Origin of the sequence: Alteromonas sp. M12 (assembly GCF_037478005.1) — a bacterium.
Taxonomy (GTDB): domain Bacteria; phylum Pseudomonadota; class Gammaproteobacteria; order Enterobacterales; family Alteromonadaceae; genus Aliiglaciecola; species Aliiglaciecola lipolytica_A.
This window is the reverse complement of record NZ_CP144164.1, coordinates 1,326,446-1,557,131: the sequence shown is the minus strand read 5'-3', so window position 1 is coordinate 1,557,131 and position 230,686 is coordinate 1,326,446. Positions and strand designations below refer to the sequence as shown.

214 protein-coding genes, 4 tRNA genes, 1 other RNA gene, 2 pseudogenes and 1 riboswitch (2 of these 222 cut by a window edge) are annotated in these 230,686 nt (G+C 40.8%); of the genes and pseudogenes, 89 read left to right on the top strand and 132 right to left on the bottom strand.

Translation table 11 applies throughout. The features are described from left to right. The 10 genes and pseudogenes from rsxC to VUI23_RS06650 form a co-directional block, all read left to right on the top strand. Positions 1 to 2,186, top strand: partial view of an electron transport complex subunit RsxC gene (gene rsxC / locus VUI23_RS06695; protein WP_342807430.1) — the 3' portion only. The gene continues 157 nt to the left of window position 1, outside the view; 2,186 of the gene's 2,343 nt are visible here — the last part of the coding sequence; the start codon falls outside the window, past its left edge; it ends in the stop codon at positions 2,184 to 2,186. A gap of 5 nt (positions 2,187 to 2,191) precedes the next feature. Further along, entirely contained in the window at positions 2,192 to 3,304 is a 1,113-nt protein-coding gene (gene rsxD, locus VUI23_RS06690; protein WP_342807428.1) for an electron transport complex subunit RsxD, read from the top strand. 3 nt (positions 3,305 to 3,307) lie between these two features. After that, positions 3,308 to 3,970 (top strand): electron transport complex subunit RsxG, encoded by a 663-nt coding sequence (gene rsxG, locus VUI23_RS06685; RefSeq protein WP_342807426.1) that lies wholly within the window; start codon positions 3,308 to 3,310, stop codon positions 3,968 to 3,970. Position 3,971: 1 nt separating this feature from the next. Then, complete coding sequence (locus tag VUI23_RS06680) at positions 3,972 to 4,670, top strand: electron transport complex subunit E (RefSeq protein WP_342807424.1); 699 nt, start codon at positions 3,972 to 3,974, stop codon at positions 4,668 to 4,670. 13 nt (positions 4,671 to 4,683) lie between these two features. After that, positions 4,684 to 5,316, top strand: a complete 633-nt coding sequence (gene nth, locus VUI23_RS06675) for an endonuclease III (RefSeq protein WP_216050249.1) — start codon at positions 4,684 to 4,686, stop codon at positions 5,314 to 5,316. Between the two features lie 195 nt (positions 5,317 to 5,511). Further along, positions 5,512 to 7,353 (top strand): DUF4105 domain-containing protein, encoded by a 1,842-nt coding sequence (locus VUI23_RS06670; protein WP_342807422.1) that lies wholly within the window; start codon positions 5,512 to 5,514, stop codon positions 7,351 to 7,353. Between the two features lie 11 nt (positions 7,354 to 7,364). Then, positions 7,365 to 7,808, top strand: coding sequence for a DUF3015 family protein (locus tag VUI23_RS06665; RefSeq protein ID WP_216050247.1), 444 nt, complete (start codon positions 7,365 to 7,367; stop codon positions 7,806 to 7,808). A gap of 553 nt (positions 7,809 to 8,361) precedes the next feature. Continuing rightward, positions 8,362 to 8,622, top strand: a pseudogene (locus VUI23_RS06660) (endonuclease III); the annotation flags it as partial. 209 nt (positions 8,623 to 8,831) lie between these two features. Continuing rightward, positions 8,832 to 9,347 (top strand): hypothetical protein, encoded by a 516-nt coding sequence (locus tag VUI23_RS06655; RefSeq protein ID WP_342807420.1) that lies wholly within the window; start codon positions 8,832 to 8,834, stop codon positions 9,345 to 9,347. Positions 9,348 to 9,581: 234 nt separating this feature from the next. Continuing rightward, positions 9,582 to 9,818: pseudogene (locus VUI23_RS06650) on the top strand (endonuclease III); the annotation flags it as partial. Between the two features lie 95 nt (positions 9,819 to 9,913). Here the strand turns inward: VUI23_RS06650 and VUI23_RS06645 are convergent. Continuing rightward, positions 9,914 to 10,795, bottom strand: a complete 882-nt coding sequence (locus VUI23_RS06645) for a LysR family transcriptional regulator (RefSeq protein ID WP_342808254.1) — start codon at positions 10,793 to 10,795, stop codon at positions 9,914 to 9,916. A gap of 155 nt (positions 10,796 to 10,950) precedes the next feature. On the opposite strand from VUI23_RS06645, the gene VUI23_RS06640 reads away from it, so the two are divergent. Both VUI23_RS06640 and VUI23_RS06635 read left to right on the top strand, forming a co-directional pair. Beyond that, positions 10,951 to 12,129 carry an MFS transporter gene (locus VUI23_RS06640; protein ID WP_342808252.1) on the top strand — a complete coding sequence of 393 codons (1,179 nt, stop codon included), beginning with the start codon at positions 10,951 to 10,953 and terminating at the stop codon, positions 12,127 to 12,129. A 300-nt stretch (positions 12,130 to 12,429) separates the two neighbouring features. Beyond that, positions 12,430 to 13,449 carry a serine hydrolase domain-containing protein gene (locus tag VUI23_RS06635; protein WP_342807419.1) on the top strand — a complete coding sequence of 340 codons (1,020 nt, stop codon included), beginning with the start codon at positions 12,430 to 12,432 and terminating at the stop codon, positions 13,447 to 13,449. Positions 13,450 to 13,523: 74 nt separating this feature from the next. On the opposite strand, the gene VUI23_RS06630 is transcribed toward VUI23_RS06635, so the two are convergent. Continuing rightward, positions 13,524 to 14,195 carry a hypothetical protein gene (locus VUI23_RS06630; protein ID WP_303500235.1) on the bottom strand — a complete coding sequence of 224 codons (672 nt, stop codon included), beginning with the start codon at positions 14,193 to 14,195 and terminating at the stop codon, positions 13,524 to 13,526. 16 nt (positions 14,196 to 14,211) lie between these two features. Further along, the gene (locus tag VUI23_RS06625) at positions 14,212 to 14,643 is read right to left on the bottom strand and encodes a hypothetical protein (protein WP_342807417.1); all 432 of its coding nucleotides are present in this window, start codon (positions 14,641 to 14,643) and stop codon (positions 14,212 to 14,214) included. A gap of 491 nt (positions 14,644 to 15,134) precedes the next feature. On the opposite strand from VUI23_RS06625, the gene VUI23_RS06620 reads away from it, so the two are divergent. Further along, positions 15,135 to 16,535 (top strand): M20/M25/M40 family metallo-hydrolase, encoded by a 1,401-nt coding sequence (locus tag VUI23_RS06620; RefSeq protein ID WP_342807415.1) that lies wholly within the window; start codon positions 15,135 to 15,137, stop codon positions 16,533 to 16,535. Positions 16,536 to 16,617: 82 nt separating this feature from the next. Here VUI23_RS06620 and VUI23_RS06615 read toward each other — a convergent pair whose 3' ends face one another. From VUI23_RS06615 to VUI23_RS06605, 3 genes are read right to left on the bottom strand one after another with little or no spacing between them, the layout of a single operon-like run. Further along, positions 16,618 to 17,154, bottom strand: coding sequence for a redoxin domain-containing protein (locus VUI23_RS06615; protein WP_342807413.1), 537 nt, complete (start codon positions 17,152 to 17,154; stop codon positions 16,618 to 16,620). After that, a complete protein-coding gene (locus VUI23_RS06610; protein WP_342807411.1) occupies positions 17,151 to 18,305 on the bottom strand; it encodes an MFS transporter in 1,155 nt (384 codons plus the stop codon). Before VUI23_RS06610 ends, VUI23_RS06615 begins: the two co-directional genes overlap by 4 nt. A 10-nt stretch (positions 18,306 to 18,315) precedes the next feature. Further along, complete coding sequence (locus VUI23_RS06605) at positions 18,316 to 19,512, bottom strand: MFS transporter (RefSeq protein WP_342807409.1); 1,197 nt, start codon at positions 19,510 to 19,512, stop codon at positions 18,316 to 18,318. A 119-nt stretch (positions 19,513 to 19,631) separates the two neighbouring features. Between VUI23_RS06605 and VUI23_RS06600 the strand changes: the two genes are divergently transcribed. Continuing rightward, entirely contained in the window at positions 19,632 to 20,543 is a 912-nt protein-coding gene (locus tag VUI23_RS06600; RefSeq protein ID WP_342807407.1) for a LysR family transcriptional regulator, read from the top strand. A 199-nt stretch (positions 20,544 to 20,742) separates the two neighbouring features. Then, complete coding sequence (glpQ, locus tag VUI23_RS06595; RefSeq protein ID WP_342807406.1) at positions 20,743 to 21,750, top strand: glycerophosphodiester phosphodiesterase; 1,008 nt, start codon at positions 20,743 to 20,745, stop codon at positions 21,748 to 21,750. Between the two features lie 58 nt (positions 21,751 to 21,808). Here the strand turns inward: glpQ and VUI23_RS06590 are convergent, their stop codons facing one another. Next, positions 21,809 to 22,672, bottom strand: a complete 864-nt coding sequence (locus tag VUI23_RS06590) for an OmpA family protein (RefSeq protein WP_216050231.1) — start codon at positions 22,670 to 22,672, stop codon at positions 21,809 to 21,811. Between the two features lie 204 nt (positions 22,673 to 22,876). On the opposite strand from VUI23_RS06590, the gene rnt reads away from it, so the two are divergent. Further along, positions 22,877 to 23,500 carry a ribonuclease T gene (gene rnt, locus VUI23_RS06585; RefSeq protein WP_303500240.1) on the top strand — a complete coding sequence of 208 codons (624 nt, stop codon included), beginning with the start codon at positions 22,877 to 22,879 and terminating at the stop codon, positions 23,498 to 23,500. 143 nt (positions 23,501 to 23,643) lie between these two features. On the opposite strand, the gene purF is transcribed toward rnt, so the two are convergent. The 6 genes from purF to truA all read right to left on the bottom strand — a co-directional run bounded on the left by purF (position 23,644) and on the right by truA (position 29,564). After that, positions 23,644 to 25,170 carry an amidophosphoribosyltransferase gene (purF, locus tag VUI23_RS06580; protein ID WP_216050229.1) on the bottom strand — a complete coding sequence of 509 codons (1,527 nt, stop codon included), beginning with the start codon at positions 25,168 to 25,170 and terminating at the stop codon, positions 23,644 to 23,646. 9 nt (positions 25,171 to 25,179) lie between these two features. Beyond that, positions 25,180 to 25,671, bottom strand: a complete 492-nt coding sequence (locus VUI23_RS06575) for a CvpA family protein (RefSeq protein WP_216050228.1) — start codon at positions 25,669 to 25,671, stop codon at positions 25,180 to 25,182. A gap of 76 nt (positions 25,672 to 25,747) precedes the next feature. Continuing rightward, positions 25,748 to 26,404, bottom strand: coding sequence for an SPOR domain-containing protein (locus tag VUI23_RS06570; RefSeq protein ID WP_342807404.1), 657 nt, complete (start codon positions 26,402 to 26,404; stop codon positions 25,748 to 25,750). Between the two features lie 48 nt (positions 26,405 to 26,452). Further along, the gene (gene folC / locus VUI23_RS06565) at positions 26,453 to 27,724 is read right to left on the bottom strand and encodes a bifunctional tetrahydrofolate synthase/dihydrofolate synthase (RefSeq protein WP_342807402.1); all 1,272 of its coding nucleotides are present in this window, start codon (positions 27,722 to 27,724) and stop codon (positions 26,453 to 26,455) included. Beyond that, positions 27,724 to 28,572 (bottom strand): acetyl-CoA carboxylase, carboxyltransferase subunit beta, encoded by an 849-nt coding sequence (gene accD / locus VUI23_RS06560; protein ID WP_303500241.1) that lies wholly within the window; start codon positions 28,570 to 28,572, stop codon positions 27,724 to 27,726. Before accD ends, folC begins: the two co-directional genes overlap by 1 nt. 194 nt (positions 28,573 to 28,766) lie before the next feature. Then, positions 28,767 to 29,564 (bottom strand): tRNA pseudouridine(38-40) synthase TruA, encoded by a 798-nt coding sequence (gene truA / locus VUI23_RS06555; RefSeq protein WP_303500242.1) that lies wholly within the window; start codon positions 29,562 to 29,564, stop codon positions 28,767 to 28,769. Between the two features lie 343 nt (positions 29,565 to 29,907). Between truA and VUI23_RS06550 the strand changes: the two genes are divergently transcribed. Then, the gene (locus VUI23_RS06550; protein ID WP_342807400.1) at positions 29,908 to 30,603 is read left to right on the top strand and encodes a DUF6090 family protein; all 696 of its coding nucleotides are present in this window, start codon (positions 29,908 to 29,910) and stop codon (positions 30,601 to 30,603) included. A 296-nt stretch (positions 30,604 to 30,899) separates the two neighbouring features. Here the strand turns inward: VUI23_RS06550 and VUI23_RS06545 are convergent, their stop codons facing one another. The 5 genes from VUI23_RS06545 to VUI23_RS06525 all read right to left on the bottom strand — a co-directional run bounded on the left by VUI23_RS06545 (position 30,900) and on the right by VUI23_RS06525 (position 42,371). Beyond that, positions 30,900 to 34,151, bottom strand: a complete 3,252-nt coding sequence (locus VUI23_RS06545; RefSeq protein ID WP_342807398.1) for a FimV/HubP family polar landmark protein — start codon at positions 34,149 to 34,151, stop codon at positions 30,900 to 30,902. A gap of 406 nt (positions 34,152 to 34,557) precedes the next feature. Further along, positions 34,558 to 35,574: an aspartate-semialdehyde dehydrogenase gene (locus tag VUI23_RS06540; RefSeq protein ID WP_216050221.1), complete on the bottom strand. Its 1,017-nt coding sequence runs from the start codon at positions 35,572 to 35,574 to the stop codon at positions 34,558 to 34,560. Between the two features lie 58 nt (positions 35,575 to 35,632). Further along, positions 35,633 to 36,763, bottom strand: a complete 1,131-nt coding sequence (locus tag VUI23_RS06535; RefSeq protein WP_342807396.1) for a 4-phosphoerythronate dehydrogenase — start codon at positions 36,761 to 36,763, stop codon at positions 35,633 to 35,635. 379 nt (positions 36,764 to 37,142) lie between these two features. Next, positions 37,143 to 37,646, bottom strand: coding sequence for a hypothetical protein (locus tag VUI23_RS06530; RefSeq protein ID WP_342807394.1), 504 nt, complete (start codon positions 37,644 to 37,646; stop codon positions 37,143 to 37,145). A 726-nt stretch (positions 37,647 to 38,372) separates the two neighbouring features. Further along, a complete protein-coding gene (locus tag VUI23_RS06525; RefSeq protein WP_342807392.1) occupies positions 38,373 to 42,371 on the bottom strand; it encodes a DUF4157 domain-containing protein in 3,999 nt (1,332 codons plus the stop codon). Positions 42,372 to 42,612: 241 nt separating this feature from the next. Between VUI23_RS06525 and VUI23_RS06520 the strand changes: the two genes are divergently transcribed. Beyond that, the gene (locus VUI23_RS06520) at positions 42,613 to 44,007 is read left to right on the top strand and encodes a M20/M25/M40 family metallo-hydrolase (RefSeq protein ID WP_303500247.1); all 1,395 of its coding nucleotides are present in this window, start codon (positions 42,613 to 42,615) and stop codon (positions 44,005 to 44,007) included. 59 nt (positions 44,008 to 44,066) lie between these two features. Continuing rightward, complete coding sequence (locus tag VUI23_RS06515; protein ID WP_342807390.1) at positions 44,067 to 44,537, top strand: FKBP-type peptidyl-prolyl cis-trans isomerase; 471 nt, start codon at positions 44,067 to 44,069, stop codon at positions 44,535 to 44,537. Positions 44,538 to 44,814: 277 nt separating this feature from the next. Here VUI23_RS06515 and VUI23_RS06510 read toward each other — a convergent pair whose 3' ends face one another. Continuing rightward, positions 44,815 to 45,570, bottom strand: coding sequence for a class II aldolase/adducin family protein (locus VUI23_RS06510; RefSeq protein ID WP_342807388.1), 756 nt, complete (start codon positions 45,568 to 45,570; stop codon positions 44,815 to 44,817). A gap of 98 nt (positions 45,571 to 45,668) precedes the next feature. On the opposite strand from VUI23_RS06510, the gene VUI23_RS06505 reads away from it, so the two are divergent. Beyond that, on the top strand, positions 45,669 to 46,361 hold the full coding sequence (locus VUI23_RS06505; protein WP_342807386.1) for a Crp/Fnr family transcriptional regulator: 693 nt from the start codon (positions 45,669 to 45,671) through the stop codon (positions 46,359 to 46,361). Positions 46,362 to 46,396: 35 nt separating this feature from the next. On the opposite strand, the gene fabB is transcribed toward VUI23_RS06505, so the two are convergent. Continuing rightward, positions 46,397 to 47,611: a beta-ketoacyl-ACP synthase I gene (gene fabB, locus VUI23_RS06500; RefSeq protein WP_216050212.1), complete on the bottom strand. Its 1,215-nt coding sequence runs from the start codon at positions 47,609 to 47,611 to the stop codon at positions 46,397 to 46,399. A 210-nt stretch (positions 47,612 to 47,821) separates the two neighbouring features. On the opposite strand from fabB, the gene mnmC reads away from it, so the two are divergent. Further along, positions 47,822 to 49,846 (top strand): bifunctional tRNA (5-methylaminomethyl-2-thiouridine)(34)-methyltransferase MnmD/FAD-dependent 5-carboxymethylaminomethyl-2-thiouridine(34) oxidoreductase MnmC, encoded by a 2,025-nt coding sequence (gene mnmC / locus VUI23_RS06495; RefSeq protein ID WP_342807384.1) that lies wholly within the window; start codon positions 47,822 to 47,824, stop codon positions 49,844 to 49,846. Positions 49,847 to 49,862: 16 nt separating this feature from the next. Here the strand turns inward: mnmC and VUI23_RS06490 are convergent, their stop codons facing one another. From VUI23_RS06490 to VUI23_RS06465, 6 genes are all read right to left on the bottom strand, one after another. Further along, positions 49,863 to 50,597: a FlgO family outer membrane protein gene (locus tag VUI23_RS06490; protein ID WP_303501151.1), complete on the bottom strand. Its 735-nt coding sequence runs from the start codon at positions 50,595 to 50,597 to the stop codon at positions 49,863 to 49,865. 4 nt (positions 50,598 to 50,601) lie between these two features. After that, complete coding sequence (locus VUI23_RS06485) at positions 50,602 to 51,354, bottom strand: FlgO family outer membrane protein (protein WP_342807382.1); 753 nt, start codon at positions 51,352 to 51,354, stop codon at positions 50,602 to 50,604. A gap of 15 nt (positions 51,355 to 51,369) precedes the next feature. Further along, positions 51,370 to 51,990: a FlgO family outer membrane protein gene (locus VUI23_RS06480; protein WP_216050209.1), complete on the bottom strand. Its 621-nt coding sequence runs from the start codon at positions 51,988 to 51,990 to the stop codon at positions 51,370 to 51,372. A gap of 278 nt (positions 51,991 to 52,268) precedes the next feature. After that, complete coding sequence (locus VUI23_RS06475) at positions 52,269 to 52,550, bottom strand: YfcL family protein (protein WP_216050208.1); 282 nt, start codon at positions 52,548 to 52,550, stop codon at positions 52,269 to 52,271. Positions 52,551 to 52,590: 40 nt separating this feature from the next. Then, positions 52,591 to 53,721, bottom strand: a complete 1,131-nt coding sequence (locus tag VUI23_RS06470; RefSeq protein ID WP_342807380.1) for an ATP-NAD kinase family protein — start codon at positions 53,719 to 53,721, stop codon at positions 52,591 to 52,593. Then, the gene (locus tag VUI23_RS06465) at positions 53,718 to 54,260 is read right to left on the bottom strand and encodes an elongation factor P hydroxylase (protein ID WP_342807378.1); all 543 of its coding nucleotides are present in this window, start codon (positions 54,258 to 54,260) and stop codon (positions 53,718 to 53,720) included. The genes VUI23_RS06470 and VUI23_RS06465 overlap by 4 nt, the downstream gene beginning before the upstream one ends. A gap of 167 nt (positions 54,261 to 54,427) precedes the next feature. On the opposite strand from VUI23_RS06465, the gene VUI23_RS06460 reads away from it, so the two are divergent. The 4 genes from VUI23_RS06460 to VUI23_RS06445 all read left to right on the top strand — a co-directional run bounded on the left by VUI23_RS06460 (position 54,428) and on the right by VUI23_RS06445 (position 57,592). Then, positions 54,428 to 55,180, top strand: coding sequence for a CBM9 family sugar-binding protein (locus VUI23_RS06460; RefSeq protein ID WP_252729375.1), 753 nt, complete (start codon positions 54,428 to 54,430; stop codon positions 55,178 to 55,180). A 7-nt stretch (positions 55,181 to 55,187) separates the two neighbouring features. Beyond that, positions 55,188 to 55,889: a hypothetical protein gene (locus tag VUI23_RS06455; protein ID WP_216050205.1), complete on the top strand. Its 702-nt coding sequence runs from the start codon at positions 55,188 to 55,190 to the stop codon at positions 55,887 to 55,889. Positions 55,890 to 55,996: 107 nt separating this feature from the next. Next, positions 55,997 to 56,404, top strand: a complete 408-nt coding sequence (locus tag VUI23_RS06450) for an acyl-CoA thioesterase (protein ID WP_252729404.1) — start codon at positions 55,997 to 55,999, stop codon at positions 56,402 to 56,404. 24 nt (positions 56,405 to 56,428) lie between these two features. Then, positions 56,429 to 57,592 (top strand): retropepsin-like aspartic protease, encoded by a 1,164-nt coding sequence (locus VUI23_RS06445; protein WP_342807376.1) that lies wholly within the window; start codon positions 56,429 to 56,431, stop codon positions 57,590 to 57,592. 6 nt (positions 57,593 to 57,598) lie between these two features. On the opposite strand, the gene VUI23_RS06440 is transcribed toward VUI23_RS06445, so the two are convergent. From VUI23_RS06440 to prmB, 4 genes are all read right to left on the bottom strand, one after another. After that, a complete protein-coding gene (locus VUI23_RS06440; protein WP_342807374.1) occupies positions 57,599 to 58,402 on the bottom strand; it encodes a hypothetical protein in 804 nt (267 codons plus the stop codon). Between the two features lie 154 nt (positions 58,403 to 58,556). Beyond that, positions 58,557 to 59,690 carry an MFS transporter gene (locus tag VUI23_RS06435; protein WP_216050431.1) on the bottom strand — a complete coding sequence of 378 codons (1,134 nt, stop codon included), beginning with the start codon at positions 59,688 to 59,690 and terminating at the stop codon, positions 58,557 to 58,559. Between the two features lie 59 nt (positions 59,691 to 59,749). Then, entirely contained in the window at positions 59,750 to 60,847 is a 1,098-nt protein-coding gene (gene aroC, locus VUI23_RS06430) for a chorismate synthase (protein WP_216050202.1), read from the bottom strand. Positions 60,848 to 60,867: 20 nt separating this feature from the next. Further along, positions 60,868 to 61,809 carry a 50S ribosomal protein L3 N(5)-glutamine methyltransferase gene (prmB, locus tag VUI23_RS06425; protein WP_342807372.1) on the bottom strand — a complete coding sequence of 314 codons (942 nt, stop codon included), beginning with the start codon at positions 61,807 to 61,809 and terminating at the stop codon, positions 60,868 to 60,870. A 97-nt stretch (positions 61,810 to 61,906) separates the two neighbouring features. Here prmB and smrB point away from each other — a divergent pair, with 97 nt between their 5' ends. Both smrB and VUI23_RS06415 read left to right on the top strand, forming a co-directional pair. Continuing rightward, positions 61,907 to 62,509, top strand: coding sequence for an endonuclease SmrB (gene smrB / locus VUI23_RS06420; protein WP_216050200.1), 603 nt, complete (start codon positions 61,907 to 61,909; stop codon positions 62,507 to 62,509). A 453-nt stretch (positions 62,510 to 62,962) separates the two neighbouring features. Continuing rightward, positions 62,963 to 63,691: an NAD(P)-binding domain-containing protein gene (locus tag VUI23_RS06415; protein ID WP_216050199.1), complete on the top strand. Its 729-nt coding sequence runs from the start codon at positions 62,963 to 62,965 to the stop codon at positions 63,689 to 63,691. Positions 63,692 to 63,709: 18 nt separating this feature from the next. On the opposite strand, the gene VUI23_RS06410 is transcribed toward VUI23_RS06415, so the two are convergent. The 3 genes from VUI23_RS06410 to VUI23_RS06400 all read right to left on the bottom strand — a co-directional run bounded on the left by VUI23_RS06410 (position 63,710) and on the right by VUI23_RS06400 (position 69,059). Next, on the bottom strand, positions 63,710 to 64,351 hold the full coding sequence (locus VUI23_RS06410) for a hypothetical protein (RefSeq protein WP_342807370.1): 642 nt from the start codon (positions 64,349 to 64,351) through the stop codon (positions 63,710 to 63,712). A gap of 104 nt (positions 64,352 to 64,455) precedes the next feature. Further along, a complete protein-coding gene (gshA, locus tag VUI23_RS06405) occupies positions 64,456 to 66,045 on the bottom strand; it encodes a glutamate--cysteine ligase (RefSeq protein WP_342808250.1) in 1,590 nt (529 codons plus the stop codon). A gap of 149 nt (positions 66,046 to 66,194) precedes the next feature. Then, positions 66,195 to 69,059 carry a pitrilysin family protein gene (locus VUI23_RS06400; RefSeq protein ID WP_342807368.1) on the bottom strand — a complete coding sequence of 955 codons (2,865 nt, stop codon included), beginning with the start codon at positions 69,057 to 69,059 and terminating at the stop codon, positions 66,195 to 66,197. 119 nt (positions 69,060 to 69,178) lie between these two features. Here VUI23_RS06400 and VUI23_RS06395 point away from each other — a divergent pair, with 119 nt between their 5' ends. The 4 genes from VUI23_RS06395 to VUI23_RS06380 are packed head-to-tail and all read left to right on the top strand — an operon-like array spanning position 69,179 to position 71,711. Beyond that, a complete protein-coding gene (locus VUI23_RS06395; protein WP_342807366.1) occupies positions 69,179 to 69,739 on the top strand; it encodes an Hpt domain-containing protein in 561 nt (186 codons plus the stop codon). Between the two features lie 21 nt (positions 69,740 to 69,760). Further along, positions 69,761 to 70,462 (top strand): TIGR01621 family pseudouridine synthase, encoded by a 702-nt coding sequence (locus VUI23_RS06390; RefSeq protein WP_216050196.1) that lies wholly within the window; start codon positions 69,761 to 69,763, stop codon positions 70,460 to 70,462. Then, complete coding sequence (locus VUI23_RS06385; RefSeq protein WP_216050195.1) at positions 70,459 to 70,827, top strand: VanZ family protein; 369 nt, start codon at positions 70,459 to 70,461, stop codon at positions 70,825 to 70,827. Before VUI23_RS06390 ends, VUI23_RS06385 begins: the two co-directional genes overlap by 4 nt. Beyond that, positions 70,827 to 71,711 (top strand): 2-dehydropantoate 2-reductase, encoded by an 885-nt coding sequence (locus VUI23_RS06380; RefSeq protein ID WP_342807364.1) that lies wholly within the window; start codon positions 70,827 to 70,829, stop codon positions 71,709 to 71,711. Before VUI23_RS06385 ends, VUI23_RS06380 begins: the two co-directional genes overlap by 1 nt. Positions 71,712 to 71,744: 33 nt before the next feature. On the opposite strand, the gene lysS is transcribed toward VUI23_RS06380, so the two are convergent. From lysS to prfC, 4 genes are all read right to left on the bottom strand, one after another. Beyond that, positions 71,745 to 73,289 (bottom strand): lysine--tRNA ligase, encoded by a 1,545-nt coding sequence (gene lysS, locus VUI23_RS06375; protein WP_216050193.1) that lies wholly within the window; start codon positions 73,287 to 73,289, stop codon positions 71,745 to 71,747. 44 nt (positions 73,290 to 73,333) lie between these two features. Then, positions 73,334 to 74,432 (bottom strand): peptide chain release factor 2 gene (gene prfB, locus VUI23_RS06370; RefSeq protein ID WP_216050192.1). Its coding sequence is split into 2 segments (ribosomal slippage): positions 73,334 to 74,356 and positions 74,358 to 74,432, totalling 1,098 coding nucleotides; the frame shifts between segments, so codons are not numbered across the junction. Positions 74,433 to 74,619: 187 nt separating this feature from the next. Further along, positions 74,620 to 76,356 carry an arginine--tRNA ligase gene (argS, locus tag VUI23_RS06365; RefSeq protein ID WP_303501166.1) on the bottom strand — a complete coding sequence of 579 codons (1,737 nt, stop codon included), beginning with the start codon at positions 76,354 to 76,356 and terminating at the stop codon, positions 74,620 to 74,622. A gap of 34 nt (positions 76,357 to 76,390) precedes the next feature. Beyond that, entirely contained in the window at positions 76,391 to 77,968 is a 1,578-nt protein-coding gene (gene prfC, locus VUI23_RS06360) for a peptide chain release factor 3 (RefSeq protein ID WP_342807362.1), read from the bottom strand. 235 nt (positions 77,969 to 78,203) lie between these two features. On the opposite strand from prfC, the gene VUI23_RS06355 reads away from it, so the two are divergent. The 9 genes from VUI23_RS06355 to VUI23_RS06315 all read left to right on the top strand — a co-directional run bounded on the left by VUI23_RS06355 (position 78,204) and on the right by VUI23_RS06315 (position 81,149). Then, entirely contained in the window at positions 78,204 to 78,470 is a 267-nt protein-coding gene (locus tag VUI23_RS06355; RefSeq protein WP_216050139.1) for a helix-turn-helix transcriptional regulator, read from the top strand. Between the two features lie 179 nt (positions 78,471 to 78,649). Then, entirely contained in the window at positions 78,650 to 79,189 is a 540-nt protein-coding gene (locus VUI23_RS06350) for a hypothetical protein (protein ID WP_342807360.1), read from the top strand. Between the two features lie 94 nt (positions 79,190 to 79,283). Then, positions 79,284 to 79,448, top strand: coding sequence for a hypothetical protein (locus VUI23_RS06345; protein ID WP_216050137.1), 165 nt, complete (start codon positions 79,284 to 79,286; stop codon positions 79,446 to 79,448). Between the two features lie 35 nt (positions 79,449 to 79,483). Next, complete coding sequence (locus VUI23_RS06340) at positions 79,484 to 79,648, top strand: hypothetical protein (RefSeq protein WP_342807358.1); 165 nt, start codon at positions 79,484 to 79,486, stop codon at positions 79,646 to 79,648. Between the two features lie 37 nt (positions 79,649 to 79,685). Continuing rightward, positions 79,686 to 79,850, top strand: a complete 165-nt coding sequence (locus VUI23_RS06335; RefSeq protein ID WP_342807358.1) for a hypothetical protein — start codon at positions 79,686 to 79,688, stop codon at positions 79,848 to 79,850. Between the two features lie 37 nt (positions 79,851 to 79,887). After that, positions 79,888 to 80,052, top strand: a complete 165-nt coding sequence (locus tag VUI23_RS06330; RefSeq protein WP_342807358.1) for a hypothetical protein — start codon at positions 79,888 to 79,890, stop codon at positions 80,050 to 80,052. A gap of 37 nt (positions 80,053 to 80,089) precedes the next feature. Continuing rightward, positions 80,090 to 80,254 carry a hypothetical protein gene (locus tag VUI23_RS06325; protein WP_216050136.1) on the top strand — a complete coding sequence of 55 codons (165 nt, stop codon included), beginning with the start codon at positions 80,090 to 80,092 and terminating at the stop codon, positions 80,252 to 80,254. A gap of 37 nt (positions 80,255 to 80,291) precedes the next feature. Further along, positions 80,292 to 80,456 carry a hypothetical protein gene (locus VUI23_RS06320; protein WP_216050135.1) on the top strand — a complete coding sequence of 55 codons (165 nt, stop codon included), beginning with the start codon at positions 80,292 to 80,294 and terminating at the stop codon, positions 80,454 to 80,456. A gap of 435 nt (positions 80,457 to 80,891) precedes the next feature. Beyond that, positions 80,892 to 81,149 (top strand): helix-turn-helix transcriptional regulator, encoded by a 258-nt coding sequence (locus VUI23_RS06315; protein ID WP_216050134.1) that lies wholly within the window; start codon positions 80,892 to 80,894, stop codon positions 81,147 to 81,149. Positions 81,150 to 81,161: 12 nt separating this feature from the next. On the opposite strand, the gene rimI is transcribed toward VUI23_RS06315, so the two are convergent. The 7 genes from rimI to VUI23_RS06280 form a co-directional block, all read right to left on the bottom strand. Next, positions 81,162 to 81,611: a ribosomal protein S18-alanine N-acetyltransferase gene (gene rimI, locus VUI23_RS06310; RefSeq protein ID WP_342807356.1), complete on the bottom strand. Its 450-nt coding sequence runs from the start codon at positions 81,609 to 81,611 to the stop codon at positions 81,162 to 81,164. A 6-nt stretch (positions 81,612 to 81,617) separates the two neighbouring features. Beyond that, entirely contained in the window at positions 81,618 to 82,115 is a 498-nt protein-coding gene (locus VUI23_RS06305; RefSeq protein ID WP_342807354.1) for a hypothetical protein, read from the bottom strand. Between the two features lie 22 nt (positions 82,116 to 82,137). After that, positions 82,138 to 82,214 (bottom strand) — tRNA-Trp (locus tag VUI23_RS06300). Between the two features lie 88 nt (positions 82,215 to 82,302). Then, positions 82,303 to 83,106 carry a phosphotransferase gene (locus tag VUI23_RS06295; protein ID WP_303499430.1) on the bottom strand — a complete coding sequence of 268 codons (804 nt, stop codon included), beginning with the start codon at positions 83,104 to 83,106 and terminating at the stop codon, positions 82,303 to 82,305. A 56-nt stretch (positions 83,107 to 83,162) separates the two neighbouring features. Beyond that, complete coding sequence (gene pnuC, locus VUI23_RS06290) at positions 83,163 to 83,792, bottom strand: nicotinamide riboside transporter PnuC (protein ID WP_303499431.1); 630 nt, start codon at positions 83,790 to 83,792, stop codon at positions 83,163 to 83,165. Next, the gene (locus tag VUI23_RS06285; protein ID WP_216050129.1) at positions 83,792 to 84,049 is read right to left on the bottom strand and encodes a YkoF family thiamine/hydroxymethylpyrimidine-binding protein; all 258 of its coding nucleotides are present in this window, start codon (positions 84,047 to 84,049) and stop codon (positions 83,792 to 83,794) included. The genes pnuC and VUI23_RS06285 overlap by 1 nt, the downstream gene beginning before the upstream one ends. Before the next feature lie 18 nt (positions 84,050 to 84,067). Beyond that, on the bottom strand, positions 84,068 to 86,131 hold the full coding sequence (locus VUI23_RS06280; protein WP_342807352.1) for a TonB-dependent receptor: 2,064 nt from the start codon (positions 86,129 to 86,131) through the stop codon (positions 84,068 to 84,070). A gap of 60 nt (positions 86,132 to 86,191) precedes the next feature. Beyond that, a riboswitch (TPP riboswitch) is annotated at positions 86,192 to 86,290 on the bottom strand. Positions 86,291 to 86,604: 314 nt separating this feature from the next. On the opposite strand from VUI23_RS06280, the gene VUI23_RS06275 reads away from it, so the two are divergent. Next, complete coding sequence (locus VUI23_RS06275; RefSeq protein ID WP_342807350.1) at positions 86,605 to 87,753, top strand: iron-containing alcohol dehydrogenase; 1,149 nt, start codon at positions 86,605 to 86,607, stop codon at positions 87,751 to 87,753. Positions 87,754 to 87,834: 81 nt separating this feature from the next. Here the strand turns inward: VUI23_RS06275 and VUI23_RS06270 are convergent, their stop codons facing one another. Beyond that, positions 87,835 to 88,251, bottom strand: coding sequence for a hotdog domain-containing protein (locus VUI23_RS06270; protein ID WP_216050126.1), 417 nt, complete (start codon positions 88,249 to 88,251; stop codon positions 87,835 to 87,837). Between the two features lie 69 nt (positions 88,252 to 88,320). Here VUI23_RS06270 and VUI23_RS06265 point away from each other — a divergent pair, with 69 nt between their 5' ends. Beyond that, entirely contained in the window at positions 88,321 to 90,492 is a 2,172-nt protein-coding gene (locus tag VUI23_RS06265; protein WP_342807348.1) for a GNAT family N-acetyltransferase, read from the top strand. Positions 90,493 to 90,812: 320 nt separating this feature from the next. Here VUI23_RS06265 and VUI23_RS06260 read toward each other — a convergent pair whose 3' ends face one another. The 7 genes from VUI23_RS06260 to VUI23_RS06230 all read right to left on the bottom strand — a co-directional run bounded on the left by VUI23_RS06260 (position 90,813) and on the right by VUI23_RS06230 (position 98,004). After that, positions 90,813 to 92,072, bottom strand: coding sequence for a hypothetical protein (locus tag VUI23_RS06260; protein WP_342807346.1), 1,260 nt, complete (start codon positions 92,070 to 92,072; stop codon positions 90,813 to 90,815). Further along, on the bottom strand, positions 92,072 to 92,686 hold the full coding sequence (locus tag VUI23_RS06255) for an energy transducer TonB (RefSeq protein WP_216050427.1): 615 nt from the start codon (positions 92,684 to 92,686) through the stop codon (positions 92,072 to 92,074). Before VUI23_RS06255 ends, VUI23_RS06260 begins: the two co-directional genes overlap by 1 nt. Further along, on the bottom strand, positions 92,686 to 93,090 hold the full coding sequence (locus VUI23_RS06250; protein ID WP_216050123.1) for a biopolymer transporter ExbD: 405 nt from the start codon (positions 93,088 to 93,090) through the stop codon (positions 92,686 to 92,688). The genes VUI23_RS06255 and VUI23_RS06250 overlap by 1 nt, the downstream gene beginning before the upstream one ends. 11 nt (positions 93,091 to 93,101) lie before the next feature. Next, a complete protein-coding gene (locus tag VUI23_RS06245) occupies positions 93,102 to 93,626 on the bottom strand; it encodes a MotA/TolQ/ExbB proton channel family protein (protein ID WP_216050122.1) in 525 nt (174 codons plus the stop codon). 1 nt (position 93,627) lies between these two features. Next, positions 93,628 to 94,980, bottom strand: a complete 1,353-nt coding sequence (locus tag VUI23_RS06240) for a MotA/TolQ/ExbB proton channel family protein (RefSeq protein ID WP_216050121.1) — start codon at positions 94,978 to 94,980, stop codon at positions 93,628 to 93,630. Between the two features lie 6 nt (positions 94,981 to 94,986). Continuing rightward, complete coding sequence (locus VUI23_RS06235) at positions 94,987 to 95,748, bottom strand: DUF3450 domain-containing protein (protein WP_216050120.1); 762 nt, start codon at positions 95,746 to 95,748, stop codon at positions 94,987 to 94,989. Positions 95,749 to 96,177: 429 nt separating this feature from the next. Further along, the gene (locus VUI23_RS06230; protein ID WP_342807344.1) at positions 96,178 to 98,004 is read right to left on the bottom strand and encodes a tetratricopeptide repeat protein; all 1,827 of its coding nucleotides are present in this window, start codon (positions 98,002 to 98,004) and stop codon (positions 96,178 to 96,180) included. A 72-nt stretch (positions 98,005 to 98,076) separates the two neighbouring features. Between VUI23_RS06230 and VUI23_RS06225 the strand changes: the two genes are divergently transcribed. Further along, entirely contained in the window at positions 98,077 to 99,750 is a 1,674-nt protein-coding gene (locus VUI23_RS06225; RefSeq protein WP_342807342.1) for a sulfotransferase, read from the top strand. On the opposite strand, the gene VUI23_RS06220 is transcribed toward VUI23_RS06225, so the two are convergent. The 4 genes from VUI23_RS06220 to VUI23_RS06205 form a co-directional block, all read right to left on the bottom strand. Then, entirely contained in the window at positions 99,747 to 100,910 is a 1,164-nt protein-coding gene (locus VUI23_RS06220; RefSeq protein ID WP_342807340.1) for an aspartyl/asparaginyl beta-hydroxylase domain-containing protein, read from the bottom strand. The two genes, VUI23_RS06225 and VUI23_RS06220, sit on opposite strands and share 4 nt — an antisense overlap. 47 nt (positions 100,911 to 100,957) lie before the next feature. Then, on the bottom strand, positions 100,958 to 101,977 hold the full coding sequence (locus VUI23_RS06215; RefSeq protein WP_342807338.1) for a sulfotransferase: 1,020 nt from the start codon (positions 101,975 to 101,977) through the stop codon (positions 100,958 to 100,960). Beyond that, entirely contained in the window at positions 101,958 to 102,863 is a 906-nt protein-coding gene (locus VUI23_RS06210; protein ID WP_216050116.1) for a class I SAM-dependent methyltransferase, read from the bottom strand. The genes VUI23_RS06215 and VUI23_RS06210 overlap by 20 nt, the downstream gene beginning before the upstream one ends. Before the next feature lie 96 nt (positions 102,864 to 102,959). Next, on the bottom strand, positions 102,960 to 105,620 hold the full coding sequence (locus VUI23_RS06205; RefSeq protein WP_342807336.1) for a TonB-dependent receptor: 2,661 nt from the start codon (positions 105,618 to 105,620) through the stop codon (positions 102,960 to 102,962). Positions 105,621 to 106,275: 655 nt separating this feature from the next. On the opposite strand from VUI23_RS06205, the gene VUI23_RS06200 reads away from it, so the two are divergent. Beyond that, entirely contained in the window at positions 106,276 to 106,548 is a 273-nt protein-coding gene (locus VUI23_RS06200; RefSeq protein ID WP_216050114.1) for a late competence development ComFB family protein, read from the top strand. A gap of 40 nt (positions 106,549 to 106,588) precedes the next feature. Here the strand turns inward: VUI23_RS06200 and ffs are convergent. After that, positions 106,589 to 106,685: signal recognition particle sRNA small type (gene ffs, locus VUI23_RS06195), an RNA gene on the bottom strand. A 176-nt stretch (positions 106,686 to 106,861) separates the two neighbouring features. Then, positions 106,862 to 107,914, bottom strand: coding sequence for a Glu/Leu/Phe/Val dehydrogenase dimerization domain-containing protein (locus VUI23_RS06190; RefSeq protein WP_216050113.1), 1,053 nt, complete (start codon positions 107,912 to 107,914; stop codon positions 106,862 to 106,864). Between the two features lie 222 nt (positions 107,915 to 108,136). On the opposite strand from VUI23_RS06190, the gene VUI23_RS06185 reads away from it, so the two are divergent. Next, positions 108,137 to 108,604, top strand: a complete 468-nt coding sequence (locus tag VUI23_RS06185) for an Lrp/AsnC family transcriptional regulator (RefSeq protein ID WP_216050112.1) — start codon at positions 108,137 to 108,139, stop codon at positions 108,602 to 108,604. A 7-nt stretch (positions 108,605 to 108,611) separates the two neighbouring features. Here the strand turns inward: VUI23_RS06185 and maiA are convergent, their stop codons facing one another. The 11 genes from maiA to pspA form a co-directional block, all read right to left on the bottom strand. Continuing rightward, complete coding sequence (gene maiA / locus VUI23_RS06180) at positions 108,612 to 109,265, bottom strand: maleylacetoacetate isomerase (RefSeq protein ID WP_216050111.1); 654 nt, start codon at positions 109,263 to 109,265, stop codon at positions 108,612 to 108,614. Positions 109,266 to 109,314: 49 nt separating this feature from the next. Continuing rightward, the gene (locus VUI23_RS06175) at positions 109,315 to 110,334 is read right to left on the bottom strand and encodes a fumarylacetoacetate hydrolase family protein (protein WP_342807334.1); all 1,020 of its coding nucleotides are present in this window, start codon (positions 110,332 to 110,334) and stop codon (positions 109,315 to 109,317) included. Between the two features lie 19 nt (positions 110,335 to 110,353). Continuing rightward, positions 110,354 to 111,496 carry a homogentisate 1,2-dioxygenase gene (locus tag VUI23_RS06170; protein ID WP_342807332.1) on the bottom strand — a complete coding sequence of 381 codons (1,143 nt, stop codon included), beginning with the start codon at positions 111,494 to 111,496 and terminating at the stop codon, positions 110,354 to 110,356. Continuing rightward, positions 111,489 to 112,586, bottom strand: coding sequence for a 4-hydroxyphenylpyruvate dioxygenase (hppD, locus tag VUI23_RS06165; RefSeq protein WP_216050108.1), 1,098 nt, complete (start codon positions 112,584 to 112,586; stop codon positions 111,489 to 111,491). The genes VUI23_RS06170 and hppD overlap by 8 nt, the downstream gene beginning before the upstream one ends. 206 nt (positions 112,587 to 112,792) lie before the next feature. Next, on the bottom strand, positions 112,793 to 114,349 hold the full coding sequence (gene tyrR, locus VUI23_RS06160) for a transcriptional regulator TyrR (protein ID WP_216050107.1): 1,557 nt from the start codon (positions 114,347 to 114,349) through the stop codon (positions 112,793 to 112,795). 204 nt (positions 114,350 to 114,553) lie between these two features. After that, positions 114,554 to 115,354, bottom strand: coding sequence for a phenylalanine 4-monooxygenase (phhA, locus tag VUI23_RS06155; protein WP_303499452.1), 801 nt, complete (start codon positions 115,352 to 115,354; stop codon positions 114,554 to 114,556). A 213-nt stretch (positions 115,355 to 115,567) separates the two neighbouring features. Beyond that, positions 115,568 to 116,620 carry a TIGR01620 family protein gene (locus tag VUI23_RS06150; RefSeq protein WP_342807330.1) on the bottom strand — a complete coding sequence of 351 codons (1,053 nt, stop codon included), beginning with the start codon at positions 116,618 to 116,620 and terminating at the stop codon, positions 115,568 to 115,570. A gap of 4 nt (positions 116,621 to 116,624) precedes the next feature. After that, positions 116,625 to 118,058: a YcjX family protein gene (locus tag VUI23_RS06145; protein ID WP_342807328.1), complete on the bottom strand. Its 1,434-nt coding sequence runs from the start codon at positions 118,056 to 118,058 to the stop codon at positions 116,625 to 116,627. Between the two features lie 259 nt (positions 118,059 to 118,317). Then, complete coding sequence (gene pspC, locus VUI23_RS06140) at positions 118,318 to 118,770, bottom strand: envelope stress response membrane protein PspC (RefSeq protein WP_216050103.1); 453 nt, start codon at positions 118,768 to 118,770, stop codon at positions 118,318 to 118,320. Next, positions 118,767 to 119,006: an envelope stress response membrane protein PspB gene (pspB, locus tag VUI23_RS06135; protein ID WP_216050102.1), complete on the bottom strand. Its 240-nt coding sequence runs from the start codon at positions 119,004 to 119,006 to the stop codon at positions 118,767 to 118,769. The genes pspC and pspB overlap by 4 nt, the downstream gene beginning before the upstream one ends. A gap of 27 nt (positions 119,007 to 119,033) precedes the next feature. Beyond that, the gene (gene pspA, locus VUI23_RS06130; RefSeq protein ID WP_303499456.1) at positions 119,034 to 119,711 is read right to left on the bottom strand and encodes a phage shock protein PspA; all 678 of its coding nucleotides are present in this window, start codon (positions 119,709 to 119,711) and stop codon (positions 119,034 to 119,036) included. 316 nt (positions 119,712 to 120,027) lie between these two features. On the opposite strand from pspA, the gene pspF reads away from it, so the two are divergent. The 6 genes from pspF to VUI23_RS06100 are packed head-to-tail and all read left to right on the top strand — an operon-like array spanning position 120,028 to position 126,449. After that, positions 120,028 to 121,131, top strand: a complete 1,104-nt coding sequence (gene pspF, locus VUI23_RS06125; protein WP_342807326.1) for a phage shock protein operon transcriptional activator — start codon at positions 120,028 to 120,030, stop codon at positions 121,129 to 121,131. A gap of 4 nt (positions 121,132 to 121,135) precedes the next feature. Next, entirely contained in the window at positions 121,136 to 122,764 is a 1,629-nt protein-coding gene (sapA, locus tag VUI23_RS06120; RefSeq protein WP_342808248.1) for an ABC transporter substrate-binding protein SapA, read from the top strand. Continuing rightward, positions 122,764 to 123,795 carry an ABC transporter permease gene (locus VUI23_RS06115; RefSeq protein ID WP_303499634.1) on the top strand — a complete coding sequence of 344 codons (1,032 nt, stop codon included), beginning with the start codon at positions 122,764 to 122,766 and terminating at the stop codon, positions 123,793 to 123,795. The genes sapA and VUI23_RS06115 overlap by 1 nt, the downstream gene beginning before the upstream one ends. Further along, positions 123,782 to 124,675: an ABC transporter permease subunit gene (locus VUI23_RS06110; protein ID WP_216050099.1), complete on the top strand. Its 894-nt coding sequence runs from the start codon at positions 123,782 to 123,784 to the stop codon at positions 124,673 to 124,675. Before VUI23_RS06115 ends, VUI23_RS06110 begins: the two co-directional genes overlap by 14 nt. Continuing rightward, positions 124,675 to 125,670 carry an oligopeptide/dipeptide ABC transporter ATP-binding protein gene (locus VUI23_RS06105; RefSeq protein WP_216050098.1) on the top strand — a complete coding sequence of 332 codons (996 nt, stop codon included), beginning with the start codon at positions 124,675 to 124,677 and terminating at the stop codon, positions 125,668 to 125,670. Before VUI23_RS06110 ends, VUI23_RS06105 begins: the two co-directional genes overlap by 1 nt. After that, the gene (locus tag VUI23_RS06100; RefSeq protein ID WP_216050097.1) at positions 125,667 to 126,449 is read left to right on the top strand and encodes an ATP-binding cassette domain-containing protein; all 783 of its coding nucleotides are present in this window, start codon (positions 125,667 to 125,669) and stop codon (positions 126,447 to 126,449) included. The genes VUI23_RS06105 and VUI23_RS06100 overlap by 4 nt, the downstream gene beginning before the upstream one ends. Positions 126,450 to 126,528: 79 nt before the next feature. On the opposite strand, the gene VUI23_RS06095 is transcribed toward VUI23_RS06100, so the two are convergent. The 9 genes from VUI23_RS06095 to VUI23_RS06055 all read right to left on the bottom strand — a co-directional run bounded on the left by VUI23_RS06095 (position 126,529) and on the right by VUI23_RS06055 (position 134,591). Continuing rightward, positions 126,529 to 127,659 (bottom strand): sodium ion-translocating decarboxylase subunit beta, encoded by a 1,131-nt coding sequence (locus VUI23_RS06095; RefSeq protein WP_216050096.1) that lies wholly within the window; start codon positions 127,657 to 127,659, stop codon positions 126,529 to 126,531. A gap of 4 nt (positions 127,660 to 127,663) precedes the next feature. Beyond that, a complete protein-coding gene (gene oadA / locus VUI23_RS06090) occupies positions 127,664 to 129,448 on the bottom strand; it encodes a sodium-extruding oxaloacetate decarboxylase subunit alpha (protein ID WP_342807324.1) in 1,785 nt (594 codons plus the stop codon). A 30-nt stretch (positions 129,449 to 129,478) separates the two neighbouring features. Beyond that, the gene (locus VUI23_RS06085; RefSeq protein ID WP_303499460.1) at positions 129,479 to 129,736 is read right to left on the bottom strand and encodes an OadG family transporter subunit; all 258 of its coding nucleotides are present in this window, start codon (positions 129,734 to 129,736) and stop codon (positions 129,479 to 129,481) included. A 600-nt stretch (positions 129,737 to 130,336) separates the two neighbouring features. After that, positions 130,337 to 130,413, bottom strand: a tRNA-Arg gene (locus VUI23_RS06080). Between the two features lie 215 nt (positions 130,414 to 130,628). Then, a tRNA-Arg gene (locus VUI23_RS06075) sits at positions 130,629 to 130,705 on the bottom strand. A gap of 36 nt (positions 130,706 to 130,741) precedes the next feature. Further along, positions 130,742 to 130,834: transfer RNA gene (locus VUI23_RS06070), tRNA-Ser, on the bottom strand. A 224-nt stretch (positions 130,835 to 131,058) separates the two neighbouring features. Next, positions 131,059 to 131,274 carry a carbon storage regulator CsrA gene (csrA, locus tag VUI23_RS06065; RefSeq protein ID WP_216050093.1) on the bottom strand — a complete coding sequence of 72 codons (216 nt, stop codon included), beginning with the start codon at positions 131,272 to 131,274 and terminating at the stop codon, positions 131,059 to 131,061. Positions 131,275 to 131,407: 133 nt separating this feature from the next. Beyond that, on the bottom strand, positions 131,408 to 134,005 hold the full coding sequence (gene alaS / locus VUI23_RS06060) for an alanine--tRNA ligase (protein ID WP_342807322.1): 2,598 nt from the start codon (positions 134,003 to 134,005) through the stop codon (positions 131,408 to 131,410). A gap of 127 nt (positions 134,006 to 134,132) precedes the next feature. Continuing rightward, on the bottom strand, positions 134,133 to 134,591 hold the full coding sequence (locus VUI23_RS06055) for a regulatory protein RecX (RefSeq protein WP_216050091.1): 459 nt from the start codon (positions 134,589 to 134,591) through the stop codon (positions 134,133 to 134,135). A gap of 39 nt (positions 134,592 to 134,630) precedes the next feature. Between VUI23_RS06055 and VUI23_RS06050 the strand changes: the two genes are divergently transcribed. Next, positions 134,631 to 135,773, top strand: a complete 1,143-nt coding sequence (locus tag VUI23_RS06050) for a GNAT family N-acetyltransferase (RefSeq protein WP_342807320.1) — start codon at positions 134,631 to 134,633, stop codon at positions 135,771 to 135,773. An 8-nt stretch (positions 135,774 to 135,781) separates the two neighbouring features. On the opposite strand, the gene VUI23_RS06045 is transcribed toward VUI23_RS06050, so the two are convergent. From VUI23_RS06045 to VUI23_RS06010, 8 genes are all read right to left on the bottom strand, one after another. Further along, complete coding sequence (locus VUI23_RS06045) at positions 135,782 to 136,369, bottom strand: DUF938 domain-containing protein (RefSeq protein WP_342807318.1); 588 nt, start codon at positions 136,367 to 136,369, stop codon at positions 135,782 to 135,784. Between the two features lie 22 nt (positions 136,370 to 136,391). After that, complete coding sequence (gene metH, locus VUI23_RS06040; protein ID WP_342807316.1) at positions 136,392 to 139,028, bottom strand: methionine synthase; 2,637 nt, start codon at positions 139,026 to 139,028, stop codon at positions 136,392 to 136,394. Positions 139,029 to 139,040: 12 nt separating this feature from the next. Beyond that, on the bottom strand, positions 139,041 to 140,096 hold the full coding sequence (locus VUI23_RS06035) for a homocysteine S-methyltransferase family protein (RefSeq protein ID WP_216050087.1): 1,056 nt from the start codon (positions 140,094 to 140,096) through the stop codon (positions 139,041 to 139,043). Between the two features lie 11 nt (positions 140,097 to 140,107). Beyond that, complete coding sequence (gene metA, locus VUI23_RS06030) at positions 140,108 to 141,034, bottom strand: homoserine O-succinyltransferase (RefSeq protein WP_216050086.1); 927 nt, start codon at positions 141,032 to 141,034, stop codon at positions 140,108 to 140,110. A 197-nt stretch (positions 141,035 to 141,231) separates the two neighbouring features. Beyond that, complete coding sequence (locus VUI23_RS06025) at positions 141,232 to 142,869, bottom strand: phosphoethanolamine--lipid A transferase (protein WP_342807314.1); 1,638 nt, start codon at positions 142,867 to 142,869, stop codon at positions 141,232 to 141,234. A gap of 187 nt (positions 142,870 to 143,056) precedes the next feature. Next, entirely contained in the window at positions 143,057 to 144,733 is a 1,677-nt protein-coding gene (locus tag VUI23_RS06020) for a glycosyltransferase family 39 protein (protein ID WP_342807312.1), read from the bottom strand. A gap of 79 nt (positions 144,734 to 144,812) precedes the next feature. Next, on the bottom strand, positions 144,813 to 145,529 hold the full coding sequence (locus tag VUI23_RS06015) for a VTT domain-containing protein (RefSeq protein ID WP_342807310.1): 717 nt from the start codon (positions 145,527 to 145,529) through the stop codon (positions 144,813 to 144,815). A gap of 3 nt (positions 145,530 to 145,532) precedes the next feature. Continuing rightward, positions 145,533 to 146,261 (bottom strand): glycosyltransferase family 2 protein, encoded by a 729-nt coding sequence (locus tag VUI23_RS06010; RefSeq protein WP_216050083.1) that lies wholly within the window; start codon positions 146,259 to 146,261, stop codon positions 145,533 to 145,535. 181 nt (positions 146,262 to 146,442) lie between these two features. On the opposite strand from VUI23_RS06010, the gene VUI23_RS06005 reads away from it, so the two are divergent. Together VUI23_RS06005 and VUI23_RS06000 are read left to right on the top strand one after the other, a co-directional pair. After that, positions 146,443 to 147,120 carry a response regulator transcription factor gene (locus VUI23_RS06005; RefSeq protein WP_216050082.1) on the top strand — a complete coding sequence of 226 codons (678 nt, stop codon included), beginning with the start codon at positions 146,443 to 146,445 and terminating at the stop codon, positions 147,118 to 147,120. Then, entirely contained in the window at positions 147,117 to 148,547 is a 1,431-nt protein-coding gene (locus VUI23_RS06000) for a HAMP domain-containing sensor histidine kinase (protein WP_342807308.1), read from the top strand. The genes VUI23_RS06005 and VUI23_RS06000 overlap by 4 nt, the downstream gene beginning before the upstream one ends. Before the next feature lie 97 nt (positions 148,548 to 148,644). Here VUI23_RS06000 and map read toward each other — a convergent pair whose 3' ends face one another. From map to VUI23_RS05985, 3 genes are all read right to left on the bottom strand, one after another. Then, positions 148,645 to 149,421: a type I methionyl aminopeptidase gene (gene map, locus VUI23_RS05995; protein WP_216050080.1), complete on the bottom strand. Its 777-nt coding sequence runs from the start codon at positions 149,419 to 149,421 to the stop codon at positions 148,645 to 148,647. Beyond that, positions 149,414 to 149,620 (bottom strand): ParD-like family protein, encoded by a 207-nt coding sequence (locus VUI23_RS05990; RefSeq protein ID WP_216050079.1) that lies wholly within the window; start codon positions 149,618 to 149,620, stop codon positions 149,414 to 149,416. The genes map and VUI23_RS05990 overlap by 8 nt, the downstream gene beginning before the upstream one ends. Before the next feature lie 142 nt (positions 149,621 to 149,762). Beyond that, positions 149,763 to 150,362, bottom strand: coding sequence for a TetR/AcrR family transcriptional regulator (locus VUI23_RS05985; protein ID WP_216050078.1), 600 nt, complete (start codon positions 150,360 to 150,362; stop codon positions 149,763 to 149,765). A gap of 200 nt (positions 150,363 to 150,562) precedes the next feature. On the opposite strand from VUI23_RS05985, the gene VUI23_RS05980 reads away from it, so the two are divergent. Beyond that, complete coding sequence (locus VUI23_RS05980; protein ID WP_342807306.1) at positions 150,563 to 151,324, top strand: haloacid dehalogenase type II; 762 nt, start codon at positions 150,563 to 150,565, stop codon at positions 151,322 to 151,324. 222 nt (positions 151,325 to 151,546) lie between these two features. On the opposite strand, the gene VUI23_RS05975 is transcribed toward VUI23_RS05980, so the two are convergent. The 15 genes from VUI23_RS05975 to pssA form a co-directional block, all read right to left on the bottom strand. Further along, complete coding sequence (locus VUI23_RS05975; RefSeq protein WP_342807304.1) at positions 151,547 to 152,575, bottom strand: proline iminopeptidase-family hydrolase; 1,029 nt, start codon at positions 152,573 to 152,575, stop codon at positions 151,547 to 151,549. A gap of 201 nt (positions 152,576 to 152,776) precedes the next feature. Then, a complete protein-coding gene (locus tag VUI23_RS05970) occupies positions 152,777 to 153,187 on the bottom strand; it encodes a DUF2802 domain-containing protein (protein ID WP_342807302.1) in 411 nt (136 codons plus the stop codon). A 32-nt stretch (positions 153,188 to 153,219) separates the two neighbouring features. Then, a complete protein-coding gene (locus VUI23_RS05965; protein ID WP_216050075.1) occupies positions 153,220 to 153,714 on the bottom strand; it encodes a chemotaxis protein CheW in 495 nt (164 codons plus the stop codon). 25 nt (positions 153,715 to 153,739) lie between these two features. Then, the gene (locus VUI23_RS05960) at positions 153,740 to 154,456 is read right to left on the bottom strand and encodes a chemotaxis protein CheW (RefSeq protein ID WP_216050074.1); all 717 of its coding nucleotides are present in this window, start codon (positions 154,454 to 154,456) and stop codon (positions 153,740 to 153,742) included. Further along, positions 154,453 to 155,235 carry a ParA family protein gene (locus VUI23_RS05955; protein WP_216050073.1) on the bottom strand — a complete coding sequence of 261 codons (783 nt, stop codon included), beginning with the start codon at positions 155,233 to 155,235 and terminating at the stop codon, positions 154,453 to 154,455. Before VUI23_RS05955 ends, VUI23_RS05960 begins: the two co-directional genes overlap by 4 nt. A gap of 34 nt (positions 155,236 to 155,269) precedes the next feature. Next, on the bottom strand, positions 155,270 to 156,421 hold the full coding sequence (locus VUI23_RS05950) for a chemotaxis response regulator protein-glutamate methylesterase (RefSeq protein ID WP_342807300.1): 1,152 nt from the start codon (positions 156,419 to 156,421) through the stop codon (positions 155,270 to 155,272). A 32-nt stretch (positions 156,422 to 156,453) separates the two neighbouring features. Continuing rightward, positions 156,454 to 158,670 carry a chemotaxis protein CheA gene (locus VUI23_RS05945; RefSeq protein WP_342807298.1) on the bottom strand — a complete coding sequence of 739 codons (2,217 nt, stop codon included), beginning with the start codon at positions 158,668 to 158,670 and terminating at the stop codon, positions 156,454 to 156,456. A gap of 13 nt (positions 158,671 to 158,683) precedes the next feature. Continuing rightward, positions 158,684 to 159,451 (bottom strand): protein phosphatase CheZ, encoded by a 768-nt coding sequence (locus tag VUI23_RS05940; RefSeq protein WP_216050070.1) that lies wholly within the window; start codon positions 159,449 to 159,451, stop codon positions 158,684 to 158,686. A gap of 34 nt (positions 159,452 to 159,485) precedes the next feature. Further along, entirely contained in the window at positions 159,486 to 159,869 is a 384-nt protein-coding gene (cheY, locus tag VUI23_RS05935) for a chemotaxis response regulator CheY (RefSeq protein WP_216050069.1), read from the bottom strand. 38 nt (positions 159,870 to 159,907) lie between these two features. Next, on the bottom strand, positions 159,908 to 160,639 hold the full coding sequence (locus VUI23_RS05930) for an RNA polymerase sigma factor FliA (RefSeq protein WP_216050068.1): 732 nt from the start codon (positions 160,637 to 160,639) through the stop codon (positions 159,908 to 159,910). Beyond that, positions 160,636 to 161,502, bottom strand: coding sequence for a MinD/ParA family protein (locus tag VUI23_RS05925; RefSeq protein WP_216050067.1), 867 nt, complete (start codon positions 161,500 to 161,502; stop codon positions 160,636 to 160,638). The genes VUI23_RS05930 and VUI23_RS05925 overlap by 4 nt, the downstream gene beginning before the upstream one ends. Continuing rightward, entirely contained in the window at positions 161,499 to 162,857 is a 1,359-nt protein-coding gene (gene flhF, locus VUI23_RS05920) for a flagellar biosynthesis protein FlhF (RefSeq protein WP_342807296.1), read from the bottom strand. Before flhF ends, VUI23_RS05925 begins: the two co-directional genes overlap by 4 nt. Before the next feature lie 54 nt (positions 162,858 to 162,911). Then, the gene (gene flhA, locus VUI23_RS05915; RefSeq protein WP_342807294.1) at positions 162,912 to 165,008 is read right to left on the bottom strand and encodes a flagellar biosynthesis protein FlhA; all 2,097 of its coding nucleotides are present in this window, start codon (positions 165,006 to 165,008) and stop codon (positions 162,912 to 162,914) included. A gap of 296 nt (positions 165,009 to 165,304) precedes the next feature. Beyond that, a complete protein-coding gene (locus tag VUI23_RS05910) occupies positions 165,305 to 165,898 on the bottom strand; it encodes a PEP-CTERM sorting domain-containing protein (protein WP_342807292.1) in 594 nt (197 codons plus the stop codon). 204 nt (positions 165,899 to 166,102) lie between these two features. Continuing rightward, positions 166,103 to 166,897, bottom strand: a complete 795-nt coding sequence (gene pssA, locus VUI23_RS05905; RefSeq protein ID WP_216050064.1) for a CDP-diacylglycerol--serine O-phosphatidyltransferase — start codon at positions 166,895 to 166,897, stop codon at positions 166,103 to 166,105. 457 nt (positions 166,898 to 167,354) lie between these two features. Between pssA and xdp1 the strand changes: the two genes are divergently transcribed. Both xdp1 and prsT read left to right on the top strand, forming a co-directional pair. Further along, the gene (gene xdp1, locus VUI23_RS05900; protein ID WP_342807290.1) at positions 167,355 to 168,155 is read left to right on the top strand and encodes an exosortase-dependent surface protein XDP1; all 801 of its coding nucleotides are present in this window, start codon (positions 167,355 to 167,357) and stop codon (positions 168,153 to 168,155) included. Positions 168,156 to 168,335: 180 nt separating this feature from the next. Beyond that, entirely contained in the window at positions 168,336 to 171,122 is a 2,787-nt protein-coding gene (gene prsT / locus VUI23_RS05895) for an XrtA/PEP-CTERM system TPR-repeat protein PrsT (RefSeq protein ID WP_342807288.1), read from the top strand. A 111-nt stretch (positions 171,123 to 171,233) separates the two neighbouring features. Here the strand turns inward: prsT and clpB are convergent, their stop codons facing one another. The 3 genes from clpB to rluD all read right to left on the bottom strand — a co-directional run bounded on the left by clpB (position 171,234) and on the right by rluD (position 175,731). Continuing rightward, positions 171,234 to 173,804, bottom strand: a complete 2,571-nt coding sequence (gene clpB, locus VUI23_RS05890) for an ATP-dependent chaperone ClpB (protein ID WP_216050061.1) — start codon at positions 173,802 to 173,804, stop codon at positions 171,234 to 171,236. Between the two features lie 195 nt (positions 173,805 to 173,999). Beyond that, complete coding sequence (pgeF, locus tag VUI23_RS05885; RefSeq protein WP_216050060.1) at positions 174,000 to 174,755, bottom strand: peptidoglycan editing factor PgeF; 756 nt, start codon at positions 174,753 to 174,755, stop codon at positions 174,000 to 174,002. After that, a complete protein-coding gene (gene rluD, locus VUI23_RS05880; protein ID WP_216050059.1) occupies positions 174,748 to 175,731 on the bottom strand; it encodes a 23S rRNA pseudouridine(1911/1915/1917) synthase RluD in 984 nt (327 codons plus the stop codon). Before rluD ends, pgeF begins: the two co-directional genes overlap by 8 nt. A 232-nt stretch (positions 175,732 to 175,963) precedes the next feature. Here rluD and VUI23_RS05875 point away from each other — a divergent pair, with 232 nt between their 5' ends. Beyond that, entirely contained in the window at positions 175,964 to 176,731 is a 768-nt protein-coding gene (locus tag VUI23_RS05875; protein ID WP_216050058.1) for an outer membrane protein assembly factor BamD, read from the top strand. A 95-nt stretch (positions 176,732 to 176,826) separates the two neighbouring features. Here the strand turns inward: VUI23_RS05875 and VUI23_RS05870 are convergent, their stop codons facing one another. The 3 genes from VUI23_RS05870 to VUI23_RS05860 are packed head-to-tail and all read right to left on the bottom strand — an operon-like array spanning position 176,827 to position 178,743. Next, positions 176,827 to 177,498, bottom strand: coding sequence for a ChrR family anti-sigma-E factor (locus tag VUI23_RS05870; protein ID WP_216050057.1), 672 nt, complete (start codon positions 177,496 to 177,498; stop codon positions 176,827 to 176,829). Further along, positions 177,491 to 178,105, bottom strand: a complete 615-nt coding sequence (locus VUI23_RS05865) for a sigma-70 family RNA polymerase sigma factor (protein WP_216050056.1) — start codon at positions 178,103 to 178,105, stop codon at positions 177,491 to 177,493. Before VUI23_RS05865 ends, VUI23_RS05870 begins: the two co-directional genes overlap by 8 nt. A gap of 56 nt (positions 178,106 to 178,161) precedes the next feature. Next, a complete protein-coding gene (locus VUI23_RS05860) occupies positions 178,162 to 178,743 on the bottom strand; it encodes an LON peptidase substrate-binding domain-containing protein (RefSeq protein WP_216050055.1) in 582 nt (193 codons plus the stop codon). Between the two features lie 182 nt (positions 178,744 to 178,925). Here VUI23_RS05860 and VUI23_RS05855 point away from each other — a divergent pair, with 182 nt between their 5' ends. The 7 genes from VUI23_RS05855 to VUI23_RS05825 are packed head-to-tail and all read left to right on the top strand — an operon-like array spanning position 178,926 to position 184,406. Then, entirely contained in the window at positions 178,926 to 179,348 is a 423-nt protein-coding gene (locus VUI23_RS05855; RefSeq protein WP_216050054.1) for a nuclear transport factor 2 family protein, read from the top strand. Beyond that, positions 179,345 to 180,073 carry an SDR family NAD(P)-dependent oxidoreductase gene (locus VUI23_RS05850; RefSeq protein ID WP_342807286.1) on the top strand — a complete coding sequence of 243 codons (729 nt, stop codon included), beginning with the start codon at positions 179,345 to 179,347 and terminating at the stop codon, positions 180,071 to 180,073. Before VUI23_RS05855 ends, VUI23_RS05850 begins: the two co-directional genes overlap by 4 nt. Next, complete coding sequence (locus VUI23_RS05845; RefSeq protein WP_342807284.1) at positions 180,070 to 181,359, top strand: FAD-dependent oxidoreductase; 1,290 nt, start codon at positions 180,070 to 180,072, stop codon at positions 181,357 to 181,359. The genes VUI23_RS05850 and VUI23_RS05845 overlap by 4 nt, the downstream gene beginning before the upstream one ends. Further along, complete coding sequence (locus tag VUI23_RS05840) at positions 181,359 to 182,102, top strand: DUF1365 domain-containing protein (protein ID WP_342807282.1); 744 nt, start codon at positions 181,359 to 181,361, stop codon at positions 182,100 to 182,102. The genes VUI23_RS05845 and VUI23_RS05840 overlap by 1 nt, the downstream gene beginning before the upstream one ends. Then, the gene (locus tag VUI23_RS05835; RefSeq protein WP_216050050.1) at positions 182,092 to 183,345 is read left to right on the top strand and encodes a cyclopropane-fatty-acyl-phospholipid synthase family protein; all 1,254 of its coding nucleotides are present in this window, start codon (positions 182,092 to 182,094) and stop codon (positions 183,343 to 183,345) included. The genes VUI23_RS05840 and VUI23_RS05835 overlap by 11 nt, the downstream gene beginning before the upstream one ends. A 54-nt stretch (positions 183,346 to 183,399) precedes the next feature. After that, on the top strand, positions 183,400 to 183,855 hold the full coding sequence (locus VUI23_RS05830) for a chalcone isomerase family protein (RefSeq protein ID WP_252729369.1): 456 nt from the start codon (positions 183,400 to 183,402) through the stop codon (positions 183,853 to 183,855). A gap of 2 nt (positions 183,856 to 183,857) precedes the next feature. Next, the gene (locus VUI23_RS05825; protein WP_342807280.1) at positions 183,858 to 184,406 is read left to right on the top strand and encodes a DUF3833 domain-containing protein; all 549 of its coding nucleotides are present in this window, start codon (positions 183,858 to 183,860) and stop codon (positions 184,404 to 184,406) included. Positions 184,407 to 184,432: 26 nt separating this feature from the next. Here VUI23_RS05825 and VUI23_RS05820 read toward each other — a convergent pair whose 3' ends face one another. Together VUI23_RS05820 and pomA are read right to left on the bottom strand one after the other, a co-directional pair. Next, positions 184,433 to 185,362, bottom strand: coding sequence for a flagellar motor protein MotB (locus VUI23_RS05820; protein WP_216050048.1), 930 nt, complete (start codon positions 185,360 to 185,362; stop codon positions 184,433 to 184,435). Positions 185,363 to 185,365: 3 nt separating this feature from the next. Further along, positions 185,366 to 186,130 carry a flagellar motor protein PomA gene (gene pomA, locus VUI23_RS05815; protein WP_216050047.1) on the bottom strand — a complete coding sequence of 255 codons (765 nt, stop codon included), beginning with the start codon at positions 186,128 to 186,130 and terminating at the stop codon, positions 185,366 to 185,368. A 313-nt stretch (positions 186,131 to 186,443) separates the two neighbouring features. On the opposite strand from pomA, the gene VUI23_RS05810 reads away from it, so the two are divergent. From VUI23_RS05810 to dxs, 3 genes are read left to right on the top strand one after another with little or no spacing between them, the layout of a single operon-like run. Beyond that, positions 186,444 to 186,695, top strand: coding sequence for an exodeoxyribonuclease VII small subunit (locus VUI23_RS05810; protein ID WP_216050046.1), 252 nt, complete (start codon positions 186,444 to 186,446; stop codon positions 186,693 to 186,695). Next, positions 186,692 to 187,585, top strand: a complete 894-nt coding sequence (gene ispA, locus VUI23_RS05805; RefSeq protein ID WP_216050045.1) for a (2E,6E)-farnesyl diphosphate synthase — start codon at positions 186,692 to 186,694, stop codon at positions 187,583 to 187,585. Before VUI23_RS05810 ends, ispA begins: the two co-directional genes overlap by 4 nt. A 38-nt stretch (positions 187,586 to 187,623) precedes the next feature. Further along, complete coding sequence (dxs, locus tag VUI23_RS05800; RefSeq protein WP_342807278.1) at positions 187,624 to 189,486, top strand: 1-deoxy-D-xylulose-5-phosphate synthase; 1,863 nt, start codon at positions 187,624 to 187,626, stop codon at positions 189,484 to 189,486. 144 nt (positions 189,487 to 189,630) lie between these two features. On the opposite strand, the gene VUI23_RS05795 is transcribed toward dxs, so the two are convergent. The 8 genes from VUI23_RS05795 to nrdR all read right to left on the bottom strand — a co-directional run bounded on the left by VUI23_RS05795 (position 189,631) and on the right by nrdR (position 195,514). Continuing rightward, on the bottom strand, positions 189,631 to 190,119 hold the full coding sequence (locus VUI23_RS05795) for a phosphatidylglycerophosphatase A (RefSeq protein WP_303499506.1): 489 nt from the start codon (positions 190,117 to 190,119) through the stop codon (positions 189,631 to 189,633). Beyond that, the gene (thiL, locus tag VUI23_RS05790) at positions 190,116 to 191,081 is read right to left on the bottom strand and encodes a thiamine-phosphate kinase (protein ID WP_342807276.1); all 966 of its coding nucleotides are present in this window, start codon (positions 191,079 to 191,081) and stop codon (positions 190,116 to 190,118) included. Before thiL ends, VUI23_RS05795 begins: the two co-directional genes overlap by 4 nt. A 1-nt stretch (position 191,082) precedes the next feature. Next, positions 191,083 to 191,514 (bottom strand): transcription antitermination factor NusB, encoded by a 432-nt coding sequence (gene nusB / locus VUI23_RS05785; RefSeq protein WP_216050041.1) that lies wholly within the window; start codon positions 191,512 to 191,514, stop codon positions 191,083 to 191,085. A 3-nt stretch (positions 191,515 to 191,517) separates the two neighbouring features. Continuing rightward, on the bottom strand, positions 191,518 to 191,991 hold the full coding sequence (gene ribE / locus VUI23_RS05780; RefSeq protein ID WP_008845708.1) for a 6,7-dimethyl-8-ribityllumazine synthase: 474 nt from the start codon (positions 191,989 to 191,991) through the stop codon (positions 191,518 to 191,520). Positions 191,992 to 192,056: 65 nt separating this feature from the next. Continuing rightward, positions 192,057 to 193,154 carry a bifunctional 3,4-dihydroxy-2-butanone-4-phosphate synthase/GTP cyclohydrolase II gene (ribBA, locus tag VUI23_RS05775; protein ID WP_303499510.1) on the bottom strand — a complete coding sequence of 366 codons (1,098 nt, stop codon included), beginning with the start codon at positions 193,152 to 193,154 and terminating at the stop codon, positions 192,057 to 192,059. A 48-nt stretch (positions 193,155 to 193,202) separates the two neighbouring features. Beyond that, complete coding sequence (locus tag VUI23_RS05770) at positions 193,203 to 193,865, bottom strand: riboflavin synthase (protein WP_216050039.1); 663 nt, start codon at positions 193,863 to 193,865, stop codon at positions 193,203 to 193,205. A gap of 39 nt (positions 193,866 to 193,904) precedes the next feature. Further along, positions 193,905 to 195,026 carry a bifunctional diaminohydroxyphosphoribosylaminopyrimidine deaminase/5-amino-6-(5-phosphoribosylamino)uracil reductase RibD gene (ribD, locus tag VUI23_RS05765; protein WP_342807274.1) on the bottom strand — a complete coding sequence of 374 codons (1,122 nt, stop codon included), beginning with the start codon at positions 195,024 to 195,026 and terminating at the stop codon, positions 193,905 to 193,907. 32 nt (positions 195,027 to 195,058) lie between these two features. Continuing rightward, entirely contained in the window at positions 195,059 to 195,514 is a 456-nt protein-coding gene (gene nrdR / locus VUI23_RS05760; protein ID WP_216050037.1) for a transcriptional regulator NrdR, read from the bottom strand. 68 nt (positions 195,515 to 195,582) lie between these two features. Here nrdR and VUI23_RS05755 point away from each other — a divergent pair, with 68 nt between their 5' ends. Continuing rightward, positions 195,583 to 196,056, top strand: a complete 474-nt coding sequence (locus VUI23_RS05755; RefSeq protein WP_342807272.1) for a DUF6265 family protein — start codon at positions 195,583 to 195,585, stop codon at positions 196,054 to 196,056. A gap of 15 nt (positions 196,057 to 196,071) precedes the next feature. On the opposite strand, the gene VUI23_RS05750 is transcribed toward VUI23_RS05755, so the two are convergent. The 3 genes from VUI23_RS05750 to VUI23_RS05740 form a co-directional block, all read right to left on the bottom strand. Beyond that, positions 196,072 to 196,470: a rhodanese-like domain-containing protein gene (locus tag VUI23_RS05750; RefSeq protein WP_342807270.1), complete on the bottom strand. Its 399-nt coding sequence runs from the start codon at positions 196,468 to 196,470 to the stop codon at positions 196,072 to 196,074. Positions 196,471 to 196,613: 143 nt separating this feature from the next. Then, the gene (gene glyA / locus VUI23_RS05745; RefSeq protein WP_216050034.1) at positions 196,614 to 197,870 is read right to left on the bottom strand and encodes a serine hydroxymethyltransferase; all 1,257 of its coding nucleotides are present in this window, start codon (positions 197,868 to 197,870) and stop codon (positions 196,614 to 196,616) included. Positions 197,871 to 198,089: 219 nt separating this feature from the next. Continuing rightward, positions 198,090 to 199,082 (bottom strand): Gfo/Idh/MocA family oxidoreductase, encoded by a 993-nt coding sequence (locus VUI23_RS05740; RefSeq protein WP_342807268.1) that lies wholly within the window; start codon positions 199,080 to 199,082, stop codon positions 198,090 to 198,092. A gap of 212 nt (positions 199,083 to 199,294) precedes the next feature. Between VUI23_RS05740 and ettA the strand changes: the two genes are divergently transcribed. The 3 genes from ettA (at position 199,295) to VUI23_RS05725 (ending at position 202,474) form a co-directional block, all read left to right on the top strand. Beyond that, entirely contained in the window at positions 199,295 to 200,962 is a 1,668-nt protein-coding gene (gene ettA, locus VUI23_RS05735) for an energy-dependent translational throttle protein EttA (RefSeq protein WP_216050032.1), read from the top strand. A gap of 115 nt (positions 200,963 to 201,077) precedes the next feature. After that, a complete protein-coding gene (locus VUI23_RS05730) occupies positions 201,078 to 201,431 on the top strand; it encodes a PilZ domain-containing protein (protein WP_216050031.1) in 354 nt (117 codons plus the stop codon). Between the two features lie 164 nt (positions 201,432 to 201,595). Further along, positions 201,596 to 202,474, top strand: coding sequence for a diguanylate cyclase (locus VUI23_RS05725; RefSeq protein WP_342807266.1), 879 nt, complete (start codon positions 201,596 to 201,598; stop codon positions 202,472 to 202,474). A gap of 16 nt (positions 202,475 to 202,490) precedes the next feature. On the opposite strand, the gene radA is transcribed toward VUI23_RS05725, so the two are convergent. Continuing rightward, positions 202,491 to 203,855, bottom strand: coding sequence for a DNA repair protein RadA (gene radA / locus VUI23_RS05720; RefSeq protein ID WP_216050029.1), 1,365 nt, complete (start codon positions 203,853 to 203,855; stop codon positions 202,491 to 202,493). A gap of 137 nt (positions 203,856 to 203,992) precedes the next feature. Between radA and VUI23_RS05715 the strand changes: the two genes are divergently transcribed. Together VUI23_RS05715 and suhB are read left to right on the top strand one after the other, a co-directional pair. After that, complete coding sequence (locus VUI23_RS05715; protein ID WP_303499516.1) at positions 203,993 to 206,500, top strand: PilZ domain-containing protein; 2,508 nt, start codon at positions 203,993 to 203,995, stop codon at positions 206,498 to 206,500. Positions 206,501 to 206,633: 133 nt separating this feature from the next. Continuing rightward, positions 206,634 to 207,407, top strand: a complete 774-nt coding sequence (gene suhB, locus VUI23_RS05710) for an inositol-1-monophosphatase (RefSeq protein WP_216050027.1) — start codon at positions 206,634 to 206,636, stop codon at positions 207,405 to 207,407. Positions 207,408 to 207,681: 274 nt separating this feature from the next. On the opposite strand, the gene secF is transcribed toward suhB, so the two are convergent. The 6 genes from secF to VUI23_RS05680 all read right to left on the bottom strand — a co-directional run bounded on the left by secF (position 207,682) and on the right by VUI23_RS05680 (position 213,708). After that, complete coding sequence (gene secF, locus VUI23_RS05705) at positions 207,682 to 208,623, bottom strand: protein translocase subunit SecF (RefSeq protein ID WP_216050026.1); 942 nt, start codon at positions 208,621 to 208,623, stop codon at positions 207,682 to 207,684. A gap of 9 nt (positions 208,624 to 208,632) precedes the next feature. After that, the gene (secD, locus tag VUI23_RS05700; protein ID WP_216050025.1) at positions 208,633 to 210,477 is read right to left on the bottom strand and encodes a protein translocase subunit SecD; all 1,845 of its coding nucleotides are present in this window, start codon (positions 210,475 to 210,477) and stop codon (positions 208,633 to 208,635) included. Between the two features lie 61 nt (positions 210,478 to 210,538). After that, a complete protein-coding gene (gene yajC / locus VUI23_RS05695) occupies positions 210,539 to 210,871 on the bottom strand; it encodes a preprotein translocase subunit YajC (protein WP_216050024.1) in 333 nt (110 codons plus the stop codon). Positions 210,872 to 210,892: 21 nt separating this feature from the next. Continuing rightward, entirely contained in the window at positions 210,893 to 212,005 is a 1,113-nt protein-coding gene (tgt, locus tag VUI23_RS05690; protein WP_216050023.1) for a tRNA guanosine(34) transglycosylase Tgt, read from the bottom strand. Between the two features lie 171 nt (positions 212,006 to 212,176). Continuing rightward, positions 212,177 to 213,217: a tRNA preQ1(34) S-adenosylmethionine ribosyltransferase-isomerase QueA gene (gene queA, locus VUI23_RS05685; protein ID WP_216050022.1), complete on the bottom strand. Its 1,041-nt coding sequence runs from the start codon at positions 213,215 to 213,217 to the stop codon at positions 212,177 to 212,179. Positions 213,218 to 213,420: 203 nt separating this feature from the next. Continuing rightward, positions 213,421 to 213,708 carry a DUF6471 domain-containing protein gene (locus VUI23_RS05680; protein WP_342807264.1) on the bottom strand — a complete coding sequence of 96 codons (288 nt, stop codon included), beginning with the start codon at positions 213,706 to 213,708 and terminating at the stop codon, positions 213,421 to 213,423. Between the two features lie 216 nt (positions 213,709 to 213,924). On the opposite strand from VUI23_RS05680, the gene VUI23_RS05675 reads away from it, so the two are divergent. The 12 genes from VUI23_RS05675 (at position 213,925) to VUI23_RS05620 (ending at position 224,678) form a co-directional block, all read left to right on the top strand. Beyond that, complete coding sequence (locus tag VUI23_RS05675) at positions 213,925 to 214,314, top strand: DUF2170 family protein (RefSeq protein WP_216050020.1); 390 nt, start codon at positions 213,925 to 213,927, stop codon at positions 214,312 to 214,314. Between the two features lie 25 nt (positions 214,315 to 214,339). Next, positions 214,340 to 215,020, top strand: coding sequence for a PspA/IM30 family protein (locus VUI23_RS05670; protein WP_216050019.1), 681 nt, complete (start codon positions 214,340 to 214,342; stop codon positions 215,018 to 215,020). Positions 215,021 to 215,036: 16 nt separating this feature from the next. Further along, positions 215,037 to 216,089 (top strand): potassium channel family protein, encoded by a 1,053-nt coding sequence (locus VUI23_RS05665; protein WP_342807262.1) that lies wholly within the window; start codon positions 215,037 to 215,039, stop codon positions 216,087 to 216,089. A 30-nt stretch (positions 216,090 to 216,119) separates the two neighbouring features. Continuing rightward, positions 216,120 to 216,767 (top strand): YjfK family protein, encoded by a 648-nt coding sequence (locus VUI23_RS05660; RefSeq protein WP_216050017.1) that lies wholly within the window; start codon positions 216,120 to 216,122, stop codon positions 216,765 to 216,767. A 33-nt stretch (positions 216,768 to 216,800) separates the two neighbouring features. Continuing rightward, complete coding sequence (locus VUI23_RS05655) at positions 216,801 to 217,217, top strand: DUF350 domain-containing protein (protein ID WP_216050016.1); 417 nt, start codon at positions 216,801 to 216,803, stop codon at positions 217,215 to 217,217. A gap of 11 nt (positions 217,218 to 217,228) precedes the next feature. Beyond that, positions 217,229 to 217,840, top strand: a complete 612-nt coding sequence (locus VUI23_RS05650) for a DUF1190 family protein (RefSeq protein ID WP_303499522.1) — start codon at positions 217,229 to 217,231, stop codon at positions 217,838 to 217,840. Between the two features lie 38 nt (positions 217,841 to 217,878). Then, positions 217,879 to 219,045, top strand: coding sequence for a glutathionylspermidine synthase family protein (locus tag VUI23_RS05645; protein WP_342807260.1), 1,167 nt, complete (start codon positions 217,879 to 217,881; stop codon positions 219,043 to 219,045). A gap of 5 nt (positions 219,046 to 219,050) precedes the next feature. Beyond that, entirely contained in the window at positions 219,051 to 219,608 is a 558-nt protein-coding gene (locus VUI23_RS05640; RefSeq protein ID WP_342807258.1) for a rhomboid family intramembrane serine protease, read from the top strand. Positions 219,609 to 219,710: 102 nt separating this feature from the next. After that, on the top strand, positions 219,711 to 220,445 hold the full coding sequence (locus VUI23_RS05635) for a VC0807 family protein (protein WP_342807256.1): 735 nt from the start codon (positions 219,711 to 219,713) through the stop codon (positions 220,443 to 220,445). A 30-nt stretch (positions 220,446 to 220,475) separates the two neighbouring features. Beyond that, positions 220,476 to 221,144, top strand: coding sequence for an ABC transporter ATP-binding protein (locus VUI23_RS05630; RefSeq protein ID WP_216050011.1), 669 nt, complete (start codon positions 220,476 to 220,478; stop codon positions 221,142 to 221,144). Then, positions 221,137 to 223,599, top strand: a complete 2,463-nt coding sequence (locus VUI23_RS05625; protein ID WP_342807254.1) for an ABC transporter permease — start codon at positions 221,137 to 221,139, stop codon at positions 223,597 to 223,599. The genes VUI23_RS05630 and VUI23_RS05625 overlap by 8 nt, the downstream gene beginning before the upstream one ends. Then, a complete protein-coding gene (locus VUI23_RS05620; RefSeq protein ID WP_342807252.1) occupies positions 223,584 to 224,678 on the top strand; it encodes a lipocalin-like domain-containing protein in 1,095 nt (364 codons plus the stop codon). Before VUI23_RS05625 ends, VUI23_RS05620 begins: the two co-directional genes overlap by 16 nt. Before the next feature lie 48 nt (positions 224,679 to 224,726). On the opposite strand, the gene VUI23_RS05615 is transcribed toward VUI23_RS05620, so the two are convergent. Together VUI23_RS05615 and VUI23_RS05610 are read right to left on the bottom strand one after the other, a co-directional pair. Then, positions 224,727 to 226,019: an alkaline phosphatase gene (locus VUI23_RS05615; protein WP_342807250.1), complete on the bottom strand. Its 1,293-nt coding sequence runs from the start codon at positions 226,017 to 226,019 to the stop codon at positions 224,727 to 224,729. 174 nt (positions 226,020 to 226,193) lie between these two features. Continuing rightward, the gene (locus VUI23_RS05610; RefSeq protein WP_303499528.1) at positions 226,194 to 227,144 is read right to left on the bottom strand and encodes a chemotaxis protein CheV; all 951 of its coding nucleotides are present in this window, start codon (positions 227,142 to 227,144) and stop codon (positions 226,194 to 226,196) included. A gap of 348 nt (positions 227,145 to 227,492) precedes the next feature. Here VUI23_RS05610 and VUI23_RS05605 point away from each other — a divergent pair, with 348 nt between their 5' ends. The 3 genes from VUI23_RS05605 to VUI23_RS05595 all read left to right on the top strand — a co-directional run. Continuing rightward, positions 227,493 to 229,094, top strand: coding sequence for an isocitrate lyase (locus VUI23_RS05605; protein ID WP_216050006.1), 1,602 nt, complete (start codon positions 227,493 to 227,495; stop codon positions 229,092 to 229,094). 113 nt (positions 229,095 to 229,207) lie between these two features. Continuing rightward, complete coding sequence (locus tag VUI23_RS05600; protein WP_216050005.1) at positions 229,208 to 230,146, top strand: LysR family transcriptional regulator; 939 nt, start codon at positions 229,208 to 229,210, stop codon at positions 230,144 to 230,146. A 116-nt stretch (positions 230,147 to 230,262) separates the two neighbouring features. Then, positions 230,263 to 230,686 carry the 5' end (the start) of a malate synthase G gene (locus VUI23_RS05595; protein WP_342807248.1) on the top strand. Its footprint extends 1,748 nt past the window's final position, so only the first 424 of its 2,172 coding nucleotides appear in the window; its start codon is at positions 230,263 to 230,265; the stop codon falls past the right edge of the window.

The following is a 230,686-nucleotide window of genomic DNA, read 5'->3' as shown; positions in this document are numbered from 1 at the left end:
AACATATTGGCGTAGAGGGAGGCTTATTAGTCAAGGAAGGCGATCGAGTACTCAAAGGACAACCTTTGAGTCATAGTACAAATCCCTTTTCGGTCCCTGTACATGCCCCCACATCGGGTTACATTCGTCACATTGGACCCCATGTTTCAGCTCACCCTTCCGGCCTGCCAGAGCTGGCTATAGAAATAACTACCGATGAATTTGAAACCTGGGCTCCCCTTAACCCTATTTTAGATTATCAACAAAAACCCAAATCAAAAATCGTTGAAGCAATATGTAATGCTGGTATTAGCGGTATGGGAGGAGCTGGTTTTCCAACCCATATTAAATCGTCTCCGAAGAAAAATGTTGAATTTTTGATTATCAATGGTGTGGAATGTGAGCCCTACATAACGTCTGACGATCGGCTGATGCGCGAGCATGCATGGCAGATTCGACAAGGTATTGATATTTTAGTGCACCTGTTAGCACCAAAGTTAGTGATTATTGCGGTTGAAGACAATAAACCTGAAGCAATTGAAGCTATGCAAGTTGCTTGTCAGGAAAATGCTAAGTACAGAGTTGTTGCCATCCCAACCAAATACCCCGCGGGCGGTGAAAAACAACTGATTCAAATTTTAACTAATCGCGAAGTCCCCGGAAACGGACTGCCCATTGATGTGGGTGTCATTATGCAAAACGTAGGAACCTGTTTCGCCATTGCCGATGCTATTTTTACTGGGACTCCTCTTATTCGGCGCGTGGTTACGTTAACCGGACAAGCATTCAAACGTCCGCAGAACGTTTGGGCGCCCATAGGTACACCCATCTCACATTTATTGGAAATTGGTCAATATAAGGCTCACAAACAGCGGGATCGAAAGCTCATTATGGGTGGGCCTATGATGGGGTTTGAAATTGTTGATGATCAGGTGCCGGTGGTTAAAATAACCAATTGTATACTTGCCCCATCAGCCAATGAAATTCAAGCCCCCGGCGCAGAGCAGCCTTGTATTCGATGCAGTGCCTGTGCAGACGCCTGCCCTGCTAGCTTGCTGCCACAACAATTATTTTGGCACAGCCAAGCGAAAGAATATGAAAAGGCCAATGAATTAAACCTATTTGATTGTATTGAATGTGGTGCCTGCGCATACGTTTGCCCCAGTGAAATTCCACTGGTTCACTATTATCGTGTTGCCAAAGCCGATATACGCACCCAAGAACAGGAAAAAGCACAAGCCGACAAAGCCAGATTAAGATTCGAGGCACGTAAAGAACGCTTAGAAAGAGAGCAAAAAGAGCGCGAAGAAAAACATGCCAAAGCGGCCGAAGCGCGCAGAAAAGCAATGAGCGAAAAAGGCAATGATGCGAAAGACAAGATAGCGGCGGCCTTAGCTCGAGCAAAAGCTAAAAAACAAGCCAACTCGGCTCAGTTAGAGTCGCAACAAGCTTCTCCTCAAAAAGCACAAACAAGCGAAGCCTCAGAAGCACCGCAAACAGCTAATAATAGCAAACAAGACAAAGTTGCAGCGGCTATTGCTCGAGCCAAAGCGAAACGCGCAGCGGCCAAGGAAGCGGCGGTAAAAGAAGCCAACCCCGCGTCGGAAGATAGCAATACTGGAATAAAAGAAACGGACGCAAATAAAGCTCCCACAACAAGTGATGTTGTACCTGAAGCACCAGCCAAAGCTGCCAATTCCAACAAACAAGAAAAAGTGGCGATTGCTATCGCTAAAGCAAAAGCAAAACGCGAAGCGATTAAGCAGGCGCAACAAGCTGAAACAGCAAAAACAGTAGCAGCAACAGAGACTGCGCTAAAAACGACGCCAGTTACCGACGAGCAACAACAACTGCAAACTGAAGATGTGCATCAGGAAAAATCAGAGCCCACAGCAAAACAAAAAGCAATAGCAGCGGCAATTGCCAAAGCCAAGGCTAAAAAATTAGCTAACGCTAAGCCCGCAGCAAGTCCATCGGTAGAAAAACAAATATCCACTGAAAAAAATTCAGAACAACCTGAAGTCGCTAATGATGAGTTGCAAACAAGCCAGCAACCAGAAAAATTAACTGCTGCACAAATTCGCAAGCAAAAAGTCGAAGCCGCAGTCGCAAAAGCACGAGAACAAAATCGTATTGCGAAACTAAAGCGTGCCGAAAAGGCCGCTAAAAAGCCGTCTAGCTCCACAGCAGACAAGGATGAAAGTTAATCCCCATGAGTTTTAAATTTGCCAGCTCGCCCCACCAAAGAGTAAAACGTAATACTGGTCAGGTAATGCGTTTAGTTATGTATGCAGGTATTCCAGGCTTAGCTGTACAAACATGGTTTTTCGGTTGGGGAGCATTAATTCATTTTATGATCGCCAGCATCACCATAATAGTCACTGAAGCTGCCATTCTTGAAATGCGTAAAAAGAATTTTGAAGTCGCGATAAAAGATTGCAGTGCTTTGGTTACCGCTTTTTTAATCGCCGTGAGTATTCCACCATTTGCTCCTTGGTGGATCACAGTAATAGGTAGTATTTTTGCCATTGCGATAGTCAAACAACTTTACGGTGGATTAGGGTTTAATTTATTCAACCCTGCCATGGCGGCTTATGTGATGCTGCTTATCTCGTTTCCAGTGCAAATGTCTACTTGGGCGATTCCACAAGCATTAAGCCAATTTCCACAATCATTTTTAGATTCATTTAGTATCATTTTTAGCGGCTTTAGTGCTGACGGTTACAGTATTGAGCAACTGCGAACTCACGTTGATGGCTATACAATGGCCACCCCTCTTGATGCTGTCAAAACCGCAATTTCCCAAGGCTTAACCGTACAGGAAAGCGTGCAAACCGCAGTATTTAATAATGGTCTGGGCGTAGGCTGGTTTTGGGTCAATTTTGCCTATCTTTTAGGCGGTTTACTGTTATTAAAAGTAAATGTCATTAAATGGCATATTCCGGTAGGTATGATTGCTGGCATTATAGGATTGTCACTGGTTATGTACTTGGTAGATGATGGAGTCTATGCAAGTCCAATGTTCCACCTATTCAGTGGTGGCTTCATGCTTGGGGTGTTCTTTATTGCCACCGATCCGGTATCCGCGACCACCACCAATCGAGGACGTATAATTTTTGGTTTTGGGATAGGTGCATGGGTATACATTATTCGTACTTGGGGGGGTTACCCTGATGCGATCGCATTTGCTGTATTGATCATGAATATGGGTGTTCCTTTGATTGATTATTACACCAGACCAAGGACTTATGGCCATCACACAGAACACAAAAACGTGATTAAAGTCAAACAGATAGATAGCGGAAATACAGGTAAGGAGGACTAGTTAATGAAACAAAGTATCGTTAGCAATGGTCTTAAACTCACCGCGTTTGCTTTAGTGACAACGGCGATCATAGCCATAACCTATGCCGTAACTGAAGATCAAATAACCGAGCAGCAAATACAAAAGCGCCTGGCTATTTTGAACGCAATTATTCCGCAGTCTTTATACGATAATGATATTCACCATGATTGCACTCAGGTTGTAGATACTGAATATTTAGGCTCGAAAGACCCCCAGACCGTATATTTAGCAAGAATGAACAACGCGCCTTCAGCGGTTGCAATTGAAACAACTGCGCCAGACGGATACAGTGGTAAAATTGAGCTAATAGTAGGCATTAATATGCAATCGGAAGTGACCGGAGTACGTATTTTGGATCATAAAGAAACTCCAGGGTTAGGTGACAAAATCGATATCCGTATCACTGATTGGATTACTGCATTTACTGGCAAGTCTGTTACTACTGATAACCACAAAGATTGGCAAGTGAAAAAAGACGGTGGCCAATTTGATCAATTTACCGGCGCAACTATTACCCCACGGGCAGTGGTAAAAGCGGTCAAAAATGCGGTGTTATATTTTCAGCACCACCAGCAAGATCTTTTTAACGCCACAAAGACCTGTGAAGCCATGAAAGACCAGCCAATTAACGGCAAGGTAGAATAAGATGAATCAGTTTAAAGAACTCAGTTGGCAAGGATTATGGAAAAATAACCCCGCCATAGTACAACTGCTGGGACTATGTCCACTCCTAGCTGTGACCATGACAGTCATCAATGGGTTAGGTTTAGGTCTTGCCACAACTTTGGTATTAATTGGCTCAAACTGCACAGTCTCATTGGTGCGTAATTTAGTCCCTAATGAAATTCGTATACCAATATTTGTGATGGTAATTGCCGGCTTTGTTACCGTTGTGCAATTGTTAATGAATGCCTACACTTTTCGACTTTATGAAGCGCTAGGCATTTTCATTCCTTTGATAGTCACCAATTGTGCCATCATTGGACGTGCAGAAGCCTTCGCGTCGAAAAACCCTGTGGGTCATGCTGCATTCGATGGTTTGATGATGGGGCTTGGTTTTACCCTTGTGCTAGTGATTTTGGGAGGCATGCGTGAACTCTTAGGTTATGGCACCCTATTCTCTGGTGCCAACTTACTGTTCGGTGAATGGGCAAGTGTGTTAAAAGTGACGGTATTCGAAACCGATAGCCCTTTTTTACTAGCCATACTGCCGCCAGGTGCCTTCCTCGGCATGGGGTTACTTATTGCTCTTAAGAATGCGTTAGATAAACGGGTTGAATCTTGGGTGGTGACACCACAACAAGATAAAGTGGTACAGCGCGCCAGAGTGACGGCGGAAAGTTAAGGTAGTTGAAGTCATGAATAACCAAAAACGTCGGGAAATTCTGACGCGACTGCGAGCAGAAAATCCTGAGCCAACCACAGAATTGAATTATTCTAGTCCCTTTGAATTATTGATAGCCGTATTGTTATCAGCTCAAGCCACAGATGTGGGCGTCAATAAAGCCACGGCCAAACTTTACCCGGTGGCCAATACACCACAAGCCATATTAGATTTAGGCTTAGACGGGCTTAAATCTTATATCAAAACCATAGGCTTGTTTAACACCAAAGCCGTCAACACCATGAAAACCTGCCAAATGTTGGTGGACTTACACGGCGGTGAAGTGCCCGAAAACCGTGAAGCCTTAGAAGCCCTACCCGGCGTGGGACGTAAAACCGCTAACGTAGTACTCAACACCGCCTTCGGCTGGCCCACCATCGCCGTAGACACCCACATATTCCGCGTTTCCAATCGCACTAAACTGGCCATGGGCAAAAACGTCGATGAGGTCGAACAAAAACTGCTTAAAGTGGTGCCCGCTGAATTTAAAGTGGACGTACACCACTGGCTAATCTTACATGGCAGATACATCTGTGTGGCCCGCAAACCTCGCTGTGGCGCGTGTGTTATTGAAGATTTGTGTGAGTTTAAGGATAAAATTGAGTAGTCTTCGATAAACGGCTTCGGGGAAAGAACAGACTCGCTGATTGAAGAATTAGCCGAAATGACAAAACGTAACGACATTTAATTTGCCTGAATCTCACGCCCGGACAATTTATTGACCTACTTTTTTTTAAGCGTATACTTACTGGTATTGACTGGAAAGGAATTTCAATCAAATTAACCTCAAGGCATGGATTCTGTGTTCAGATTGTTTGTTGTAATATTATTTTTAGCCCCATCAGCTAGTAAAGCATCTGTTTTCGTCAATGATCAATCATTAGTAACGGCAGTCAGTAATAGTGCTGTTTGGCACAAGCTCTTACATTTTGAGGCTGGCTATTTTCATGGAGCAAGAAGCGGCGTTAACACTTCAGACTTTTTTTTATCGCCAGATGGAAGAAAAGACGCTAAAGCTGAATTAATCGCGACGATCGATGCTTTGACTAACGTTGCACACACTCAATGTCAGTTTCCAGCCCGTGCAATTTTTATCGTCAAGAATTTTCCAAATTTAGCTCTCCCAAAAACCCAATGCGAAGGCTACAAAGCGTATTTAGATGCCTTTCAAACCCAAAGTATGAGTCTCATATATGCAAGTGGATATTTAGGCAATCCTGCTTCAATGTACGGGCACGTGTTTTTAAAATTTAACGATGAGGTTGAACATAACCTGCTCGATAATACGTTTTCTTATGGCGCAAAGGTACCTGAAAATGAATCTCCGTTAGTGTATGTAGCAAAAGGTATTTTTGGAGGTTACGAAGGTAAGTTTTCCAACCAAAAATATCACCACCAACATTTGACTTATAATGAGTCAGAGCTTAGGGACCTATGGGAATATAAGCTCAATATTGGCGAAGATGATATTTTATTTTTACTTGCCCATTTATATGAATTAGAAAATACAAAAATGAAGTATTACTTTTTTAAGCAAAATTGTGCATTCCAGCTCGCAAAATTGCTTGAACTTGTCATAGATGTCCCGATAATTGCACCCCATAAATCATGGGTAATGCCATATGACCTTATTATGATGCTCAATAGACACGACGCTGAGCATCATCTTATTGTCGATGTCGCTTATCGAGGATCTCGGCAAGAAGCCTTGTACGCTAAGTGGAATCAGCTCAGCAAGCAAGAAAAGAAAAGTCTTGTTGAAATCATAGGAACATCTTCAATAAAAGTAAGTTCAGTATTAGTCAAACTCACATCACAATCGGCCAAAAAAGTTATAGATACGCTATATGACTATTACGCTTTCATAGAAGTAAAAGAAAGTGAGTTAGATGAAGAACAAGCAGCAAAAAAGAAAGAACTATTATTAGCGCGCTTTGCGCTACCCGCAGGTAAAACACAATGGGTAACTCCAATCCAGAAACCGCCACATATGGCGCAAGATACGACGATGCTTCAGGTCAGCGCAGTGCACAATGAAAAATTTGGAGAAGCATTAGAACTGCGATTTCGAGCGAACTACTATGATTTACTGAGCGTCAACGCTGCGCGTATTCCGTTTTCAGAACTAAGCACCTTCGATTTGAGATTATTGTATTCTCAGGATAACTCATCTCTTGAGATGCGAGAATTGACACTATTACGCATTATTAATCTTAACGCTTCTAATACTGACTTACCCTTTGATAGCGAGTATGCGTGGAAGGTCGCTGTAGGCTACAAACCACAATCGTTATCCTGTACTCGTTGTTCTAACGCATACGTTGACGGTTTTATAGGTAAAGCATGGTCACGTGGAAAAAGCTTGGCTGCTTACGGAGCACTTTCTGTAAGTGCAAGAGGATCTAACGAGTCTGGTGGATATCTTTCTGCAGGACCCGAGATAGGTGGAGTGTTTAACATCACACCGCAATATGCTGTATTCCTAGCAATAGGGTATCAGTCGTACTTAAATGATCTGACACAAGATCGTAAATATTTGGCATTCGAACAGCGTTTTTTGGAACACCGTTCATATGATATACGGACATCGATTAACTATGATGAATCGTTTGAGTATGCCATTAATTTTTCTTTATATTATTGAGGATAACAATTATGAAAAAAACTACACTTGTAATTGCTTTAGTTACAGCTTGCTTATCTACTTCTGCAACGGCGCAGGAAAAGAAAGTTAATCCGTGGAAGCAATGTGGTATTGGTGCAATGATTTTTGATGACAATAGAACCGCAGCGGCGATTTCTAACGTTATTTGGGATCTTGGTACAACAGCCGTGTCTTCAAATGTTTCTTCGCAAGACAGCTGCAAAGGTATCGACGTTACCGCAGGTCTTTTTATTCAACAAAACTTTGATATCGTTGTTGAACAAATCAGCCAAGGTGAAGGCGACCACTTAAACGCAATACTCGATATTCTAGAAGTTGAAATTGATTCGCGTGCAGACGTTATTGCAAATGTCCGTAGCAATGCAGCTATTGCAATTGCTGCTAATTCAGCTACGCCTGAAAGTGTTTATAACATTGTTGTTGCAAGCATCTAAGTGCGAAATTAGGTCAGTTTTCCTACCGTATTAAAATAATTGCCAGTGAAACGTAGCACGGATCACTGGTTGTAGCATTTTACCTCTTATCTTTCGTAAACACATAGACAAACGATACAACCGTAGCGCCCATCAAAGCGTTTGATGGTATGGGACTAGCACAACAGTCACTTAGGTAAATTAATTGTCGAGGCTCAACATCACAAGCGATAATCGCTCTCTATCGTCTCATTCCTATTATATTTACTTACCAAAAAAACAGATTGATTACTTAAATTTAGGTGCCTACAACTTTTGTAACTATCCCTGAAAATAACGCTGCTAATTGCTATTCTCTGACAGACATAAAACCTTAACCTGTTTTTATTCTTCAATCACATTTGAGCAGTAGCGTTCACATCGATAAGCTTACTGTAGGTTCTAATAGCTCTTAATATATGACTCGATATAACGTTGAATTAGCTCAGCAATATACAATCAAAAGTCTGTCAGCAAGCTAACACAACTTTCCATTTTAGTTGGATAGCATTACTAAAATTTAACTTCTCCATATCTACTTTCCTTATCTTTTGGCTGGCCCACCATCGCCATGAACTCCCACATTTTCCGCGTTTCCAATCGCACTAAACTGGCCATGGGCAAAAACGTCGATGAGGTCGAACAAAAACTTCTTAAAATAGTACCTGCCGAGTTCAAGGTAGATGTGCATCATTGGCTTATTCTTCACGGCCGTTATACCTGCGTAGCCCGTAAACCACGTTGCGGCAGCTGTATTGTCGAAGGTTTGTGTGAATTCAAAGATAAAACGGAATAGCCCTAGGTCCATTTTAAGTGAATTGGGGAATTAACTTAGCATTTTCATCAGGTACGCTTTGGGCGATAGTGAACATTGTACAACAGGAAAGAAAACAAATAATCAGAGCTTAGAGTGGATTAGTAACGAATGTACATACGTACTACCAAAAGCGAATTGGTCTTAAAATTGCTTCATAGTTATTAACATTCAATTATCAGCTAAAGACAATGCAGATATCTTCCAGTTACGCGTCAAACTCTTTGCAAGCTTATGGACAACGGGAAACCATGGGACGGCAAACGGTTGCCGATGATCCAGCGACTCCTAAAGACAAAGTTACCCTGTCAGAATCCGCTTTAGAGCTTGCCGCGCAAGCAAATAATAATAAGTTTGCCAATAGTCGGGCGGTGCAACTGGCGAATAGAGATGAGCAAACAGCTGAAGAGATGCTGGCTGGTTATGCTCACGAACTTAATCACTCGTTGCAAGATATTTCTAATCTCGATATGGCAACCGGTAGCGGAGCGATATATACAGTAACCGGCCAGCCTGTAACTAAAGAAAGCGAAGCACTTTTTGGACGTCAAAATGCTGCGCTGCGTGAACGTAACGAGCACATGATTAGGCAGGAGCGAGAAAAGGGCACACCGGCAGCACAAATACTAGAGAAAGTAATGCAAGCGATTGATCAGCAACCGCAAGGTTACAAAGATAAGATTGACTGGGCGAGATTGTCTGCATAAGAGTTTTGACTAGTTCATCTAACAGCATGCTGCAATACGGGATAATTTGTGAGGCTCTTACAACCTTTGCAGAACCAACTGTATTATTTCTTGCTCCAGATAGTTAGCTTACGCATGTGATATCCGCTTTGGCCAAAAAAGCAGATCTTAAATAACGATGGTACGAAAGTCTGCTATTTAGCACAAAACAGTCAATCACGTAGATGTAAAGCCAAACATCAACCTTTCTTATACTTCGGCTGGCCCACCATAGCTGTTGACACCCATATATTCAGAGTGTCGAACCGCACCAAACTGGCCATGGGTAAAAATGTCGATCAAGTAGAACAGAAACTACTTAAAGTGGTACCGGCTGAATTTAAAGTGGACGTGCACCATTGGCTGATATTACATGGCAGATACATTTGTGTGGCACGCAAACCTCGCTGTAGCGCGTGTATTATTGAAGACTTGTGTGGGTTTAAGGATTAAACCGAGTAACTTCCCTTCAATATAAGTGACTAACTGCCTCTCACCTCTGATCAATGATGGCAACTGCCGGGCAAAGCAGACAATTAGATGAACGACTATAATGTTAACCTTGGCTTAATAAAATCAATAAAAGCAGTCACATTCTCTGCAACCGAAGAGGATTTATAGTAAACAGCATTAATCAATTCACGGTCAGTACCAACTTGCCTATATGGCTCAAGCAATGATATGAGTCGACCTGATTCAATATCGCCATTAACCATAAAACCAGATAAACAAGTGATACCATTTCCAGATAAAACGAGTTGCCGAATGGTTTCTCCATTGCTAGCTGTCATTGTTGGAATTACGTTACCCCAATCTTTAATAGGCCATTGATTGAGTGACTTTATATTAGAGAAACCAATTAAATTATGCCTTTTAAGCTCATTAAGCGTTTTAGGTTCACCATTTTGTGCAATATATTCCGGGGATGCGACAATAAAAAGAGGACTTCTACCTAAGGTTCTCGCATACAGAGTCGAGTCTTCTAATTTTCCTATTCTTATCGCAACATCTGTGCGCTTTTCAATTAAATCAATAATTCCCTCGTTGGAATTCAGTTCTATCTCTATTTCAGGATAAGCTTTAAGAAATGAACTTATATGTGGAGTTAATTGGTGAAATATAAATGGACTAGCAGCGTCAACACGCAATTTACCTTGAGGCATCTTACCGATAGCAATAATGTCTGCTTCAGCACGTTGAATATGTTGCAATCCTAAACTTACCGAATCGATAAACTTTTTACCTGTATCGGTTAGCATCACTCGCCTAGTAGTCCTATTTAAAATAGTCGTGTTGAGAGCATTTTCAATTTTAGAAACGGAACGGGAAATACGAGCGACCTGAATATTAAGTGCATCTGCTGCGGCAGAAAAGCCACCAAACTCTATGACAGCCAATAAAAGTTCTAAGTCATCAGATCTTGTTTTCAAATTCAAATTAACCTCATTTATTACAAAAGTATTTTGCAAATAACGTTATTTATTACAAAAGTCTATCAGTTAATAATTGCATCAACAAATAAAAGAAGCGGTTTACTTTAACTGGTTACTTTACATCTATTAAACATATTATTTTGGAGACAATGATGCCACTAGCATTGATAGCATTAGCGCTTAGCGCTTTTGCCATAGGAACAACAGAATTCGTGATTGTTGGATTACTGCCAACAATGGCTCAAGACCTTAATATATCTATACCTTCAGCAGGTTTATTGGTTAGCCTCTATGCTTTAGGTGTAGCCATAGGAGCACCTGTATTAACTGCGCTAACAAGTAGGTGGAATAGAAAGCATGTTTTATTATCAGTGATGGGATTGTTTGTCATTGGAAATTTAGTTGCTTGGCAAGCACCGAGTTTCGAAGCATTGGTAATAGCCCGAATCTTAACAGGATTGGCTCATGGTGTTTTCTTTTCAATTGGATCTACTATTGCAACAGGTTTGGTGCCTAAAGAAAAAGGAGCAAGTGCCATCGCCATAATGTTTACAGGGTTAACTGTAGCGTTAGTCACAGGTGTACCACTAGGCACTTTTATAGGTCAGGTGTTTGGCTGGAAGGCTACTTTCTTAACAGTATCAATTTTAGGTTTATTAGCTATGATTGGCAGTGCTATTCTAGTGCCTAATAATTTAAAACAAGCTAAAACTACTCACATTTCATCACAGTTAAAAGTATTAACACACCCTAGATTACTATTAGTTTATGCAATTACCGCTATTGGTTATGGGGGAACGTTTATCGCCTTTACCTACTTAGCCCCAATCCTTAATGAGGTGAGCGGCTTTAATTCAAGTTCTGTTGCGCTGATACTGCTAGTTTATGGTGTGTCAGTCGCTGTAGGCAATATCTGGGGTGGTAAAATGGCTGATAATTTGGGTCCAATTAAAGCATTAACCATCATTTTCGCAGGTCTTGCCGGCATATTATTAATGTTGAACTACACCGCTTATAACGCTATTACAGCAGTGTTTACTATTCTGATTTGGGGAGCATTTGCTTTTGGAAATGTACCCGGTTTGCAGGTTTACGTAGTTAAACTAGCCGAAAAGTACACTCCTGATGCAGTAGATGTCGCATCTGGATTAAATATTGCTGCTTTTAATGTTGGTATTGCATTGGGCGCATGGGGAGGTGGCTATATTGTTGCTGAACATGGTTTGATGAATACTCCTTGGGTTGGTGCAATGGTTGTTTTAGTTGCACTTGTTTTAACTCGCTATAGTGGAATGCTTGATAGAAATGCGGGAAACTTAAAGTTTAGTTAAAGTTTGTATTTAAACCCCATTTACGTCCTATTTAGTGAAACAGCGTTTAGTATTGATATTATTATCAGTTTCAGACTTTTTTGGGGGGCGCTATTGTTGTCAAAAGTGACCGCTGATATTTTTGCGATTAAGATAGGAGGCGGTTTTTGTGTATATTTCTAGCGCTCTATTTGAACTACTATGCCACTGAGGTTGTTTTTAAAGGCTTTAATTTAAATCAAAAGCCAGCTATATACTAATAGAAAATGGCATTAAGGGCAGGCTTTACTAGTCCAGCCCTAGTTCAAACAAGGAGCGCTTATGAATAAGTGGCAAAAGATTACTCTTAAAGTTTTGCTCGCGTTTTCCCTTACCACGACCAGTATTTACTTCTTCGCTCCTTGGGAATATGCACTGTATTATTTAACTCCAGTGCCCAGCACAATTGAGGAACAAGTTAACGAGGCAACTACCCAAGGAATAGACGGGATCATTGTCTATGTGCAAAAGGCAAATAACCCTGCACAATTGTATGTAAGTGGTTGGCATAATAGACAAGAAAAAATACCGGCATATGGCAATGCACTTTTTAAAATTGCCAGTATTGCTAAGTTATATGAAGCGGCGGCAGTTACCAAATTAGCTGCATCCAAGCAGCTTGAATTAGATAAGAACATTGCTGACTATTTACCCCAATTGGCTGAACGTATTGAGTATGCTGATCAAATTACTCTACGTATGCTGGTTGAACATCGCAGTGGGCTCCCTAACTTTACCGATCAAGATGGGTTTGATTGGGCCTCAAACTCCCTTGATGTACTCAGCTTAGTATTAGACAAACCTGCTGATTTCGAGCCTGGAACCGATTACGCATACTCCAATACTAACTATCTGTTGCTTGAAAAAATAATGACAGAAACCTTAGGTTACCACTACTCTCGCTACATAAAGAATGAGATCCTTTTGCCATTAAACTTAAATTCCACGTTTTTCTCCATCAACGAGGTAGATAGTGAGCAGCTGATGAGCGGATATTACGTAGGTTATGATCAAGACTTTAAACACCTCGATCAAGGTTACGTTGCCAGCGCCCAAGATGTGGGGATTTTTTTAAGGGCGCTGAATGACGGCAGTTTATTTACACCAAAAGAAAGAAAAATATATGCGTCACTGTATGAGTATAATCATACAGGCTGGGTGCTCGGCTATTCAAGTATTGCCCGATATCACCCAGATATTGATACCGTTGTCATTCAATTTACCAACACTACCGGTGAAGATAGAGTGATACTTACAGGCATCATATATGACCGAATTATGAGTATCTTACGAAGCCAATAAAATGAATTTTTTGACTAGGTATTGCTAAGGTTTAATTCCCTCATTCCCGCCACAGCTCCGCAAACCTTTATCACCTATGATTTTTCACCTAACAACATACTGCCATCGTCTAAAAAGCTTAAAACAATCTGTATTGCTGGGCGGTTATCGTCAAATAAATAGCTGTATTTCGCCACTATTCTATCTCTATCAACTTGATTTCTTGCTGTCGACATTTCGTCACGAAAAGGCTGCCCTTCCATAATACCGGCATAATGACTGGCGATAGCGGCTGTTGTGCGCAGTGCATTTTCAACTTTGGGGTTTTCTGTAAACGCCTGCGTCAACTGTGTCGAATATGCATAATCGGCCGGTAAAACTAACTGTCCCTGAGTGTTGAATTCTATGCTTGCCGGTGGTGAGGGTATGCCATATTGTGCTAACAATGCTTTAAACTCGTTTTGCGAGTATTTAGATAAGGTATCAATGTTGTGCGCTGTTGGCAGTAATAAGGGTATGTCCTTTAAATTCACCGGGTTAGGTAGCGCGCCAGGCGTGAGATATTCATCTAGATTGATTTCTTGTTGGTCACCTTGGGAAGTATTCATACTGAAAACCGCATTCGTAGCGGGCTTTTCTACCTTTTGAACCTGATGATTTTGTTGATAAGCGGCTAATAATTCCGAAAAGCCATTGTTTCCTTTCGATTGATTAGGTTGCAGTAGAGTTTGTGTGTGAGTTTTAAAAATACGATTGGTGACGTCCATTTTAACCTCTATAATTTTAACTTTGTAAGCTCTCTAAAACATTAAGTACATTGGCTCTTAGCTTTGCATCTTTGTTTTGTACCGTGCCAATAAACTGATCAAACTCCACCGACTTTCTTGCCAAGGCTAATACGTCATATTTTTCATCGGCATCAAAATCTCGACTTGGAGGCGCTCTCATTGCTAATCCCTGTTGTGGCGTGATTAACCCATTTAGTTGTAACTCTGACGACATATGGGTTAATTCGTTATATGACATATTAGTCGGATCATACTGACTAGCAATTTCTTGTAATTTTGTTTCTGCATCAAGGCCGGCCTGGCTCAGAGTGACTTTATCTGCAGCTCTGTCATTGTTAGATAACAGGTTAGAAAGAGTGGTATCTACACCTTGGTTTTTACTGCTTTGATAGATAGAACTCAGCTGACTATTGTTATTTATTTCCATTACATTCCCATTAGTCAATTTAATGCTAATCTCCACTAATTATCGGTTTGTTTAGCATGATAAGTTTGAGCAGCAATGACTATGCCAAAGGTACTGTTTTTGATTTAGGCTGATACAGGTTAACTAACAGGAGCTGCGCCATTAGGCTGCGGGCTAACCCCTTAGGCTGATTTTCAATGGGGTTAAAAAGCAATTAGGCAAATTATTGCCGAGGCTAAGACAATATCGGCAATGACAGGAAAAAAGACAAGAGCGGCAAGTATGATTCCTGCCTCTTTGAGCTTAAAAATAAGACTAATGGCAACATAAAGTTGCAAATTAACTATAGGTTAGCCGAGGAAATTTTACTTAGCGTATCGAATTTAGATAGTGTTTTAGTTAAGATGTTCAGACGATTGTTATTTTCCAATTGCGTTTAACCCTAAACGTTCACCAAACTGTTACTAATACGATAACCAACCTGAGCACCTATAATAATAAATGGAGAAATCATGCACCTTCGTAAACGTCTTGTTCTTGGCACAATACTGAGTCTTTTTAGTGTTAAATTGTTGGCCGCTGAAGCCATTGTGAGCACTGAACAGAAGCAAACCGCCGAGCAGCTTATGCAAACCGCTCTTAAAAGCGAGCTTGGAATGGAAATAGTCACATCATTGACTACTGAAGTTGGCCCTCGTCTAGCGGGCTCTGAAGCGGAAAAACGTGCCAGAGATTGGGGCTTAAAACTAGGTAAAAGTTTAGGGTTTGATAAAGCGAACATTGAACCCTTTACCATGCCATTCTGGGATAGAGGCATCTTACACATATCCCTTACTTCTCCTTACAACCAAGAATTATACGGCACAGCCTTAGGTGGAGCCGCACCATCAAAACAAAACATTAATGCTGAAGTGGTCTATTTTAGAGATATTCACGCACTAATGGAGGTAAAAGAAGGAGCGCTAAAAGGCAAAATCGCGTTTGTTGATGGCGATATCATGGTTAAGAGTCAGGTTGGCGCAGGTTATGGACAGGCAAACCAACGCCGCAGAGTGGGATGGCAACACGCTCAGCGCGGTGGTGCAGATGCATTAGTCGTGCGTTCAGTGGGCTCAGACTCCCATCGATTCCCGCATTCAGGCATGATGAGTAAAGATGGTGACAAATGGGCAAGTATCCCGGTTATTGCCATTTCTAATCCAGATGCTGACCACCTTCGTCGTTTACATAATTTAGATAAGCCCCTTAGCATATCTCTTCACTCTGAATCTGACTGGAAGGGTGAAGTCAGCAGCGGAAATGTTGTTTTTGATTTGATTGGTAGCGAAAAACCGGAAGAGATTGTGCTAATAGGTGGCCATTTAGATAGCTGGGATTTAGGTACTGGTGCTGTAGATGATGGTGCGGGTGTTGCTATTACCACTGCTGCCGCAGCCCTGATTGCAAAGTTACCTAAACGTCCTAAACGGACTATTCGGGTGGTCATGTTCGGTGCAGAAGAAGTCGGGCTTTTAGGTGCATTTGCCTACGCCAAACAGCATGCAGCGAATTTAAGCAATCATGTACTGGCCACGGAGTCAGATTTTGGCGCGCAAAGCGTGTGGCAGCTAGAATCGAACCTCAACCCCGAAGCCACCTTGTTAATCGATGAAATTGGCAAAATTCTAGCCCCATTAGGTATCGTTAGAGGTCGTTCAGATGCGCCTAGTGGTGGACCGGATATTATTCCAATGGCCGCCAAAGGCGTACCAACAATTCGTTTAAATCAAAACGGGCAGGATTATTTTGATCTACACCACACCCCTGACGATACCCTGGATAAAATTGATGCCGATGAATTAGCCCAGAATATTGCGGCCTATGCTGCCACTATTTATTTACTTGCCGATTCGGATGTTGAATTAAAGCCATAAATAGCAGCGGTAAATTTAGCCTATCAACCTAAATCCCCTAATCCTCAAACTTACCTAGGATTAGGGGTTTAGAAAATAATAACTAATAGACTAGTGTGCCGCGAATCGGGTAGTCCGTTTGTTTACGAACAAAGGTTAACCCTCTCACTACCACGTCTAATTCTGGGCGTAAAAAAGGCGCATTGGAAATATCCACAGCCTGCAATACCCCCTCCCCGTTTATGACAAACAGGGCCGGTTCTGAAAAATCATGATCGGTTTCTTTATCAGAGCGTGGAGCAGAAATATACAAGCCTAGCTGTTTCATTTGCTCAACGGTTACCCCATAAGCGATAGGAAAAGACACATCTAAGCTGTCCATGTTGTCGGTTAGTTGTGCCTTTGAATCTGCTGAGACGGCAGTGACACTCACCCCAATAGCATTTAACGCTTCTTTGTGCTGCTCTAATAAGTTTAAGTAGCGTACACACAAGGGGCAATGTTTGCCTCTATACACCACCAGCATTTGCCAGTCGGCATCACCGTGAGCCTGTCCTAAATTAACCCTAGAGCCATCAAGAAGCGTTGCCTCAATGAACGGAAAACTACTACCGGGAATGGGTTTTACTAAATTTGTCATGTTGAACTCTTTACCTTATTTGTGAATCTCAGCGTTTTAATCCATAGAATGCTGGCAATGAATACGGATAGCGCCATACAACTTAAAAATATATTGTCAATTCCACCTGGAATGTACTCAACAAAAGACGTTAAGAACTGCCCTAAAAACACCGCCATGGTGAAGTGCGATAAATTTCTACCGCGCACCTTTACTGCACTTCGCGCAACGGTCATGTGATTTAATAAAGGAATACTAAATCCAAAACCAAAGCCGATAATAACCGCACCAATTACTAAACAGACTGTGCCTGTTTGTATAAAGAAAATGTAAGACACCGCAAAATTAATAAACGCCACGGATAAAACACCTTGTTCACTAAGCAGTTTACAAAGCTTGGGTAAGAAAGAGGCTGCTAATACCGCCATCAATGAAATAAAGGCTAACAAAAAGCCCACTTGTGTTTCATTGTAACCTTGCCCTTGCATATTACTGGGCATTAAAACAAAGGCAGTGAAAAATAAAACCATCGACAGCATTGCACTAAGGTAAACACTGTTGAGGGAAAAGCCAGAGAGTAATTTTGGCGAGTCTTCTTCAGGTTCCGCTTGTATTCCAGCCGGATATCGACGGGGAACGAAAAGTAACAGCATCACCAAAAATACCCAAGCAATTAAATAAAGTGACAGCGGTAACGCCCAATGTTGAGCGGCAAGCAAGCCCCCCACAAACAAAAATACCACCCCGCCTAGCTCAATTGCCATGCCCTGTTTGGCAATCATATTTAAACGTTCTTCAGCAAAATACCAATGAGAAATTAACACCGTACACCCAGCCATCACGACCGACGTCATTCCCCCGAGTAAAAAACGATTGGCAAATATCCAAGCCGGCGCGTGCAACCAATATACACTCGCCCCCACCAGCCCATACAAAAATAAACCAATAATCAGCGCTGGATAAGCGCCATATTTATCTATCAATTTCCCCGAAATTGGCGCATAGATAACCGCGCCCAGGGCGGGCAATGTAACTAACAATATGGCATTGTCAGCTACCCCAAGGGCATTGGATATACTGACCAATCCTGGTGCTATAACGGCCCCTACCATAATGGTTAAACAGGCAATACAGAGCAAGGTATAGCTACCTAGACTGTTGAGTTTATTCATGAAAAGTCTCTCATACTGTTGAAAGTGAATGCAGTTTAGTTTTTGCAATCGAATTTAAAGCCGCACTAAACAAAATAAATAGCATACTGATGGCCACTACACCGGGCCATTGAAAAAGTGAAAATACCCGCAGACCAGCAGCCGAGCCTAACGCTCCACCTAAATAATAACCGAGCATGTAAATACCATTAATTCGGCTTTGGGCGGTTGGATCAATACTAAAAACACGCACCTGATTGGCCACCTGTGCACTAAAAATGGCAAAGTCGATAAGAATAATTCCGATAATTAACGATATAAGATTGCCAGCAAATAATCCCGTTATGGCAAATCCTACTGCGGCTAAAACGAGGGCCATTTTGATTAAGGTTTTAGAACCAAATCTATTCACCCATTTACCGGAAACCTTCGCCCCAATCACACCAGCCAATGCAATCACACCAAACAATCCGGCTTGTTGAGCATTGTAATCAAAGGGGGCTTCGCTGACATAAATAGCCAATGTTGCCCACAGGACATTAAAGGAAGCAAACCAAAGTGCGCCGGAAAAGGTAAACAGCTGCAGTGATTTATGCTGGCAAAATAGGCTCAAGGTACTTTTTATTAATGGCCAATAGCGCAACGACGCTTGGGGTTTATTCACGGGTAAGAATATCCAAAGCAATACACCAAGTAAGGCGGCCAATAACGCTGACATAACGAATACACTGCGCCAACCCAACAGCTCCCCGACCAATCCACTTAAGGTTCTAGACAGTAAAATACCAATGGTTAATCCCATCATTAATGTGCCAAGGGTTGTACCTTTGTTTTCCATAGGCACCATTGAGGCGGCAAAAGGAATTAACTGCTGAGTAATATTGGCACTGGCACCAATTAAAAACACTGCGATTAACAGTATTGTGATGTTAGATGCCCACACTGCCATTCCACAAGCAAACACTAGCACGCAGGATAGTATACCTATTAGTTGCCGCCGCACGACTGAATCACCGAGTGGGGATATAAACAATAAAGCAAAGGCATAACCCAGTTGGGTTAATCCTGGAACACTGCCAAGTTGCGAATCACTTAAATTAAACTCATTGGCGATTAGCGGCAAAATTGGTTGACTGTAATACAAGTTTGCGGCTGTTGCGGCAATGGCTGTGGTCATTAGCAGTAGCATAAAGGGACTTAACAACTGCTCTGGCTCCGAATGAGTCATATTTTATGTCAGGTAAATAAATCATAGCGCCAGCATAAGGCTTATTTATCAATAACAAAAATGATAACATTTTATGGAATCTATACAGATTTTACATACAAGTAAACTTGGGGGTAATCGTGGACATAAAAACATTAAAAAGCTTTATAACTGTGGCTAAACACAAAAGCTTTTCAGAAGCTGCGCGAGAGTTACATACTGTACAACCGGCCATTAGCCGACATATTTCTGCATTAGAGGCGGAGCTTGAGGTAAGGTTATTTAATCGAAACTCTCGAGATGTCGTGATAACCCCAGCCGGTGAGCAGCTGTTAACAGATGCTAGCGCGATTCTAACCCTTACAGATAAGGCAAAAAGCCAGGTTAAGCGTGCCCACAGTGGAAAAGTGGGTACACTGAATATTGCTCACTTAAGCTCAGCTTGTTTATCATTTATGGCCACTTTGATCCGAACCTATAAATCCCAGTTTCCTGAAGTCCATGTTAGCCTATTTGAAATGACAGCAACGGAACAAATTGAGGCTTTTAAGCAAGATAAAATCGATATTGCATTTTCAAGGCCCCTGCCCACGCCCATTGCTGATGAGTTTATTCGTCACGATATTTATATCGACAAACTCGTTGCACTAGTCAGCCAAAGCCATGCTCTTGCAGGTGCTAAACAGGTTGAGCTGGCTAAGTTAAAGACTGAACAATTTATTATTTTCAATCGTGATGAGGCCCTTGGGCTCTTTGATGAAACTATCATCCTGTGCAAACAAGCAGGATTTTCACCGGATATCATTAGTCAACCAAAGCATATGCAAACCTTAGTGACAGAAGTGGCTGCAGGTTTAGGGGTGGCGATCGCACCATTTTGTGTTAGTAAACTGTATAGCCGAGGGTGCCATTTTATTGCACTGGAAAATGTCGACACACAAATTCCCCTACAAATTCAATTCAAACAGAATAACCATAGTGCGACCGTGCATGCTTTCCTAAATGTCGCTTTAGCGGCCAAAAGTGAAATTCAGCGCAGTATGGCTAGTTAAAGCTATCATTGGTTAGCGAAGGTGTATGGATTGTTTTTCCCGCTTTCGGTTACTGCACTAAAGTAAGGGTGTTTATTGACTATTTTAGCGAAATTCCCTATTGGGATGAATGACCATATTCATCGAACTTTCATATGCTGGTGTTATGGTTGACGGAATGAATAATTTGAGTGTCCCAATTAAATACAGGTAGGAATATATGCCGTACAAGCTCCCACTATTAATATTGTTGTGCCTATTTTGCACGCAACTTTACGCCAAGCCGATAATTATTGCCCATCGTGGGGCGTCCGGATACTTGCCTGAGCATACCTTAGAAGCCGCTGTCCTTGCATATTCCCAAGGGGCCGATTACATAGAACAAGATTTGGTTTTGAGCAAAGACTTAATACCGGTAGTGCTGCATGACATACACCTTGAAACCGTGACCAACGTCGAACAAATATTCCCAAAACGTCATCGCTCTGACGGCCGCTACTACGCGTTCGATTTCACCTTGGCAGAACTGCAAACCCTTAATGTACACGAGCGGACAAATGACAAAGGCGAACAAGTATTCCCATATCGTTTTCAGGAGCCTCGTAATCAAGAGCGCTATCATGGACAGTCATCATTTAAGATTGCCACATTTGAACAACAAATTAATTTGATTCAACAACTTAATCGGCAATTTAAGCGAGATGTGGGTCTTTATGTGGAAATCAAATCGCCCCTTTGGCACCAAACTCACGGAGCGGACTTAAGTCAAATCACCCTGAATATCCTGCGTAAATACGGTTTGGATAACCAAGACAGCCATGTTTATGTGCAATGCTTTGACTTCGCAGAAACACAGCGTCTTAGGAACGAGTTAAATGCCAAGGTGAAGTTAATTCAGCTTATTGCTGAAAACAGTTGGCAAGAGTCGAATTCTGACTATGAATATTTGAAATCCGCACAAGGTCTCAAAGAAATTGCAAAAGTAGCCCAAGGTATTGGCCCATGGATTCCACAACTATTTGATTTTGCGAATAAAACACCAACTAGTTTACTAGCCAATGCCCATCAAGCAGGGCTGCTAGTTCATCCTTATACATTTAGAAAAGACGACCTCCCAGCCAAGTATTCTTCGCAACAGGTGCTAGACATCCTATTCGAAGATTTAAAAGTAGATGGTTTATTTACCGACTTTACCGATGTGCTGGAAAATTACTTAGAAAAGCGATGATATTGCTCTAGAGTCACTAGTAAAAACTAACAAGCTCGCGATTGCGAGCTTTGTGAATTTAGGGTTTAGCCATTCGAATGATGACTCGACGATTTTTAGCACGAGACATCTTATTCGTATTGGTCGCCGCATGACGGCGTTCACCATGACCTGTCACCTCAATTCGAGAAGAATCTACTCCCATTTCGGTGAAGTACGCCTTAATTTCCTCTGCTCGACGAATAGATAATTGTTCGTTGTTCCAACGACCACCATAACTATCTGAGTATCCATCTAACAAAACCAGCTCAAGATCTGTATCTTCTTTTAAATAGTCCCCGATCATTTGTAGGCGTTTTTTAGAGTATTTGGTTAAGTCTGTACTATTGCTGTTGTAACTTAGCACTGTGTATGCAATATCTTCAAATGCAAAAGGTAATAAATTAGCGACACACTCAGCGAACTCAACATAGGGTTTCGAAAAGTTACTGGCATTTAAACCCACAGCGATACGATCGAAGTCACTATACCAATCTTGATAATATAGTGTTGGCCAAAAACCTTTTTCCAATTCAGTTAACATTGTCCAAGCGGCTTTTTGCGGTAAATCACTATTGTATTGTTTGCGAATTGGCATTTGCGCAATTTCACGCTGCATTTGTCCTGGCATCCATTTGGGTGGGACTGAATAAACGGAGGCAACAGAATAGGTGTTTGGTAACCTTAACATCTGCAACTCAAATTCCATATTCAGTTGCTTAGAAGCCGTGCTGTAAAAAGCAGCTTCTCCATAACCAGGAAGTTGGTGACTCAAAGTACATTGCAAGCGACTTTTTTGACTGACTTGCCACTGAGAATCCTCAACTGGCGCTGCATAATGACGCAAGCTAGCTTGGCTAGCAAAGCTGAGGGTTAAGCCCAAAAAAATCGCGCACTTTTTCATATCAGACAGAAATCCAGTAAATAGTGTTTATCCATTATAGATATCGACACTAGAAACAAAAAGTTTAATCACCCGTTGTGTACGGATAATAACCAACTAGACCTATCAAATGCAAATGCGCCTAAACATATTCACAACTGAACTGGTACAAGGCTTTAAAGGTTGACATAATAGCAAGCTATGTTGTCGATTAATAAGGTTATCATGTCAGATCCAATTCACCTGTTGAACCAACGATTTAGAGGATATTTCCCAGTCGTCATTGATGTTGAAACAGCTGGATTCAATGCGCAAACTGATGCTTTATTAGAATTAGCAGCAGTGACATTGAAAATGACAGCTTCTGGAGACATTCAGATAGATAAAACGTTCCATTACCATATTAACCCTTTCGAGGGCGCAAACCTCGAACAAGCCGCTTTGGACTTTAACGGTATTGATCCTTATTGTGCATTACGAGGCGCGATTGATGAATCTGAAGCAATTAAAAATTTGTGCAAAGAGATCCGAAAAGAACAAAAAGCAGCGGAATGCCAACGCTCAGTGATTGTTGCCCACAATGCATCATTCGACCAAGGCTTTGTGAATGCAGCCATTGAAAGGTGTAATATTAAACGCACTCCTTTCCATCCTTTTGTATCATTTGATACCACCAGTTTAGCCGGTTTAACCTTAGGTCAGACGGTGCTGGTTAAGGCCTGTGAAGCGGCACAAATCGAATTTGACCAAAGAGAAGCCCACTCAGCACTTTACGATACGATGAAAACCGCCGAGTTATTTTGTTTTATGGTCAATAGATGGAAAGCCCTTGGTGGCTGGCCGATATAATTCACAATTCCAAGGGATGCTTTTAACGTGCTCAAAATAGCAGTAACGGGTTTACAAGGCTGAAATAAAAAGTGAGGCCTGAGCCTCACTTAATGTAAATCAACGATAAACCGCAAATTTAATCACAGTGATTAAATATAGGCTTAATCGTCATTATCCGAATCAATATTGTGCATTTCCAAATTACTTAATTCAGTTTGTATCATTGATTTTTTAGCCCCTTCAGAACGGGCCCCATCAACTCTCTCTAAATAAGCTTGGTCAATATCACCAGTTATGTACTCACCATCAAATACAGACGTTTCAAAACGAGTAATGGCAGGATTCTCAGCACTAACCGCTTCAACTAGATCTTGAATATCTTGGAAAATCAGCCCATCAGCTTTAATTAACTCACTAATTTCGTCGATATCGCGGCCGTAAGCGATCAATTCATTTGCACTTGGCATATCAATACCATAAACATTTGGAAAACGAATCTCTGGCGCAGCTGACGCGAAATACACCTTCTTGGCACCTGATTCACGGGCCATTTCAATAATCTGTTCAGATGTAGTGCCGCGTACAATTGAATCATCAACCAGAAGAACATTTTTGTCTTTAAATTCTGATTTAATGGCGTTAAGTTTACGTCGCACCGACTTACGTCTAAGCGTTTGACCTGGCATGATAAAAGTACGACCGATATAACGGTTCTTTACGTAGCCTTGACGGTAAGGTAAGTCCAACTCTATAGCAATTTGCAACGCTACATCGGAAGACGTTTCCGGAATAGGAATAACCACATCAATATCTAAATCAGCCCATTCTTTGGCTATTTTCTGACCTAGCTTTTTACCCATATTCACCCGCGAGGCATATACTGATATTCCATCGATAAAGGAATCAGGTCTTGCGAAGTAAACAAATTCGAAAATACAGGGAATATTTTTAGGGTTTTGCGCGCACTGTTTAGTAAATAATTCACCTTCTTCAGTCACATATATTGCTTCGCCTGGTGCGACATCACGAATAAACGTAAAACCTACGGCATCTAGAGCAACACTTTCGGATGCAACCATATATTCATCACCCTGCTCAGTTTTACGCTTACCTAAAGCAAGAGGACGTATGCCATATGGGTCTCGAAACGCAACCATGCCATTGCCGATAATCGCAGCAACCACAGCATAAGCGCCACGAATCTTCTTGTGCACATTGGCAACCGTGGTGAAAACCTCTTCAGGGGTTAAGGTTAAACCTGCACATTGTTGTAATTCATGGGCAAAAATATTTAATAAAAGTTCTGAATCAGACGTCGTATTGATATGTCGTCTGGCAATACGGAATACTTCATCTTGCAAATCATGGGCATTGGTTAAATTCCCATTGTGTGCAAAAGCAATTCCAAATGGCGAGTTGACGTAAAACGGTTGGGCCTCTGCTGAGCTTGAAGACCCTGCAGTGGGGTAACGCACATGACCAATACCAAATTGGCCTGTTAAACGTTGCATATGGCGATTGTGAAATACATCTCGCACCAATCCATTCGCTTTTCTTAGATGAAACATTTTATCATCTATAGTCATGATCCCTGCGGCATCTTGCCCACGATGCTGAAGAACAGTTAACGCGTCATAAAGTGCTTGACTTACTGCACTCTTTCCAACAATTCCGACAATACCACACATGCAATTTACCTATTTATTCGGCGTTAAAAAACTGGAGTTATTTTGTATAAAACTAAAAAACCACTCAATAATGGGAGTGAATTCAGGAACTAATACTGACTCTATCCACCAAGACGACTCGGAAGCAGTAGTGAAGGTATCTAAGAAGAACAAAGCAGCACTCACAATCAGAATGCCACGGATAATACCAAAAACTGAGCCAAGGGCTCTGTCGGTACCTGTGAGTCCAGTAAACTGTACTAAGCGCGCAATTAAGTAATTTATCAATCCGCCTAGAATCAGCGTACTGGCAAACAAAATCGCTATGGACACCCCATTTCTGACCATCTGATCATCAAATTTAGTCATGTAGACGGCAAGGTATTCATAAAATTGGCTAGCAATAAAAAAAGCGGCGAACCAAATAGCTAAAGAGATAGCTTCTTTAATAAATCCCCGTACCAAACTTATAATGGTGGAGACAGCGATAACGCCAATGATGGTGAAATCTATCCAATTCATAATGACCCGGTCATATTAATTGTTGGTTCGTTAAAATCGCGCGCATTCTATCAGAGATAGCATATATTTCTAGTATTCATTTCACTGTGAATGGTGTTACTCGACCCTGCAACTTAGTCAATTCGCGAAGATGTGGAACCGCTTTTTGCAGTTTTTCTTTATTTAACTCAGGTCCAACAAACACTTTTGTTAACTCACCAGTGCTCGTTTGAACTGGTCGACTGAATGCTTGATAACCTGCATTTCGCAGTGTACTAAGCAATTCGCTGACATTTTTTTGATGACGAAACACACCTAATTGAACAACCCAACCTGCTTTGGCTAGTAAACGATTATCCATTTTACCGGGATTGACTTCTACTTTGTCTTCAATCGAGTGATCTATTTCGCTCGGGGTAATTTTTTTATTTTCAGTTTTTTGAGAAGATGAATCATTAACCGGCGAGTCTTGGCGCGATGCCAGCTCGTTGTTATCTTCATTTTGGTTAATCTCAAAATCGTCGATTGCTACGTCAGGTACAATTTCAACCTTGCGATTTACTTCTTGTTCGACTTGCTCGAGAGGGAAATCTTGCGTTTCATTAAGTTCACGCATTTTAGGTTGATCTGGTATTGATTCAAATAGATCTTGGCTAGTTTGTTTTTCACCATCGAGCAAATCAGGCAGAAAAATCACTGCTAATGCAACGACTATAATGGTGCCCACCAATCGGTTTTGTAGTGCTGAAGACAAGACTTTTCCTCTTTTAGACCAGTAGCATCGTATATTTATTCAGTCGAATTAAGATGCTTGCAACACTTCGCTTACCGTGAAAAATGAACCAAACACAATGATCAAATCATCATTTCCAGCATTTTTCGTTGCTGCAAGTAGCGCATCAGAAACATGCTCAAACTCTACCACTTTTTGTGATTCAGTGAGCACTGTTTTTAATTGTTTACTCTTTGCGCCGCGAGGCACATTAAGAGACGCAACATACCAATTGGCTTTCAGCGATTCAAGTGGTAAAAAACTACCGGCGATATCTTTATCTTCCAACATAGCCACAACCAGATGCAATTGCGTGTATTTCATTCGTCCAATTCGTGCAGCCAATAACTCGGTTGCTTGCGGATTATGGGCGACATCAACAATGATCTTAGGCTGCTGACTAATCTCTTCAAAGCGCCCAGGTAAGCTCGATTTTTCGATGAGTTTGTTGACCTCATCTTGATTGCGAGGTAAATGCCCTAACAAACTCAATACTTGCAACGCCGTTGACGCGTTTTGCATTGGGATCAATGGAATTGATAAATCACTAAATTGGACTGACTGATTATACCAACACCAACTTGTATCACAATCCTCAAAGCCAAACTCTTTTCCTTGCCAAGATGGTTGCGCTTGCATTTTATCAACCGCTATTAACAGTGTTTCTGGCGGCACTGGCTCGCCTACAACTACAGGAACCTTGGGACGCATTATGCCGGCTTTTTCTGTAGCAATAAGCTCTCGGGTATCCCCTAGCCAATCTTGGTGGTCAAGGGCAATACTTGTAATTACAGCGAGATTGGGATCAACTATATTAACCGCATCCAAACGACCGCCTAAACCAACTTCCAACACCACAAAGTCTGGTTGCTGATTGGCAATTAACACTAGCGCAGCTAAGGTAGCAAACTCAAAATAGGTAAGCGAAATAGCACCTCGAGCATGCTCTACTTGCATAAACGCATTCACATGCACTTGTTCGCTTAGCATCAAGCCGTTAATGCGCACTCGCTCCCTATAATCAATAATATGCGGTGAACTATACACGGCAACAGTTTGTTGTTGCATGCGTAACCCCATCTCAATCATTCGACAAGTTGTGCCTTTGCCATTAGTTCCGGCAACAGTCACCACAGAACTGTTTGAAAAATCTAAATTCAAACGCTCATAGACTTGCTGGGTTCGGGCAAGACCCATATCGATAGATTTGCTATGGATGGCTTGTAAATAATCTAGCCAAGTAGAAAGAGACCAGGACAAACTAGGCTTGTTCTGGTCTTCTGTAGATGTGTTATTTGACATTAATGGGGCTGTGTATGTAGCTTTTTCAATAAATCGTAGATTTTGTCACGCATCTGGCGACGGTCAACAATCATATCGATAGCGCCCTTCTCCACTAAAAATTCACTGCGTTGGAAACCATCAGGTAAAGTTTCACGTACGGTCTGCTCAATAACTCTTGGACCTGCGAATCCGATTAATGCTTTAGGCTCAGCGATATTAATATCACCTAACATAGCCAAACTGGCGGAAACTCCACCCATAGTAGGATCAGTTAAAACTGATATATAGGGTAAGCCTTTTTTACTCATTCGCGCTAAAGCTGCACTGGTTTTAGCCATTTGCATCAAGGAAAATAATGCTTCCTGCATACGCGCGCCACCACTGGTTGAATAGCACACCAATGGCATATTATGTTCTAAACAAGCCTCTACTGCTTTGACAAAACGAGCGCCAACAACCGAGGCCATGGAGCCACCCATAAATGAGAATTCAAATGCGGCACAAACTACTGGCATGCCTTTCAATTTGCCTTGCATAACAATCAAAGCGTCTTTTTCTTTGGTTGCTTTTTGAGCGGCGGCTAGGCGATCTTTATAACGTTTAGAGTCTTTGAATTTCAATACATCTTGAGGCTCTAAATCTTCTCCGATTTCTTTTCGATCGGCCTGATCTAAAAAGGAGTTAATTCTTGCTCGAGCCGTGATGCGCATGTGGTGATCACATTTAGGGCACACTTCAAGTTGCTTCTCTAATTCGGTTTTATATAAAACCGCTCCACAAGATCCACATTTAGTCCAAATCCCCTCAGGCACATTACTTTTAATAGAGGACTGGGTTCGCGGTAGTATTTTTTGTATCCAACTCATTCAATTCATCCTAATTGCAAAAATTTGCGCTGTATATGCTGCTATTTTCGCCAAAATCATGATTAATATCGCATTATCGACATCTTATCGACGTAAAATATCTATTCTCGCCATTAAAACATAGTTTAGTCTTGGGAAGAAAACAAAACTGGTCTAAGAAGTAGTAACACTGATTCCGATTGATCGAATGACACTCAGAAAAATGCCGGACCTAGTGGAATCTCAGGAATCCCAAAATGCTCAGGATAAAGTACATCAACTAAATACAAGCCATTTGGTTTAGCCGTAGCCCCTGCCTTAGCCCTGTCTTTTTGATCAAGCAATTTTTTCATCCATTCAACCGGTTGCTCACCACTGCCTATTACGGCAAGACTGCCGGTAATATTTCGTACCATATGATGCAAAAATGCGTTTGCTTGCACATCAATCATAATGTATTGACCGCGTCGTGTAACCTGAATATGTTCAAGCCTACGCACTGGCGAATTAGCTTGGCATAACGAGGCTCTGAATGCACTAAAATCATGCTCTCCCACCAAACATTGTGCTGCTTCATGCATTTTTTGATGGTCAAGTTCAGTATACATATGTGTCAAGCCACCTGCCAGTATTGCTGGGCGAAATGGATTGTTATAAATAATATAACGATAGCGTCGTCCTACCGCAGAAAAACGCGCGTGAAAATCGGGACTCACTTGCTTCGCCCATTTGACAGCAATATCTTTGGGCAAATGCGTATTCACTCCTAATGTCCAACTTCTTTCTGGTCGAAAAGCAGGTGTTTCGAAATGCACTACTTGACCAGTAGCGTGAACCCCAGCATCTGTTCTGCCAGCACATAATACAGCGACAGGATGATTTGCAACTTTGCTCAAGGCTTTTTCTAAATGCAATTGCACACTAGTGACTTGAGATTGTCTTTGCCAGCCATAATAATTGCTGCCATCGTATTCAATCCCTAATGCGATTCGATTTGTTTGTTGTTGTTCCACTGAGGCCCTTGTTTAAAAAGTCTGAATTCCACTAAACGCATTATTTGCGCTATTCAATGCTGAAAATTGCGACATTGTAATGAAATTTACATTACTTTTCATAGCATGTTTGTAAATAGTAGATTGAAAGATAGGTTAAGTTTCCAAATCATAGTCGATAACACACAATAAATATTCAAAATTACTATTTGATAACGGCTGCACTGGAAATTAAAACTACCGATTTTAACGCGTTTTAACGATGCAATTTATTTAAGGTCACTACCACCAAAGCGAACCTGAGTGCCATATACAAGGTTTAATAGTATGCTAAGCTTGTTGAACACAAACGTAGGGACTCGACATGTTATTGAGAAGAATTTCAAAACACGTTAAAGCACAAGATTGGTTCGCTGTAGCAATCGACTTTTTTATTGTAGTTGCAGGTATTTTGATTGCTTTTCAAATAACAAGTTGGAATGAAGCACGCAAAGACAGCAAACGTGAGTTACAAATCATTACTCGTTTGCACTCCGACTTTACAATGCTTGAGAACGATACTGTCGAGGCTATTGAATTCATTAAATCAAATACGCCAATTGTAGAAGAGTTTGAACAGCAAATTCTCAATTACCCTAATGGTGCTGATATTGAACTGATGCAACGTTTTTTTGAAACTGCATTTTCTTTACCCCGCCCAGAAGGCCAGTCAGAAACCTACCAGCAGCTTGTTACTAACGGCGATATGAGTGTTTTAAATAACGAAACTTTGCGCGCTAAACTTGTTTATCACGCCTCTTTAACAGATTATTTTATTCATGCAAATCAAGCTAATCGAGAATGGACAAGGCCCTATCTCGTTTCGTTAGTGCGGTTGAGTTCATTGATCGACGTTTTACCAATGGATGAAGCAATTTCCTCGTCAGGCTCTAGAGCAGATCTGATTGTTGCAATTAGCCTCTACAAAGGCGCTTTCGAAGGTCAGTTAGCAATATTTGAGGCGCATAGAGAGAGCTTTGATAATCTCAAAAACATCCTCATCGAAGAGAGTAAAAAATAGAGTAACTTTGATTACAAAACATATTTCCACATTGAAATCATTGAGTTGATTACTCAGTATTTTAAGCAGTTACCTTTTAACCCATTGATATTTGAATTTATTTTTTAGGGTAAGAAAGAACTGAGCCTACTCTATTTCAATGCAGCCGATGATTGAAGCAATACAATTTGGCTGCTAGTGTAAAGAACATCGGATAAGTAGCGCTAACAGTACAAAAGAATAGTCAACCTTCACCGATTACCGTCGTTGTCTTAGTCAGTTCGTCAACAAGGCCAATAATTCACTTGGTGAAGACTTTAAGCAAGTTTTTCCAGTAGCTCTTTAGCTTCCTCTTGCTGTGTTTGGTCTCCTTTTTGTAATACTTCTTCCAACAACTCTTTAGCTGAGTCAATATCGTCAGTTTCCAAATAGGCTTGGGCCAAATCTAACTTAGCACCAATGCCGTTGTCTGAGTCAACATCCACTTCGTCGGCTTCACCAAAACCTTCGTAAGATTCGAAGGCTGCAGCAAGATTAAGTTCCTTGTCAATATCAAGGGTTCCTTCGGCCTCGATACTTTCGTTGATTAAATCATCCACATCTAGAAAATCGTCTTCTGATTTTTCCTCAGTTACTGTTTCTTTGGTTTGCCCTGGCGCATCATCTATATCATTTAGAAGTGCGTCGAAATCCAAACCACTATCAATGTTGGCTAATGGATCTTTATCAACAATCGGTGAATTTTCCGGTGCGTCTATTTCGCTTGAATCAAGACTATCGAGCAACTCATCAAAGCTTGTATTCTCTAGCTCATCAAGGGAGTTCGTTTCTTCTGCATCATCAGAGGACAACCAATCACCTAACCCAGGTAAATCATCTAACTCTACATTTTCACGCTTTTCAGATGGTTGTTTTTCCGTCTGGGTGTCTTGCTCGTCTAGATAGCCTTCATCAAATGCTTTGAGAGCTTCGTCTAAATCGTCATCATCAAAACCATCCGAATCCTCACCCGTCAAACTATCAATATCATCAATACTTGGGATCTCTTCATCAAAACCCGATAATACTTTCTCTATATCGTCATCTTTCTCTGGCGGGATAATCTGCTCTAATTGCATATCATCCAGATCTTCGCTTGCGGAGCTTAAGGTTTCATCATCTAACTCAACATCAAAACTTGTGGCTTCAGATACCACTTCTTGCTCAAATTCATCTAGCGCCTTGTCGAGATCTTCGATGCCGTGATTTTCGACTTTATTTATGTCGGTATCGCTCTCGCTACTTTGTTCGGCAGTTAAATCTTCTTCAGTGTGCTCTGTCTCTTCAAGGTTTTGTTGTTCTTCTACAACATCTAAAGCTTCCTCGATATCTTGAACTTGCTCTACGTCTTCACTTTTTACATTTATATCTTGTTGAGACTGCTCAACAACAGGCTCTTCAGACTGGCCTTGAACATCAGTTTCAGGTTTGACGGCTTCGTCCGCAGGTTGTTGTTTATCAGCTTCAATTTCGGCTAAAAGTTCGTCTGCAGACAGAGATTCTACACTGCTGTTATCAACACTTTGTTGATTTAGTAAATCGTCGATGTCATCAACATCAACAATATTTTGATTTTCATCGATTTGATTGTCGTTGGATATACCTACATCTAGGTCTTCTGTAGGTTGAACCTCTGCAGAGGTTTCAATTTCGCTGTCAACATTAGCTTCTGTTTCACTATCTTCGATCGCATCAAACAGCTCATCCGCAATATCGAGCTCTTCACCATCGTCAACATCAACGCTGATATCATCGTCATCTTCAATGCTCTCCGACAGTGAATCTAATTCCTGAATTCCCATCTGACTTTCAGTCGACTCGTCATCCGCAGGCGTTTCTGGCTGTTCCTCGAGCATCCCGCCCATTTGCTCCAGTTGCTCTATTTCATTGAGCAACTCATCAGTAATATTATCCAGTTGGGCATTCTGTTGATGAATTTCTTTATCAATACTCTGCAGCATTTCCTCATTCATTAAATCTGAGTTATCAGAAATAATTGAATCGCCATCTTCTTCTGCTAGTGGCTGTTCGAGCAATTCATCGATACTGATTTCTGGTTTGTCGGGCTCATCATCAATGTCTGGGGCTGAAATTGAAGGGCTTGATTCCGCATCCAGATCTGCGGCTTTGGAATCTGAATCGATTTGCTCAACGTCGTTTTCTGACGTATCAATATCTAAATCAGCTATTTCTTCGCTTAACTCGTCATCAGCACTGACATCAAGGTTAGATTCCGACAAATCCAATTCATCATCAGCTAGCACGTCATCGCTTTTTGCTTCTGCTAAACTGTCGCTTTCGCCTAATTCATCACCAATATCAGCAAGTAAGTCTTCTTCTTCATCAAATAAATTATCTAGATCGTCTTCAAGCGGGTTGTCTTCCTTTGCAATATCATCGGTCGACTCTTCTATCACTGGATCTAGACTTTCATCATCCAAATCATCAAAGGCTTCGAAATTGTCGTCACTGTCTGCATCTAAAGACTCTTCTAACTCTTCGGCCAAAACATCATCTAAGAGATCGTCATCGCCAAATAAGTCGTCATCGTCACTATCATCTAGTTCTTCGCTTAATTCATTGGTTAGGGCATCAGCCAGATCATCCATTTCATCACTTTGCTCCAATATCGCAGCGTGATTTTCATCTAGTATGGCGTCAGTTTCAGCTTCAGTGCGCTTGCGACGAATTAACCACATTGCCAATGCGCCGAGTAAACTAATGGTCAAAAGTACTGAAAGAAAAATTAAAAACAGCGGGTCGGTTAGCCAAGCGAAACTATTTTTTTCCAGCTCAGCTTTACGCTGGTTTTCTGCTTCACGGGAAATCGCTAAAAGTTCGTTTTGCAATGCCAGCATCTGGTCCATTTGCACTTGTAATTCTTCATCAACACGCCCACGCAAACTGCTAATTTCGATATCGACTGTATCTAAACGCTCAACTAGTTTGCGGTTTTCATTAAGTAAGCTTTGCACGCTTTCAATTGATTCGGCAAATTGCTGCCGAATTGCCGTAAACTGGCGATTTTGTTCCGCATCAAGAGCACTTAATTTATCTTCTATAACCTGTTTGGTTTCCGATAAGTCATCTTTACTGGCTGCTTCTTTTGAACTTCGAACCACGACTTTATCGGTTTCACCTTTGCTGAAAGCTTGCCATGCGCTATCGTCTTGCTCGGCTTTCATCTGAGCAACTTTAGGGTCTATTCTCGCCACATAACGTTCAGAAGGGAGTTGCAGGATACTGCCATCAACTAGGTGGTTGAAGTTTTGATCTTCAAAGGCATCAGGGTTGAGCTGATAAATCGCCTGCATAACTTGGTATACAGAAAGGTTCTTATTCTGACGGTACCTACTGGCGATTCGCCATAACGTATCTTCAGGTACCACTGGACCATAGGTAGTTCCAGAGAGCTCTGCAGTGTTACTTTTGGGCCCTCTAATTTGTAATTGTTGGGCATCAGTAGTGGCGCTAATAGACCAAAGTCCTACGCTGGCAAATAGTAAAAACGCTACCTGTCGCACATTCATATAATTAAGTCGTCGCCCTGTAATAATTATTATTTTTTGCTCACCTAGATGTGAACAATTCCATAAAAACTAATTGTGAAGTTTTATCTCTAATCAACCTTTATTACTGCGCAGTTAAAATTAGAGCTCTATAAAATGAGTATCAAGCAAAACTCATTCCATACTAAGTTGATTCAAAAATAGTGATCAATAAATATCGATTAATACAAATATAAACCACATAAGATGGATGATCTACATAGATAGAAAATTAAGCGCCATATCGCTGTTTTTTGCTGTTTTAACAACCCAAACTTGCCATTTTTCTAGATACTTACTTTTGGTTATCGGCATAGCGGTTGATTACTAAAAATAAATCAAAAAAAAGGCCAGACGTCAGTCTGACCTTTCATCAATATTAATCTTATTACATGTAATCTCGGACAAGTACTTCGGCTATCTGAACACTGTTTAATGCAGCGCCTTTTCTTACGTTGTCAGACACTACCCACATGTTTAAGCCATTTGGATGAGAGATATCGTTTCTTACTCGACCAACGAATGTTTCATCATGGCCACTAGCATCGCCAACTTGAGTTGGGAAGTCTTCTGGATTCTCCATCAATTTCACACCAGGCGCTTCAGCTAATAGTCTTTTAGCATCTTCAGCATCCAAAGGTGAATGGGTTTCTAAATGTATAGCTTCACCATGACCAAAGAATACAGGTACTCGTACCGCAGTTGCGTTGACCAAAATAGAATCATCGCCCATTATTTTTTGCGTTTCCCAGACCATTTTCATTTCTTCTTTGGTGTAGTCATTGTCCATGAATACATCAATTTGAGGGATTACATTAAATGCGATTTGACGACTAAAGGCTTTAGGTGTTATCTCTCTGCCGCTTAGCAGATCGGTAGTTTGTTTAGCTAATTCTTCCATAGCTGACTTACCGGCACCAGAAACAGATTGATAAGTGGCCACGTTAATACGAGCTATGCCAACGGCATCTTGAATTGGCTTTAATGCCACCATCATTTGAATAGTTGAACAATTAGGATTAGCAATAATATTGCGGTTTCTAAAATCGGCCAATGCATGAGGGTTCACTTCAGGTACTACCAATGGAATATCGGGTTCGTAGCGAAAATGCGACGTGTTGTCGATAACCACACAGCCAGCTTCAGCCGCTTTAGGTGCAAAAATTTCGGAAACACTGCCACCAGCAGAGAAGAAACCAAGTTGAACACTCGACCAGTCGAATGTATCTGCATCTAACACGGTAATCTCTTTGCCCTTGAAGGTCACTTTACCACCCGCGGAGCGACTGCTCGCCAATGGATACAATTTATTAACCGGAAAATCTCGTTGTTCGAGAATTTCAATCATGTGTTGACCAACTAAACCAGTTGCCCCTAAAACAGCAACATCAAAAGCGCGAGACATTAGTGCATTACTCCAAAAAATATAATCAAATTAAGCGAATCGTGAACAAACACGCAGCTTACTCTTCAATGGTATTAAAACCAAGGCCGTAGAGTGCCTCGGAAATGTCTAAATTTCCAGTTTTTAAGGTTACAGATGCAAATTCTCTTCTTATAGCATAGTGTTTTCGGCTATAAACGAAGTCTGCGGCTGATTTGACACCTTGTTTGAACGAGTCACTATCCATTTTAACATTGTAAGTGCTAAGAATTGCAGCGCTGACTTGCTCAAATTTGGTTTTCTCACAAAGGTCTTTAATTTCAATCGTTTCAGCCGCTGGCAGACAACTTTCAAAATTTAATTTTTGCGGTAGGTCAAATCGTTTACACAACTGTTCATACAGCATGTAGGTACCTCTGGCTTTACCTTCAATAGTATGTCCAGCAATGTGGGCTGTAGCAATGCGGCTGTAGGGAACCAAGTCAAAATCAATCCCTGGTTCATTTTCCCATACATCCATATTTAGACGTAAGCCTTTACCACTTTGTAATAGGCTTTTTGCGGCTTGGTTATCAATGACCTCACCACGACAAGCATTGATTAATAATTGAGAGTCATGTAACTCGGACAAGCGCTTAAGATCAAACATGTGATGGGTTACATCGTCTCCTTCAGCAACAAAAGGAACGTGCAGGCTGATAATGTCACATTGACAAATCTCATCGAAGGAATAAAAACGTCTAGTATCCCCTGCTTTTTGTAATGGAGGATCACATAACTTAGTGTTTATACCCAGCACTTGTAAACGTTTATCTAACTGCGTGCCTACATGCCCAGCCCCAACGATACCAACCGTTTTATCAGCCAAAGCGGTTAGGTTATCTGCATATTCGTTTACCAAACAACTCAATACATATTCGGCCACAGCGATTGCATTGCAACCTGCTGCACTGCCCCAAGGAATAGATTTTGCCGCTAACATAGGTTTATCAATGTGGTCGGAACCCGCTGTTGCAGTGGCCACATATTTCAACTTTTGTGCTTTACTAAGTAATTGTTCGGTTACTTTGGTTGTTGAGCGAACCAATAAAACATCGATATCCGTAAGGTCATCAGGTGTTAAGGTTTGACTTGAGAATGACTGAATATCACCAAGGGGTGAGAAAAAGTGCTCGGCATAGGGCATCGAGTCTTCATATAAAATTTTCATGACTAGCATTATTCCGTTGGTTTAGGAAAAATCTTTGAAAAACGAAAGGGCTACTACCTTGCTCGCGAAACTGGGCTAAGTGGTAATTCATGATCATTTCCGACCATTATCTAAATCTTAGTTTATACCTTTAATTTCAAAAAACATCAACACCTAGACTTTTCGAGTCTAAATGGAGCAAATTTAAAAGGGGTATATTTTATTGAAAATCACTGTTAAGTATATAATTTCCCTAAGTTTCACGGCCATTAAACGCAAAAAAATCCGAAGGTATTTTACCTTCGGATTTAATTAAAACAATGTACCCCAAATGCAGTTGTCCAATTGTTTTCAAGTCACGTTTAACCTTCTATAAATAAGGTTTTCTAGCCGTGATTTGTTAGCGTTTTAATTTCTTGCGGCTTAAACCTAAACAAGCAAGCCCCAATCCTAGAAGGGCTATAGAAGATATGTTAGGTACTGCAGCAGCCACTAAGTTAGTTCTAAATTGCAGAGTATATACATCATCGCCTGTAAAGAAACTTCCGACTGTTTGAATATTGCCATTAGCAACGATATCTGTTCCACCTGCTAACGATGTCAGCGCCCCAGCTTCAGTGCTTAAGAAAGGCGTAGTAAAAGTTGAGCTACCCGCTGCGCCTTGCATCTCCCAAGTGTGTAAAAGATTACCGATGCCATCTAAAATGTTAAATGAAAAATCCAAATCAGATAACAGAGTTTGACTATTGAACAATACATAGTTTCCAAGATATTGCATACCGATATCTGAGGACTGCACAATACTGCCGTCAATGGTGGTAATACCTGTCAGCGTCGGGCTTTGGTAATCCCAAAGAAAAGTGATTGCGGCTGAGTTAGCAACCCCCGATAACATCATTAACATTAAAGTACAAAAGCGATTTTTATTTTTTTCACAACGATTTCCTATTTTTTTATTAAACCTTATTGAACTAACATGTTTGAATCAATCCACTTGATTTAGCACTTATGACTCATCACTTACAAGCAATTTCAAAGCCACACTAAATTCCAATTTAAAATCAAATAGTTAAAAGATTTTTCAAGATAACTTTTTTACATTGTAAAAATAATTGACGAAAAAATAGTCACAAAAACTTGTTTTATCTATTGCTCAAATGGATGTAATAAAAGATTGTAAATGCTTTCAATTTACATAGAAGCCAAAATATTAACTACTTTCTTAGGCGAGTTAGCATAGCCAATAAACTAGCGAGCCTAAATTTATCCAACTAAAGAAAGCCAGCTTTATTGCTTATCGCAAACTGAATCGAGGCTTTTCCGGCGATGAAGAAACAGGAATGATCACAACTCATATATTAGCTAATGCGCGCTCTGAGGTCGCCACTGAATTGGCCAACAATTTAAATTCTTGACTGTCCATATAGTTTTTGTCTACATAGTTTTCCACTTAAACAAAATAGGCCGTAATTATGTTCTAGGGTTAATCATATTAGAGATTGCATGCCAATATTAGTACGTATTTCCCTCATAACCTTGTACTACTAAAATTTCGTAAAGCAAACACCTGACGGGTTATTTTTATGACTAAGTCTGCAGTCCAATACTTACTTTACAATGCATTAGCCTACTAATTTATCTGGAAAAAATTAGGGTGTGCAGGATCAGTAAACCGTGTTAAGTCAACAGGAGAGTAAAAAGGTGAACCATCCGGCAAAGTGGTGTCTAAATTCAAACGCGATACGTTAAGTGTTGCGCCCTGCAAATTAGCACCGGTTAAATCTGCTCCTCGTAAATCGGTATAGCTTAAGTCCACATTACGAAAGTCCGAATGCCTAAGCTGAGCTCTGCGTAAGCTAACACCATCCATTGGCAGATTTTGGAAACTACGATGATCGAGGACGAGATCGCCTAACTCTCCTCCAGCAAGCTCTACTAAATCAATATCATGTAATTGGCCTGCTCCAGTTAAATCATCCGCGTATCCGACACTGGGTAAATCAGGTAAATGGCCTAAATTAAAGTGTTCAGCCAAGGCCCCGAACTGACTATCTACATCTAACTCAATTCCTTCAATACCAATATTTCGTCCTCCCCTATGGATATGTGAAGAACTTCTAATTTCAGTTTGAGGTATCGTAATGCTGGCTTCGAACATAGGTCGTAATTCAGTCAATCCGCCACCAGCCATTTCTTCTACCATTTCAACACGATAAGTAATGCGCTCCAATACGTCAAAACCGTTATGAGGAGTCAAACTTAAATCGAGGTGAACACGGAATCGAGTGCCAGGTGCACGCATTTGATGTAGCTCACGAATTAATCTTTCGATACCTTGATTCTGGTAAATTTGATTAACCACTTCAGGGCCATAGGCTATACCAGTATGTAACTCAATGCCAAAACCTGCGCCTGATGCATGTAATCTTTGTGCAGACATATCAGTAAGTAAACGTGATAATTGATTCATTGGGTTATCTGCGGCCAAATCTGCTCGACGGCCTAACTCAGCCGCATGAGAGGCTAATTCCGTTGCATCAACATCGCCTCTCATTACAGCCGCCTGAGCTTGTATAGCTGCCTCATCTGCTTGTTGCCGAATAGACAAAGCAAAATCACTGGCATCATCGCTCAAACCGGCTATTTCTGAACGCGTAGGAAGTATGGATTCATACCCCTGCCGATTCACACCATCGCCAATTAGAATATTAGTATTTGCAGAGCCAAGCTGTTGTGCCTCATCAATAAGGCGCCCACTGGCGCCTGTGTCTATTCGACGAGTCGCGCCCATTGAAACTCGATAACCTCGAGCTTGAGCTTCTAACATATTTATTTGTTCATGAGATCCAAGTGTGTCCCAGTGAACAGATTCGAATAAGTGAAAAACACGCCTATCACCGGCCGTATTTAAGTTGATACGCACTTGTGTCTGCAACAGTTGACGCAGCAAACCTTCTTCGGTGCCAGCAATAACAGTTACCATCCGTTGAAACATTTCAGAGTTAAAATCACCACTGGCAACGACATCAGACAAAGACTGCAAAACTCTATCAGACAATTCAGGTGCTAATTCTCTGGCTAGTAACCTATCTAGATCTGCACTATCAGATAAAGCCGCACGTATTGGCCGAGCACGCTGTTGTTTGAGTTCAGCAACTAAATCGCGGGCCTGTTGCCGCCAAGCTGGACTTTCAGGTGCCCTACGCGCTGCGGACTCAACAGCATCTAAGCGAGCCAATAAACCACTATGCTCCGCTAACTCTTGACGATAAAAAGACCGAATAAGTGTACATTGATCACTACAGCGAATGAGCATGCCGTTGCCAGCAGCTTTTAAATGATGCGCACCATTTTCTATTTCACTGATTAAACGTGCTTGCTCAATTAAATCATCAGTCCCGTTTCGCAGACTCGACGTGACCTCGTCAATTTGTGACTGAACCCGGTGTAACGCCGATTGTGCATTCTGAGATTGAGTCACCTTCTGGCGGATACCGCGAGCGATACTTTCAGCCATAGTTCGGGTTGCATCACCTCCAGGCTCAGCACGGGCTGATTGCTCAACAAGTTCGATAATTCTATTTTCCATTACATCTAGTGCTTCATCAGATGCACTATTCATCGCCCGTCGAATACTCGATGCAGCTCCACGAAATACTTGCCTAGCTGCAGGAAGCTCAAGACCCGCGCCGACAATATCAACGGCCACCCATAGTAACGACGGATCAGCTGCTGATACGGCTTGGGCTTTTTCGAAATGACTACCAGAGGCGGCGACATCCAATTGATATTGATCTAGACTACGAAGGGCGATCGCTGTATTAACCGCTAAACTAGCCCCTGCCCCCACAACTGCAATACCTGCAACTAAGCTACTGCCGCCAGTAGGAATCGCAGCAAGCAATCCAAAACCCAAGGCGAGCACCCCAAGTGCCATGTCTATAAAAGCTTGGTCTTCTTCAGTTTGGGCGCGCATAGCGTTGACCAATTCAGATTGTAGTCCACCATCTTCATAACCAAGTTCACGTTTTGTCCAATCAATAATACGGGGCAACTCCCAAATAACATCATTGTCATCAAGTATGCGCTCTCTCGTTTCAGCTATATTTTCAAGGGTCTCAAATATCGTTTCGCCAACTTGTTGGGCCACTGGTGACATCATGCTATCTAAGGGAATATCATCATTTGATGCAATCGCCCTTAATGCATTGTCATTGCCGTAACCTGGTTCTGCATAAGCGGCTAGAATAGGAAAGTTCTGTTGGTGGACAGATTGTAGAGCATTAAGTACTTCTTGTTGTTCACTAATTTGCCTCCCCAAAGCCTCATGTCGGTCAGGATTGCGAATCATGTCATACACGATTCTTCCACCTATTGCATTCCCCCCTGTACCATGCTGCTCTAAACTTCCTCGCTCAGCCGATAAGCGATTAATGTGTGCCCGGCGGTCTGATAACTGCGATGCGGCTAATCTAAGCGCTTGGGTTTCAGGTGAGTCAACCATAATGCTTAAAGAAACGGGGTTTTGAGTAACATTGACTAGACCATAGCGTATCCGTTCATTATTCACATTGATTTTGCTGAGCTCTAGAATGTTGAGGACGAATTCAACAGCAGCACCTTTGAACTGATTTAAAAAGTTCTGTACTACCGGTAATTGCATGTCAGTAATAGCCAATCCTGCTTCATAACTTTTCCGAAAAAGAGTGATATGGAGATTAACCATTTGCGGGAAACGCTCGCCAAAGCTAGACCAGAGACGCTCTAACGCATTTTCTTCTGAAGGTGTGACCCACCAAGTATTAAGTAATTGCCTTATCGCCGCTATTTTGCGCTCATCGTCCCAAGCAGAAATATCAGTTGCAATGACTTCAACGGCTAACGATTGTGGTGGGGTATTAAAATTTAAATAGTCATCAGATATCCGTTGAATTCTATTTGTGTATCTGCTTTGTTGAACCGTATGAGTTGCCTCATGTGCAATGAGGCCTAAATCAGTTGAGCTTTGTTGCGCTCCTAAATAGATATTATTTTTAAGGGTAAACGCTTTTGCATTGATTGAGGCTGCCATTTGATGGCTTTTTGAATCGGAATGCACCCTCACCTGACTTAAATCAGCTCCAATAACCGGTTCAATTTTATCTTTAATCTCTTTGTTAATTGGCCTACCTGGAGATTTAGAGTTGTGAGTCTTCAGTTGACTTTCAATATTAGTGTGCATATTGACTGGATCTGTCGCGGTATTTTTTAAACTAGTTTGTACAGGTTTAGCAAGTACCTTGCTCGGCATAATTGCATCGTGACTACCAGAGATTACTTTTTCAGCAACTAAATCAGCTTGTTGTTCAAAATGGTCATTAGGCATACCAATATTGAGCTTAGGTTGCATAAAAGAATCAATAGGATCATCGCAGGGTGTTTGGGAGCTCGCACAACTGTTGCATTTCCTTTGTATGTATTGGCTCGCGCTACTTGCTGCAGACATCGTCAGTTGCTGCCAATGTTGATTCAGTTCAGGAGTTTTTTGTTCTACTATTTTAGATAGCGCAGAATTCGCTCGAGCGTTTTTAGTTTCGCCCGCAGTGGAGTCTTTGCTTGATTTTGTGGCATGATGCCGACCGTTCATCATATCTATTGTTAGTAGGTCTAGAATGGACCTATATCCCTCAGTTATAACCTAATCAGAATCCTGCCGATGTTAAAATGAGTATAGGAATAAATACTAAAATCGTCTAGAAAAGCCGTTTAAATATAACTCCTGATAGCAATTAAATAGACTTCAGTATAAATAAAGTTAAAGGGATGAATGCATTTACCCTTCGTTGCCGTTAATCTAGACGACCTACTTAATTTAAATAAAGAGCTAACCAATGAAAAATGCTTTAGTATTTTGCATCTTGCTAATATCGACCGCATCGGCACTGGCAAACGATTTAAAAAATTCCGAACATGCGAAGAAATCTTTGGAAATTTATAGAACGATTATCGGTATCCCCACGGTAGCCGGCAAAGGAAATGTGCCCAAAATGGCGGCATATTTGGCAAGTGAATTTAAAGCGGTAGGGTTTAGTAACGACGACATTCAGATTATTCCTAGCGGAGAAACGGCTTCCTTAATTGTGCGTTATCCAACAAATGGTTTAAGTGACAAGCAGCCTATTTTGTTGTTAGGTCACATGGATGTAGTAGAAGCCTTGGCAAAAGATTGGCAACGACCACCATTTGAACTGACCCAAGATGACAAAAACTTTTATGGACGGGGTAGCATTGATAATAAGTTTGGGATTGCCATGCTTTCATCAACGTTTATACGTTTAAAAAAGCAAGGGTTTGTTCCTAATAGAGAACTCTATCTGGTTTTTTCGGGTGATGAAGAAACTGGCATGGTCACAACCCGTATGTTAGCCAATGAACGTCCTGAATTAGCAACGGCTGAATTCGCATTAAATTCGGATGCCGGTGGTGGTGACTTGGATGAAAATGGTAATGCCATCGCGTATCTTGTTCAGGCTGCAGAAAAAACTTACGTGAGCTTTGAGCTGACATTGCGCAATAAAGGTGGGCACAGTTCAAGACCACGCACTGATAATGCAATTTACGAACTATCTAGCGCCTTACTAAATATCAAAGACTACCACTTTCCTGTCATGTGGAGTGATATGACCCGTAAGTTTTTTAAAGTCTCAGGGCATCAATTTGGCGGCGAATTGGGTGAGGCGATGATCGCTTTTGCTAAAGATCCTACCGATAAGCAAGCCTCTGACCGCTTACAGATAGAATCATCTTATGTAGGTACAACACGTACCACATGCGTTGCGACTATGTTAAATGCTGGACACGCTGAAAATGCCCTACCTCAATCCGCAACTGCAACTGTGAATTGTCGCGTTTTTCCAGGGGTTTCCGTAGAAAAAATTAAACAAACCTTACAAAAAGTGGTCGATAACGATGAAATTGAGATTGTCACGCTAGATGAACCGGTTGAAAGCCCCATTTCCGAGTTACGAGAAGACGTAATGTCTGCCATTGCCAAAGCCGTACATCTAAGGTATCCCAACCTAGATATCATCGCTTATATGGAATCAGGCGGCACCGATGGTAAGCATTTTCGTAAAGCTGGGATTCCAACATGGGCGATATCCAGTGCATTTATCAATCCAGACGACATGTATGCCCATGGCCTTAATGAACGGCTGCCCATCAAAGCATTTTATGATGGATTAGATCATTGGAGTATTATTCTGAAGGAATTGGCGGGCAACTAACTTAGAAAAAAACCTTGTTAGGCATTTACATTAATTAATCAAAATAAATAGGAAAAGTGATGAAATTTATTGTTTTAGCTGTGGTCATTGCAATTGCAATATTCTACTTCAATAGAAATTCAAATAATAAAAAGTTAGCAATTGAAAATACTGCTGTGGGAAAAGAATTTTTGGTTAACAACAAAACGAACCAAGATGTTGTGGAAACAGCCTCAGGGCTGCAATATCAAATATTGCAAAAAGGTAATGGTGACGAACATCCAAAAGCCAACTCAACTGTTAAAGTACACTACCACGGCATGTTAATAGATGGCAGTGTGTTTGATAGCTCAGTTGACCGAGGCGAACCTATCAGTTTTCCATTGAACCAAGTTATTCCAGGTTGGACCGAGGGTGTTCAATTGATGGTGGTTGGAGATAAGTTTAAGTTTTTCATACCTGCTGATTTAGCCTATGGTGACCGTGCTACCGGAAAAATAACACCGGGCTCTTTGCTCATTTTCGAAGTGGAACTGTTAGAAATACAATAATCATTCTGACATACATATTCACCAACTGTAGCAAATATAAAATAAGGTTTTTCAATACCTGAAAAACCTCATTATTTCTGCGTTCCTGATATCGGTAAACACTACTCACCCAATTAAAACATGCCTGTCCATGCTAATTCAATGCCTGTCCAGGATAAGCTACTCTCACCGAAATAAAACATGCCTGTCTATGCTAATTCAATGCCTGTCCACGATGAGCGTGCCTGTCCACGATGAGCTGTGTCCAGGATAATCTGACTTAGACCACGGGTTCTATCTACTGATCGTAACCAGGGCTAACTTTGTCTAATTTGCGCAAAATTCCTGGCCATGCCAAAGCACCACCAACGGAACGTGTGACTTGTTTCGCCTGAGCTTGAATACCATCTAAAATGGGATCTGGAATTTTAATCAATGGCTGTCCTGTTGCCTGTGCCTGTAGTTGAATTTCACAGGAGCGTTGCAACAAAAACATATACAAAAACGTGTCAGCTACGGTTTCACCACAAGTTAATAAACCATGATTGCGCAAAATCATAAAGTTTTTATCAGCCAAATCAGCAACTAGGCGTATTTTCTCATCGGGATTAAGGGCAACACCTTCATAATCATGATAAGCCAATGAAGACAGAGGGAATAAGGATTGCTGGCTATAAGCCTGTAGTCCACCTTCAAGGGTTGAAAGCGCAACGCCAGCAGTGGTATGCAAATGCATTACACATAAAGCGTCTTCTCTGGCCTCATGCACTGCAGAGTGAATCGTAAATCCAGCAGGATTAATATTATACGGCGAGTCCATCACTATCTTTCCTTGCAGATCAACTTTGACTAAGTTGGAAGCTGTCACCTCGTCAAACATTAAGCCATACGGATTAATTAAAAAATGGTGCTCTGGTCCAGGTACACGGGCGGAAATATGGGTAAACACCAAATCATCCCAACCATAATGGGCGACGATACGATAACACGCGGCTAAATTAACGCGCATTTGCCACTCTTGCTCACTTACTAATTCTTGAACTTTGGAATCCACTTTTACGCTCCGATATTACATTTTAATAACATTTGTACACTCTAAGGTATATTTACAGGTTAGACTGTCGTCTATTTGACAGTTTCAATGGAATAGCAATGGATAATTCAGAGATAGAGTATCTTTTCAAACACAACAATTGGCTCGATCAGTTGCCTATTGATGTCATTCAAGCATTAATTTCAGTGAGTAAAATAAAGATGCTCAGCAAAGGGCAAATATTGCATGCTAAAGGCGATAGTGCAGACGGAATTTATTGTATTCTGAAAGGAAAAATTCGAGTTAGTAACGTCAATTCACAGGGTAAGGAAATGGTTCTCACTTGGCTGGAAAGTGGGACTTGGTTTGGTGAAATATCGATGTTTGACGATTTGCCTAGAAGCCATGACGCCCATGCGGATGAAACCACCAGCTTGCTGATGATCCCCAAACTAACATTTCAGAATTTACTGCAAAATAAACCACACTTCTATCCGCATTTTATGCGTATGTTGTGTCAACGTATCAGAGTCACGTTTAATCTAATCGACGAAACTGGCGGTTTATCTTTATTGGGACAATTGGCGCGCCGAATTATATTACTGGCCAACGGACTTCATAACAGCAACCAAAATCAAAAAAGCAAACGGATCGCTATATCGCAAGAATCATTGGCACATATGATTAATAGTTCGCGGCAGACAGTAAATAAACTATTGAATGAGTTGAATCAAAAGAAAATTGTCAAAGTTGACTACGGGACAATAGAAATTATAAATATGCAGGCGTTAGAAAGACTGTGTGAAATATAATGAGCAAGGTTACACCCTGCTCATTATACAAATCATTAAGCTTCGTATTTTTTCAAAACTAATGTGGCGTTAGTACCACCAAAACCAAAACTATTCGACATAATAGTATTGAGCTTAGCTTCTCGTGGTGAAGTCACCACATCTAACCCCTCAGCGGCTGCGTCCAAATTATCAATATTAATAGATGGTGCAATGAAGTCATTTTCCATCATCAAAATACTGTAAATAGTTTCGTTAACCCCCGCTGCACCTAGCGCGTGACCAGTCATAGACTTAGTTGAGCTAATTGCTGGGCTTTTACCACCAAACACTTCTTGAATGGCTGCTAATTCCTTAACATCACCCACTGGTGTAGAGGTACCGTGAGTATTTAGATAATCAATTGGTGTATCGACATCTTGCATTGCCATTTTCATACAACGCACTGCGCCTTCACCTGAAGGGGCTACCATATCCACACCATCAGAAGTGGCACCATAGCCTACAACTTCAGCGTAAATTTTAGCGCCACGGGCCAAAGCATGTTCAAGTTCTTCAACCACGACCATACCACCACCGCCAGAGCTGACAAAACCATCGCGGTCAGCATCATAGGTGCGTGACGCGACTGACGGATTGTCATTATATTTAGATGACAATGCACCCATAGCGTCAAACTGCACGGATAAGGTCCAGTGAAGTTCTTCACCACCACCAGCAAACACAACATCTTGTTTGTTTAATTGAATCAACTCTAACGCGTTACCAATACAATGGGCACTGGTAGCACAGGCTGAAGCAATTGAGTAATTAATCCCTTTGATCTTAAATGGCGTTGCCAAGCATGCAGAAACAGTACTAGCCATCGACTTGGTAACCATATAAGGACCAACGCGCTTAACCCCTTTCTCACGCAAAATATCAGCAGCATCAACCTGACTTTTAGACGATGCGCCGCCAGAACCAGCAATAATACCAGTTCGAATGTTAGACACTTGATCTTCAGGCAAACCTGAATCTTCAACAGCTTGCTGCATTGCAATGTATGCATAAGCCGCTGCGTCACCCATGAAGCGTAACTGTTTACGATCTATGTGCTCTTTAAAATCAATATCTACCTTTCCCCAGACCTGTGAACGCAGACCCATTTCCGCGAACTCATCTGAAAAGGTGATGCCTGAACGACCTTGTTGCAAAGATTCCAGAACTTCTTGCTGGTTATTACCTATGCTAGAAACAATGCCGATACCTGTTATGACTGCTCTTCTCATTTTTCACCTTTTTTACGATTTAGTCGAAAAATTTTTCGCATATAATAATGATTTTACAGACTTAACTGGTCTGCTCTTCTGCTAAATGAAATAATGTATTCAGTAATGCTAGCATGTGAATTACTAAGTTACCTAAAAATCACTATTTTAAACACAATTAAAATTAAATTTAGTTATCTCAACAATTCAAAGATGAATTAAGGACACCCGTTGACTATCAAACCTGCCAAAATTGTATATAACTCAGATGGTACTCCCGTGGCAGAAGATTTCGACGATGTGTATTTCTCTAATCACAATGGCTTAGAAGAAAGTCGATACGTTTTTTTGAAAAACAATCAATTGCCGGAAAGTTGGACAACACACAGTCAAAGAAGTTTTGTAATTGCTGAGACTGGTTTCGGCACCGGTTTAAATTTTTTGGCCACTTGGCAGCTATTCGAACAATTTTCCCTTCATTCAGAAAAATCTGAACCTTTGTGTTTACACTTTATAAGTTGTGAAAAATTTCCAATACCCAAAGCTGATTTAATCACTGCTTTAGATAAATGGCCAGACCTAAAACAGTACGCTACGCAACTAATTGACCAATACCCGGATTTGGTTGCTGGTTGCCATCGTATGAGCTTTGCCCAAGGGAAAGTTATCCTAGACCTTTGGTTAGGAGAAGCTACCGAGGTTTTTTCAAGTATGCACAATCAACCTCAAGGTCTCGTAGACGCTTGGTTTTTAGATGGATTTGCACCGAGTAAAAATCCTCAGATGTGGAACTCTGATCTCTATCAACAAATGGCAAGGCTGAGCAAACAAGGGGCTAGCTTTGCCACTTTCACCGCTGCTGGAATTGTTAAGCGAGGTTTAGCCGAACAAGGGTTTGAAGTAAAAAAGGTCAAAGGGTTTGGGCGCAAACGGGACATGTTAGTGGGTCAGTTTAACCAGGCTGGCGTTAATCGCCGATCTAGTCGCTATTTCCAACGCCATGGTATGCAACTCACGTCAGCAAAAAAACGCTCCATTGGCATCGTGGGAGGCGGCATAGCTGCTGCGAATTTAGCCCTATCACTTATCCAAAAAGGATTTCAAGTGACAGTCATGTGTAAGGACGCTAAATTGGCCCAAGGCGCTTCAGGTAACCCCCAAGGCGGTTTTTATCCACAGCTCAACGCAGAAGCGAATATTTCCAGCCGTATTCAAGCATTATCGTTTGGTTTTGCCTGTCGTCGATACCGACAACTGCTAAACCAAGGCTACCAATACGCTCACCAATGGTGTGGAGTATTGCAAGTGGGATTTAATCCTGCGGTACTAAAGCGCCAGCAAAACCTATTGCAAAATGGCATTTGGCCAGACACTTTAATAAATTACAGTGATGAGCAAAACTCCACTCTCGTCTCCGGCCTAGACTTGCCCTACGAAGGATTATTTATTCAACAAGGGGGATGGTTAAGTCCACCAGATTTAGTCAATGCAATGTTTAAATGGGCACAAGAGCAAGGTCATTGCGACATTCTATTAGATGCAGAAGTCTCACAAATTACTAAACAAGACGAGCAATGGGTTGTAGACCTTCCTGAGAAGTATCACAGTCAGTGTAAGACATTTGATGGGTTAATTATTGCCACAGGCTCTGATATTCCACATTTTTCGTACTGTGATGCAATTCCTTTCCAGTTAGTAAGAGGACAGGTTGAAGCAATTCCAACCCAACCACCGTTGGATAATCTGCGAACAGTTTTATGCCACAAAGGTTACATGACACCTGCTTTGGATGGGTTTCATGCTTTAGGGTCCACCTATGTCAAACAAGATACTAGTCAGGTTTATAGAGAAAAAGAACAAGCTAGTAATTTAGACATGCACAAAAAAGCCTTAGCAAAAACCAGTTGGGCAGAAGGTATTTATGCACAAGAAACAGGACGGGCGGCGATTCGCTGTTCCTTACCAGATCACCTTCCAGCAGTAGGTGCAGCGTTTGAATCCAGTCAACAAGCACAGCAATTTAAGCATTTATACAAAGCGTTACCCATTGAGCATTATGAAGATGCAAAGGATTTAGGAGGATTATTTATTTTTGCAGGTTTAGGCTCAAGAGGATTAACCACCGCCCCTTTACTGTCAGAGCTATTGGCATCGCAGATTAGTAATGAACCACTCCCAATGGCTAATCAGTTGCTCGATGCGCTTAATCCAAATCGGTTTTTAATTAAAAATTTAATCAGGCGGATTTACGATTAAATTGAAAGTTTAGAGCTTATTCGCCGACTAAAACATATTCCGGCTGTAAGGATTTCACAACAAAATTGGGGATAAGTACCGAAGCACTAGAAACCACAATTTTAGAATCCATGGAGATAATTCTTGCATTCACACGAACTCCCTTTTGATTGCGAACCAAGGTACCTGACAAGATAAAATCTAGCCCTAACTGGTTGGACAATTTTCGCGCATCACGGCTAAACACCATGTCTCCGTTGGCCCCAACACCTATGTAATCGGTGGTTTTAAAATCAATTACTTGCACACCAAATCCTTGCACTTCTACAATCAACATTTCAGCCAATTGATTGCCTAGTACGCTAGTGTGTTTTAACGTATTGTCGAAGTTTACAAAAGATGCAATCCCCACTTTACTTTGGGTGTCTAATTGTCGGCCATTTCTGACCAGCTCCATAGTCAACTGCTCAGCATAGTCAGCTAGAGATTTGTGGGTGTACGCGGGTTGATACAAGGAGTTAGGGGCACGATAAATTGCCCTAGACTGCTGCTCACTTTGCAAATTTGAATCCTTCATCCGCTGCCTCGAGTCAGCACGATAAACCAATCCAGTGTCAGGATCTGGGGACATATCGACCTTTACAGCAGGTGCTTCGGGAGGAGGTTCAGGAGTCGAGAACCAGTTTGCAAATGCATTTTCAGTCGAAGCACAGCCGCTTATCAACAAGCATGTGCAAGTCAATAAAACTGGAATATTTTTAATGCACTTCACGGCTCTATTCCCCTTGGGTTAATTGCACACCATCAACCATATTGTGTTCACTTGGTAATAAAGCATCTACCACGTAAAACGGCATCAGCATTTGTGCACTTGCCACCACGGCTTTGCTTTTTAAACCAAGTATCCGTGCATTAACAATGTATCCACCTTGATGCTTAGTCAAAGTACCCGTTAGGATATATTCGATTGGAGATTGCTCTGTTAACTCTAAAAAATCTCTGCTTAGCAAAAAGTCTCCATGTTCGGTAACACGAATATATTCAGTGGCTTTGAAATCAATCACGGGAATCCGAAATTTGTGCAATTCATGCATAAAAGACTCGGTGAGTTGAAATCCTAAAAGGTTACTTCTTTGCAGGTTACTGTCGATTAGCGCAAAATTAGTCACACCAACGGGAGTTTTATCGGTTATGTACTCCATGTTAGAAATCAAATCTTGGGTCATGTTTTGCACATAATCTCCAACATGTTTTGTTACCATGCGCGCACTAGTACCGCTGCCATTACCGTAAAGCGCGTCTGCCTGTTCACTGCCATATAAATCTGGCTGTGACGAGGTTGATGACTTTGTATTGTCAGTAGATTGCATAGCAGGATCAGCAACAATATTGACTACCTGCATTTGCGGTGTCATTTCCGTTTTAGAGTTATTCTCAGGCTTTTGTGAGTCTGACTCTCCAAATAAAGAAAAGCTTGAACAACCTGACACAAGTAAGGTGGCAGTGAATAATAATATTAGTCTAGTCACTTAAGACTCCTTTATTTAAGAACCTGTGCGATAAATCATGCCACCTCTCATGGTGACTTTTTCTCTTTGCCAAAACAGTTCTGCAGGAAAAAATTTAGTTGCCGAAGCCACAACATCTTTAGTTTCCACGTGAATAATTCTCGCATTCACGATAGCCCCTTCTTGCTGTTCGGTAATAGTACCGGCAATATAAAAGTCTACATTTTGCAATGGCGCCAATCGAGAAACGTCACGACTTAAGGCGTATTCTGCTTCTTTCGTTACTAATATATCGTTTGTAATCTTATAGTCTTGAGTAATAAATCCACGACGACTCGCTTCAGTGACCATTCCTTCCGATAATTGATGCCCTAAAAGCATCAACGGATGCTGATAAGTTTTATCAAATTGCAGATTGGTCACAGGCACAAAGCTCACCACAGCATAGCGATAATCGCGATTGGCGGTCACACCTGCAAACAATTCATTGGCGAGTATTGACGTGTGATATTCAATGTTGCCAAGTGCCGGTAAAGATTCTTCATATTGCATTTTTGGCTGATTTTCAGAATCCGACATAGAAGAACAGCCTGTCAAACACAAAGCTAGAATCGTCCATACACAGCCATGCAGTTTTTGTTTTTTTAGAATCTTCACACTCTACTCTCTTGGTCTTGGGCATTCAGCCATCAATTATCTCAACAATAGATGATGAGATATTTTTCATCATCCATTGTTAACATGCGCAAAGACATGCTGGTTAATAGGCTCAAAAGCAAATATTAAGCCATTTCATAAATGGCCGTGTATCACACTCAATTCAGCTATATATGATGTATGTTTGGTAAGATAATCTAAAAAAACGGCAATGAATCACCTTTTAGCGGCAAAGTTTAGGCGAAATCGAAGGTGGTTAACCAAGAATTTGATGAGTATTAAGCGCTTTTCAAGATGGACTGCCACAACATCAACACTTTTTGCTGATCCTCTGGTTCCAGCTCCTTTTGCTCAAAGGCACTGTTTAAGTTTTCAGATAACAAGGTATCTAAGGTTTCGATATTGGCTTGCTCACTGCTTAGCGCTTGACTGACAACGAGTGAAAAGTGGCCATGCAAATAACCAGCAATAAAAAGTTCGTCATCGGTGCCTGTTTCCACCACTCCATCTAACTGAGATTCGGCTTGTTGAATAAAATTTTCTAATTGCTGGTGCGACACTACGATAACTTCCTATTGATAATGATAAATATTGTAATTTTTAAGTTTCTGCAATTGGATATAAAACCTGGTCACGATAACCGGTTATCACCGGAATTAACCCTGATAACTGGGCATCCAACTTAGTATCCCCTGAGTCACTAATTAATGGCCGACCTTGCAAAGATTGCAGTTTAGTCTTAGTGGCGACTATATTGATATTTTGACGTCCGATAGTATTGACTACTTGCGGACTAAGTTGTTGATTTCCTCGTCCAAAGATATGTCCTTGACCACCGATTAATGTGATCACCAGTTTGCTGGGTTTATCCTTAATGAATTCTAAAATATCTTGTTCAGTTGCATCTTGATGGACTAATTGCTGGTCGATCACTATATCAACGCCCAACAGAGTGTTTTCCAGTCCTAACTCATGCATGATGGCGGCTACTGTTGACCCCGACCCCATCACGAATACAGTCTCGGGCAAATCTTGCATCAAATCTATAATCTGCGCGGCAATATCAGTTAACACTAACTCTTCTGATTCCTTGCCGCCCATTTTAACAGCTTGAACATAACGCAACTCAGTGGGGACTCGCATTTCGCCATAATATCGTGCACTCACTCGGCCTTGGCGAAACTGCTCCTCGTCGATATCTTTCACTTCAGCTTCACTCAAACTGACGATTTCCCCTTGAATCAACATATTCACAACCCGACCGGCAGATTTAGGTGTGATGGCGTAAACACCAGAATGAATTTTACAGCCTGCGGGCACGCCTAACACTGCGACGTTATCAGCGACAGTGTCATAAATATTACGGGCAGTTCCATCGCCTCCAGCGAACAGTATTAGATCCACATTAACATCGAGCAAACAAGCGGCGGCCTGTTGGCTATCAAACGCCTCTGTTTGAGAGGTTTCTGGTGTATATATTACTTGGGTGTTAAACCCCATTGAACGGCTTAGGTCTTCGCCCATTTCTCCTGCTGCCGTGTAGATAGTCAGATTTTCTTTGTGCGCTAATAATTCTTCCAGTGCTAACTTTGTTTTTGCATTGGCACGTTTTTCAGCCCCCATTGCCAGAGCTTTTGCTCGGATTTCGGGGCCATCACTGCCTTTTAACGCCAGCGCGCCACCGATTCCCGCATAAGGATTGATAACCAGACCTAATTTAAAATGTCTCATGCGCTTAATCTATTTGAGTGGCAATGAGAAACAATAATGGATTGCAAAGAAACCTGATAAAACGAACACAGCGCCTCAATCATCACAAGCGCCCTTGGTGGAAAACCATGTTGCTGATAGTACTCTAGTTGTAGACGCACTTTTTGTTGAAATGCAGCTCTGTCAGGCTGAACACCATTTAAATTGTCCGTACTGACCTGGAAGGGGAAATTCGCGGCTAAGCTGAACGCCCACTCAATTGCTTGAGGTTTTATTTCAACTTGTTCGAATGCTAGTTGCTGCTGTTCGTCACGACCATCTGGACAGTACCAATAGCCATAATCTTCTAGTAGTCGCCTTTGCTTACCCGCAATGCACCAGTGGGCTATTTCATGCAAACCACTGGCAAAAAAACCATTGGCAAAAACTACCTGATGATAGTCAACCCGTTCGTTGGCGGGCAAATAAATCGGCTCACTTTCCCCTTTAATTAACCGCGTATTCTCGCTTTTTTCGAAGCACTGATTAAATATGTCAATTAAGTCACGATAGTGATGCACAAATTATCCGAAACAAGGTTGCAATTTAGAGGGCTATTGTAACCAATTGCAACTGGGTAACTCAACCACCATCAACGCTTGTCTTCAATTGATGTATTTAGTTATTGTTATAAAAGCTGGTTTAAGACAAGCTAGCACTTAAGGTTAATAACTTAACAGGAATGAATATGAATATACTTCGCATGAAAATTTTCGCGCTAAGCACAATCGTTTTATTCTTTTCATTGATTTTCAGTGGACGGGTTTCTGCTATCGATGTAGTCGCCACCGCCACTCCTCCGATCATTGATGGCGAAAACAATGAAGCTCAATGGCAAAAAGCGAAATGGTTGCCAATTGACCAAGTCATTATGGGCGGTCCGTTAAGTAAACAAGACTTCCAAGGTCAGTACCGATTGCTGTGGGACGCCAACAAGCTTTATTTACAAGTTGAAATCGTCGACGACCGCTTAGTCGATTTTAATGCCGATCCCTTGGATAAATATTGGGATGACGATACCTTAGAAATATTTTTGGACGAAGACGCATCAGGCGGTAATCATCAGTATTCTTATAACGCGTTTGCTTACCACATCGCTTTAGATAACCAAGTTGTTGATATAACGCCAGAGCGTACTTTTGCGCTGTTCAATGATCACATAGAGAGTCGCTGGAAAAGAGACGTCAATGCACCTCATAAAATTATTTGGGAAGCGGCAATTTCGCTCTATGCAGATGATTTTGATCCAACCAAGTCTAACTCTCCTGTGAGTTTAACTGCCGGTAAAAAGGTCGGCTTCATGCTGGCCTACTGCGATAACGACAACAGTGAAGTTCGCGAGCACTTCATTGGCTCAAAAGATGTTGAAGCAGTAAATGGCGACAAAAACCGGGGTTGGATAGATGCCAGCGTGTTTGATACTTTAATTTTGAGTGAATAAGAAAGTTATGAGTTTAATTTTGGATAATATTATCCAACACCTTCACCATGCCAACGATATGCATGAGCATACCATTGAGGCTAATCTGACTGAGCCGTTACGGGAGTTGCAACATTGGCAAACCAAACGGCTTTTAGCTACCCATCACGATTTATGGGAAAGCAAACGTTTTCGTCCCGCAATGAGTTTCTTCATTGATGAATTATACGGGCCGCAGGACTTCAGCCAACGGGATCAAGAGTTAGCCAGAGTCGTACCCAAAATGGCCAAGATAATCCCCAAACAAGCTTTAGAATCTTTAGAGGCTGCCCTACGCTTGAATAGTTTATCCTTGGAATTGGATATAGCCCTAACAGAACAATTATCGACAACGCCTGTTTCTCGAGAAAGTTATGCCCAAGCCTACTTAAAATGTGACAATGAAGCTATGCGTGAAGAGCAAATAGTGCTACTTGAAAGGTTAGGCGTGGATTTAGCCGACGTGGTCAAAATTAAAGGTATTTCAACCTTATTAATGTTGTCGCGTAAGCCTGCCAAAATGGCTGGTGTGGAAAGTCTTCATACATTTCTTGAGTCCGGATTTAAATCCTTCAAAAAACTCGGTAATGTGGATGAGTTTATTCAACCAATTATTACTCGAGAGCGGGCTTTAAAAAATGCGCTTTTTGCCCAACAACGTCCCAATCCCCTGCCCGATGTTGAGGTGTAATCATGTCACACGAGTCGATGATAGATAAAATTGAGACGCAAAAAACGGCGAACAATCAAACTGCTTATCAAGATAACGTCCAATGGCAGTTACCTTCTCCACACATTATGAAATGGATTATTGCCCCCGAGCAAATCGACCACTATAACCATGTAAATAATGTTGCCTATGTTTCGCAATTGGAGCGAGTATCTTGGTCACACTCGATGTCTTTAGGTTTGGATATTGGCATATATCAGCAATTAGACAGAGGTATGGCAATTAGTAAACATGTGATTGAATACCATGCTGCGGCCTTATTAGGTGATCATTTGCTGTGTGCAACTTGGGTAACAAAGTGTGATGGAAAATTAAAACTTTCTCGTCGATTTCAGTTTATTCGTGAATCGGATGGGGTCACTGTATTGACGGCTCAAACGGACTTCGTGTGCATCGCTTTATCGTCAGGAAAACCCAAACGTATGCCCATTGAATTTAGCGAGACATATGGCAACGTATGTTTATCCAGTGAATAAATTGTATTTAAGGGCCACTGAGCAATGAGCAAATATTGGGCTATTTTTGGTTTGTTATGCTTAGGGATTTCGGTGTCTTTGAATGTGTTTTTCTGGCATCAATTAACATCAGCGGAATCCACTGCCAACACGAATAATAGACCACAAAAGCAACAACCGTTTAGCGCCAATAACGGCAATGCAAGCAGCGATCCTTTGCTTGTTTCCGGTAGTGGAACTGCGGAACAACAACCCCTTGATCAAACAATCAATACGAACAAAAACAGTCAATATCAAAAAGCCATCTATTGGATTAAGCAGCAACTGGCCGCTGGCGAATTGGTAGATGCTAAAGAGGCGATACAAGCTTATTTGCGCAATCAACCACAAAATATTGATTACTTATTGCTAGAAGGACAACTGATTGCCAAAACGGCCTCCACGAGCGAAGTATTGGCCCACTATTATGGGTTGCTAGACTTGCCCTTAGAAACTGAGCAAAAAGCCCAAGTACTTGCACTGATTACCGATCTGACCAACACTAATATTAATAAACTCAAAGGCATTCGTTCTTGGGATGTACTGGCTACATTTCTTGAGCCGCTGTGGCAATTTGACCCAACTCGACGCTCCATTATTGTCGCACTTGCTGAAGCCTATGCTTATCAAAATCAGGAATTTCTGATGGAAAATGTGTTGGCATCTTTACAACAAGGTGATTTAGATGCTGCGCGAATACGGCAAATCTTAGGACAACAAACGACCGTCATCAATCACTCAGATCCTATTCAAGAGAAGGATCCACTGGCTGAAGACTATGAACGTAATATTAAATTGCGTTCTTTGGGTGATCATTACACTACCCCAATAATGATTGGCAGAAGCACCCACGAATTAATGCTGGATACAGGCGCAACAACAACGGTACTGACCTCGGAAGCATTCGATAAAATCTCCAGAAGGACGAGTTGGGAATATGTAGGAACCTATAAAATAAATACCGCTGGCGGTCTTTTTGATGCGCCAGTTTATCAAATCAAGCAAGTATTTTTTGCCGGTTTTCGACTGGATAATGTCGCGGTCGTGGTGTTACCTATGCCAGAATTCAGCTACGCTGACGGTCTTCTTGGTATGAACATTCTACGCCAATTCGACTTTAAGATTGACCAACAAAATGATCTATTGCTTTTAAACAGAACCAGTTCTTAGTTCAGGTTAAAAGGTAATATCTATTTCAGGTTGCTGTTGCTCTAATTCGAAATGTTCAATTTTGTTTTGAATTGCAAAATTTCGCAGGGTGAGTGTTATTCCCTGCCCCTTCATATTGCCACTAGATGGCTGAAAGGAACACAAGCTCAATAACTCTTCAAACTCATTAAGTGGCCAAAAGTAGCACTGTCTAAATCCAGTTAACAACAGTGCGTGCCCTGTATCTGTTTCCACGAAATGGGTTTTAGGGGTGACTTGCAAGTACTTGAAATACCCTTTGATTAAATCTGCGATTTCGGCTTTATGGGGTAACTTTGCAACAAAGGCGCTTAACTTGACTTTATCTCCCTTGTCCTGGGTCATCTCTTGTACTTGCTTAAAACTCATAGGTTGACCGTATTTTATAATCGCTTGATCTACGGTTTTATTGTAAACCGGCAAAATATCGAGATAGCGACTGGCAATCCGATAGGTCAGAGATACCTGATTCACAAAACCAAGATCTTTATCAAATAGTAACGATAGTGTTTGCAGAAGCTCGGATTCTAAATACGCTTGCCTAAAAATAATGTCTACTTTTTCACTGCGATTTCCACCAGAGATATATTGTACTTCGCCATTTTTGTTAATCAGATTAAGAGCTTGGCCCAATACATTATCGCCAATTCTGACATCACGAATATCCATTTGCGAATGGACATTGAGATTAAGATTACTGTCAAAACGAGTTAAGCTGGACAGATTTTTATCATCTTGAGCAAAGACGTTTGAAACTAAAAGTGTACAGGCTATACAGATACTTCTAAGCATAATTAAACTTCACACTCTGGCTTGGTTGTAAAAATCAGTGATTTTAAATTTGTAAATAGAGTATATACCCAAGTGAGGTCAAAATGCAGGTTTGTGTGCAGGCGGTTACTTGTGCGCAGTTAACTCAAGAATGTGATTGGCTGAAGAATTGAAATCAGTACGACATTTTTCTAGCACTAATTGCCAACAAGAAAAAAGCCGCTAGTAAGGCTGTAATGGCAGAGAAAATAAAGGCGTTGTAAGAACCAGCCCCTTGTTGCCACAAGTATCCAGATACGTAATTGCCCGCTGCCCCACCAAACCCGAATGCGATGCTGATATACAGCGCCTGTCCACGACTTTGGTAAGCCTGTCCAAAATAGTCGTGGATGAATTTTATTGAAGCCGCATGATGCATACCAAAACTAAATGCATGTATGATTTGACTTGAAATAAGTATCCACAGGTATTCTGCTGCAACGGCTAACACATACCAACGAACAGCAGTTAGCCCAATACTGATAAATAAAATCCATTTAAGTCCAAATATTTTAATTAATTTTCCGGCCAGCAAAAAGATTACTATTTCTGCAGCAACAGCCAAAGCCAACAATAGGCCGGTGGTTTGGCCGCTGTAGCCTAAATCACGAGTATATAATGCAAAAAATCCGTAATAGGTTGCAAAACTAACTTGTAAAAAAATCGCACTGAGCATAAATAATATAAAAGGTATGGTGCTCGCTTTACGCCATATACTGCCTTGCGCAGGCGCACTTTTAACTGAACTGCGACCTTCGTAAATAAACAAAGTAGAAAAAAATAAACACAACAAAACCGCTGCGCTTACATAAATAGGTGCTTCTGATGAGCTAATGTCAATGGCTTTACCGGTAATGATGGTTAAGATGATAAAACCAACGCTTCCCCACAACCGAATACGACTGTAACGACTTGGATCACTGGCTACGCAATTAAGTGTTAATACTTCAAGCTGAGGCAAAACCGCAGTCCAAAACATCATCATTAAAGCAAATGCTAAAGTTAATCCCCAAAAACCATCCAGCCAAAACACCAGACAAAATGTTGCAACCGTGAGTAAACTACCTAAGCGTAAGATAGCTAGGCCTTTGCCTGATTTATCGGCCATCGAAGCCCAGAGATTGGGGCCTAGAATACGAGCAATTGTGATAAGCGCGAACAATTCGCCAATTTGTTGCGAACTGAAGCCTCGGCCATCCAAAAAAACACCCAAGTAAGGCACCAGAACACCCAACTGCCCAAAGTAGAGAAGATAGGTAATCGCCAACAAGATTAAATTTATTTTAGAATTTGCTTGCTTAACAGAGGAACTGGCTCCGGGCAATGGTGTTACGCCTGCCCGGGAATGATAGGAGTGATAGAACTGACATCTGCATTTTGTCCACGGTGCCGCAGTAAATGATCCATTAAAACAATGGCCATCATAGCTTCAGCGATAGGCACAGCGCGGATTCCTACGCAGGGATCGTGTCGACCTCTGGTGATAATTTCCGCCGCTTCTCCGTGAATATCTACCGAATCGCCAGGAACGCTGATGCTAGATGTGGGTTTTAGCGCTAAATGCACTATCACATCTTGACCAGACGAAATGCCACCCAATATGCCACCAGCACGATTGGATTTAAACCCTTGCGGGGTGATCTCATCGCGATGCTCACTTCCCTTTTGCTCTACTACATCAAAGCCATCGCCAACCTCAACGCCTTTTACTGCATTGATGCCCATCATAGCCGACGCCAAATCCGCATCTAAACGATCAAATATTGGCTCACCTAATCCAACCGGCATATTTTTCGCGACAACTGAGACCTTAGCGCCAATGGAATCACCCTGTTTGATTAGATCTCGCATATATTCGTCGAGCGCATCCAACTTTGAGGCATCTGGACAGAAAAACGCATTAGTATTGGTCACGCTTTGATCAACACTATCAATTTTTATTGGCCCTAATTGTGACAAATAGCCATGTATTTCTATGCCATGCATTTGCTTCAGGTACTTCTTAGCAATACCGCCCGCGGCCACACGAATAGCTGTTTCACGAGCAGAAGAACGGCCACCGCCTCGATAGTCACGTAACCCATACTTTTGCTGGTAAGTATAGTCAGCATGTCCAGGACGAAAGGTATCTTTAATTTTTGAGTAGTCTTGACTACGCTGATTTGTATTATTGATTAATAAACCAATACTCGTGCCCGTAGTTTTACCTTCAAATACACCGGACAAAATTTGCACTTCGTCGCCTTCTCGTCTTGCCGTGGTGTAGCGCGATGTGCCGGGTTTGCGACGATCCAAATCTATTTGTAAATCTTCTTCGCTAATTTCAAGGTTAGGTGGGCAACCATCCACTACTCCACCGATCGCGATACCGTGACTTTCACCGAATGTGGTTACGGTAAACAGCTTACCAAATGTATTTCCAGCCATATTTATTTCAATTCCTAACGTTAACTATGTGTAGCCCAATATGCTTTAAGCTTAGCTTGGTTAATAGCGAACACGCCACTTCCGCCGTGTTCAAATTCGACCCATTGAATATCTAAATCCGGGTACTTATGGTTCATATGCACTTCACTATTACCCACTTCCACGAACAACCAACCATTGGGATTTAAATGCTCTACTGCTTGACGGAGTATGTGATCAACCAACTCTAATCCATCATCACCGGCGGCTAAGCCAAGTTCTGGTTCGTGCTGAAATTCATCTGGCAAATCAGCCATATCTTCGGCATCGACGTATGGCGGATTACTAACAATCAAATCGTATTTTTGGCCTTGCAGTGCATTCATTAAATCTGACTTAATTGGAAAAACTTGTTCATTCAGAGCATGCTCTTGAATATTAATCTCGGCAACTTCCAACGCATCATCACTGATATCAACGGCGTCTACTTGCGCTTCTGAAAATTCATAAGCCAATGCAATCGCAATACATGCACTGCCTGTGCATAAATCAAGAATATGTTGTGGTTCAGTCTTTAACCACGTAGAAAAGTGTTGATTAATCAATTCAGCGAAAGGAGAACGGGGTACTAACACACGCTCATCCACATAAAAGGGCAATCCGCAGAACCAAGCTTGATTGGTCAAATAGGCTACAGGCACTTTTTCAGTAATACGCCTTTTTACCAATGCCAAAATCTGATTCTTTTCAGCCGTTGTCAGCGTTGATTGCAGCAACATGCGTATATCTTCTTCGGGCATATTTTGCGGTAAATGTAACACTTGAAGAGCAAGGGTAAGTGCTTCGCTCCAGGCATTATCAGTACCATGGCCAAAATATAAATCTGCTTGATTAAATTGGCTCATGGACCATCTTACTATATCCAAAATGGAGGTAAGTTCAGTTGCCGTGCTTTCCAAATCAATGGAGTCAATTGATGTCATATAAAATGGTCTTATTTAAGATGTTTAGTGCCAGTCAGTATTTTGCTATGCTTCAAACAAAATTGCCTGTCGAATTACGCATAAACCATAACAAAATATGAAAAAGCAGCCCAACAACCCACTTAAAACGTTATCTGTAGCATCGGTTAAACCAGTCGAGCCAGATGACCATTCACTGTTTAGAGGTGAATTTAAGGATGTTGCGCCAATTAAGCAGGACAAAATAACGCCTCCGCGTCCTTCCAGCAAGCAGATTTCGCATTTACAGCTTAAAAAGCAGCAAGAAAACCGCGAAACGAAACAAGCAATGGCGTCATTTCATTTTTCAGATGGGTTTGAAGCCTACTTTTCTGAGCAAGGACCACTGAAATATATAAAACCGGGAAAACCGAGTTATGAAGTAAAACGACTGCGACGGGGAGAATACCCACCGGATTTAATTTTGGATTTACACGGACTTACCAGAGAAAATGCAAAATTGGAGATAGCGGCATTAATTGTTGCGGCCAAGAAACAAAATGCGCACTGTGTTTGCATTGTTCATGGTCTTGGCTCACTGATTTTAAAAAACGCCGTGCCCAATTGGCTGGTTCAACATCCCGATGTCGAAGGTTTTCACCAAGCACCATTAGAATGGGGTGGCAAAGGCGCACTTTTAGTCTTAATCGAGCAACCTGAGTCGTTTAAAGATTTATACTGACTCGGCAAACAAACTTGAACCTCTGTTACTTTAGCTCAAAAAGCCGTGTTTTATAAATCCTGATTAGTATTGTGTAAAAACAAGTAAGTGTAATAAACACAAATTCCAACCACTACAGATAAACCTAATAGTGAGCCCCAAACGACAGGATCTTTTATTAATAATTCAAACATGTCTTTTTCCTCATAGCGATGTAATTTGATTAACTAATTTATGAGCTAAGTATAAGATCGAAGGAAAAAGTCGAACTGATCTGGATCAACAAATTAACCCATAATTTGGGAGCCTTTACATGAAGTGTCTGCAAAAAGCATCACTCAGAACTTTCAAAAACCAAAGACATTCCATAAACCATTGATACATCTACACTTTTAAACATTGGAATGAATTATGCGATACATTAAATACCGATTCTAAACATACGTTTTTAAAGTACTAAGTAGGTAATTTATCATGTATCACTCACTCCAAAGCCAAGCAAGAACACGCCCTATCTACAATTACAGACACCCAGCGACCTCCCCTATAAACTCTGCTGTCAGTTCGCAGAACGAACGTATTAGTGTAGTGGGTATCGGTTTGATGGGGAGTCTACTCAGTGTTTCTTTTGCCAACAATGATCATAAAGTGATTGCGGTTGATATGGATTCTCGCAAAGTAAATGGTATCAACCAAAATCATTCACCCATTCAAGACGCCGAATTAGAAGCCGCTATAGTATCAGCGCGAAACAAGCGTAATTTGATTGCAACTAGCGATTTGCATAATGCAATTTTGCAAACAGAAGTGACCTTAGTCTGTATTGGAAAAATCGATTCAAAGGAATCAACTGTAGCCAAAAATATAGAAACTGTTTGCCAGCAAATTGGCGCAACCTTGGCAATCAAAGGTCAGTATCACTTGGTTGTGATTCATAGCAACTTGGAAACAACGAGTTGTGAGCAGCACTTAAAACCGATCATAGAGAAGTGGTCAAACAAGCGCTGTGGTAAAGATTTTGGTTTGTGCTATTTGCCCTTATATGTTGCTCACAAAAGCCAATATTCAACAGCCAAAATACATGATGGTATTTTGCAAGGCGCCCACGACAATAAAAGTGCAAATGCCGCTTCCAGGTTATTTTCCACCTTAGATATCGGATTGAAAAATGTGGGGGTCGCTGCAAGCTTGAATTCAGATTAAAAAATGAAACACCCAGAGTTAGTCAAATAACTTCCAAAACCAGCTTTTGTCTAACTCGGCTTCACATTTTTTAAGTTGAGTCGCGTAGCGCAGAGAACGGGCGTTGACCTTTTTGGCGACTTTTACTAACCAAGCTTTTTTATTGTAGGTACGCCTTTTGTAGCCCCCCCAACCTTCATGGTAGTTCAGGTATTGCGCGTACGCGTCCCACTTGGAAATCCCATTCACTTTATAGGTTTTAGAAATAAACCATCCCATAAAATCAATGGCATCATCAAAATCGTCGCGATCTGCACCGCTATTATTAGTTTCTCTAATATAGTCAGACCAAGTAGGCGTCTTTGCTTGAGAATAACCATAAGCGCTACTTATTCTTCCCCAAGGAATTAAACCAAAAAATACGTAATCTCTGGGCGGCAATGCATCGTGCCTAAAGGAACTCTCCTGATACATCATCGCCATAGGAACATGTATGGGTACGCCCCATTTTTCATTCATATCTGTAGCAGCGTCGTACCAATGATCTTTTTCTTCGAAAATATTACAAATATTGCTGATATTTTTGGGAGGGGTGGTACTACAGCCCACAAAAAATAGAGAGATCGTAGCGATAAAGAAAGTTTTTATAAAAAAACTAGGAATTTTTGTGAACTTTCTCATTACTACTGACTCTATACCTGTGTGTGTTTAAGTTATTGTGTGTTTTCCCTGGTAGTAGTTTAATGCCTGACCTAGAGTCAGGCATTTTTTTGCCTACAATTTAGTTACTTGGCTAAATAATTACTCTGAGGAGCGGCAAAATAATCCTTCAAAAAATCTTCAAAAGACACAGTGTCTTCTTTTTCCTTTTGTTTTTGTATCGCAATGGAGTCTTTAGCCTGTTGTTCAAATGATGCTTTGGAATACACCTTATAATCAGCAGACATAAGCTCGTCACGATACTTCTGTGCAAGCTCTACACCGAATCGACCATTATCTTTGTTTTGGGTAATCAACATGTCCAACAACTGTGCAGAAGGAGTCAAGGAGGGATCCGCAACCTTTTGCTTTTGTTGTTCAAGGGCTTGAGTATAAAGCGTACAATTGTTAGCTTCATCTAATACAGCTGCAACTTGTGCCATTTCCGCGAACAGCTTTTCTGTCCATTGAGGAATAGATTTGGCTACAGAATCATCACTTAATTTCAATTCTGGATCTCTACCATTCACCACTACCGCTTTTAGATTAGACTCGGTTTCAGCGTATTGTTGCTGGGTCATAAAATCACTTGGGGCAATGAGACAATAGGTTAGGAATACATCCAAGAAATAAAACTGCTCTTTCGCGATACCGATGTCACTAAACGGGTTCACATCAAGGGCTCGAACTTCAATATAATTAACGCCTCTTTTCGCTAATGCATCCGTAGGTTTCTCTAGCGGCAAGGTTGGTTGTTTAGGACGAATTGGAGAATAAAGCTCGTTTTCAATTTGCAATACATTGCTGTTGAGTTGGCGATACTCTTCATCTTCTTTGGTCTCAAATTCGGCATATTTTTCCGAAGGTGTATTAATCGCTTTGCGCACCGATGAAATATAACTGTCCATTTGGTTGTAGCAGATATTCAAACCCGATTGTTCTGAGTTGGTATATCCTAGATCACTCATTCTTAAAGACGTCGCATAAGGCAAATACATAGTTCCCTTAGCCAAATGCTGAAACGGTAAATTTGTTTTTTTACCACGAATAAAAGAACCACAAATAGCTGGCGAAGCACCAAATAAAAAGGGGATTAACCAACAAAAACGTCGATAATTTCTTATCATTGCAAAATATGCATCTGAAATACTGTGTTTGTCGGCTTTAGTCCCATCAAGGTTAGCTAACCATTGCTGCCAAAACTCTGTCGACAACGAAAAGTTAAAATGCACCCCTGCGATGGCTTGCATCATACTACCGTAACGATTTTTTAATCCAACCCGATAGAGACTCTTCATTTTTGCGACGTTCGAGCTACCATAATTAGCAATAGGAATATTGTCTTCACCATTAATAAAACACGGCATACTCATTGGCCACAAACGTTCATCTCCAATATTTTCCATCACATATTTGTGAACATCACGGAGTTGTTCGATAGTAACATTGGGATCAGACTCTGGTGGTGTAATAAATTCAAGCAGAGACTCAGAAAAATCGGTGGTGATAAAATCATGGGTTAACGCTGACCCTAATTTTTCATTATGGGGAGTTTGCGCTAGGCCTCCATCGGCATTAATTCTCAGAGTTTCACGCTCTACACCATGTTTGATTTGAGGTAAAGTAGCACGCACTTCTGGGCGTTGAAGGATCGCTAACCGATCAGTAAAAGACATTGAACTGGACGTCAAAATACATTCCTAATGAAAAATCGAATTTTAAAGGTGGGGAAAAATATCTGATTTTCAAGCAAAAATCGCCAAATATCGACTAAATACATATTCCCTCCCCCCTATTTTAAAGTTAAAACAAATAATAACAAATATTATTCAGAAACGTGTATTTCAACAATTTCACGGCCTAATTTAGTTAATTGCGGTTTAACCTTTTTAGCATCAGCCACTACAATAACTTGCATACGGTTAATATCAAGCAAAGAACGCGCTAAGCTATTTAACTCTGCCAATGTGATATTCTCAATTACTTCGCCTTGTTTATCGCGATACTCGCGCTCTAGGTCATAAGTTAATAAGTGATTTAAAAAGTTCGCTTTACTAAATGGGGTTTCGTAGCTCAACGCATCTGCTTGCGTGTATGCACTGCGCATAGACAACAATTCAGCTTCGGTCATACCGCTTTTACTAAAGGTATCTATTTCTGTGAGAATTTCCACGATACTGTCACCCGTATTCTCTTGCTTCACATCCGCTGAAGCTTGAAAACGCCCTAAGGTTTTGCCACCAATAAAGCGACTTGAAGCACCATAGGTGTAACCTTTATCTTCACGTAAATTTAGATTAATACGACTATTAAACATGCCCCCTAATGGGTAGTTCATTAGCTTACTTTTAAACTGTTTTCCGCTAGCGTCATAAGGTAACGCAAGTTCAACAACGCGCACTACAGACTGCGCCGAACCAGGTTTATCAACGAGGTAAATTTTACCTTCATTGTGCTTAGGAAATGTCTGGTACTCAGGAATTTGATAAGGCGCTCCTTGCCAGTCAATTAAAAACTGAATATCGTTGGCAATCTGCTGTTGATCGATATCTCCCACGATGACCAAATTAGCCATTACTGGCGAATAGTATTGCTGATAGAAAGCCTTAACATCGTTAAGTTCAATATTGCTTAAGGTGGTCAAATTACCCGAGTCAGGTAAGCTGATACGATTATCCTGCCCATACAATAAAGTATCAGTGGCACGCGCCGCCAACACTGACGGATTTTTTAATTGTTGCTGCAACTGTTGCGCTAAATTTTGTTTGATACGCTCAAAATCTTCAGGCAAAAACGCAGGCTTAAACAATTTTTCTTTTAATAGTGCCAGTGTTTTATCTAAATTATGCACTAAAGAATTAACGCGAATTTGTGTATATCGCCCACCTGCGCTGAAGCTAATCTGGCTTCCAAGCAATGCCAGCTCATTAGCCATTTGTTCATTTGACATTGTGGTGGTGGATTCATTCATCATTTCAGCAGTAAAGCTGGCTAATCCGGCTTTTTCTATTGGATCAAGCAGTGGGCCGCCTTCTAAACTCAATAAAAGTGTGACTGTGGGTGTTTCATCCGTGCTGTGGGTCAACATTTCAATCCCATTGGCAAATTGAGTACGTTGATACTCAGGCACCTTCACCGTAGGGTTTGGACCAGCCTTGGGCATAATCGAGCGGTCAAAATTATCATTTATCACCTCAGCGGTGACTTTTTGGTTGACCGTAGTAGTGGTAATTTGACGTTCTGGTAACTCAAAATTCTGTGGTTTTGCGACCAATTCAGTTTGTCCAACGGGCACAATACTCAATACAACCTTGGCTTTACCTTTAATGTACTGGCGATAAACGCGCATAACATCTTGTGCAGTGACATTGTTGTATCGATCAAGATCATATTGAACTAAATCTGGCTTAGCGTCGAAGATCTCATTTGCTGCTAGCGTAGAGACTTTGCCTGAAACACTCTGTAAACCGAAAATGGTCGAAGATTCGATGCTTGCTTTGGTTCTAGCTAAATCATCTTCACTGACACCGCGTGATTCAAACTCGACCAAAGACTCTTCAATGCGCTTTTGCAAATCAGATAGCTTTGTGGACTTAGCTGGGTTAGCTAAGGCAATTAATTGAAATTCGCAGGAAAGTTCTCTGCAAGGATGAGAAACCATTGCTTGAACAGCATGGTTATCTTTCACTAAGTTTTTGTAAAACAGTGAAGTTTTACCACCACCTAAAATATCAGACAGCACGTCCAATGGTGCTTCATCAGGGTGTCTGACATAAACGGTTGGAAATGTTAATTGAATAAGCGGTAAATAGACCTGGTCTTCGATTGTGACATAACGGTCGTTTTCCAATGTCACCGCCACTTTCTCTGGCGCTTCTACTGCTGGTCCTGCAGGTATGCTACCAAAATATTTTTTAACCCAGGCCAAGGTTTTGTTTGTATCAATGTCTCCGCCTATGGTTAACACCGCATTATTTGGTCCATACCAGCGTTTGAAAAATGCTTTTAAGTCATCCACGGTTACGCGGTCAAGATCTTCGACGTAGCCAATGGTAGACCAAGAATACGGGTGGCCTACGGGATATAAAGTTTCACTGTTGCGCTCACTTCTCAATCCGTAAGGTTGGTTGTCGTAACTTTGTCCACGTTCATTTTTAACAGTTTCACGTTGGATTTCGAACTTCTCTTGGGTGACAGTATCGAGTAAAAACCCCATACGGTCAGATTCTAACCAAAGCACTTTTTCCAATTGATTGGCCGGCACAGTTTCATAATAGTTAGTTCTGTCACTATTGGTTGAGCCATTCATACTGCCGCCAGCTTCAGTGATGATCTTAAAATGTTCATCATCCGCCACGTTCTTAGAACCTTGAAACATCATGTGTTCAAAAAAGTGTGCGAAACCGGATTTTCCAATCTCTTCTCTAGCAGAGCCAACATGGTAAGTAACGTCAACATGGACCAATGGATCGGAATGGTCTTCGTGCAACACTACGGTGAGACCATTATCTAACTTATATTTACTAAAAGGGATGGAAACATCGCCATCTTGGTTAGCTAAGTGTTGTTCAACTAGTTGTACACCAGCGGGTAAATTATCGATAAATACTTGCGGTTTAGATTGATTATCAGTGGAACATCCAGCGAGAAGTAAAGTCACACTTCCCAACATCAAAACGAGTCTCTTCACAATACTGCCTTATATTAATATGCTATTCGTGATTTTTTGTTTAACTATGTGTATTAAGTCTACCTTGATGGTACAAATAAAGTAATATGTTGTTAGAAAATGTGTACGATGGGAATGAAATGAATAAAGAAGAACAAATTATTGATTTAGATTTTGCTGTTTCTCAGCTAAGTGGCAATCAATCATTACTGATTAAATTACTGTTGAAGTTCAACGATCAATATCAAAACTTAGGGCAAGAGTTAGTTGTTTTAAAAGAAAAAAACGATCTCAAAGCCTACAAGGAAGTTATTCATACGGTAAAAGGGGTATCCGGTAACTTGGGTCTAAACGCGTTGCATTTTGCATCTAAAAAGTTGGAAACATCAGTTATCAATCAAAACGATTTTACTGAACTTGAAGAAAATTTTGTTAATCAACTCAACGCCACTGTGAATAAAATTAACAGTTTAGCCAACGACGAAAACGCCTCTGCGGATACGGGTGCAGAACAAGCGGACAAAAGTAGTCAAAGTATATTAATTGAGATGTTAGAAAATAACGAATTCATTACCCCTGATAAGCTAAACTCCTTGCTCGCTGACTGCGCGATTTCCGAAATGGAGAAACAAGCATTGCACAATGCGATTGGTGACTTAGATTACGAAGAAGCCCTCAGCGTAATAAATAAAAACAGCTAATTTACTCACGGCATTAGATAGATGAAGACAATTCCCATTGTGTTTGAAAATGACGATTTTGTCATTGTAAATAAGCCTGACGGTGTAGCTGTTCAAAATGAACAGTTGCAATCAGGTATTCTGCCGTACATTCAAAAACAATTGCAGTTAGACAAATTGTGGCTGGTTCACAGATTAGATAAAGTCACATCAGGTTTGCTTCTATTAGCTAAAAACGCCAGCGCAGCAAGTCGATTAAGTCAGTATTTTGCTGAGCGTAAAATTCAAAAATATTATTTAGCGATCAGTGACAAAAAGCCCAAGAAAAAACAGGGGGCAGTGATCGGCGACATGCATAAAATACGTGATGGGAAGTGGGCCTTAAAAACATCGCTGCATCAACCAGCCGCAGGACAATTTTTTAGTGCCGGTCTAGGTAATGGGCTACGTTTGTTTGTAATCAAACCCCATACCGGTAAAACCCATCAAATTAGAGTCATGTTAAAAAGCTTAAGCAGTCCAATTCTCGGTGATAATACTTATGCTGGGACCGAATCTGAGCGTACTTACCTGCACGCATACGGACTAGCCTTCGAGGATTGTGGACAACAAATTCAGATAAGCTGCATGCCAGTCTCAGGACAACACTTTACAATTCCAACTGACAATCAAAAAGCCGTAGCTTTGTTGTCTCCATGGGACTTAGTTTGGCCTAAATTAACCATTAAAAAGTCGAACAAATGATTAACAGCTATATTCGACATCCAATTGGCGTTTTGATCGCTGTGTCGATTTTTCTCACGTTTTCCATTGCCATGGTGATCCCCGTCGAATACATACCCGTTGATACCCGGTACGACAAAATACAACACGCCTGCGTTTTTCTCATTTTAACCTGCTCAATCTCAGCATGTTTGCGTATTAATCATTGGTTTATTGGTATTTTCCTAGCAATATTGGCAATAGCAAGTGAGTGTATTCAAGACTTGATACCTTACCGCAGCGGCAGTTGGGAAGATCTCTATGCTGATATTATTGGTATTTCTGTAGCGTGCCTAATTATCGAAATAGCCATTCGGATTTATCAAGCGTGGCGGAGCGGGGTTTAATGCTGACTATAGTAGGCAATGGTGCAATAGGTAACTTATTGGCCTTGCAATGCCACCACTTGCAATTTGATTATCGTATTGTAGTGCGCAATCAATCGCCATCAGAAATACGTTGCCAGACTGTACATCAACAAGAAATACTGCGCCCAGTTTATCAGCGTAGCAGTGATACTATTGAGCAAGGCTTATTCATTTTGCCACTCAAGGCCTATCAAATCATTCCAGCTATCGGGCAATTTAAGTCGCAATTGAGCGCTGAGGTCCCGTTGGTTTTGTTGCACAATGGGATGGTGGATCATGCACAGATTTTGGAGTTGTTACCAAACAATCCGATTTTAGTTGCGACCACGAGTTATGGAGCATTTAAACCCCAGTATGATGGCTTAAATGTAACAGGAATAGGTGCAACTCAAGCTGGATGGTTAAGAAACAGCGACGATAACTTGGGTTACCAACAAGTATTTGAAAAGCTATTGCCGCCCTGCAGTTGGCATAAAGATATTTTACAGATTTTGTGGCGAAAATTAGCGGTAAACTCAGTGATTAATCCACTTACCGCGATTCATAACGTTGCCAATGGTGAATTAGCTAAACAACCATATCGCAGCACAATTATGGGTGTCACTAAGGAAATTTCGGCGCTCATGAATGCTGTAAATTTAGCGGTAACACAGCAGGAATTGTTCGCTAATTGTATGGCAATTATTGAAAAAACAGCAGGCAATTATTCTTCAATGCATCAAGATGTGCAGTATAAACGCAAAACAGAAATTGAAAATATTAGTGGCTATGTGGTTAGCCAAGGAAAACAATTATCGATACCAGTGCCATTCAACAACGAGTTGTTTGAGCAGGTCAAAAAAATAGAGACTTATTACCTTTAGATAATAAGTCTCTATCTGATCCAAACTTTAAACTTATTCCTGTGGAGCCTGAGGCTTCATATGCGGGAATAAAATAACGTCTTTAATAGTTGGACTATCAGTGAATAACATGACCAAGCGATCGATACCAATCCCTTCGCCAGCAGTAGGTGGAAGACCATACTCAAGTGCCGTAATGTAATCTTCATCAAAATGCATGGCTTCATCATCCCCAGCATCTTTTTCTTCTACTTGCTTTTTAAATCGCGCCGCTTGATCTTCAGAATCATTCAATTCCGAGAACCCATTGGCTAACTCACGTCCACCTACAAAGAACTCAAATCTATCGGTAACAAAGTGATTTTCATCGTTACGGCGAGCCAAAGGTGAAACTTCCCATGGATAGGCGGTGATAAAAGTAGGTTGGATTAATTTCTCTTCTGCTGTTGCTTCAAAGATTTCACACAAGTACTTACCCGCTCCCCAAATACCATCCACTTCAGGTTCTTTGATATTCAGCTGTTTCGCCATGGCTTTTAGTTCATCCAAATGATTTTCTGGATCTTTAATTGCCGCTTCATTGGCTTCAGGCCAATATTTTAAGACAGCGTCATTCATAGTCAGGCGTTCGAAAGGTTGACCGAAGTCATATTCGATCTCACTAATAACGTTGCCTTCAACGTCTTTTTCAGTACTTTTAATAATAGTGCTACCCAATACATCCTGCGCCAGTGTGCGCAACATGTCTTCGGTCAAATTCATCAAATCATGATAATCGGCATACGCCTGATAAAACTCAAGCATGGTGAATTCAGGATTGTGACGTGTCGATAAACCTTCATTACGGAAGTTTCTGTTAATTTCAAACACACGTTCAAAACCACCGACCACTAGACGCTTCAAATAAAGTTCAGGCGCAATACGTAGGTACATGTCAATATCGAGCGCATTATGATGAGTGACAAAAGGTTTTGCTGTAGCCCCACCAGGAATCACTTGAAGCATTGGCGTTTCGACTTCCATGTAATTTCTTTCAGTTAAGAAATTACGGATACCAGTAACAATTTTACTGCGGATCATGAAAGTATCACGAGTTTGCGTATTAGTGATCAGATCAACATAACGCTGACGATATTTGGTTTCTTGATCAGCCAAGCCGTGGAACTTTTCAGGCAATGGACGCAATGACTTTGTGAGCAACTGATATTCATCCATATTGACATACAAGTCGCCTTTACCAGATTTATGTAAGACGCCTTTTACACCAATAATGTCACCAATATCCAAACTACCGTATCGGGCTTTAATATCTTTTTGGGTATCTTTGGCAGCGTAAGATTGAATACGCCCTTTCATGTCTTGTAATAATAAAAATGGACCACGTTTGGCGAGTATACGTCCAGCGATACTAACCACTTTACCCAAGTCAGCAAGGGCTTCTTTTTCGTGCTCTCCAAACTCGTTCTGTAAATCTTGGCTATAAAATTCACGTCTAAATGAATTTGGAAAACCATTAGAGCTGCATTCGCTCCGAATTTGTTCTAGTTTACTGCGGCGTTCCGCAATCAATTTGTTTTCATCTTGCTGAATGTCAGTCATCGACTTTCCTGAAAGTGTTTATATCTTTAAAAAGACTATGTTTGTTAAAGACCAGACTTTAAGCTGGCCTGAATAAATTTATCTAAGTCACCGTCTAACACGGCTTGGGTATTTCTGGTTTCAACACCTGTACGTAAATCTTTAATTCGCGAATCATCTAAAACATAAGAACGAATTTGACTACCCCAACCAATATCTGACTTACTGTCTTCCATGGCTTGCTTCTCATCATTCTGTTTTTGCATTTCGTATTCGTGAAGTTTCGCCTTCAGTTGTTTAAACGCCTGATCTTTATTTTTATGTTGTGAACGGTCATTCTGACATTGCACCACTATATTAGTGGGTAAATGAGTAATTCGCACCGCTGAATCTGTACGGTTAACGTGTTGTCCCCCCGCACCTGATGCACGATAAGTATCTATCCGCAAATCAGCAGGGTTGATATCAATTTCTATATCATCATTGATTTCAGGATAAACAAACGCGGATGCAAACGACGTATGTCGACGGTTACCCGAGTCAAATGGCGATTTTCTTACTAAGCGGTGTACACCTGTTTCAGTGCGTAACCAACCAAATGCATATTCACCAGCGAATCGAATAGTGGCACTTTTGATGCCTGCCACATCGCCATCGGAGACTTCAATTAACTCTGGTTTAAAACCGTGGGCTTCTCCCCAACGCAAATACATGCGCAGAATCATATTGGCCCAATCTTGGGCTTCGGTGCCACCAGATCCCGATTGAATATCAAGATAACAATCATTGCTATCGTTCGGTCCTGAGAACATGCGGCGAAACTCTAGTAATTCAAGTTTCTCAACAAGCTGATCTAATTCAGCTTGAGCTTCATCGAAGGTTTCTTGATCTTCTGCTTCAACAGCTAATTCAAGTAAGCCTTCCACATCTTCCGTTCCTTGATCAAGTTTTTCAATAGTTTCAACAACTTGTTCTAAAGCAACTTTCTCTTTACCTAATGCTTGCGCACGCGCAGGTTCATTCCAAACATCAGGACTTTCTAGTTCGCGGCTAACTTCTTCTAAGCGTTCTTTCTTAAGATCGAAGTCAAAGATACCCCCGAAGCAAAGCATTACGTTCTCTAACGTCTGCTAGCAAATTTTGTATAGGATTGATTTCAAACATAAATCTTATATGAGTATTTTAAATTAGGGCGTGGATTCTACCGGATTTAGCGGCGTTTGGACAGATAGCAAACAGCATAAAGGCAGTATTAATCACACTGCCTTTAGCTAATCTTAAAACAATTCCTGTATTTTAAGCTAGAAGCTGAATGTATACCGCAGTTTTAGCAACCGGATATAACTTTTAGCTACATCTTCTCTAATGTACTAATACCCAGCAAATCCAGACCAGACTTAATGGTTTTTGCCGTTAAAGCAGAGAGCGCAATGCGACTATTTTTTTGCTCTTCAGTTACCCCATCTTTAAATATCGGGCAGGCTTCGTAGAAAGTCATAAAGTTGCTGGCCAAATCGTACAAGTAGCTACATAAAACGTGTGGCGTTGCTTCACTAGTAAGCAAGTTCAGCGCTTCAACATATTGCAATAATTTAACAGCTAGAGTGCGCTCTTGTGGACTTTGTAAATCAAAATTAGCCACAAAATTGCTGGTGTCGCCGGCTCCATCTTTAAATATTTTATTGGCTCGGGTGTAAGCATATTGAATGTAGGGCGCAGTGTTGCCTTCGAAACTTAACATTGAGTCCCAATTAAAAATATAATCAGTGGTTCTATTTTTACTCAAGTCTGCGTATTTAACTGCGCTAATACCAATTTTTTCAGCAATTTGTTGACGTTCTTGCTCACTGAAATCAGATTTTCTGGCCGCCATCAATTTCTCAGCACGCTCTACAGCTTCATCTAGCAAATCAGCTAGTTTTACGGTACTGCCACTGCGCGTTTTAAACGGTTTACCGTCTTGGCCTAACATCATGCCAAATGGACAATGTTCATAGGTTTGTTGTGCCGAAATAAAGCCTGCTTTTCGTGCCACAATTTCAGTCTGTTTAAAATGTAAAGCTTGACGTGCATCAGTAAAGATTAAGGTTCTATCTGCATGGAGCTTTTGACAGCGGTAGCGAATTGCAGCCTGATCGGTAGTTGAATACAAATACCCACCACCAGACTTTTGGATTATGTATACTGCCGGCTCGCCTTCTTTATTGGCTAATTCTTGAATGAATACAACTAACGCACCTTGGTCTTCTACAGCGATGCCTTTTTGTTTTAGCTCGTCAACGGTAGGCTTTAAATCATCGTTATAAGCGCTCTCACCCATAATATCTTTGCGAGTAAGGGAAACATTCAACTTGTTGTACACTTCTTCGCTATGCTTAATTGAGATATCGATAAAATCTTGCCACAACGACAAACAGTGAGCGTCGCCACCTTGCAGTTTCACTACGTATTGTCTAGCGCGATCGGCAAAGCCTTGCTCTTCGTCAAATCTAACTTTAGCTTCACGATAGAAATCTTCTAAGTCAGATAAAGCGGTTTCCGCTACTTGGTTAGCGGCAATTTTATCACTCAAATGGGCTAACAACATGCCAAACTGTGTACCCCAGTCCCCCATATGATTCTGACGAATAACGTTATGCCCCATAAATTCGAGGGCTTTTACAACAGCATCACCTATGATTGTGCTGCGAAGATGGCCGACATGCATTTCTTTGGCGAGATTAGGAGAAGAATAGTCAACCACTACGGTTTTCGCTTCTTGCTTTTCAACCCCTAAACGCTCATCGCTAAACGCAGTTTGTAATTGTGTTGCTAACCATTGCGGGTTCAAATGAATATTGATAAAACCCGGACCGGCAATTTCCAATTTTTCAGCGATATCATCTAACTCAACGGCATCCACAATTTTTGCTGCGATATCTCTAGGCTTCTGTTTTAATAACTTTGCCAACGCCATAGCGCCATTGAATTGGTATTCACCGAACTCTGGGCGCGTGCTTTTTGCCAGAGGCGCAGGGGCGTTTTCGGGAGCACCTATGGCGACTAAAGCGGCTTTAAAACGGTCTAACAAGACAGTATGTAAATTCATAATTTAAACTTAATTTCTTAGTAATTTATAAGTATTAGTGTTCACGAGTAGTATGAAATTCGATTTCAGGATAGCGTTCGCGAGACAAATTCAAATTCACCATAGTAGGAGCGATATATGTCAGGTTGTCGCCACCATCTAGGGCTAAATTGATTTCTGCTTTACGCCTAAATTCATCCAGCTTTTTAGCATCTTTACTGTAAACCCAACGGGCTGTACTGACATTTACATGCTCATATAATGCGTCTACATTATATTCGGCTTTTAAACGCGCCACGACCACATCAAATTGCAAAACCCCAACAGCACCTACAATTAGATCATTGTTCACTAATGGTCTAAATACCTGCACAGCGCCCTCTTCGGATAATTGAATTAGGCCCTTTTGTAGCTGTTTCTGCTTCAATGGATCTTTTAAGCGAATGCGTTTAAATAACTCTGGTGCGAAATTAGGAATACCCGCAAACCGAAATTTTTCCCCCCAAGTAAAAGTATCACCAATTTGAATCGAACCGTGATTATGTAACCCGATAATATCACCAGCGTAGGCTTCTTCTAGCAATGCGCGATCACCGGCCAAGAATGTAAGCGCATCAGATATACGTACATCTTTGCCAATTCGAGTTTGATGCATTTTCATGCCTTTTTCGTATTTACCAGAAACAATGCGGCAAAAAGCTATACGATCGCGGTGTTTTGGATCCATGTTGGCTTGTATTTTAAACACAAAGCCACTGAACTTATTTTGGTCAGATGATACGGCTCCAGTATTCGATTCTCTTCCCTGTGGTTTTGGCGCCCATTCAACCAACCCATCCAACATATGATCAACACCAAAATTACCTAGAGCTGTACCAAAATAAACCGGTGTCAGTTCGCCATCTAAAAACTCTTGCATATCAAATTCATGTGAAGCGCCTTTTACTAAATCCAACATTTCACGTAGTTCTTCTGCATAACTACCAATGGCTTCGTCTAACAACGGATTATCAATACCTTTGATAATTCGTTCTTCTTGGATAGTGTGACCCATTCCCGTTTGGTAAAGAATGGTTTCATCTCTAAGCAAGTGGTAGACACCTTTGAATTCTTTGCCCATGCCTATTGGCCAAGTAATAGGTGCGCATTTAATTTTCATTACATCTTCGATTTCGTCTAACAGGTCGATAGGATCGCGTGTATCCCTATCCAACTTATTTACAAACGTAATGATTGGGGTATCACGTAAACGCGTTACCTCCATAAGTTTGATAGTTCTTGCTTCAACACCTTTGGCTGCATCTATCACCATCAAGCAAGAATCTACAGCCGTCAGAGTTCGGTAAGTATCTTCTGAGAAGTCTTCGTGCCCAGGCGTATCCAACAAATTTACCAAATGCTCTTTATACGGAAATTGCATCACTGAAGTAGTAACGGAGATACCCCGCTCTTTTTCCATTTCCATCCAGTCAGACTTAGCGTGCTGACCGGATTTTTTGCCTTTGACGGTTCCTGCTTTTTGCAAAGCATTTCCAAACAAAAGCACTTTTTCAGTGATCGTGGTTTTACCCGCATCCGGGTGCGAGATGATCGCAAAGGTGCGACGTTTATCGACTTCTTGCTGATATGACATGGGCCCTTCAATCTAGCTAAATTATTACAAAGAATTTCGGGCGCGAATTGTATATGAGATAGGCGAAAAAGTCCCGTTGCTTGTTAATTGTTTCAACTTTTTCAGTAAAATAACCCTAGATCTATAAAAATAAAGTAAAAAAATGAAATTTTAGATTTACTGTTAGAATTTTTTAGCTTATATTTTGGACTGGTAAGTTTTTTACCTACTCATAATTTTTTTACTGGAAGATCCGATGTCACGAAGAAAAAGATTTAGCGGCGAGCAACTGCGTTCTTTGAGGAAAGAAGCTGGTTACACTCAAGAAGAACTTGGTCAGCGAGTTGGGATCAGCAGAGAGACTGTGTCAGCTATTGAAAATGACAAACCTGAAACGATGAACAGTATCGGCGTAGAAGTTATTAGTAAATGGTGGTCAGTATGCCGCCAAAGGGCCTCTGAACAAACTAGAGAGTCTTTTTTCTCAACAGTGATGGATTATTTCGGCTTTTCCCATAGCTGATGCTACTTTCCCACTATTTACCCAAATTGCTAACAGCCCTCCTAGGAGGGCTTTTTATCTTTGCGGGTATGTATACTTTTGGTAACCCCCTTTTATTCGACCGATTGTTTATTTGTATCCTTGTATTTACCGCTATCGTCTGTCGAAAAAATGTCAACGTTTTAGGGGTTGTCATTATTTTGGTAATTCAAAGACTGGTTGAAGAAACCGCATGGTCGATTAGCGAATTAGAATTTGCAGATCTAATAAAAGCTTCGTTTTACCTTCTTAGTATCGCGGTCTATTGGAAAATCAAATACGACAAAGCATCCAGGTTACTGCTTTTAGGTCTTATCATTTCTTTATCCGCTGAATTTTATTGGATATTGAATCAACAACTCGCCCCTGAAATCTATTGGTATATTACCTTACAGTCTTCCTATTTATTTGCGCGGCACCTTTTTTTCATGCGTGTTGCTTACATGTCAGATATTCTGCCCAAACAAAAAATTGAATCAATCAACCTTGATTGGCAGATGTATAAATTAAATGCCCTGTTTGCCGTACTTCAACTATTTATGATTTTTGAATACATAATTCGTAGTGTATTCGAATATAAAAAAGTACTGTTGATTTGGACTTCTTATCCATACCTAGCTCAACTTTGCTATACCTACCTTATCTGGATCGTTTTCTACGAAAGCTATAAATTGTTAATTCCTAAGCTACTTCGCGCATAAATCACTGCAAAATTGTTTAAAAAAAACGCATACTGTTACACTGTTGTGGATTTAAATCCACATTTTGCATTTTGATTAAAGATGAGGAAAAGCAATGAGAAGCGAAAATATAATCAAAGTCGCCCTGCTCACGTTACTACTGACCACCTCAGTTGTGGCTTCTAACGCTTATGCAGGTTCTAAACAAAAACCCCCTATAGCCGAAACAGTTAATGCAAGCGCCTGGTACGACAGTATTATTAGCTTGTTCAACTTCTAAGCCACCATATCCATTTACTAATTTAAGGAATAACCATGAAACACAACACACTAATCAAAGCCGCTATGCTAACAATCGTTATGACCACCTCTGTTGCTGCCACCAGTGCACACGCTGGCTCAAAACAGAAACCACCTATTGCTGAAACAACTCAAGCAAGCTCTTGGTACGACAGCATCCTTAGCTTTTTCAGCTTCTAAATCGTCATTAACTCATTTAACAAATTAAGGAATAACCATGAAACACAACACACTAATCAAAGCCGCTATGCTAACAATCGTTATGACCACCTCTGTTGCTGCCACCAGTGCACACGCTGGCTCTAAACAGAAGCCACCTATTGCTGAAACAACTCAAGCAAGCTCTTGGTACGACAGCATCCTTAGCTTTTTCAGCTTCTAAATCGTCATTAACTCATTTAACAAATTAAGGAATAACCATGAAACACAACACACTAATCAAAGCCGCTATGCTAACAATCGTTATGACCACCTCTGTTGCTGCCACCAGTGCACACGCTGGCTCTAAACAGAAGCCACCTATTGCTGAAACAACTCAAGCAAGCTCTTGGTACGACAGCATCCTTAGCTTTTTCAGCTTCTAAATCGTCATTAACTCATTTAACAAATTAAGGAATAACCATGAAACACAACACACTAATCAAAGCCGCTATGCTAACGCTCGTTATGACTACCTCTGTTGCTGCCACCAGTGCACACGCTGGCTCTAAACAGAAGCCACCCATTGCTGAAACAACTCAAGCAAGCTCTTGGTACGACAGCATCCTTAGCTTTTTCAGCTTCTAAATCGTCATTAACTCATTTAACAAATTAAGGAATAACCATGAAACACAACACACTAATCAAAGCCGCTATGCTAACACTCGTTATGACCACCTCTGTTGCTGCCACCAGTGCACACGCTGGCTCAAAACAGAAGCCACCTATTGCTGAAACAACTCAAGCAAGCTCTTGGTACGACAGCATTTTGAGCTTATTAAAAGTCTAAAAATCAGTGATCTAGTTAGATATATGCAAACTTAAGAATACATGTTTAGAAATAGGTAAGTTTTTAAAGTAGTAACTTAGTTCCCATTATCGGTAGTGAATAGTAATGAATAATTTCGTGTTTAAATTATTCGAACAAAGTGAAATCCTGTTGCTTTGATGCTCAATTCGTTTCAGAAAGGTGCTTGTTTGTTATGACAAAAGTGCCTTCTTCCCCGTTTCAACCCGCATTTCAGCTAAAATTTGTTTAACGGTAAATTATTTACCTTTAAAAAACAAACAGTTATATATTTAGGATGTTTTTTTACACCATGTGGAATTCAATCCACAAAACGTTGCTTACAATATGTTGAAAATTAAGGCAGACAATAATTTTTAATACGCCAATTCAATTGTTGTTTGCTACATATATAATAATAAATGGAGTAGGAACCTTATGTATATAACAGGTAGTGATTTGCGGAAAATGCGTTTAGAAGCTGGTTTAACAACTGTTCAAATGGCTAAACTTGCAAATGTTAAAACTAGAAAAACTTATGAAAATTGGGAAAAGAATATTGGTAGCCCAAGCATGAATCAATTCATCGCAATGTGTAATGGGTGTCAATTCAACTCATCAGCAATTGTTCAAATGGCAATGGATCGTTCAGATGCCAGCCAACAAATGAATTTAGAAAGTGCTGCAGTAAGATAAATTAAAATAAATTTATTTTACCAAAGTCGTTTTCATGATCAGGCCGTTTTCACGGCCTGTTTTAGTTGGGTAATAGTCTTTTCGAATTTCGATAAAACTAAAATCATTTTTTGAATAGAGTTGCACAGCCGTTTGATTGGACTCTCGCACTTCCAGCCATATCTCGTCACAGTTGCGTAGCTTACACTGTAGAATAAAATGCGAAAGTAACTGCTGACCTAAACCTTTTCCGCGGTAATCGCCACTCACCCCCAGATCCATCAATGTAGCTTCACCAGCCACATTAAGACCAATGTAATACCCTATTACTTGCTCATCAACTACCAGCTGATAAGCAAAATAAGGTTTTGTTAGACTGTCTAAAAAGACCGACTCAGACCAAGGATTAAGATGACAGGATTGTTGAACGCGAAAAGCCGCTAAATGATTAGCTTTGTCTATTTGTTGAATTTGACTATTCATAACAAATTAAAATACTTGATGTAAAATTCGCCACAGTTGTCTTTTATCTTGGCTAGAATTTATTTTGTCCGGAGTTGGCGCCGTCAATACCAAGCCATTAAGAGATAGTTTATCACCTACTTGCCAAGCTAACTTAAAATCAACGTAATCGTTAGGATCAGCATTTTCTTTGAATATACAATGAGTGATAGATAAATCTGCATACAACAGCAAATCTGCTAACAGTTGGTTATTCGCGGTCTCAGGCATACACAACAACAGACCGTTATTAGCAGATTTACGCTTTGATTCAATTTGTTGTCTTAGTCTTTGCAAGCCTGCTTGCTTTTGCTCTTGGCTAGGTAATTGAAGTGCCGAACTTGAAACATTGCTTTGAGTCGTTACTTCACTGTCTAACTGAGCCACATCTTGACTATTAGTTTTTAGTTGCCACGGTACAATTCCCATGTGAGTGAGCATGGCTGCTTGATATTTGCTGAGTGGTTTTGGGGTAGGCTCGTTCATTCTTCAAGACTAACAGAAAAATTGGCAGGGGTGGAGAGATTCGAACTCCCAACCGTCGGTTTTGGAGACCGCTGTTCTACCAATTGGAACTACACCCCTGCAGAAGAAGCAGCATTATACTCATGGAAAAAAAAAGGTAAAGTAGTTTGAAGTGCTAATTAGCAGAAATTCTTCACTTTACTCGAACTTAGCTATTCCCATCGTCTAATAAAACCGTTTTTGCCGCTTCTTTCCAAAGGTCATAAGTTAATTGCACAATAGGAAATTGTTTTTGAAACTGCTCGAATACATAATCTTCACTAAGATCACAAAATTTTGCATAACTGTGCTGTAAAATTGACATTTCGTGAAGCTCCATATTGTTAATCAATGCACATGAAGCTAGATCAAAATACCGATTTCCTAAAGAAGCGTACTCCCAATCAAACACTAAAGAAGACTCTCCTATTGCAACATGTTCCATGGCTAAGTCATTGTGACATAAGACCTGGTCGCATTTATGGGTCTCAATCCAATCCGGTTTACATTGGTCAATCCGATTCTGCCAATAATCGAGATCTGAAACGCTCGCCGCATTTAAATACAATATCCAGTCTTTGGGCAAATCGATTGAAGTCGCGACTGTCGGTAAGTGGTGGATATCACTCAATACTTTAGCTAATAACTGAATTTTCTCGGATTTTGGTTTGTTGATATTGAATAGTGAAACGTGCTCTACCCAAGACTCAACCTGAAAATCATGGGCTTTAGACAGGTAAATAGGTGTTGAGGTTATGCCAAGTTCACTCAGTTGTTGTTGCTGCATAAACAAGGCTTGCCGATCGGTTGGTGTAATATGATTTAATTCAAAGGTTTTTAAAAAGTAAACTGCAGATGATGTAGTGAGGCGATAACTTAAGTTTACCACCCCACCCTTTATAGGCTCCAAAGACAAGTGTTGTCCAAACAGTTGACTGGCTATTAACTCATCGATGATTCGGGCCTTTTTCATCTTTTTTCCTTTAATCTGACATTCTGAGCATACTCTTGCTATGCTGCCGACTCAAGTTAGATTTTTTGGTAGGCTTCCTCTGGCAAAGATTCGACTTTATAGGCTTTTTTCCATTTAATATATCCATAAATTGCTAGGCCAAAATACCAAATAAACATTACGCCAGTCAGTAACAATCCGTTGATGAAATATAGATATGCTGCGAATGTATTGATAACAATCCAAAATAGCCAATTTTCAAGCACCTTGTTAGCCATTAAATAGGTGGCATAGACACTGAAAACTGTCACAAAAGCATCTAGATACAAATCACTTCCTTGCCATGAAAGTGTTACAAGATGAGGCAATGCCAACCCCATAACAACTAACAAAGAGACCATCCATAAATGCACGACCAGCGGAACCACGGACACTTTAAGCACATCATTCTGAGTTGTTTTTTGCCATCTCAACCAACCATAAATTGCCATCACTAAATAATACATATTAAGCAGGCTATTGAAGGGCAAACTGACTTCCCAAAAAATATAAACGTAAAGAGTGGTACTAATCAGAGCAGCCGGCCAACACAATATATTTTGGCGCGCCGCTAACCAAGGGTAGAGCAGTGAAAAAGTCACTGCTACTACTTCTAGTACCGATTGTTGTCTAACCTGTTCGACTAGCACAACATACAGGTCTTCCATTACTTAGACTCACCCATAGCATCGCCATTTAAGAATTTACAAACAAATATCGCTTGACCAACTTGTTCATAGGTTTTTTGCATTTCGGTATTCAAGATGCCCATTAACTCAGTCATATCTCCGCGCACTATGGTGCTGGTATCACTCGTTGATGTCGTCAACTGCGAATAACTATTGAGTCGGTCAATAAAGTCTTGGATTGGTGCTAAGTATTTTTGGTTAAGTGGATATAACGAGATTTCAACTACTGATTTCATAATTAGTGTCCAATTTGATTAATAACGTAAGCTTGCGGTAAGTCCGAATTGACGACCATCGCCAAGTTGCAGGTAAGGTTGAGGCGTCGCATATCCGTCTCGCGGATCATTACTAAAACCACCGAACCCTCTAACGTAATGTTCGCGGTCCAGTATGTTTTTACCCCATAGAGAAAACGTCCAATCCTGCCAATCTAAACGTAATTGCGCATTTACTAAAACCGTGAAAGGTGATTCCACATCGTGCCCATCGGAAAAACGATAGTTGTCTTTGCCATCCGCTTCTAAGCGCACACTTACAGTTTGAGATAAATACCCGACAGCAGCTAAGTTAAATGAATTTTTTGGCGCTTGGGCTTGCCATTGTTTATCAATATAGGTGCCGTCGGCCTGGGTATAACTTCCAAAATAAGCGTCTAGATAACCATAATTAGCAGTCAGGTTTAACAACTCGGATACTTGCCAATCAAGTTCTACTTCTAAACCTTTGTTGGTTCCCACATCTGCGTTGCCGATGATATCAATAAAACTCGGAATACCTTCTTCGCTGATTTGCACGTCATAGTCACTAACTTGGGTGTCTTCTCTATCCATGTAGAAAAGTGCAACTCGCATAAAGAGTTGATCGTCAAAGGCTTGTCCTTTAATGCCAACTTCGTAGTTCCAGTTGTACTCAGGAGAAAATAAACGACTTGCTTCGCTTACCCGTTGGTCAGGGTTGAATCCACCTGCTTTATACCCTCGCGAAACACTCGTATACACAGATGCTTGATTTATTGAATATTTAAGAACAACTTTACCACCTAGCATGGTATCCGTTTGCTGCTCGATATAACCGTCATTGTTGATATAATCCATCTCAAAACGATCCGCTCTAAGACCAACGCTTAAATTTAGATTTGACGTAAGCTGGGTGTCGGTTTGACCATATATCCCCAAATTTTGAGGTTCATATTGACTGGTGAAGTCTTGCTCTGCATAGGTATAATTTCTGCGCGTATTTTCATCAATATCACGAGCAAAAAAACCAATTAGCCACTGCGTGCTATCATCAAAAATCAATCCGTTGTCATTTGAAACAACTCTCAAATCAACACTGGTTAAATCCCTCTCACGATAATAGTAATCAGTCGAGCTGTATTCCCAAGGGTGAAAGCCCACATAAGTCCAGTCTTCATCATAGCCGTACACTGAATCTGATGTAGTGTGGTTCAATGAACCAATAAGTGTAGATTTTGCAAATTCAATCTTCGCTTTTATGCCAAAAGCATGGGTTTCTTGCGTATCAACACCAGGCTCATCTGAGCGAGTAACCCCATCATTATCAAGTGAAAACGCATCATAGCCATTATCAATATCAAAATACTGATAATTAAAATCTATGGTTGTGTTATCGGTTGCTAGAAACTTGAGCTTCAAACGCGCAGTCAACTCATCTAAGTTATCGGTATCATCTCTATCTAAAAATTGATTGTAGATAAAACCGTCACTTTTAAACTGGTTGATGGCAACACGATAGAAAAGTTTGTCAGTAATTTGATTACCGTAAGCTGCACCAATATTCCAAGTATTTTGCTGAGCAACAGTGGCAAGAAATTTTGTTTGTTGCTGCTCATTTGCCTCGGCGGTTTTGATTTTAATTGTTCCAGCCATACCCGCAGCGCCAAACTCAGTAGCCTGCGGTCCACGCAAAATTTCTACTTGTTCAACATCGAACAGGGTGCCGATGCCGGCAAATCCAGAAAAATCAAAATCATCTACTAACAATCCTACTGAGGGATTATTAGGTTCAGAATATTGACTACGTTCACCAATTCCACGTATTTGTATAAAACGTCCTCGGGAAGCGCCACTGCTAAAGTTAATATTGGCACCTACCCCTAAAATATCCTCAAGATGAAAGCCATTGCGTTGTTCAATCACCTCTTCAGATATCACACTGACACTGGCAGTGACGTTCTGAATATCGTTTTCTCTGAAGTCTGAGGTAACAGTAATCACTTCTAAATTTTCACTTGCTAACGCGTATGCAGGAATTGCACTTAATAAGGTTGTGTAAAGTAAAGGAAATTTTAATTTCATTTGGATCTCTTCTAATTAATGAAAAGATCCGGTATTTCGGCAGTAAATGGAGAGCTTTAAGAAGTTCTTGATGACCATTCCTACGCCGGTATTATCCGGATCAGGTATAAGGGTTTCCAATAAATTAGATCTCAGCAAAGAGCACCCCTTGGTGTAACAAGTTAGTGTTTAACTTGAACGGCGAGATGATAGCAAGGGCGTAATGGAATCGCCATGAATATATTGCTGTTTTTTGAAATTGGTATGGATTGCGCATGCAAAATTAATACTGTCGAAAGCTTCGGACTCCCCAATTAAAAACGCAAGTTAACTTATTGAATATTTTGAATTTGTAAAACTACGCTGCCAATAAGGCAAATTATAGAACTGATGAATGACGGTTAATTCATACATTCAACTTGAATTTCTCACTTAGTGGTTCAATATAGTTAATCGACACTTTTCAGCTTCTTTACATAATTTCGGATTTGAAAATGCAAAATTTTATCTACTACAATCCCACTAAAGTTGTTTTTGGAAAAGACAGTATTAGTAAATTATCCACTTTACTACCCAGTGCCAAAATCATGTTGATATACGGCGGTGGAAGTATCAAAAACAACGGTATCTATCAACAAGTTATTGAACAACTTGAGGGGCACGATTGGTGTGAATTTTCCGGGGTGGAGCCTAACCCCGAATTTGAAACATTGATGAAAGCCGTATCAATGGTGAAATCAGAAGACGTAGAATTTATTCTCGCAGTTGGAGGTGGCTCAGTCATCGACGGAGCTAAATTTGTCGCCGCAGCCACAGATTTCGAAGGCGATCCTTGGGACATTTTAGCTAAGGGTGCAAAAGTTAAAAGTGCTAAAAGTCTTGGCTGCATATTAACACTCCCAGCGACAGGTACTGAAACCAATACCAGCTCAGTGGTAACTCGTCGAGAATATAATCTTAAATTACCCTTCATGTCGGAACATGTTAGACCTCAATTCGCGGTACTAGACCCAGAAGTCACCTACTCTTTACCGGAACGCCAACTGGCAAATGGTGTGGTAGATGCATTTGTACATGTTATTGAGCAATATCTAACCTACCCCGTAAATGCGAGTGTTCAAGACCGATTTGCGGAATCGATCTTAAGCAACTTAATTGATATCGGGCCGCAAGTGCTCACGTCTAAAGATTATGAATTGCGTGCGAATCTAATGTGGAATGCGACACAAGCGTTAAGTGGACTGATTGGTGCTGGAGTACCTCAAGATTGGTCTACCCATATGATAGGGCATGAGTTAACAGCCCTTTATAATTTAGATCATGCCGTTACCCTTGCAATTATTTTACCCCGTGTAATGCAACATCAGCGTGAACACAAACGGGAAAAACTGCTTCAATATGCAGAGCGAGTTTGGGGATTAAGCCGCTATGATGAAGAAGGGGCAATCAATTTAGTTATTGAAAAAACTGAACAATTTTTCCGAGATATGGGAATCAAGACCACCCTATCTGAATATGACATTGATAGTGATGTAGCCGATAAGGTTGCTTCGAGACTCGAAAAAGCGGGCAAAACTAAAATAGGTGAAAGGCAAAACATTACGCCTGAAGATGTTAGAAAAATAGTTGCCGCAAGTTTATAGAATTAAAAATGCCGCTAACTTCAAAAACGTCAGCGGCATTTTTATCTCAAACAAATTGAGTTTGGATAACGTTACAAGAAGCTAATCACTTAAATTCAATGATCTTAATTCTTGCTGGGTTTGTTGTTCCAAATCTTTAATCGTTTTGCCATGAGGCACAGGCTCTCTGGTAGTTGGATCTAAACTGACAAATACAATATCATCCGCCACGCATATGGTTTTTTTGGTCACCTTATTGCGAACCATGCAGGTTATAGTTATCGAAGTACGCCCAACTTTTTTAGTCGCCAGACCAAATTCTACTACATCTCCTTTTAACGCTGGAGATTCAAATGTAATTTCACCAATATGCTTTGTTACCAACACATTCGTTTCTAACTGACAAATAGCATAGATAGCAGCTTCTTCATCAATCCATTCCAATGCTCGACCACCAAATAACGCGTCAGCATAATTTAAATCTCCTGGCATCACTAACCTTCGAGATAGAAAGCGCATTCGTATTCCTTAAATTTATTCAATACACTAGGGAGTTGAACTATATCAAGAATTCAACTAAAAAAGCATATGACATTAGAAGTATTAACTTGGCTTGAGAAACGCAGACGCAATATCGGTCACCGACAGTTGTTGGTTATATCCGGATCGCAGGAGTGGGTTAAAGAATCGATAACAAATATACTTACTGCACATGCTCCAACATCGAGTATTTGTGTCGGTGATATTGATTCTGTAAAAAATATTGAATCAAAGCAATATAGGAGCGTTTTAGGTCAAGAATTCGAATGGGTGGTATATGATGGCTTTGCTGATATTAGAGGCAATGCCCTACTCGCTTTGAGCGGCTGTGTGAGTAAAGGCGGCTTGATGATATTACTTTGCCCAGAACTAGATGCTTGGTCACAAAATGGCAATACGCAAAGTACAGTTCAAGGATTAGTGCCTAATACAAGCCGTCCTCACTCGCCATTTATAGAATGGTTAGTGGAGCATATTAAAACCTTCCCTGGCGTTTCAATCTGGCAACAACAACAATTGCAACTAACTCAAGCAGAAACAACCGAATTGAGAAAAAGCCATTTTCAAGATGAAGTATGTATGACTGCTGATCAGTTTCAGTTGGTGGAATATATCAAGTTTGCATATTCTAAAGATAACAATCAGATAGTCGTTCTTGCAGACAGAGGCAGAGGAAAATCATCTGCTTTAGGAATTGCAGCTGGACAATTAATCATGCCAACGAATACCACATTTTTAGTGACGTCAGCCCATCGTTCCATGACTCAAAAAATATTTGAACAAGCTTCGAAAATTTTAAAAACAAATGACCCTAGCCGAGATATTAAACAAATTTTAGCGAATCACTTGGCGTATGTTCCTTTCGATAAAATTATTCAAACCCAACCAAAAGCCGATTGGTTATTCGTCGATGAAGCCGCCTCATTGCCCTCAGAAGTGTTAGAAAAATTAGTTCAGCTTTATCCAAACGTAGTTCTCAGTACAACAATTCATGGTTATGAAGGCAGCGGCAGAGGCTTTGAGTTACGCTTTAAACCTTTTTTAAGAACCCATTTTGCACACTTTCGTGAATTCATGTTGCACACACCTATTCGCTGGTTCGAAAATGATCCTCTTGAAGCCTTTTGGCATAAGGTAATGGCGCTAAAAACCACAACCCAGAGTTCGGTATCCAAGCGGTTGACTGAATACCAGAGTATTTCCAACTCTTCCAATGAATTGGTTTACGAGGTTTATAATGGAGCACAATTAATCAAGCAGCCATCGCTGTTACAAGGGGTATTTGAATTGTTAGTTGATGCCCATTATCAAACTTCACCAGACGATTTGGTTAGAATGTTGGATGGAGATCAACACATTCACGTGTTTAGTAATCAATATGCAGAGCCAATAGGAGTCGCCCTCACCGCCTTAGAGGGAGGGGAAGATCTAACTCCAATTGCAATAGACATTGCCCAAGGCAGTAGACGCATCCCTGGCCACTTAATTCCGCAACGGTTAGCATTTGATAATAATAATCCAGAGTACTTGTTAAAGCGCTATATACGCGTGATTAGAATAGCAGTCAAACAAGAATATAGGCATAAAAAAGTGGGCTCGCAGCTGTTAGCCCATATACAAAGATCTGCAGAAGAACATAAGGTAGATTTTTTAGGTAGTTCGTTTGGATTAACAAAAGAGCTCGCGCTATTTTGGTACAACAATGATTTTCAGTTGGTAAAACTTGGTATTAAACAAGACGCTTCAAGTGGAGAATTCAGTGCAATTATGCTCAAACCATTGTCTTGTAATGCTAACCAGATTAGCAAATTTTTAAACCTAATTTGCACTCAGCAAATACACTATCAAAAAGATTACCGCCTAAAAACGCTTTCCCCTGCTTTAGTTGAACTAATATTCAACAACCTTAAATTAAAAAAATCTGCACAGCCATATGACAGTCATAAAATGAAAATGTATTGGCATAATTTAATGACCCAATTTATTGCAGGTAATCGCCCTCTGTTTGCAGTTGAGTTTGCTGTATTCAATTGGATAAAAAGTCGTTCTATAAATTTGCAGACTCTAGATGAAGAGGCCATCCATGGGTGGAAATTTATTAATGATGTGATAGTCGCTAAAAACAGCTATCCTCAGCTATGTACTAACTACAAGTTAGCAGGTAAAAAACAAATTGAAAGTTACTTTCGAGAACAATTAAAAAAACTCATTAAAAATTAAGCTCTACTTCCATTAAATATCGCTAAGATAAACACGGTTCTTTCAGCATCATCCGCTAACTTGCTTTCAACAATCCGAATTAAACAACAATAAATTAGAGTAAACGACAGGCCGATGAAGTGACCAAAAAAAAAACAGAGATGAAAAAAATTAGATAGGATTGAGGACATTTAAAAACCATCAGCTATCAACAATAAACCTAAGAAACCTACAAAAATCTTTTAATTAGGCTTAAATTTATGAATAGTGAGAGAGCAATAAAAAAGGCTTCTATTAAGAAGCCTTTTAAAGGTAACAATATTGCTATCGAGATCTTAAAGTTAAACTTTAATACCGCGATTTTTCGCTTTTTCTTTAATATACGGTTCCCAAGCTCTAGCAGTACGTTCAACGTTTTTGTCTTTCTTCGCTTCACGAACATGAACCATAGCTTGACGGAAGTTACCGGTATAAATATTTGCTTCCATCATCGCAATATGAATTCGACCAGTTTGGTCTGCTCCATTATCAAGCGCTTTTTGTAAAGCATTTATTGAACCTTTGTAATCTTCTGCCGCAAGTAACAATATACCTTGCTTGCGATATAAATCAGCGTCGTTTTCTATCTTAGCTGCCTTTTCATAATAGCTAGCTGCCGTTTTATACTCTCTTGCTTGATGGTAAGAGTTAGCAAGACTCGATAAAGTCTGTTCACTCTCTTCTATCAAACCTGACTTCATATACTTTTCCAAAAGCACAGCTGCTTTATATGGAATTTCATTAGTCGCGTATAATTGTGACAATGCTTTTATTTCAGACTTTTTAGCCAAGTAACCCTGATTGTATGCAATTTCAAATGTAGAAAGGGCTTTTTTATAGTCCTCAACTAACATGTAGAAAAAGCCTAATTGTGACCACCACTGTTTGCTTTCAGGAAAAGTACGCACTAGCTCTTCAGCAACGGCGACAGTTTCCGGATACATTTTACGTTCGTAAAATGATTGCAACTTTAAAACATAAGGGTTTTTGTTAGGTTTTTCATACAAAGCAATCGCTTTATCAGCAGGTGGAACCATCTTAGGAAGATCTTTTAGCTCATAATAAGCTTGAGACATACGTGTATAGATGTCTGGATCTTCTTTACAAGTGAAGGTCATCCACTGCTCATAATACTTAACAGCTTTAGCATATTCCTTCTCTTGCATACTAAGGTCTGCAACAAGTCTCACAGTGTTAGCATGCTCAGAGTCGTTGAGTGCTTTTGGGTTAACTGATCCTTCAAGATACTCAAGAGCCTTAGCTCCTTTACCATCCTGACCTGCCAACATTTTGCCGATAAAATTATCAGTAAACGCTTTGTCGTATCCGTCTTTAGCATCAACTTCATAAAGAATAGCTAAAGCTCCATCGATATTATCGTTATTATACTCTTCAAGCGCTTTCTGAATCTTTTTACCAACGCGCTCACCAACGATATTGGTTGTGCCACGCTTGTAATCTGCACAAGCTACCGGTGCCGACTGAGCTGCTGCTGTGTTTGATAGCAATGTAGCGGCACCTAGAGTTGCTATCGCAGTAACATTTAATACAAACTTTTTCATTAGCCTTGATCCAATTTAAAGTCCAATTGCACTTTCATATTGAACTGTTTTTCAGGTTTCCCATCGACGATTTTTGGCTTGTATTTCCACTTACGCAATGCACGTTTAGCTTCACGGTCGAAGATACGTTTAGGATCTGCATCCAAAACATCAACATCGTCCACGCCGCCTACTTCGTTGATAGTGAAAGATAAAATAACCCATCCTTCTTTACCATCTCGAGCGGCTTGCACTGGGTACTTAGGCTCAATACGAACAATCGGAGTTGCTTCACCATCGCGTTGCATATTACCAACGCCACCGATATCAATTGATGCGCCACCAACATCTACAGCTGGCATGTTAAAGCTTACGCCATCAGCATTTGCGTCTTCCACATCAGGTTCAACCGGCTGAATTTTAGGCGGTTGCTGAGGAGGAGGAGGAGGTGGTGGTGGAACACGTTGACGAGTTTGTGTTGCTTCGTCTGGGTCCGACATTACAATATCAATAACAGGTGACTCAGGTACTTCACTTGCTGGTTGCGAAGAATTTGCAACCAACTTAGCCATTACCACAAAAAGGGCAAAAGCAACGACGGCACCAAGCAATATAGAGAAAATTACTCGCATGATTATGATGCTCCTCTAGCTGCTACTGAGATTTGGTCGATACCTGCGGCTTTGATTTGATCCATCACTTTCACCACAATACCATGTTCAGCTTTTTCATCTGCTTGAATAATCACAACATCTGAAGGCTGTTCGGCCAAAAGCTTTTCAAGGTTCGCTTGAATAGATTCAACCTTAACTTCGCGCTTATCCATCCAAATTACACCGTCTTCCGTGACAGCAATAAAGATATTAGCGTTTTTAGATAAAAACGCCTGGCTAGCGCCGGGTTTATTCACCTGTATCCCTGCTTCTTTAACGAAAACAGTGGTTACAATGAAGAAGATAAGCATGATAAACACGATATCGAGCATCGGTGTCATATCAATCGCTGCATCTTCCTCTGGTACACGTTCTTTACGAGCCATAAACTTCTCTCTTAATGGTGAGGAAGGCTGTCAATCAGCTTCTCTTTGGCGATTTTAACTTTTGATTCCAAACGAGAACTAAAGAAAACGCCAGACAAAGCTGCAACCATACCTGCCATAGTAGGAATTGTTGCCATTGAAATACCAGCTGCCATCAATCGAGCATTACCGGTTCCTTGCGTCGCCATAGTTTCAAATACGTTAATCATGCCCCAAACTGTTCCTAGCAAACCAATTAGAGGACACATTGCCACTAAGGTTTTAATCAGTAACATGTTACTGCCTAGTTTGTCTGAAGCCTGTGAAATCCAAGCATCACGGATTCTATGCGCATACCAGGAGGTGGTATCAGTTCTAGCATCCCAATCTTTGATGATATTTTTTCTCATCTTAGGATACACAGAATTTAAAAACCAAAAGCGCTCTATCATTAACACCCACATGAGAAAGAGCGCTAAAGCGACGAGGTATAACACCCCGCCTCCTGTCGCGATAAACTCCCTGACAGAATCCCATAATCCAATCAGGTCAGCCATATTATGCTTTCTCCGACTCTGCGTGAGCAGCTACTATGCCCGCAGTTTGTTCGTCAAGGATATGCACGATTGATTTACTACGACCAGCAACGATGCTGTGCATAAGGATTAGCGGAAGAGCCGCGATAATACCTTGAGCTGTAGTTACCAATGCCATTGAAATACTTCCAGCCATCAATCTTGGGTCACCAGTACCGAACAACGTAATTTGTTGGAAGGTAGCGATCATACCAAGTACCGTACCTAGTAGACCTAGTAACGGAGCGATAGCAGCAAAAATCTTAATGATGTTAATACCACTTTCAATAGAAGGAAGTTCTTTAAGGATAGCTTCATCCAACTTCATTTCTAAGTTTTCAGTGTCAGCAGTTTTGTTTTCGTTGTAAACCTTTAATACACGTCCAAGTGGGTTGGATGATGAAGGAGAACCAGGATTATTTAACTGTGAACGCATTTTGCCACTGATAAGTGTAAGTGTGATGATTTTGTAGAAACCAATCAACAAACCAATCACCAACATTACAGTGATTGTATATCCAACTGGACCACCTGCATGGTAACGCTCTTCCCATGTTGCTTTCTGTTTCAATAGGCCAAGAATCGCACCGCTTGAAGGGTCAACAAAAGTAGGAATAATTCCTGAAGTAGAAGCGTATAGTTCGCGAGCTGTTTCAGCTTGGAACTCGTCTGGTTGACGACCTAAAGGTTGAACTTTTTCTTCTTGATCATCATATACCAAGTAACCTACTTCACCGACCAAGTTAAATGCACCAACGCGCACTACTTCTTGTTGTGAAGAACCACCTTCAAGGTTGATTACTTCAGTATTGAAACGAGCAATTTTACCTGACTCAGTCATTTCAGTTTGAAGAGCAATCCACATATCTTCTAATTCGCGGATATTTGGAAGACCTTCAGACTCTTCTGACATTCTTTTTAGGAATGCAGCACGACCAGGGAACTGAGCACTAACAATTGATGTAGCGATACGTCCATAAGACTCAGATGCAGCTTGGCGAACAACACCAAACATTTCACCAAGGTCACCAGTTGCCATGTCTAGTTCTGTGCTTTTTTCTGTTAACGTCACTTCGTTATCAGAAAATTGCTTAGCGAGACGATCACCACGAGCTTCTTCGGCTTTCAATGCTGCTTGAGCACTTCTTAATAGAGCTTGTTTGTCTGCACGAGCTGATTGGAACTCAGCTTCACGTTTTTTATCAAGTCTGGCTTCAGAAACACGATTCTGCTTCACTTCATCTAGTAATTGATCAAGTGTTGACTGAGCGTGCGCACCAGATGCTAAAAGTGTTACTGCTGTTGCAGCGAATACGGATTTAAATGTTAATTTCATTTCTTATTACTCCGCAGCTGGAATGGGTAGTTTAACTAGATTAACTGGCAATTGTTTTCTTGCCATACGAACTGCTGCGATACTAGATTCTAAGTACTCGCTGCCTAGCTCGACCCAAGTGCGTTCTGCAGTGTCCCACATCCATGCATTCTTTTGGTCTAGAGATAAAGCGATTAATGCGGTGCGACCTAGGTTAAAGAAATCAACCGTAATGTCAGTACCGTTATAAGTCATGTTGCCTTGGTAAGCTGAAATCTTCGAACCGTAATCCAATTCAATTTGGTAAGCTTCGATAACTTGGCGGAAACGCTCTGAAACAGTAACGTTAGAGTTACCCATAACATCACGTAAACGTTCTACACGCGCTCTGCGCTCTGCCATTTTAATTGGAACATCAGCTTCAATGAATTTTTCAAGACTGTCGATCATTCTGAAAAGTAAAGGAACGATACCGCGCTTAGTTTCATCAATTTGGTCGATTTGTCTTTGCAAAGAATCGATACCGCGTTGTTGGTCAGCAACTAGAGTTGCAACATAATCATTGTAAACTTTCAGATTTTCTGTTTCGTCTACAACTGCACGATAATCTACTAAAAGTTCTTGTGATTGTTGAAAGAGATTATCAATTTTCTCTTGAGATTTTGCTGCAGCAACATGGATTTTAGCTTCTTCTTTATGAAGATCATTCAATGTATCTGCAGAGACTGCACTACTACCAAGTACAAATGCACCCATAACGGTAGAGGCAATAAGGGTTCTCTTGCTCATTTTGGACATAGTTCCCAACCAATTTTCTTGTTATGAATCCCAGTCTAGGTGAAAAGTTCACTGACAAGGGGCTATATAATTATTTTTAGGATTATAGTGTTATTCCTAAACAGATTTAACACTATTGCACTCGAATGGTCACACGGAAGTTATCGAGTTGTCAAGATATCGTATGCCACACTTTAGCATTTAGTGACTAACGGTAGTTTTTATAATCAAAGAAGCATAAAAAAAACCGCATTACCACAGTATATAGGACTTCGAGCAGCATTTTCATATTACACTTTCTATAAAAAATTCAACTATTTTGTGAATAAAAATAATGTAATTACGACAATTTATTCAAAAATAGCGATAAAGAGCTGGTAAGACCATTTATACGAAAGTCTATAAACTTAGTTTAGGTCAGTTTTTCATCTAACGCATAATTCATTTTGCTGAATTATTGGGCAATAAATCAAACGCCACAGACATTCTTTCTTGCGTATCATGAAAAGGTTCTGTGCCATGCCAAAAATAGGATGGGAATAAAACTAACTGGCCCACTTCAGGTTTTACCCATTTCTGAGCTTCAAGTGCATTCGCTAATTTAATACCAGGTTTGCCAAAATGCAACCAGCCTTGTTTACTAGAATCATTGACAACCGGAGGGATATGTACATAAAAAGCACTACTGAGCCAGCCTTTTGGATGCACATGAGAAACATGAAAGCCTTTATCGGTTAACTTAACCGACCAATTTGCCGAAAACTCAATACTTTTGCCAGCATGTTTATAAAATGGATGATTGGGATCTAAAACCAGATTAACCAATAAAGCATCTATCGTTCGTTTCAAAGCCGCCCGGAGTTCTTGAATAACCGGGACTTGATGTCCAAACAGATTGCCCATGGTTTGTGTTCCATGCCGCAGAGATTGATCCAGAGGATTCCGCTGGCTTACATGAATTTCATCTAACGCAACACGTAAGCGCTGACTAAATTGTTCAATACTCTCATTATGATCCGCAAGCATTAAAGGGTGTTTGAATACCATATTTTGATAATCACAAAGACGCTCATATTCAGGACTTTTTAACTGTCTTAATGCCGTGGTTTTAAGCGCCCAAAGCAATTGGTCATCAGGCGCTGATAGGAGCATCTTATCCAGCAATTTGTTTGCCTGCTGATTTTCATCTAAAGCCAGATAGGCCTTAACCAATATTTCATTTTCAGTCATCGACAACGCTGTTTTCGATGACTGTTTAGCGTTTAAATAGCTAACAATAGATTCGTGTTTGTTTTCTTTTTCCCATAATATTAATTGCAGACTATTAGCTACATGCTTTTTATCTGAATTAAGTTGTAGCTTATCAACAAGCTGATTAGCTAGCGCAAGTTCATCGACTTTCACTAAACCAACTATATAATCGACAATTAATCCGTCCGGCATTGTTTCGATTGGCTGTCGGCTATAGTGAGATAGATGATTATCATCATTCATTTCATATTTTAAGGAACTAAATACTTGGTTCAGTTTACGATTATCTGGCGATTTTTCGATACCTTGTTGAAGAATATTCAATGCTTTTTCCGGCAAGTTTAAATCTAAGTATGCCAGTGCCAAGTCTTCATAAGATTCAGGATTTTCAGGGGCGATAGTAAGCCTTTTATAGAATAACTCCGCTGCTTGTTGATAGTGTCCTTGGTGTTTCTTCAACCAAGCTAACTCAGATACAACCAGTAAATTATTAGGCTCTGTTTGTAAAAGAGAATGTAATAGTTTTTCGGCAGTAGCGTGTTCATTGCGCTGTTGTAAAATACGACTTAGCCCGAGCTTTGCGTCAACACAATCCCTTTGCATATCCTCACATTTTAAAAATGCCTGCTCTGCTAATTCCAGCTCATGCAAATAGAAATAAGTCTGTCCTAACTTTAGCCAAACTTGGGGACTTTTATTATCCAATGACAAACACTGTTTGAAGTGATTCAGGGCTTGCTTAAATTGGTTAGCGCGAAAAGCGATTTTGCCTAGCGCATAGTACAAATCCACTTGTTTCGGGTTGCCCAGCAAAGACTCGGAAAAATACCGCTTAGCGTCAGTGTCTCTGCCTAAACGCTCATATGCAGACCCCATGGCTCTGAATAATCGAAAGTCTTTAATGCCCAGATCTTTTAAAATCAAGAAATGAGTTAGAGCTTGTTCAAATTGGCCTTTATGCATTAACTGCATGGCCATGTTCAAACGTTGTTGCGCGCCTAAATTTGGATTTTGCATAAGAATCAGGTAATAAAATCAGGTTACAAGTGGCTATCAACCGAGTTGCGAATCAAGGTAAGATACCATTTAATGAAATCCAACCCAAGATTAAATCCAGAGTCTATTTTGTCGCAAAGAACCCTACAACTATTACATGACGCACAGCAATTATTAGCCAACGGCAAACTTACTTCGAGCCGGTTAGCAGTGAATAAGATTTTGCGTAAAGAGCCAAAACAAACAGATGCATTGATAATCAGATATCAAATTGAGGCTGCAGAAGGCCAATTTGACACTGCTTTGGATCTGCTAATAGGGTTAGTGGATGAACGTGATTTAAGTGAACGCCAATTAATGACTTTGGCTGGGCACTTAAATAAGTTGGAGTTGTATTTTTTACTGAATAAAGTCCTGGATAAACTCATTGCGTTGCATCCACAAGATATGAAAATCAAATACAATCAGAGTTTATGCTTAAGTAAAATAGGACAGATACAAGCTGCTATTGAGCTTGCTTTAGTTTGCGAGCAAAACAATTTTGCAGATCCACTATTACTGCTAAATCTTGGGCATAATTACAAAGCCTTTGGTGACACCCCAAAAGCAGCTGAATATTATCGAAAGTTTATTAACCAAGATCCAGCTAACAGTGGCTATGGTTATTGGGGTTTAGCGGACCTTAAAAATTATGTTTTCAGGTCACAAGAAATTGAGGATATGCAGGACAAGCTGGCAAAAATCGCACAAGGACAGCCAGAAAATAAGCCAGAATTAATCGAGTTTGCGTTAAGTCATGCTATGGCCCAACAGAAGTCGTACTCACAAGCTTTACAGTTTATGACAGCCGCCAACGCTAAACTGTCGCAACTACGTCCTTTTAAACAACATGGCTACCTCCAGTTAATAAACGAATTGAGTCACTATACTCCGGTATCACAAAATATAGAGCCGTTAACTAGAGAGTCTGTGACTCCCATTTTTATAGTCGGTATGCCTCGCTCTGGTACGACTTTAACGGAACAAATTTTGGCTAGCCATTCTCAAGTAGCGGCAACCGATGAACTCCCCTACATTGAAAGAATCGCCATGCAACTGAGTCGCAAACAAGGCTATTCACAAAGCCTGTTGAACATGACGGATGAGCAACGTTTACGCTATTCTGGATTTTACCTAAAGCAAGCTAAAGCTTATTTAACTGAAGAACATCCGTACATTATTGATAAAAATCCCACTAACTATTTACACATTGCCTTAATTTTAGCTTTGTTTCCAAATGCAAAAATCATCAATTTAATTCGAGATCCTTTCGATAATGCGATGAGCGTCTACCGTCAGCATTTTAGCCATGGAAATGACTTCAGTTTCAATTTAGCAGCAATTGAAAGTTATGTATCTGGGTACGTCAAGATAATGGGACATTGGTCTAAGCAATTCCCCGAAAAAATATATCATTTAGATTACGCTAAGTTGGTATCCGAGCCGCAAAAGAATATTACTGAACTGCTCGAATTCTGTGGTTTGCCAGTAGAGAATGCATGTTTTGAATTTTTCAAATCGGATAAGCCAGTGTTAACGCCAAGCGCTAGCCAAGTTCGCCAACCAATTCATAAAAACGCCCTTGGAAGTGCTGATGTTTATGCTCAATATTTACCGCAATTTAAACAACAAATGGACTCGTTGAAAGCACTCATTCAATCAACGTTGAGAAAGAATACTGCCAAAGTAATCAAGCACTTGAGCACAGATAATCACATTAAAGGCTAAGTAAGTTTACCGTGGCAGTGTTTGAATTTGCGCCCAGAGCCGCAATGACAGATATCATTCCTACCTAACTTTGATTTTTCAGGAAGGTCATTTTTTTTATTTTCATTGTGAGCAGAAGCCTCTGCAGGTCTGCCCTGTTGTGACGTATTTTGGCCAACATTTATGTTGGGATTGTCATCGGCTGGGCTGCCTAGATAACTGTCTTTTACTTCCACATTTAACGCCGGATCAATCATACAATGCAAAAACATGCGCGTCGCCTGAGTGCCGTTACTAAGCTCTAAGCTGCTTTCAAGATGCATAACACCTTCATAGGCCTGCTGACGTAATTTGTGATATGAAGGCCAGCCTTGTTCTGTCAAACCATACAGGCCCCACAGTTCTCGCCATTGATAGCAAAATGCTTGGACTTTATGAATCATCTCATCTCGTTGCTGACGGGGATTAGTTTCCACACAGCGCAAATCTGAAATAAGATCATTAGCCAAGCCTTCCATTTCACCGGGAGAAAGGACTAATGGCGTGTTAAAACGTTCGCTTCTAAAATTCCCGTCACTGTGCGGATTAAATGCCACATGCTTAATCTGCTCTTGGGTAAAAGCATCATTCAGCCAGGGTACATGACCATTTTCAACCATATTCCAAAAATTACTCGAACCACAGATATCAATAACAAGATGTACCCTAAATAAGTCACTTTGATTATCAACTCTGTGGTACTTCCACGAATCAAAAATCCACGCTTCGCCGGCTTTCATATGCACTTGTTTATCACCGCAATAAAAGACCACATTAGGATCAGTCACAATGGGAATGTGAATACGGACGCGTTTATACCAATGGTAGTTAATATCTGAATGTAAAGGCACTTCGCAACCACTTTCCAACCCCATCAGACGCGAGCGACCTATCACTTCTCCAAAACTGGCGATAACCTGCTTTAAATAAGGAGTCTCAGCCAATACAGACGTAGCGGCCATAGGTCCCTTAAACAGATTATTAAACTGACCGTTCAACGACACTAGAGGGATAGAGAGGTTACCTTTAAACCCTTCGTGATGAGGCGCCCACAAACTGCGATCAAGCTGATTGATTTCCGTTTGTAAACGCTTTTCGTCAAAGTGCAAAGGAAGCTGAATGAATTCGTGTTTAAGTTTCAAAGCTGTCTTTCCATTAGTGTTATCTTACTGCTTAGCTAGCTGACGGTTTATTTTACAATAATACCGTGACATTGCTTATATCTTTTCCCTGAACCACAAGGGCACAAAGCATTGCGAGATACTTTGGGGAATTCTGGACTGTTTTGTATTGCTGCGCTCGGTCTTTGGACTACAACAGCATCAAAATTCGTATCAATTAGATCAAGTTGACTTAATCCCCTGCATTTCAGCAAGCTGTTAATTTTAGTCAATGTATTCTGTAGATGTGGTAATTGCTGTTGGACTTCAATTTGATTGCGCTTCCACTTATTTTTGTTAGGCGGCGATAATGTGTAACGAGATAAAGGTAAGCGTTGCAAACTTTGGGAAAACGGTGATAAATGAGAAAATTCGGTCAATCTAGCAATTACTTCCATTGGCTGTGTAACTAAATCTTGATAGGACACGACTTCAAACTGATTTGTTGGTAGCTGCAATAAATTGTTGAGGATGGCATCATTAGCGGCTTGCCACTGAAACCGCGCTACTTCGGCTTTACTGGCTGCTTTATAATCTTGCCAACCATCGGGCAACAAAAATGACCATCTAGAATCCGTAGCTGTAATCTCGGGATAGGTCACAAATCGACCGGAGCGCCAGCCATCCATGATGCTACTAATATTTTCACGCGGATCTCTTACTAGATAAATGAATTTAGCATCAGGGAATACCGAAAGTAAAAACGGAATACGCAGCGCATTTTTTGGGGTTTTTTCAAGTAAGCGAATTTGCTGCTCAGAACCTGCGTTAGTCTGTCCATTTGCTTTTCTTGCTGCTTGGTAAAACCTTGTTTGTAGGGTTTGAATCGTATCATCATCCGCATCATCACTATCTAGTCTATTCGATACATATCCTCTAGCAACCGTACTCAGCGCTGGTATATGTTCGATAATTTGATGACTCTCTCCTCCAACAGTCCAAAGATCGGGATGCTTAGCCAAAGTTTCAAATAATAAAGTGCTGCCAGCTCGAGGCGCCGACAAAATAATAATGGGTTCAATAAGTTTATTAGTTTGCTTTAGTGCCACTTATATATCGCCCTATCATTTTACCATTCTCAAAAATGTGTTCGTCATTCAGTAAATCCAGACCATATTCTTTTAGCAGTGTAGTTAATTGAAGATGTTTTGTTTCGTTCATTGCAGCTTCAACAAGATCGGAAAGCCTGACAATTTGACCGTCTAATTCATTTAAAAATATCTTCAAATCACTTTTACGTTGTTTCAACTCAAAATTGGGATTCATCACATGCTTTAGGAAAACGGGAAAGTTTGTACCGTGCAAGCCAGAAGCATGTTTTGCTGCAATACTCGCAATATCAGAATTTAATTTTTGTCTTAGCTGATCGGTAATTGCAGATTGTTGTCCATACTTCGCAAGTCCATTAAAGAGTTTTCTAAGACTATCAATAACCTCACTATTTAAAAGCGCTTTGCCGGCATTAAGAATGTGTATATTTGGCTTAACGATAGTCGAATCACATTCATGTACAACAAAGTGAAATTGCCCTGCGGGTTTGATTACCCTTGATACCTCAGACAAACTTTTCGGTAAACTAGAATATTCAATCCCGAATTGAGATACCACACAATCGTAACTCTGGTCTTGCAAGGGCATATCTTCAGCTGAAGCTTCTTCAATGAAGTCTACCTTGTCTAAGTTCTGAAAAATCTCAGGTAGAGATAATTTAGCGCTGTCCAAACCAGTAAAATATAAATTAGGATTAATTTGGATACCTAGAGCAATAATAGAACCATTACCCGTACCTATATCCAAAACCTTGTTGTTGTGTGCTACTGCTTTGAACACCTCTTCCCAAAGGGATTTTAGTGCACCTGTATAATTGTCAGAAAAATCATTGCCAAAAGACGTCATATGGCCTTGTTGCCAATATTGGCTCCAATAACTACTCAAAGGTTACCTCACTATAAATTTTCAATAAAAAAGGCCGATAAAAATCGGCCTTTTCAATTTTAACACTTGGTTTCTAGCGTATTAGAAACTATCGAATTAGAAGCTAATTGTATAGTTTATACGGTAGTCACGACCAAAGTTGTTATACAAGTCTTGGTCATCCCAAGTACCTGCAGAAGACAACACTGGATCTTCGTCAGTCAAGTTGTTAACAGTTAGGGTAATCGCACCATACTCACCAGCGTTATACGTGTAAGTTACGTTGTGGATTAACCAGCTATCAAGCTTACCTGAAGTTAACCATACACTGTTGTCAGTAGTAACATCGTCATCTGGGTCAGATAAAACTTCTGCTTCAGTAGTACTGTCAGTGTAAGTAGCATTCCAAGCTAGAGAATGATCGCCAATAGACCAAGAAACTGTAGCTACAGATTTGAACTCTGGTTGTCCAGACCAACCCGCAGTATCAACAGTAACGCCACCCAACTCTTCTTCATAGGTCAAGATAAAGCTGTTAACGTTGTTGAAGCGGAAATCACCGAATTCAGTTTCAAACATACCAGTGAAAGTTAAATCAACACCTTCAATTTCAAAACCAGTTCCGTTGAAATAACCAGTACCAGCTTCTAGCAAACGACCGCCATCTGCGCCGTCAACACGAACTAAGTAGAATGTGTCGCTATCAACGTCGTCGCCAGGTGATTTAGCTGTAATCAAACCAGCCGCTTCATCAAGTAAAAGACTATCAACAGTTTTAGTTTGGATAACGTTATCGATAGATAGCTTGAAGTAATCTACTTTAACAGCAAATTCATCAGTTACATCCCAAACTACACCAAGGTTCACATAATCAGATTCTTCAGCACCTAGCGAAGAGTTTGATTTGTAGTAAGTATCGAATTGACCTTCGTTACAGTTAACAGCTTCTATGCCGTTAGCTTCACATTGACGGTAATCGGTTGCAGCTTCAGCACTAAATGTTGTAGCAGCATTCAATTCATCCAAGCCAGGAGCACGGAAAGATTCAGAATAAGATGCACGAAGTACAACGCCATCTGCTACTTCCCAACGAGCTTTAACAGAAGGAGAAACGTTATCACCAAAATCTGAGTAATCATCGTAACGAACAGCGAAGTTAACTTCCACTTCGTCAGTTACTGGTAAAATTGACTCATAGAACAAAGAAGTGATATCACGCTCACCTTGAGCACTGTTACCAGCAGAACCACCGATTAGACCAGCTTCAGACTGACCGTCGTAAATATCTGCATAAGTTTGTTCCATATATTCAGCACCAAAATAGTGAGCTACAGCGCCACCATTTAGTTCGAACATATCAAAGCCGATACCAGCATACCATTGGTTAAACGTTGACTTAGAGTTTTGCAAAGTAGTTGCTTTCATGTTTGCAACACCTTCTTCAGAACCTAGGTCGATATCGTTAGCTTCATTGTAAGCTAGACCGCCGTAGCTTAAGTAGTACTCACCAACAGATTTGTTGTCAGCAACGTTATTGTGGAAGTAAACTTCCCAAGATGCGTCATTCCAATCAAGGTTACCACGAAGACCAGTAGTATAATCTTGGTTGTAGTCATCAACGTTACCGTCACGAGTACCGATATCAACCCAACGGAAATAACCGAATACTTCTTCGCCGTAAGGGTTATGAGGGCTATCAGCAGGTACGCCATTCCAAGGAGCAGCTGGAGGAGCATAACGTCCGAAAGAACTGTTTTGTACAAACATTGCTTGACCGAACCATTCAATGTCTTCAGCAACTTCATAGTTAGCGTTTACGTATACTGTATTACGGTCAACAGATGCTGTGTTGAAAGAAACGTTAGCATAACCATAGAAACAACCAGTTGAACCTGGGCTATATGCTTGGTCAGCGTTTGCTTTGATAAACGCATCGCCATATTCGGAGATTAGGTCATCACAGATAAGAGACGCTTGCATTTGGCTGCCATCTGGTGAAACTAAGTTAGCACCGTAGAAAGAATAACCGCTTGTCTCTTCATACTGAATTACACCGTCGCCGTTTAGGTCAGATGCTTTTGCTTTAGTATAATCACGAGCACCGTCAGAGATACCTTTACGCTCTTGGTGATCGAAAGCAAATGTGATGTTACCTTTATCGTTAGACACACCGCCTACGATTGAGAATTCTTTAGAAGTTGTGCCTTCGTCGTTATCACGGTGACCTAAACCACCAGAGAAAGTCAAACCTTCATAGTCATCTTTCAAGATAACGTTTACAACACCAGCCATTGCGTCAGAACCGTATACCGCTGAAGCACCTTCAGTCATGATATCGATACGCTCAACAGCAGCAAAAGGAATTGCGTTAAGGTTAGCAGAAGCACCACCTAACGTAGGTGAACCTGGGAAACGACGGCCGTTTAATAGAACTAGAGTACGTCGAGAACCAGCACCACGAAGGTTAATTGTTGCTTGTGATTGCGCAGAGCTACCAGAACGCTCTGAGAAAGAACCGAACGAGTTCAAAGAACTGCTACGAAGTGCGTCAGCAACTGAGAAGTCACCTTCCATTTTAATATCAGCAGCGCTGATAGAAATAACAGGTGATGCACCTTCAAGGTCGGTACGTTGGATACGAGAACCGGTTACAGAGATTTTCTCTACGCCAGCTGAATCTTGAGCAACAGCTGTTGCAGGAGCCAATACTGCTGTTGAAGCAGCACCGACAGCTAGAGCCATGCGAATTGACTTCGCTAACTTTGAATTTGTATACATGTATGTCTCCCTGGACCACTATTAAATAGTGTTAGTTTTGTCGCTTATGCGACTTTTTATTAGTAAGGTAGTGAACCTCGCACTGAATAATAAACACATCGTAGTGCTGTGGTCAACTCGTTGTATTAGCCTATTACATAAAAGTTCAATATATTTCATAAGGGAATAAGTAACTAAAAGTTTACGCTTTCAATAGTGGTTAATTTGAAAATATTTACTTGATTTAATAACAACCAAGTATTTCAAATAGAATTCTATTCAATTTATTAAGTACCTACCTATATAACCAAGCCACCACCCCAATAGTAAAAGCCGACAACTGAACAACGTAAACCCTTGATATTATATAAAATAATTTTACTTCCAGATTTTGCAAGCGGGGCTTTTTTAAGTGTTTTTTAATTTGAAATAGGTCAATTTCAATACTCAGATATTATTAATCGCCCCTTATTTGTATAAGATTAAACGGGTGTTAAAAGCGTGTTAACAGCAGGTTTGCTCATCAAAATTTATTTTTTACTGATTTGGACAGGCTGATTATTGATATTGATTATTATTTGTTCACACCACTGTGTTAGAAGAAAAGCGGTTGGTAATATTAATTGATTCAACTAAGCTAGAGCTTCATAGGATATTTAGGTGAGAACAAGCAATAATGAAACTAGATGATGACATCCATAATTATTATGAACATCTTATTTTAGAAAGAATCGAATCAATGGATCTAACGTCCAACAAATCCTCAGACTATATAGCTGACTTATGTTGCCTAGCGCTGAATCAACTTCCACCAAGATACATACGTTTCGACGTAGACATGTCTTTTTATCTTCCACAAAATGAACGTCAGCAAATGGAAATGAATGTAGTTAATGCGGTATCTAAAGCAATGAGCTACTTAGATAATCCTAAACCAGAAAAGTCTTAATGCTTGGACTAAATAAAAGAAGGGGGAAAGTTGGGTGGCGGCCCCTCAGCCACATTCCGGCACATGAGTCGTCTGCTACGGCTGCTCCCTTCCGGGCCTGACCGATTTCACAGAGTATCATTGCGGAAGGACCAAAAGGCCACCATAGAAACTCGAATTCAGTAACCTTAATAAGAACTAAGAGTCATTGAATCGGCGCGCATTATGACCAAAGCCGTATTAATATGCAAGGTTGAATTCATCTACTTACAACTAGTTGCTGAATTTTCATCCTATAACTTAGCAAAAGCCACATTGCGCACTGTGTAATTGATTATTCTGATAGAAAGCGTTCTTCAGCCATCCGATTAGAAATCACATTGGTTGGTTGCTGTTCTGCTTCCGCGCGTTCATATATTTGCGTTAACGTATCAGCTATACCTTCAATGTGGCTGCGCATCGCTTCTGCAGTGCTGAGCATACGTTGGTGGTAAATGTCGATAACACCACCAGCATTAATAACGTAATCAGGGGCATAGAGCACGCCTTTTTCACGCAATAGCTCCCCCATCGACTCCCGCGCCAATTGATTATTTGCCGCACCAGCAATGACTTTCGCTTTTATTCTGTTCAAGGTTTGTTGATTGACAGATGCTCCCATGGCACAAGGCGCATAAACATCCACATCAAGATCAAAAATGTCATCCGGACTAACCGCTGTTGCTGCAAACTTTTCAACGGCCAAATTAACATTATCAGGATAGATATCCGTCACATAGAGTTCTGCGCCATGCTGATATAGATGCTCAGCTAAACGAAAACCCACATGTCCCATCCCCTGAACTGCTACTTTTACCCCTTTTAAATCCGAACCTAACGCATATTTAACTGACGCTTCCAAACCTTTAAACACACCGTAAGCTGTAGAAGGCGCTGGGTTACCATCGGCTTCACCACCGTCAACACGGTACTTTGCTTGAATTCCAGACACATGAGCCGTATTTTCAGCCATGATCTTAATGTCAGATACCGCAATACCAGAATCTTCAGCAGTGATGTAACGTCCGCCCATTTGCTCAACAAAGGTTCCCATAGCCGCCATCAGCTCGGGACTTTTTTGTTTTCGGGGATCACCTATGATGACCGCTTTGCCACCGCCCAACTTTAATTGCGCCATGGCTGCCTTATAGGTCATCCCTTTTGATAATCTCAGTACATCATTGAGTGCTTCTTCACTGCTTGCATAAGGCCACATTCTGCAACCACCTAGAGACGGACCAAGGTTTGTATTATGCACCGCAATAATTGCCTGCAAACCGGTTTTTTTGTCTTTAAAAAACGCCACTTGTTCATGGCCATCAAATTCTAAGTGATCGAACACTGACATTGTGAAACCCTATAAATAGATTGTTATTTTTCAGTATAGTAGCGCAACGTGCTGAGGATATGTTTTGCTAAGATTTTTACACTGACAGAAAAGACGCAATCCTGTAACGATTGGATTCCAACATTTAGGATAATTATCCTAGTATCTTCTCTTGAAAAAGATAGAGATTTTGCGCATGCTCCACTATTAAATAAAATAATCCACTTTTGACAAGACCACCTTATGAAGTTTGATAAATTTGACCGTGAAATTCTACGAGTTTTACAAAAAGACGCCACTGTATCTATGGCCGAATTGAGCCAAAAAGTAGGCCTGTCTCACACGCCTTGTTGGCGTCGCGTAAAACGCATGGAAGCCGATGGTATTATCAAGCAGAAAGTTACTATCTTAGATAACAAAAAACTCAACCTTGGGGTATCCGTATTTATTTATGTGACCTTGAAAAATCACGATGGTGAGTCCCTCAACGAATTTGAAGCTTCAGTGCAAAGCATCGATGAAATTGTTGAATGTCACACCACCAGTGGTGACAAAGATTATTTATTAAAAGTCATTGTTGAGAGTATTGAAGAATATGAACATTTACTCAAAAGTAAGCTCACTAACTTGCCTTTAGTTGATCATCTTAGCTCTACGTTTGCCCTCAAACAGGTTAAGAACACCACAGAGCTACCAATTAAAAACATATAAGTTCAACTTACATAGCATCAACCTGGTTTTCAGGTTTGGCATCGATAAATGCCTGTAGTTGGTTACAATTGTTAGCGACACGCTGAATCAAAGGGAACTGATTCATGTCTACACCATATCGTTCAGCGTTGTAAACCTGAGGAATTAAAAATACATCAGCCATGCTCAGATCGAATCCAAAACAATAATCAGCAACGGTATTCGTCAGTCTTTTTTCAATTCCTTTGAAACCCGTTTCAATCCAATGTTTACACCATTTTGCCGTGTCTTTATCATTAGCTTGAAAAGTTGTTTTCAGGTGGCGCAATATTCGCAGGTTAGTAACCGGTTGCACATCACAAGCAATATCCTGAGCAAATGCGCGCACTCTCGCCCTGTCTAAACGATGAATAGGTACTAATTTTACCGGCTCTTCATAACGTTCATCGATATATTCAATAATCGCCATCGATTGATTGAGAAAAATATCTTCATCGTCGTCTACAAAAGTTGGAACCAACTGGGCTGGATTGAGAGCTGTGTATTGCTCACTAAATTGCGAACCACCATCTTTTGCTAAGTTAACCGGCACATAAGTATATTCTAGTTGTTTTATATTAAGTGCAATTCGAGCTCTATATGAAGCAGATGAACGCCAATAACCATGTAAATATAAACTCACTTGTTTCTCCTCGAAGCAACGATATATGCAAATGTCATAGATTCAGGTATTAACATAACTCAGCCTCAACAATTTGTTGTTCGATGCTGCCGAATATATTGTTTCCATGCTCGTCTTTCATTTCAATTTTGATGTGATCACCAAACTTCATAAATTCAGTGCTAGGCTCGCCATCTCGAATGGTTTCGATCATCCGCACTTCTGCAATACAAGAATAGCCCACACCACCTTCAGCAATGCTAGTCCCGTATTCGGTGCCTTGCTTGTTAGAGACTGTGCCCGAACCAATTATAGTCCCAGCACTCAAATTACGACTTTTGGCTGCATGGGCAACTAACTGGGAAAAGTCGAAAGTCATATCAACACCGGCTTGAGGGCAGCCAAATAGTTCGTGGTTATATTCAGAGATCAGTGGCAAATGTACTTTATTATCAACCCATTTATCAGCCAATTCATCAGGCGTAACGGCCACAGGCGAAAAAGCAGAAGCAGGTTTGGATTGAAAGAAGCCAAAACCTTTGGCTAACTCGCCAGGAATTAACCCACGCAGAGAAACATCATTAACTAACATAATTAATTTAATATGTTGCCCCGCGTTTTCAGGAAGTGTTCCCATGGGCACATCATCAGTGACTATTGCCACCTCAGCTTCAAAGTCTATTCCCCATTTATCACTGGGTAATGGAACATCGTCGGTTGGGCCAATAAAGTCGTCAGAGCCACCTTGATACATTAGCGGATCATTCCAAAAACTCTCTGGAATCTCAGCACCTCTGGCTTTTCGAACTAACTCCACATGATTAACATAAGCGCTTCCATCTGCCCATTGGTAAGCTCTAGGAAGAGGAGACTCACATTTTTTACTGTCAAAGGGCAAGGTATCTGTGAGCTTTGAGGCATTTAATTGTTGATATACTGATTCGAGTTTAGGGCTTGTCTGCGCCCAATCATCCAATGCCTGTTGCATAGTGCTAGCAATTTCAGTCACTAAAACACATTGGGTTAGCGTTTTATTTACCACCACTAGTTGACCGTCGCGGCTGGCATTTTTATAACTTGCTAATTTCATGGCAATCCTTTTTAAATAATTATTTCACTTGCCAACTATTTACATAGTCGGGGTTTTCAACCAATGAAGATATTTCCGAAACTTCCAAAGCGTCCCTCGTATCTAACATCACAGCCACTTCATCAGTGAAGGTTTTTTTATGCGCTTTGCCAGCAGCAAATGCTTTGGGATGCGGTCCGTGAGTAAAACCAGCAGGGTGAAAAGTCACCATACCTTTTTCGATATTGTCACGGGAGAAAAAGTCACCTTGGTGATAAAACAAGACTTCATCGTAGTCGTCATTGTTATGGTAGAACGGCACTTTCAATGCACCTGGATCACTTTCTATTGGTCTTGGAACGAAGGTACAAATAACAAACCTACTTGCAACAAAGGTGGTGTGGGCCGAAGGCGGTAAATGATATCGATGGCTCATTAATGGTCGAATATCTCGCCAGTTAATGCGCACTACGCTCAAATCACCGTGCCAGCCTACCGCATCGAGGGGGTTAAATGGGTAAGTCACTTCGGATATTTGATTGTGGCGCTTTATTTCCACTTGCCATCTTTGTTCGCTGTATTGCGCTTTGAATTTTTGGTTTATCGCAGGGACATCTAACATCCCAGCGTCAAAAATAGCATGGGGACCAACCAAGCCTTTTTCAGGCAATTGATAGCTATCGTTGGTCGCTTCAATCATCAGAATCTGCATATCTGAATCAGGTTCAATACGCCACAAAGTTGCACGAGGAATGACCACGTAATCGCCCTGAGTTATACTCAAATGTCCATAATCACAATATAATTGCCCTGCTCCTTGATGAATAAATAACAATTCATCACCGTCGGCATTTCTGGCTAATTTTTGCATTGCTGTGTGACAATGCCACATACGATATCGACAATGGGCATTGAATAATATTTCAGCAGCGCTCCACGGAGAATTTCCGTTCATCTCAACATTTTTGTGTTGCAACAAATTTAAATCAAACGCCCTTGGCCGCAATGGACCTTGCCATTCAATCCAACCGGTCGGTGCATGGGTGTGATGCAAATGTGTGGCTGGTCCAAAAAATCCGTTGCGGCCAATTTCCCGTTCAAAAATAGCTTGTTCGGGAAAATCAGCATGGGCTTGGCGCGAGCAAGTTCCCTCTTGCCGAGGAAAATGAATCCATTTACGCATCAGATTTTTCACCGTTATTTTCGATCACACCTCGTCTAATTTGATCTTGTTCAATTGATTCAAACAAAGCTTTGAAATTGCCTTCCCCGAAACCTTCATTACCTTTGCGTTGAATGATTTCAAAAAATACGGGACCAATCACAGTGTCAGTAAAAATCTGTAACAAAATCCCATCTTTCATTGGCGCACCATCGATCAGTATTTTCAGCTCTTGCAAGGTCGCGAGATCTTCACCGTGCCCCTCTACTCTGTTATTTACATTCTCATAATAGGTATCAGGAGTATCCATAAATTTAAGACCGCGGGCTTTCAAGGTTCGCACGGTTTCATAAATATCTTCGGTAGACAAAGCGATATGCTGGATCCCTTCACCATTGTATTCGCGGATGAACTCTTCAATTTGAGATTTATCATCTGATGATTCGTTAATAGGGATACGTATTTTGCCGCAAGGAGACGTCATGGCTTTGCTGACTAATCCGGTCAATTTGCCTTCAATATCAAAATAACGAATTTCTCTAAAGTTACCTATACGCTCATAAAAATTCGCCCAAACCGCCATATTCCCGCGTTTAACGTTATGGGTAAGATGGTCAAGTACAGCTAAACCAGCATTGGCACTTTGCATACGCTCTTGCCAATCCGGATAGAACTTGAAATCAATGTTATAAATTGACTCATCACCGTAGCGATCGACAAAGTACAGAGTACTTTCGCCAATCCCATAAACTGCAGGGATATTTAATTCCATTGCCCCCAAATTACCAACAAATTGCTTAGCACCATTTTTCACGGCATGCTGCAATGCTTTGCCTGCATCTTTGACGCGAAATGCCATGCCACAAACACTAGGACCACGTAACCGAGCAAATTCCTCTGCTTGCGACGCGGGCTCTGCATTGACAATAAAATTGATATCACCTTGTTTGAACAACCAAACACGTTTGGAACGATGCTGTGCAACTTCTGCAAAACCCAGCGATAGGAATAAATCTTTAAGATCCTGAATGCCCTTATCATCAGCTGCGGTGTATTCCACAAATTCGAAGCCGTCACAATGCAAAGGGTTATAATGAATGTCTGTTGTCATAGGTATTTCTCGCAAAAGTTAAACAAGTAGATGTCTATACTTAAGCCTATTATTTAGCAGAACAGAAGTGTCTGCTTTACAATAGTTTTTTACTGAAAACCTCAAAATTTGTAACGTAATTTTTACATTTACCTGCAGGCATTAAAAAGCCGCTAAAAAGCGGCTTTTTATGTCAACAAAAATGAACAGTACAAAAATAACTGTACCTAAATTTTTACAGTCTTCTTATTGATGCCATATTCGCGTAATTTGTTTGCAATTGCGGTATGGCTCAAACCTAACTTTTTAGCAAGTTGACGAGTGCTGGGATAAAATGGATAGAGCCGTCGTAACAAGCTTTTCTCGTATCGCTTCACTTCTTCTTCCAACGAGCCTTCGAACTCTTCAGGGATAAAGTTTAGGTTTGTTGAACTGCTCGGCAGTTGAATATGCTCCTTGCACATTTCATTACCTTCCAGCAAAGACAATGCGCGATAAAGGGCGTTTTCAAGTTGCCTAACGTTACCTGGCCAAGAGTAAGATTGTAAATAATCGACACATGACTTACTTAATTTAGGCGCTCGACGACCCAATTTCATGCAATGTTGCTTAATGAAGCGATCAGCTAAGGGAATGATATCGGATTTTCGTTCACGCAACGAAGGCACGGTTAAACTCAACACATTGAGACGATAATAGAGGTCTTCTCTAAACTGCCCTTCTTCAACTAACTTAGCCAAATCTTTTTGAGTTGTACAAACGATTCTGACGTCAACTGTCACCTCGTTGCTATCTCCAACCCTGCGAAATGTTCCATTTTGCAGTACTCGCAGTAACTTAGACTGTAAGTGATCTGACATATCCCCCACTTCATCTAAGAAAAGAGTTCCACCTTTGGCTTGTTCCAAAATCCCCGCTTTACCTTCGGTTTGACCAAATTCTCCTGGGGCATAGCCAAATAACTCTGTTTCAGCCACATTATCCGGTAATGATGCACAATTGAGCGGCAGAAATTGCCCACTGGCTCGACGACTTGCCTCATGGCAGGCTCTTGCTAGCATTTCTTTGCCCGTTCCTGTTTCGCCGAAAATCAAAATAGGCCCATCTAATTCGGCCATCCGAGTGGCTTCTTTGACGACCTTTTTCATTACATTGCTGCTGGCCTGCACAGAGGCGAAACTATCATTGCTGATTTGGTGGAATACGGTAAGTTGTTGCTCCAATCTAAATTCAGATTTAAGCATTAGCAAAGCGCCGGCTAAAATAGACGAGCCACCAGCATCCGGTATCATGACAGGCAATATATCAGCTAAAAAATCTTGTTCTAAAAAACTAACTTTCTGGGTCTGTGCGGTAGCAGGATTCCCTTCAAACCATTTTTGAAAAGTAAAACCACGCACAAATTCGCCAATCTCTTCACCCAACAAACTTTCAGAGCTTTGTTCGACACTTGCGGTTACGGCTTCGTTAACCAGCAAAATACGCCCTCTAGTATCTAAAGAAAATATGGGATCGGGTAGAGTTTGCAGCAATGCGCGAAGCTGATTTTGCTCCCTTTCTATTGGCATGAAAGGCGTTGTTTTAACGTCTTCAATGCCTTTAATACGCCGGATTTCTGGCATAAACTGCTGAAAATCCTCAAACTTAATATTCGGGAAGTTTAAGAAAATTTTTCCCGCAATATCAATTTCAATGCCACGTAAATCAATTTCGTAATTAACTAATATGTCTAATACATCTTGCGCTATGCCCAATCTGTCCTGACAAATAATTTCCAATCGCATGGGGTCACGATCCATAATAAAAGGTGTAAAGATATTATTACAAATTATTGGGGTTGTCTTCAAATTCAGTGAGGTGGGTAACCTAAATTTAAGACAAAAGGTGAAAAACGCTCCAGTTTTAACATGAAGCGTTATTTTTAATAGAAAGTATCATTATCAACCAATCGAACAATTCTTAGGTGTATATCTAAAACTATTCGAGAGTTAACTAACTAACTTATCTTTGCTTTCAAAAAGCGGCGCTTTCAAACCTAATTTTTTCGCCGTATTCACCAATGCCATAATATCGAGCTGGGTTAATTCAAACAATTGATCAAAGTGATTTAATGTGAAATAAACCGGTTGCATGATGTCAATGCGATAGGGAGTGCGCAGTGCCTCTAGTGGCACCATCTCTTGTCTTATTGGTTTCTCACTTTCTAAGGCATAAATTGTTTCACCAGGTGAAGATAAAATCCCTCCCCCATAAATTCGCGTCCCGTCTGCTGTGTGCAACAAACCAAACTCAACGGTGAACCAATATAATCTAGCTAAGTATGCTCTATCCTGTTTATTCGCTGCCAACCCCAACTTTCCATATGTATGGGTGAAATGTGCAAAAGATGGATTGGTTAATAATGGGCAATGGCCAAATATTTCGTGAAAAATATCCGGTTCCTGAAGATAATCAAAATCCTCACGATTGCGAATAAATGTGGCGACCGGAAACTTTTTATTGGCTAATAAAGTGAAAAACGCATCAAAGTTAATCAGTGACGGAACCTGTTCCACCTGCCAACCTGTGGTGGCTGCTAGAACCTGATTCACTTCGCCTAATTGCGGAACTCTATCGGTAGGCAAGTCGAGTAAACTAAGTCCTTGCATAAACTCATCACATGCCCTATTTTGAATAATCGCAATCTGTCGTTGGTATAAGTCTCTCCAAACCAAATTCTCACTTTGTGACCAGTCAACAAGGCCATTTTGATCCATACTTCGAGAAGAATATTTAGTTGTTTTTGGCATTTGTATTCCTCGACTTCCCATCTTGCAAAAGTCTTATTCTGTTCGTTTTTCTTTCAATCTAGATGAAAGAAAAACGTGCAATTTGCTAAATCTCAATGTCTTTAAGTCTACTTAATTAAGATTAAAGGAACAGAAGTCGAGGTATATAGAGTTTTTCAAAAAATGTAACATTAATTTTACATAAGAACAGAGTTTTCCATTAAATACAAAAACTTATGATGTTACCTTTTTCAAGTCAGCAAGTAATTGTTGGGTAAGTTTTGACAACCCAGGAGGTTTACTTGCAATCCAAGGCAAGGGACGACATGCATGCATTGCCTTTATTCCAATTCGTGTGGTTAACACGCCCGCGCCTAAACCTTGAGCGACTCTTGATGATAGTTTCCCCGTTACCCCAGCGCCAAGTGCATAATTTCCTGCGTCACTTATAATCTCCGCAGCGCCAGCGATTAGCATTGATTTAAACACTCGTTTAACCAAACTAATTCGTCCCCAGTATCCCAACTGAATCCCGTAACATTGGCTCACTTGTTTAAGCATGACTAAATTGCGCCACAAAACCACTGCCATGTCTAATAACGCAAAGGGACTCACGGCAATCATAGCGGCCGAAGCAGAAGCATGTTTAGTCACGCAAGCTAAGGCTTTTTGGTCTACTTTTTGGAGCACTTTTTGATCAAATAACTGCAAAACTTCACTATCAACATGATGTGCCTGTACGGTACTTTTCCATTGACCAATTTCCGCTTCATATTCATTTGCAGGCAAATTCGCGATCAGCTTTTCACAAAATCCTTCTGACTGTCCTATGGTTGGTGCCGCGAGCAATTGCAGTGCTTGTTGTTTAAATTCATCATGCCGTTTGAGGTGCGCCAGTCCGCGCCATTGGGAAAATAACTCTTTTGCTGCCATCACTACAATCAACGAAAACAAAATAAGCCAAATAGCCGACAAAAAATCTTCAGTTAAATAAACTTCGCGAATGAACAAAGCGAGTTCGGCGCAGCCAAGCCCTAAGGCCAACAGCAGTAACCAGAATAATTTAGAACTCTTTGCTGTTTTTAGGTTTTGAGGATCATCAAAATCATCGGTTTGCTCTGTTTCGGGGCTGCTTTGCTCCCAAACCACATCAGCTTGCAAAAGAGTGGCAGGCTTAATTTTATGGGACGACTCAACTGTTGCTTGCTCTGCCCCGTCATTTTGCTCTTCTGTCAGTATTAAACTAGATTGAATACTGTCCTTAGCAGGTTGTTCTGATTGACTCATAACTTCACTCCAGTTTGTCACCTAACACAAATTCCAATACATGGTCTAACCGTATATGTGGAAAGGCACTTTTGTTGTCGCCTTTTGGCATCGGACGAAAATTCGGAAAAGCAAAACCTTGATGCTGCCAAAATGACTGTGCAGGGCATTCTTTAGGCACTTCTCCTGGAAACAAAGTAATTGCTTTGCCTTCAATAGTGGTGCCTTTAAGCACTTGAACAGCCTCTCCATTTAGTATGCTACTGCCTACTTGTGAGGCACGTATGGCGCTAAAAGCAGTGGATTCGGTTGCGACTCCTTCATATTGAATATGCTGTCTAGCCTCATGGATCATTGATTCTAAAAGCATCACCAAATTAGGTTGTTGCTCTGGGGTTATATGGTCTGATTTACTCGCAGCAAACATCAGTTTGTCGATGTTAGGTGAGAATATTCGTTGTAAAATATTACTGGTACCATAGTGAAAACTGCCTAATAACCAATTGATGGCTTTGCGTAAATCATTAAAACTATGGGCTCCCATATTCAAAGCAGATAAACAATCGACCAAAATAATTTGTCGATCAAAACGTTTAAAATGCTTTTTGTAAAACGGTCGAATGACTTTATTCTGATATTGTTCAAAACGGCTGCTCAGCAAATCCAATAATTCAGAGTTTTCACCGTTAGCTTGATTGTCAGACGCTAACTTCAGTTGCGCTGGATTTAACGGAAAGAACTGCAACACAGGCGCCCCCACTAACTCGCCCGGTAGCACAAAACGACCAGGTTGAATAAGTTGATAACCTTGAGCCTTACACTCATGAAGAAACTGGGTAAACAGGTTGGAAATATGTTGAATTTGCATCTCATCTGCAGTCCCAGTCAAATCTAAGTTATTCAATTCAGATTTAAAATCCTCAGCCAGTGAACTCTTAGTTGGATCGTGCAAGTCGTCCCAAAAATTCTGGCACCACTGCACATAATCCAATTCTAATAACGGTAAATCGAGAAGCCATTCTCCGGGATAGTCAGTAATATCCAATGTTAAGGTACTGTATTCGGATACTAATCTGCGCAGTCGTGACTGATTGCGATATTTAATTAGCAACCGCACCTGAGACACTCCATTGGTAGATTCTGGCCACTTTGGTGGTTCACTGTTTAGGCTTTCTAGCCCCTGTTCATAGGCGAAACGGGCAACGGTTACATCTGGCTGAACGTCGCGCTTAACACCAATTAGTCGATTCTCAGATACCACCGAGAAAAACGGCAAATCAGATGACTCTCGAGCATTCAGTAATTGATTTACCAAAGAAGTGATAAACGCGGTTTTACCACTTTTACTCAGGCCCGTCACCGCTAGACTCACGTGATGATCCATCAGCCGGTTCCCCAACACTTTGGCTTGATCTTGAAAACGTTGCACTGAAGAGTTTTGGGTTATTTTAGATAGCAATCAAATGACTCCTGAGATGACAGAACAGGTTAGCGAGCGAAGTACAATAAAAGGATATTACCTGTGTTTAATTTACAAGCAAAATCTGACTGATAAGTTAATCACGATGTATGCAAGGGTTTTTAATGGGATGATCAACTACCAGACTCTGGTTATTTGCCAAATAGTAAGCAAACCAACCTACATAAAACTGCACCAAGCATTGGTTTAAACAAGGTGCAGTTTGAAAAAACGACTAGCTTAATTGCTCATTAAACCGCTAGAGTTTGTTAATTTCGCGATTCAACTGAAATTCAGATGAAGTAACATAGGTTTCAATCTTTCTCAAACGCGCTTCCGTTCGTAAATATTGCTGTTTGATATCATAAAAAGCTTGCTTTGGAGGCTCTCCAGCCTGCCAAACCTTTGACTTAACCGCCACTTTTTTATCTGCATCATCAATATCGTTATGCCAACCTTTTACACCAGACTTGCCATGAAAGTGATGTTGGCCTTGTGAACTATGTTTAGATTCAGGTGTTTTTTTATCTAAAATGAACCAAGCAGCGATGTAAAATACTGGAATAAATGGCCCAGCGAGTAACAACATGGCGGCGACTGCAGCAATTCGAACTAGCCAAGTCTCTATTCCAAAGTACTCAGCAATCCCTGCACAGACACCGGCAATTTTTCCATTTTCCGAATCGCGCTGTAATTGCTTGCGTGGTGTCATGATTTATTTCTCCAATCTGGTGATTCCGCATCCAAAATGGCTTCTAAAGTCTGGATACGATCTGCCATCATTTCAGCCTTGTTGGATAATTCCTGTAATGACTTATATTCATCTTCAGATAACCCTTGGCTGACCTGCTTTTTACTTCGGTAATGCAGAATCAACCAAATAGGTGCGACAATTATCATGAAAATAATAGTAGGTACGCCTACCGTCACAATCAATATATCTTCCACGGTGTTACTCCTTCCTGGCCACTACTTTTATTTTTTAGCTTTACTATTTTTAGTCTGTACTTTTTTCTTAAGCGCTGCCAGTTCATCGTCAATCACATCATCAGATGCTAAATCAGCAAATTCATCAGCTAAAGTTTTCTTACCTAAATCATAGGCATCAACCTGTGATTCCAAATCATCAATTTTACGCTCGTATTGTTCGAAACGTCCCATCGCTGCATCAACTTTGCTGCTATCTAAGGTGCGTTTCACTTCAAGACGAGAGCTCACTGTCTTCTGACGCATGATAATCGTTTTTTGACGAGCTTTTGCATCGGCTAACTTATCTTGCAATTGGCCAATTTCGCCCTGTAGCTTGCTGATTTGTTCATCAATAAGCGCTAATTCCTTAGCTAAAGAATCACTGTGTTCAACACACTTTTTCTTTTCTTGTAATGCAGCTCTGGCAAGATCTTCACGATCTTTACTCAATGCCAGTTCAGCCTTAGATTGCCAATCTTCAGCTTCATTGGTTAATTTTGTTATCTGTGAGCTAATATCTTTTTTATTAGCTAGGGTCTTAGCTGAGGCAGAACGCACCTCGACTAATGTATCTTCCATTTCTTGGATAATGAGGCGAACCATTTTTTCTGGATCTTCAGCCTTATCAAGTAATGAATTAATATTTGAGTTCACGATGTCTGTAAAACGCGAGAAGATACCCATAATCTTTTCCTCTACTTCAAGTTATCGAATAAATAAATGCTTTTGGCATTTGCTGTAATTGATTATTCAATATACGGGCCAACTAATTAAATCAGTTTAACCTTATGATTTTTAAATAAAAACAATTTTATTCCTTAACTTTATGATTTTAGCGTATTATGATTATCAACCACATATTAGCGAATTCGACCACTTTTTACTTTGATGAACAAATACGTGAGCTAAAACTAACTATTTAGTAAAGGTTTAAACGTTAATTGCATCGTCGAATATAGTAGTCTAACAGCTACAATTTTCAAATAGAGGAAATGTGTCAATGAGCCGATTTCGTCAACAAGACAATCTGCTAGGACAGTCCAATAGCTTCCTTGAAGTGCTTGAACAAATATCTCAAATTGCGCCTTTGAACAAACCTGTTCTAATCATTGGTGAAAGAGGGACTGGTAAGGAACTAGTGGCAGCTCGTCTGCATTATTTGTCTAAGCGTTGGGAACAAAATTATTTAAAGCTCAATTGCGCAGCGCTAAGTGAAAGCTTATTAGAAACTGAACTGTTCGGATACGAAGCTGGCGCGTTCACTGGTGCTCAAAAACGACGAGAAGGTCGTTTTGAGGTCGCTAACAATGGCACCCTTTTCTTAGACGAGCTGGCCAACACTTCAGGTCTGATTCAAGAGAAACTGCTAAGAGTTATCGAATATGGTGAATTTGAACGGGTTGGCGGTTCTCGCTCCGTAAAGGTGGATGTGCGAATTGTAGCGGCAACCAATGAAGATTTACCCTCATTAGCCGCCTCAGGTGAGTTTAGACCGGATTTACTAGACCGACTCGCATTCGATGTTATTACTCTCCCTCCATTACGTGAACGCCTAGAAGATATTATGATGCTGGCCGAACATTTCGCGATTAATATGGCGCGAGAATTAGAAATGGAGTTATTTAGTGGCTTTACTGAGAAAGCCAAACGCACTTTGCTCGAATATGAATGGCCGGGCAACATTCGTGAACTGAAAAACGTTGTGGAACGAGCAGTCTATCGAAGCAATAACCCACATGTGCCAGTTCATCAAATCGTGTTAGATCCCTTTGAGTCTGTTTTTCGACCAAAAGGCAGAATTAAAACCCAAGACCGGATTAGCGCAGTGGTGCCACCAGCAGCAGTAACGCCATCAGCTCCGACAGAAAGCGCAACAAATACGGACGAACCTGTTAAAGCAAAACAGAAAGCCTTTCAGTTTCCTGTTGATTTGAAAACACTGTCACAAGAATTTGAGGTCGACTTAATTAAACAGGCATTATCTGATAGTCAATTTAATCAAAAAAAGACCGCAGAGAAGTTATCTTTGACCTATCATCAATTACGCGGTTATCTAAAAAAATATAATTTATTGGACAGTTCCCCAGAAGACATAGAAGATTAAGGTGATGCATCCTAAAACTCCCAATCGATTGTTTCGCTTCACCTTAGCAGTGCTGCTTGCGCTGAGTATTAGTGGTTGTTTTGATGGCACAACAGCAACTTCCTCTGTGACCGGTGTCATTTATTGTTCGGAAGGCAACCCAACAAGCTTTAATCCACAACTTGACACCTCAGGCACCACATCTGATGCATCCTCTCACCAAATATATGACCGCTTACTCAATTTTGACCCACAATCTGGAAAAATTGTGCCCGCATTGGCCAGTAGTTGGCTAATTAGCCAAGATGGATTGACATATACTTTCCAACTACGCAGAGGCGTAAAGTTTCATAACACCGATTATTTTACGCCTACTCGAACCTTTAACGCCGATGACGTTATTTTCAGTATTGACCGCTGGCGTCTAGACAGCCATCCGTATCATTACGTATCGGGTGGCAACTATCCTTATTTCACGAGTATTGGACTCATCGACTTAATTTCAAATGTGAAACGAATAAATGGTTACCGAGTAGAAATTACCTTAGCCCGCCCTGACAGTTCTTTTTTAGCCAACTTAGCCACTGATTTCGCGGTTATTCTGTCAGCTGAATACGCACAAAAATTAATCTTAAGTAACCAACAAGAACGGATTGATAATTATCCGATTGGCACAGGGCCATTCAGATTTAAAGAGTATAAAAAAGACCATTACATACGTTATAGCAAGCATGAAGACTATTGGCAGCATAAAAACGCACCGAACAAACTTATCTTTGACATTACAACAACGAGCTCGCTCAGGTTAGCTAAACTCATGACAGGTGAATGTGATGCCATCGCATTTCCTGCGCACAGCGAGTTGGATACCATTCGTGAAAGACCAGACCTTACCCTTGATGGCAGGCCTGGCCTCAATGTGGGGTTTTGGGCGTTCAATACGTCGAAATATCCTTTTGATAACCCAAAAGTAAGACGTGCCTTAGCCATGGCGATTGATAAAAATACCTTACTTGAAGCGGTTTATTACGGTAGCGCCGTAAGTGCAAAAAGTCTGTTACCTGAATCATCTTGGGCGTATCAGTCTGATGTGAGTGAAACCAACTATAATCCTGTAATGGCCCGTAAGCTATTACGAGAAAGCGGCATAGACGAAGGGTTTACCATGAATATATGGGCAATGCCCGTTGAAAGAGCGTACAACCCAAATGCCCGTAAAATGGCTGAATTGATGCAAAATTACCTCAATCAAGTAGGCATTCAAGTGAATATTGTTAGTTATGAGTGGACAACATTTCGTGAAAAACTAAAAGAAGGGCAGCACGACTCTGTACTTATCGGCTGGTCAGCAGATAATGGCGACCCAGATAACTTTTACCGTCCTCTGCTAACCTGTTCGGCCATTGAATCTGGTACAAACCGAGCGATGTGGTGTTCTGAGGAATATGATTCCTTGATAAATCAAGCGTTACGATACTCGGAAATAGCACAACGTATCGAATATTATAAATTGGCCAATAAATTGATTGCTGAACAATTACCTTTAGTTCCTTTAGCTCATGCGTATCGTTATCGTGCGCACCGCCGCGAGCTTAACGGATTAGTGATTAATCCGTTTGGTGCAATTCGATTTGGGGACGTAGAGAAACAATGATGTTGATGCAAATCATTCGAAAATTTAATTTGCTTATTCTCACCTTGTTTGTGCTAAGCGTATTATCCTTTGCGTTAGTTTATTTATTCCCTGGCGACCCAATCGTAAACTTAACAGGGTTAAAACATTCTTCTCCTGAAAACCATCAATATCTCATAGAGCTTCATGGTTTTGACCGTTCATATGTCTATCAATATTGGCTTTATTTAAATAATCTATTAGAAGGTCAATGGGGACTAAGTTTTAGCTCTGGTAATCCACTTTGGATGGAAATATCACAAACTTTACCCGCGAGTATGGAACTAAGCGCTTACGCTTTGTTGCTCTCTTTACTAATCGGTGTGCCTTTGGGTTTTCTGGCAGGCTTTCAGCATTACAAGCTATCGGATTACAGCTTATTAGCCGCAAGTGTTATTGGCTATTCGACCCCAGTCTTTTGGCTGTCACTCATCATGATCTTGGTGTTTTCGTTGCAACTTGGCTGGTTTCCACTGTCCGGCAGAATTAGTTTACTTTTCGATATCCCTCATCAAACTGGTTTTATGTTTATCGATATTTTATTAAGTGATTTTGAATTCAAAAATGCCGCCGTTAACAGTGCTCTGCAACATCTTATTTTACCAACCTTGTCTCTGACAATTGTAACCGCATCAATTATATTTCGAATTACACGCCGTTCGGTTATCGATGTGATGGCGAGCCAATATATATTAACCGCCTACACTAGAGGACTAAGTGGATGGCAGGTGGTATTCCGACACGGCGTCAGAAATGCGCTACTGCCGATTATCCCACTGTTTGGTATGCAATTCGCTGTGCTGCTGACAAATGCCATGATAGTCGAAGTTATTTTTTCCTGGCCAGGGATTGGAAACTGGCTAATTCAGGCAATTTTTCAACGGGATTACCCTGCGATTCGTGCGGGTATGTTAGCCGTATCTACAATGGTTATCATTTTAACAGTCTGCACCGACTTGTTAGCCAAGCTGATTAACCCAGCACTAACGGGAGAACGTCGTGCCCAAATTTGATATTTATCAGGAAGAATTCCATCCTTCACCATTGATACATACTTGGTGGGAATTTCGCAAAAGCCATATTGCCGTTTTGGGCTTATGGATATTGGGATTTTTTATATTCCTCGTAGTGTTCGGCCCGCTCATCGCGCCATTTGATCCTTTGCTACAAAACCCCAATGCCTTTCTGGTTAAACCATCGTGGGATGTAAACGGTTCAATTCGACATTTATTTGGAACCGATAGCATAGGACGGGATCTACTCTCGCGGTTAATCTATGGTTGTAGAATGACCCTTGGGATAAGCTTATTATTGGTGCTATTGGCTATGCTAGTTGGCGTAGCATTAGGGGCGTTGGCGGGCATAACTCACGGCGTACGGTCTAGCGTATTAAATCATTTATTGGACTCAATTTTAGCAATACCAACCTTGCTTATTGCCATCGTCATTGTTGGTATTTTAGGTGTTGGTTTGGTCAACAGTATGTGGGCAATAAGTTTGGCACTCATCCCCCAGTTTGTGCATAACACGCGAGAAGTCGTCAGAACCGAAATGGCCAAAGAATATATATTGGCTTCTAAATTAGACGGTGCTAAAAATACCTACCTGTTTTTCTATTGTATTTTGCCGAATATGTACGAAATGTTAGTTGTACAAGGCACAATGGCATTGTCTATTGCAATTTTGGATATTAGCGCCCTAGGGTTTTTAGGATTAGGGGCGCAAGCGCCTGCCCCTGAACTAGGCACTATGCTCTCTGAAGGGCTGCGAGTTGCTTACAAATCGCCATGGAGCATCGCACTACCGGGAAGTGCAATATTTTTAATGGTGTTGTCAGTAAATGTGGTGGGTGACGGTCTTCGCTCAGCACTTCGAAATAGGCTGCAACGTTAATGGCATTGCTAGATATTAAAAATCTAACCCTTGAAATCAACGGTTCAACGGGCTGGATGAAAGCCTTGGATAAAGTGAACTTACGCATTGAAGAAGGCGAGATACGCGCTTTAGTGGGTGAGTCCGGCTCAGGTAAGAGTTTAATCGTCAGAGCCGTTGTTGGGGCGATTCCTGAAAACTGGCGATTAACCGCAGATAGGCTCACTTGGAAAGGTCGAGATTTATTAAAAATTAGCCAAGCCGAACGACGCAAAATAATGCGCAGTGAAATTGCCGTTATTTTTCAAAATCCGATTGCATCATTAGACCCCTCATCCACCCTTGGTGAGCAGTTAATGGAAAGTATTCCTGGACATATTTTGAAAGGGAAATGGTTTTGGCAAAGGAGCAAACAACGACTTCAGATTGCCATCAAACTATTACACAAAGTCGGTATTAAAGATCATAAAAAGTATTTACAAGCCTATCCCAATCAAATTGCCGATGATATTGGTCAGAAATTTTTAATCGCATGTGCTTTGGTCTCTTCACCGCAACTGTTGATTGCCGACGATCCTACCCGTGGCATGGAGATTACGACCAAAATACAGATATTAAAACTGTTGTCGCAACTTAATAAGACACGTAATTTGAGCATTTTATTTGTTAGCCACGATTTGATCGCAATATCGAGTATGGCAAACAAGATGACCGTTTTATATTGTGGTCAAACGGTAGAGGATGGAAAAATGGCGCAACTACGCAAACGCCCGTTGCATCCTTATACCAAAGCGCTATTAGACAGTGCCCCTAGTTTCAGGAAGGATTTGCCGCCTAAATCGCCGCTATCCACCCTCGATGGCACCATTCCCACACTGCAACATTTACCCATCGGCTGTCGACTAGGTCCTCGCTGCCCTCGTGCACAAAGGGAATGTGTTAAGGTGCCTGAACTTAGATATGTACAAGATCATTTCTATAGTTGCCACTTTCCCTTAATACGAGAAAAAGAATGACGGCTTTATTAAAGGTTGAAAACCTCGAGTACACCCAAAAACCGACTAGGAGTCTGTTTAAGAAGCGCTCTGGATTCACGCTAAGTAAAGTGAGTTTCGAATTGAACAGTGGCGAAACCTTAGCAATTTTGGGGGAAAATGGCTCCGGAAAATCCTTGTTAGGAAAACTTTTGGTTGGCGCTGAGATACCAACTGGAGGTAATATATTTTTAAATGGTCAAAAGTTATCGCCACATAATTTACGACAACGCTGTCTTAATATTCGAATGATATTTCAACACAGTAATGAGTCGCTAAATCCTGGTATTAATATCGCCAAAATTTTGGAAGGCCCTTTAATCCTTAACACCCAATTAAGTTCAACTGAACGGTTAAAGAAAATAGAGCAAACCTTAAAATTAGTAGGGTTGTTGCCCGATCACATGTTTTTTTATCGACACATGTTATCTGATGGTCAACGACAACGTTTAGCCTTAGCCAAAGCGCTTATTCTCGATCCACAAGTTATTGTTGCTGATGAACCTTTTGCTGCATTAGATCCCTCGGTTCGCTCGCAGACCATAAACTTGATTATGAAACTACAAAAGGACCTTGGTTTAGGATTTATATTTATTTCTCATAATTTAGGGATTATCAGGCACATCAGTGATCGGGTATTAATTCTGCAAAACGGAAACTTAGTGGAGACAGGTAAAACTGACGTGGTATTCAATTGGCCAAAAAGTGAGTACACCGAAAAGTTAGTTAAATCCCACCTATCACTTATTACCCCAAATTAATTTGAACATAAAAAAACCCGTAGAGTGTGAACCTCAACGGGTTTGTTATAACTTTTTACTTTCTCGCTGAAGCGATAATCTAACCCACTAAGGCTAACAAGATACCGGCCGCTACTGCTGAGCCCAATACTCCTGCCACATTAGGTCCCATTGCATGCATCAGTAAGAAGTTATGGGGGTTGGCTTGCAACCCAACTTTGTTTACTACCCTTGCGGCCATAGGAACGGCTGACACGCCGGCTGCGCCGATTAAAGGATTGATATCTGCTTTGCTATACTTATTCATCAGTTTCGCCATTAGAACGCCTGTGGCTGTTCCTATAGCAAATGCCACAGCACCCAATGCAAGTATACCCAATGTTTCTGCTTTCAAAAATTTATCAGCAGACAACTTCGAACCAACAGCCAAACCTAAGAAGATAGTGACGATATTAATAAGCTCGTTTTGCGCAGTATTGCTCAAACGATCCACCACACCACACTCTTTCATTAAGTTACCCAAACAAAACATACCTACTAGCGGCGTTGCCGTCGGCAAAAACAGGATAGTCATTAGCAACACAGCTAATGGAAAAACGATTTTTTCTCGTTTAGACACTATACGCAACTGACCCATTTGAATTTTTCGTTCTTCAGGGGTCGTTAACGCTTTCATTATTGGTGGCTGAATAATAGGTACCAATGCCATGTAAGAATAAGCAGCAACAGCGATAGTGCCTAATAATTCAGGGGCTAATTTCGATGCTAAGAAAATTGCCGTTGGGCCATCCGCGCCACCGATTATGGCAATCGCTGCAGCATCTTTTAAGGTAAATTCAAGACCTGGAACAAAGTTTAGTAAAATCGCCCCTAACAAGGTGGCAAATATACCGAACTGTGCAGCGGCGCCAAGCAACAACATCCGTGGGTTAGCAATAAGCGCGCTGAAATCAGTCATTGCACCTACTCCCATGAAAATGAGAAGAGGGAACACCCCTGTATCAATTCCAACGGCATAAATGTAATGCAGTAAACCACCCATTTCGCTAAAACCAGCCAATGGAATATTGGTCAATAACGCACCAAAACCAATGGGCAACAATAATAGCGGTTCAAATTTCTTAACGATGGCCAAATATAGTAACAACAGGCCAACAACCATCATGATCACTTGACCAGCCTGGAAGTGTGCCAGCGCGGTGCTTTGCCATAGGATTTCTAACTTCTCCATGAAATTATCCTAAACTCAATAAAGCTTGACCTGATTGAACTGCATCGCCTTCTGATACAAGTACATCAGTCACGATACCGCTTTCGATAGCACGTATTTCTGTTTCCATTTTCATCGCTTCCATGATGATGACGACATCACCTTCGCTCACTTCGTCTCCTTCGCGAACTAAGATTTTGAATATATTACCCGCCAATGGCGCGTTTAATTCAACACCTTCGTCAGAAGATGGGGTGGCAGTTGGCGTCGCCGCTTCAGTGCTTTTAACTGAGGAAAGTTGACCACTTGGGGCAACCTCCACTTCATAAGACTTGCCATCAACACGCACAGAATAACTTTCTGCTTTACCTTGGGCTGGCGAAGATGCAGCTGACGAACTTGCAGGTTTTGCTTCAGTCTCGCCTGTAGGAGCAGGTTCAAATGCGTCAGGATTCCCTCTATTTTGCAAAAACTTCAAGCCGATTTGCGGGAATAATGCATAGGTTAATACGTCATCCACTTTTTCCTCAGCCAACTTAATATTTTGCTGTTGCGCAATTTCAGTCAATTCTGTGGTTAAGGCAGCTAATTCAGGTTCAATCAGATCAGCTGGTCGACAAGTAATAGGTTCTTGGCCATCTAATACTCTAGCTTGTAATTCTGCATTCACTGGCGCTGCGGTTGCGCCATACTCACCTTTAAGAACACCTGCAGTCTCCTTAGTGATGCTCTTATATCGTTCTCCGGTCAGCACATTTAATACAGATTGAGAACCCACAATTTGCGAAGTTGGAGTCACTAATGGAATAAAACCAAGATCTTCCCTTACTTTAGGAATTTCTTTGAGTACTTCATCCATTTTATCTTCAGCACCTTGTTCACGAAGTTGGTTTTCCATATTCGTCAACATTCCACCAGGCACTTGAGCAATTAATATTCGTGCATCAACGCCCTTCAAGCTACCTTCAAATTTAGCGTATTTTTTACGCACTTCTCTGAAGTAACTCGCGATTTCAGCCATCAGATGCAAATCTAAGCCGGTATCTCGGTCAGTACCTTCCACAATCGACATAATGGTTTCAGTTGCACTGTGCCCGTACGTCATACTCATAGATGATACCGCGCAATCAACCATATCAATACCCGCATCAATGGCTTTTTGATAAGTTGCGGTGCTTAGTCCAGTGGTTGCATGACATTGCATGGCAATAGGCACACTTATAATTTCTTTCAAGCGAGTAATTAGCTCTTCACATTCGTAAGGTTTCAACAACCCTGCCATATCTTTGATACACAAAGAATGTATGCCCATATCCTCTAAGGACTTAGCCATGTCTAGCCAACGCTCTAGGGTATGCACTGGACTTACTGTATAGGAAATCGTGCCTTGGGCATGTGCGCCTACAGAAACCACAGATTTAATCGCTGTTTCCAGATTTCGAGTGTCATTCATTGCATCGAAAATACGAAACACATCAACGCCATTGGTATGCGCTCTTTCTACAAACTTTTCAACTACATCATCTGCGTAGTGACGATACCCCAAAAGATTCTGCCCTCTTAGCAACATCTGCTGAGGTGTATTAGGCATGGCCTTTTTTAATTCACGGATACGATCCCAAGGATCTTCGCCAAGATAACGAATGCAAGAGTCGAATGTAGCGCCTCCCCAAGATTCCATTGACCAAAAGCCAACTTTATCTAATTTCGCTGCGATGGGTAACATATCGTCCAATCGCATTCTAGTGGCTAATAAAGATTGGTGCGCATCACGCAGTACCAATTCAGTTATTTTAAGGGGGTTGCTCATGGAAACTCCTAAAAAATCGATTTATTTAGACTATCTATTTTTTCGATATTGGTGAACTGCGGCGGTTATAGCCGCAATAGGCACGGAAGAATTTGATTTGTCATTAGACACTTTCCTTTGTGTCCTAGCAGGATGCGCAGGGACAACTTCTTCAGGAAATCTTCGGTTAATTGCAGCAATTAAGTTTACTGCGCCGATTAGTAGTGTAAGGAAAACAAACACCACAACCATACCCACTACCATTAGGTTGGCAGCTTCAATTAGTAATTCAGAAATGGACGTTTGCATATAATTCACACTGTTATTAGTTTAGGTATCGATAAGTATCACTTAAGCATTGAAAACTCAACCAAAATCCACAAAGCAAACTGTATTTTTAGGGTACTTATTCAACTATTTTGAATTTTTACCCACTCAAGTCGCTGATTAGGCGTCTCCACCAATCATTTAGCCACTTTATACTGTAAATCTGTTCGAATACTTTTAGCGTTAGCTATAAAGTTAATTTAATGCAAAGCAGCGCTATCATACCAATCGTCACGTTTAGATTAATATTACTTATTGGTAATTACTTATAAATATTTAATTTAACTTCGGGCATAAAAAAACCGCTTATAAAAGCGGTTTTTTTATTGCTTATACTTCAAATCATTTACATCGATTTTATATTTCTAACTTCTCGAGATACGTTCTTTAGCAAAACGCTATTCAAGCACAAAATCGTAGTTTTGATTTTCGAACCTCCTGCGGAGCTTCGATTCAAATATGGCGCGTGTGGAAGGATGATTTCAGGCATCCTGCCTTACACCCCTTCGGGGCCGTGCTGCGCACGTTCAAAATCGTTCCTGACGATTTTGTCGAACCTCCTGCGGAGCTTCGATTCAAATATGGCGCGTGTGGAAGGATTCGAACCTCCGACCGCCTGGTTCGTAGCCAGGTACTCTATCCAGCTGAGCTACACACGCGTGGTATTTAACTTCCTCTGTACTTACAACTGTCAAATTCTACATCTAGTCTTTAACAGTTTTATCGAATTTCCTACGGAGCTTCGATTCAATATGGCGCGTGTGGAAGGATGATTTCAGGCATCCTGCCTTCCACCCCTTCGGGGCCGCGCTTCGCACGTTCAAAATCGTTCCTGACGATTTTGTCGAACCTCCTGCGGAGCTTCGATTCAATATGGCGCGTGTGGAAGGATTCGAACCTCCGACCGCCTGGTTCGTAGCCAGGTACTCTATCCAGCTGAGCTACACACGCGTAAAAGACATTTGTTCCATTCCCGATAAAAAGGAATGGCGGAGAAGGAGGGATTCGAACCCTCGATAGGGCTACAAACCCTATACTCCCTTAGCAGGGGAGCGCCTTCAGCCACTCGGCCACCTCTCCAAATGTGGGAGCGAAGTTTACTGAATCACAAAAGGAAGTCAAACCTTTTTTTACACTTTACTACCTGTATGCTGGGATTTTAGACGATCAGCGTAAAACTGCAATAATATGATGGTATTTTGTACGAATTGATATGCTTATATTTTCGAGATAATTAAAACAATTATTAAAAATAAAAAAAAAAAAGGCTGGTTAACCAGCCTTCTTAGGTTTTTCACTTTACTTTATTCTACATCTTCGCTCGAATTGCCGGAACGTTCACTCGCAGTTCCATTTTTTTCTGCTTGAATGCGCATATAAATTTCTTCTCGATGCACAGATACTTCTTTGGGGGCGTTAACCCCTATTCTTACCTGATTCCCTTTAACACCCAATACAGTTACGGTGACTTCATCACCTACCATCAAGGTCTCACCTACACGACGGGTTAAAATTAGCATTCTATTGCTCCTTTTGCGTTATTCCACAATATTCCCTAATTAAAATTAGCGTATTTACCAGTTAACTCCAGAAAAATACACAATTAGCATTCCATGTTTTTGTCGTCACTTACAAAAACTCACTAATTAACACTTATAAGCGCTCTTCTAACCAACTATGTACAGAGTTAATAGCGGCATCAAGGTTTTCAGGTTGACTCCCTCCGGCTTGCGCCATATCGGGTCTCCCGCCGCCTTTACCGCCTACTTGACTGGCTACATAATTAACTAATTCACCGGCTTTAACTTTGCCAACTAGATCTTTAGTCACACCAACAATAACACTCACTTTGTTATCTGCTGGTAAACCTAAAACAATGACACCACTGCCGATTTGGTTCTTTAAGTCATCGACCATTGTACGTAAAGTTTTAGATTCTACACCTTCAACTTTAGTCGAAAGTACTTTCACCCCCTTTACATCAGTAGTCTTAGACGCCAAATCAGTTCCAGCTTGAGCAGCCATTTTCTGCTTAAGCTTAGATAATTCCTTCTCCAACTCTTTGGTGTGATCAACTACAGCAACGATTCTATTTTCTAAATTCGCAGCCTCTGACTTTAATAGACCAGAGATGCTGCTAATTAATTTCGATTGATCTTGCACATATTGTAATGCTGCTTGACCAGTAATCGCTTCTATTCGTCGCACGCCAGATGCAATGCCACTTTCGCTGACTATTTTAAATAAACCAATGTCGCCTGTTTGGTTGACATGAGTACCACCACAAAGTTCCAATGAAAACGGTCCCATCGATACTACGCGCACGTTTTCGTCGTATTTTTCACCAAACAACGCCATAGCACCGGCATTTTTAGCTTCTTCTAAGCCCATTAGTTTAGTATCTAGACGATGATTCAAACGAATGTGCTGATTGACGAGTGACTCGATTTCCAAAATTTGCTGAGGCGTAACCGCTTCAAAATGAGAAAAATCGAAACGTAAACGCTCTGCGTCCACCAATGAACCTTTCTGGTTAACATGCTCACCTAAGATAGTTTTTAACGCCGCATGCATTAAGTGAGTAGCACTGTGGTTTAACTTAATTGCTGAGCGACGTTGAGCTTCAACTTGAGCATCAACAACATCGCCAATTTTAATATCTTTATTCGCGATACCTTTGTGAGCAACAGCATCATTTAGCTTAACGGTGTCTAACACGTTAAATTCTGCAGAGTCACCTTTGAGTAATCCAGTATCCCCGACCTGACCACCAGATTCCGCGTAGAATGGCGTTTTTGAAAGCACTACAATACCAGAATCACCAGCTTTGATTTCAGTGACAGCGCCTTTGTCATTGAATAACTCGACAACCTCAGCGCGATCAGCTTCTAAATCGTAACCAACAAATTCACTGCTTGATTTAGCATGAATCGCTTCATTGTAATCTTTACCGAAGTTGCTCGCTTGCTGAGCTCGTTCCCGTTGTTGCGCCATCGCTTGATCAAAACCATCTTGATCAATAGTAAAACCTTTTTCACGGGCTACATCATTGGTTAAATCAGCAGGGAACCCATAAGTGTCATAAAGTTTAAATGCCAATTCTCCTGGAACAACTTCTCCCTCTAATTCTGACAATGCTTCATTGAGTATAGTCATACCTCGTTCCAAGGTACGAGAGAATTGCTCTTCTTCAACTCTGAGCACTTTTTCAAGGACCGGTTTTTGATCAATGAGTTCAGGGTAAGCTTCACCCATTTGAACTCCTAACTCGTCAATCAACTTGTAAAAGAAAATATCTTTCGCGCCCAACTTATATCCATGTCTTACGGCACGACGAATAATACGTCGCAATACATAACCGCGACCTTCATTCGATGGCATAACGCCGTCACAAATTAAAAATGCACATGAACGAATGTGGTCTGCAATCACTCGTAAGGATTTGTCTTCTAAGTCCGTTGAGCCCACAATTTTTGCTGCAGCGGCAATAAGCTTCTGAAAGATATCAATTTCATAATTGCTGTGAACGTTCTGCAAAATCGCGGAAATACGCTCAAGCCCCATACCCGTATCAATTGAAGGTTTAGGTAGCGGGTGCATGACGCCATCGGCAGTTCGGTTGAACTGCATAAAAACTAGGTTCCATATTTCAATAAAACGGTCACCGTCTTCTTCAGGCGTACCTGGACGTCCACCCCAAATATGTTCTCCGTGATCGTAAAATATTTCGGAGCACGGTCCGCAGGGGCCAGTATCTCCCATTGACCAAAAGTTATCTGAGGTTGCGATGCGTATAATTTTATCTGCTGGAATACCAATCTCTTTGTTCCATATATCAAAAGCTTCATCGTCTTCATGATAAATGGTGACTAATAGTTTCTCTTTAGGTAGGCCTAATACTTCGGTTAGGAACGTCCAAGCATGGTGAATAGCTTGTTGTTTGAAATAATCCCCAAAGCTGAAATTCCCCAGCATTTCAAAAAATGTATGATGTCGCGCTGTGTAGCCAACATTTTCCAAATCGTTATGCTTTCCACCCGCTCTGACACAACGCTGAGAAGACGTTGCTTTGTTGTAGCGTCGCTTTTCAGTACCAAGAAAAACATCTTTAAATTGGTTCATGCCTGCATTGGTAAATAAAAGCGTAGGGTCATCCGCCGGGACCAATGAAGAACTGGGAACAATTTGATGACCATGATTGGCAAAATAATCCAAAAAGGCGCGTCTAATTTCAGCGGTAGTTTTACTCATTCATTTTCCTGATTTAAAAGTTGTCGGACAAGCACAATGCTTGCTAATTAGGCTATAGGCGGCGAACGATACCACAAATGAGGGAACCTTGTTAAGCCGTGAATTTGTCAAGCTGTATTGATCATTCTCATTCATTAGGTTCGCCTTTTAAAGCAATTCGAATTTGTTCGTGATTAAAACCACGATATTGCAAAAAACGCATGCGCTTTTGTTTGTCTTGCCAATCCCGTATCGGCGTATCACCGTATTTTTTACGATAAGCTTGAATGGCTGTCTCAGCAAAATCTGTTTCACAGTCGGCAAAACTGTTTGATACTATCATTTCGTCAATATTATGTTGTTGTAACTCAACTTGGATACGTTTAAGCCCCTGCCCTTTCAACACTCTATTTCGAATAAATGCTTCGACAAAACGTTTATCACTTTGAATATCTTTTTCTGCAAATAAGGCGATTTGCTGTTTAACTAAACCGCTATCTAAGCCTTTTAATGTGAGCTTTGTGACTAACTCATGTTGACTATGTTCTCGACGAGCTAACAGACGAGTAATAGAATGATTGATGATCTTCACATCATTGTCTGACATATTAATAGCCTATCAACTTGATTCATCGGAACCTTTGTATTGTTTTTTCAATTTATTCATTCAATCGACGAAGTACCTAAACAGATCTGGGATGATTTAAATCAAAATCAAGCGCTGTTTTGTAGTTACCCATTTTTAGCGGCCTTAGAGCAATCCGGTTCTGTTGGCGGTGACACAGGATGGATACCTCATCATTTGGTAGCTTATCAGGATGAGGCGGTTATCGGTATCCTACCAATGTACAAAAAAAGCCATAGTTATGGCGAATATGTGTTTGATTTTGCTTGGGCAGAAGCATATCAGCGTTATCACAAACAGTATTACCCCAAATTAGTCAATGCAATTCCCTTTACACCTGTTACCGGTACGCGTTTGTTAACCAATAATAAAACTGACCCAGTAAAGTTATTGGAAAAAATGTACCTGTATATAAAACAACAATTGCCTGCCCTGGACGCATCTTCTGTACACTTTCTGTTCCCCTTTGAAAAAGTCAGTCAACAGTTGCAAGGCCTTGGTGCAGTGCAACGAAGAAGTGTCCAGTTTCAATGGTTTAACCGTGGCTACCAGCATTTTGATGATTTCATAGCCACCTTTACCGCCCGACGCAGAAAAAGTGTGCGCAAAGAAAGACAAAAAATTGCGCAGCAAGAATTAACCGTCAAACGCTTTCATGGCGAAACCTTAACCTCAGTAGAAATGGATTTCTTTTATCTTTGCTATTGCCAGACCTATTTAAAGCGTAGCGGTCATAGTGGTTACTTAAACAAATCTTTCTTTACAAATATTCTCGAAAATATGCGACAGAACATCTTATTGGTGATTGCTTCGCACAATGACACCCCCGTGGCTGGGGCACTTTATTTATATGATCAAACACAGTTGTGTGGTCGATATTGGGGCGCAATAGAAGACTTTGATGGTCTGCACTTTGAATGTTGTTATTACCAAGGCATTGAATTCTGTATCCAGCAAAACTTAGCCAGCTTTAACCCGGGCACTCAAGGAGAACATAAAATTCTAAGGGGATTTGAGCCGATATTTTGTTATTCAAATCACAGGTTAGATGATCCCTCCTTCCAAGACGCAGTATCACGTTTTGTTAAGCAAGAAGCCCCTGGTATTGAAGCCTATAAAATTAGTGCCGCTGAAGTATTACCGTTTAAAAAATCACAAGACTAACGAAGTTACTACTTACGCCAGACTAACAGATGATTATTGGCCGGCATCTGAATCATATCGTCTAAGGTTAAAGACGTGGCCCAGTTTTTTAACTCAGCAATGTCACGGATACCGCCAAAACCTCTTTGTTGTAGGCTTTGGTCAAACTGCGCATTACTCTGACTAGTATATTTACCGTCAAATTTAAAGGGGCCATACTGACAGAAAACCCCAGTTTCTGGTAAATTTATAGCGACAGTTTGCATCATCAATTGGGCTTCATGAGGCTGCATAATGTGAGTGGTATTCGCACTAAAAACGCCGTTTACGTCTTGAAAAGACCAGCTATCTTTGCCAATGAAGAATTCTTCAGGAGGCAACACATTTGTGCATTTTGCTTCCTCTAACCACGCATTAATACTGGCGTGGTTGTCAGCAATATCTGTCGGTTGCCAAGTTAGATGTGGCAATGCAGGTGCAAAAAATGCAGCATGCTGCCCTGTGCCAGAACCAATTTCCAATACCTTGGTTTGATTGGCAAAATGCACAAGCAGTTGCTCTAAGATAGGTGCCTTATTATTCTCACAAGGTTGTGAAAAGTTTTTGTTATCGAACATCCGTCACCTACTATTTATAAGGTTAGCCGTTTAGATTCGGAGCAAGCCACTTCTGAGCATACTCCAAGCTCCATCCTTTACGCTGTGCGTAATCCTCAAGTTGATCTTGTTGAATTTGAGCGACTGCAAAATAGCGTGCATCAGGGTGTGAGAAATACCACCCAGATACAGCCGCGCCTGGCCACATCGCGTATGACTCAGTAAGCTGCATACCGGTCGCATTTTCAGCGTCCAATAGATCCCAAATAACTTGTTTTTCAGTATGTTCAGGACATGCAGCGTAGCCAGGTGCAGGGCGAATACCCTGATACTTTTCGCGAATCAAATCTTCATTAGTTAACTGTTCGTCTGCAGCATAACCCCAGATTTCTTTTCTGACTTTTGCATGCAAATACTCAGCAAAGGCTTCTGCTAAACGATCAGCAATGGCTTTGACCATAATACCGTTGTAGTCATCACCATCATCAATGTAAGCTTGAGCTAATTCATCTTCACCTATGCCAGCAGTAACGGCAAAAGCGCCAATATAGTCGGCTTTTTTACTGGCTTTGGGCGCAATGTAATCGCTTAAACAGTAATTAAACCCTTTTGGCTTTTGGGTTTGTTGACGCAAATGATGAGCTACCTGAATCGTGTTCTGGCGACTATCATCGGCATAAATTTCAACATCATCACCTACACGGTTCGCAGGGAAGATGCCAACCACGCCTTTGGCAGCCAAGCTACCTTCTTCACACAGCTTTTTCAGCATAGTAGTGGCATCGTGAAACAGCTTTTTAGCTTCTTCGCCAACCACTTCATCATCTAAAATTCGTGGGTATTTACCCGCAAGCGACCAAGTTAAAAAGAAAGGTGTCCAATCAATGTAATCAACCAATTCCGATAACTCAACATTTACCGTTTGCACACCTAAAGTTTTGGGTACTGGAGGATGATATACCTGCCAATCACAATCAAAACGATTTTCTCTTGCGGCAGCTAAACTTACAGGTTTAGAACGGGGCTTTTTACGTGCATGCTGCTCTCGGACGACGTCGTATTCTTTTTGCAATTGCGCTACGTATTCAGGTCTAAATTCATCCGAAATCAACTTCTGACAAACCCCGACGGCTCGGCTGGCATTAGGCACATAAACCACAGGTCCGTGATAGTTTTGTTCAATTTTTACCGCAGTATGGGCTTTTGATGTGGTGGCACCGCCGATTAATAACGGTAGATCTAATTCTAAGCGTTGCATTTCTTTTGCGACGTGTACCATCTCATCCAAAGAAGGAGTGATTAACCCTGACAGTCCGATCATATCGACGTTTTCATCTTTGGCCACTTGCATAATTTTAGCAGCCGGCACCATTACGCCTAGATCGATAATTTCATAGTTATTACATTGCAAAACCACACCAACAATATTTTTACCTATGTCGTGCACATCGCCTTTTACTGTTGCCAACAATATTTTACCGTTGCTACTGCTTTGGTCTTTTTCAAGTTCGATGTAAGGTTCAAGGTAGGCCACAGCCTTTTTCATCACTCGGGCAGATTTTACCACTTGAGGTAAAAACATTTTACCTTCGCCAAATAAATCACCTACCACGTTCATGCCGTCCATTAATGGACCTTCGATAACATGCAAAGGTTTCTCAGCTTCTAAACGTGCAGCCTCAGTATCTTCAACGATAAAGTCGGTAATACCTTTAACTAAAGCGTGCTCTAGACGCTTACTAACTGGGAATTCACGCCACTCTAGATTCTCTTTTACAACCGCTTTGCCGTCACCTTGATATTTGGGTGCCAGCGCCAATAGATTATCAGTGGCCTCTGGGTGGCGATTAAGAATCACATCTTCAACAGCGTCTTTTAATTCCTTAGGGATATTGTCGTAAACTTCTAACTGGCCGGCATTCACAATCGCCATGTCCATGCCTGCTTTAATGGCATAATACAAAAACACCGAATGCATTGCTTCGCGAACTGGGTTATTGCCGCGAAATGAAAAGGAAATATTCGATAAACCACCAGAGATATGACAGTGCGGTAGATTTTGTTTTATTTGACGAGTCGCTTCGATGAAATCAACCGCATAGTTGTTGTGTTCTTCTATCCCCGTGGCTACGGCAAAAATGTTCGGATCAAAAATAATATCTTCTGGAGGAAAGCCGATTTTTTCAGTTAATAGTTTATAACTGCGCTCACATATCTCGTATTTTCTAGCTTGTGTGTCGGCTTGACCTTTTTCATCAAACGCCATCACAACAGTCGCAGCACCATATCGTTTCAGCAGTTTTGCTTGCTTTAAAAAGGGTTCTTCCCCCTCTTTTAAACTAATCGAGTTAACAATGGCTTTTCCCTGAACACACTTTAAGCCAGCTTCGATGACGCTCCATTTAGAGGAGTCAATCATGATAGGGACTCGTGAAATGTCTGGTTCAGAGGCAATTAGACATAAAAATCGTACCATGGCAGCTTCGGAATCCAACATGGCTTCATCCATGTTGATATCGATGACTTGCGCACCATTTTCAACTTGCTGACGAGCCACATCTAACGCTGCTTCATAGTTATCTTCGAGGATCAGACGTTTAAACATTGCTGAACCTGTAACGTTGGTACGTTCCCCTACGTTTACAAAGGTAGCACTGGTATTTTGTTGTTCTTGTGACACGAAAAACTCCTGTTAATGCACAAAGGGTTCTAAACCAGACAAGCGCATTTTAACTTCTTTTTTGACTGGAACCCGAGGCGCAATGCCTTCTACGGCTTTTGCAATTGCAGCAATATGTTCTGGCGTACTGCCGCAACATCCACCGACAATATTCACCAATCCTGATTTCGCCCATTCTTGGATATGTTCTGCCATTTCATCTTCTTCCATGTCGTATTCCCCAAACTCATTCGGTAAGCCCGCATTAGGGTGCGCAGAAACCAGACACTCAGCTTGGTTAGCAATCTCTTCTACATACTGACGTAATAGATCCGGTCCAAGGGCACAATTGAGCCCAAATGACACAGGGTTGATATGTCGCAGTGAATAGTAAAAAGCTTCAGCAGTTTGCCCTGATAAAGTACGGCCAGAGGCATCAGTGATAGTACCTGAAATCATAACGGGTAGAGTAATACCTAACTCATCAAACACAGTGTCTACTGCGAAGGCAGCCGCTTTAGCGTTCAATGTATCAAAAATAGTTTCAATTAGAATTATGTCTGCCCCGCCCTCAATCAAACCGTGTGTCGCTTCTGAGTAGGCTGCTACCAGTTGATCAAAATTCACATTACGCTTACCCGGATCATTTACATCGGGAGAAATTGAAGCCGTGCGGTTTGTGGGTCCTAAGACGCCCGCAACAAAACGAGGTTTATCGGGCGTTTTTGCGGTGTACTCATCCGCCGCTTTACGGGCTAACTTAGTTGCTTCTATATTAATTTCTTTGGCCAGGGATTGCATATCATAATCAGCCATGGCAATAGTGGTAGCATTAAAGGTATTGGTTTCGATTATGTCAGCGCCAGCTTCGAAATATTGGCAATGAATATCATAAATAATTTGTGGTTGACTCAATACAAGCAAGTCGTTATTGCCTTTGACATCACAATGCCAATCGACAAATCGATCACCGCGGTAATCATCTTCTTCCAGTTTATGCCGTTGAATCATAGTTCCCATTGCACCGTCAAGAATAAGAATTCGTTGCTGTGCAATGGAGTAGAGTTGTTCGGTGTTATTTTGCGCCACGCAATTACCTCTTATTTTTTACTTGGAAGATCAGCAAGATCAAACGGTGTCGTCTGATAAACATAATAGTTTAACCAGTTTGTAAACAGAAGCGAACCATGGGAGCGCCATGTTACATGATAGGGCTGACTGGGATCATCATTTTCGTAATAGTTTTCTGGAATTTTCGGCGCTAACGCATTATTGCTATCACGCTTAAACTCCTGATCCAGTGTTTCAGGATCATATTCTGGGTGCCCAGTGACGCATACCATTCGTTTATCTTTTGAGGCGACTAAATACGCCCCAGTTTTTTCCGAACTGGCTAATACATTTAGCCCCTCAACACTTTTATATATGTCGATGGGAATTTCCCCAAAACGAGAATGGGGTGCATTGAACTGCGGATCAAAGCCGCGCATTAACGCATCGTGTGGTTCGTTCACATTATGGGTGTAAACACCGGAAAGCTTGTCGTTTCGAAGTTGACGATTGTGCCCGTAAAAATGAAACATGGCAGCGTGGGCCGCCCAACAAGAATATAAAGTAGACTGCACATGACGTTGTGTCCACTCCATAATAGTGGTGATTTTGTCCCAATATTTGACGTCAGCATAATCGAGGTGAGCAATGGGTGCACCGGTGATAATAAACCCATCGTAATTTTTATGAGCCACGTCATCAAAAGACAAATAAAAGGCATCCATATGGGCTTTAGGTGTATTCTTAGGTGCCTGATTATCGATGCGAATAAGATCAATATTAATCTGTAATGGCGTATTGGAAAGAAGTCGTAAAATCTGAACTTCAGTTTCAATCTTATTCGGCATTAAATTCAAAATGCCCACTTCTAGAGGACGAATGTCTTGCTTAGCAGCGGCTTCGCTGTCCATAACGAATATATTTTCCGCGTTCAAGACCCCTTGGGCGGGAAGATCACTAGGTATTCGAATAGGCATAAGTTCTCCAATGTGGTTGTAAGAAAACAAATTTCGCCTATTCACACTCAAAAGTCAACATCTTTACGTCTAGACGTCTAAACGTTTATCCGGCCTATACACTTTATACCTGAGAATTTTTATTTCACATATTCGAAATAACCTTAATTATTCTTATTCCTCACATAAAATTGGTTAACTGAAATTGGAGCAAATAATCAACTTTTAGCCATTATTGTTGTTGTTCTACACTGCTGAAATATATCCATTTCTGGTTGATAAATGCTGCTTTTTACATTGGTTAAACCTAACAGGGTGTCAAAAATATTGTCTTGTGAGAAATCAGAATTCAATTTGCTGGAAATACAGTCTTTAAAATTAGCATCCGCTAATTCAGTACTCCAGTACAACATAGGCACATGAGTTTGCTCTTCAGGGGCAATGCTGTAGGGAAAGCCATGCAAATAAAGTCCATTTTCACCTAATGATTCGCCATGGTCTGAAATGTACAACAAGGACTTATTGGCTACATTACTTTGCTGCAGAACCGCAATAACTTTACTTAATACAAAGTCGGTATAAGCAATAGTATTGTCATATGTATTTTTTAACTGGTTTTCGCTGCAATGTTGAATATCACTTTGCGGACAATCTGGCATAAAAGGTTTAAATGTATCGGGATAGCGCCGGAAATAAGTAGGACCATGGGAACCGATCATATGTAAGACGATAAGTTGATTGTCGGATTTATGCTGGCTAATTTGTTGTTGCAATTTTTCGATAAGAATTTCATCAAAACAATAATCACCATCACACAACGTTGAGTCTTGAGTTGGATCAAAACGAATTTCACTCACTCTTTCACATACCCCTTTACAAGTACTGTTATTATCAATCCAAGTGACGTCCACGCCTGCTCGATGAATTATATCTAAAGCATTATCTTGACTACTCGCCACTCGACTTTCGTATTTGCTTCGTGGTAAACGAGAAAACATACATGGCACAGACACTGCGGTAGCAGTACCGCAAGAGCTTACCTGTTTAAAACTGAGTATTGGGGTTTGTGCCAAAAACTTATTGGTATTGCGAGTATAACCATTCAACGAAAAGTTCTGTGCACGGGCAGTTTCCCCGACCACAACTATTGTTAAGTTTTGTTGTCCTTGTTTTGACGGCTTGATCGTTGGCGATTTATCTAAAACTTTAAAGGGCAAAGGGGGATAAAAATAATTATCTCGTAAATACCTAAATCCAGAATCATAAAATGCAAAAGGGACAATATACTTAAATAAATTATGATTATTTCTGCCTACCGCTGCGTAATCTTTATACAGGAAAGTAACAATCGAAGCAGTGACGATTAGTGCAAGCAGATTTATCGTTAACACACTTTTTATTCGGCTTTTTAAATCTCCTTTAACCTTTATTTTAAACATCAATATTGCAGGGACAACTCCCAGCAGAATAAAGTAGATAAGAAAACTAATATTCAAATAAGATGAGGCTTCACCAGAATTGGTTTCAGCAATGTTTTGAATCATGCTTTTATCAAAAATGACACCGTATTGAAACGTTGCATAAAACAATAAGCATGACACTAGCACTGTGACCGCAGATATAGTTCTGGGAAAAACTATTCCTCCCAAAATACTAGTGATTATAATGGTTAGACTAAACAATAATAGAATAACTGAAGCGTAGAAACTCCATTGTGACAAGTTGTTAGGTTGAATGGCTGCAAATACACCATTTAAAAAACAATAATTAAATACAAATACAATAAATAACGAATTTATCGCGATAATTTGTGCGCCAGTATATTCATGTCGCATTAGCTTTAAAATTACATTCATCTTGTTTCATTTATGGTTGATTACACAAGCTATTTTAGAAGCCAAACCTTAGCTGAAACTGAAGATAAACTGATGTTTTGCAATAATTTTTTAAATAAAAACAATTCTATAATTTAATTTAAAATCTCTACTGTCTGAGTTGAACTTTTTGCAGTTATTGATATGTTTTTTTGATTCAAATAGGCACTTAGGGTTTGGGAATATACTGATATTCAATAATATTGCCCTGTGGTTTATGAAGCTGTGGTTTAGGACACCCATTTACGCGACTAGCGGTATTTAATAATACCCAATCAGTGCGGTGGGCAAACCCAAGATGTATGGCTTTATTTTTATCAAAACAAAGCCCCTCGACTAACTCAAAACTTAGCAATATAAATCGGTTTTTACTGGTTCCTATCCACTGGTAAGCCGCTTTAACTTGCTCTGCATTGTCAGTGTGATAACCAAAATGAGTAATAGGATAAGGGGAAAATAGAATAAATTGCTCGGCAAAATCGACTAGCCCAACTTCAGCATTTTGCGGAACAATATGTTGCATTTGTTGAAATATTTTTTTCGGCGTTTTAACCACTTCTAATAAACCGTATCCCCAAGTAGAGTACAAAATCCATAACACAGATATAAATAGCGGCCAGCTCCGCCACTGCTGTTGTTTGACTGTGATAAGTGTGCCCAGGAGTCCAGCCAAACCAATTGATATAAAAAAGTACCAAGGTGAAATAGCGTATTCAGTCACTAGCTTTTGGGTAAAACTGGCATTGCTTAATCCAGCCAATGCGAAAGCTAATAAGCCTAAAGATATACCAGTCACCAGTGCCCATAAAATCCAATTGACGGCCCGTCGCTGTAAAATTTGTCGCACATAAGGTGCACTGATTAAGGCTAACATTGGCAAAGCTGGCAATATATATACGCCTCTTTTGCCTGGACTGATACTGAAAAACACTAACACGAGTACAATCCACGTTAGCGGCAGAATTACCCGGGCATCCTGCTTTTTGATTGCGCGTATCCAATGAGGAATTAACCACGGAATGAAAATGCTTAGGGGTAACCAAAAGGCAGGGATTACGGATACGAAATAATACCAAAATGGTTTAATATGATGCCAAGAATCAGCATAACGAGTAACTGTTTGTTTAAACAAAATATTATCGCGATATTGTTCTAATAACGGATTGTGGCTTAGTTCAACTAATACCAACATAGGTACAAACCACAAACCTATTGCTAAAAGCATGACCAATAGTCCCAGCAACCACTTAACAATAGACTCATTATCCGGCTTAAGTATTGAGTGATAATTGCAAATAAAGCGCATAAACATATACGGAATCAATATCAATATAGGTAAAAAGCCTACGCCTTTGGTGATAACACCGATTCCCATAAAAAAACAGGCTAAATAGAACCATCGCCATTTAGCGTCAAATAGCAAAAACCTCAAGAAACCATAACAACCAAGGGTGATCCACGCACAAACCATTGCATCAATTTGCGCACTTTTAGCTTGCAGCATAAATTGAAAGCTAAACACTAGTAGTAGACCTGCTATAAAACCAGTTTCTGGGTTCCATAGCTTACGTCCAATATCAAATACTAAATAAATAGTAAGTAGTGAACACAGCGCAGAAGGCAATAAGAAAGCTATATTTAAAGAGCCGAACAATGCGTAAAAAATCGCGATTGACCACATAAATACAGGTGGTTTATCAGGATAAAACTCTGCCGCTCTGGCCGGGAAAAACCATTGACCAGTTTCTACCATCTCTTTAGCAATTTGTGCGAAACGAGGTTCATCTGCAGGCCATGGATCGCGAAATCCTAATCCCACAAAAATTAAGATGATCGAAATGAGCAAAAGTACACCCAAAAGCTGCAGTTCGCGCGCATGTTTTTGAGAAGATAAATGGAACTGAATTAAATGCGTAATCATGTCACTATTTATGACCGCTCGTGGCAGCAAATTGAGCAGTATTTTGTGCACCGGTGCTAGTGATTAAGTACTTATCAGCCTTAAACTTTTTATAGACATAAAGACTTAACAAACTGGATATGGCGAGAAATACAACACTGAGAGTGATCTTCCAATAAGATTGCACCACAACCCCCTTTCCCATAAGCGCAAAAATAGCCATCTGAGGGATGTAACCAAACATAGATCCCATCACAAATGGCCAAATTTTAATAGTGGTTACTCCCGCCGTTATATTGGTAATGAGGTTATTGCCAACTGGCAACAACCTAACAATAATTGTTTTTATAAAAACTTGATTAGTCAAAAAACGATTGAGACCGATCACTTTGTTTGGGAAAAAGTGCGTGACCACAGGTTTGGCATAAAAACGAGAAAGAAGCATGGTGAGTAAACAACTCAACGTAATCGCAAACGTCGAATAAACTACACCTTCAGCAAAGCCAAAGGCATAGCCGCTTAGAAAAGCGATGAATTGTCGAGGAGCGCCCAAAGACGCCAGTAAACCGCTAACTAAAATAAAGTTAATAATCCCCTGCCATCCATTGTCTCGAGTGTGAGCATCTATCCACGATTGATTAAATGTATTAAACGATGGGATCTGAGCTAGTAGCTCACTACCAATTAAACAAATCAATAATAAAGGTATTAGACGTACAAAAACGTTGAGAAACAACTTCAAAATTTATTGCTCATGAGTTGTTTCAAGCAAAGCAATTTTACCTCGTCGTTGTAGCCACATCACACCAAGAAGATCGACAATTCCCACTCGTAGTCTTCCCAACATATTATACTTGGAAGTGCCATATTGACGATCTCTATGGCTGACTTCAACAACCACAATCTTTCCTCCAAGACGACGCACTAAGGCAGGAAGAAAGCGGTGCATATGATCGAAGTATGGGAGTTGTAAAAAGGTACTTTTGGGAAAGATTTTTAAGCCACATCCCGTGTCAGGGGTATTGTCCCGCAAAATTCGACTGCGTATATTGTTAGCAATCTTAGACTGCATGCGTTTCCATGCCGTATCTTTACGATTTTTCCGATAACCGGCGATACAAAAATGAGCACCAACTGGAAATTTTTGAGCTTCTTTTAACAAATCTGGAATGTCAGCAGGATCATTCTGACCATCTGCATCTAGGGTTATTATCAGCTTTCCTTTGGCAAAACTGACACCGGTGTGAATCGCTTTGCTTTGGCCAACAGAATACTTATGTCGAATAGGTTTTACTTGAGGGTAATCACTTGACGCGGCTAAACACAAGTTACTATAGGTATTATCATCGCTACCATCGTCCACATAGACAATTTCAAACTCATTATTACGATTAAGAACAGCAACAATTTCTTCTATCAACGGAATGATATTGTCTTGTTCATTTTTAGCGGGGATAACTACAGAAATATCCACAATATCAACTCTCCCAGACTTATTACTTTAAGTTTTTAGCAATATATCCGAGCAACCTTAAGATTAACTGAAGATTAGATTTAATATTGTTTAACACATACAAGTTTACGATCTTAAGTAAACCTTAAGATTGGAAGCGTAAAGTTGTCACTTACTAGCATTCAGTGGCGAACAATAAATTGTGCGATTATTACTAATTGAAGATTCGGAGTCTTTGCGACGCAGTTTAAAAATAGGTTTAGTCAAACTAGGATACTCTGTAGACACCTCAGGAGATGGCGCTGAGGGCTTAAGCATGGCCTTGATGTGTGAGTACGACGGCATAATACTTGACCTAATGCTCCCTAGTATTGACGGCATGACAATTCTCGAAACACTGCGAAAAAGTAAAAATGACACTCGCGTATTAATTTTATCAGCTAGAGCCGAACCTGAAACGAAGATCACTGGGATTTTATCAGGCGCGGATGATTATTTATCTAAACCGTTTTCGTTCGACGAATTGCACGCAAGATTAATCAACCTTATGCGACGAGGTTCAACTCAGAATCATTTTGACAAAATTAAAGTCAAGGGGTTTGAGCTTAACTTGCAATTAAAAAGCATTAGTTTTGCAAATCAAAATATTGATTTAACCCCCAATGAATACAAAGTTTTAGAGTGTTTATTTGTTAACCGAAACAGAATAACCACCGCAGAAAAACTGAGCGAATATATATCAGGGCAATACGACAGTATTTCTAAAAATGCGATTGAAGCACACCTGTCATCTGCTAGAAAAAAGGCTAGAAAACTCGGTGCTGATCTCCCGATAAAGAACAAACGTGGATTTGGTTATCAAATGCTGGAAGGTGAATGAAATCCATCCGCAAAACACTAACAAGACGGTTATCGTTTTTTATTTCACTCATTGTTTTAATTGTACTTTTAGCTGCAGATATTACTGTAGATACTTGGATCTCTGACGAATTTGAGCGTTCCATGATCAACAAGGCTGGGATGCTCATGACATTTGTACGGGAGGATCACGACGGTCTTGAATTCGAATTTGCCGGTGAGTTTTTACCTGAGTTTGAGGGTACAACGGAATCAGAGTACTTCCAAATATGGCATGGAGAGGATATTTTCGAGCGCTCAGACACACTGACAATGCACACAGTAAGAAGTTTAGCCTACAAATCAATCCCTGTTGATTCAATCCTATCTGAAGATATTAAATTACCCGATGGTCGTTCAGGCAGGGTAATCTATTCACGTTTTATCCCACAAATTGATAGTGAATATAGAAGTGAATTACTCAACAACAAACAAGCAGACGAAGATTTTCAAAAACCCGTGTTACTCGCCTATGCAGCTTCCGTTGAAAACCTGAACTTTTATCTCTGGTTTATTGATTTAGCCTTTATCATTGCCGTAATAACTATCCCCCTACTTATCAGGTTAACCGTTAGAAGAGTGGTATCCTCGGCACTAAAACCAATCGATGAATTAAATAAAGAAATTAAAGCCATACGATTTTCGGAACAAAACCAATGCTCAAGAATAAAAGACACAGCTTCAGAACTAGTGCCTATAGTAGAAAGCTTAAATCATTTTATTAATGAAAATTACTCTCTATTTCTTCGGGAAAAAAGGCTGACATCCGATATTGCTCACGAGTTAAAAACCCCAGTTACCGAGCTGATTAACTTAGCAGAAATAGCCATTCGTTTTCCTGAAGAATATAACCTTAACTCGGAATTTAAACCGGAAGTGCTTAAAATCAGCGAACGAATGAAAAGTATCATTTCAAATCTAATGCTGATCCATAAATATAGCGTGCAAACCTTACAATGTACTGATGAGATTGACCCGTTATCGTTAGTTCAACAACTTAGTACTAAGCTTAACCAAAAGCGTATACAGATAATTAGCGCGGATCATTCACACAGCATACTAACCAATGCATTTGCATTGGAGTCAATATTAACAAACCTTCTGACCAATGCATTGCAACATAGCGTTGAAAACTCCACTGTGACAGTCGCTATTAAACACGCTAACAAAGGCCCGCTAGTGATTGATATAAGCAATATTTGTATTAACCACTTAAACAATGAAGAACTTGCAGGGATGTTCGAACCACTGTGGCAAAAAGACACAGCCAGGACTTCAACCGAAAACTTTGGGTTAGGACTGACAATAGCCAAAACGCTAGCTAATGGAATTGGTGCAGTACTTACGGTGACAGGCGATATGCAACATATTACATTTCAATTAATCTTAAATCAGCAGAGCACTGATTAGAATGCCTATGCAACCTAGTAACTAGGCTGCACTTTATTCAAAAAACTTGGGGTTAAAAGTAAAGTCACTAATATGAGGCGCTCACTAAATAGCAGTTTTAAGATTGCTTTTCTTCATCACGTAAGGTTAGCACTTCATATCCAGTTGGAGTCACTAACACAGTGTGTTCCCATTGGGCTGACAACTTTTTATCTTTGGTGATAACCGTCCAGCCATCTTTTTTCAATTTGGTTTTAAATGAGCCTTGATTGATCATAGGTTCAATCGTAAATGTCATACCTTCTTGCAATACAACACCTGAGTTAGGTTTTCCTATATGTAAAACCTGCGGTTCTTCGTGCATCTCGCGACCTATTCCATGTCCGCAATAATCGCGCACCACACTGAATCCATGTTTTTCTGCATGTGTTTGAATTGCATGCCCAATATCGCCAAGGGTATTACCAGGCTTGACCGATTTGATGCCTTGCCACATTGCTTGGTAAGTAACATCGACTAGTTTTTTAGCAATAGGCGATACATTGCCAATCATATACATTTTGCTACTGTCAGCAATATAGCCATTTTTCTCTAAGGTAATATCAATGTTAACGATATCTCGTTCCTTAAGCTTTTTCCCTATCGATGGTACGCCGTGACATACAACCTCATTGATAGATGAATTTAACGTATATTGATAACCGTATTGGCCTTTACTGGCAGGCCTTGAATGCAACGAATTTACAATATAATCATCAACCAAATCATTAATTTCCATGGTGGTCACGCCTGCTTTTATAAAGCTATCTAAGACTGCAAAAACACTTGCTAATAGCCTTCCTGACTCACGCATAAATGCTATTTCTTGGTGCGACTTGATGTTGATATTACTCATTGACTAATTTCACTGTGGTGACATTTTGACTACGCATTTCACGCTGCAGAATTTGTTCGTAAGTTAAAGTTGGATTTTGCTCCGCTAAGCGCCCGATTTTCAGCCAAAATTCAGCCTGTGAATTGATTGACCTTTCCATTACTGCACTATTTTTTCGAACTTCTTCATGCAGTTCATTCGAAATTTTTACTATGCCCATACCTTCCCCCGGATATACGTTATGCTACAAAACGTAGTATATCGTATATTTATTGAAAAAGTTAAGTGAAACGAATTATAAATTAGCGGATCAGGAAAATTCCCATTCCTTGGTTTTCATATAGGCTTTTGAAAACAAGCCTCTAATGTAATGACTTGTGTGAAATAAAAGGTGAAAATATACCGTCAATGATTTCCTCGGTCGGCACTTGTCCACCATACACTCTTATATAAGTTCGAAGTCCTGAAAAGTTAATCTGTACATGGCGAGCAATGTTTTTACTGTGATAATTTTTATCTAACTCCCCTAAAGATTGCGCTTCAATAATCAGTGACTCAAAACTGCTTTCCATGGCTTTTAATGACATTCTGGCTTGTTCTAATAACTCCGAATTATCATCGGTTAACTCTGCTATCGTTTTAGCCAATAAACAAATACTGCAAGGAGAAGACATTTGATTTTCAGCGACTCTGTGTAGCATAAACATTTTGAGTGCCGCCAGCGGAGAGGTAGCTTTGTTGCGACATTGTTTAAGATGCTCTGACCCTATCTGGGTGTAACGAATAAGCGCTTGTTTAAATAAACCTTCTTTGCTACCAAATGCTGCATAAATACTGCCTGGACGCATATCAATTTCATTCTGTAATGTGCGCATGGAAGTGCCATGAAAGCCTCGATTCCAATAAAGTTGTAGGGCTTTATCAATCACTTCATCTCGGTTAAATTTTGTATTACTTGCCACTTACAACCTCCTTTTGAACAACTGTTCAATATTAACTTGAACGATTGTTCAAAGCCAGATATATTGCGCTAATCAAGTTAATCGTTTTAACTTGATATTATTCAACAGATTTAAATTCGAACCGATTATGGTTGTCTTCGGTGAAATTTAATCACCCAAGTTCAACTAATTTCCCACCTAAATTAATGTAGCGAGTATCCATGTATTTTAAAGTGTTATCCCAATACTTCCGTTTTTTACTATTGAGCCTAGTTTTAGTTGGTGTGAGCTTTAACAGCCAAGGCGCAAGCAAACCTAAGATCATTGTTTTTGATGTTAATGAGACCTTGCTTGATCTGGAATCCATGCGCACATCCATTGCAAAAGCATTGGATGGAAACGACGATTTAATCAGCTTGTGGTTTTCAACTATGCTGCATCATTCACTGGTCACCACTGTGACGGGCGAATATCATGATTTTGGTAAAATTGGCGTCGCAGCATTGATGATGGTTGCAGAGAGTAACAATATCGAGATTACCGAAGAGCAGGCCTTAACAGCAATTAAAACCCCGTTGTTATCGTTGCCACCTCATCCCGATGTGAAAGCAGGTTTAGCCGCATTAAAAGCCGAAGGCTACATGCTCGTCAGCTTAACTAATTCATCCAACAAGGGAGTAGAGACACAGTTCAAGAATGCCGGTTTAACCGAGTTTTTTGATAAACGTCTAAGCATCGAAGATATTAAAATCTACAAACCTGACTTAAGATCATATGCATGGGCATTAGAAACCTTAGGGGTAAAACCTGAAGAAACATTGATGGTTGCCGCCCATGGCTGGGATGTGGCGGGAGCTAAAGCCGCAGGCATGCAGACCGCGTTTATTGCCCGTAAAGGCAAAGCACTCTATCCACTTGCTGAAAAGCCAGATTATATTGTTGAAGATCTGCAGCAACTGGTAACGATTTTGGAATCAAAATAAAAACGTCAATAATGCAAATGAGCAATCTGAATTATTCAACAATGGGTGTTAATAGGCACTGATAACATTCGCTCATATCAGATATTACAGTTTGAATGAATAGACCTTTTTCCTTCAACTAAGCTGATATGAGCGAATAACAACACCGACCTTTGTTTCACCTAACCTAATAATGCCAGTGTTAAAACTTTTTTGTAAAATGCACTTGTTTAAAAAGACGTTTTATCTATTTATTTCAAAAGCAGTATCTTTTCGAGTAAGCCAGTCTTTTAATATGGCTTGGGTAATTATCGGCCGATCAGAATAGAAGCCATGTGCTCCTCCTGGCACCACAGCCAGTTCAGCACCCGACGTCAGTTTGATATAGTCTTGCACGGTATCAATGCGCGCCGAGTCATATTGGCCAATCATAAAAAGAGTGCGGCTGCCATCAATCTCAGTCAATAAATGGGTGGCATCGTAGTGTTTAAGCACACCTGTAGAAGAAAACTCACTTGGTCCCCACATTTGATTATAAATAAGCGGATTAAACCCTTTTCCACCAACGTTTTCGTAGTACGCTAAAGCCGCTTCAGTGGGTGGTTTAGGCTGGTAATAAGGTGAATACAAAACGGTATAGGCATTATCACAAATATCTTTTTTCGGAGGCGAGTCAGATTCACATTGTTTAAGGGTTTCTCTTATTGTTTCCGGGGCTGCTTTTACAAGCAAGTTGGCATCCATGATCCAGTGCGGCGTAGAGATAAATGTCCCCCCCAAAACTGTGGAGACAGTATGCTGCGGGTATTTAGCCGTATATTCGAGGGCCAGCGCAGAGCCCCAACTATGTCCAACCACATGCCAGCGTTCAATTTTAAGTGCTAGGCGTATTTTATCCAATGATTCAACAAAGCGTTCAACTCGCCAATTTTCGGGATTGTTAGGCTGTTCAGATTTACCACTGTCGAGCTGATCATACATTATAACCATACGCTCATTCGCCAGCCCCAGCATTTCAGCAAAGCCGTTATGTGCGCCACCAGGCCCTCCATGAACAAAAATAACAGGATAAGCATCACTGTGAGACAGGCCATTTAGCCGGACATACACTTTACCGCCTTCGACTTCGACCATTAATTCCTGTTCAGGTGGACCAAAAGGCTCTGTGATATTTGTGCTGCTTTGGGCCTCAGTACCTGTTGCTACCAATGGCACCAGGGTGAATTGAACAGCCATTAAAAAAGCCAGTAGGTGTAAAACAGTGGTTTTCATAAATGTATATCTCATTAGAGGAATATTAGTGACGGCATAGCGGAATAACACCATGTTAAATCAACTTATCAACGATAAAGGTAATCTGCTGATATTACACAACACATTGATTAGTTATCCCATAAACCAACAACCACGACAAGGGAAAAGGTTTTTAAGAGTAGATTGGAATAAATGCCGATAACAGAGGTTAGGGAAATTTTACTGGGATTTTTTCACCGCAATTAACAATTCAGCTTCTGCCCGTGGAAGCTCACATTCTCGCATAAGTTCTTCTACGCTTGCGCCTGCGTCGGCCATTTTAGCAGCTTGGGAATACAATTTAGTTTCTGGATCTAGATACTCAATTTCTTCTAACTTATCTTGCATCAATCCGATTTTAAGCACTAAATCCTTTACTTTCGCTGCAACACCCATGGCTCCGGAGCGCACTTCATGCAACTCTTCTTGTGCGTGTGAAATTTGCTGTTGTAGAGTGTGAATTTGCAGCATTAACTCCTCGACACGCTGCTTGTTTTTTTTATCTCGATTAGCAAAAACGTAAGTAACGATGCCAATCAGAATAACCAAAAACACCAACGTTGCGATGGATGCATATTGCCAAGTAAGCATTTAGGTATGCCTTTTACACAAAATCAAACGAATTATAATCCACTAATTTCGTCCCACTCTTCATCACTTAGCAATTTATTTAAATCTACTAATATAAGCAATTCGCCGTCACGATTACTGACACCTTGAATAAATTTAGCACTTTCTTCGGTGCCAACATTGGGTGCGCTATCAATTTCAGAAGAACGTAGGTAAACAACTTCAGCGACACTATCAACCAAAATGCCCACCACTTGTTCTTCAGACTCAATAATGACTATACGGGTGCTGTCAGTGATGTCATGGGGTGGAAGACCAAAACGAGTTCGAGTATCAATCACAGTTACAACATTGCCCCGCAAATTGATAATACCAAGCACATAATCTGGTGCACCGGGAACAGGAGCGATTTCTGTATGCCTAAGTACTTCTTGTACTTGCATAACATTAATTCCGTAGGTTTCGTCACCTAATCGATATGTTACCCATTGCAGTACTTCATCGTTGCTATCGGCGGCTACATTTTTAGTACTTCTTTCATCACTCATATGACTCGCTCCCTACAAGCTGCGTCTACTTATCATTGCTATTTTGGCCCTTGTCGAGCAATTTAATCAACTGCTTCACATTAACAAGTGCACACATTTTATCTTTTACCATGCCAGCCAGCCAAGGGCGTTTATTATTCGCTTTTCGCCACTTCACATCAGTGGGTGCTAACGTCGATGTGGTAATCAAACGTTCGCAAGCCAATCCCCAGCCACTTGAATCTAGCATAATAAGATATTGATAATTTAATGATTCTGCCAGTTCATCATTATATTTTTCAGGCATTACCCACAATGCGGTATCAACAACGCTTAATTTTTCATCTCTATGCAGCATAACACCTTTAAACCATTTAGGTTTACCAAACAAGGGGCCTACTTTTTGGATTTTATGTATGCCGCCTAACTCAGTTAAAGGTAATGCTAAGGTTAATCCTGCCACTTCAAAAAATAGTGCTTGAAAATCTTTAGTCGGAATAAAAGACGCTTCAACTTCCTTTGCCTTGACTGACGAAGACTCTTTATTTTCGACCAAAACACTGGTTTCTTTAATTTCCGGCAACGGATTCGGTTCGCAGAAAGTCGGCTCTTCAAGGGATTCTTGAACGGCCGCAACATCTGCTGTGGCCAAGAGCTTAGCAACACTTTCGAGTTGCTCCCTATCCTCTTCTACCTCTTCAGTCAGTAATGATGTTAGATAATCTTCTACAACGTCTTCTTTTGCAAAGGTACCTTTACTCATGTGATGTAATCGACTTTAGTTTGAAGTTGCGACAATAAATTTTTATACGCAAAAACGCCTCGGGTTTTAGGACTAAATAACGACGGAGGAGATTGTGCCTGACTCGCGTCTCGAAAGCGCGTATCAACAGGAATGATGCCAGACCAAACTCTGCCTTTGTTATTATCGCACAGATCTTTATATGCATCTGACGCCGCGTTAACACGCTTATCATACATTGTAGGTACAATAATATAATCAAAATCGCGTTTTTGCGACCTCGACATAATTTTTAATGTATGCATCATTCGCTGCAACCCTTTAAGCGCAAGAAACTCGGTTTGCACTGGCACTATTAATTTGTCACATGCGGCTACAGCATTCACCATCAATACACCTAATACAGGAGGACAATCAATTAAAACATAATCAAATTCATCTTCAATTTTTGCAAATGCTTTTTTTAATATCAGACCCATGCCAGGCCTAGTACCCATGGTTCGATCTAACGTTGCTAGCGCCATTGAAGATGGCAAAATAAATAGCGAATCGAGTTTGGTCGAACACAAACTATCCAACACTTTATCTTTGTCTAACCCGTCACCAGCAATAAAAACATCATGGACACTATGCGACAACTCCTCAGCATCCACACCAAAATAATAGCTCAAAGATGCTTGCGGATCCGTGTCAACCAATAGAACACGTTTCCCTTGTTGTGCCAAAATTCCACCTAAAGTGACAGTCGTGGTGGTTTTTCCAACTCCACCTTTTTGGTTAGCAACAGCCCAAACTATCACAAGCGATCTCTTTCTACTCGATATCCAATAGTGTTCATTTTATTTGCATTTCCAACACTATACTCTTGGCAATATCAAATATTGGTATATTTCGTTCTGAGATATTGGCTTTCGTCACTGCTTGTGGCATGCCATAAACCACGCAAGTTTGCTCGTCTTGCGCCCAAATTTTAGCGCCTTTTTGTTTTAATGCTGCGCAGCCTTCTTTTCCATCAGAGCCCATTCCCGTTAATATTATGCCCAACACATTGCCAGCGTAAACCTGACTTATCGACTGAAACGTTAAATCAACGCTAGGTTTAAACAGATGATGAGCCTGGTCGTGAGTTTCTACGATATTAACGGTGGCATTGCGACTTGAACCTTCAATTAACATTTGCTTCCCGCCGGGAGCTAAATACGCACAACCTTTGACTAAACGTTCTCCATGAGTCGCTTCTTTGACGGTAATTTTACAATTGTGATTTAATCTATCAGCAAAGGCTTTAGTGAAACTACCGGGCATATGTTGTACAAGAATAATCGGATGTGGAAATGTTTCAGGCAGTTCAGTAAGTATCTTCTGTAAAGCCACTGGTCCCCCAGTAGAAGTACCAATTGCTAATAGTTCGTAACGTTTACCTGATGAACGGCGAATAGTTGAAAATGACTCTTTAACATCAGTTTGCGATGCCGCCGGTGCAACGACAACACTTGAACTTCGCATAAATATTTGGGTTTTTGCCGTGGTTCCGGGAGAATTAAAGGCTGTTTTCGAGGCTGTTGAATAACGTCTTGCCACTAGTCCACGCTTTGCAGCAAGAGTCCGTACCCTATTTTGCAGCAATTCAACAGACTCTTTGCTATTTCTGGCAATGTCTTCAAACTTTTTAGGTAAAAAGTCCAAGGCTCCAGCATCTAACGCGTCTAAGGTTGCTTTCGCGCCATCAGATGTCAACGACGAAAACATTAGAATCGGTAAAGGCTGAATTTGCATGATTCGCTTGACCGCGGTAATGCCATCCATTACTGGCATTTCAACGTCCATAGTGACAACGTCAGGTTTTAGCTCAGTCACCATTTTAATGGCTTCTTCACCGTTTCGAGCAATACCAATGACTTCCAACAGACGATCTTGATTTAGGATATCTTTTACGCGTCGGCAAAAAAAACTTGAGTCGTCAACTACTAATACCCTGTATGCCATCGCGAAAAAGCGTCCTCTTATGAATTTGGTTATTATTTCTTTTTAGCGTATCGCTTTAATAAGCTTGGAATATCAAGAATTAAGGCAATCCCGCCATCACTTGTAATTGTAGCGCCAGCCATGCCAGGGGTACCTTGTAGAAGCGCATCTAGGGGCTTAATAACCACTTCTTCTTGCCCTATTAAGCCATCAACAACAAAGCCGACTTGCTGGGTGCCTATTTGCACGACGACCACATGTCCTTGATTTTTATCCACCGTTCCAGGTTCTTTTCGCAACCAGTCTCGAAGATAAAAAAGCGGAATGGCTTTAGAACGAACAATCATAGTCAATTGACTATCAACCGTATTGGTTTTGCTCAAGTCCATATTAATAATTTCGTTTACCGCACCTAAAGGTAGTGCAAACGTTTGCTCTCCAACAATAATCATTAATGTCGGCAGGATAGCTAACGTCAGTGGTACTTTGATTTCTAAGCGTGTGCCTTTACTCAATTCGGAATTGATATTAACCGTGCCATTAAGCTGGTTAATCTTGGTTTTCACCACATCCATGCCAACACCACGTCCAGAAATATCAGATATCTCTGTTTTAGTGGAAAATCCTGGAGCAAAAATGAGATTGAATGCTTCTTCATCCGACATTCGAGCCGCCGCGTCAGCGTCTAACACACCTCGGCTTATGGCAATATCTTTTAACTTATCGGGATCCATGCCTTTACCATCATCTTCAATGGTAAGCAGTATGTGATCCCCTTCCTGAGACGCAGCGAGCTTTACAGTGCCTAGTGACGGTTTACCTGCAGCCAAGCGTTCATCTGGCATTTCGATTCCATGATCGACTGAGTTTCGAACCAAATGAACCAAGGGATCTGCCAAAGCTTCGACTAAATTCTTATCTAAATCTGTTTCTTCGCCCTCAAGGACCAAAGAAATTTCTTTTTTGAGACTACGTGCCAGATCTCGCACTACTCTGGGAAAGCGACCAAAGACTTTCTTAATAGGTTGCATGCGCGTTTTCATCACCGCGCCTTGCAAGTCACCTGTCACAACATCAAGATTCGCAATCGCTTTGGTCATGCTTTCATCATTGATATTAACACCTAAACTTAACAGTCTGTTCCTAACCAATACCAGTTCACCAACCATATTCATGATCTGATCTAGGCGCTTGGTATCGACTCTTACTGTTGTTTCACCCTGGGCACTGGCTACTGGTTTTTTGTCATCTTTTTTGACGATAGCCTTGGCAGCTGCTGGCGAATTTTCTGGTTTTACAGCCACTTCTGCTTTGGCTGCAGGAGGTGGTGGCTGTATTGATGACGGTTTTGGCGCTGGTGTAGGTGAAGGCGCTGCTGTAGGTGAAGGCGCGGCTGTTGGCGTCGGCGTCGGCGCTGGTGTAGGTGTTGGCGCTGAAGCTTGCGCTTTTACAGCAGGTCCTTTCCCTTCACCATGCAATTGATCTAACAATGCTTCAAACTCATCATCTGTAATATCTTCAGAATCAGAGGTCTCTTCTGGTGAGGCACTCACCGGTTCTGGCGTCGGCTCTAGAGCTGGCTGGACTGCTTCAAATTTATCGTTTGAGAAGCCACCTTCACCGTGAAGTTGATCAAGTAAGGCTTCAAATTCATCGTCAGTAATATCTTCATCACTGGCACCAGTGATTAAGTCGGCGGGGGGAGTAACTTCTGCAGGCGTTGACTTAGCTGTACCATGCAGTTCATCCAATAGAGCTTCAAATTCGTCTTCAGTGATGTCTTCCATGTCGTCGTTCGACTCTGCACTAGAGTCGGTCTCGACTATCTCTTGAGGCGCTTCAAAGGCCGCAGGGGGTTCTACACTTGACTCATCTTTTGATTCAGGTTTACTCAATCGATGTAACGTTTCTATGAGTTCAGGGGCGGCAGCTTCAAGTGGCACGCGTTTTTTGACATCTTCGAACATCTGCACAACCACATCTGTGGCTTGTAAAATAACATCCATTAACTCTGGCGTCAGAGTGCGTTGTCCATTACGCATGGTATCGAAGACATTCTCAGCACCATGGCAAATATCGACTAATTCTGTAAGTGATAAGAATCCAGCGCCACCTTTAACTGTGTGGTAACCGCGGAATATCGCATTCAACAAATCAGAATCTTCTGGATTGTTTTCAAGATCAACAAGCTGCTCTTGCAGTTGCTCTAATAATTCACCTGCCTCAACTAGAAAGTCTTGTAGAATATCCTCGTCAACTTCAAAAGACATGAATAAGTTCCTCTTAAAACCCTAAGCTAGATAATAAATCATCTACATCGTCCTGATTGGACACCACATCATCGCGTATTTCAGCATCAATGATTGGACCTTCAGCTTTCACTGTATCGGACTCAGCTTTAGATTTATGAGCATTTTCATCTGCTTTTGAAATTAACGAACTTGTTTCAGAAGCACCAAAAACAGTCAACATATGCACTAAACTGTCTTCAACTTCTTTCACCAATTCGATAACTCTGCGAATAACTTGGCCAGTGATATCTTGATACCCCTGTGCCATCAATATATCTGTTAAGAATGCAGTTAATTGTTCGGTGTCTTTAGATGACTGTTCTAATAATCCATCTAAGTCCGAGCAAAGAGATTTAAATTCGCCAAGTTGTAACTGCCTAGTCATCAACTTTTTCCACTCGGGGAGCAAATTATTAATACCTGTATGCAGCTTTTCAGCAATAGGCATGCTTGCTTCCACGGCATCCATCGTTGTGTTAGCCGCTTTCTCGGTCGTTTCTATAACATAGTTCAGGCGACTTTGCGCATCAGGTATTTCTTCATTGGCTAAATTCGAAATGCGATCATCAAGTTGAAAACTATTCAGAGAGTCATGGAGCTGGCGGGTTAATTTGCCCACCTCTGCAAATAATTCAACAGAATTGGTTAAAGAGGCTTCTTCGAGCAATTCGCTAGCAGCTTGGTTATCTCCGCTTTCCAGCAATTCAACTAATTTTTTAGCGTCATCAAGAGACATTGGAGCTTTATTAGAGCCGGTCATTTAGACACTCCTAATTTTCAACACAGGTTAAATCTTAACCCAGTCTCTCAAAAATCTTGTCTAGCTTCTCTTTAAGCGTAGCCGCCGTAAAAGGCTTAACAACATAACCGTTCACTCCAGCCTGAGCTGCCGCCACAATTTGTTCTTTTTTCGCTTCAGCCGTTACCATTAAAACTGGTAAATGCTTTAAACTATCATCTGCACGAATGGCTCTAAGCAAGTCAATTCCTTGCATGCCTGGCATATTCCAGTCTGTTACTACAAAATCAAAATCACCTTGTTGCAACATAGGTAACGCAGTGCTGCCATCATCGGCTTCTTGAACGCTTGTGTAACCTAAGTCTTTAAGTAAATTTTTGATGATGCGTCTCATCGTTGAAAAGTCATCAACAACGAGGATTTTCATATTTTTATCCAAAACTGCCTCCAATGAGGATTAAATCAAATGGTGTTTTATTATTCTTCGTTAACTCGCCAAGATTGCATTTTGCTTTTCAATTTTAACATTGCTTGGCTGTGAATTTGGCTGACTCTGGACTCGCTAACTTCGAGTACCTCGCCAATTTCTCTGAGATTCAACTCCTCATCATAATACAATGACAGTACGATTGCTTCTCGTTCCGGCAAAGTAGTAATAGCATGTGCTAATGCTTTTTGAAATGAACCTTGTAGTAAATCCTGAAAAGGCGTGTCACTACCTTTATTTTGCTCAGTGGTAATCACATCTTCGGTAATACCTAAATCTTCAATACCGATAATTTTTCCAGCGTTGACTTCATTCAACATCTGATGGTATTCGGGTAGGCTTACTTCTAACTTTTCCGCGATATCTATATCTCTAGCATCTCTGCCCGTTTCACGTTCTACTTGATTAATTGCTTGGGTAATTGCTCTCCCATTTTTATGCACAGATCTGGGTGTCCAGTCGCCTTTGCGGATTTCATCAAGCATGGCTCCGCGGATACGGATACCTGCAAAAGTTTCGAAACTTGCGCCTTTTGAGCCATCGAAGTTTTTTGCGGCCTCGAGCAATCCAATCATTCCAGATTGAATTAGATCATCCACTAATACACTGGCAGGTAATCTGGCTAATAAATGATGGGCAATTCGCTTAACCAAGGAAGCATGTCTTTCTACAAGTTGAGCCAAATCGGCTTGTTGTTGATAAGCTGCTGCCTTTCTAATCACCTTTGTCCACCTACCACTTTTTCGGCGACAAGTTGTTCTAAGAAAAACTCTAAGTGTCCACCAGGTTGGTTGGGAATTGGCCAATGCATTGCTTTTTCTGCAAGGCCTTTAATAGCGATAGAAGCTGGCGATCCTGGAAATGCATCTACAATTGCTTTTTGTTTTCGAACTGACTTACGAATATTCTCATCGTAAGGAACCGTTGCTACTAGCTCTAAAGCAACATCTAAGAAACGGTTAGTCACTTTAGATAACTTTGCAAATAACTCTTGTCCTTCGCGCATGTTACGTACCATGTTGGCAACGATCTTAAAGCGAAACACGCCGTGTTCTCTGTTCAGTAGTTTGATCAACGCGTATGCATCAGTTAAAGAGGTGGGTTCATCACAGACAACCATCATTATATCTTGTGATGCTCTGGAAAAACTGAGCACCATATCTGATATGCCCGCAGCAGTGTCTACAATAAGCACATCTATATTGGTACGCAACTCACTAAACGCGCGAATTAGTCCTGCATGTTCAGTGGGGCTGAGTTCGGTCATTGATTGTGTTCCGGAGGTTGCCGGTGCAATCAATACCCCATGAGGGCCCACAACTAAAACTTCATCCAGCGTACATTCACCAGATAAAACATGGGATAAGTTTTTTTCTACTCGCAAGCCTAACATGACGTCGACGTTTGCCAACCCTAAGTCGGCATCTAACACCATGACGCGCTTGCCCATTTTAGCCATCGAGATAGCCGTGTTTAAGGTAATGTTCGTTTTACCGACCCCACCTTTACCACCGGTTACCGCAATCACTTTAATTAATCGAGATTGATTCATTCGTCTTAAGCTACTCGCTTGGTCGTCAATCATATTGCTAATGCCGATTTGTTTAGTTCTGGCTTAGCAGTATGAATCAAACCATATTTTTTATAAAGCTTAGCCGCTGCAGAGATTAAAAACTTTGCGTCTGCAACTTTAATATCTTCAGGGACTCGTTGTCCATCCGTCAAATAACTAACGGCTAACTTATGTTCAATTGCCACACTTAACGCTTCTCCGAGACTATAACTCTCATCGAGCTTGGTTAAAATACATCCCTGCAAATCAATATTGCTAAATGCACTCAAAGTATGCTGCAGCACTTTGTATTGTGCATTGGCTTGAATCACAACATACTTCTTGATATTAGCACATGAATGCTGATTTAAGGTATCTAACTGCTTGATTAGTCGAGAATCTCTTTGACCAAAACCTGCAGTATCTATTAAAACCAATCGCTTGTTACGCAGTTGGAAGAGTATATCTGACAATTCTTCCGCATTTTGCGCTTTTTTTACGTTACAGCCAATAATTTTTCCATAAGTCGCCAATTGTTCAAACGCCGCTATACGATAGGAATCAATTGTTACCATCGCGATTTGGTCAGCGCCATACTTTTGCGCTGCTCTGGCCGCCAATTTGGCTATGGTTGTGGTTTTTCCTGTCCCTGTGGGACCAACTAATGCAACAACACCTTTGTCGGCCAGAATAGCATTGCCAGTGGTTTGGATACGATTAGACAATAGTTTAAGTAAAAATAACCAAGCCTGCCTTTCATCTGCGTTTTCGGGAGTATAAGAGACTATGTCATCGGCAATGTGACTACTAATGCCCATTTCAATCAGTCTTGAGGTTAAATACCCGTGCATAGGATGCGCACTTTGACGTTGTTGTTTTAGCAAACCAGAAACTTGAAATTGAAGTACATTGCGCAGCGAATTTAACTCATTTTTTATTTCACTAATGGCAGAATTCGAAACGTCTTCAGCCTGTGCCGTTTTTACCTCATGACTATTAGCTTCATTTTGTGACGTTGGCACGGCTGCGGCGGCTTGTTTTTCGAGTAACTCACGTAGGCTATCTGGCCCCGAGTCGCCAATAATTTCACTCAGACTCGGCACTTTTTGTTGTGCTGCTCGCAGGCTTTGTGGTTGATTAAAGTTTGCTGTAGTAGCTTGTCGTCCAGGATGCGCAGTTGCAGTTGGCTGTTTATTAATACCAGAATGCTTAATTCGTTGATTAGGTTCCGTAACAGCTTCAGGTTTTGCTTGATCGTACGCAGCAACAATTTCGATTCCTTCCGAAGTCTTCTTGTTGGACATAATGACCGCATCACCGCCAAGTTCTTTTTTTACTTGGTTAAGCGCATCGCGCATGTCTTTTCCGATAAAACGTCTAATTTTCACATTGCCCCCCAAAGAAGCATCTGGTCTAGTTTATATAAATTAGTCTGCGCCATTTTATTGACCCACAGCACTTACAATTCGAATTTGTTTGTCACTTGGAATTTCTTGATAAGATAAAACGTGCAAGCCCATCACTGAATGTTTGAAGAATTTTGATAACACAGGTCTGAGCATGCCTGATGTTAATAATACGGCTGGCTCACCTTCTAATTCTCTTTGTTGCGAAGCTTCAGACAACGAGTTTTGTAATTTTTCAGCTAAGCCAGGTTCAATACCGGCGCCGTCTTCTCCACCAGCTTGTAAAGATTGATGGAGCATTTGTTCCAAGTCAGGTGCTAGGGTAATAACCGGCAACTCTTGTTCGTTGTTATTAATCTCCTGCACGATTAAACGTTTTAACGATATTCTAACGGCAGATACCAACACATCAGGATCTTGAGTTTTAGGACCATATTCACATAACGTTTGCACAATACTGCGCATATCTCGAATAGGAACGCCTTCATATAGCAAGGTTTGCAATACTTTTACCACTGTACTTAACGGCAAGACTTCCGGTACCAAACCTTCAACCAACTTAGGACTGTTTTTAGCTAACATATCGAGGAGTTGTTGAACCTCTTCATGTCCAAGTAGCTGATACGCATTATTAGTTAGTAACTGGCTAAGGTGTGTAGCAACCACTGTTGCCGCATCTACTACTGTGTACCCTAAAGTTTGTGCGTGTTCACGTTGTTGAGGGCGGATCCAAACGGCTTCTAAACCAAAGGCTGGGTCTCGTGTTGCCTTGCCCTCTAGTTTTCCGAAAACCTGCCCTGGATTAATCGCTAATTCATCGTCATGACTAATCTCGGCATCCCCAACCGTAACTCCTAGCATAGAAATGGTATAGCTATTGGGGTTTAGATCTAAGTTGTCACGGATATGCACAGGTGGAATTAAAAATCCCAACTCTTGAGACAATTTTTTACGAACGCCTTTAATCCGGGTGAGAAGCTCACCACCTTGAGTTTTATCAACTAAAGGAATTAAGCGATAACCCACTTCTAAACCTATGGTGTCGACATGCTGCACATCATCCCAACCAAGCTCTTTAATCTCTTGCGGCTGGCTTTGTTCCGGCGTATTTTCCAATACTTGCGGTTCAGCAGCCTGCTTCTTGGCGTTCCAGAAATTGTAGTAAGCAACTGCCGCTACAAATGCACTAAAACCAAGAAATGCTATGTGTGGCATACCTGGCACTATACCCATCACGAATAAAATCGCGGAGGTAACATAAAGCGCTTTTTGGTTACCTAGTTGGCGTCTCATTTCCTGACCCATTTCTTGAGAGTCATTTTCGCGGGTAACAATAATCGCCGTAGCCACGGAAAGTAATAACGAAGGTATTTGCGCAACTAAACCATCACCAATGGTTAAAATAGTATATATTTCAATGGCTTCGCCAAAGGCTAAGTCATGTTGAATAATACCAATGAATAAACCACCAACAATGTTGATAAGCATAATGAACAAACCAGCAACGGCGTCACCTTTAACAAATTTAGAAGCACCGTCCATTGAGCCGTAAAAATCGGCTTCACTGGTAATTTCCGAACGTCTTTTTCTGGCTTCATCTTGATCAATATAACCGGCGTTCAAATCGGCATCTATCGCCATCTGTTTACCGGGCATCGCGTCCAAGGTAAAACGAGCACTTACTTCTGAAATACGTCCTGCACCAGCAGTTACCACTTTAAAATTGATAATCAGTAGGATAGCAAACACCACTATACCCACAGCGTAATTACCACCAATAACCACTTCACCAAATGCCTGTATTACTTTACCAGCAGAATCTCCACCTTCATGCCCTTCCAACAAGACAATTCGCGTGGAAGCAACATTTAAGGCAAGGCGTAATACAGTGGCAACTAACAGTACTAAAGGAAAAATACCAAAATCAACAGGCTTATTGGTAAACACAGATACCAAAATTACCATCAGAGATAAGGCGATATTGAAACTAAAAAGTATATCTAGGAGAAATGCCGGCATCGGCAGAATAACCATGCCCATTATGGCTAGCACTACGATTGGAGCGCCGACCCCATTCATAAAGCTTTTTACCTGATTTTTGTCTACCCGATTGAGGTAACCTGCAAGTTCCATAAACAAATTTTTGACGGTTATTAATATAATATGTGGAATTGCAACAAGCGCGCCAAAACTAAAATGACTGTAAATTGACGTTCTTTGCTAGAAAATGAGTTTACGAAATTAAAGCCACTCTACTCCGCTCTATCACGCATAGTGAATAAGCCTGAGGACAAATTAAACTGCTCCGCAATAAAATAATGGAAATCAACAAAAAAGCAGAAATAGGACAAATCGGTATACAGGTGAATATATTAACAGACATAAAAAAACCTGGCTGAAGCCAGGTTTTTTAAAACGAGAGAATAAATTTACTTAGCAGCCACTTTTCTGCGTACTAGTAAACCTAAACCAGCAAGCATAAGTACTAACGCTGAAGGCTCTGGAACGTATGTTACGGCGCCAAGTGTTGTATAGCCTAGCGCATCTAAGAATACTTCTTCAACATCCCCATTTATGTCATAAACAATCTCATCAATTGTAACTAAACCTTCATAATTACCGATATCTAACGTCAAAACGTAATCTGGCATGTCGCCAAACAAGTTAAAAACTTCAATCATGAAGTCTAGACCAGCAGTGGGATCAAAAGGATTGATTCCAGCAACAATGGGCTGATCAAACTGAACAGATTCGCTGTCATCCATTGTTAAAGACAAAGAGCCTAGCGTTAAGTTAACTTCTGCTGTACTTAAAAAACCGGCCCCATCCGCGTCTTCAGTATTGTACGTAACAGTACCAATCATCTGCGGACCTAAATCAATGCCATATGGATTAAAATCAGAGTACAAAACATCTGCATAGATATCTTGTTGAATAATTGCGCCAGCATTTGCTGAAAGAGACATTCCCAGTGTAGTGGCAATAAGACCTGTTGCGAGCAAAACTTTTTTCAAATACTTCATACTAGTGAACCTTATTATTGTTTTAAACGATTTCGTTCATTTTTATTGTTATATTTCGGTCACAAACTAAACAGTGCGACCTCAGCAATTAAGTAAAGCAATTACTGAACCAACTTATTTTTATTATATGAATCAGTAATTTATTATTACGTAACAAAATAAGCCTATTGAGATCGTTAAATTTTTTGACACTTAGTTGCTCGATTATTTATCGTCTTCAGTCGATTTTTTGGGTGTATCGTCGAAATCACAATCAGACTCTTCACGATCCCCAACTACATCTTCAAGGCGCACTTTATCAACACTTCGAAACGTATTTATAGGTCCTGCTAACGCATAGAGGGCAAACACTATAAACAATACTAAAGAAGGCGCCGTGGCAACAATGATGAAAATTAACATCACAATTAAAAGTCCAACAAAAGGTACCTTGCCGTGCCAGTCAACTTCTTTAAACGAGTTATATTTGAAGTTACTTACCATTAATAATCCAGCTAAGCCCGTTAACACAGCGACTACTAGACCGAAATCTTTGCCATCGACGTCGTATTCAACGCCAACCCAGACCATTCCGGCAACTAATGCAGCCGCAGCGGGACTTGCTAAGCCTTGGAAAAAACGTTTATCCGCCACACCTAGTTGGGTGTTAAACCTTGCCAGTCTTAATGCAGCACCCGCCACATAAATAAAGGCAGCCAACCAGCCAACTTTACCTAAATCGGTTAAGCCCCAATTGTAAGCAACAAGAGCCGGCGCCATTCCGAAAGACACCATATCGGCCATAGAATCGTATTCAGCACCAAATTCGCTTTGGGTATTTGTCATGCGCGCAACTCGACCATCTAGGCCATCAAATATCATGGCCACAAAAATCGCCACTGCCGCGGCTTCAAATCGACCGTTCATCGATGCGACTACAGCATAAAAACCCGAAAACAGACCAGCCGTTGTCAGCAAGTTCGGTAACAAATAAATACCTTTACGTTTAGAATCCGACATTATTCCCCCTTCAAAATGAGCGCACAAGATAGCATAATCCTGAATTAGCTCAAAATCATACACACCCTTGCACGGACTAATTTTAACGCTTCTTTGCGCAAATATACTGTTTCTTTTTGAAAAATGTTTCCTATTTGAGCATTTCCTTTATAAGTAAACGCTTATATCTCAAAATACCTATGCTACGAAAGTCATACATAACTCCCTTTAATCTCGCGGTATACTGTCTTTAAGAAAGATTAGAACGATAAAATCTTACCATGTCGCCATCTGGAAACAGGTAAATTTTTTACTGTCCATTATTTTTACAGGGAGACAAATTGACCTGGGAAAATATTACCGAAAAAGCACTTAAGCTGTTGTTTACAATACACTTGCAATAGTTGGTTTGTTTTTTGCTTAACTCATTCCAGTGAAGGTCTCGGCCTTTAGTTTGGAAGATGTAGGAATATTAGTTATGGTTAATAAAGTTTTAGCAGGATTTTTCGCATTAGCGGTCACAGGTTTTGCTTCAGCAAGCACAACCACGTATGAAACTCAGAATTGGAATTTCAGTTCTGGTGGAAGTTGGGGTTCTAATTCACTCAGCTTTACATCTGGCACCATTGGTATGACGGTAAGTGCTTGGTCATCAAGCGGCAACGACGACTGTCTCTCTGGTCCAGAATGTAATTCTAGCAATGTCTCTTATGACAGAGACCCGTACATTGAGAGCGCCCAGTTAAAACGTTACAGTTCAGGTCTAGGTGCAGTGAATAACGATGAAGGTGACTCTTCTCCGCATCACGCGATAGATAACAAAGGTAGTAACGACGGATGGCGTGACTATGACATGGTGTTATTTGAATTTGATACTGCTGTAGAGTTAACCAGCGTTCAAGCTGGTTGGTATAGTAATGATTCAGATGTCAGTATCGTTGGTTACACTGGTACGAAAGATCTCGGTACTACTCCATTTTCTTCGGATACCAAGTGGAGTGATTTGTTATCTGAAGGTTGGGGATATCAAACCGACAAGTTCAACATTGGCAAAAACACGGCAACCATTGCCCCAGGTTTTGAATCAAAATATTGGTTAGTGGGTGTGTATAACTCTGTTTTTTCTGGCAATGCGGAAGACAGTTACTATGATGCGATTAAACTGAAAAACATCACAACCCGCAAAGGTGAAGGTCAAACACAAGTTCCTGAACCAGCAACATTTGCGTTATTTTTAGCGGGTATGGCAGCAATATTCAGACGTAAAATGTCAGTTTAGAAAAATATATAATGACAAAAAGACGGTTCGCCGTCTTTTTTTATGTCTAAAATCTGACATTATCAATTCAGCAGTGCGCAGTAATTTATCCGCCAACAGTGTAAAGTATGTGCGCTTTGCGGTATCTTGTAATGCAAAATGATAGCAATTCATAGTTACATAATTATAGAGAGATCATACGTGGTGAAACTGGCCAGAAAAATGTCCTTAGCTGCTTTTCTTTTAGTAAGTAGCCAGGTTATCGCACAAACCAGCAGTGAATTTTACGAAAAAGCTCTGGCTTCATTTGAAGATAAAGATTTTGAAACTGCTTATATCCATTTGAAAAACAGCTTACAACAAAACGAAGATAGCCTACCCGCTAAAATACTCATGGGCAAAGTACTGTTAATCAGTGGTTATATGTATGAATCAGAGGAAGTACTCGAAGAAGCATTAGCCATGGGAGCAGATCCCAGTTTAATAGTAGATACCCTCGGTAAGGTTTGGCTTTATACCAAGCAAAACGAAAAAATCATTGATAGTCAATTCAATAACCTCACTCCTAAGAGCCGAAACGATTGGCAAATTATTGTCGCCACCGCCCACTTAAACCTTAAAAATATCGACGCTGCACGCAAAGGTTATGAATTAGCATTAAAGAATGATCCAGCCAATATACGCACACTCAATGCGCTTGCGTCACTTGAAATACGAGATGAGCAGTTTGACAAAGCTCTGTCTTACATAGAATTATCACTTGCGCTAGAACCCACCAACGCTCAAACATTGCGTATCAAAGGAGATTTGTATCTTTTCCAAAAAGATATGCTAGAAGCCATAACTTACTATAAACAGAGTTACGCACTTGACGTTGATGATCCCATTATAAAACGTTCGTTAGTAAGTGCTTATCTGCAAAACCAAGATATAGATTCAGCCAAGCAGTTATTGGACGAAATTTTGCAGCAGACTCCCGGCGATCCGACTGGAATGTTATTGAAAGCTTGGTTATTAGCGAAAAATCAATTAAGTGACGATGCTGCAAAAGAATTAGAAAAATTAAGCTCTCAACTAGCAGGACTTAGTGAAGAAAGTTTGCAAGATGATCCATCTTTGTTTTACGTCAGTGCTTTATCCGCTTTTGCCTTACAGAACTATTTGCAAGCCAAAACATTTTTCATTCAATATCTTAATTTCGTGCCAGATAACATCGAAGCTATCGCACTGCTGGCGCAAACTCATTTAAAACTGAATGATCCTAAACTTGCTTTAGAAGTTATGCAGCGTCATGAAAGTAAACTCATGGAGAAGCTAGATAATGCTCTGTTACTTGCCGAATTATATTTAGCTAACGATAAAGCATTTAAAGCGGTGGAAATATCTGGGAAATTAAAACGCCAGTATCCAGAAAATCCAAATGTTGAATTATTGGAAATTAAAACCCTAAAGTCGAGAGGCAAACTCGAAGATGCTTTAACCAGATTAGACCAATCCGAATATGCGCAAACAAATCTTCGTTTTGTTATTCTGCGCAGTGAATTATTAATGGATATGGGTAGGCTAAACGAAGCGGATGAAATTGCCGATAAACTGCTACAAGCGGTTCCTGAAAATATCGACTTTTTGAATTTAAAAGCTGGCATTCAAATTCGCCTAGGTAACCCAGCAGTAGCTGAACAATATTTAGACCAAGCACTTGCCATTAACCCTGAACATTTCTCTGCACAATTTAACAAAGCCAACCTATTAAGCTCCCGTGGTGAACATCAGACAGCACTGCAGATTGTCGAAAAGCTCAACACTATTCAACCCGACAATGTGCGGATTTTAACCCTGTTAGCTCGCTGCCAATTTAATGCAAACATGAGCGATGAGGCAGAGAAGAATTTAGAGCGGGTATTACAGAAAGACATTAATAATTTAACCGCTCTAGAATTGCTGGCCACTATTTATACTCAACAAGGTGAGCTTGAAAAAGCAATTAGGCAATTAAACGTCGCAATTAAAACCGAACCTGATATGGCCGTTTATCAAATGCGTCGAGTGGAATTATACATTGCGTTGAAGCAAATTGACCGAGCGGTGCGAGAAATTAAAAAGATTCATTATATGGTTAAAGATGATGCCGTAGGTTTGGTTGAGTTAAGTAAACTTCAGTTTAAAGCGGGGCTTTTTGATGATGCGAAACAGAGCATCGCTGATGCTTCCGCAATTCATCCCGATAGTTTGTTTCTTGCCACTGAGTACATTCGCCTACATTTAGCCAGCAACGACTTGAATAAAGCTAATGATATGGTTAGTAAATGGTTACAGACCCATCCTAATGATTCAAGATTGTTGATCTTGGCTGGAGATGTGAATGTGGCTAGCGACAACTTGGATGCGGCATTTGAACACTATTTACTTGCCCTAGAGGTCAATAATTTAAACCGCACTGCAATGTTTAAATTATACCAGTTAGCTTCCAGAGGCATTAACAGTGACAAGTTTGAGCATTTTACTACTGAGTTTTTACAACAAAATCCCGAAGCACATTTCCATCGTAGTATGTTTGCGGACTTTTTGCTTAATCAGAATCGTTTTGAAGAAGCTTCGAAGCATTATGAGAAATTAGTAAAAATTCAAGATTTACCGAACAAAGCTTATATGTTCAATAACTTAGCTAACATTTATGTTAATAAAGATTTGACTAAAGCGAACCAATATATCGAAGAAGCACTAGCCCTTGGAGCAGAAAATGCGGCAATTTATGATACCCAAGGATGGATCAAAACATTACAAGGCAAACATGAAGAAGGACTAACGATATTGCGTAAATCTTTTGCAATGAATTCTAATTCGCCTTCTAATCAATATCACTTAGCCTTCACTTTGCAAAAGCTAGGAAGAACGGGTGAAGCTAAAGCTTCTTTGCAAAGAGCCCTATCTTCTGATCAGGATTTCATCGAAAAGAAGCAAGCTAAAGCGTTGTTAGAAAAACTCTAAAATCATCGTTTGAAGTAAATAAAAAACGCCGACTACAAATAGTAATCGGCGTTTTAATAAACGGCCTTACAATGGGTATAGCAACAACAATGCTGTACCCAAATTCTCGGTTTAACTAATCTTCAATGAATCACCATCCATATCGATTCGAATAGTACTTTCAGCCTGAATCTCTCCTGCTAGCAACCGTTGTGCTAGCGGATTTTCAATCTCCATCTGAATTGCTCGTTTAAGCGGTCTTGCTCCGTATACAGGATCAAAACCAGCCTCAGCGATTTTTTCCAGAGCTGCTGGCGACAAATCAAGTTCAAAGCCTTTTTCAAGTAGACGCTGACGTAAAGACTGTAACTGTATCTTAGCGATAGCTTTGATTTGTTCCAAACCAAGTGGATGAAACACCACTACATCATCAATACGGTTTATGAATTCAGGTCTAAATTGTTGCTCAACGATCTGCATTACCATATTTTTCATTTCGGAATACTGACTCTCTTGATGTTTGTCTTGAATTACATCAGAACCAATATTCGAGGTCATGATTATGACCGTATTTTTAAAATCAACAGTTCGACCTTGACCATCGGTTAGACGACCATCATCCAGTACTTGCAATAAAATGTTGAACACATCTGGATGCGCTTTTTCAACTTCATCCAACAATATGACTGAGTAAGGTTTTCTTCTTACCGCTTCGGTCAAGTATCCACCTTCTTCATAACCGACATACCCTGGAGGCGCACCCACTAAACGGGAAACCGAGTGTTTTTCCATAAATTCTGACATATCGATACGCACCATTGCTTGCTCAGTATCAAACATAAAGTTAGCAAGGGCTTTACATAGCTCTGTTTTACCTACACCGGTAGGGCCTAAGAACAAAAATGAACCTATAGGTCGACTGGGATCAGACAATCCGGCGCGAGAACGTCGTATAGCGTTACTCACTGCGTTCACCGCTTCTGTTTGACCAATCACTCGACTTTGCAAGGCTTCTTCCATGCGCAACAGCTTGTCTTTTTCCCCTTCAAGCATTTTGTTGACGGGAATGCCTGTCCAGCGCGATAACACATCCGCGATTTCGTTTTCAGTCACTTTATTTTTTAACAACTGAGTTTCTGTTTGCTCCGCTTCTGATGCTTGTTCTAATTTCAGTTCAAGTTCAGGAATGCGGCCGTATTGTAATTCTGACATGCGATTAAGATCAGAAGCCCGACGCGCTATTTCCATATCTAATTTAGCTTGCTCAAGTTCAGATTTAATATGCTGTGTACCTTGCATCGCACTTTTTTCAGCATTCCAAATGGCTTCAAACTCAGAAAATTTGTTTTCTAATTGTTCACGCTCCAATTCAATTAGTTCTAGGCGTTTATGACTGGCATCATCTTTTTCTTTAGATAGCGCCTGCTCTTCTAGCTTTAATTGAATTATTCTACGTTCTAAACGATCCATGTCCTCTGGTTTAGAATCCATCTGCATACGGATACTGGAGGCAGCTTCATCAATCAAATCAATCGCTTTATCTGGTAACTGTCGATCCGAAATATAGCGATGCGATAACGACGCTGCTGCGACAATTGCCGGATCAGTAATATCAACAGAATGGTGCAATTCATAACGTTCTTTGAGCCCACGTAAGATCGCAATGGTGTCCTCAACACTAGGTTGATCGACAATGACTTTTTGGAAACGTCGCTCTAAAGCAGCGTCTTTTTCAATGTATTGACGATACTCATCTAATGTCGTTGCGCCAACGCAGTGTAATTCCCCTCGCGCCAAAGCAGGTTTGAGCATATTACCAGCGTCCATCGCGCCTTCGCCTTTACCCGCGCCGACCATAGTGTGCAACTCGTCGATGAATAAGATCACCCGACCTTCTTCTTTAGACAGTTCATTTAGCACTGCTTTTAAACGCTCTTCAAATTCACCTCTAAATTTTGCTCCTGCGATAAGTGCGCCCATATCCAGAGATAGCACACGCTTATTTTTCAATCCTTCAGGCACTTCAGAATTAATAATCCGCTGTGCTAAACCTTCTACGATAGCGGTTTTACCCACGCCAGGCTCACCGATTAATACAGGGTTGTTTTTGGTACGTCGTTGTAAAACTTGGATAGTACGGCGTATCTCGTCATCTCTACCTATCACTGGATCCAGTTTGCCCTGCTCTGCTCGTTCAGTAAGATCTGTAGTGTATTTTTCCAACGCTTGACGTACATCTTCGGCATTCGGATCGGTCACTTTTTGACCACCTCGCATGGTTTCAATGCCTTTCTCGATTTGTGATTGGGTAATGCCTAGCTGACGAAGAATATCGCCTAGTTTGCCTTTATCTTCTAATGCAGCTAACACAAACACTTCAGAACTAATGTATTCGTCTTTACGTTTCTGGGCGATTTTATCGCTCAGGTTCAACAGTACAATGGAGTCTTTGCTCAATTGCACATCGCCGCCAATCCCTTCTACTCTGGGCAATCTATCAATTGCCTCTGCTAGGGATGAGCGTAAACCATTAACGTTAGCTCCTACGCTATCAAACAACGAGCGAATTGAACCACCTTGCTGATTAAGCAAAGCTGTCATTAAATGGACAGGGTCGATATATTGGTGGTCTCGGCCCAATGCAATCGATTGTGCGTCAGAGATTGCCATCTGAAATTTACTGGTAAATCTATCTAATCGCATAAAATTTCCTCAAAATTGATTTACCAACTTAATGGGTACTTTTAGTAACCAATTCAAGGTAAGGAATGATTAATGATTGATCTAGATCAGTAAATTGTCGATAAACGCGAGAGAATTGCGATTTTAATTTGGAATAAGGCCTAAAGTTGGATTTAGGAAAAAAAGCTACTGAATTTATAGCAACTCAAATTACAATTACTGTAAATAAATACCGCATACAAATCGACCTGTCTGAGCTTGGCCGTGATGTTGGGCATACCGATGAGAGTAGAAGTCGCCATGATGAACATAAGTACATATACCACTTTCTACAAAACTACCCACACCTATTGAATGACACTTTTCACGGGCTATTTGGGCTAAACTACACAAGTATTTTCCCTTTTCCGTATCTTTAACAAATGCTTCAGGATACTGAGCAAATACTTTCCTCAAATCCTCAGATACTTGGAAATGTCGTTGCGAAATATGCGGGCCGACCCAAACCGTCAAAGCACCAGGCTCACAATTCATCGCAGCAATTGTGTTTTCAATAATACCATTGGCTAAACCGCGCCAGCCAGCGTGAATGGCCGCCACACAAGTGCCGGCAGTATTCGCCACAAGAATTGGCATACAATCAGCAGTCATCACAGCGCATACACTTTTTCTTTCAGTGGTAAAACTGGCGTCGGCTTTGGCAACTTCTAGAGGTAAAAAATAATCTTTTGTAATACGAATACATCGAATTCCGTGTACTTGCGTTAACCAAGCCACCGAGTCTGCACATGGCAATGCATCTCGATTAAACTGCACATCAGCTGGATTATCGCCAACATGCATTGCCAAATTATTACTCTCGTATGGGGGCTGGCTAACTCCCATTTTACGTGTGGTATAAAAAGCCTTAACACCTTCAGGCAAAGTCCAATGAGGCGTCCGAATTGGGCTTGATAACACAGCTTCAGTCATCGGCAAATCCATGTTCCTTGGTATCTTCTTTGAGAACAGATAGTAGTTCCACCATGTCATCTGGTAAAGGAGCCTGCCAACTCATCCACTCCCCTGTTGTAGGATGAGATAGTTCCAATTGAATAGCGTGCAATGCTTGGCGTTTAAATCCTCTTAACATGTTAATCATATCTTCAGAACAGGCTTTAGGTAAACGTGGTCTGCCGCCATATAACACATCTCCAACTAACGGATATCGCAAATGGGACATATGGACGCGAATTTGGTGGGTACGGCCGGTTTCTAATTTTAGTCTTAGGTGCGTATGGGCGCGATATTTCTGTTTAATACGATAATGAGTGACCGCTGGTTTACCGGTTTCACGGACAGCCATACTGGTACGTTTAGTCGGATGTCGCCCAATCGGAGCATCAACGATACCACCAGCGACCATAGTGCCATAGACCACAGCTTCATATTCTCGACTAATTTCGCGAGCTTGAAGTTGTTCAACCAAATGAGTCTGGGCAGGAACTGTTTTGGCAACGACCATAAGGCCTGTTGTATCTTTGTCGAGGCGATGAACAATACCAGCTCTTGGAACACTAGCGACCTCTGGTGCGTGGCTAAGCAGAGCGTTTAATATTGTGCCGTCTGCATTTCCGGCTCCAGGATGAACAACAAGATCCGTTGGTTTGTTAATCACTAATATATGTTCGTCTTCATACACTATATTTAATTCGATATCTTGCGCCACATGATTTTCTTGCACCTGCAACGTGGCGTCTATGGATACTTGCTCACCACCAAATACTTTTTCTCTTGGTTTATCGCACACAGTCCCATTTAGACTGACACTTCCGGCTAAAATCCATTCTTTTAAGCGAGATCGTGAATAATCAGGGAACAATTCGGCTAAAGCTTGATCTAACCGTTTACCAATTAATGTTTCTGGTACATCTGTAGAGAGTTTTATCGCTTGAGGATCGCTGGGCATGTAAAATTGTGTCCTTAAAGATCTATAAAAATATAATTTCCCGCAACTGGCAATATAATTCACATTATGCGGGTACAAATGCAAACGCCAGATATCACGATTAGGTGATTTATAACAAAACGTGCATCCCATGGATCCCTAGGGTAGAATGCCTCGGATCGATGGATTACTGAAAACAAAGTTTAGCGGATTTTTTAACGCCTGCTAAATCCCTGTATAGAATAAGAGTAACATGACATTTAAAAATTCATTCTACAAACTAATCATTCTGCTTTCTGTTGCCACTATGTATGGCTGTTCTTCTTCACCTGATGATGAAGATATTTTAATTGGGAACAGAAGCGAAAGTGCGCTGTATGATCAAGCAAAAGAAAGTATGTCGCAAGGTAATTTCAACGTTGCGACGGAAATATTAAGTACACTTGATTCTCGTTTCCCTTTTGGACCACATTCACACCAAGTGCAATTAGATCTGATTTACTCTTATTATAAAGTAGGTAAAACAGATGAAGCTATTGCCACTATTGATAGATTTGTGCGACTCAATCCTAATCACTCAGATGTGGATTATGCACTATATATGCGTGGTTTAACTAATTTAGATGCTGATAAAAACCTTTTCCAAGAACTGGTTGGCATTGATCGCTCAGATCGAGACCCGAGCCGTTCACGAGAAGCATTTTCTGATTTTCGCCGTTTAATTAATAAATTTCCCGATAGTAAATACGCTGCTGATGCTAAAAAGCGCATGGTGTTTATTAAAAATCGTTTAGCCAAGTATGAAATCGCCGTTGCACGTTTTTATATGCGCAGAGAAGCTTATGTTGCTGCTGCAAATCGTGGCAGATACGTGCTTGAATACTTCCCTGATTCTAGTGAAATTCAAAATGCATTAGAGATAATGGTTGAATGTTATGACCAACTGGAACTTGAAGAATTAAAAAATAATGCGTTAAAAACCTTGAGACTCAATTATCCAGACAGTCGCTACGTTAGCTAACAGATAAATCTAACGTACTAATTAATTTAAATCATTAAAAAACGCGCTGACAATAATTGCCAGCGCGTTTTTTTTATGGATTGTTAGGATTATACCTAGAAAAACAAGTGACTAAAGGGATTAAGCAAACGTGCGATACCAGATGTGAAGTGCAAGGGCGCATCAACAATGGTAAACACCAAACAGCCTTCACTGGCTTCAGAATATGGCGCGTGAGTATTTTCGCTATTCATCAGAATAAAGTCACCCGTATCATAATGTGAAATACCGTCACTAAACTCACCATCAATCACCAAGGTCAGTTCTGTTCCTCTGTGAGTGTGTTCCGGCACCCGCCCCTGTTTTTGCATAAAAATAAAATTAGCTTTACCTATGGGACCTAAATCAACGGGAGCTTGCCAAAGGTTTCCCAATAGATGTGACCAATTACCGGTCTTTTCAACATAGCGTTTCAAAGCTCTGGGGACAGTAAATTTGCGACCATCTAATTCTATCTGATGGGATTGAGAGATATTGCTCGGCCCCTCAGCAGCGGGTAAACAGGTAATTTCAGCTAACATAGATGCAAAATCAGTGGGTTGTTCAGCCATTCTGTCAATAGGTTGCTCAACAAGTATTTTCGCAGATGCACTTTCTAACTGAGAAATTTGCCTTTTACATTGTGGGCACATGTCAGCATGGGCGGAAATCACCAGCGACAACGCTGGAGCACTTAAGCCTTGAGCAAAATCGCTCAACTGCTGCTGAGTTGGGTGGAAATTAATCATCGTCTTTAATCAACTCTTTCAATCGTTGTAACGCCAACCTTGTACGAGACTTCACAGTCCCCAAAGGAATATCTAGCTGTGAAGCAACCTCTTGTTGAGATTTGCCCTCAATATAAATGGCTTCAATAACCACTTTCTGCTTTTCTGGAAGAGATTCGAACATGGTATTTATTTGTTGCATGGTCATTTGCTGTTCCAGCGAAACCTCGTTGACATCCGCTGTATGCTCGCACAACACTGGCCACAAGTCGTCTGAACAGATGTCTTCCTTGCGGTTTTGTTGTTTGCGCAACATGTCAAATCGTAGATTTCTAGCTATAGTAAAAATCCATGTCGAAGGGGAACCTTTTTCAGCATTGAATAAATGCGCTTTTTGCCAAACATTAGACATAGTGTCTTGCACTAACTCCATCGCCAGCGCTTCGTTTCCTGTTTGTTTCAAGCAATAAGATCTGAGCCTAGGTGCGAAGTAATTAAATACTTCAGCGAACGAACGCTTACAGCGCATTTCAGCCACTGTAACCAAGTGCTCAGACATTTCTTTAGCACATTCTTTAGGTGTGGGTATATTTGCATTTTTCGACTGCAATGGAATTCCGACCAGCATGCGTACTTTCCTGAAATCAAATTATTTCAATTTATACGCATTCAAATAGATAAGGATCACTTTACCAGTTGTGATAAAAATTCCAAGGCTGCTAGACAATCTTTCTGCTGTAAAAAGGTTTGTTTCTGATCTGCATCGACAGGGAGAAGTTCTAACCAGCGATAAACCACCCAAACCGGATCGTCGAATTTGGGGTTAGGGTAAAGCGCTTGAACTTCTGGGTATTTATCGAAAATTTCTTTTAATTTTAAATCTACATCGATATTTCGAGTTTCAACTGCCGAAGATGTCCAGTTTTCTTGCCAGCGGCACTGTCCGATTCTGAGATCGTCCTTTGCCGTCTCAACTGATTCTATACATACACAAGAATGGCCCTTGACAGTGATACCCAGCAAGCCATCTTCCAATAAATCAAAGTCTTCAACTGTGACATAAGTCCCAATTGGATACATATGTTGGTTTGATGTTTTGTCACCCATTGAATTGAGCATACTAATAACGAAGCCAGATTGTTCAGCACAAGCCTCTTTTACCATTCGAATATATCTGGGTTCAAAAATACGTAATGACATTACGCCACCTGGCAATATATGTGCAGACAATGGAAACAATGGAGAAGTAAAGGTTTCAGAAGCCAATTTGCTGTTCCTAATTATTCATCACTAACATCTACGCTAGGCAAAGCAAATTAGATCCAAATAATCTGAAATTTCATCGTTCACCGAAGTTCACCACAAACTAGACTATTTTTAGTCTAAATATGATCCCAATGAAACTGGGTCGAGTAAACCTAACTATGAGCTAACAGAAAGTATTGATCATGAGTGTATTGAAAAAATTCGAAAATTTTTACCGAAACTTGTCGTTGCAATCAATTGCTCACTTGGGCGATGTATATGCTCCCGAAGCAACTTTGATAGACCCGCTTAGCCAACATCAAGGGCTTAAATGTATAAAAGATTACTTTGAAAATTTACTTACTAACACATCAAAATGTGACTGTTTGATTCAACATATCACTGAGGTTGAGGGTGATATTTTCGTAACCTGGAAAATGAGAATAGTGCACCCCCAGCTAAATTCGGGGAAAGAATTTGAAGTTGACGGTATTAGTCACTTAAAAAGCGCTAACGATAAGATTGTATTCCACCGAGATTATTACGACTTGGGAGAGATGATTTATGAGCAAGTCCCGCTGCTAAAACATATTATCAGGGCACTTAAACGAAGGTTAGTCTCATGAAAACAATTTTAATCACAGGCGCAACATCTGGCATTGGTAAAGCGCTCACGCTTTTGTGTGCACAAAAAAATTACAAGGTAATTGCTTGCGGACGAAATCAAGACGCGTTAGAAGCGCTGGCGAAATACGACAATATATCGACACTCAAATTCGATATAGCGAATCAACAGCAAGTTGCTGACGCTTTGCAAAACGTGCATCCAGATATCGCGGTGCTAAACGCAGGTGTGTGCGAATATGTCGATATAGATTGCTTTGAAGTGACATTGTTTAAACGGGTGTTTGACGTCAATTTCATGGGTGTCGTAAATTGCACTGCTTCACTAATCAAAGCGAGCAGTCCACCACAGCAAATAGTGATTGTGGATAGTTTAGCGAGATTGCTGCCCTTCACTCGCAGTCAAGCATATGGTGCCAGTAAAGCAGCCTTACACTACTTCAGTAAGAGTATGCAAGTTGACCTAGCGCCCAAAAACATCCTCATTCAGAGCGCTTCTCCAGGCTTTGTAGAAACACCATTAACGGATAAAAATGATTTCGAAATGCCAATGAAAATTAGCGTCAATGAGGCTGCTGATGCCTTATTAGTGGGAATTGAACAGCGCCATTCAAGCATTTATTTCCCCAAAAAATTAAGTTTTATATTACGTTTTTTAAATCTTTTTCCTGCATGGGCGAAATTTAAAATAAGCAGCAAAATGAAGAATACTCAGGATACTGAATGAAAAAGCGAATCGCGATTATTGGAAGCGGCATTTCTGGCATAACATGTGGCCATTTACTCCATGAAAAGTTCGACATTACCGTGTTCGAAGCCAATAACTACATTGGCGGCCACACCGCCACTGTAGATGTTGATGTAGCCGGAAAAAGTTACGCCATAGACACTGGGTTTATAGTCTACAACGATTGGACTTATCCTAACTTTATTAAGCTACTTGCAAAAATCGGGGTGGCAGGTCAACCCACAGAAATGAGTTTCAGTGTGAAAAACCTGAGTGAAAACTTAGAATACAACGGCAATACAATTAATAGTCTATTCGCCCAACGAAGAAATATTCTTCGTCCTAAATTTCACCGAATTGTCCGCGACATATTGCGCTTCAATAAATTATGTAAACAACTTTTTAGTGAACAAACGCCCGAACAAATTGGCGATATCACTCTGGGCGAGTTTTTAATTCAACATAAATTTAGCGAAGATTTTAATCACAACTATATTTTACCTATGTGCGCTGCGATTTGGTCAGCAACGTTGCAAGATATTAAAGGCTTTCAGCTCGCGTTCTTTTTACAATTTTTCAATAACCATGGGTTATTAAATATCACTGACAGACCACAATGGTACACCATCATTGGTGGCTCCAGAGAATATATAAATCCATTAACAGAAGGTTTCAGGGACAAAATTCTATTGAACAGTCCTATTAGTCAAGTGGAATATGTAGATGGCAAATATCGTATTACATTGGCGGCAGTCGATGGGGATCTAAGTAACAGCAACTTTGAATTCGATGAAGTGATATTTGCCTGTCATAGTGATCAGGCGCTAAAAATGATTAAAAACCCTTCTATTGCACAACAAGATATTTTATCGGCTATGCCCTACAGTCCCAATGAAGTGGTATTGCACACTGATACCTCTGTATTGCCGAAGCGCAGATTGGCTTGGGCGAGTTGGAATTATTTACTCAAAGGTGGTCCTAACGAGGAACAAGAACCAACATCACTCACTTACAACATGAATATTTTACAACGCCTAGAGTCGGAACATACTTTTTGCGTGACACTGAATAATAGTGAGCATATCGCCCCTGATAAAATTTTAAAACAGTTCGAATACCATCATCCTCAATTTAGTTTGCAAAGCGCCAAGGCACAATCCCGAAGAACTGAGATTTGTGGCGTGGCGGGCATGCATTTTTGCGGTGCGTATTGGTACAACGGCTTTCATGAAGACGGTGTGCGCAGTGCTTTAGATGTGTGTAGTCGATTTGGGGCTGAACTCTAATGGACAGTGCGCTATATATTGGCAACGTTTTTCATGCGCGACACCTTCCGAAAAAGCATGCCTTTAACTATAAAATATTTATGTTTTGGCTCAACCTAGATGAAATAGACGAGCTTTGCGAAAACGTAAAAGGCTTTTCTACCAATCGTTTTTCAGTGGTTAGGTTTAAGCGTTCAGATTTTTTAGGTAATCCACAAGATGATTTAAAGTCATCGGTGATACAACGTATGTCTGAATTAGCGCAAAAGCCACTGTCTGGAAAGGTATTTTTGTTAGGCCAACTGCGTATGTTTGGCTTGTATTTTAGCCCAGTCAATTTTTATTATTTACAACAACCAGATGGCACATTTAGTCATCTACTTGCTGAGGTGAGCAATACACCTTGGAACGAAAGACATCACTATTTGGTTGATTTAGCGGTCCAACAAGACTGTGATAAAGAATTTCATGTTTCTCCATTTAATCCCTTAGATATGCAGTATAAATGGAACGTTAAGCAACCTAGCAAAAGACTCACATTGTCACTTAGCTGCTTTAAAGAGCAGAAGCACTTTCAAGCAAATCTCAATCTTGTTCGTGAACCATTGAACTCAAAACACCTTTTACGCGTAATACTAAATATCCCAAGTATGACAATAAAAACCGTTGTCGGTATTTATTGGCAAGCATTGAAATTGTTTGTTAAAGGTGTGCCTTTTTATGGTCATCCTGGCAATAAGGAAAAAAAAGCAGATGTTAAATAGTGAAAACACCCTGACTCAGACTGAAACGTTATCCACCACAGATCGAATTTGCAGAAATATTTTGCTCAAAATTTTCAGTCAGATACCTGAAGGTATGATGACCATAAAAGAACACGGAGTCTTAGTTGACAGGTTTGGCGATGCAAATTCAGATCTTCACGCCGAAATTAACTTTCTCGACTTAAAAGCATACAAAAAATTACTATTTGGAGGTAGCGTCGCTTCGGGTGAAACCTACACGGATAATTTGTGGGAAACGCCAAATTTGACCGATGTGATTCGAATCTTCGCGCGCAATTTGCCTATGCTGGATGCTTGGGAAGCAAAAATGAGATGGATAGCCACTCCACTTCGTCAGATTAGTCATTTAAAAAATAAAAACTCTAAACATCAAGCCAAAAAGAATATCTCAGCACATTATGATTTAGGGAATAGGCTTTATACCCAGTTTTTAGATAACAGTATGATGTATTCCGCGGCTATTTATCCAACCCAAGATATTAGCTTGGAACAAGCCCAACAACTTAAACTCAAAGCGATTTGTGACAAATTGCAACTCAATGAAAATGATCACCTTTTGGAAATCGGTACGGGCTGGGGTGGTTTGGCCATATTTGCAGCTAAACATTACGGTTGCAAAGTCACTACAACAACTATTTCTGATGAACAATTTGATTATGCGCAACAATGGGTAGCTAAGGAAAATCTGACAAGTCGTATCACTTTGCTAAAGCAAGACTACCGAGTGTTAACAGGTCAGTACGATAAACTGGTTTCCATAGAGATGATTGAAGCGGTGGGCAAAGAGTACTTGCCTAATTTCTTTGAAAAGTGTTCTTCACTACTAAAAAAAGATGGTTTGATGCTGCTGCAATCCATCACCATAGATGATCGTCGTTACGAAAGTTACAGTAAAGACGTGGACTTTATTCAAAAACATATATTTCCGGGAGGATTTCTACCTTCTCAATATGAGCTAAACCGGCACTTAAAACTATACAGCGACATGATGATCCGCGATTCACATGATATCGGACTAGATTATGCAAAAACCATCAATCACTGGCATCAGCGCTTCTTAGACAAACGTGAAGTGCTCGCTAAAGAAGGATATGACGAAAGGTTTATGCGAATGTGGCGTTATTATTTTAGTTATTGTGAAGGAGGATTTTTAGAACGCACCATTTCAACAGTGCAGTTAGTGCTAAGTAAGCCGTCTTTCATCGGACAAGTAATCAGATAGCCGATGTTAAAAACTTTGGGATTTTTTTTCATATTGATGGTGAGCAGTAACACAATGAATATAGTAATGGCTAATCCAATAACAGGACTGACGAAAGTCGGTTCTGCCAAACTAGAGGTATTCTTTTTCGATATTTATTTCTCAACTCTTTATAGCAAGAATGGAGAATATGCTGCTGATAACCTGCCATTGGCACTGCAAATAAAATACTTACGTGCAATAAAAAGTGAAGACTTATTGGAGCGCACAGAACAGGAATGGCAAAAACTAGGTTATTCCTCGCAGAATATTCGAAATTGGCTGGATGAGCTTGATTCAATTTGGCCGAATATCAAAAAAAATGACGTACTGACCTTGAAGGTCAATGCGAATGGTCACAGCCAATTCTTTTTTAATGATGATCTCATTGGAGTGATACAAGACCCCAAATTTGGACCGAGTTTTCTGGCCATATGGCTCGACGAAAACTGCAGTTACCCCAAACTTCGTAAACAACTGATTGGAGGTTAACGATGAACTTTATTCAATACACAGCGGTTTGCGCTGCAATGGTCGGTTTATCTGGGTGTTCATCCTCGGTCGATGATTATCAAGGAACCACACCAGAATTTAAACTAAAAGAGTATTTTTCAGGCAATGTAACCGCGTGGGGAATTGTGCAAGATATCAATAACAAAACGACTCGTCGTTTTTGTGTTGACATCATTGGCACTTGGCAAGGTGATAGCGGAAAATTACACGAAACGTTTTACTATGCAGATGGCGAAACGCAAATCAGACAGTGGCAACTTAATATTCAGCAAGACGGCACTGTCACAGGGTCTGCAGGTGATGTAATTGGCCAAGCAAGTGGCGAAGCTAATGGTATGAGTTTCAATTGGCACTATACACTCAGAGTGCCTGTAGATGATTCAGAATTTGATCTGAAAGTAGATGATTGGATGTACATGTTGGATGAAAAGCGCATGATGAATCGTTCGTATATGAGTAAATTAGGTATCGGAGTGGCAGAAATTTCCATCTTCTTTGATAAAACTGAGCCGCTTAGGAAATGCCAATAACCTAGGGAGTTAGGTTAGCATCCCCCTTAAGGCTCGATAACCGAAATGGGTTTTGAATACATAGGTTTACCTTGGTTAATAGCAATTTCTACGCGGCGATTACGACCTCTGTCTCCAGCGTTTTCATTGGTCGACAATGGCGCGGTATCCGCCTTCCCTACCACCAACATGCGTTGCTCATCAAAACCGTCAGCTTTTCTAATTTCTTCTGCTACAGCAACCGCCCTTTGCGCGGATAAATCCCAGTTAGAGCGATATAACTCATTGGATATTTGCTGACTGTCACTGTGGCCAGAAATCTCTATCTCACCTGGAACATCTGCAAGTAATTCACCAATCGTCTTCAAAATGGGACGAAATTGGGGTTGTAGAAAGGCAGATCCCGCGGAAAACGATCCATTCTCACGGATCCTTATGATAATTTGCTGGCCTAAAGATTCCATTTCAATAGAACCATCTAAAATTTGTTTTTGTAATTGTTGAGCGACTTTTTTCATCAACTCGTTAGTTTGTTCTTGACTAGATTGTTGTTGAGCAGAAGACGAAGACTGGTCAGTAGCGGTTTGTTGTGCTGCTCCACCTCGTTGTTCACCTCGTTGTTTTTGCCGTCCGCCAGCAGAATCTTCATCGCCGGCTTGGAATTCCAACATTTCTTGGGTCATATCAACAGTTTGCTGCTGGATATTTTCGATGGGAGTGGGATCTGGTCTGCCAGGTCGAAATTCCATGGCAATAACACTGGTACCTTTAGGAATATCTTTGACTTCAATTTTATTCTGCACACCAAAAGCGAATTTCATTGAACCGGCAATTTGCTTAAATTTAAGCACATCCATTTCAGAAAAGGCCAGCAACAGCACAAAGAAACACATCAGCAGAGACATTAAGTCCGCAAAAGTCCCCATCCACGCAGGGAGTCCTTCAGGAGGACATTTTGGGCATTCTTGCTCTGCCATTGACTATTCTTCCTCTGTCGCCGCACCGCGCTTATTCGCAGCAAGATAACTTTTCAATATTCCTTCGATAACTCTTGGATTTTGTCCGTCTGCGATACCTATTATGCCGTCTAACACCAGGCTTTGATTAAGTTTCTCTTCGTTCGCACGGTTTAGCAATTTAACTGACATCGGCAAACAAATAACATTCGCAAAAAAAGCGCCATATAGGGTGGTTAATAGTGCCACAGCCATTGCGGGTCCAATTGCTTTTGGATCATCCATGTTAGAAAGCATAGCAACCAAGCCAATTAAAGTACCGATCATGCCCATTGCAGGAGCAACGTCTCCCATACCTTTGTAAATTGTGGCACCAAACTCGTGACGTTCAGTGGTCATCGCAATGTCTTTAGCAAGGGTATCTCTGACCACATCGACATCGTGGCCATCTACCAACATATCGACGCCTTTTTGCATGAATGCATTTTCTATTTCAGCTTCTTCAAGGGCCAAAAAGCCACCTTTTCTAGCTGCATCAGCCATTTCTACAATTTTCTGAATTAGGTCGTCAGGCGATTCAATCTTAAACATGAATGCTTTTCCGCCGATTTTACCCGCACCGAAAAACTGCCCAAGTGTGTACTGAGATAGCACCACAAACAATGTACCACCAAATACAATAAGGATAGATGGCACGTTCATAAACATACTAATGTCGCCACCCATAACCATGGCCATGACGACGAAACCGATTGCACCAAGCATACCTATAAGGGTCGCTAAATCCACATTGTCCTCCCAAGGATTCGATAAGCTAATCGAAAAAAGACCCGAATACCTTACTCTTTTTAAGGTATTTACCCGGATAAGTCACTGAATTATTCCATTTTATCGACTGTTGAAGCCGATTCTAAAGGAGTTATATCCAAGTTATAGGAAAACATAGCATATACAATTACAGTTTGGCACAAATGAACTACTAAAATTATCAAGTTTATTGCCCGCTATGTACCTAGGTGGAGTAAAATCCATTGACCAAAAATGGTGCCTCAGGTATCGTTCCCAACTTTTAAAATATTCGCTATTAAGGACACTGTACCAGATGAGTAAAGACAACGAACTAAGTGACAATTCGTTTGAAGACACAATGCAGGAATTAGAGCAACTGGTTGCAGAAATGGAACAGGGAGATATTCCTTTAGAACAAGCATTAGCGAAGTTTGAAAGGGGCATATCACTTGCTCGAAATAGCCAAAAAATGCTCAAAGCGGCTGAACAAAGAGTGCAGATTTTGATGCAACAAGATCAAGAAGATGTGCTTCAGGAGCTAGACCAACAACGGATAGATGAGTGACCGCTTTAGTTCAAAACCAAAAGCGCTTTCACCTGCGCATTGACAATTTACTCAATCAATATTTTGTCGAGCATTCGTCCCCTGCGACACGCTTAACACAAGCGATGCAATACGCATTACTCAATGGCGGAAAACGAACACGACCATTTTTGGTTTATGCTACTGGTGAAATGCTGGGTGTTTCTATAGATAAATTGGATGTGCCAGCCTTTGCAGTTGAATGTATTCATGCCTATTCGCTGATCCATGACGACTTACCTGCGATGGATGATGATGAACTGAGGCGGGGTAAGCCGACCTGTCACATAGCGTTTGATGAAGCAACTGCTATTTTGGCCGGTGACGCATTGCAAACTCTCGCCTTTGATGTACTTAGCTCAGCAGATTCTGCGATAAACAATCCAATTAAACAGTTGAAGCTGGTTAAATTGCTCTCTCAAGCTTCTGGAATTCACGGTATGTGTGCTGGGCAAGCCCTTGATTTAGCAGCCACCAATAAACCGATTTCCCAATCAGAGTTACAACAACTGCATAATCTCAAGACAGGTGCATTGTTTAAAGTATCGGTTTCCATGGCCACAATTTTGGCCGAAGATCTTGCTCCAGAAGTGAGTCAACTGCTTGATCAATATAGTGAAGCTTTAGGCCTAGCTTTTCAGGTTCAAGACGATATTTTAGATATAATAGGTGACTCCAAGGTGATTGGTAAACCGCAAGGTTCTGATCAAGCTCAGAACAAATCCACCTACCCTTCGTTGTTGGGATTAGAAGGTGCAAAAACATATTTGCAGCAACTTCATCAACAAGCACTTCACGCATTAGACGCTTTGCCATACAATACAACGTTATTGCGCGAATTTTCCGATTTTGTTGTTAATCGACGTTTTTAGACTCGCAAGCCACAAACATAAATAATACTAGGCAAAACATGACACTTGATTTAGCTCACTATCCTATCTTGGCAAAGGCCAATACGCCTGAAGATTTGCGTAAACTTCCACAAGAACAATTAAGACAGTGTGCAGATGAATTGCGTCAATACCTTTTGTCGTGCGTCAGTAAAAGTAGTGGGCATTTCGCTTCTGGACTAGGCACTGTTGAGCTAACGGTCGCACTTCATTATGTTTATAACACACCTTTTGATCGCCTCATCTGGGATGTGGGTCATCAGGCTTATCCCCATAAAATTCTGACAGGTCGTCGAGAACTAATGACGACCATTCGTCAAAAAGATGGCCTACATCCGTTTCCTTGGCCGTTAGAAAGCGAATACGATACCTTTGCTGTAGGTCACTCTTCAACGTCAATAAGCGCAGCCTTGGGCATGGCTGTGGCTGCTGAAAAAGAAGGTAAAGATCGTAAGGTAGTCGCGGTAATTGGTGATGGCGCTATGACCGCAGGTATGGCGTTTGAAGCTCTAAACCATGGCGGAGACATCAATAAAGATGTGTTGGTTATTCTGAACGATAACGAAATGTCGATTTCAGAAAATGTTGGCGCACTCAATAGTCATTTAGCGCGCCTGTTAACGGGAAACTTCTTCAATTCGATTCGCGATGGCGGCAAAAAATTATTAAGCAATGTACCGCCTATAAAAGAATTTGCCAGTCGAGCAGAAGAACATATAAAAGGTATGGTGGTTCCAGGCACCATATTTGAAGAGCTTGGATTTAATTATATCGGTCCTATCGACGGCCACGATGTGAAAGGGGTTGTTGAAACCTTACGTAACATGCGAAATATTAAAGGCCCACAAATTCTTCATGTGGTAACCAAAAAAGGCAAAGGATTTGAGTTAGCGGAAAAAGATCCGATTAAATTTCATGCCGTGCCTAAGTTCAACCCTGCAGACAATGGCTTACCAAAATCAGCTCCCAGTGGTCCTACTTTTTCAAACGTATTTGGCGAATGGTTATGTGATATGGCCGCTTTGGACTCAAAATTGATGGCCATCACTCCGGCAATGCGTGAAGGCTCGGGTATGGTCAAATTCTCTCAAGAATTTCCAGAACAGTACTTTGATGTGGCCATTGCCGAACAACATTCAGTAACCTTCGCTGCAGGTTTAGCCAAAGAAGGGCTCAATCCAGTTGTAGCAATTTATTCAACATTCTTACAGCGAGCTTATGATCAGTTAATTCATGACGTAGCATTGCAAAACCTTCCGGTGCTTTTTGCCGTAGACCGCGCTGGTTTGGTCGGTGCCGATGGTCCAACCCATCAAGGCGCCTTTGATATCCCCTTTATGCGCTGTATTCCGAACTTAATTATTATGGCCCCTTCTGACGAGAACGAGTGCCGTCAAATGCTGTACACCGGCCACAAACTAAATCAACCCGCGGCGGTACGTTATCCGCGAGGTACTGGGGTTGGTGCTAAAATTGAAAAAACCATGAGCGAAATTAAAATTGGTCAATCGCGGACGCTCAGACATGGTAATAAAGTAGCTATTTTGAATTTCGGTACCTTGCTGCCCTATGCTATTGAAGCGGCGGAAGAATTAGGAGCGACTATGGTAGATATGCGCTTTGTAAAACCTTTGGATAGCAACATAATCGATTCATTAGCCAAGGATTTTGAGCTATTTGTAAGCCTTGAAGATGGCGCAATTACGGGTGGTGCAGGCAGTGCAGTGGCAGAATATTTACTCAGTCAAAAGTACACGAGCAAGTTACTGCAAATAGGCTTACCTGATGAGTTCATCATGCAAGGAACGCAACAAGAGATGTATAAAGAGTTGCAATTAGACGGTGCTGGTATTGTTGCCAAAGTAAGAGAATTTTTAGACTAATCACTGACTTTTAACTGGCTATTTAATTAGCCAGTTATTTGATGTTGCTAGGGTCTTATAAGCTAAGTGACAGTGGCGGCAAAGATTCAGATAAATTTATAGAAGCTGGAAATAGTGGAAGAACAAGACGTTAAAAGTAACGAGCTATAGAACCCCGAAGTGCAGTAGCAAATGTAGACTAGCAAAAGCAGCGATTCCCGCCAACACATCGTCGGCCATAATACCAAAACCACCGTGAACATGTTTATCTAAGTAGCTTATTGGCCATGGTTTGAGAATATCGAAAACACGGAACAATACAAACCCCACCAGCATAGTCTGCCAGCTCAAAGGCACCGCAATCATAGTAATCATCATGCCTGCCACTTCATCCCAAACGATAGATGAATCATCGTGTACACCCATATCATCGGCAGTTTTGCCGCAAATCCAGATACCGGCAACACTGGCTATCAGACATAGAAATAGATAAACATTCAAGGAGACGGTTTCTAGCAGCAAGCAAACAAGTGGTACAGCGGCAAGGGTACCAAATGTTCCAGGCATTTTAGAGGCAAGGCCTGACCCTGCTCCTAAAGCCAAAAAATGTGCTGGGTTACTCAGCGTAACTCGGCTTCGTTGTTCAGCGTTCAAACGCTAAAGTGCTCAAAACATGCACCCTGTTGCTCATAAGGCTCATCATCAAAAACCAATTCAAGCTTTCGTTTTACGCCGGTAAGTTGACCAATGCAAGTTGCATTAATATTTGCGTTAGCCAAAGCAGTTTCTAAATTGCCCTTTTGTTCTTCATTAACAGTAAACAAAAGCTCATAGTCATCACCTGAACTGAGTGCATATTGGATTGCTTGCTCTAAATCGACCGTTTCTTTGAGGGCCACTGATAAGGGAAGATTTTTCACGTGGATTTTAGCACCACATTCAGATGCATTAAGAATATGTTGCAGGTCTTGCACTAGGCCGTCAGATATATCAATACAAGAGCTTGCCGTGCGTCGTAACGCCGTTCCAGCCAGCAATCTTGGTGCAGGATAATTTAGTCGGTTTAATAAGTAATTAGCAGCAAGTTCAGAACTATCGAGTTTGCCCAATTTAATATCTAGTCCGGCTCCTGCATCACCTATGGTGCCAGTAACATATACTAAGTCGCCAGGTTTAGCAGTGCTGCGCATTAACGCATGTTCATTCGGAACAAAACCGTGAGCTGTAATGGTAATTGCCAATGGACCTTGTACAGTATCACCGCCAATTAATTGTATTGAGTAGTATTTAGATACTTCAAATAGGGATTGTGAAAAAGCCTCTAACCAAGCTTCGTCTATATTAGGGAGAGATAGGGACAAACTAAACCAAGCTGGCTCCGCCCCCATAGCCGCCAGATCACTTAAATTAACCGCCAATGCTTTATGCGCAATCGCTTCAGGTGGCGTATCCACGGGAAAGTGCACGCCACTAATTAATGTATCAGTGGTGATGGCAAGGTTAAGGCCTTCAGGCACACGAGTGATTGCACAATCATCCCCAATGCCCTGAATTACGTCTTTACGCGACTCTCGCTCTTGTTTAAAAAAGCGATCAATAATATCAAATTCTTTCACGTTACTCTTTTGAAGATAATTCGTGTTTTCTGAGGGTTTTAATTGCTTTATCAAGCACACCGTTTACAAACTTATGGCTTTCGTCCGCACCGAAAGATTTCGCCAATTCGATAGCTTCGTTTATCACTACCTTGTAAGGGACATCAATACGTGCGGTAAGTTCATAGGTTGCAATGCGCAGAATAGCTTTTTCCACCACATCAAGTTCTTCTGGTAAACGCCCAAGGTATGGTTTGATCGTTTTATCAAGGTTTTCACTATCTTTGACAACATTTCGCAACAATTCTTGGAAATATGCCATATCGACTTTTTCCATATTTGTGCTTGTGGCAATTCCCAGTTCGATTTGCTCCACTGGGTTTTTGCTCATTTGCCAAGAGTAAACGGCTTGTACCGCAAGCTCTCTTGCTTTTCTACGTGCAGATGGCTTCACGGATTATGCCTCTTCAATTTGCGCGATGACATTTACCATTTCCAGTGCACCCATGGCCGCATCAGCGCCCTTGTTACCTGCTTTGGTGCCTGAACGTTCGATTGCTTGTTCAATGCTGTCAGTAGTGATTACACCGAAAGAAACCGGTATGCCGTATTCCAATGAAACCTGTGCTAGACCTTTATTACATTCGCCAGCAACAAAATCAAAATGGGGGGTACCGCCACGGATAACAGCACCTAAGGCAATAATAGCATCGTATTTTTTTTGCTCAGCTAATTTTTTAGCTACGATGGGAAGCTCATAAGCACCGGGAACTCGAACCAAAGTAATGTCTTGATCACTCACTTCACCCACACGTTCTAGAGTGTCTAATGCTCCGTCAACTAAGCTCTCAACAACAAAACTGTTAAACCGAGATACAACCAGCGCAAACTTTTTGCCGGTTGCGCGAACATTACCTTCAATGATATTCATGTTTGTGAAGCCCTGTAAGAAAAACGGCGCGGATTATAGCACAACGCCATGGAAACCCAAATGGATTAATATACGTAATCGACAACTTCTAGACCAAAACCCGATAAGGCGTGATATTTCTTAGGTTTGCTTAGCAAACGCATCTTACGCACCCCTAGGGTAGCGAGAATTTGACTTCCCACTCCAACGGTTCGTGAAGTGCCTTGATATTTAGCTGCAGCCGCACTTCTGCCTTGATCTTCGGCTTCAAATTGTTTTACCTGCGCAATCAGATCTTCTTGCTTACCCAATAGCACCAAAACGCCTCCTTCATCGGCGATTTTTTGCATCGCCTCGTGCAACCCCATGCTGCGCTGGGCAGAGCGTTCAGATGCAAATAAATCGTTAAACGTATTATGTAAGTGCACTCTAACCAAGGTAGGATTGTCACTGTCGATTTTGCCTTTACATAAAGCAAAATGCACTTGGTCATCAATGACATCTTTAAAGGTATGTAAATCAAACTCGCCGTAGCGAGTGGGCAATTTGCAACTAGCGACTTGTTCTATGGTCGTTTCATTGAGGTTTCTATATTCGATTAAATCGGCAATGGTACCCATTTTCAAATTATGCTTTTCAGCAAATAATTCTAGTTCAGGTCTTCGTGCCATAGTGCCATCTTCATTTAAGATTTCGACGATAACCGAAGCAGGTTCTGCACCAGCTAATCTTGCTAAGTCTACTCCTGCTTCAGTGTGGCCCGCTCTATTGAGTACACCACCCTCTTTGGCAATTAACGGAAAAATATGGCCAGGCTGAACAATATCTTCTGCTTTTGCATTTTTGTTGACGGCAGCCAAAATAGTTTGCGCTCGATCCGCCGCAGAAATCCCAGTAGTAACTCCCTTAGCGGCTTCAATTGAAACGGTGAAATTAGTAGAAAATTGGGCACTATTGTTATCGACCATTAATGGTAAATTCAAATGCTGACAGCGTTCTGCTGTCATTGGCAAACACACCAACCCTCGAGCATGGGTGACCATAAAATTGATAGCCTCAGGAGTCGCATATTCTGCGGCCATAATCAGATCGCCTTCATTTTCACGATCTTCATCATCCATCAGGATCACCATTTTGCCCTGTTTGATGTCTTCGATTATTTCTTCGATGCTATGTAATGCCATTGTGTAGGGTACTCTGTATTTTGTGTATTTTAATAGATTAAATTTGGTTTACTTCAAATAGCCGTTTTCAGCCAAAAATTGCAGATCTATGCCTGATTTATTCTGACTGTGTGCGGCTTTATCACCTAATATCAAACGCTCCAGATAGCGAGCAATCAAGTCCACTTCTAGATTAACTAAACTTCCAACTTGGTAATTACCGATAATTGTTTCTTGTAAGGTATGTGGAATTAACGTGAGCATAAACTTAGCTCCATCCACGTCATTGACAGTTAAGCTAACACCATCAATTGTAATGGAGCCTTTTTCAGATATGTATTTAGCTAATTCATCGGGTGCTTGAATCCAGATTTCTAACCAACGGTCAATCGGATTAATGGCCACGATTTTTCCCACACCATCCACATGACCACTGACAATATGGCCGCCAAAGCGAGAGCTTGCCTGCATGGCTTTCTCAAGGTTTACTTTGTCGCCCACAGTGTAGTTAGCAAAACCAGAACGTTTGATGGTTTCAGGAGAGACATCAACGCTGTAATGTTTATCTGAAAAATCCACAACGGTTAAACACACACCATTGGTGGCGATACTGTCACCTAATGCCACGTCTGACATATCTAACTTATTCACTGCAACGGTAAGGCGAATATCATCACCCTTGGGTTGCAATTTTGCGATATGACCTACATCTTCTATTATTCCAGTAAACATTTTGTCATCCGATATTTGCAAAAATTTCAATTGAGTCAGTTATTTAAAATGTGCGACCATTTTCAAATCATCACCGACCATACGAACAGTGGACCATCGTAACATTTTAGCTTGATTCATTTGTGTCAGTTCATCCATCACAAACAAATTTTGACCTTTATCCCCCAATAGTTTGGGCGCTTGATATAAAATCAACTCATCTACTAAGTCTTGTTGAACTAACGCCCCTGCAAGCCGGCCACCAGCCTCTACCCAAACTTCATTTAATTGTCTTTCAGACAAAATTTGTAACATGGCTTGTAAATCAAGTTTATTGCCTAGGCTATTTATTTGGACTTGTTCTACGCTGGCTCTTATTGAAGGGTTATGTTTGCGATTTATAATTAGATTTCGACCATCAAGATCAAACATTTTTAAATTATCAGTAAGTTGGTTTTTACCATCTAAAATAATTCGCAGGGGTTGCCGAAGTTCAGATTCAGTTATCCACGTTTTGGCATGACTTAATTCGTTATATCTTACATTTAGACTTGGATTATCGGCTAAAACCGTTCCGGAACCAGACAATATGGCGCAGCTCCTAGCTCGATGTTCTTGCACATCAGAGCGCGCCGCCGCCCCCGTAATCCATTGACTATGACCATTCGCTAATGCTGTTTTACCATCAAGGCTTGCGGCTAGTTTCACTGTGAGCCACGGACGATTATATTTCATCCGTTTTATAAAACCGCGATTTAATAGTTCAGCCTGCTCTGTCATTAGACCATGGGAGACATCGATACCTTGTTCAGATAAACGTTTTAATCCACTTCCCGCGACTTTCGGGTTGGGATCAACCATAGCAGCAACCACACGTTTCACACCGGCGTGAATTAACGCATCAGCGCAAGGAGGAGTTTTGCCAAAATGACTACAAGGCTCTAAAGTAACATAAGCGGTCGCGCCTAGTGCTTTGTCACCTGCTTGTTTAAGAGCATGTACTTCAGCATGAGGAGTGCCTGCTTTATGGTGCCATCCTTGACCTAGTACATCCCCATTTTGATTCGCAATAACACAGCCGACATTGGGATTTGGTGTCGTAGTAAATTGACCTTTGCTGGCCAACTTTAGAGCGATGCTCATTAAATGATGGTCTAAATTTGAAAAATTATAGGCAGACATTTTGTACCAATTTCGCTAAGCGGATAAAAAAATTAAGGCTTTTCACCTAATTTGGCAATTTCTTCACCAAACTCACGAATATCTTCGAATGAACGGTAAACCGATGCAAAACGCACGTAGGCGACTTTATCTAGCTCTTTGAGCGCATCCATGATCAAGCTGCCCAAGAATTCGCTGCTAATTTCCCGCTCTCCTGTTGCGCGCAAAGATGACTTCAACTGACTAATACAATGTTCCACTTTTTCAGTGCTTACGGGGCGTTTCTCTAATGCTCGCAATAAACCGGCGCGCAATTTATCTTCATTAAACGGCTCTCTTGAACCGTCGCGCTTAACCACTCTAGGCATCACTAACTCTGCAATTTCAAAGGTAGTAAAGCGCTCATGACAAGCGGTGCACTCTCGTCTGCGGCGCACCTGATGACCTTCGGCAACCAATCGGGAATCGATAACTTTAGTTTCTTGTTCAGAGCAGAAAGGACAAAACATAGACTTATTTTCTTTTCACTATCTACAGATGCTCGCTAAACTAGCATAAAAAAGTCAAAAGGTGATATATGCAACGTCTAATTTATCTATTATCAATAGTGATAATTATATTTAATGCGCACGTAGAGGCTGCTGATTCGAAATGTGTTTCCCTAACCCAACTGCAATGGCTTGTGGGGAACTGGCAAACGACGCCAGATGGCAATACCCAAGAAAGTTGGTTGAAAATAAGCGACGACACCTTAACAGGAACAGGCAGCAGCCGAGATGCATCAGGAAAACTCAAGCAACAAGAAAGTATGCGTTTAGTACAAATGCAAACAGAGATATTTTATTTAGCAAAAGTTGGCCACAATAGCTTACCAGTGGCCTTTAGAGCGAAAAACTGCACAGCAAATACCGTTACCTTTGAAAATCCAAATCACGATTTTCCAAAGCAAATAGAATATTTACGTACGGAAAACACCCTGTTAGTAAATGTGTCAGGTAACAATGGCAGAGGGTTTAAGGTGCACTACCAATTAAAACCAAGTGCCAATTAGTCTTTGGCAAGTGATTTACTCTTCAGTGACTAATTCAAATCCTTCGTCTAACCAACCTGTTACCCCACCAATGAGTTTTTTCACTGGTCGCCCCAATTCAGCTAATTTAAGAGCGGCCTTGTCAGCGCCATTGCAATGAGGGCCAGCACAATACACCACAAATAAGGTTTCATTAGGGTAAGTTTGGATTGTCTCAGAGTTGATGTTTTTGTGGGGTAAGTTTATCGCGTTGGGTAAATGGCCTTGTTTGAAAAGCACTAAACTTCGCACATCCAGCAACACAAAATCTTGACGGTTATTGCTGATGGCAAAATGTGTATCCCAACAATCCGTTTCTAAACTTAATAAATGTGCAAAATGGGCCTTTGCGATGTCAACTGACGCGGCAGGTATTCGTGATACTACTGATGACATATATTACTCCTCTAACAAAAGTGAGTTTTATTATCAGCAACTTAAGGGCAAAGGCAAAGTAGCTAGTAAGCCAATATTCGATGATTCTAAGACAAAAAAAAGCCGCTGATAAACAGCGGCTATATGTAGTAGAGTGTTAGAAATTAACCGTAAACGGGGAATTTCTCACATAATTCAATCACTTCTTTTTTAACTCTAGCAATAGTTTCCGCACTTTCAATATCATCAAGCACATCACTAATCCAATTTGCCACTTGTTTAGCTTCCTGTTCGCCAAACCCGCGACGGGTAATTGCTGGAGAGCCAATACGCAAGCCACTGGTTACAAAAGGAGAGCGAGGATCATTTGGTACCGAATTTTTGTTGACTGTGATATTGGCACTACCCAATGCAGCATCGGCATCTTTACCAGTAATATCTTTATCAATTAAATCCAGCAAAAACAGATGGTTATCTGTTCCATCCGAAACAATTTTATAGCCACGCTCTTGCATTACGCTAACCATAGCTTTGGCATTTACGACAACTTGCTTTTGATATTCTTTAAATTCTGGTTCTAGGGCTTCTTTAAAGGCTACTGCTTTTGCTGCAATCACGTGACACAAAGGACCACCTTGATTACCTGGAAATACAGAACTATTCAATTTTTTGTAAATAGTTTCGTCACCACAAGCAGATAGAATCAATCCACCACGAGGACCAGCTAACGTTTTATGGGTAGTAGTGGTTACGACATGTGCATGGGGTAATGGATTAGGATAAATCCCAGCAGCCACCAATCCAGCAACATGTGCCATATCAACCAACAAGAAAGCACCCACTTTATCGGCAATCTCACGGAACTTCTGCCAATCAACAATACCTGAATATGCAGAGAAGCCACCAATAATCATTTTCGGTTTATGCTCAAGTGCTAAATCTTCCACTTGCTGCATATCAATTTCGCCAGTCGCTTCATTTAGACCATACTGAACAGCATTATAGGTTTTGCCTGAAAAGCTAACATGAGCACCGTGAGTAAGGTGTCCACCATGAGCTAGACTCATTCCTAGAACGGTATCCCCAGCGTCAAGTAACGCCATAAAGACAGCAGAGTTTGCTTGCGATCCTGAATGCGGTTGTACATTGGCATACTCAGCACCAAATAGCTGTTTGGCTCGCTCAATCGCTAAATCTTCTGCGATATCAACATACTCACATCCACCGTAGTAACGCTTGTGAGGGTATCCTTCTGCGTATTTGTTGGTAAGTTGAGAACCTTGGGCTTCCAAAACTCGCGGACTACAATAATTTTCCGAGGCAATAAGCTCGATGTGATGCTCTTGGCGTTGAGTTTCTTTTACGATCGCATCGTATAACTCGGGGTCAAAGTCAGCAATATTCATGTTACGTTTCAGCATGGTGTCTCCTCAACAACTCGGCACAACGTTCAGGTGATAACGCATAATTTCACCTTCGCAGGGATAAAAAATGAGCGCTTATTCTAGTCATTTTGATCGTTTTGTACATACTTTTACTGAAAAATGATCCAAACCCTTAAGTATAATTTATACCTGTTAGAGAGGGCTATTGTGATTATTTACGAGAATCTAAACTGTTGCCCAAATACGGCTGAATATTTAATCAACAGACTCGATAAATTCTGGAAACCTTAGATTTATTTGTTGGCGAATCGCATCTAAGGTGAGCATCACACTGAGACTGTCTGCATGGTTCATTCTAGAATCGCAAGAACGCCCCAGTAATATTGACTCCATGGTTGATTCGATTTGATATTCAAAGCCATTAACTGGATGAGGGAAATCCAAGGTTTGTTGCAATTTTTCATTTTTGAATAATTGCGCTTGCCGTCCGTTCCAAAAATATGCCGGCAAAGAAATGTAACCATCTTTTCCATGAATGCTCATAACATTGGAGCATTGGGCAGCCATGGTACAGGTAAATTGACTAATGACGCCGGACGGATAAGTTAAATTCACCGCTGTATTGTGATCAATTCCATCTTTGTTTATTTTGGCTGTTGCCTGTATCTCAGATGGATTTTCGGCTAACAAATACTGACTCAAACTAACACTGTAAATTCCCAGGTCCAATAAGGCTCCGCCAGCCAACGCAGGATCGGATATACGGTGATTTTCTAGGTCTGAAAAAGCAAAACCAATTTGCGAAGTAATATATTCAACCTCACCAATTTGTTGTTGTTCTATCCACTCTTTAACCTGTTCAAAGCACGGCATGAAGCGGCTCCACATAGCCTCTTGAAATACACATTGATGTTGTTGAGAAAGACTTATCAATTGCTTAGTTTGCTGGGCATTTACCGTAAGCGGTTTCTCCATCAACACGTGTTTCCCAGCCATTAGGCACGCTTTGGCTAACGGAAAATGATGGGAATGTGGAGTGGCAATGTAGACCACATCAACGTTTGGATCGGCAATTAAAGCGTGATAATCTTCAAATGTCACAGGGGCGCGATATTGCTCTGAAAACGCTTTGGCACGCTCAATATTTCGACTTGCCACAGCATATAATATTCCTTGAACCGAACTTGCTAGTGCCGTAGCAAATTGATGGGCTATGACCCCTGGTCCAATAAGACCCCAATTCAACATAACTATTCCTAATTTCATTTCCGTTAAATTTATTCTGCAGAAGGTAAATAAAAATACAAGGGGCAAAGCGATAGTTTTAAACACGAAAACGATTCAACTAACGAGTACTTATCAGCAAATACCGTAATCTGTGGCAAAAAATATCACATCAGCATTGGACTGTGGCTCGGTCTGGATTACACTAATGTTTTACCCTTTATTAAATCGGTACTATGGCACAATACGTATATAGCATGCACAGAGTGGGCAAGATTGTCCCACCCAATAGACACATACTTAAAAACATTTCATTGAGTTTTTTCCCGGGCGCTAAAATTGGCGTTTTAGGTTTAAACGGCGCAGGTAAATCAACATTACTGCGCATTATGGCTGGAATTGACAAAGATATAGAAGGGGAAGCTAGGCCTTCTCCAGAGCTAAAAATTGGCTACCTCCCCCAAGAACCCCAATTAGATGAAAGTAAAGATGTGCGCGGTAATATTGAAGAAGCCGTTGCAGACGTTGCCCACGCTATTAAACGCTTAGATGAAGTCTACGCTGAATATGCAGAAGAAAACGCAGACTTTGATGCCTTGGCAAAAGAACAAGGCCAATTAGAAGCAATAATTCAAGCCAAAGACGGCCATAATCTGGAGAATTCTTTAGAACGAGCTGCAGATGCACTTCGTCTACCACCTTGGGATGCAGATGTAAGTAAATTGTCTGGTGGTGAAAGACGACGAGTGGCTCTGTGTCGGTTATTATTAGAAAAGCCTGACATGCTGCTTCTTGATGAGCCTACTAACCACTTGGATGCTGAATCAGTCGCTTGGCTCGAGCGTTTCTTACACGACTATGAAGGCACAGTAGTGGCGATTACCCATGACCGCTACTTCCTTGATAATGTCGCAGGTTGGATATTAGAACTTGACCGCGGCGAAGGTATTCCGTGGGAAGGTAATTACTCCTCTTGGCTTGAACAAAAAGACCAGCGTCTTGCCCAAGAAGAGCGCACAGAAAGCGCCCGTCAAAAATCCATTAAACAAGAATTAGAGTGGGTTCGTTCAAACCCCAAAGGCCGTCAAGCCAAAAGCAAAGCAAGAATGGCTAGGTTTGACGAATTGACCACTGGTGATTACCAGAAGCGTAATGAAACCAATGAGTTGTTTATTCCGCCCGGTGAGCGGCTAGGCGACAAAGTTATTGAAGTTACGGGGTTATCTAAGTCTTATGGAGATCGACTGTTAATCGATAATTTATCTTTTAGCATGCCAAAAGGCGCGATTGTCGGCATTATTGGCCCTAACGGTGCAGGTAAATCAACCCTGTTTCGTATGCTCACCGGACAAGAGCAGCCGGATTCGGGAGAAATCGTTTTAGGCGATACAGTGCAACTGGCAAGTGTCGAACAGTTTCGCGATCATATGAACGAGAAAAACACCGTTTACAAAGAGATATCCGATGACTCGGATATTATCCGAATTGGTAATTTCGAACTAAACAGTCGAGCATATTGTAGTCGTTTTAACTTTAAAGGTACTGACCAACAGAAATTTATTAAAGATCTCTCTGGTGGTGAACGTAATCGAGTTCATTTAGCGAAATTGCTTAAAGCAGGTGGCAACGTACTTCTGTTAGATGAACCAACCAACGACCTAGATGTTGAAACCTTGAGAGCCTTGGAAAATGCAATTTTGGAATTCCCTGGTTGTGCTATGGTTATTTCCCATGACCGTTGGTTTCTAGACAGAGTGGCCACTCACATTATGGATTACCGTGATGAGGGAAAAATCAACTTCTATGAAGGTAATTACACCGATTACGAAGCTTGGTTAAAAGAAACCCTTGGAGAAGATGTGGTAGAACCCCACAGACTTAAATACAAAAAAATCAGTAAATAGCCAGTGAGACGCGCGAATATCAGTGTGTGAAAGATGTGTCCGGGTAAAATCTTGGGCGCATTCACACGCTTTTTATGCTTAACTATGGCCATTGATGGCAACTTTGGGACTTACTATGGAAAAACGTCAATTTAACCGCGTTGATTTTTCAGCGCCAGCCATTTTGTTCCAACAAAATCGTCATTGGCAAACTAGCATTATTGATATTTCTTTAAATGGCGCACTTATTGGATATCCCGATGAATTTGAGGCTGACCTAGAGCAAGAATTTGAACTCAATATAGAGATCGAAGGAACTAACCAAGTAATTAAAATGTTTGGTGAAATCGTGCATTGTGCAAATCATTGTTTAGGCTTTCATATTAAATGTATGGACATTGACAGCATTTCAGATTTACGCAGGTTAGTTGAACTAAATTTAGGTGATGCTTCACTGCTGCAAAGAGACATAACTTCTTTAGTTTCTTAATCCTAAGTATAATAAACATTAGTATAAATTTTATGTACACTCTTGTGTACTTAACATACCCAGCTCAAAAACGAACTTTATATAAGTGTTTTGTTGAAAAGCTTAAGACAGGAGTTTGAGTTATCTTCAAAGTAGTTGACAAATTATTTGAAAAAGACAAAGTTTTGATTCTGATAGTGGAAGATGAACCAATTAGTGCATTAATTGCAGCTAAAGCGCTTTCAGATAATTTTATAACCCATCATGCAGCCTCTGGGCAAGAAGCTTTAGACTTTTGCAGCCATAGACTACCTGACATCATATTGATGGATATCAACATGCCCGTTATGGACGGTTTGACTGCGTGTAGAAAGCTAAAAGAAAACGAAAGTACACAAGAGATTCCGATCATTTTTGTTAGCTCCCACAACTCGCCAGAAGCAGAAGATGAATGCTGGGAAGCGGGATGCACCGACTTTATAACCAAACCTTTTTCTGTGACCACACTGCGGCATAGAGTCAATTCACATTTAGCCGCTAAATTAATGGCGGATAAACTTACGCGATTGGCTACTGTCGATGGATTAACAGAGGTACAAAATCGACATTATTTTGATGGCTTTTTGGGCAATCAGATGAAGCTGTGCACGCGAATGAAACATCATATTGGATTAATCCTAATCGATATCGATAATTTTAAGCTTTATAACGACACTTACGGTCATATCAAGGGAGATTATTGTTTACGGGCAGTAGCAGATGCATTGGGTAAAGTTTTAAAACGTCCCACAGACTGTCTAGCCAGATACGGAGGCGAGGAATTTGCGATAGTGCTGCCTCATACTGATTTGAGCGGCGTACAATATATTGCCGATAGCATGCTTAACGCTGTTCGAAACTTGAATTTACCACATAAGCTATCGAGTTTTAGTCGGATAACAATCAGTGCAGGCGGTATCTGTCTTTCTCCTCAGGATCTAACCCCGAATGAACTTATCCAAAAAGCAGATCAAAAATTATATGCAGCGAAAGATGCAGGCCGTGATCAATTCATTATTGAGTAGGCCTGCATAGACTCCACTATAACGCCTCTAATGCTTCAGATAATCGCGAAACCGCTACGACTTCAATGCCCGGAATCACCTGTTTAGGTTTGTTTCCTTTAGGTACGATTGCTCGCTTAAAGCCATGTTTGGCAGCCTCTTGAATACGTTCAGTTCCATTTGGTACCGGACGTATTTCGCCCGCTAACCCCACCTCACCAAACGCAATAAGCTCTCGCGATAGAGTATGATTCCTAAAACTGGATATCATTGCCAACAACAGGGCTAAATCGACACTGGTTTCGGCTATACGCACCCCTCCGACGACATTGACAAACACATCTTGATCATTCATTTGCACGTTGCCGTGTCGATGTAAAACCGCAAGTAACATAGCCAAACGATTAGCTTCAGTGCCCACCGCGATACGTTTAGGATTTGCCATTTGAGAATAATCGACCAACGCCTGAATCTCCACCAACAAAGGACGGGTTCCTTCCCAAACCACCATTACGATGCTGCCTGGTGATTGTTGCTCTTCGCGACTCAAGAAGATGGCGGATGGATTGCTTACTTCTTTCAATCCCTTATCGGTCATCGCGAACACACCCAACTCATTCACTGCGCCAAAACGATTTTTATTACCTCGTAATGTTCGGTATCGGCTATCACTTTCGCCTTCGAGCATCATTGAACAGTCAATACAGTGTTCCAATACCTTAGGGCCTGCCAAATTGCCTTCTTTGGTTACATGCCCCACTAAAAACATGGCAATGTGATGTTGTTTAGCAAAACGTGTGAGAAAAGCTGCACTTTCGCGCACCTGAGAAACACTGCCCGGTGCAGATTGAATATCACTCACATGCATAACCTGTATAGAGTCAATCACCATGATGTCTGGTTTATGTACTAATGCTAATTCACAAATCGTTTCGACATTGGTTTCGGCTAGCACTTTTAATTTCGCAGTAGGTAATCCTAAACGTTGAGCGCGCATCGCAACTTGTTGCAACGATTCTTCGCCGGTCACATAAAGCGTATTCCGTCCTTGAGCCAAGTGACACATAACTTGCAATAATAAGGTACTTTTACCCGCTCCAGGAGAACCACCAATAAGCATTGCTGCACCAGGCACAACACCGCCTCCGAGTACTCGGTCTAGCTCTTTAAAACCGGCACTAAAGCGCGGCAGCGCTTGTAAGTCTATTTTATCTAAGGTTTCGACCTTGGCATGAGTTTGCCCTGCATAACCTTTTAAATTTCGTTCTGGTGAATGTTTGTCAGAACTGAGAACCACTTCAGAAATAGTGTTCCATGCCTGACAATCGTTACATTGTCCTTGCCAGCGAGGGAACTCTGCTCCACAATCGGTACATACAAAAGCAATTTTACGTTTAGCCATAAGTTGTTGAACTACATTAAATTAGGGCTAGTTGAGTAAATCAACTAAACCGGTAAGTTGGGATCAAAGGTTATTTATTCGTTGCCGATAAAAGAATATCATAACGACGCCTTAACCATAGCGAACATTTGATTGGCATGAGTCAAGATTTAGAAAAGTACCACGACATTATAGAACAGTTAAAACCAATGATAAATGAACCTGAATTTAATCAGGTTCTATCGCAGGTGGCTTCAGGCATCCCCAAACAAAAACGTTTTTTAATTAAAATGGAATTAAAGCGCCTATCCCGCCCCTGCCTGCGGCTTATCGATCTCAGAGGACAAGTGGCCGGTGACTGTCGAGAATTTACCTATCAAGATAAAACCCACTTTCTAGATGATACTGCCATTGATGTGTTCGAAAAGCAGGTACGGCTTTTTGGTGAATATACCATGGGCGTTTATGAGGCGGTCAAAAATACCGAAAACAGTTATCGAGTTATTTATCAAAAGCAAAGAGAAGAAGCTGAGAAAGAAGGGGTCGTAGTAGAAGAACGAAAACCCCACCATGCTGAAGTTCTGCGCTTTGGTGAATATGCAAAACGCAGTGAAGAGCGGATGAATTTTGCGGTGAATATTGAGTTGTTTACCGAGCTGAATAAGAGCATCCAAGCGACTACCATTGACGTTTCAGTAAGTGGTTTAAAAGTGAAAGTAGCCAACGAACATCTGTTCAAAGTTGGCGAACGTATAACAGTCCAATTCAGAGGCTTGGAAGGCGAATACACTATTGATCGCAAGGTTGGGGTTGGTTATAACATAGTCGATGTAGAAAACAGTCAGCGCGAACAACGTATTTCATTGCAGAAGAATGATGAGCATGCTCCCCATTCCTTTAAAGATTTTTTTGAAAAGTTTATCCATGGCAATAAACGTCGCTATAAAGTTAATATGGACAACACGCTCACGGCGATACATTTAAAAACCTACGAGCAGTATTTCATTCCCAATGTCACCTCTGTGCCGATTTATATCGAAAAAATAAACAATATCTATGTTCCCAAATACGCATTAATTAATGACAGTAATAAAGACCCATTATATTACTGGAGCGATGAGTTATTTGAGCTGCGTTTAGGTTACGTTTTAGGACATCAACGTATTGCACGGCTGTTAACCTTGCCTGAGCACTTTCAGGAAACCATTGTGTATTCTTTTAATCACGTTAAAGATGACAAAGTTTACTTTTATTCAGCCACCCAAGAAGAATTGTTTGAGCGTCCTGATTTAATGAAGGTTTTCCTTGGTTATGGCGGCAGAAAAGCCAGTTGGCGGGTTTTCAAATTACAAATTACAAACCTAGATTTAAATCAGGTACACATGCCGCTGTCTTTGCCCGACACTGTCAGCAGTGCTGTGAAGCGTCAAAATCATCCACCGGCACCAAGATTAATGTCGCGCCTTAAAAATGTCAGACATATCGCCCTATTAACAGATATAACCGATGAAGTGGGCACCCAAAATTACGAAAAAATCCCCATTCGCCGTGGCGAAATATCACAGCTTAAAGTGTTTGGGCATCCTCGAAACAAACTGCCACCAGCGGTGCAAATGTTTCGATTTAAATACCATAACCAACGCAAAGAAACTCGCTATCAACTGCGCACAAAAGTGCAATTAAATTTTGGTGACATGACCATCGAAGGAAGCAGTGAAGATGTGTCTACACGAGGAATGCGCGTTGAGTTGAATGACTTTTTCCATGGCGAAGAAAACGATCTCGTGAAACTCAGTTTCCCGCTACTACAAAATGTCACCAAAAAATTTAACCTTGCCAACTTACCATACAAAGTGAAAGGCATTTCATACGATCGAAACGTACTGCATTTACAAGCTGTAGTAGATTCGGTTAACAAGACGGCACAACGCTTTTTTGACGAGCTGATACGCAATAACCGAGGCAAATTAAAGGCCCACAGTGAAGAAGAGGAAATTCCAGGGATGGGCTCAGCATTGCGCAATCTGTTTGCTAAGAATGTGCTCAATACCGCCTTTTTTATCCGTAAAGAAGGGATTGATTTTCTACCTGATGCGATAGTTACTAGCAATCCGAATAGTCGGTTAAATAATCTATTGGCTTTTGATGCTGAAAGCGGCCAATACAATATGCATTTTTTATATTCAACTTACGGCGTTGAACTCGACTTTATTCAATACACCTTGAAAAAGATCAAAACAAATAACAAACCTGTAATGCGAGAAATATTTGTTGCCTTCGACCCAAGCCGTGAATTCATCAATGAGGCAATTAAGAGCCGTTTTTCAGATCAGTTTCATGGTGATAAAGAACGCAAAAACTTCATTAATCAAGCACGCGAATCGGGCCAATTTATAGCGGTTAAAGTATTTTTAGCCAGAGCAGGACGGCCTGATATTGAACGATTGCAAGCAGAAATTAGTTACGTAGGTATTTACGCAATACATCGTGCCAAAATACTCGAAGAACAACTTTGGAATATTATTGGCGTAGGTGATTTGATCGATGTCACCGACGAAGTGATGATTCGACATAACTTTAGCCAGCAACAGATTTTTGATAACCAACAGATGCCGGCTTATCACAAGGTAAATTCCGACAAAATCGAAGATTTGTTAAAGGCCTAGCCGACACTAATACTAGAATTTGATTGCATCTGCAGGTAAAACTGGTAGACTGCGCGGCGAAATTTTGTGCGGTTTTGAAAGTGATAATTGTTCAAGACTGCTCGTCCGTTCTTTTAAAAATTGGTGGTAACTTATGCATCCTATGCTGAATATTGCGGTGCGCGCTGCTCGCGCTGCTGGAAATGTGATAACTCGTGGTTTTGAAAATCGTAATGATTTGTTGTTAGAAAAAAAAGGTGAGAACGACTTTGTCACCAAAATCGACAAAGAAGCCGAAAAAGTCATTATTGAAAAAATTCAGCAATCTTTCCCAGATCACTCATTTCTAGGTGAAGAAGGCGGCATAGTTGAAGGCAGTGACGAATTTAAATGGATCATTGACCCACTCGACGGTACCACTAATTTTATCAAAGGCATTCCTCACTTTGCCGTTTCAATAGCACTCATGCACAAAGGCCGAATCGATCAGGCAGTGGTATTTGATCCAATTCGCGGTGAACTTTTTACTGCAAGTAAAGGGGCCGGAGCACAATTAAATGGTTTCAGAATTCGTACCGGAAAAGCAAAAGACTTAAACAATACTGTACTAGCGACGGCTTTCCCTTTTAAAGCGAAAGAAACTTCAGACGATGCCATTCAGCGTTTTTCAAATATTTTTAAACAGTGTGGTGATGTGCGCCGTTGTGGTTCTGCCGCATTGGATTTAGCGTATGTTGCTGCCGGCCGTTACGATGGTTACTGGGAGCGTGGTATCAAACCTTGGGATGTTGCCGCGGGTGAACTCTTAGTGCGTGAATCTGGTGGATTAGTTACCGATTATAAAGGCGGAAACGATCCCCTTGATAAAGGCGAAATAGTCGCGGGTAACCCTCGTGTTGTTCAGTCATTGGTAAGACATTTGAAATAGTTGCCGCTGTATTGACTAAAAGATTGTTATAGTTTGGTCTTTTATCTATGTGAAAAGGAAGCGCTTAGCTTCCTTTTTTAATGCCTTGAGTTTATTAAACCTCACATACCCCCAGCCACGTTCAGCCATGTAACTGAGTGGATGTTACCCCTTCATCTTTCGTTTAAAGACTGAATACCTTACCTTTACATGTATGGAAATAATCGCGACGCTGGCAGCTAAATTTAAGGCATAAAAAAGCCGGGATAAACCCGGCTTTCGAAACAGTAAAAGACTAAGGAAGAGGGTCTAGATCCGCACCTTCTTTTTCTACTACTGTTGGCATTAAATCTTCGCGACTTATTCCCAGCATTAATGCCACCAGACTTGCCACATAAATTGAAGAATAAGTACCGATTATCACACCAAACAATAACGCCGTTGCAAAACCATGTATCAATGCCCCACCTTTATAAAATAACGCCATTAATACTAAAATAGTGGTTAATGAAGTAATAATTGTGCGGTTAAGGGTCTGCGTCAAAGATGTATTAATGATATCGATCGGCTCCCCTTTACGAATTTTACGGAAGTTTTCACGGATACGATCCGAAACAACAATAGTATCGTTCAATGAATAACCGATAACCGCCAATACCGCAGCCATAACCGTTAGGTCAAATTCAAGCTGCAATACCGAGAATAAACCCAAGGTTAAAATGACATCGTGGGCCAAAGCGATAACTGAACCCAATGCAAATCGCCACTCAAATCGCATAGCCACGTAAATCAGAATACAGATCAACGCGACTAACATTGCAAGACCGCCCTGCTCTGTCAGTTCTTCACCCACATTTGGCCCAACAAACTCAATCCGGCGCATGTCAACGTTATCACCGCCTGCACGTAAAGTGCTAAGAACCTGATCGCCCACTTCTTCAGCTTTTACACCTTCACGAGGAGCTAGACGGATTAACACATCTTCACTACTACCAAAGTTTTGCACAATGGCGTCACCAAAATCTGCAGCTTCGAGTTGCTGTCGAATTTGGTTTAATTCTGCAGGTTTATCGTAGCCTACTTCAATCAATGTACCGCCGGTGAAATCTAATCCCCAATTAAGCTGATTAACCCCTAAAGATACTAATGAACCAATAATGAGTATTCCCGATATAATCATGGCGGGAATGCGCATTGACATAAAATCAATACTTTCTTTTAATTTAAAAAATCGCATGTCCCGCTCCTAAATCGACAATTTCTGAAGACGTCTACCACCCCAAACACCGTTCACTATCACACGGGTTAGAATAATGGCTGTAAACATCGAAGTAGCTATACCTATCATTAACGTGATAGAGAAGCCTTTAATTGGACCAGTACCTACTGCGAATAAGATGATAGCAGCAATGAAGGTGGTTATATTCGCATCCAAGATAGTTGAAAATGCGCTGTCATAACCATGATGAATGGCTTGTTGAGGACTTCTGCCCTCGCGCATTTCTTCCCGTATCCTTTCAAAGATCAAGACATTAGCATCTACAGCCATACCAACTGTTAATACAATTCCAGCCATTCCTGGTAGAGTCAAAGTTGCCCCAGGTATCATTGACATCACACCAACAATCATCACTAAGTTCGCTGCTAGTGCAACGTTTGCAACCAAACCAAACGCGCGGTAGTAAAACAGCATGAATGACAGTACTAAACTAAAGCCCCAAAGGATGGCTTGCATGCCTAGATTGATATTTTCTTGTCCTAAACTTGGACCTACTGTGCGTTCTTCGACGATGGAGATAGGTGCTATCAAAGCCCCCGCCCGTAAAAGCAATGACAAGTCACGAGCTTCTTTGGGTGAGTCTAGGCCGGTAATTTCAAAGCGACTGCCTAATTGAGCGCGAATAGTAGCAACACTGACGACTTCTCTCTCAGGAACAAATATTAGTTTGCCTTTCTCATTTTTCTCGCCAGTTGCTTGATATTCAATAAATACGGTTGCCATTGGCTTACCAATATTACCTTTAGTCGCCAAAGACATTTTACTGCCACCAGCAGAATCTAAAGAAATGGATACTTTTGGCATACCGTATTCATCGACACCAGCATTCGCATCAATGATATGGCTACCTTCTAACATCACTTTTTTAAGTAGTAATTGTGGAACACCTTGTTGGTCTTCTACAATTTCAGAACCTGGAGGAATACGACCATTTAAAGCATCACGAATGTCATGTTCTTGATCTAGCATTTTAAATTCTAGGGTAGCTGTGGCATTTAATATTTCTTTTGCCCGAGCCGTATCTTGAATACCGGGTAATTGAACAACAATGCGATCTGCACCTTGGCGCTGAATAACCGGTTCAGCAACACCAAGTTGGTTTACCCTGTTGCGCATTATGGTGATATTTTGTTTTACTGCATAATCCCGAATCTCAGACAGTTTCTGCTCTGACATTTTGGCCACTAAAATCAAATCACCTTGATCAACAACAGTAATATCACGATTGCGATTTCTGAGGAAAAATTCGGCTTTTTCTAATGTTTCTTGATCACGAAAACGCACATGAACAGATTCATCGACAATACTCACTCGTGAATAACGAATCTTCTCTTCACGTAAAGAGGTTTTAAAATCCCCTTCCATGTCTGTCAATGACTTGGTGATTACAGAGTTCATATCCACTTCCATCAAAAAGTGAACACCACCACGTAAATCTAGACCTAATTTCATTGGTGTACCGCCTAAGCTGTCCAACCAATCAGGAGTATCAGGGGCTAAATTCATCGCTACTGTGTAGTCTTTGCCTAGTGATTCGGCGAGGGTTTCATTAGCTAATCTTTGTGCACTGTCATCGTAAAGACGAACCAATATTTGCTCATTTTCAAGTACAATCGACTTTTTTTCGATACCGGCATCGGCTAAGTCTTGATTCACTTTATCTACCAAAGACAAATCTAGAACTGCATCACGACCAGCAGATATCTGCACTGCATAATCTTCACCATAAAGATTAGGGGAAGCGTATAACGCGCAAACGGCAACGACCATCAACACTAAAATGTACTTCCACAGGGGAGTTTTATTTAACACTTGCTATTCCTTTCCTACTTAAACGAAAAAGGCAAACTACCGTTTGCCATTTTCAATTTAGTTAGATTGATTTCATTGTACCTTTAGGTAGCACAGCTGTAACTGCGCCTTTTTGAATCACGATATTTGTACTGTCATTTAACGAAATCTCAATAAAGTCCTTTTCTTCAGAAACTTTTGAAACTTTGCCAACCATACCGCCTTGAGTAAGGACTTCGTCACCTTTACCAATAGAGGCAACTAGGTTTTTATGTTCTTTAACCCGTTTCGCCTGTGGACGATACAGCATGAAATAGAAGATTAATCCGAAAACACCCAATAAAATAAGCATTTCAAAGCCACCGCCTTGTGCGCCAGCGTCTTGTGCATAAGCATTAGAAATAAAAAAACTCATAAATTCCTCATATATTTTTAGTTATAAAGCCGGTACCGGCATGTCTTTTTGTGCGTAAAATTGTTCAACAAACTGATCAAGTTTTTGTTCAGCAATGGCATCACGTAAACCCTGCATAACTCTTTGATAGTAACGCAAGTTATGAATGGTGTTTAATCTTGCACCGAGTATCTCATTACATTTGTCCAAGTGATGTAAATATGACCGTGAATAATTTTTACAAGTATAACAGTCACATTTCTCATCTAAAGGCCCTGTATCTGTTTTATGTTTCGCGTTACGTATCTTAATGACACCATCGGTAACAAATAAATGACCATTGCGCGCGTTACGTGTAGGCATTACACAATCGAACATGTCAATTCCACGTCGTACGGCTTCAACAATGTCTTCTGGTCGCCCTACACCCATTAAATAACGTGGCTTTTCAGCAGGTATTTTATCTGCGGTATGATCCAAAACACGAATCATATCCTCTTTCGGCTCGCCAACAGATAATCCGCCGATGGCATAACCATCGAAACCGATATCTTCAAGACCTTTCAAAGATTGATCCCGCAGACCTTCGTACATACCGCCTTGAATAATACCGAATAATGCCGACGGGTTACCTTCATGGGCCTGTTTGCTGCGTTTAGCCCAGCGTAAGGACAATTCCATTGAACGTCGAGCTTCAGGCTCAGTGGCTGGATAAGGGGTACATTCGTCAAAAATCATAACGATATCGGAACCCAAATCCCGTTGTACTTCCATGGATTTTTCAGGAGTAAGGAGAATTTTTTCGCCATTTATTGGTGATCTAAAAGTCACACCTTCTTCAGTGATTTTACGTAAATCTCCCAAACTAAATACTTGAAAGCCGCCACTGTCAGTCAGAATCGGCTTATCCCAATGCATAAAGTCATGTAAATCACCATGTTGCTTCATGATTTCAGTACCAGGACGTAACATCAAATGAAAGGTATTACCTAGACAAATATGTGCACCGGTTTCTTCTAGCTCTTCCGGTGTCATGCCTTTAACCGTGCCATAGGTGCCCACGGGCATAAATGCAGGCGTTTCAACAATGCCTCGGTCAAACACTAATCTACCGCGGCGAGCTTTACCATCGGTTGTATCTAATTCAAATTTCATTTTTAACCTTTTAAAATTTCTGCATACCGGAAAACAGTCCAGTGCTGAAAAACAGCGGGGATTATAAAGGAATAATGAGCAAGCTGAAATCATCTAAGGGAGATTTCAGCTTGAAAGTTACATTAATAAGCGAAAAGGAAGGATTTATATCTCAAATTTCAACAGTAACAGCTAAGATTTTTCGATAAACATAGCATCACCGTAACTAAAAAACCGATATTCGTTAGTAATTGCTTGCTGATAAGCATTCATCACGTTTTCTCTACCAGCAAAAGCACTAATCAACATAATTAAGGTTGACTCTGGTAAATGGAAGTTGGTCAACATGGCATCCACTATTTCGAATTGATAACCGGGATAAATAAAGATATCGGTATCTTCAAAAAAGGCTGTTAATGGTTTACCTTTTTTAATGGTTGCGGCAGCGGCAGACTCCAATGAACGAACAGATGTAGTTCCCACGGCAATAACACGTTTGCCTTTTGATTTAGTTTCGTTAATTGCATCGACAACATCTTGAGCGACTTCTGCATATTCAGAATGCATATGATGATCTTGAATATTATCGACGCGCACTGGTTGAAAGGTACCCGCCCCTACGTGCAGCGTAACAAAAGCAGTATTTACACCTTTTTGTTTTAGCGCCTCGATAGTTGCTTCATCAAAGTGCAGGCCTGCCGTAGGCGCAGCAACGGCACCAGGTTTTTCAGAGTAAACGGTCTGATAACGTTCTTTATCTGAATCTTCATCGGGTCGATCGATATAAGGTGGAAGCGGCATATGCCCAAACTTTTCCAGTAAACTGAGCACAGGTTCATCATTTACAACGTTTAATTCGAATAATTGATCATGACGAGTCACCATTTCCATTTGAATATGTTCTTCTAATATTAGAAGCGCTCCCGGTTTTGGTGATTTACTAGATTTAACATGGGCTAAAACCGTATTTTCATCGATAATTCGCTCAACCAACACTTCTACTTTTCCGCCGGTTGACTTTTTCCCTAACAAACGCGCGGGGATCACTCGGGTATTATTAAAAATAAGTAAATCACCTTCATCTATAAAATCGATGAAAGTAGAAAAATGAGTATGTTTTAAACCTCCATTCTTACCATCTAAACACAGTAATTTACTGGCGGTTCTTTGTTCTGTAGGGTATCGAGCGATTAGCCGCTCAGGTAAATCAAAATGGAAATCAGATAGTTTCATGAAGTTTGGTTAGCCCAACTGTAAGTTAATATTAATTATTTTACGTATTAAAAAATATACCTGCAACGCTTTCTCTATACCCTGCTTCCCTTGAGTTATAGCCGTCATAGTATAAATTATAACCACCTTAAAGATTTCGATGTTTCTCCCAAACATAGTTTTTTGCTCAGCAGCCCTAGCTGGGCTTTTTTTTTGTCTGTTTTTCAAAATTCATCTTCATCCAATGAAATTTGCATATCTGCAAATAACTCAATGATATCTTCTCGCTCAATTCTACGCATTTTTAAAACGTACATTATTTGTAAAAGTAAATCAGCACCCAAAATTCCTTTGTTCACTTTATTGCGCAAATTATCAGCACTTTGCGTAATACCAATAGTATTTAATCTGTCACTGAGATCTTGGTATTTGACTCCGCGCTTAGACATTTCAGCCTTAATGATACGTTGCACTACTTGTCGCCAGTTTGCGTTATGTTGTTTTTCTGTCACGTTTCACCCAATCAAAATAAACCAATTTGTGAATTATAATTTACAAAAATAAATTATACCATCCAAATAAGTAAAATAAAGTTTGACTTTAAAAATCATTTATCAGTACAATCCGACCCGTTGCGAAAAAACTTACAATTCATTTTGAACTGATCATGTTTTTTCGTTTACAAAGGTAACATACTATAGTCATTACACTGACAGGAGAGTAGGCATATGACTTGGGACCTTGATCAACTTGAGACCCTTTTATCAAAAAACGACAACATTGTTGTCACCCGGGAAGACAATTGTTTATTGATCGGAAATGGTGATGGTTTAGACGCATGGTTGGCGCTCAGTGGAGAGCAGATCATTATCGAATCCATTTTATTTTCAAGTTCAGAAGTCAAAGATAAAGCAGCTTTGAACGAAGAAATATTAAAAACACATATGTTGTTTCCATTAACAACGATTGGAATATCCCAAGTTGCTGAGCAAGACTATTACACTGCATTTGGTGCATTAAGTTCACAATCTAAAGCAGAGAGCATTCAAATTGAATTAGATGCCTTATTCCACAATGTGGCTGCATTTTTAGACGCTTATCAAGAACATTTGCACTAAACATTTAGGTATTTTGGAGAAGATTATGTCGGTTTGGAGAAAGTTAATTACAGCTGTTAAAGGTGGCGCAACTGAAGCTGCTCAATCCGTTGTAGACAGTCAGGCCATTCGAATTCTTGAACAAGAAATTCGTGATGCAAAAGAAGAATTGCGTAAATCAGATCATGCTCGCACGCAAATTCTAGCAAAATGTAAATTGGCAAAACAAAAGGTTGATAGCCTGAAAGTATCAATCGGACAATATGAAGAGCATGCCCGCAAAGCGGTAGAATCGGATCGTCAACTGGCGTTAGATTGTGCTCAAAAAGTAGCGGATTTAACTGCAGAGATGGAAACAGAGCAAGAGTTTCTTGATCAATTTACGCAATCAGAAAAACAACTTGCCACAAACATTAATCAGGCCAAAGACAACCTGAAGCGTTTAGAACAACAAGTTGACATGGTTAAGGCTACTGAGTCAGTTCAAAAAGCACAAGTTGCGGTTTCCTCCAGACACATGGGTGCAAACAGTAAAATGAAAACCGCTACTGAATCGTTAAGTCGTATTCAAGATAAGCAAAAGTTACGTAGTGCTGAACTAGAAGCGGCTGAAGAGCTTGCCTCAAGTGATTCGACTACGGACTTAGAAAAACGCTTAGCGGAAGCTGGAATTCAGGGCGGGAAAAGCTCTGCCGATGACGAACTTAAACGCATTTTAGGCCAATAAATTGGTCAGTATCTAAATGTTATTAGTACTTAAAGTTCGCAAAGTACTCACTCGAGTTTTTTCGGAGATGCGCTGGTACACTATTGTACTGGCGCTTTTGTTTTATGCACTAAGCACATGGATTTTACTTTATGTGTCTGGTGAAGATGCCCTTCTCAACGTTAATGATTTCATATATTGGTTAGTTGTGACCGGTTCGACTGTTGGTTACGGCGACATGTCGCCCGTTACGAGCGCTGGTAAATATATTGTTTCCTTTTATGTTATCCCCTTAGGTTTGAGTATTTTCGCCTTAGTCTTAGGCCGAGTCGCAGCTTGGGTTTCTATGCAATGGCAAAGAGGAGTGAAAGGTTTGAAACCATTAGATCTTGAAAACCATGTTCTGGTAATTGGCTGGAACGGTCATCGCACGATTCAACTACTTAACTTGTTGCTAAAAGAACGTGCAGAAACAGAAAATAAGCCAGAAATTGTTTTATGTGTCAAAGCGGACATAGACAATCCGATGCCAGACAAAATCGAATTTATTAAAGTTATCTCATTCAATAATGATAAAGAAATGGATCGGGCCTGTGTAGACAAGGCGGCGGTCATTGTCATGGATAACGAAGAAGATGATGTCACTATGACAACGTCTTTGTATTGTAGTAAACGAAATGAGAACGCCCATTTACTGGCTTACTTTAAAGATGAAAGCTTAGTCGACTTATTGCAAACCCACTGCCCTAATGTTGAATGTACTCCTAGCGTAGCGGTTGAAATGTTGGCTAAGTCAGCATTCGATCCTGGCTCAAGCTTATTGCAACACGACTTGTTGACAGTACAAGAAGGACAGGCACAGTTTTCGATGGAAGTGCCAAACTCAGTTCAGAACCTGTCTGTTGAAAAATTATTTGTCGTCCTTAAACAAAAATACAACGCTACCTTTATTGGTTTCGTTGAGCCAAGTATTCCCGCCAAAGTTACGTTAAACCCAGACTTCAATGTGGCAATCTTGCCAAAATACAAATTATTTTATATTGCTGAACAACGTATCAGAGCCCTTGATTGGCAATTGTTTACTGAATAAAAACAGCAGTTTAGATTCTACGGAGAAATCATGTTTTCAAAATGGTTTACTAAAAAGAGTGATAATTCTGACATAAAAGCGCCCGAAATTATGGGCTTATATTTAGGTGGCTCTTTTGAACTTGACGACTTAAAACTCAAACTTATCGAACCTGAATTAGTCATTGAAGGTGCGGCTAGACAGCATTTAATTCAGGCTGTCGGCGAAGCTCACTTAGATACCGGTGGCAAGATATTACGATATTACACTGACGATGACGCTTTTTTACAGGTTGTTTTAGACGGTGGTGACACAGAAAATCACATTACCGATGTGAAGTTATGGTACTTTTATGAAACACAAACCGTTGGTACTGATAACCAATGGAGAGATTTGATTGAACGTCAGATTTCTCAGCCCCATTACCAAATCGAAAACAACACTTATAGTCGAGTATGGAACGCCGTAGGAGATGAGTCTCCCCCCGTGGCAATGACTGAAAAAACCTTCGAGCTTGATGGTGATACAAGTCAAACGGATCAATTTGTGATGTTATACGAACGGCAAATCGGCAACGAAAGCTACGAAACTTTGTTGGTTTGTGCAGAAGAAAAAATTGTAGATAATAACCATGATCGCTGCCTAGTTATCAGCACTGGGTTCGATGTCTTGCCTGCCGATATTAAAATAAACGGTTAGCAAATCTAAATTTATATAGAAAAGGAAAAATCGATGGACATTTTATTGGAATCAATAGCCGGATTGGGTAACTTTACAATTTATTTCGTGGTCTCAATAGTGCTTCTATTTCTATTTAAAATTGTGTACGCATGGGTAACCCCCCACGATGAATGGAAACTGGTAAAGGAAGAAAAAAACACCGCTGCCGCTATCGGTTTTGGTGGCGCTATAGTCGGCTTTAGTATTGCCCTTTCTGGCGCTGTTACCAACTCGGCATCGCAATTTGATTTCGCTATTTGGGGTGTCATCGCTCTAGTGGCACAAGTTTTAGCTTTTCTTTTGTTGCGTTTCACTTTTATGCCCGCAATTGCTGAACGAATTGATAATCAAGAAGTGTCTGCTGGAGTAATGTTAGCCTCAATGTCAATTGGTGTTGGTTTACTCAATGCGGCTTGTATGACCTATTAGGAGACACGAGCATGACACGTAAACGCAGTGAACATATTAATTTGAGCAGAATGCGTAAGCATTTTTCAGTCAAGCCTTTGGCGATTGGCGTAGCCTCTGTTTTTTTAGCCGCTTGTACGGATAACCGTCAAGAAGCAACAATATACAAAGATGCCCAAGATTGTGCGAATGATAACCCTGAGCAAGCGCAAATTTGTCAAACAGCCTATCAAGAAGCGCTGGCGGAAGCTGAGCGCACAGGCCCTAAATATAACACCGAACAAGATTGCGAAGGCGAATTTGGCCCGAATCAATGTCAACGAATAGAACGCAGTTCGGGGTCCTTTTTTATGCCGTTTATGGCAGGTTATATGTTGAGTAACCTGCTCTCACCTAATCGTTATCAATATCAACCTATGTTTACCTCCTATTCACCTTACTCTTCATATCGTTATCGATGGATTGGTGCCGGTGGATACGATTATGGCGACTTGCGTAAACGTAACTACAAAGTCAGACCCGACGCATTTAAGCCTAAACCGGCCGTCACGCGAACAATAAAACGAGGTGGATTTGGTAGTTCTGTGCGGGCTAAATCAAATTGGGGCAGTAAGAGCAGCTCCAAAGGTGGTTGGGGCGGTTAATTCCCCTTTCATTCATTAATCACAGCAATAGAGTCCTGATGTTCAGAATACCAAGTGAGCCCCGCAAAAACTGGCAACAAAAAGCCAAGGAATTTGGCTTTTCGTTCCACAGTATGTACGGCGAACCCTACTGGGATGAGTCAGCTTATTATCAGTTCAATTTGCAGCAAATAGAAAAAGACTTGGAAGACCCCACAGTCGAAATTCATCAAATGTGCTTACAAGTTGTAGACAAAGTGGTGAATAGTGACGCTTTATTGTCAGCTTTTAAAATCCCAGAAGCATTTTGGCAAGGGCTTAAAGATTCTTGGCGCAATCATGATCCCTCTTTATATTCACGACTGGATTTTGCATATGATGGCAGTGGCCCTGCCAAGCTTTATGAAAATAATGCAGACACACCTACCAGCTTATATGAATCAGGATTCTGGCAGTGGTTGTGGTTACAAGATTTGGTGGATGGCAATCGCATATCTCGCCATGCTGATCAATTTAATTCTTTGCAGGAAAAGTTAATTTGGCGATTAAATGAAATTGCTACACATTATCAAACCGAGCATATCCACTTTGCCTGCTGTCAGGACACAATAGAAGACAGAGGCACCGTTCAATATTTGCAAGACTGTGCCGCAGAATCTGGACTCAAAGCGCCTTTTGTATTTATCGAAGACATTGGATTGGGTGAGTCGGGCCGTTTCACAGATTTAAAGAATAATGAAATAGATACCTTGTTTAAACTGTATCCTTGGGAATTTATGCAGCGCGAGGAGTTTGGTGACTTTGTGGAAAGCTCCCAAACTAATTGGATCGAACCTTTATGGAAAAGTATTCTGTCGAACAAAGCGCTAATGCCTATGTTATGGAAGATGTTTAAAGGTCACCCAAATTTGCTGCCTTCTTATTTCGAAGATGAATTACATCTATGTGATCACCAGCGAATTGTAAAAAAACCCATTTTTTCTCGTGAAGGTGCAAACGTCAGTGTGATTGAAAAAGGACAACAGATTATTCATGCCGACGGCCCTTATGGCGAGGAAGGATTTATTTACCAAGCATTCCATCCACTGCCTAAATTTGACAACAACTTCACATTGATTGGCTCCTGGTTAGTTAATGATAAAGCCGCTGGAATTTCTGTTCGAGAAGATACTTCGGTTATTACCCAAGATATGTCCCGTTATCTACCACATATTATTTTAGGATAAGTCGAATGGGCTCAAAAACAACGGCTTTAGCATCCCAGTTGAAATTTGTTTTGTACTTGATGCTATTTTTTGCCGTGATAGAAGGCATCAATATCCTATTTGGCCGCAGTCTAAATATTTATGGGATATACCCACGTGAACTGATTGGCTTACGGGGAATTACTTTTAGTCCATTTTTACATGGCAATTTGAGCCATTTTGCATCCAATATTATCACTTTAGGCATATTTAGTTTGCTCGTCATGCAGTACGGTAAAAAAACCTATATAACTGTCAGCATCTATTTAATGTTAAGTATTGGTGTGTTGGTGTGGTTGTTCGCTCGCCCTGCTATGCACATTGGGGCTAGTGGGATAATTTACGGTTATTTTGGATTTTTAGTTTTAGGGGGGCTAATATCAGGTCGCATAAAACTCATTATAATTTCACTAATAGTAGGCTTTTTCTATGGAGGCCTAATATTTGGTGTAATTCCCTCAAACGCTTTTGTGTCATGGGAATCTCACTTATTCGGATTTATCGCGGGGTTATGCGCGGCTAAATTATGGGCAAAAAAACGCTAATCACAATAAAAGGTCGCTTTACGTTTAATGCCTATGAAAACCATAGTGGATTGATTGCGAGTTCGATATACTGACAACAGTTAAATTTATTTTAAAGATTTTATGAATAAGCCAACAGCAAACGAGTCAACTCAAAATACGAAAAAAAACCCGCCACAAAATAACGGGTTTTTAGGTAATCTTGCGTTCAATATTGTTATTCCAGTATTGATTTTGTCGTATCTCAGTGGTGAAGAATATTTGGGACCCGCATTAAGTGTGGTTTGCGCTTTGGCATTTCCTATTGGATACGGTATATGGGACTTAAAAAAATCTGGAAAAGTAAACGGTTTTTCCATTCTTGGCATTATCAGTGTCATACTTACCGGTGGTATCACCTTGTTGAAACTTCCCGCCGAATACATTGCGATTAAAGAAGCGGCTATCCCGGGCATTTTAGGTATTGCGGTTTTAATTTCCCAATATACCAACCGGTCGTTAGTTAAAATTCTTATCCTTAATGAAAATGTGATCAATTGGAATGCATTAGACGAGGCATTGGAGAAAAAACAAAATACCGCATTATTTAATCGAAAAATAACCATCAGTTCTTATATCGTCGCCGCTTCGTTTTTTGTTTCATCCTTTCTCAATTACATATTGGCGAAAATCATCTTAGTCAGCGAGCCTGGCACAACCGCATATACTGAAGAGTTAGGGCGCATGACTGCGCTAAGTTATCCGGTGATCATGGTGCCAAGTTTAATTATGCTTTTTTCCGCTTTGGCCTATTTAATTGTACAAATGAAAAAGTTAACCGGTGAAGATTACTTGTCTTTCATTCAAGAAGAAGGTTAATTGATTAAACGTTAAAAATTTGGTGGTGCAATGATTAAGATTGAAGCGCTATCTAAGTCTTACCAAGACGGAAAGCAATTAACGACTGTTTTAGACAATCTAAATTTAACTATTGCTCCTAAGCAACAAATTGCAATTACTGGCGAGTCTGGTTCTGGCAAGTCAACACTGCTGCATTTGTTGGCTTGTTTAGACAAACCAGATACAGGCTCGATAATAGTTAACCAGCAAAATATCTGTTTATTCTCCTCTAAGGCTAGTGATGCCTATCGACAAAAATCTATCGGCATTGTTTTCCAAAAATTCAACCTCATTGAATGTTTATCGGTTTGGGAAAATGTGTGTTTTCCTGCTCGTTTAAACCAAAATTTAGATGAAAAATATCTGCTTAGTCTGCTGGAGGAGTTAGGCATTGCGAAGCAACGCCATAAAATGCCCATGGATTTGTCTGGAGGTGAGCAGCAACGAGTTGCCATCGCCAGAGCTTTGTCTCATAAACCACAATTAATATTAGCCGATGAACCCACTGGTAATCTTGACGACAAAAATAGCGACAAAGTAGCTAATTTACTGTTATCACTGTGTTCTTTGCACAACGCTATGCTGGTTATGGTTACTCACAGCCATAAACTGGCCAAGCAAGCCCACCTCCACTATCACTTGAGCGACAAAAAGCTAACCCTTCAAGCTAATGATTAAATTAATTCATGCTGTATTGTGGGTGATCCTAAAAAGCTATCGATTGCAAAGATATCGAATTTTTACTGTATTGTTAGCAATCATTATCGGATGTGCTGGTTTCTCTTCTGTTCTAGTCATAAATGAGACCGCCAAACGCAGTTACAACGATGCAAACCTGCCGTTGTTTGCAGACGTACACTACGCGATTTATGCCAAGCAAGGAGCGTCAATTTCCAAGGCAGATTATGCCAATTTACGGAAAAGTGGACACCGAAATATAGTTGCGCTATCGAGCATGGAAGTTGAGGCGATAGATAACAGCACCCTAGTTTTTATTGGAATCGATTATTATGCGCTAATGAGCTTAAACAACGGGCATTTGAATTCCAATTCGTCCGAGGATTCCATTGGGTGGTTTTCTCCAAATATAAAATTCATGCTTCACCCCGAGTATGCTAAGCAATTAATTGCCAAAAAAGTACTCTCCTCAGATAATTATTTAACACTCAATTCTCAGCTATCAATAGGCCCTATTAGCCAGATAAAAACTGCGGGGTTAAATAATCAAATTGTCAGCGACATTGAAACCTTATTTAACCAATTCGATAACAAGACGATTTCTTATCTGTTGGTTGTGGGAAATTATGACGACAAACGGCCTCCGCCAATTAAGCTGCCAACACATCTAAAATTAGTCAAATTAAAGACTGCAGAAGACGCTAACCAACTGACTGCCAGCTTTCACCTTAACCTGTTCGCGATGGGACTACTCATGTTCGTGGTGTGCATGTTTGTAGTGTTAAATGCGTTAAATTTATTAATGATTAAACGCGTACCCATGTTCAAGATTTTAAGACAACAGGGGGTGCCAGTATCAGCCGTGTTTATCGCTAGCATCATTGAAATGTTGGGTTTAGCCGTGATTTGCAGTGCTATAGGCGTAATCTTAGGCATCGAAATATCGCAATGGTTATCGCCTGCGGTAAACCAAACTCTTGAGAGCTTGTATGATGTAAAAGTAGGTTTTCAGACATTTTCTTGGTTCACTTTATATTTGCAAGTTTTGCTAGCCAGCATTATTGGTTTAAGCCTCGCCGCAGCCTTGCCCTTGCGTTTGGTTAATCATCAAATAGGCTCAATAAGTGCTTCAACTCCTCGAACAAATAATGAGAACAAATGGTTAGCATTTTCACTCATATCAATTTTAATCAGCATATTGGTTTATTTTAGCGACGCAGACATATTTGGTTCGTTTGTGATTATTGCTTTGTTGATAATCAGTGGCTGTTTCATGGTTTTGTTTATATTACCCAAGTTACTTTCGGTGGTTATTCGCCTAATTCCTCATAAAATGCCGACTTTACGTTGGAGTTTGGCGGACGCAAAACGCGTTTCAAACAAAAGTAGCATTGCTTTTTGTGCCTTTTTTATCGCTGTAGCGGCAAATGTTGGTATGAATTTAATGGTCAACAGTTTTCGAGTTGCAACGGATTCATGGATAACCCAACGTCTCAATGCCGATGGCTACATTTATACTAAGAATACAGACCAAGTTATCTCCTTAATTAAACAAAACTACCCTACTGTTAACCCCGTTATTCGGCAGCAAGAAACGGCAAGCTATCAAGGGAGTCCAATTCAAATTCGCTCCTATCCAAGTAATGTTGAGCACCAAAAAGCGTTGTTATTTGAACGTTCTTTATCTGCACCTTGGAACACCTTTATCGATGGTAACGGCATTTTTATTAATCAACAGTTTGCCCTTTCAAAGCAACTTAAATTAGGGCAAAAAATAGAGATATCTAGGCGTGATAATTCTAAGTTATCGATGCAAGTTGTTGCTATCTACTATGATTATGGTAATCCCAAACCACAGGCATTCATCTCTGAGGATTTAATAAAAGATCAATTAATCGGCCGACACGTGATCGCCTTATTCAATCAAGCACCTGATCAATCTTGGTTGGCTGAACTGAAAAAGCGAATAGCAATGCAAATTCCAGAAGCACAAATCATGGAAACACAGGAAGTGCTGAAAACATCAATGCAAACATTCGATAGCACATTTGTGGTGACCCAAAGCCTCAATATCATCACCCTATTGGTCGCTGCTTTTTCATTAGCATCTTCCCTTAGCGTGATAGATTTTGACAATAAACCTCAGCGCGCTTTAATCCGCTCATTAGGCATCCCAGCCCTTCGAATTTTAATCCTCACGCTGTTTCAATACACTGTGTTGTGTTTGTTCATTTGTGCTCTGGCGATACCATTTGGCATTTTACTTAGCTGGCTACTGATCCACCTTATCAATGTACAAGCGTTTCACTGGTCTTATCCTTTGATTATTGAATTAAAAACGATTGTACAGCTAGTTTGTTCCAGTTTGGCTGTCGTGCTATTCGTTGTTGTTTTACCTGCAGCTAAGGCAATATTGAAGCCACCTATTGAGGATATAAAATGGCTAAATGGATAAGACTGCTGAACGTAATACTATTAACAAGCCTAGTATTAACTGCCTGCTCGGAAGCTGATAAACCTTCTTCTGGCATGTATGGAGGCTTACTAAACCAAGAAAACTTTTCCAGCGCAAAAGCCCATACAGAATTAAAAATTAAATTTCCGCAAGATCATTTAAGCCATCCAGAATTTGCCATTGAATGGTGGTACTTAACCGCTAACCTGTTTGACCAGCAAGGAAATCAATATCCGCTGCAGTGGACGCTATTCCGTTTTTCAGGGGGGGTTACCGATTCTAACTGGAGCGATGGGCAACTATATATGAGCCATGGTAAATTAAGCTCTAAAACCGATGATTGGTTTGAAGAGGTGTTCGCCCGAGGAGGCGTTGGTAATGCAGATGTTTCGTTAGCAGCGAATTCTAACGCTTTTACGGCGTATTTAGATGACTGGCAATGGCGTTCAGAATCAGCAGATTTATTTCCAGCCACATTGAATTTTAACCTCAATGAAGACGTTAATATAAGACTCACAATGAAAGCAAGTGGTCCTTACGTTTTGAACGGTGAAAATGGTTACAGTATTAAGCTTAGTAACCATCAGCACGCCTCAATGTATTATAGTCAGCCATTTATTGATATTACTGGAGTGATCGAGTTACCCACCGCAAAAATTGAAGTTTCTGGGCAAGGTTGGTTCGATCACGAATGGAGTGCAGGCCTGTCAGATCAGGCAACCGAAGGCTGGGACTGGTTTTCATTGCATCTACAAGATGGTCGTAAACTTATGTTGTATCAGGTTCGTCATGGGCAATTGAGGAATTCCTGGTTCGGCAGTTTAATAAGTTCAAATGGAGATAAAACTCACCTAACTGAACAAGATATTGTCGCTTCAATTAATGGCTACTCAGAAATTGATGGTGTGAAAATACCTCTCAATTGGTCGATATCCTTACCCCAATACCAAATTGATATTCGCGTTTCAGCATTTAAAAAGGACCAATATAATCGTGGCATGTTTCCCTATTATGAGGGAGCAGTGTCAATTGAGGGCAGTCATAAGGGGTTAGGGTTTATGGAGTTAACAGGGTATTAGCAGCCAAATCAGGAAAGCGACTTGACTGCTAACTTTGCCAATTGATGACTATTCAGATTGCATTAATTCAAAAATAACTTTTGGAATATCAGTATTGTCCATATGACCATGGAAGTGTTCTTTTCCTGCGCCCATAGCAAAAATTTGAACATCCACGGCAGTATGACCCGAGCTAGTCCAACCTGAGTTTGAACGAATATCCATCAATTTTTTAAGCTGAACATAAAGTGCTTTACTGTTTTTCAAATCCGCTTTTTGCAAAAGTGACTTTTCAGTTTCATTCAGTTCAAAACCCAACCCTGCTTCTGCGGTGTCTAACGGTGTTTCACTATTTGCCATTGATTTTGCCAAAGAGCTTAGAGACTGTGTCAGATTTTTTAACGGATCAGGATTCCATTGATAGTTGCCATTAGCTGCAATTGTAAAACCACCAGTACTATGATCGGCAGTCACCACCACTAAGGTATCTGGATTCTCTTGAACATATTGTTCTAACCATTCCAGAGTTAACGCCAAGTCATGCATCTCTGCCATAGCAGATGCAATATCATTTGAGTGTCCAGCCCAATCAACCTGACTACCTTCTACTAATAAAAAGTAACCTTTATCGTTAGTTAACTGTTTAACCGCTGTTTCCACCAATGCAGGTAGACGCTGTTTTCCTGGCATATCCAGGGCCCAAGGCATGCCTTCATCGCCAAATAGTCCAATAACAGGTCCAGGTTTAAGGGAAGTTAGTTGCGCTAAATCATCAATATATTGATAACCCGCCGATTGAAACTGCTCAACTATATTACGATCATCACGAATAAAGTATTTCCAACCACCACCTAACATTACATCTAGTGCAAATTGACCATTCACTTTGTCGTCAAAATAACTGTCTGCTATTGCATCGTAGTTGCGGCGACTTTCATTGTGCGCTGCAAAAGAGGCTGGGGTTGCATGATTAATTTGTGATGTCACAGCGACACCTGTTTTTAAGCCATTCATACGAGCTTGTTCAAGTACCGTTTTAACCGATTTTTTGTTCTCATCCACAGCGATGGCGCCGTTATATGATTTCACTCCAGCAGACAAAGCGGTAGCACCTGCAGCGGAGTCGGTTACATAACCACTTACTCTAGCCGGATAAGTGCTCGCCATCCCAACTAAATGTCGGTCAAAGACCGTTGGTTCAATGACTGGCGAAGACTTTTTGTCTGCAAAATAACGATATGCTGTGGTGTACGCTGGCCCCATGCCGTCGCCAACTACCATTATAATGTTTTTAGGTTTTTCTTGACTAGCTTGCGCTACAGAAACAAACAGCAATAATGTAAAAACCGAAAGCCACTTCATTCTATCTCCAAAGGTTAGTAAAAATAATTTCAGGGGAAATGATACGTGAAATTTTATCTGGATAAACCGATTTCTTGTATTTTCACTAAACTTAACAACAGTGTGATCTACAAGGGTAAAAAATCATAACAAAAAATCACAAAAGTAAATTGCAGAGCCATTGAAGATAAATATCTATTTGGACTCTTGAAGTTTTTCTCGCATCCGTTGTTGAACTACATCTACGAGTAAATCCGGCTGAAACTTTGAAATAAAACGGTTACATCCCACTTTTTTAACCATCGCCTCATTAAAGCTGCCACTGAGTGAGGTATTTAAGGCAATAAATAAATCACTCATTCGCTCGTCTTGTCTCACTTCTGCGGTCAAGCGATAGCCATCCATTTCGGGCATTTCAGCATCAGTAAACATCATTAGAATCTGGTCTGTTACCTGTTTACCACTGTTTGCCCACTCTCGCAGCAGGTTCAACGCCATCAAACCATCACTGCGCTCTATAATATTAATACCCAACTGTTTTAACGTATCGCGAATTTGAAGACGGGCGGTAGAAGAGTCATCAACAACTAAAACTGTTTGCCCGTTTAAATGTTTCAGCACATCTTCATCTAATATTTCTTCAGAAATGTAAGTGTCATATTCGATGATTTCAGCAAGTACTTTTTCAACATCAATAATTTCGACAAGTTCTTTATTGCCATTTATTTCAATTTGCGTAATTGCTGTTAAATAATTATTTTTTCCAACTGTAGTTGGTGGGGCTTGAATATTACCCCACGACGTATTAACTATATTAATTACATCTCCAATCAGAAAACCTTGCACAGTTCGGTTGTATTCAGTAATGATTACATTTTGGTTAACAATATCTGTTGAATCTGGCAACTTTATTGATTTGCGTAGATCAATAATGGGAATAGACTTTCCCCGATAATTAGTCACCCCTTTTAAATTCCCGTGGCTACCAGGCATTTGATGCATCATGGGGACAGTAATCACTTCCTTTACTTTAAATACATTAATTGCAAATGTGTGCCTTGAACCTAATTTGAACATGAGCAATTCCAGTCGGTTTTCACCAACTAATTGAGTGCGCTGATCAACGGACGCTAAAATTCTGCTCATAAAATCTTAAAACTACTAAGTGATAAACGAAAGGATAACGCGAAACCAGCACATAAGGGAGTAAATAAACCACTAGCGGCAATTTAAAAGTCACTTTTTTGAGCTTATCAACGATGAGGTGAATTTACTTTACCCTTTGAATTCTAAGGAAATACAAACCAACATTCACAATATCTATTTCGAAAATCATTATTATACGTTTTTTTTATTATCCATGTGAGGCTAGGATAATTGCATCGACACAAAACAATAATCAGGTGAATCGATACCAGTCGTCTAGATGTGTTCAGAATAATTATGCACTAGGCCTCAGTTCCCTACACATGTAATAGAAATAAGGAAAATATGATGTCTCAATATCAAAATGACCTAAACGCTGTAAGTCAGTTATGCCAAGAAAATGGTTCTGGTTGGAATGCGATTAACCCTGAATTTGCTGCAAGAATGAAAGCTCAAAACCGTTTTCAAACCGGACTTGATATCGCGAAATACACAGCGGCTATTATGCGCAAAGATATGGAAGAGTATGATGCAGACTCTAGTCAATATACTCAATCTTTAGGTTGCTGGCATGGTTTTATTGGACAACAAAAAATGTTGGCAGTGAAAAAGCACCAAGGTACAACAAATAAAAAATATTTGTACCTATCAGGGTGGATGGTTGCAGCACTTCGTTCAGAATTTGGTCCTCTACCTGACCAATCTATGCATGAAAAAACCACTGTGTCTTCACTTATAGAAGAGCTATATACTTTCCTACGTCAAGCAGATGCAAAAGAATTAGGTGAGCTATTTCACGAGCTTGATTCAGCAAGAGCTGCAGGCAAAGATACTAGCGAAATTCAGTCAAAAATTGACAATTACGAAACGCATGTGGTGCCAATTATTGCAGATATCGATGCAGGCTTTGGTAATGAAGAAGCAACCTACTTGTTAGCTAAGAAAATGATCGAAGCCGGCGCATGCTGTATTCAAATCGAAAACCAAGTATCTGATGCTAAACAGTGTGGTCACCAAGATGGCAAGGTTACTGTTCCTCATGAAGATTTCTTAGCTAAAATTAATGCCGTTCGTTACGCCTTTCTTGAGCTAGGTGTAGATGACGGTGTAATCGTAGCAAGAACTGACTCTCTAGGCGCAGGCTTGACGCAAAAAATACCTGTATCTACATCTGAAGGCGATTTAGCGTCTCAGTACAATGCATTTTTAGACACCACAGAAGTTAAATCTGTAGATGACTTACAAGAAGGCGATCTTGCCCTTCGTCAAAATGGTAAATTGGTTAAACCTGTTCGTTTACCTAACGGTTTATTTAAATTCAAAGACAATACTGGTGTTGATCGTGTAGTGCTTGACTGCATAACTTCATTGCAAAACGGTGCAGATCTTTTGTGGATTGAAACTGAGAAACCTCATGTTGGTCAAATCGGTGCAATGGTTAACGAAATTCGCAAAGCGGTACCAAATGCTAAATTAGTTTATAACAATTCACCTTCATTTAACTGGACCTTAAACTTCCGTCAGCAAGTATTCGACGCTTGGGTTGAAGCAGGTAAAGACGTTAGCGAATATAACCGTGAAGAACTTATGCAAGTTAAATACGACGATAGTCAATTAGCCATAGAAGCTGATGAAAAAGTGCGCACCTTCCAAGCAGATGCTGCTCGTGAAGCTGGCATTTTCCATCACCTAATCACGTTACCTACTTATCACACTGCTGCATTATCAACTGATAATCTAGCCAAAGGTTACTTCGGTGACGAAGGTATGCTTGCTTATGTTAAAGGTGTTCAACGCCAAGAACTGCGTCAAGGCTTAGCTTGTGTTAAGCACCAAGCGATGGCAGGTTCTAACATGGGTGACGATCACAAAGAATATTTCAGTGGTGAGCAAGCCCTTAAAGCTGCAGGTGAAGACAACACTATGAATCAATTCGACGTTGCTTTATAAAGCTAACTTTTAACACGCTAAAAAAGCAAGACGTAATGTCTTGCTTTTTTTTTGTGGTATCCCTTATACAGCTGGTATAATCACTGATAAATCAGTTTAGAAGTGAAGTTAATTTGAATATTGCTAAAGTTGATCTAAATTTATTGGTATATCTGGATGTGTTGCTTCGCGAAGGAAGCGTAACCAAAGCTGCAAATCAACTCAGCATAACCCAACCAGCAATGAGCAATGGTTTAAAGCGTCTACGTGATTTGTTTAATGATCCCTTGTTAGTGCGCACCAGTGACGGTATGACGCCAACTAAACGGGCATTGGAACTTCAACCTGTTGTGCGTGATGTTTTAGCCAAGTTGGAAACAACTATTCAGCCTGAAACAGAATTTATACCTGCCAGTAGCCAAAGAACATTCCGCATAATGGCCAGTGATTATGCAGAGTCAACCTTGTTAATTGAAGTCATTAGACAATTAGGAAAGATCGCACCTAATATCACCTTGGACGTTATTACACCAAGTGATGTGACTTTCCACGATGTTGAACATGGCAAAGTCGACATGGCGATTAACCGCTTTGATGAACTCCCCCTCTCCTTCCATCAAAAAGTCATTTGGTATGATGCTTTTTCTTGCGTATTAAAAAGTAGTAATCCGATTGTTTCCCATTTTGATTTAAGCAGTTATTTGTCTGCGCAACACATTTGGGTAAGTAAAACAGGCTTTGGGGTAGGTGTTGGTGTTGATCCTAACGAAGTGCAAAAGTTAGGTTGGGTAGATGCAGAGTTAACTAAATTAGGTAAAAAGCGAGATATCAGAGTGTTTACCCGACATTATCATGTTGCCTTACAGTTAGCTAAAGCTCAAAATCTAATTGCTACACTACCTAGCAAAGCTGCAAACTTGTATCGCAACGATCCTGACGTGGTCATTTTAGAACCGCCATTTGATATTCCCCCCATTGGCCTAAAAATGGCTTGGAGCGCGCTGCTCCACCATGATGCTGGGCATATTTGGTTCCGTCGTCTTATTAGTGAAGTAGCCAATCAACTTAGTTAATTGGCACTCCTAGCTTCAACATTCACAGAATCTATCGCAAGGATAAAAGCCATAAATTAAACATATTCCTAAGAAGTGGGTAGAATCAATCTATTGGACAGCTTTGGAGTATTACAATGCAAAATTATATATCTCGCGGAAAATTGAAAATAGCGGAAGAATTAGATTGTTTCATTAAAGACGAAGCAATTGGCCAAACAGAAGTAGAATTAGATACTTTTTGGAATGGGTTTGAGCAGCTGTTGACGGAGTTCATGCCGAAGAATCAGGCGCTGTTAAAAAAGCGCGACGACTTACAAGTAAAAATCGATAAGTACTGCCAACAAAATCCGCAATATAACCTATCTGACTACAAAGCGTTCTTGCAAGAAATTGGTTACCTGTTACCTCAACCTGCTGGGTTTCAAATTAGTACGCAAAATGTTGATCCTGAAATCGCAACAATGGCAGGTCCACAACTAGTTGTTCCAATCAACAATGCGCGCTATGCGATTAATGCGGCAAATGCAAGATGGGGTAGCCTTTACGACGCCCTTTATG

What these genes read in the sequence shown, in the direction of transcription:
- VUI23_RS06190 (WP_216050113.1), bottom strand. Translation starts at nt 107,914, where the DNA reads ATGTCAGTGTTCGATCACTTAGAATTTGATGGCCATGAACAAGTGGCG.
- VUI23_RS06275 (WP_342807350.1), top strand. Translation starts at nt 86,605, where the DNA reads ATGCAAAATTTTATCTACTACAATCCCACTAAAGTTGTTTTTGGAAAA.
- pnuC (WP_303499431.1), bottom strand. Translation starts at nt 83,792, where the DNA reads ATGGAAGACCTGTATGTTGTGCTAGTCGAACAGGTTAGACAACAATCG.
- VUI23_RS06100 (WP_216050097.1), top strand. Translation starts at nt 125,667, where the DNA reads ATGACGGCTTTATTAAAGGTTGAAAACCTCGAGTACACCCAAAAACCG.
- flhA (WP_342807294.1), bottom strand. Translation starts at nt 165,008, where the DNA reads ATGGAACTTGCAGGTTACCTCAATCGGGTAGACAAAAATCAGGTAAAA.
- rsxG (WP_342807426.1), top strand. Translation starts at nt 3,308, where the DNA reads ATGAAACAAAGTATCGTTAGCAATGGTCTTAAACTCACCGCGTTTGCT.
- VUI23_RS05640 (WP_342807258.1), top strand. Translation starts at nt 219,051, where the DNA reads ATGGGCTCAAAAACAACGGCTTTAGCATCCCAGTTGAAATTTGTTTTG.
- VUI23_RS06250 (WP_216050123.1), bottom strand. Translation starts at nt 93,090, where the DNA reads ATGGCTCGTAAAGAACGTGTACCAGAGGAAGATGCAGCGATTGATATG.
- VUI23_RS05825 (WP_342807280.1), top strand. Translation starts at nt 183,858, where the DNA reads ATGAACTTTATTCAATACACAGCGGTTTGCGCTGCAATGGTCGGTTTA.
- VUI23_RS05660 (WP_216050017.1), top strand. Translation starts at nt 216,120, where the DNA reads ATGTTTTCAAAATGGTTTACTAAAAAGAGTGATAATTCTGACATAAAA.
- VUI23_RS06630 (WP_303500235.1), bottom strand. Translation starts at nt 14,195, where the DNA reads ATGGACGTCACCAATCGTATTTTTAAAACTCACACACAAACTCTACTG.
- VUI23_RS06550 (WP_342807400.1), top strand. Translation starts at nt 29,908, where the DNA reads ATGTTATTGAGAAGAATTTCAAAACACGTTAAAGCACAAGATTGGTTC.
- VUI23_RS05730 (WP_216050031.1), top strand. Translation starts at nt 201,078, where the DNA reads ATGGAAAAACGTCAATTTAACCGCGTTGATTTTTCAGCGCCAGCCATT.
- VUI23_RS05990 (WP_216050079.1), bottom strand. Translation starts at nt 149,620, where the DNA reads ATGGGCATAGTAAAAATTTCGAATGAACTGCATGAAGAAGTTCGAAAA.
- VUI23_RS05715 (WP_303499516.1), top strand. Translation starts at nt 203,993, where the DNA reads ATGAGTCAAGATTTAGAAAAGTACCACGACATTATAGAACAGTTAAAA.
- VUI23_RS06540 (WP_216050221.1), bottom strand. Translation starts at nt 35,574, where the DNA reads ATGTCTCGCGCTTTTGATGTTGCTGTTTTAGGGGCAACTGGTTTAGTT.
- tgt (WP_216050023.1), bottom strand. Translation starts at nt 212,005, where the DNA reads ATGAAATTTGAATTAGATACAACCGATGGTAAAGCTCGCCGCGGTAGA.
- oadA (WP_342807324.1), bottom strand. Translation starts at nt 129,448, where the DNA reads ATGAGCAACCCCCTTAAAATAACTGAATTGGTACTGCGTGATGCGCAC.
- VUI23_RS06055 (WP_216050091.1), bottom strand. Translation starts at nt 134,591, where the DNA reads ATGTCAGACAATGATGTGAAGATCATCAATCATTCTATTACTCGTCTG.
- ettA (WP_216050032.1), top strand. Translation starts at nt 199,295, where the DNA reads ATGGCACAATACGTATATAGCATGCACAGAGTGGGCAAGATTGTCCCA.
- VUI23_RS06285 (WP_216050129.1), bottom strand. Translation starts at nt 84,049, where the DNA reads ATGAAATCAGTAGTTGAAATCTCGTTATATCCACTTAACCAAAAATAC.
- VUI23_RS05665 (WP_342807262.1), top strand. Translation starts at nt 215,037, where the DNA reads ATGTTATTAGTACTTAAAGTTCGCAAAGTACTCACTCGAGTTTTTTCG.
- VUI23_RS06105 (WP_216050098.1), top strand. Translation starts at nt 124,675, where the DNA reads ATGGCATTGCTAGATATTAAAAATCTAACCCTTGAAATCAACGGTTCA.
- VUI23_RS06095 (WP_216050096.1), bottom strand. Translation starts at nt 127,659, where the DNA reads ATGGAGAAGTTAGAAATCCTATGGCAAAGCACCGCGCTGGCACACTTC.
- VUI23_RS06170 (WP_342807332.1), bottom strand. Translation starts at nt 111,496, where the DNA reads ATGCGTAAATGGATTCATTTTCCTCGGCAAGAGGGAACTTGCTCGCGC.
- VUI23_RS05940 (WP_216050070.1), bottom strand. Translation starts at nt 159,451, where the DNA reads ATGACCGGCTCTAATAAAGCTCCAATGTCTCTTGATGACGCTAAAAAA.
- VUI23_RS06235 (WP_216050120.1), bottom strand. Translation starts at nt 95,748, where the DNA reads ATGAGCAAGAGAACCCTTATTGCCTCTACCGTTATGGGTGCATTTGTA.
- VUI23_RS06320 (WP_216050135.1), top strand. Translation starts at nt 80,292, where the DNA reads ATGAAACACAACACACTAATCAAAGCCGCTATGCTAACACTCGTTATG.
- VUI23_RS05645 (WP_342807260.1), top strand. Translation starts at nt 217,879, where the DNA reads ATGTTCAGAATACCAAGTGAGCCCCGCAAAAACTGGCAACAAAAAGCC.
- VUI23_RS05620 (WP_342807252.1), top strand. Translation starts at nt 223,584, where the DNA reads ATGGCTAAATGGATAAGACTGCTGAACGTAATACTATTAACAAGCCTA.
- VUI23_RS05635 (WP_342807256.1), top strand. Translation starts at nt 219,711, where the DNA reads ATGAATAAGCCAACAGCAAACGAGTCAACTCAAAATACGAAAAAAAAC.
- alaS (WP_342807322.1), bottom strand. Translation starts at nt 134,005, where the DNA reads ATGAGTAAAACTACCGCTGAAATTAGACGCGCCTTTTTGGATTATTTT.
- VUI23_RS06025 (WP_342807314.1), bottom strand. Translation starts at nt 142,869, where the DNA reads ATGAATGTAATTTTAAAGCTAATGCGACATGAATATACTGGCGCACAA.
- VUI23_RS05950 (WP_342807300.1), bottom strand. Translation starts at nt 156,421, where the DNA reads ATGGCATACAGGGTATTAGTAGTTGACGACTCAAGTTTTTTTTGCCGA.
- VUI23_RS05980 (WP_342807306.1), top strand. Translation starts at nt 150,563, where the DNA reads ATGTATTTTAAAGTGTTATCCCAATACTTCCGTTTTTTACTATTGAGC.
- yajC (WP_216050024.1), bottom strand. Translation starts at nt 210,871, where the DNA reads ATGAGTTTTTTTATTTCTAATGCTTATGCACAAGACGCTGGCGCACAA.
- pspC (WP_216050103.1), bottom strand. Translation starts at nt 118,770, where the DNA reads ATGACACCACGCAAGCAATTACAGCGCGATTCGGAAAATGGAAAAATT.
- nrdR (WP_216050037.1), bottom strand. Translation starts at nt 195,514, where the DNA reads ATGTTTTGTCCTTTCTGCTCTGAACAAGAAACTAAAGTTATCGATTCC.
- VUI23_RS06525 (WP_342807392.1), bottom strand. Translation starts at nt 42,371, where the DNA reads ATGATGAACGGTCGGCATCATGCCACAAAATCAAGCAAAGACTCCACT.
- VUI23_RS06150 (WP_342807330.1), bottom strand. Translation starts at nt 116,620, where the DNA reads ATGAGTCAATCAGAACAACCTGCTAAGGACAGTATTCAATCTAGTTTA.
- VUI23_RS06380 (WP_342807364.1), top strand. Translation starts at nt 70,827, where the DNA reads ATGCTGACTATAGTAGGCAATGGTGCAATAGGTAACTTATTGGCCTTG.
- VUI23_RS06665 (WP_216050247.1), top strand. Translation starts at nt 7,365, where the DNA reads ATGAAAAAAACTACACTTGTAATTGCTTTAGTTACAGCTTGCTTATCT.
- VUI23_RS05770 (WP_216050039.1), bottom strand. Translation starts at nt 193,865, where the DNA reads ATGTTTACTGGAATAATAGAAGATGTAGGTCATATCGCAAAATTGCAA.
- glpQ (WP_342807406.1), top strand. Translation starts at nt 20,743, where the DNA reads ATGCCGTACAAGCTCCCACTATTAATATTGTTGTGCCTATTTTGCACG.
- rsxD (WP_342807428.1), top strand. Translation starts at nt 2,192, where the DNA reads ATGAGTTTTAAATTTGCCAGCTCGCCCCACCAAAGAGTAAAACGTAAT.
- radA (WP_216050029.1), bottom strand. Translation starts at nt 203,855, where the DNA reads ATGGCTAAACGTAAAATTGCTTTTGTATGTACCGATTGTGGAGCAGAG.
- VUI23_RS06615 (WP_342807413.1), bottom strand. Translation starts at nt 17,154, where the DNA reads ATGACAAATTTAGTAAAACCCATTCCCGGTAGTAGTTTTCCGTTCATT.
- gshA (WP_342808250.1), bottom strand. Translation starts at nt 66,045, where the DNA reads ATGTCTTTTACTGATCGGTTAGCGATCCTTCAACGCCCAGAAGTGCGT.
- VUI23_RS05670 (WP_216050019.1), top strand. Translation starts at nt 214,340, where the DNA reads ATGTCGGTTTGGAGAAAGTTAATTACAGCTGTTAAAGGTGGCGCAACT.
- VUI23_RS05925 (WP_216050067.1), bottom strand. Translation starts at nt 161,502, where the DNA reads ATGATTGACGACCAAGCGAGTAGCTTAAGACGAATGAATCAATCTCGA.
- purF (WP_216050229.1), bottom strand. Translation starts at nt 25,170, where the DNA reads ATGTGTGGTATTGTCGGAATTGTTGGAAAGAGTGCAGTAAGTCAAGCA.
- VUI23_RS05650 (WP_303499522.1), top strand. Translation starts at nt 217,229, where the DNA reads ATGACACGTAAACGCAGTGAACATATTAATTTGAGCAGAATGCGTAAG.
- VUI23_RS05965 (WP_216050075.1), bottom strand. Translation starts at nt 153,714, where the DNA reads ATGAGTGATGAAAGAAGTACTAAAAATGTAGCCGCCGATAGCAACGAT.
- VUI23_RS05865 (WP_216050056.1), bottom strand. Translation starts at nt 178,105, where the DNA reads ATGCTGGTCGGAATTCCATTGCAGTCGAAAAATGCAAATATACCCACA.
- VUI23_RS06340 (WP_342807358.1), top strand. Translation starts at nt 79,484, where the DNA reads ATGAAACACAACACACTAATCAAAGCCGCTATGCTAACAATCGTTATG.
- VUI23_RS06515 (WP_342807390.1), top strand. Translation starts at nt 44,067, where the DNA reads ATGAAATTTATTGTTTTAGCTGTGGTCATTGCAATTGCAATATTCTAC.
- VUI23_RS06260 (WP_342807346.1), bottom strand. Translation starts at nt 92,072, where the DNA reads ATGAAAAAGTTTGTATTAAATGTTACTGCGATAGCAACTCTAGGTGCC.
- prfC (WP_342807362.1), bottom strand. Translation starts at nt 77,968, where the DNA reads ATGTCATATCAGCAAGAAGTCGATAAACGTCGCACCTTTGCGATCATC.
- VUI23_RS05850 (WP_342807286.1), top strand. Translation starts at nt 179,345, where the DNA reads ATGAAAACAATTTTAATCACAGGCGCAACATCTGGCATTGGTAAAGCG.
- argS (WP_303501166.1), bottom strand. Translation starts at nt 76,356, where the DNA reads ATGAATTTACATACTGTCTTGTTAGACCGTTTTAAAGCCGCTTTAGTC.
- VUI23_RS06470 (WP_342807380.1), bottom strand. Translation starts at nt 53,721, where the DNA reads ATGAGACATTTTAAATTAGGTCTGGTTATCAATCCTTATGCGGGAATC.
- VUI23_RS05610 (WP_303499528.1), bottom strand. Translation starts at nt 227,144, where the DNA reads ATGAGCAGAATTTTAGCGTCCGTTGATCAGCGCACTCAATTAGTTGGT.
- sapA (WP_342808248.1), top strand. Translation starts at nt 121,136, where the DNA reads ATGCATCCTAAAACTCCCAATCGATTGTTTCGCTTCACCTTAGCAGTG.
- VUI23_RS06530 (WP_342807394.1), bottom strand. Translation starts at nt 37,646, where the DNA reads ATGTTAATGATGTTATCGGGGGTTGCTAACTCAGCCGCAATCACTTTT.
- VUI23_RS06610 (WP_342807411.1), bottom strand. Translation starts at nt 18,305, where the DNA reads ATGAATAAACTCAACAGTCTAGGTAGCTATACCTTGCTCTGTATTGCC.
- VUI23_RS06205 (WP_342807336.1), bottom strand. Translation starts at nt 105,620, where the DNA reads ATGTATACAAATTCAAAGTTAGCGAAGTCAATTCGCATGGCTCTAGCT.
- VUI23_RS06305 (WP_342807354.1), bottom strand. Translation starts at nt 82,115, where the DNA reads ATGAACGAGCCTACCCCAAAACCACTCAGCAAATATCAAGCAGCCATG.
- VUI23_RS05675 (WP_216050020.1), top strand. Translation starts at nt 213,925, where the DNA reads ATGACTTGGGACCTTGATCAACTTGAGACCCTTTTATCAAAAAACGAC.
- VUI23_RS06625 (WP_342807417.1), bottom strand. Translation starts at nt 14,643, where the DNA reads ATGGAAATAAATAACAATAGTCAGCTGAGTTCTATCTATCAAAGCAGT.
- VUI23_RS06450 (WP_252729404.1), top strand. Translation starts at nt 55,997, where the DNA reads ATGAAATGGATTATTGCCCCCGAGCAAATCGACCACTATAACCATGTA.
- VUI23_RS06335 (WP_342807358.1), top strand. Translation starts at nt 79,686, where the DNA reads ATGAAACACAACACACTAATCAAAGCCGCTATGCTAACAATCGTTATG.
- VUI23_RS05630 (WP_216050011.1), top strand. Translation starts at nt 220,476, where the DNA reads ATGATTAAGATTGAAGCGCTATCTAAGTCTTACCAAGACGGAAAGCAA.
- VUI23_RS05975 (WP_342807304.1), bottom strand. Translation starts at nt 152,575, where the DNA reads ATGAAAACCACTGTTTTACACCTACTGGCTTTTTTAATGGCTGTTCAA.
- VUI23_RS05830 (WP_252729369.1), top strand. Translation starts at nt 183,400, where the DNA reads ATGAATATAGTAATGGCTAATCCAATAACAGGACTGACGAAAGTCGGT.
- VUI23_RS06295 (WP_303499430.1), bottom strand. Translation starts at nt 83,106, where the DNA reads ATGAAAAAGGCCCGAATCATCGATGAGTTAATAGCCAGTCAACTGTTT.
- secF (WP_216050026.1), bottom strand. Translation starts at nt 208,623, where the DNA reads ATGCGATTTTTTAAATTAAAAGAAAGTATTGATTTTATGTCAATGCGC.
- VUI23_RS06200 (WP_216050114.1), top strand. Translation starts at nt 106,276, where the DNA reads ATGAAACTAGATGATGACATCCATAATTATTATGAACATCTTATTTTA.
- VUI23_RS06385 (WP_216050195.1), top strand. Translation starts at nt 70,459, where the DNA reads ATGATTAACAGCTATATTCGACATCCAATTGGCGTTTTGATCGCTGTG.
- VUI23_RS06230 (WP_342807344.1), bottom strand. Translation starts at nt 98,004, where the DNA reads ATGCAAAATCCAAATTTAGGCGCGCAACAACGTTTGAACATGGCCATG.
- VUI23_RS06355 (WP_216050139.1), top strand. Translation starts at nt 78,204, where the DNA reads ATGTCACGAAGAAAAAGATTTAGCGGCGAGCAACTGCGTTCTTTGAGG.
- hppD (WP_216050108.1), bottom strand. Translation starts at nt 112,586, where the DNA reads ATGACAACAGACATTCATTATAACCCTTTGCATTGTGACGGCTTCGAA.
- aroC (WP_216050202.1), bottom strand. Translation starts at nt 60,847, where the DNA reads ATGGCTGGAAATACATTTGGTAAGCTGTTTACCGTAACCACATTCGGT.
- suhB (WP_216050027.1), top strand. Translation starts at nt 206,634, where the DNA reads ATGCATCCTATGCTGAATATTGCGGTGCGCGCTGCTCGCGCTGCTGGA.
- VUI23_RS06390 (WP_216050196.1), top strand. Translation starts at nt 69,761, where the DNA reads ATGAAGACAATTCCCATTGTGTTTGAAAATGACGATTTTGTCATTGTA.
- VUI23_RS05750 (WP_342807270.1), bottom strand. Translation starts at nt 196,470, where the DNA reads ATGTCATCAGTAGTATCACGAATACCTGCCGCGTCAGTTGACATCGCA.
- VUI23_RS05875 (WP_216050058.1), top strand. Translation starts at nt 175,964, where the DNA reads ATGACATTTAAAAATTCATTCTACAAACTAATCATTCTGCTTTCTGTT.
- VUI23_RS06185 (WP_216050112.1), top strand. Translation starts at nt 108,137, where the DNA reads ATGAAGTTTGATAAATTTGACCGTGAAATTCTACGAGTTTTACAAAAA.
- VUI23_RS06245 (WP_216050122.1), bottom strand. Translation starts at nt 93,626, where the DNA reads ATGGCTGACCTGATTGGATTATGGGATTCTGTCAGGGAGTTTATCGCG.
- VUI23_RS05835 (WP_216050050.1), top strand. Translation starts at nt 182,092, where the DNA reads ATGTTAAATAGTGAAAACACCCTGACTCAGACTGAAACGTTATCCACC.
- VUI23_RS05960 (WP_216050074.1), bottom strand. Translation starts at nt 154,456, where the DNA reads ATGAGTAAAGGTACCTTTGCAAAAGAAGACGTTGTAGAAGATTATCTA.
- pssA (WP_216050064.1), bottom strand. Translation starts at nt 166,897, where the DNA reads ATGTCGGATTCTAAACGTAAAGGTATTTATTTGTTACCGAACTTGCTG.
- VUI23_RS05740 (WP_342807268.1), bottom strand. Translation starts at nt 199,082, where the DNA reads ATGTTGAATTGGGGTCTTATTGGACCAGGGGTCATAGCCCATCAATTT.
- VUI23_RS05655 (WP_216050016.1), top strand. Translation starts at nt 216,801, where the DNA reads ATGGACATTTTATTGGAATCAATAGCCGGATTGGGTAACTTTACAATT.
- VUI23_RS06410 (WP_342807370.1), bottom strand. Translation starts at nt 64,351, where the DNA reads ATGAGAAAGTTCACAAAAATTCCTAGTTTTTTTATAAAAACTTTCTTT.
- glyA (WP_216050034.1), bottom strand. Translation starts at nt 197,870, where the DNA reads ATGCTGAAACGTAACATGAATATTGCTGACTTTGACCCCGAGTTATAC.
- VUI23_RS06455 (WP_216050205.1), top strand. Translation starts at nt 55,188, where the DNA reads ATGAGTTTAATTTTGGATAATATTATCCAACACCTTCACCATGCCAAC.
- pspA (WP_303499456.1), bottom strand. Translation starts at nt 119,711, where the DNA reads ATGGGTATCTTCTCGCGTTTTACAGACATCGTGAACTCAAATATTAAT.
- accD (WP_303500241.1), bottom strand. Translation starts at nt 28,572, where the DNA reads ATGAGTTGGATACAAAAAATACTACCGCGAACCCAGTCCTCTATTAAA.
- VUI23_RS06605 (WP_342807409.1), bottom strand. Translation starts at nt 19,512, where the DNA reads ATGACTCATTCGGAGCCAGAGCAGTTGTTAAGTCCCTTTATGCTACTG.
- VUI23_RS06545 (WP_342807398.1), bottom strand. Translation starts at nt 34,151, where the DNA reads ATGAATGTGCGACAGGTAGCGTTTTTACTATTTGCCAGCGTAGGACTT.
- VUI23_RS06085 (WP_303499460.1), bottom strand. Translation starts at nt 129,736, where the DNA reads ATGCAAACGTCCATTTCTGAATTACTAATTGAAGCTGCCAACCTAATG.
- clpB (WP_216050061.1), bottom strand. Translation starts at nt 173,804, where the DNA reads ATGCGATTAGATAGATTTACCAGTAAATTTCAGATGGCAATCTCTGAC.
- VUI23_RS05625 (WP_342807254.1), top strand. Translation starts at nt 221,137, where the DNA reads ATGATTAAATTAATTCATGCTGTATTGTGGGTGATCCTAAAAAGCTAT.
- lysS (WP_216050193.1), bottom strand. Translation starts at nt 73,289, where the DNA reads ATGACTGACATTCAGCAAGATGAAAACAAATTGATTGCGGAACGCCGC.
- VUI23_RS06345 (WP_216050137.1), top strand. Translation starts at nt 79,284, where the DNA reads ATGAGAAGCGAAAATATAATCAAAGTCGCCCTGCTCACGTTACTACTG.
- smrB (WP_216050200.1), top strand. Translation starts at nt 61,907, where the DNA reads ATGAAAAAGCAGCCCAACAACCCACTTAAAACGTTATCTGTAGCATCG.
- VUI23_RS06315 (WP_216050134.1), top strand. Translation starts at nt 80,892, where the DNA reads ATGTATATAACAGGTAGTGATTTGCGGAAAATGCGTTTAGAAGCTGGT.
- VUI23_RS06000 (WP_342807308.1), top strand. Translation starts at nt 147,117, where the DNA reads ATGAAATCCATCCGCAAAACACTAACAAGACGGTTATCGTTTTTTATT.
- VUI23_RS06445 (WP_342807376.1), top strand. Translation starts at nt 56,429, where the DNA reads ATGAGCAAATATTGGGCTATTTTTGGTTTGTTATGCTTAGGGATTTCG.
- VUI23_RS06440 (WP_342807374.1), bottom strand. Translation starts at nt 58,402, where the DNA reads ATGCTTAGAAGTATCTGTATAGCCTGTACACTTTTAGTTTCAAACGTC.
- VUI23_RS05910 (WP_342807292.1), bottom strand. Translation starts at nt 165,898, where the DNA reads ATGAAGTATTTGAAAAAAGTTTTGCTCGCAACAGGTCTTATTGCCACT.
- VUI23_RS06590 (WP_216050231.1), bottom strand. Translation starts at nt 22,672, where the DNA reads ATGAAAAAGTGCGCGATTTTTTTGGGCTTAACCCTCAGCTTTGCTAGC.
- VUI23_RS06535 (WP_342807396.1), bottom strand. Translation starts at nt 36,763, where the DNA reads ATGAAAATTTTATATGAAGACTCGATGCCCTATGCCGAGCACTTTTTC.
- folC (WP_342807402.1), bottom strand. Translation starts at nt 27,724, where the DNA reads ATGTCAAATAACACATCTACAGAAGACCAGAACAAGCCTAGTTTGTCC.
- VUI23_RS06115 (WP_303499634.1), top strand. Translation starts at nt 122,764, where the DNA reads ATGTTGATGCAAATCATTCGAAAATTTAATTTGCTTATTCTCACCTTG.
- xdp1 (WP_342807290.1), top strand. Translation starts at nt 167,355, where the DNA reads ATGGTTAATAAAGTTTTAGCAGGATTTTTCGCATTAGCGGTCACAGGT.
- VUI23_RS06620 (WP_342807415.1), top strand. Translation starts at nt 15,135, where the DNA reads ATGCACCTTCGTAAACGTCTTGTTCTTGGCACAATACTGAGTCTTTTT.
- VUI23_RS05845 (WP_342807284.1), top strand. Translation starts at nt 180,070, where the DNA reads ATGAAAAAGCGAATCGCGATTATTGGAAGCGGCATTTCTGGCATAACA.
- VUI23_RS06635 (WP_342807419.1), top strand. Translation starts at nt 12,430, where the DNA reads ATGAATAAGTGGCAAAAGATTACTCTTAAAGTTTTGCTCGCGTTTTCC.
- ribE (WP_008845708.1), bottom strand. Translation starts at nt 191,991, where the DNA reads ATGAATATCATTGAAGGTAATGTTCGCGCAACCGGCAAAAAGTTTGCG.
- VUI23_RS05870 (WP_216050057.1), bottom strand. Translation starts at nt 177,498, where the DNA reads ATGATTAATTTCCACCCAACTCAGCAGCAGTTGAGCGATTTTGCTCAA.
- VUI23_RS06640 (WP_342808252.1), top strand. Translation starts at nt 10,951, where the DNA reads ATGCCACTAGCATTGATAGCATTAGCGCTTAGCGCTTTTGCCATAGGA.
- VUI23_RS06520 (WP_303500247.1), top strand. Translation starts at nt 42,613, where the DNA reads ATGAAAAATGCTTTAGTATTTTGCATCTTGCTAATATCGACCGCATCG.
- fabB (WP_216050212.1), bottom strand. Translation starts at nt 47,611, where the DNA reads ATGAGAAGAGCAGTCATAACAGGTATCGGCATTGTTTCTAGCATAGGT.
- VUI23_RS05820 (WP_216050048.1), bottom strand. Translation starts at nt 185,362, where the DNA reads ATGGCAGAGCAAGAATGCCCAAAATGTCCTCCTGAAGGACTCCCTGCG.
- VUI23_RS05855 (WP_216050054.1), top strand. Translation starts at nt 178,926, where the DNA reads ATGAGTGTATTGAAAAAATTCGAAAATTTTTACCGAAACTTGTCGTTG.
- ribD (WP_342807274.1), bottom strand. Translation starts at nt 195,026, where the DNA reads ATGTCTGCCTATAATTTTTCAAATTTAGACCATCATTTAATGAGCATC.
- VUI23_RS06175 (WP_342807334.1), bottom strand. Translation starts at nt 110,334, where the DNA reads ATGAAATTAGCAAGTTATAAAAATGCCAGCCGCGACGGTCAACTAGTG.
- nth (WP_216050249.1), top strand. Translation starts at nt 4,684, where the DNA reads ATGAATAACCAAAAACGTCGGGAAATTCTGACGCGACTGCGAGCAGAA.
- pgeF (WP_216050060.1), bottom strand. Translation starts at nt 174,755, where the DNA reads ATGACTGAAGCTGTGTTATCAAGCCCAATTCGGACGCCTCATTGGACT.
- VUI23_RS06415 (WP_216050199.1), top strand. Translation starts at nt 62,963, where the DNA reads ATGTATCACTCACTCCAAAGCCAAGCAAGAACACGCCCTATCTACAAT.
- VUI23_RS06045 (WP_342807318.1), bottom strand. Translation starts at nt 136,369, where the DNA reads ATGTTCGATAACAAAAACTTTTCACAACCTTGTGAGAATAATAAGGCA.
- VUI23_RS05605 (WP_216050006.1), top strand. Translation starts at nt 227,493, where the DNA reads ATGTCTCAATATCAAAATGACCTAAACGCTGTAAGTCAGTTATGCCAA.
- rimI (WP_342807356.1), bottom strand. Translation starts at nt 81,611, where the DNA reads ATGAATAGTCAAATTCAACAAATAGACAAAGCTAATCATTTAGCGGCT.
- VUI23_RS06240 (WP_216050121.1), bottom strand. Translation starts at nt 94,980, where the DNA reads ATGAAATTAACATTTAAATCCGTATTCGCTGCAACAGCAGTAACACTT.
- rnt (WP_303500240.1), top strand. Translation starts at nt 22,877, where the DNA reads ATGTCAGATCCAATTCACCTGTTGAACCAACGATTTAGAGGATATTTC.
- prmB (WP_342807372.1), bottom strand. Translation starts at nt 61,809, where the DNA reads ATGACATCAATTGACTCCATTGATTTGGAAAGCACGGCAACTGAACTT.
- VUI23_RS06575 (WP_216050228.1), bottom strand. Translation starts at nt 25,671, where the DNA reads ATGAATTGGATAGATTTCACCATCATTGGCGTTATCGCTGTCTCCACC.
- VUI23_RS06680 (WP_342807424.1), top strand. Translation starts at nt 3,972, where the DNA reads ATGAATCAGTTTAAAGAACTCAGTTGGCAAGGATTATGGAAAAATAAC.
- VUI23_RS06395 (WP_342807366.1), top strand. Translation starts at nt 69,179, where the DNA reads ATGAATAAAGAAGAACAAATTATTGATTTAGATTTTGCTGTTTCTCAG.
- VUI23_RS06655 (WP_342807420.1), top strand. Translation starts at nt 8,832, where the DNA reads ATGCAGATATCTTCCAGTTACGCGTCAAACTCTTTGCAAGCTTATGGA.
- VUI23_RS05810 (WP_216050046.1), top strand. Translation starts at nt 186,444, where the DNA reads ATGAGTAAAGACAACGAACTAAGTGACAATTCGTTTGAAGACACAATG.
- pspF (WP_342807326.1), top strand. Translation starts at nt 120,028, where the DNA reads ATGAGCCGATTTCGTCAACAAGACAATCTGCTAGGACAGTCCAATAGC.
- metA (WP_216050086.1), bottom strand. Translation starts at nt 141,034, where the DNA reads ATGCCTATTCGAATACCTAGTGATCTTCCCGCCCAAGGGGTCTTGAAC.
- VUI23_RS05840 (WP_342807282.1), top strand. Translation starts at nt 181,359, where the DNA reads ATGGACAGTGCGCTATATATTGGCAACGTTTTTCATGCGCGACACCTT.
- ribBA (WP_303499510.1), bottom strand. Translation starts at nt 193,154, where the DNA reads ATGGCATTACATAGCATCGAAGAAATAATCGAAGACATCAAACAGGGC.
- csrA (WP_216050093.1), bottom strand. Translation starts at nt 131,274, where the DNA reads ATGCTAATTTTAACCCGTCGTGTAGGTGAGACCTTGATGGTAGGTGAT.
- phhA (WP_303499452.1), bottom strand. Translation starts at nt 115,354, where the DNA reads ATGCCAAAAACAACTAAATATTCTTCTCGAAGTATGGATCAAAATGGC.
- rluD (WP_216050059.1), bottom strand. Translation starts at nt 175,731, where the DNA reads ATGCCCAGCGATCCTCAAGCGATAAAACTCTCTACAGATGTACCAGAA.
- VUI23_RS05755 (WP_342807272.1), top strand. Translation starts at nt 195,583, where the DNA reads ATGCAACGTCTAATTTATCTATTATCAATAGTGATAATTATATTTAAT.
- dxs (WP_342807278.1), top strand. Translation starts at nt 187,624, where the DNA reads ATGACACTTGATTTAGCTCACTATCCTATCTTGGCAAAGGCCAATACG.
- map (WP_216050080.1), bottom strand. Translation starts at nt 149,421, where the DNA reads ATGAGTAATATCAACATCAAGTCGCACCAAGAAATAGCATTTATGCGT.
- VUI23_RS05970 (WP_342807302.1), bottom strand. Translation starts at nt 153,187, where the DNA reads ATGCTTACTTGGCAATATGCATCCATCGCAACGTTGGTGTTTTTGGTT.
- VUI23_RS06460 (WP_252729375.1), top strand. Translation starts at nt 54,428, where the DNA reads ATGAATATACTTCGCATGAAAATTTTCGCGCTAAGCACAATCGTTTTA.
- VUI23_RS05945 (WP_342807298.1), bottom strand. Translation starts at nt 158,670, where the DNA reads ATGTCTTTTGAAGTTGACGAGGATATTCTACAAGACTTTCTAGTTGAG.
- VUI23_RS06325 (WP_216050136.1), top strand. Translation starts at nt 80,090, where the DNA reads ATGAAACACAACACACTAATCAAAGCCGCTATGCTAACGCTCGTTATG.
- VUI23_RS06505 (WP_342807386.1), top strand. Translation starts at nt 45,669, where the DNA reads ATGGATAATTCAGAGATAGAGTATCTTTTCAAACACAACAATTGGCTC.
- VUI23_RS06225 (WP_342807342.1), top strand. Translation starts at nt 98,077, where the DNA reads ATGAAATCCAACCCAAGATTAAATCCAGAGTCTATTTTGTCGCAAAGA.
- queA (WP_216050022.1), bottom strand. Translation starts at nt 213,217, where the DNA reads ATGAAACTATCTGATTTCCATTTTGATTTACCTGAGCGGCTAATCGCT.
- VUI23_RS05615 (WP_342807250.1), bottom strand. Translation starts at nt 226,019, where the DNA reads ATGAAGTGGCTTTCGGTTTTTACATTATTGCTGTTTGTTTCTGTAGCG.
- VUI23_RS06330 (WP_342807358.1), top strand. Translation starts at nt 79,888, where the DNA reads ATGAAACACAACACACTAATCAAAGCCGCTATGCTAACAATCGTTATG.
- VUI23_RS06270 (WP_216050126.1), bottom strand. Translation starts at nt 88,251, where the DNA reads ATGCGCTTTCTATCTCGAAGGTTAGTGATGCCAGGAGATTTAAATTAT.
- VUI23_RS06265 (WP_342807348.1), top strand. Translation starts at nt 88,321, where the DNA reads ATGACATTAGAAGTATTAACTTGGCTTGAGAAACGCAGACGCAATATC.
- tyrR (WP_216050107.1), bottom strand. Translation starts at nt 114,349, where the DNA reads ATGCGATTGGAAATTATTTGTCAGGACAGATTGGGCATAGCGCAAGAT.
- VUI23_RS06280 (WP_342807352.1), bottom strand. Translation starts at nt 86,131, where the DNA reads ATGAAATTAAAATTTCCTTTACTTTACACAACCTTATTAAGTGCAATT.